This window comes from Thermodesulfobacteriota bacterium (assembly GCA_035559815.1).
Classification (GTDB): domain Bacteria; phylum Desulfobacterota_D; class UBA1144; order Nemesobacterales; family CSP1-2; genus DATMAT01.
Window position 1 is genome coordinate 115,343 of record DATMAT010000023.1, and the last position, 230,686, is coordinate 346,028.

Here is a 230,686-nt window from a genome sequence, read left to right on the forward strand (position 1 = left end):
GAATGACCACGTGGCCCATCGTAGTCTCTTAGGCTTACTTCCCGGCGTCGGCGTCCGAACTTGTAACAACATTGCGGATAAGGTCGTATTGAACAATTTAAGCTTCGTGAACCTTTTCTATTATCCTTTGCCAGCAGGGGTTTTCTCTGGACGCGAGTCAAACGCTCTCAATAATGCACAGAGTATGACCGCAGCCGTTACTGCATGGCAGACCTCAGACACGCTTTCTCAGCGTGATCCAGACATTCGGACTATCCTTGGGAACCACCAAGGACCTATTTCACAACAAGCGTGGTCTGACGCTACATCCCACTTGCCACAAGATATCACCCCAGAAGAACTTAGGGATTACTTATGGGCAGACACAGATGAACAGGAAGCAGCCATTTTGGAGAGCGTCTATCAAAGACTTGGACTCCCTATTCCCCCACATGGCGTACTTCCACAGGGAGTCAGAATAATGACGATGCATGGGGCTAAAGGCCTCAGTGCGAGGGTTGTATTTATACCGGGCCTCGAGGAGGAAATATTCCCTGGTCAATGGCGAATACCCTACCCCGGCCTAGTACTCGAAGCTGCTAGGTTACTCTATGTCTCTGTTTCACGTGCTCGCGTAGCATGTATTTTGAGCTACGCAAGGAATCGAATCATTTACGGACGTCATCGTAGGCATACTCCTTCTCGTTTTACGCGTTCCTTGGGCGGCGCTTTCACTTTTAGGCAAAGTGGAGGATTGTCAGCGAACCAAATAAATCACATTGTGTGGGAATGTTCTCAACTGTAGTGTGTGGAAACGGGGTGGGGTCTTGACATGAGATGTTTTCACCTAACCACCGGGTGAAGCTGACGACGAACAGCTTCGCTGTTTCGCCCGCAGCTTATCCGGGGCGTTAGGGGTTTCCGAAAAGACGATTAAAGTGGCTCGAAGCGAAGACGTTTTATGAAATCGGGTCAGGCATACATATGGATTTAAATTTTAGAATAGTAAAGCGAGGTCTTTAAAAGTAAAGACAGTATTTTTAGAGCGTAATATAGTAGAAAGACCCACTTTTTCCATATTTGTAAACTAGAGGTTACATTTATTGTTACCTTTAGTTTACGATTTTTAACTGATCAATGTTAGATACCAATTTTGATTCTATTTATGCATAAAGCGCTTAGGTAGAGCTTATAATCTTTTGAAATGCAGCCGCAATAGAATCTACTTTTTGCCGGGTCTTTTCCTTTACTGGGTCACACAATAGTAGAAATAACTAGATACACACCTAGAGTATTTCCTTCTTAAAAACTATTTACTAATTAAAACTGTAATTAAGAAATTTTCCTTATTCCTTAACATGCTCTTTTTTCCTACTCAATAAAGAAAGCAGAAAAATACCCATAGAAAAATAGGCCCAAAACCTCCGTAACAGGCTTTTTGAACCATTCTGGCCATAATAGAAATTCATCCCTGCAATTTCCCTCAAGAATTTCTACAAAAAGGGGCAAGTATAGAGCCTTAATTTGCCGAATTTAACAACTAGTTTTCTACCCCCAAAGGAGTAAATTGAAGTTCATTACTAAATGAAACCGATTCTTCTTTGCATCCTTCTGGGAATGAACCCAGCTTATGTAGCAAAAATTCCCTACGTGTTTAAGTCTCAGTCTGTAGAGTTTGCTCGTGGACATATCTTTGCTTGTGTAAAAGACAAAGTAGAAAAGCCTGAGCTGCTCATAGAAAAAGACTTAAGCAATGGAACGGATGCCGTGAAGAAGAAAAAACAAGAAGGAGGTAATTGAATGAATTTTAAAGTTTATGCGTTTCTTATTTCGTTTCTTATCTCCATTGCCTCTCTATTTTCCTGCACAGGGAGCGGAGGAGGTAGTCCTGACGGGATAGCAAAGAGTGAAATCATAGAAATCAATTCTTCCGTCTCAGAGACTCTAGGCCAGACCGTGAACTCTTCCCAAGTTCAGGAAACTCTGGCTTCAGGCAATGTTCAGCAAAACATAGAAGAGATCGGAAAAGGCGATGGAGCTCAGACAACCTTCTCAAAAATCCTCTCGGCCTCTCCTGTTGTTCAGGGAAGCGTAAAAGTCCTGGTTGAAGGCACCAATATAACCGGCCAGGACGATGGAAGCGGGAATCTAGACGGCACAGGGCTGAGTGGAAGCATTGATTACAGTTCAGGAGTAATAGTCGTCAATCTCACAGACCCTGCTCCGATGGATGCGAGCGTGGTTACGTCCTATAAGAGTTCATTCTCAAACAGCGGGTCAAAAGTCCTCCAGAATAAGCCCCAGCCCGGAACTCTTGAGATCTCAGACGGAACGCAGACCCTAGAAGATGATGGAATGGGTGAGCTCACAGGTGAGGGATCCGGGACGGTGGATTATTCAAGCGGTTTTGTTACCTGGAATTTTAATTCTTTCCCCTCGGGTGACGTCATTGCGATATACGAGGCCTCAGACCTGAAATCGTTTACATACATGCTCTCTTCTACTCCGGTTATTCCCAACACGTTACAAATCACAATCGGAAATCTTTCCCTTGAGGATGACGGAAGCGGCAACCTCACAGGCGATGGCTCGGGAACGATTAGTTATGAGTCAGGATTTCTTAAATTCAGTGTAAATGAGTCTCTTTCAGATGGATTAGACATCGTTGCCTTTTACCAGAAAGACGTTCGGGAATTTTCCTACACTGTATCTTCCCCTCCGGTAGAAGAAGGGACTGTCCTAATTCAAAGCGGCAATCTAGTGCTTGCAGACGATGGCGAGGGGAAGCTTGACGGCGACGGCTCCGGGACGGTGGATTACGAAACCGGAGTAATTAATTTCACTTTCTCCTCTGTACCTGCAGAGGACATAGAAGTGCTTTATACATCATTGGAAAAAGGAGGTGATTGAATGAGAAAGTTTTTATGTTTAATCGTTTTTTCTATATTTCTTGCTTCTGTCTTAAGCTCAAATGAGGCAAATGCTCTCGGCTACAAATACGGTCTCTTTGGAGGGTACAACTACACGAATTTCGGATTTGGAGAGCTTCCGGAGGGGCTTAGCGCAAATGGAAACGGTGGTTACGTTGGTCTCGAAGGAGGCGTATTTCTGTCGGGAAGGTTTTTTAGACCTGGGATAGAAATATCACCTGCCTATGTAATCTCTCATGTGAATCAAGAAGGGGAAAGCTCAAGAAACATACATAGTATTCTTGTTCCTGCTTATCTGACTTTTTCCTTTGGTGAGCGGAATCCATTTGTTGATGTAGGTGTAGGAGCGGGGCCTCTTTTTCTGGATCTATCGGAGAACACAAATACGGATTTGGGAATATTTGCAAAAGTATCCCCTGTAGTTGAAGTATCGCGGAGTATTTATTTAGGCCCTCATATCCAGTTCTTCTGGGATGTGACAGCACCCAGCGATACAAATATATGGGGAATCCTCGCAGGAATAAGTCTTGAAATCTATTAAAAAAGGAGGTGATAAATGATGAGAAGGTACGTAGCTCAATACTCTAAATTTATACCGGCTCTCTATGGCAGGACAAAGAGAGATAAAGCGCTCATTGCTCTCTTTGCTCTTATTTCGATGATTGTCCTGGCGGGCAACAGTTATGCGGGAACAACCGGGACAGAATTCCAGGGCGCATATGCTCTAATATCAGGCTGGACAACGGGTTTCCTGGGGAGAATAATAGCGCTTGCAACGTTCCTGGTCGGCCTTGCCGGCACGATAATACGTCAGAATCTTTATCCGGTTGTAGTTGGGCTTGCCGTAGCCCTAACGGTGGCGCTTGGTCCCTCGATCATAGAGGCGATAGCTACTGCAACATTCTAGTTCCGAGCCGGATGAGGATAAAGAAGGAGGTTTTAACAGTGTTTGAAGGGAAAATTAAAGTATTGGAAATAGAAAAGATCGACCATCCAAAGATAGCAGGGATTACCACAATATATCTCCAGGACATAGGCAAGATTTCGGGGATAAAAATAGTTCATATAAACGGTGAAGTAAAATGCGAGCCGCCTAACCGCAGTTTTGTGGATAATGGAATAAGAAAATGGCAAAACGTTTTCTCTTTTGAAAGGGACCTCTGGGATAAAATCCAGGAAAAAATAGTTAAGGAGTGGCAGAAATGCAGGTAAGGATTCCCAGGTATATAGACGATCTTCCCCAAATCCTCTGGTGGGAGATTGACGAAGTTTGCCTGTTTGCGGGACTTTTTGGAATTGGAATCATTCTGGGATCAACGGCAATTGGGCTTGTTTCAGGGATTTCAGCTACCTATCTTCTCCAAAAGCTAAAAGCAGGCCGGGGAGCGGAGTATCTAATGCACTGGGGATATTGGCATGGATTAATCGGGCTCAAGCCTGAAAGCTACCATGAGGAGTTTATAGAATAGGAGGTAAATTAGCCACGAAGACACCAAGACACCAAGAGAAACCAAAATTTAAATTTCTTTCTTAGTGCCTTCGTGCCTTAGTGGCAAAAAATAAAAATGAGAATAAGGGTATTCAGAGAAAGATGGGAAAACCTGGAAAAAGAAAACGGACTGCTCCGGTTCTTCATACTTTTACTAATTATCGGAATTCTAACTGAAGGGGTTTTTATGCTTATTTCTTTAAGGAAGACCACAGTCAATATTTATGTGCCTGAGTATCTGGAAAAGGATTTTTCCGTAAAAAACGGGTTGCCTTCTGAGGATTATTTCGAGCAGTGGGCGCTATCTCTCATTCCCTACATCGCTTCTTTCACTCCGGAAAGCGTTGACTTCAACATAAGGACGTTTCTCTCATACGTTCATCCCAATAACTACGGTTTGATCGAAAATAAACTTATAAGTCTAGGGGATGAGATAAAAAGTGTTGGAATTTCTCAGGCGTTCTTCTCCCAGGAGGTTTCCACATCCGGCAAAGAGGTAAGCGTCATGGGAAGACAGGTGCGGTTTGTGGGGAAAACTCCGACAAGCGATGAGATAGTACGCTATATCTTTTCCTTCAAAGTTGAAGGGGGAAAACCCTTGATAGAGAACATTAATGTCACTACGGATTCCGGAAGGTGAAAGCAAGATGAGAATGAATAGTATTAAGCTAGTAGTTATGGTTGTGAGTATTTTTCTCTTAGCAAATAAAGTTTGGGCTACAACCGTAATCGAAGCAATCGACGAAGATAAAAGCATATTCGTAACAGTGTCAAGCCGGGACATAAACCGTATAGAAATGCCCGAGCCTGTAATTGAGGCTCTATCATCCAAGGCTATAGATGTAAAAATCAAGGAGCGAAATATATTTGTAAAAGTTCCCGATTCACATCCTGCCGAGCTTTTTATCTCTACAAAGAAAAAAAACATTTCTCTAATCCTGGTTCCCAAAGACATTCCTGCTGAAACAATCGTGGTAAGAGATACAAAAGATGGCCTTTCTACCTCTAGCTGGAATTTCGTAGAAGATAATTCCTATGAAGGGACAATAAAAAAGATCATGCTCTTCCTCTTTAAGAGAAGCGCCCCTTCCGGATATATAGCCAGTTATCCAAAAGATGAAGGCTGGATGCTAAACGGAGTTAGTTTAAGAAAGGCTTATGTGATTGAGGGACCCGTATTTCAAGGGGAGTTGTATGAAATCAAAAATATAAGCTCAGTCGAAGTAAATCTGAGCGAAGAGATGTTCTACCAAAAAGGAATCATGGCAATAAGCATTGATAAATATGATCTTGCCACAGGTGAAACCTGCAAATTATTCATCGTAAAGAGGTCGCGACATGATTAATCGGAGATTAAAAGGAAGACGGGGAAAGGTCCTTGGTATAGGTCTTATACTGCTGGGGACTATTGTAGTTATAGCACTTCTCACATCGGATGAAGAAGAAGGGGCGCGTAAAAGAGAGCAAGAAAAGACCAGGGTTTTAAAAACGGCTGATTTAGAGAAGGAAAAATGGCGTGCCTCTGCCGAGAAGGAAATAGACAAACTGAGAAACTCCCAAAAAGAACTCCTTAAGGAAATCAAATCCCTTAAAGAGAAGCTCTCGGCAAAAGAAGAAAAAGAAAGCTCCCCACCGCTGCCGCCTTTATCGCCTGGAAAGAATGTATTTTCTCCGCCTCCCCCACCACCACCGCCAAGCTTTGAAAATGGAAAAGGAACGCTTGAAAAGATTCCCTCTCAAATCCGGGTATTTTCTCCTGAGACTGCATCCATAGTTTCAGGCCAGGCTCAAATCAGTCCCCAAAAAGAAGAGTCTACTCTAGGCAAAGGAAATTGGATACCATCCGGAAGCTTTGTGAAGGGAATACTGCTTAGTGGTCTCGATGCGCCTACAGGGGTTCAGGCAAGGGGTAACCCCTATCCGGTGCTGATTCGTTTATCAGAGCCGGCTAACCTTCCAAATCTAAGAAGACTCGATGTAAAAGAGTGTTTTGCCACAGGCGGCGGATACGGTGATTTAGCCTCAGAACGGGCATACATAAGACTTGAGACTATCTCCTGTGTTCTTAAGTCCGGGAAGGTAATCGATACCCAGGTAAAAGGGTACGTTGCGGGAGAGGACGGAAAAGTAGGGATTCGCGGAAGGCTTATTTCCAAGCAGGGTCAGTTTTTATCCCGAGCACTTCTTGCCGGGTTTGCCAGCGGAATAGGACAGGCGTTTAGCTCCTTTAGTACCGTTACCAGTATCGGCGCCGGGGGCACGGTAACGGTAGGACCCGATGAATTAAAGGATATCGGCCTTGTGGCGGCGGGAGGAGGCGTCTCAAGGGCTGCTGAGAAACTGGCAGATTACTACCTAAAACTTGCGGATGAGGTCTTTCCGGTCGTGGAAATAGATTCGGGCAGGACTGTAGACGTCGTGGTGCTTGAAGGAAAAGAGCTAACTCCCAGAGGGAGGCTTATTTCTGGCGAGGCCAGAGACTCAATTCCAGAAGATACCACTACTTCTTTCTATGAATCGGATGAAAAAACGGAGCCTTCGGAGATAGATATATCCGCTTTCCCCAATCTTCCCCAGGAAAATTTGCCTGATTCTATCGGTAGTGACGTGAAACCAAAAAAACTGGGTGTTTTTCAGGAAGGAAACATTACTAAAAAACCGGATGAGGAAAAATCAAAAGAGAGGAGTTTTCTTAAGGAAGATAAACAAGGAAAAAGTAGGAACCTGGAGTTAGAAATTCTAAAAAAGCTAGAAGAAGGGAAAAGATGAAAACTAAATTAGCATTTTTTATCACTTTAGCTCTTTCAATTTTAATTTTTCAGGCCTGTGGAGGACCAAAATACGGGTGTTCCTACGGTGAGGGGGTATCTTGCGAAAGTGTATCCACCGTATATAAAGATTCGCTTTCCGGTGAATTAGAGAAGAAAAAGGAAGAAGAGAGAAATCTGAGAGAACTGGAAAAGGAAAAAAGACCGAGAAAATTAGGGACTGGTGAAATTTCATATGTAAAAACTAAAGGAAAAAACTGGAGCAGCTCACAAGCTTCAAGCTCGTCAGCCAGTACCGCCATTAGCTTTAATCCTGGTCTGAAATCTGATGAACCCAATGTAGTTCCCCTTCGCACTCCACCGGATGTGCTGAGGGTCTGGGTCGCTCCCTGGGAAGATAAAAACGGAGCGCTCCACGGAGGAAACTACATCTATCTCGTCGTGAATTCCGGAAGATGGATTTTTGGAAATAAAGAAGTTGAAGAGTCAGGAAATATTATACCTTTGGAGAGTGTAACCGATGGGAATACAGCAGAATAAGCTTAAGGAGGGAATTAAGCGTGAACCCCTTTCGGACTGGCTTCCCTATATAGCCTACGAAGAGGGTCTTTATCTACTCATGGACGGATCTCTTGGATTCATATTTGAGATAAACCCGCTTCTTGAAGCAGGCTCCGATACTCACAAGATTATTTCAAGACTCTACAACTCAGAGTTTTTTCCCACAAATTCAACTATCCAGTGGCATGTTTTTGCATCTGAACGGATTTTTCCGCAGCTCGAGATCTGGAAGATGAGCCGTTCGGCCAATTTTAAAAGATTTACCGAGGAAAGAGCAAAGCTTTATACGGATAACATTAAGGATATTTTGGGCCATCCGGTAAGAGATTTCAGATTCCTGGTCTCTATAAAAATCCCCCATCCTTTGAAAAAGAAAGGGTTTCTTCATGAAGAGGACATAGACCTTAGCCGCTGGGATGGATACACAGAAGAGGTGAACAAAATCAGAGAATCTGTTCAGGGAATACTTGAGAGCGCATTTCTTCTACCCCGTGACATTCCGCCTGAGTCTCTAATTCCTCTTTTAGTGGAGCTTTTTAATCCCGGGCATCCTGAAGACAGTCTTTCATGGGACAGGTATGAGAAGAATGAAGAAATCAGGCATCAGATCATAGATTATGAAACAAAGATAAGAATCACAGAAAGAGGGATTTTCCTTAATCATTACGAGCTAAAGAGCCTTAGCCCAAGAATCTATCCGGAAGTCTGGGATATGTACAGCTTCCACGAGCTCTTCGGAGATTCAATTCAATCGATGAGGCAAATTCCTTCTTATTTTCTCCTTAGCGCAAACTTTATAATGTTGGATAAGAACAAATCAAAGTCGGCTCTTACAGCAAAAGCATCTATTGTGAAGCATCAGTCGTTTGGGTTTATTACACATTTTATTCCTCGCCTGAGACGGAAGGCCGAGAACTTTGATATTATCATGCAGGAGTTCGAAAACGGGGAAACGGCGATAAAAGGATATTTGAACCTCTTTGTTCGTGGAAAAACCCCGAAAGAAACAGAGAAATTAAAAGAAGTAGCAGGAGGAATCTGGAGGGCTAAAAACTTTGAAATCCAGGAAGACCCTTACATTATGCTCCCACTTCTACTCCAGAGCCTGCCGCTGGGGCTTGAGCCTTTCCAGGACAAGCTTATCAAAAGAGCAAAAACAATACCGAGCTCGGCGGGAGCCGCTCTTACCCCGGTAGCTATCGACTGGAAGGGATCGAGAGGAGGACCGCTTATTTTTATCTCAAGACGTGGACAGATTATGCAGGTGGACTTCTTTAAATCCTCTTCGAATTACAACTGTGTGATGTTTGCCCAGAGCGGGTCGGGAAAATCCTTTCTTACCTCCGATATTATCTCCGGCTACCTTGCAGAAGGTGCCCAGGTATTTGTTGTGGATATCGGGCGGTCATACGAGAAGCTCTGTAAGTATATAGGAGGGGATTTCATAGTATTTAGTGAGGATTCTAATATCTCGCTTAACCCCTTCTCGAACGTTGTAAATATAAAAGAGGACATGGAGCTTCTAAAACCCCTCCTTTGCCAGATGGCCAGTCCCTCAAAAGTCCTCTCAGACCTTGAAAAATCCTATGTGGAGAAAGCAATAAAGGAATCGTGGAATGAAAAGGGACAAGAGGCTGAAATTGATGATGTGGTGAGAAGGCTCGAAGCCATGGAAGACCCTTATCACCGGGCAAAAGACCTGGCCAGGATGCTCTATCCGTTCTCAGAGCATGGACAATACGGAAGGTTCTTTACCGGAAAAGCAAGCATATCATTCGGAAACTCCCTTACCCTCATAGAGCTCGAAGAGCTAAAGGGAAAGCCCGAGCTCCAGAGCGCAATGCTTCTACTTATCATCTATCACATATCGCGGGCGATGTATCTCGGAGAAAGAGGAAGAAAGAAGCTTGCGGTGATAGATGAGGCCTGGGACCTGCTGGGAGGGAAAATGGCCGCAGAATTTATCTCTCATGGTTACCGGAGGGCAAGAAAATACGGAGGGAGCTTTATTTCAATCACTCAGAGTCTTCTCGATTTCTATAGAGTGGGTTCGGTAGGGGAAGCTATAACAGAGAATTCCGCCTGGATGCTGATGCTGAGACAAAAGGGGGAAAGTCTTGAGGAGATAAAGAAGGGACGAAAGCTAATGCTTTCATCATATTTCTTGAATCTAGTCGAGAGTCTTACCACAGTTCCGGGGAGATATTCGGAGGTTTTCATCTACAATAGCGAAAGGGGAATGGGCCTCGGAAGATTTGTAGTAGACCCTTTCTCATACTGGCTCTACACAACCAAGCCGGATGAGGTTGCGCTTCTTAACAGATTGATCCGGGATGGATTAAGACTCGAGGAAGCAATTGGGAAATGTATTGAGGCCACAACGGATGAAAGGCAAAAGAGACAAGGGTAAATATGCTGAGGTAAGACCATGTTAAAAAGTATTCTTTCGGGATTCTTAGGAGCAGTCATTGGGGGTGCTGTTGTTGCGGGATGGCTCTACTTTTTCTCACCAGAGCTCTATATCCTCGACATAAAGGGAATTATTGACTCTGAAAGAGAGAAAATCGTGAAAGAGATGCAAGATGAGACTATTTCTCAGGAAGAAGCAGGAAAGGAAATAAATGCCTTCTTCGATGAATTTAATAGCGTACTGAAAGAGTACAGAAAAAAGGGACAGTTAATTATGGTTAAAGATGCCGTTCTTTCAGGGGGGAAAGACATCAGCGATGAATTTAAAGGAAAGCTTGAAGAATGAGTTCTATGAGCTGAAACTCTCTTATTATTTTATGCCCCGGTGGCTTTGGATTACGCTTGGGGGAGTGGTTTTCTTTTTTGTCCTTCTCCCCCGCCTGGGAGTTACTTTTGCGGTGAACGCTTCCCCTTCTATTGATTATAAAGTATTCGCTATTATTAAAGGGACTGAGCCTCAATGCGGTGGGCTTGGGGCTTTTTACTTCAATAGTCCCGACAATCCCTATTGGAGAGAAGGTACAAAGTTTATTAAGCGCTTTACCGGATGTCCGGGGGATATACTGGAGGTAAAAGGACTCTATTTCTATATCAACGGTCACGATGTCGGGACTGCCCGCGCTACAGATTCAAAAGGGATACCGGTAAAACATTTCGAGTGGAAGGGAAAAATTCCTGAAGGCTACTACTTTGTTATGGGAGATTATCAAACGAGCTATGACTCACGTTACTGGGGGTTTGTGAGAAAGGAATGGATAATAGGAAAGGCTTATCCATTATTCTAAAAAGATGGAAAAGAGGTACGGGAACTGGAAAAAGCAGATGAATTGGACATCAATTCTTATATTCTCTAGCGCACCTTTAGCCTTTTTCTCGAACGAAATTAGTAAGATTCTGGATCATACCTCACCCATATTAGGCATCTTGGTTTGGAGTTCTCTTATTTTATGGAATGGATTTGTATTTGTTATGTGTGTGAAGGAGTTGTGGAAGGAATGGAAAAAAAGGTAATTGCTCTAGGAATTGTCTTATTTGGTACTTTTGTTGTAGTCCGGCCCTGCGCGCTGCAGGCTGAGCCGAAAGACTTGGGAGTATATGGAAAGCTCTATCCCATAGAAGAGGTGGATTTGCTTGCCTACATTCAGGAACGAGCAAGGGAGGTAAACCCAGAAGAACTAAATAAGAAGATGAGAGAGGATTTTGAGCGTTCTTTAGAAGTATCCCTGAACATTCCTGAAGCAAAAGAGGTGAGAACGAGATACGTTGACCCGTCAATCATTGTTACTTCCCCTGTCTATGACCATAAAGGCCATGTGATCGCGTCATCTGGCAGCATTAATCCACTTGAGAAGTTACAGCTTACAAATACGATCGTAGCTTTAAAGGAGTCCCAGACGGAGATAATCCCCCAGCTGAAGAAATCCCATAAGAATCTTCTAGTGCTTCTTACTGACGGAAACCTCCCAAGAGCGGCCGAGAAGATAGGGCAAATGGTTTACAAGGGAGATAGCCATATACTGGAGAGGTTAGGGGTAGAGCGTGTGCCAAGCGTGATAACTCAGGAAGGGGTAAGATTAAAGGTGGAAGAGATTCCGGTCAAATCTAATTCTAGGTAGGGAGAGGATGCTTTTTGATTTATTTTTTCAATATATAAAAGCATATTATGATTGTTCAGAAGTGAAATTAGTTTCCTCAGATTAGGTTCAAAAAGATATAACGCATTTTATACCAGAATTCTTTCTCGCCGACTATAGCCAGAGGGTTTTAAGGTCCTTATCTCCCTATATTCTTCTTTTCACCTTTCAATCTTTAACGTGTTTTTTTGAGTCCAGAAAGACGCCATGTCACTCTTTGATTAATCCAAAGCAGGATAAGTGCCCTAAACTATGTAAAAAATATAACAAAGTAAAAAAAGCATTGACAAAGTAAAACAAAATATAATAAAATGGAGCAATGTTGGGCTAATAATAACAAAAAGAAGTGAGGAATTGAACAATGCCACCGCAGAAAGATATCAAAGAAAAGTGGGAATTGTGGGTAGGAGGTAAGAATATACCGGCAAAAAATGGCAAAGTAACCCATGTGACAAACCCTTATACAGGAGAGGTTATAGCAGAAGTAAGCATAGCTTCTAAAGAAGATGTTGAAGCTGCCATCGAAAGTGCACTCACAACTTTCAAATCTACTACGAAACACATGCCGTCCCACAAGGTAAGTGAGATTCTCTATAAGACATCTGGTCTAATAGCAGAGTTAAGTGAGGATTTTGCTCGCACTATATCGCTTGAAGCCGGAAAGCCGATTCGTGAATCCCGTGGAGAGGTCTCAAGGGCAGTTCAGGTGTTTCGGCTTGCGGCCGAAGAAGCAAATCGTATCAGTGGAGAAGTTGTTCCAACGGATGCTGTTGCAGGTGCTGAATCGCGTTTTGGCCTTGTAGTAAGAGAGCCCCTTGGAGTAATTGGGGCGATTGCCCCTTTTAACTTTCCATTAAATCTCGTCGTACACAAAGTGGCCCCAGCGATAGCCGCAAAAAATACGATAGTTCTAAAGCCCGCTGAAAAAACTCCTCTCTCTTCCCTTAAGCTTGCCAGAGTACTTCATGAAGCAGGGCTCCCACCGGGAGCCTTAAATGTTGTTATGGGAAGTGGTCCAGAGGTAGGAAGCGTACTCGTCCAAGATGAAAGAGTTAGAATGATAACCTTTACTGGTAGTGTCCCTGTAGGAAAGGAAATAAAAGAAAAAAGCGGTCTAAAGAAAGTAACCTTAGAACTCGGTGCAAACTCCCCGAATATTGTCTGTGCCGATGCCGATATCGACTCTGCCGCAAGAGCTCTGGTACCCGCCTCCTTTGCCTACGCAGGTCAGGTATGCATTTCCGCCCAGAGGATTCTTGTTCATAAAGATGTAGAAGAATTATTTCGCAGAACCTTTATTAACCTGGTAAAGAGCCTAAAAATAGGTGATCCCCTGGAGGAGACCACTGATATGGGTCCGATGATATCAGAGTCGGAGGTGAGAAGAACTAAGGAGTGGGTAGACGAAGCAAAAAGGCAGGGAGCTAAGGTATTAATAGGCGGAACTGGAGAAGGAAACGTTTTCTACCCAACTGTTCTTTCCGATGTCAAACCCTCTATGAGAGTAGTATGTCAGGAGGTGTTCGCACCTGTAGTTTCTATAATCCCATTTAGAACTAATGAGGAAGCAGTAGAGCTAGCTAATGATTCTACTTATGGGCTTCAGGCTGGTGTTTTTACTCAAAACTTAAACACCGCCCTCTACTTCGCCCAGGCATTGGAAGTAGGTGGGGTATGGATAAACGAGTCCACTATCTATCGCCAACAGAATGCCCCTTACGGCGGCGTGAAGATGAGCGGCCTGGGACGGGAAGGGGTAAAGTATACCATAGAAGAGATGACAGAACTTAAGTTTATTGGGATAAAGGGACCTTTTAGTTAAGAAAATGAGGGAATGATTATGGCAACGTATCCTATTTCAAACAAAGTTGTAAGCCTGGAAGATGCAGTCTTCTTAGTTCGAGATGGTGATAAGGTAGCTCTAGGGGGAGCACTTTCCCTCCGGGAACCTATGGCGCTTATAAGGGAAGTCATCAGACAGGATAAGCACAATTTGCATATTATAGGAAATGCTCATGGGATTGATGTGGATATGCTTTGTGGATCTGGGTGTGTAGGGGTAGCAGAAGTTACCTACGTAGGTTTTGAATTCGACTTTGGTATTGCTCTAAATTACAGAAGAGTTTGTGAATCCGGGAAGGTAAAAGTTTTAGAGAGTAACTGTGTAACTCTTATTAATCAACTTAGGGCTTCGGCATTTGGACTCCCCTTCGTGGCTCAACGCAGCTTTGGTGGGACAGATATTCTGAAACTTCATCCGGAGTTTAAAGAAATTGACTCCCCCTTCGATGGAGAAAAAGTAATTCTTGCTCCGTCACTAAAACCCGATGTGGCATTGATTCATGCACAGTTTGCTGATACTTTAGGAAACGTTAGAATCGAAGAGCCCCTCACCTCCGACATTATACTTGCAAGAGCCTCAGAAAAGGTGATTATCTCCGCTGAAAAAGTGGTAAGCCCCGAGGAGATGAGATCTCTAAAACCAACCATACCTTACTTTGAGGTTACAGCAGTCGTAGAAGTCCCTTATGGAGCACATCCCACTAATTGCTACCCTAATTACGCTTATGATAGAGAGCATATGGCAGAATACGTAAAAGCCACGGAGAAAGGTTTAGAAGAATTTAAGAAAGAATATCTTAATAAATATGTCTATGATGTATCCCAAGAAGAATATATCAGGCTTATAGGCGGAAAAGAAAAAATGAAAAAGCTTGAGGGATGGGGAAGGAGTGTCAGTGCCTGGAAGGAGATCTTTAGCGTTGGTGAAATGGCATGAATAGCATATCTCAGTGCACAATAGATGAGCTCTTTATTAAGTTAATGGCTAATACCATAAAGGACGGGGAATTGCTCTTTTATGGTGGATCATCCCCGCTTGCAATGATAGCAGTACTTCTGGCTAAAAATACCCATGCTCCTCATATAGTACATATTGGGGGAAACCCTGGTGGGCTAGACCCTAACCCTCCCTTTCTTCCGCCTACTACTCATGACTGGACGATGCTTGAACAAAGCCTTGGTGTACTTTCAATAGACTATGTTTTCGATTTAGGCTCACGAGGCGATATTGATAGGATGTTCCTTTCAGGTGCCCAGATCGATATGTATGGGAATACCAATGTAACTGCAATCGGGGGTATCGAGAAGATCAAGGTAAAGCTTCCTGGAGGCGGAGGGGGAGCAAAGCTCTCGTGTGATGTAAAAAACCTGGTCCTTTGGACTACAAGACATCGAGCCCGGCAGTCTTCACGTGGGAAGGTCTTTACCATTGTTCCGAAGGTGGATTTCATAACTGCAGTTGGGCATAGAACTCCTAATGGGAGTAGGAAGGAACTCGGACTCTTGGGTAATGGCCCAGAGTGGGTAATTACCAATCTCGGTGTCTTTGATTTTGAGGAAAAAAGTAAGTCTATGAGGTTGAGATTCCTTTACCCGGATACCACTGTAGACGATGTCATTGCAAATACCGGTTTTGAACCAGTCATTCATCCTGATTTAAGAGTAGTCGAGCTTCCTTCTCCGGCTGAATTAGAGTTTATACGACAATTTGATTCTCTTGATATTCGTAAAAGAGAATTCCCTGAGGAGGAAATCGAAAGGAAATTCTCTTTGTAAATATAGGAACTAAATTAAGATGAACCTCGATTTTTTCTTTACTCCCAAATCTGTTGCTATCATAGGAGCTTCCAACCGTAAGGGAAGCATGGGATATGTATTCATGGAAAACATAACACAAGCAGGATATGAAGGAGAGATCTTCCCTATTAACCCTAACGAAGATGTGGTCTTTGGTCTTAAGGCTTATAGAGATATAAAGGATGTTCCTATTGATGTAGACCTGGCGGTTGTCCTTGTTCCTGCAGAGAAAGTGCCTGAAGTAATGAGTCAATGCGGTGAAAAGGAAGTAAAAGGTGCTGTAGTGATAAGCAGTGGATTTGCTGAAGCTGGAGAGGAGGGAGCACGATTACAGGAAAAATTGGTAGATACCTCGAAGAGATACGGAATAAGGGTTTTAGGTCCTAACTGCTTCGGTCTTTACAACTGTAATATCGGTTTGAATGTATCCCTTGCCTTAGGGTCTCCTGAGAGGGGTGGAAGGATCTCGCTGGTAACACAGAGTGGTGCTTATGGAATGGCTATATACACCTTTGCTCTAGACCACTCCATGAAGTTTGCAAAAATTATCGCTCCTGGGAATAAGTGCGACCTTCAGGATTATGAAATTCTTAGTTATTTAGGTCAAGACCCTGAATCAAAGGTTATATGTTTCCTAGCAGAGACGATTTCTAAGGGTAGAGAATTTTTTGAAATGGCAAGGGAGGTTACCCCTAGAAAGCCTGTGATTCTGGTTAAAACCGGTCGTACAGAAGGCTCAAAAAGGGCAGCTCTTTCTCATACCGCATCACTTGCAGGAAATTTAGAAGCTTATAGGGCAGCTTTTCGGCAGGCTGGGATAATCGAAGTAAGAAGCGGTTTGGAGATGATAGACCTTGCCAAGGCTTTGGATTTCCAGCCACTTCCCCATGGCAAGAGAGTTGGAATAGTAACGAACTCTGGCGGTACTGGAGTTGAGTTAACCGACCTGTTGGAAGAATCCGGTCTTGTGGTGCCCGAACTACCCAATGAATATCAGGATACATTAAGAAATGTGCTTCCGGCTTATGCCAGTCCTAGGAACCCCATAGATGTGACTCCCTTATGGAGCAGGTTCACCGAGCTCTATAGTAAGAGTATAGCGTCCCTTTTTGAATGTCCTGACATAGATATCATCATTCCTATACTCCTTCAAAGATCTGCGATGATGAAGGAGGTAGCCGAGGCGGTAAGGGATACCGTAGTTCATTACCAGAAGGTAAAGAAAGTTCAAAAACCTGTGTACGTCTGCTGGGTGAGCACCAGGGAGCATTTGAAAAATACGGAAATACTCCAGTCAGCGGGAATACCCTGTTATGAGTGGCCGGAGAGGAGTGCAAGGATTGTGGGGTATATCGCTGGTTATGCAGACTATGTAAATAAGATTAAAAGTTTAGATGTAAGCACAACTCCACCACCACAAGCACGGAAAGAAAAAGTCAAAGAGATTCTCATGGAGGTCAGCAAAGAAAACAGAAACTACGTATTTGAGCCAGAAGTAAAGAAGATACTCTCACTTTATGGGATCAGAGTAACCAAAGAACGGATGTGTTCCTCATTTGATGAAGCAGTTAGGACAGCAAACGAAATCGGATACCCGGTGGTTTTAAAAGTGGTGTCCCCGGATGTAGTTCACAAATCTGATTCCGGTGGTGTTGAGATAGGAATAAAAAATGCTTCTCAACTTGAAGAGTCTTATATGAGAATTCAAAAGAACGTTCAATTAAAAACGCCTTCAGCCACGATCAAGGGGATTCTCGTTCAGGAAATGGTTAAAGGCAAAGAAGTAATAATAGGATCGGTAAGAGATTCTAATTTTGGCCCCTTAATGGTATTCGGTATGGGAGGTATTTTTGTTGAGGCTTTGAGAGATGTGTCTTATAGACTGGCTCCCTTAACCGAACTCGAATCTCAAGAGATGATAGAGGAGATAAAAGGTTATCCATTATTAAGAGGTTATCGTGGTGAGAGGGGGGTCGACCTTGAAGAACTAAAGCGGACAGTGATGATGATTTCCTCCTTATTAGTTGATTTTCCAGAGATAAAAGAGATGGATTTAAACCCGGTTTTTGTGAATGAGAATGAAGTTATTGTGGCTGATGGAAGAATGTTTTTAGATAATCACAGAGATTAGTAACTATGAAGTTACAGGGAAAAGTAGCGATTGTTACAGGGGCAGGTTCAGGAATCGGAAGAGCTATTGCTGTTGCCTTCGGTAGAGAAGGCGCAAACGTTGCAATAGTAGATGTGAATCTGGAAGCGGCCAGAGAAACTGAGAGACAGGTTAATGAAACCGGAAGCAAAAGCATAACAAAAAAGACAGATGTAACTAAATGGAGTGATGTAGATAACATGGCGACTGAAACCCTAATGAAATTCGGTCGGGTCGATGTATTGATAAACAACGTCGGAGTTCCAGGCTCTCAAGAGGCTATGATTCTTCACACCACACCCGAAGAGGAGTGGGATAGGGTAATAACTACCAATTTAAAGAGTGTCTATCTTTGCTCAAAACGAGTAATCCCAGAGATGATAAGACAAGGAGGAGGAAAAATCATTAACCTCTCCTCCACAGCGGGTATTGTAGCCTTCCCAGGGAGGGCAGCATATACGGCGTCTAAAGGGGGAGTGTCGCTTCTTACCAAAGCAATGGCACTTGATTACGCAAAACACAAAATTAACGTTAACGCCATATGTCCGGGGATGGTCGAGACCTCCATGACCAAATGGCGGCTGGATAATCCTGGACTTAGAAAGGAGGTGGAAGACTGGATTCCATGGGGAAAGATAGGGATGCCAGAGGATATAAGCGGAGCGGCGGTTTTTCTTGCTTCGAGCGATTCTGACTACGTAACCGGGCATCTGCTTATTGTGGATGGCGGTTTACTTACTAGATAAAAACTCAGAACCAAGGAGGTTTAATGATGGTAGACGAACCGAAGTTTCTAACCACTGAGGAGGCGGCAAAGCTTCTTAAGGTAAGTGAAGCTTCAATTAGAAGATGGTCTAATCAGGGTAAGCTCAAGTGTTATAGGATTGGAGGGAGAGGTGAAAGGCGATTTCTGTTAAGCGACCTATTAGAGTGCATTGAGACATTCAAAGAAGAGGAAAGCAAGGCAAATCATTTTTCCCTCTTTTTCCGGAGTGAGAAAGAGCAGTTGGATGCGGTGGTTCCATTCTTAGCCGACTACCTCCAACGCGGTCATCGGGTGCTTTATGTTCGGGACGCAACCGAAGAAGAAAAGCTCTACTCCTTGCTAGAAGAAAGAAGAATTAATGTGAAGGAACTTACGGCACGCGGGAGCTTATGCATATTTGACTCCTCAGAGGTTTACTTAAAAGACGGCTACTTCGATATGGAAAGGATGTTCTCTTTCTGGGAAACGGCTTTAGAAGAATCCTCAAAGATGGGCTACAGCAAGGTTTTTTGCTCAGGGGAGATGACCTGGTACTTAAAAGGTTTGCCCGGTGTTGAAACGATGATGGAATATGAAGCGAAGTTAAATCGTATTACCGACAACCATCCAGAGGTCACCATATTATGCCAGTATGACGTAAATCGCCTGAGTGGTGCTGTCGTAATAGATTCTGTTATCTCCCATCCGATGGTGCTTCTGGAGAACCGCTGTTACCGGGGTTATTACAACTATCCCACTTAGGGGAAGGAGGTGATTGATCGGCTTGGTCATGCTGAGAGCTAGAGGACCAAGAGGCAAAAAAGAACAATAGCTTTGTTACAACTATCCCGCTTAGGGAAAGGAGGTGATTGATCAGCTTGGTATGCTGAAAGCTACGAGAACCAAGAAAAAAAGAATGTAGGCATTAAGGAAACGAAAACACAAAGGGAGGTAAAAACCCATGAAAGTAAGAGGTCAAGAGATAATGCTTCCCACCACAATGGTGGGTAATTACCCGAACCCCAGGTGGTTTGATCACCTGGCTAGTTTTTCACATTTCTCTAACGTTCCTTACGGTGACCTTATAATGGACACCCCAGAGGCTGAAGCATTTGAGGACGCTATGCTTGCTCTTGCTCATGACCAGGAAGCTGCAGGGCTTGATATTATCTGTGATGGGAGACTCCAGGCTGTGGGTGCTTACGGAAGAATTCTTTATTACTATCCTGAGAGGATGACGGGTTATGAGCCATACGGTCCGCTAATTGGACTTCCCATCTACAGCCGTCTTTACGCTCCTACATGTGTGGGTCCCATAAGGAGAAAAGTCCCTATGATGGTGCCTGTAGCAAAGGCTCTCAAGAAAGCGACGAACAAGCCTATTAAGATTCAGTACACGGGTGTTCAGGTTCTGGCGCAAGCAACTAATGACAAGCACTATAACGATAAAAGAAAACTGGCCATGGATATTGCCGCTGCCTATAACGAAGATATCTTAGAACTCGATGAACTCGGCGTTGATTTTATCCAGATAGATGAGTTCACCTGGCCTTACATAATAGAGGATTGGGCTATTGATGCTTTCAATAGAGCAGTACAGGGAGTAAAGAAGGCAAAGATCGTGTGTCATGTTTGTTTCGGCAACTGGGGAGGAACACCCGGTTATTACCCAGATGAAACTGCTAAAACTGGAGATGCTTATCCGATTCACCTCCGCAAGGGAGACAGTCCCAAAGGAGCCTGGGCTGTAATTCCTAGAGCTTACGACGCAAAAATAGACGTGCTCAATATAGAGTTTGGGCGCGAGAGGAATATTGACGACCTCAACGCATTCGACAAACATCCGCTTCCAAAGAATATGGATTTTTCTGCCGGTGTCCTTGATGTAAAGAGCACAATTACTGAGACTGCAGAGGAAGTTGCCGGACGCATCAGGAAAGTACTGAGTCATGTCCCCGCCGATCGATTGGGTCTGACTACCGACTGTGGATTGATTCTCCTTCAGCGGTATATCACTACCGAGAAGCTAAAGGCTCTGGTTGCCGGGGCTAATCTTGTAAGAGCTGAGCTTGCGAAGAAGGTAGCCTGAAAAAGTTGTATTTGGTGAGGACAGGCTTCATTTAAAATGAAGTCTGTCCTTGGCAGATTGTGTAATTTATCGGCTTATCAGATTTAATTTTGAGTCGAAGGAGAAATGAGTAAAGAAGGCTAGTTGTGAGATACATTACTGCAAAAAGGGGCTAGAAACATATTAGCTTTTGAGGAGGTATTAGCATGAAGTTATACGATGGTTCAAAGCCAATTGATAACTATGACTCTTCGGTGAAGGAATACGATGCAATTTTCATCGGCGGCGGCGCCGGAGGAAGATTCGGCTCTAGCTATCTTAGAGCTATGGGAGGTGAACAATTAACGATTGATAAGGATAACCATTTAGGTGGGAAATGTACTAAAAATGCATGTGTTATCCATCACTACCTTTTTGACATAGCGGTGGAGCTTGATTTTGCAAGGCTCTTTGATAATAAAAAGTGGTATCCAAAGATACCAGTAAGTAACGGAAAAGTAGAGATGGTGCCTATGATTAAGGATTTTCTCGAAGGAAGAAATCATGCATATGACATAATGTATTACCAGAGCAAACATCAACTAGGTCTCAAGTTTATTCTTAATCGAAAAGCAGAAGTTATCGATAAAAACACTGTAGAAGTTGAAGGGAAAATTTTTAAGACCAAGAACCTTGTTGTAGGTACAGGCTCAAGGGCAGCAATTCCAAACGTTCCAGGAAACAACCTTAATGGGGTTTATACATACGAAAGCTTCCTTGACTTGGACTATGAACCAAATAATGTAGTGGTGGTTGGTGCATCCAAGACAGGTATTCCCTGGGCATCTTTCTTTAATGCTGTAGGTTGCAATACTACCTTAGTTGAAATGACTCCTATTCTTTCTGCTTTTAATCTGGATGAAGACGTAAAGCAGTATGTCATCGAGGGAATGAAGTTTAGGGGTATGAGGATAATGGACAACACAATGCTTATGAGTATTAACGGAAACGGCCATGTGGAGTCTGTAACTGTCAGGGGAAAAGATGGAAAGGAGGAGACGATAAAGGCAGACATGGTATTTCTTGGAACCGGATGTATTCCAAACTCCGAGATAACCAAACCTCTAGATATTCAGATCGGGAATAGAAATGAGATTGTTGTCGATAAGACAATGAGAACAACCGCTTCGGGGGTTTACGCAATAGGGGATGTTACGGGAGGCCCAATGGAGATGTGGAAAGCAAGGAAAGCTGGTATGGTGGCGGCAAAGAACATATTAGGAACTCACGCTGAGCTTGATACGGAATTCTTTCCAGATTTTCTTCATACCACTTACGAAATAACGTGGATAGGTATGACAGAAAAGGAAGCGAAGGAGAAGCTTGAGAAAGTTTTTGTAATAAGGATGCCGGTGAAGGATTTTCCTGGCCTTTGCCCGATTCCTCTAGCGGAAAGGTCTATGTTGTTGAGTCATATACGAACGGGGCTTAACGGATTTCAGAAGGTCATCTACGATGCAAAGACGAGGAAATTGATAGGAGCTCAACATGTGGGGTACGGAGCCAAAGATTCATTCCAGTATCTGGAGTACTTAATTCGTAATGGCGCGACAATAGATGATATGGCTAATCTGAATGAGCTATTTTTAAATCCTACCCATTTCATACAGCTATCTAGATTAAGGGCGGGTATGAAATCCTTGGAGGATCTGTCATAGGGGGTGGGAATATGCCGATTTATTCACTGAGTTGTCAAAGCTGCGGCCATCGTTTTGAGACCCTGTACTTTAAGGGATTAAGGCTTCCAGATAAGTGGGTTTGTACACGCTGTGAAAGTGAAGATGTGGTACTGGAGGGGGAAACACCCCATCCTTGGGAGCAAGAACACGGAGGGGGTTCATGTCCGTGTTGTTTTTGAGAATTGAATGTTTTTGCCACGGTGTTCACAGAGAACACAGAGAGATTTTAGTAAAGGGTTTGATTAATCAATCCACTCCGTAAACTCTATATACTTCGTGGCTAAAAACAATAAAAGGAGATTAATAATGAGACTAAAGTATAAAGTTGCTATTATCACTGGAAGCGGCTCAGGTATAGGTAAAGCTGCGGCTCTTATGTTCGCGAGAGAGGGAGCGAAAGTTATTGTAGCTGATATTGATGAAGCTGCAGCAAAAAAGACAGTAGAAGAGATCAAAATTCAAGGCGGTGAGAGTACTTTCTTTCAGGTTGATGTCACCAAAGAACTACAGGTAAAGCAGATGATCGATGTGACAGAAGAGAGATTTGGTCGTCTTGATGTTCTTTTTAACAATGCTGGAATGCAAAATATCGGAAGCATCTTAGAGGTTAAAGAAGAGGATTGGAATAAGGTTTTTGATGTTAACGTCAAGAGTGTATTCTTCTGCTCCAGGCATGCAGTGCCCCTTATGATCCGAAACGGAGGGGGTTCTATTATAAACGTTTCTTCAGTAGCAGGTGTGGTAGGAGTACCCAAGCTTGCTGCTTATTGTGCCGCAAAGGGCGCCGTGGCGCTTTTGACTAAGAATATGGCTTTAGATCTTGCTTCCCATAAGATTCGGGTAAATTGTTTAGTTCCCGGCACCACATTAACTCCTCTCATACAAGATTTGCTAAAGACAGATGATACTGAAGAAAAACGTCGCGCCCGGCTTGCAAAGTATCCTATAGGAAGGTACGGCAACCCGGAGGACATTGCAGCCGCGGCACTTTTTCTCGCTTCGGATGAGGCCTCTTTTATCACGGGGTCATCTCTTGTAGTTGATGGAGGAATGACAGCGATGTGAGGGCCGTCACGGGTAGGAAACGCATATATGTGTTATGCGCCTACCAGATGAGGAAATAAAAAAAACCAAGATGTAGTTTATTGTCTTCTGGTGAATTTAAATGCGATCTGAGGAGTACTTCGACAGAAAATTGTATATAAAAGAAAGAGAAACAAATATTGCGCGCTATCAAGATAAAGTGAGAAATAATGAAAGAATCCCCTCGTTTGAGGAGTTAGTAGAACCGCTCCCTCTACACTCTCCTAAGAGGTGGTATTACGGGGCGGTATCGCTCCTTCTGCAAACAATCAGTACGTTTTCGGAAGGAATAAAAATCGGCTACACGCACGGTTTTGATTCAGGAATGATTATGAACTACATCTATGAAAATGAGCCTCATGGAAAACTCTACATCGGACGGCTAATAGATAAAGCGTTTTTAAATCAGATTACTTGTAAAGCCTTTAGGGCTGTAAAACAAATCACGCAGAATGTTCTTATTGATTACCTTGAGGAGAGAAAAAACAAGCCGACTTTTATCGTAGACTTAGCTTCAGGCAAAGCTGACTATATCTATGATGTTTTAAGAGACGGGCAATACAAGGATGTTAAAGTCCTTTTACGGGATATAGACAGGGTGGCGCTCGAGGAGAGTAAAGGTATTGCTGAAAAGAGAGGGCTCCTAAAGCAAATCCGCTTCGAGCAGGGTGATGCGCTTGATGTCGAGTGTCTCAAATCGATTCCCCTAAACCCCAACCTTGTAATTGAGATCGGTCTTTATGGAATTATACATGACGACGACCTAATACGCAGGCATCTTTGTGATCTGAGAGAGTTTCTTAATCCGGAAGCACTTCTATTTAATGTCCAGACTTACAACCCTCAGATAGAACTCATTGCAAGGGCACTCAAGAATCGAGATGGAGAGAGGTGCGTTTGGCATCTGCGCTCCGCAGAGCAGATAGTAAAATGGGCAGAGCAGGCTGGATTTAAAGAGCCGAAAGTCACCATGGATCCCTACGGAGTTTATGCAGTGGTTATGATGAGAAATTAATGTAGGGGCAACTAATGAAAAAGGAGAGATTTGTTCTAGGATGGGAAGATGAAACTCAAGCTTTGTCAGCTTTGAAGTGTATTTTATCAAATAGAATTAAGTCCGTAATGGAGAGCCCTCATGGTATGTGGAACTATATGAGCTATCGTGATGCCATACAGATACTAGATATGAATCCTCAGGAGGTATATAGAGAGGGTAGAGTTGACCTGGACCCTAAAGAATGGGCTGATCTGGGCTGGATGACTTGCTATGCCGGTCCGCCTGAGAGCGCAGTGATGGTTATGCAAAAATGCACAACTGCAGAAAATATGAATCCATACTCCCCGGATCTTATAAATCCCCTTCGGGATGTGTCCGCCCGAACAAAGTTCAAGCGAGAAAGAGATAGGACCTTCGAAGTTATTGGGACTGAAGGAGCGCAGGCCGGGATTTCCTATACTCTTCAAACATTTGTTAATCCCGGAGACGAAGTTATCATAACAGACCCCGGCTATTTTCACTTTGAGTCAGCGATCCTTATGGCAGGTGGAGTCCCCATAAGGATTCCTCTTACGGAACAAAAAGGTTATCGCTTGAACCCTGATGAGGTTGAAGAGAGAATTACGCCCCGCACAAAGGTTGTTTTGTTATGCAACCCGTTGAATCCATTCGGTACGGTGCAGACAAAGGACGAGTTGATTGCTCTGGCGGAGATAGCTCAAAATCGGAATATCGTAATAATAGATGACATCACTCATAACACTCACCGGATTGACCCAAATGCTACTCACTATCCAATGGCTTCTTTGTGGAAAGAGACGAATGTAGATAATGTAGTTTCAACCTTCAGCGTTTCCCATGGCTACGGTATGGCCGGCGTTCGTCTAGGGTTTCTGGCTGGACATCCAGACCTAATGAGAGCATGCCTTATGGCAAAGGTTGCTTTAACCCGACTCAACACGAATTTAGTTGCCCAATACGGAGCTTTGGCCGCTTTGCAGGATGAGGAATATGTAAGAAAATCTGAGGCCATTATTCGCCGAAATTACACTCATGTTAAAGAAACGGTTAGCCAAACACCCGGCGTATCAATACCCGTGGAACCTAAATATGGATTTTCTATGGTCATTGACGTCTCGAAAACCGGCGTGAGCGCTCAGGAGTTGACTGTAGCTTTATTTAAGCACCGGGTGGCTGTATATCCGGGAGATGGATTAGGCAATATAGGCGCAACCGAGTATATTCGGCTTAATCTTTCAAGGCCGGATATGTGGGCTCTTGAGCATTTCAGAGAGTCCCTACCCAAAGCTATTTCTGAAGCGCAGACCGGTGTTTATCGAAAGGGGGTAATACGATTCTTTGAGCAAAAGGGGACCGAGCGGGCAAGAAGGATTTTAAAGAAGCTAAAGGGTGGATGAGAAATGAAACGAATTGCAACTGTTTCACCTGTTCGGGGATGTAGTGTTGAGGATCTCCGCGCTCTTGCTAGTGAAAACGAGGAAGCAGGATTCGAGGCGATATTTTCTCCTGAGCTTCCGCCATATAGTGCTATCGCCAATGCCCAGGTCTTTGCCGAAGTAACATCCAAAATAAAGATCGGCACTTGGATTACCAATATTTACATGCGCCGTCCCGTGATGTGCGCCGCTGAGGCGCTCACAGTTCAAGAGATTTCTGGTGGAAGGATGGTGCTTGGAGTCGGTGTAAGCCATAAACCCGTAAATGAGCGTTTTGGAATTGATATGGGAGACCCAATTGAGGAGATGCGTAAATATGTATTGGCGGTAAGGTCATTTGAAGATGGCAGTTCACCGCTTTTGACTATTAAGAGAGAGATTGCTCCCTTTCCAATTTACATTTCTGGGCTTACAGAGAGAGCGGCGGAACTAGCAGGAGAAGTGGCGGATGGCTTTATGCCTAATCTTGCAACTCCCGATCATATTAGGAAACTAACCAATGCTGTTAGAAGAGGTGCGGAAAAGGCAGGTCGTTCACCTCAAGATATAGAAATTACAAACGGAATTTATTCCTTCATTTCAGACGACTTAGAAAGCGCTTATAGGGCTGCTGCAAGTGCCTTTGTAGGCTATGCAAGGCTTCCATTCTATCAGCGTCTTTTTAGAAACGTAGGTTTCGAGGACATTGTTGACAAGATAAGGTCAGGTGTGGAGCCTTCTGAGGCGTTTACTCAAGAATTCCTTGATACAATGGCACTGATTGGTCCTGAAGAGAGATGCCGTAAGAAGTTAGAAAAACACAGAGAGGCAGGAGTCGAGCTTCCCGTTATTGTGCCATACCCTGTCGGTAAACAGAGCCATATTGAAGTGATGAAAAGAACAACTCGAACATTTTCAGAATAACAGGAACCACGGACTGTATATTAACACTTGGGCTAAACTGATTAAGGTGGAATGAATCATGAAAATTAAAAAGGGGATCTTGGAACTTATAGGGAACACGCCCCTCGTTAAACTTGAAAAAATAACAGAAGGTCTAAACGCAGAGATATACCTTAAACTGGAGTCTTTTAACCCTACCGGAAGTATCAAAGATAGGGTCGCCCTTTATTTTATAGAAGATGCAGAGAAGCGAGGTGACCTTAAGCCAGGGGATGTTATTGTAGAAGCTACTTCAGGAAACACGGGCACGTCACTTGCTATGGTGGCTGCAGTTAAAGGTTACAGATGTATGCTTGTACTACCTGAAACGGTAAGCACAGAAAAAATTAAAGCACTTAGAGCTTTCGGAGCGGAAGTGATTCTTACTCCAGCAGGGCTTCTATTCGACGATGAGAGGAGTTACTACAGTGTAGCAGAGAAAATTGCTAAACAAAGAAGTGGAGCTTACCTCAATCAGTATTTTAATCCTATCAATCCTGAATCTCATTTTAGAACTACTGGTCCGGAGATTTGGAGAGACACGAATGGAGAGGTGGATGTAGTTATCTGTGGTATAGGAACAGGGGGCACAATTTCAGGAATTGGGCGATACCTTAAGGGGAAAAAAGCCAATGTAAAGGTTATCGGTGTTGAGCCCGTAGGCTCGGTTTATCGTACCTATTTAAGGAGCGGAAAAGTTGAGAAGGCTACTAAATTCAAAATAGAGGGAATAGGGAAAAATTTTATTCCCGGGGTTATTGATTTTCATTATATCGACGATGTGATTCAGGTAGATGATGAAGAGTCATTTAAAATGGTAGAGACCTTGATGAAGGATGAGGGAATACTTGCTGGCGGTTCAGGCGGCGCAGCAATAGCTGGGGCTCTTAAGTACGCTCAATATGCCGATAAGAAAGAGTATATTGTGACGATTCTTCCGGATACAGGGTTGAAGTATCTTTCTAAGTCTTCTGAGGCTCATTTTCTACAGGCTACTTTTCTTAAGAGCGCAGACGGATAGGGCCCTACTTTATTATCAAAGGGATATGTGACAAATGAACAGAAATAGACCTACGAGGATCCTAATATGAAAGTAAGGGGAGAAGAAATTCTACTTCCGACAACAATGGTAGGATCTTATCCAAGGCCACATTGGCTCACAGGGAAAGTCTTCGGAGAATTCGATGAACCTGACTTCATAGATTATTTGACCAAGGAATACTACGAAGATGCGGTTATGCTCTGTGTAAAAGAGCAAGAGGATGCAGGGCTTGATATCGTGACTGACGGACAGCTCTATCTGGAATCTGAAACTACACATGAATACGGTCAGGTGTTTCATTTTATGGCTCACCATCTAAGTGGATTTAAGAAATTTGGTGAGCCTATTTCCATTGAACTTTATAAAAAGTTCCACGCGCCCGTCGTTCATGACAAGATCCATTGGGGCAGACCTATTTTAGCGCCAGTTCTAGAAGCGACGAAGGCAGCCACCAAAAAACCTATCAAGATTGCCTGTCAAGGTCCCCTTTTTCTCGCTTTTTGTTGCACAGACCGATACTATGGTGATATAAAGCCATTGGCTATGGATATAGCCCGTGCGTATAATGAAGAATTTAAGGACCTCGCCCGAAGAGGCCTTGATTTAATCCAGATTCATGAGCCACTTACATTTTATGTAGAAGCCTTAGGAGCACAGTACTGGTTTATTGATGTGCTTAATACAGCATTCGATGGAGTGAAGGCCTACAAGGTATGGCATATATGCTATGGGAACCAGGGAGGCAACCCAGGGGTATCAAAGACTCAAGGAAATATAATGTTCCCGTTTGCATATGATGCTAACGTAGATCAGATTCATATTGAACTTAAGAGTAGAGATTCAGATGATCTTAAGTACTTGAAGAGCTTCCCTAAAGATAAGGACCTTGGGATTGGCGCTATTAATGTGAAGACCTTTGTTGTTGAAACCCCACAGGAAGTTGCGAATGTTGTTCGAGAATCCATGAAAATTGTCCCGCCTGAAAGAATCTGTGTTAGCACAGATTGTGGTTTATTGAACCTTAAGCGTGAACATGCCAGGCGCAAGCTCAAAGCCCTTGTTGAAGGAACAAAGATTGTCCGCACCGAGGTCAGCAAGTAAAGTCTTTATCTAAATCTAGATTAATGAAATAAAAGATGCCCCCAAATAAGCGGTTAGTGGTTATAGGTGGAGTTGCTGCAGGACTCAGTGCTGCAAGTCGTGTAAAGCGCCAACGTCCCGAGTTCGAGGTTATTGTCTTTGAAAAATCCCCTTATGTTTCCTATGGGGCATGCGGACTCCCATACTATATAGGAGGACTGGTTAATGACCCTATGGAACTTATTGCTGTCCCTCTGGAAACATTTAGAAATAAAAGAGGACTTGACGTAAGAGTCATGCATGAGGCTCGGAGCATAGATACTGAAAGAGGGTTGGTTACTGTGAAGAATATAAGTGATCGAGAAGGGTTTGAGATTTCTTATGACTATCTCGTAATCTCAACGGGGGCTTATCCGATAAAGCCTAATCTTCCTGGAACTATGCTTGAGGGGGTTTTCTTTATGAGAACCCTTGAAGACGGAATAGAGCTCAGTCGCTTTATTAAGAAAAGGTCTCCAAAGAAGGTTGCTGTTATAGGTGGGGGATACATAGGGATGGAGATGGTTGAGGCTTTTCGAGAGAAGGGGTTTCAAGTTACGGTCGTTGAGAAGCTTCCGCGTGTGTTGAGTAACTTTGATATTGAGATTTCAGAAAGAGTTCATAAGAAACTTGAAGAAAAGGGGGTAAAGCTCATTCTGGGTTCTGGGGTAAAGGCTTTAAAGGGAAAGGGTTGGGTGCAAGAAGTTATAACCGAAAGAGAAACGGTTGAGGTTGATATGGTGCTCTTAGGAGTAGGTGTAAGACCACAGTCTTCGCTGGCAAAGGAGGCCGGAATTGAGCTTGGAGAAACGGGTGCTATAAAGGTCAATCAAAAGATGGAGACTAATATTCCGGGGATTTATGCTTGCGGTGACTGTGCGGAAGTTTATCATAGAATCTTAAGAAGAAATGTCTGGATTCCATTGGGAGACACCGCAAACAAGCAGGGAAGAGTTGCGGGAGCAAATATAGCAGGCGAAAATCTTGCCTTTCCCGGTATAATTGGCACAGCCGCTACAAAGTTATTTGAACTTGAGCTTGCACGTACTGGTCTTGGAGAGGAGGAAGCAAAAGAAGAAGGATTTGATATTATAACGAGCTTAATAGAGGCCCACACACGTGCACATTACTATCCGGGGCGAAAGCCGATAATGATAAAGCTCATAGCTGAAAGGGGTACAAAAAAACTTATCGGAGCACAAGCGATAGGAGGAGAAGGAGTGGCAAAGAGAATAGATGTTTTTGCCACAGCTATTTGGGCTGGACTAACCTTGGACGAAATAGCATGGCTTGACTTAACTTATGTACCGCCCGTTGCTCCTGTATGGGACCCTATACTTGTTGCCGCTCAATTGGGAATGAAAGGAAATTAGCACTTAATAGAAGAAAATATAAAACAAGGGAAAGAAAACTAAACATGAGCATACGTAATCCTGAAAAATTGAAAGAGGTTCTTTCAGACCCTAAGCGCCTTGCAAGGGCTTTTAGTAGACACACTTATGGAATGCTTGCCTGGGTGGATTTATTTGGAAGTAAGCTAAAATCCATTAAAGATATTGAAACAAAAACCGTTGCCGCTCGAATAATCGCCGATAACGCAAGGCATGCAAAACTCTTTTCCGACAGAGCCAGGGAGCTAGGGGAAAAGCCTGAAACATACAGACCCCCCGATATCGGCCAGAGGATTTATGACATTCTTGAAGAATACCAAGACCCTTTTGATGATTTTGCCTATGCTTGGGGTTCTCTTATACATTTTTCATCCTTGCTAAAGGTTTACCATAGCGTCGCTGATCCAAAGAGTCGAGCAGTAATAGAAGAAGTTCAAGGAGACGTTAATGAGCACCTGTATTTTTTGGAGAAATATTTTAAAACAAACGCGGATACACCTGAAAAGAAGAGACGCGCTGAAGAAATAAAAGCGATTGCCGACAAAATCTACGCTGATAGAGAAGATGAGGAGATAAAATGGTACACCTCATAAAAAAGTGAATACCTTTTTATTTGAATGCGGATGGACAAGATAGACGGTGTTCCTATTGATAGACTTGTTAAGGATTATGGTTCACCTCTTTTTGTCGTTTCTGCTAAGGCCCTTAGAACCAATACTAAAATATTCCAAAAGGAATTTTCTAAAAAGTATCCAAAAGTAGTAGTCGCCTATTCATACAAAACCAACTATCTCTCTGGGGTGCTTAATATAATCCACAAGGAGGGTGCTTGGGCAGAGGTCGTTTCGGGTTTTGAGTATGGTTTAGCAAGAAATCTTGGTGTATCTGGAGAGTCAGTAATTTTTAATGGTCCATGTAAAAGGAAAGAAGAACTCAGGAAGGCATCTATCGAGGGTGCTTTGATAAATGTAGACCATCTCAATGAACTTAAAATGTTAGAAGAAATCGCTTCCGAGTTCGGAAGAACACTCGATATAGGTATCAGAGTTAACGTGGATGTGGGTATTCATCAGTTGCCGGATAGATTCGGCTTCAATTTTGAATCTGGGGAGGCATTTCGTGTGGTCGAGAGATGCATGGAAAAGAAGCTACTCAAAATAGCGGGAATCCATGTTCATTTGACCAGCTATATAATTGAGTCCGGTGTCGCGGAGAATGACATTCCGGTGAAACAGATGAGGCTAATCTGGCCGAAGAGTTCCGATATGTACGGGATAGCAACAAGGAAGGTCGTCAATTTTGCGGAAGAAATCAGAAAAAGGTTGGGTGTGATAATTAGGTATTTGGATTTGGGGGGTGGCTTTCCTGGTGTCGATGTACTCGATTCTTACGTGTATGCCATAGTCGAGTCGCTCTTAGAGGGATTTGGAGATCAAGATTTGCCGGTTCTCATACTGGAGCCGGGAAGGGCGATTGTCAGGGATGCTATACAACTCATTGCAACTGTAGTTGGTGTTAAGCACTTTCCAGATGGAGAAAGGGGTGTGATAGTCGATGCCGGGATTAACCTACTTCCCACCTCTTTCTGGAGATGGCAGGAGATAGAGACGGTAGACGAATTACCTGGCCTGTTGAAAGAAACCACGGTTTATGGTCCGCTTTGCCTTCAGACAGACATAATAAGTAAAACAAGGCTCCCTGAACTCAAAGCAGGAGATAAACTCCTTATAAAAAATGTTGGGGCTTATAATATTTCTCAATCTAGTTCATTTATATTCCCTCGTCCCTCTGTCATTCTTATAGAGGATGGTGAAATAAGGGTTCTAAGAAGATCTGAGACAGTAAGCGACATATTCTTATTCGAAAAATAATAGATGTAATATCTTCGAACGCTCGCTAAGAGGAGAAGAGGTTTTTAAAACGAATTGGAGTTTTCCTTTCCTGCATAACCTAATGCTTGTCTGAAGTTCTCCTACTTATCTGTCTGACATATAACAAGATATCTTCTCTCTGTGAATGGCATGGTTTTTTTTGGAAAGAGCCACAGGAAAACAAGCTTTGCAGCTCGCCGCAAACTTGACAATTCTTTCCTTAATGTTCTATCTTTACTATTAGAGGTGAGCTTTATGAGTTTTACTGTTGTGCTTCTTCTTATCTGTTTTCCTGTCCTGGCTATTTGCGCCTTCGCCATGTATATAGGTATGAGCGGGTTAGAAAAGAAGAAAGAAAAAAGGGTGAAGGATAGGAAAGCCCTTGAAAATCAGTTGATCTGGAACGGAATGTGGAAGCTCGTAGGAGCAGACCTGGTTACCTTGGATAAGGCTATATGTTTTCTTCTTGAAGATCAGAGGGCAAGAGCCGGTATGAGCCATGAGGAGAGGATGAAGAAAGCCGGTCTACTGAGCAAGTATAAATCTACTTTAGAAGAACCAGAGAAAAAGATATATACGACCAATAATAGGTTTGGAAATTGGAATGGGTGGGGTTATGGTTGGAATGAACAGTATTCTGGACCAAAAGTTATTAATCCTCCTGGAAAACCCCAGAATTTTTCACTCTCCGATTTTGAATGGTTCGCCTAAGAGTACTTAGCCTTTATTTTCCTCTATTTCTATATTCTTCAGGCACAACGACCTTGTTATTAAGTGACTCTGGCTGTTCCTCGGGTGGATTTCCTATTATAACCGTCTTCGTTTTACCGCCAGGTTCCTGAACAGACTTCTCATAGACTTGCGGTACATAGGGATCAGACACGACCTCACTTGTTCTTTGCCCGTGTTCTGGGTCATACCCGGTCAGAGCGTTGCCTGTTGCTCTGGGCAGGCTGGGAGAAAAATCGAAGATCTCTCCTTGAGTCCTGTTTCTTTCACTTTGAAATTCAGTTTGTACGTGTCCCCTATCATGCTGGATATTTTCGTATCCATGCTCTACATGTGACCTGATTTGGTCAACTTCTTGCTGAACACCCAGGGTTTGCGGAATAGTTACCCCACCACTCCCTAAAGGGCGTCTTTCTCCTTCGCCAAAGTTTACTACCGAGTTTATGTTGCTAGGCTCCTGGAGCTGAAAGCTCTCTAATTGATTTCTATCCACATTTGGGAGAATAAGACCTACGCCTGCAGCGACGGTCGGTGTGCCTCCAAATCGTTCTTCATTAAATACTCTTTGTTGGTACTCAGAAACCGCATTTCTAAATCTTTGGGCGTTAGTCGATTCGGGGTTATGTACATAGTCGTAAAAAGCTCTATTGAGATCCTCAGAATTAGCAAACCTACTGGCGATTTCAGGAGTAAGATTGAAGCTGGAACTGACCCCACCTGATACAGTTGTTGCCTGGACTCTCTCAAGGCTTTGAGCTTGTTGCAACTGACCGGAAGCTTCATTATAAAAGGCTCGGGCATCAGTTATGCCTGAAGTTTTTTCGCTTCCGCCAAACGTACCACTTTGGGTTGATGTGCCAAGCTCGGTAGATGTTCCAAACCTATCGGTAATACTGAGAAGGTTAGAATAATCGCTCTTATTAGCCGAGTCTATTGCATTCTGCAGAGATTGGGAAAGTCGGGAACTATCCTGGAACCCTTCCTGATATTGGGTTTGTCCTCTTAGTGCACCTCTAATATTCCCAAGTATTCCAAGTCCAGCTCCGCCGCCCTCACCCAAACCAAATGTTCCACTCAATCCCCCGCTGAGTCCCAATTCTTTTGCCCCTAGGGCAGTAAGGGCATAGTTTAGCGCTGTATCCCTGTCCACTCCTGTTGCGTGACGGATATTGTCTGCTATAGATTGCAGTCTGTTTAGCGAGTCTGCCTGTTGTCCGGTAAGTGAAACTAATTCCCCAGTCCTCAGATTCCTAAATTGGTTGTGACTGTTACCAACCCTCGAAAGCTGGCTTATCTGAGATGAAAGAGACAAGACGCTTCTGTTAACGTTAGACAAAGCCGAGCTTCTCAGGTCGCTTATCCTCTCTCCAATCTGGGAATTTATGTCTGTGCTCCCTACGATACCAAACGGGAAATTTCCGGTATTAAGTTCGTGTGCAGGTAGATCACCATACCCCGAAAATTTATCTACCGCGCCTTTAGCAACCAACGCGGTCCGGTCATCTTTATTCGCGTTGATATTATTGAAGCTTGCGACACCGATACTCGAAGAACCAAGCGTAACGTTCCCGAGCGCCGTGCTTGTCCCTGCACCCTGAGCTATCCCCGTAGTGGGTCCAAGAAGCTGTTGCAAGGCCCCCACTATCGCATGTGCACTCTGGCTGACAATAAAGTAGGAGATAAAGGGAACTACTAGAGTGGCCAGTCCGGCAACAGCAACAGCCGTCTGAGTTTCATGAGCAAGGGCAGGATTTGTGAGGATTGAAAGCTGACCTCCTACTACCCCGGGAAGGAGGCGCTGCATAGAAAGATTGGCGAAGAGATTTACTATTGCGTAAATGGGGTTCCAGAACTCCAGCCAGAGTAGAATAGTCAAATAAGCAGGAAAAATTCTGTTTATCAAGGGTGTCATCATGAGAAAGAGCACTATGGGGAATATCCCGTACATTATTCCCTGCAATAGCCCTCTGATTACGGGAAGGGTCTTTTTGGCCATTTCCCCCATAACCACAAAGGCGCTCTTTTGCTGTGCCTGCGCTTCCGACACTGCGATAGCAAGAAGCGTAGCATCTGCCCCTGTGGCAGCCGCCTGCGCTTTAAATGCATCCCCGAATACATTGATCAGGGCATTTTGAATGACTATATCCTTTGCGCTGAAAGAAAGTTGAGAAAGGTCGGAATACGCAACCTCAACAATGCCCTCAAGAGTTCCTGTAGTAGTGCCGAATATAGAGTTCTCAAGGGTGGTAAGCCACTGAGGATAGTAAGTGCTAATGCAATTTTGGATCCGTGGATATGCGTCCCGGCAAAGCATAAGGTCCGGAAGTCCCTCTACTTCCCCGCAGGAGGCAGAGACATAGATTTGGGCATAACGAGTAGAATCGGTTGCCAAGTCATTCAGGAGATTTGAGGATTCCAGAAGTGCCTTCTCTGATACACTTCCATCGAGAATGTCATAAAACGTGCAGTTTCTTATAAAGTCTACAAAACTCCTTCTTAGGTTGGGCTCAGGAATAATGAAGCTGGTAGAGCGTCTCATGAGGTCTCCACCCTGAAGATAGCCGTTACTTGCATATTGTAGAGGCCCTGGAATGGTGAATGCGGATTCCATGATTCTGGTAAGGGCATCCCCGATCCTGGAGGTTACCGAAGCAAAAATACCTACCCCTGCAGGCACACTTCCGATCACCTTATTGGCAGAAGGATCAAGCCGGTCATTGATCGCCACATCTACCTTGACACCGAAGAGGGATAGATACACAATCACCGCTGCGAAGAACCAGGCGGCGTTGAATTGCCGCTGGAACATGATACTTAGTACTGCAACAAGAAGTCCGATGACAAGACCAAGCCTGAGGAGTCCGTTTAAGTCTCCTCCGCCCGCCAAAATTGCAACGGAGTTTAAGACTTCTCCTATAAACTGCCCATTTCCGTAGGTGTTAATCTCAAATGCAGGTGCTGCGTAGGAAATAGAGGGAAGAAGAAAAAGAGAAATTCCTCCGAAAACCATGACTAGTTTATTTAATTTCATATCTTTTCCACCCTTACCTTATTTGAACCGTGTTATTGTCTTTTCCAAAGTTGTACTGGGCCAATATTCCGGAGGACTCGAGGTTCTGTGTGAGCCTCCTTTCCAGAAAGTCCAGGGTCTTGAGCAGGGAGTCGAAGTTTTGAAGCTTTGTCTCAGACTTGCCTAACTCATTATAGGCCATATCATAGACCTGTTTAGAATCCCGGTAGAAGCTATCAAGAGCCTCTTTGCTTCCGGCGACTCCGTTAAGCCCGGCACTCTGAAGTCCCTGGGTGGTATGTCTAAAGGCCATGTCGAACCAGTAAGTTGCGGCCAGAATGGCGATTGAATCCGAGTACTGCTCGATGAAGCTCTTTCCAGCCGGCACCGGATACCCGCTTGTAACGTTCAGAAACTTCCAGACAGGGGAAGGGAGCGCCTCGATGAACTGTTTGATCTCGTCACTGGGCTCGCTCTTTGTAATGATGGCCATAAAAGCCTCTTCGAGCTTTGATTTCACCATTTGTTTAAATCCATCAATTGTTTCAGAGACCTCTGTCGGGTTTAGGCATTCTGATCCATCGCACTGATAGCGCATCACCGGACCTCCGTTTACAAGGTCTGAGACAGTGAGTAAAGGTGCTTTAGACGTTGCTGAATCATTTGTTACAATCACCGTTCCTGTCGTGCTCATTATGTACTGTCTTAAATCGTCAGGAACATCTAGCTGTTGTAATGCCCTCCATACGAGGTTGCCCTCGGGATTAGCGCGCACTGCATCATCTCCTGAGGCAGAGGCCTGGGCGCTTGTCAGGTCATCGGCACATGCTCGCCATGCAGAAATAAAATCTTCAAAACCACCCGAAGCATTTCCGATTTGAGCGCATCTACCCCACTGTCCGGTGCGGATCGCGCTTGCGAGACCGAATACCCCTTTAGCCACGCTTTCTCCCGCTTGACAGGTGTTTATCGCCAGTTGATTTGCTGAGCGGCTAACATCCTCTAGCCACTGTAAGACATCGTAGCAGGAAGGACAGAGGGTTTTTATTGCCAGCATGAATCCATAGCTGAGCGCGGAGGTGCCAATGGTCTTTAACTTTTGAATCAGCTCATCAACGTTTATGTAGGAGAACGCTCCAAGGAATACATCTATTCCCTGACAGCCAGCGCGAATACTGGGAAGGCTTACGGTAAAAGGCTGAAGGGTATCATATGGGGTTCTGATGGATAATGAGCCGCCGGTAACGTATCCACGGGACTGGGTTTCGTATATGCCTGGTTCAGTAACGGCACTCCCTTCAAATCCAAGACGGTTAAACATATCCTGGACCTGGGAGTTGAGATCGGCCAGGGCAGGTGTGGAAATAGTCAATGCTATAGTAAAAACCAAAGTTATAAATCTCATCTCGACACCTCCTCTGTCTGTAAGAAGAGGCTTGTTGGATTCTTAACAGACCTGGTTTTGAAGAAGGTCTCTAAAGAGCTATCACTGGTCTCTTCCTGTAAAGCGGGCGAGGCTCCTATCCCGTTATTCCCCGATAGAAATGCTTGTGTCGGGGGATAGTCTTGCCGGTTTATTCCTAAAATTTGCTGTCCTACTAGATAGAGCCTTTTTTCCAGCTCATCATAGGAAACAAGTCCTGTGCTCACTCTTATTACCTTGTCAGGGGGAACAAGGAGAAACAGGGCGGGAACTTCGGTTACCCCTAAGTTTCTAGCCTGGCCTCTATCAACCTGATAATCTCCCCAATCGGGTAGTCCTGCTCCGTCCAGGGATACTGCCATTATCCCAATCGGGTAATTCTGTTGAAGGACTTTGAGTAATCTCGATTCCTCCTGACAGTAGGGGCATGCGGTCGTAAAAAAGAATATAAGCTCGCCTGACTGAGAGAGTTTTGTGATCACCTCACGCATGGAGTTCTTGTCCTCTGCAGTTGCAAGTTGGATCCCAAGACTGGAGGTGGGATGACGAACAGTCTCGTCTAGCTGAGGATTTTCCCATAGTGTACTTCTCCAAACTTCTGCAAACTGTTGGCTGCGGTCGAGCATCAGTTTCTGATAAGCCATATATTCGCGAACGTTCTCAGGGGTGGGATCAAGAACTGCGCGGTTGAAAAGCTCTTCCCCTCTCTTCCTTATATCTTCTACCGTTAGCGGTGAAGCCTGGGTTTGCTCATGCGGCAGTTCGGCTTTCTTTTCCTGGAGTTCTTTGATGATCTCGTACCAAAACCATCCACGATGGTGCTCATCGAAGTATCTGTATTCTTCAGCTCTTACTCTAAGCGTGGAAAGAGGTAATAAAAGAAGGACTAAAGTGACTGAAGTTTTATACATTCCCGTATCACCTTCTAATTAACATTGGCAAGGGTCTGCAAATAAGGTTGGGCAAACTCAAAATCGCTATTTGGCTGATATGTAGTATCAAAACAGTCAGCGCTTAACTCGCACCTTATCTCTCCGCTGCAACTAACCGTTGTCTTCTTCGTCGTGCATTCACTGTCAACACACTGATCCTGAATCTGACAGTCTTTATATGTATCCGCTATGGCCTGCTGTATGGATTCATAATTCATGATAGTGGGATCAGAGTCCGTTATTACAAACACAGGATGAGTGTTTGCGCTCTCTTGGATAAACTGCGCTTCAGGAGGAGAGGGGGTTTCTACATCTCCATTATCGCTGTATTGAGGAACATTTCCCAGATTGGATGACTTGGGAATGAGACTATTATGATTCTGGCTCTCTAGTTGACCTGAAAAGCTCTCTCCCTGAGAAAGTCCGGTATCAACGTCTGAGGCCAAAGCAGCCGGTAGTTGATAATAGATAGCGCCTAGACTAAGCCTGTCCTGAGCAGAGGCGAAGGAGACTAAGAACAAAAAATTAATTATTAGGTATCTAAAGACCAACGACCAATGACCAACGACTAATCTAGTTTTTCTCATGATAGAAATCCTCCTTGAGAAGTTTCAGGTACTTCTCAACGCCCTTATCTTCCTTTGCAATAATCCCTAGGCCATAATCAAGGGATACATTGCCCCTAACCTTGATGTAGTCCTGGGAACAGCCCTCCTGATCCTGCTCTCCCGTTACATACACGATCTCTGGGACTGCATCGACATGAAAGCACCTGAAAAGCACAGGATGAATCCATACCTCGACCTGATAACTTTCTTCCTCAAATCCTGTGGTGCCTGTCCTGCGTTCAAACGAAGGGAGCCCAGTCGAACTACGCTTAAGAAGCTCGGAAGCTTTGAGCATTGTCGCCCTAAGTCCTATATCCTCGTTCATTCCCCTTAGCACCATCACTGCCCCGGTTTTCTCGGCTTCAGAAACTACAGCCTTCAAGCTTCCCTCAGGCATGGAGAATGAAAAGAAGTAGAAGAGCTTTGCGTTTGCGGTTTTGTTTTGTGGGCCATCTTCATCTACTTGTAAAAATTCTTCTGCTTTTTGCTGGTCTGGTTTTAGGAAACTTTTTAGGGCTTCTGTTGCCTTTTCTTCCTGAGGTTTTTGAAAGTTCCTTAGAATCTCCTTTACCTGATTAAGCTCTTCCTGTGTTGGCTCTCTTTTTATATCTTGAGCCATAGTAGTCATTAGTCCTTGGTCATTGGTCGTTAGGCTAAAAACCAAGGACAAAAGACAAACGACTAAAGAACACAGCAGTCTTTTTTTCTCCATAGTACAAGTGTCCAATCCTCTCCGAGTCCGGGATACCAGTGGCCCGGCGCCCATCTAATTGTTATCCGTCCTAAAGGAAATACCCTCCCAGGGCCTGGATATGCAATCTGAAGCTTGTACTGCGATTTGACTATGATAGGAGCAGGAACGGAACTACACAGGGCCTCTTCTCCTACAGTCTTTCTCTCAAGCCCTAAACGGTGGTGCTTATCAATTACCCTTGTTGCAGTTAGTGTATACACGCCAGGCAGGTCTCCGGACTCGCTTACAGTCCCGGTTAAGGGATACATGCTCCCCCAGGAACCGGCACACCAGAAGAGCTCGTCTATGGGAAATCCAAAAGATGCGCTTACTGCATCCGCGGCACATACGGCCTGTGCTACCGGGTTTGCAAAAAGGGCGGCTTCGGGATTAATTAGAGCAGAGAGCTCATCGTTGTTCCATAGGGGATCGAACTCGCTCATATAGACAAGGCTGATGTTGCTGCCTGAAAAACAGGCAAAATCGGTGAATAGATTTAATATCGCAAACACGGGGTAAATGTAGTAGTGGACGTGAAGAAAGGAAGAAGATTCACCTCTATCTGCCGTGGAAGCATGGGCACCACGCTTTGCGAAAGAGGGCAGGGGAAGAGTAATTCCACCAAGAGAAGGAAAACACCCGGGACCCCTTACTACTTCAATTAGACGCCTTGGCTCCCAGAATGAGACCTTGATTCCTATTCTGGGGATGGGGCCGTCAAAGCAGATACAGAAAGGAGGAAAAGGGGATACGGTGTTTGTATCTTCCCCGATTGGAATTATTGGTATTCCGCCTATTTTTATGGGAAATACTCCTAGCCAGTCCACGTCGGTTAGCGGGTTAAAGATCCTTCCGCCACAGGTTGCTTCACCTCGTGAAGGTGAGGGAAGAATAAGACAGGTAATAAGAATCAGTAAAAGAGGGATTCTCCATTTCATGCAATTATTTATAAAAGGGGATCGGGCAGAAAGCTATAGGGGAAATACGGCAAGTTGAGGCAGGCTTTTTGCCGTATTTAGATTGAAATTCGGCAAGAAAATTACAAATTGCTAAATTTATAGAAGAAATGATAAAATCTCATGGTCTGCAATAGATCGCTATGTATTGAAATTATTGTGAATAATTTATCATGGGCAAGAAAGTACATAAGAATTTGATGAAGGGAAACTATGGCGAACACCTGGTTGCACATATTCTCAGTGAGTTTTGCTTTGTACGACCTGTAGTTGGACATACTGATATCGGAGTGGATTTGTATTGTGAATCGATAATTGATGGTATTCCTTTTCTACATTTTTGGGTTCAAGTAAAAAGTTCAGAAGATATTCCGAATGAAGAAAGGCAGGTTAAATTTAGATTCGATACTTCTAGTCTTGAGTATTGGGAAAAGCAACCCGTTCCGGTTTTATCCTTGTTAGTTCCGATTAAATGGCCACCCGAAAAAATTGCATTTATACATGTCGTTGATATCAGCTTCTCAATTCTTGAAAAAGGAATAAATAAGGGAAAGACACAGGTTTTAAAGTCACTACCTAACTATGCTCTTCCCATATCAGACTCTAAACAACTTTCAAGTAAACTTAATAAACTTCTGGTAGAGCATATGCCAATCACTATTTCTGCGATGTATGCAAGAGAGGGCTTTATTTACGCCGCACCTAAGCCGAAAGAAGAACATACAAAATATTATGCTGGTCATTTTCTTTCTAGGTATATTCATAAAATAGGAGAACGTACTAGACAAGCGGTAACTTTTGGAGAGCTTAAGAAAGACGAACATTATGAAGTTCACGAGGCACTTGGCTTACTTAATGAGGCTGAAGGAAAACTAACCAAGGCAAAATCTTGTTATCAAAGGGCGATCAAGTCTATAATGGGTGACCCTAAAATTAACTATAACCAGCCGCCTTGGTCTGAAGTTGTGGAGAGATTGCAAGAGCGCAAAAGAAAGTTGAATAATCCAATGCGGAAGAGTACCTTTTGAAGACTTCCATCCAGATTTTGACGGATTTAAAAGTGCCGGGTTGAACAATCTTGGTCTAGACAGTTACAGCATAGGCCAAAGTGAGAAGTTTCTAGCTATCCGGTCATTTGTTAATGAGAGTAGGTGAATTAGGCTGCTAGGAGAATATGAACCCGACCTTAAAGGATTTAAGCTATTTTATTCTTGGTATATATTAAGAAATAGCTAGGATTAAGGGAGACAAAATATGTTCAAAAAATTCCATAACATAATATCGTTATTATTGGTTGTATTCCCCCTAGTAGGATCTTCATTATTTATTACAAACGCCTACGCACAACAAAACAAAGAAGTACAAGATTTGGTCAAAACGATAGGAGATGTCAATAAACAAGTTGAAAATTTCGATATGGCTTTAGGTGAACTAGGGAAAAGAATAGAGATGATTGAAAAGAACCTTGAGGGTGATTTAACGGCGGATCAAAAGTTGAAACTTGCACAACAACTTGCTGATATATCCCAGAAGAATTTGGCTACTCCAACCTTATTACTCTCAGCGTTAGGAGTATTTTTAGTTATAGGTGGTTTTGTCTTACGTAGTATAACTCTGGACAAAGTAAAAGCATTAGAGAAGGAAATCCAAAACAAAAAAGCAATGATAGAAACAAAGCTTATTGAAATTAAATCCTCTCTTGATGAAGATATTAAACAAATCAGAGAAGTTTTAGAAGCAGAGGGAGAAAAACTTACGAAATTAAGAATGTCAAATCATTGGGGACTTGGTTTATTATACAACTATCTATCAGTGGATCTATTTAAAGAAGGTAATGTTTCAGAAGCTACAAGGTACGGAGAGTTGGGCTTAGAAAATCTTATAGAAGGGCGTGATTCACAAAAGGAAATAGCTGATAGAGTAATCGCTACTGCCAAGGCTAACCTGGCTTATTATTATGCCTACGCAGATAGAACTGAAATGAGAACTATCTGCAAGGATTGGCTAGATGAGGGATTGCCTATCTTTCGAAAGCTAGGCGAAATAGCATTTATAGAGACTTTTTTATTTGTTTACCAAAAATTTGGTACCGATATCGATGAGCTTAAAAAATGGTTACAAGTTTATGAAGATTATAAAGATAAAATCGCGACTTTTTCAGACATAGATGAAAGGACTAGGTCAAGTTACGAGAATCACTACAAGGAGATAAAAAAGAAAATAAGTTCTCCTTCCCCTAGCAATGGAGTCTAGATTTTTATATCAAAACTAAAATAACCTCGGGGGAGGTGGTGGTATGCCTTTAGGTGTGTATGCCCTGAACCACATGGATTTTAACCTCCTTTTAATTTTAAGACCCATTTTTAGAATAAGTTAATCATCATTAACAGATAATCAAATCTAACTTGCAAAAACTATGCCGTTAGTTTTATTTTTTGCGGCGTTCATAATATACTGAAAACATTGTGGATTTGTTATTCTCAAATTACTAACTGTATTCGATCTTACACATTTTGCTGTGTATTACAACACAATTGGTTAAGTTTTACGCTCTTTGTCATTTTTACTCTTTAATAACGCAATAAACACCTTAACATTTACAAATCAAATGTAAATAGGAAGTCGAGACCTATATTAAGTATAGCATAACCGAGTATCTAAGATAGTTAGATGCCACTTTCGAGCTCTAGGGTTCAGGCATCAGACATGAGCTTGACGCCAGCGTTCTCGATAGGCTTTTGCCTTTCTCAACTTTGGGTTTACGAAAATTGGGTCGCTGCCGACAAGGCAGTTATCCAAATTGTAAGCTGCGGGTGTTGTCAGGAAAGCAGGGGCTGACAAAAGTCATTCCATGTCCATTGACTAGACTATCAATTTTTGCTTTAATTGAGTAATGCTGGGGAGCAATACTATTCATTCTCTCAAACAAAAGAGGGTTTACAATGGCGAAATTGTGGCCGGGTCTCTGTTAATCCCTGAAAGCAGGAAAATCGCGCGATTACTCATGGGTAATGTTGATGATGAGAAATGGCATAGGGCTATCATGATTGACAATATTCTTCAAAAAAGAAGCCCATCGACGGCAAAGCGGGAAGCAGCTTTAATAAAAAATCGCCTGGGATTAATGAAGCCGGAGCTGTGGGAAATGATTGAAAAAGGCACATCAGAAATTAGCACACAGGCCGTCCTGGCATCTGCGATTAAGCACAGTAGATTGCTCGGGGATTTTATGGATAGGGTAGTTCGGCAACATTGGCAGACCTTCAACCATAAGATTTCCAACACTGATTGGGCAAATTTTTGGGAGATCTGTTCTCAAATAGACCCGGGGATTTTAGAATGGTCTGAGACGACTTATAGCAAGTTGAGACAAGTTGTCTTCAGAATTCTATTTGAGGCGAAGTACCTGGATGGTACGAGGACGCTAAAGCTCCAGCCTGTTACGATAGTTCCCGAGGTCAGAAGCTATTTGATCAAAAACTCAGAAAGCTATGTGCTCCGATGCATGGAAGTAACCCAATAAACCAGAGGCGTGAGATGAGTTCCTTAAAAAATCGTCTCAATCAAATCCTTCCTCGAATTACCTCGGATGAGTTTTTAAAAAGTAAAGGTTTGGGTAACGAGATCGCATTCTACATATTTGACTATCCCCCGGAAGAGGAAATGGAGGTTCGTAAACATATCCAATTTGTTCTCAATTACCTCAAGAAAAATAGGCCTGAATTGAAAGTTAAGCATATAAACCTTTTTTCGCTCTTGGTTGACTATTTAAAGTCCAGAAATCTTCTGGAACGAGCGCTCCAAATACAAAAAACAAAAGGCGATAAGGAATTATTAAAGGCTTTAAAACTCACGCTAGACGGGGATAAAATAGCACGAGTTTTCATCGATGCAGCCGAACCGCAAACCCAAGATTTGGTTATTATCTCAGGGGTTGGAAACGCTTGGCCGCTCATAAGGAGCCATAATTTACTTAACAATCTTCATTCTCATATGGGTAAAACTCCTCTTATAATGTTTTATCCCGGCATGTTTACCGGTAACGGCCTTCGCCTCTTCGGCAGGCTTAAAGAAAGCAATTATTATAGGGCTTTCAAGTTAGTTCCCTAATCAAAAAATTTTTTGAGGGAGGGACCCCCAGGTGCAAATTAAAGACATATTTGCGAAGGACATTTTAAGGCCCATTAACGGCGTCGTAATGGCTGACCAGCAGGATGAATTCGTAGTCTGGCAAGAGCTTGAAGAATACGTCGTTACTAAAGAACTGGATAATCATTTTAAGAAATTCTTCGAAGCTTACTTCCAGGGGTTTGATTCCCCGGTTGACCCGGAAGTAACCGGACGTATGGGTATTTGGGTATCTGGATTTTTCGGCTCCGGCAAGTCTCATTTTATTAAAATCCTGTCTTATCTGATATCGAATAGAGAGGTTAGAAATCCTAAGAATGGTCGCTCAAGAAAGGCTATTGATTTTTTCGAAAGTAAAATAAAGGACCCACTTTTTCTTGCAGATTTTAAGAAACTAGCTCGCAGTCCCGCCGATGTGATCTTATTTAACATAGACAGCAAGGCTGATGCCCGTGATGGAAGAGGAGCGGTTCTCAATACATTCTGGAGGGTTTTCAATGAAAAGCGAGGCTTCTCCCCGGGTTCGTTGCACCTCGCAGAGATCGAAGGGTATCTTGAAAAACAAAACAAGTATGAAGAGTTTAGAAAAGTCTTTAGAAGCACTTATGGCTCGGATTGGGAGAAAGAGAGGGACGCATACAGCTTACTTAAAGATGAGATTGTAGAAGCGTTATCCGAAGTGCTAGGTAAGGACAGGAAGTATGCAGAGGAATGGTTTGAGAAATCTGAACAGCAATTTGTCATAAGTCCAGAGAGATTTGCCAATCAGGTTAAAGAGTATCTCGATACAAAAGGGACTAAACATAGAATTATTTTTCTTGTTGACGAAGTAGGACAATTTATCGGAAATGATACCCACTTGATGCTAAACCTTCAGACGCTTGTCGAAGACCTGGGTCGAATTTGCCAGGGCAGAGCGCTGGTTGTAGTAACCTCTCAGGAAGATATTGACGCTGTAATCGGCCAGCTTAAGTCGGCCAAGGATCATGATTTCTCCAAAATACAGGGGAGGTTTAAAACGAGGATTTCTCTTTCCAGCTCCAATACCGATGAGGTTATTCAGATAAGGCTGCTTGAAAAGAAGGAAAAAGCCCGACAGGAGCTCCTCGATTTATACGCGGACAAGGGAGATATAATCAAGAATCAGCTTAGCTTTACTCAAGACACCCCAACTTTTAAAAATTACTCAGGCGGCGAAGACTTTGTAGCCAACTATCCCTTCACACCCTATCAGTTCCAGCTTGTTCAGAAGATTTTTGAATCCATCCGTAAGGCGGGGGCAACGGGACTACACCTAAGCCGTGGAGAAAGGTCCATGCTTGACGCCTTTCAAAGTGCAGCCAAGATTGTCTCGGGGCAGAATATCGGCTGCTTGGTTCCCCTTTATCACTTTTATCCCTGTATAGAGAGTTTCTTGGACACGAGCGTCAAGCGGAGCATTGAACAGGCCGGCGAAAACAGAGGATTGCAAAATCCGTTTGATGTCCAGATATTACAAACGCTCTTTCTAATCCGCTACGTTAACACCATGAAACCGACCATTGACAACCTGGTGACTCTCTCAATAAATGAGGTTGATACAGATCGCCTGTCCCTAAAGCGTAATATACAAGATTCATTGAATCGCTTGGAAAAAGAGAACCTTATAAGTAGGAATGGCGACCTTTATTATTTCCTGACTGATGAGGAAAGGGAGGTTTCCAGGGAAATAAAAAACGTTGAGATTTCCTCTTCGGAGGAAACAAAATTATTGGGTGAAGTTATTTTTGATGAGATTCTAAAAGGCAAAAACAAGCATCGTTATATTCCATACCGCAATGATTATGCTCTTAACCGTATTTGCGATTCACAGTTTCACGGCAGCAAAGCTGAAAACGAGTTATCGTTAGAGTTCATAACTCCGCTATTTGAAGAATACAGTGAGTATAATCAAGCTAAATGTATATTGCGCAGCTCCGAGTACAATGATCGAATATTAATTAAGATTCCAGACAACCAGGAACTAACACTTGAGGTTAGAAGGTATTTACAAACCGAGAAATTTATTAGACTGAGAAATGATGCTGCAGCTTCACAAACCTTAAAACAAATACTACGGGATAAAGCAGATGAAAACAGGCAGCGTAAGCTAAGGATAACAGCCTTGTTAGATGAACTTATACTTAATTCTGAATACTATGTCCTCGGACAAAGCCTGACAATCAAGGCAAACAAAAGCCAGAGCGCTATTGAAGAGGCTCTCGATTTTCTGATCAAGAATATATTTAGGAAATTCAGCTACCTCAAACTTCATGATAATCCACAAGCTGAGATCAAAGCTGTTCTTTATGCCGATGATTTGGCCCAACAACAGCTAAAGCTAGATGTTGGTGAAAATCCTACGGAGGATTTAAAAGAGGTTATGAGGTATATAGACCTCAAACTGGGAAGCAACCAGCCAGTATTACTGGATCAATTAGTTAACCATTTTAGCAAGAGGGATTACGGATGGCCGGAGTGGGAGACTGTATTGATTGCAGCGAAATTATTCATGGCCGGGAGCATTCAATTCGTCACAACGGAGGGAGAGAACCTATCACCAAAGGACGCATTAAGTCCTCTTACTAAGACCCATCAATGGAAAACAGTCAGAATCTTCAAGCGCAAGAAAAGAGGGGAGGAGGAAATAAAGAAGGCTCGCGATCTGGGAAAAGAACTCTTTGGCACAATAGGGCCTGACGGGCAAGACCAGCTCGCACAGTTTCTTAAGGAGCAGCTTGCCTCTTGGAGAAGAGACTTGGAAAGGTTTCAGCCTATAGCAAATACCGGTAAGTATCCGGGGCGAAACGAAATTAGAGAGTGTTTAGATTTAACAGAGAAGCTGCACGATATTTACGATTCCTACGAGTTCATTGGCTCATTTAACGAGAAGAAGAACGAACTCTTGAAAGCCCATGATGATATTCATGATATAAAGGGTTTCTATACCAATCAGATTAAAGCCTGGGATTTAATGCAGGAGGCCCTCCATCAATACGACCAGAACATAACCTCTCTTGAAAAAGATCCCGAAGCAGCCCAGTCTCTTAGCAAGCTTCGACAAATCTTTGAATCTCCGAAACCTTATGGGGAGATAAAAAACGTAACGGGTCTGATTGCTAAGGTTAAAGAGGTTAATGATTCAATTGTTGAGAGGGAGCGTAAATCTGCACTGACTAAGGTTGAAGAAAAGATCAATCAATTAAACAAGGTATTGAACGAAAAAAAGGCTGATACGGATTTAAGGAACAGGACACTCTATCCTATTCAGGAAATTAAAAGAAAAATAGGGAGTGAAACAAGCGTTCCCAAAATCTCTTATCTCTCGGGAGATGAATTAACCGAATGTTTCCATAAGGCCCTAGAAGATATCGAGATTGCACTGCAGAAGAATGAAGACCAACCCATCAAGCAGGTAAAAACGTTGAAACCAGCTTCCTTATTCACTAAAACCTACATTGAGACTCAGGATGATGTAGAGGAATACCTTGATAATTTAAGGAAAGAATTGATGGATGCCATTAAGAATAACAAAAGGGTAAGACTTGTATAATCATAAATCCAATCTGACAGTATCAGAAAATGAACACCTCCAAGATCAAAGCGTATGCCCCAAGAGCTAGAAGGGATTTTATACAAGCGGTAACAGACAAAGCCAATATTCTAGGCCTATCTGCTAAAGATATCCTCCCAGAAGAAGTAAAGGGAGATATCGCCGTTATAGGAGGAAGGCCTTTCCCCAAAAGCGTAGAGCAACTCAGGCAGAAGATAATACACCGAATAGAGGTGGAGGGATTTAATCAAGTAATGGAGTCAGTAGCCTATACCTGGTTTAACCGGTTTATGGCATTAAGGTACCTGGAGCTCCACGACTACCTAGATCACGGTTATAGAGTGTTAAGCAACAGGTCTGGGTCAGAAACCCCTGAGATTCTTGAGAAGGCCGCAGAGGTTAATCTGCCCGGGCTTGATAAGGAGAAGGTGATAGAGCTGCGCCTGGCAGGGAACAAGGATAACGAGCTTTACCAGATGCTAATAGTAGCCCAGTGCAATGCCTTGCACCGTGCTATGCCATTTCTCTTTGAGCCGATAAACCATGAGACGGAGCTGCTAATACCAGAGAATCTCCTCCATTCAAGTTCGCCAATCCGTAAGATGGTGAATGAGATAGACGAGGAGGATTGGAAAGAGGTAGAGATTATAGGATGGATTTACCAGTTCTATATATCTGAGAGGAAAGACGAATTGATGAAGGCAAAGAAGCCTTACAAGGCGGATGAGATCCCGGCGGTAACCCAGCTATTTACCCCTAACTGGATAGTGAAGTATCTTGTTCAGAACAGCTTGGGGAGGCAGTGGCTAGCTACATATCCCGATTCACCTCTCAGGGAGAAGATGGAGTATTACATAGAGCCAGCCGAGCAGGAGCCTGAGGTAAAGAGACAGCTTGAGGAGATAACGCCAAAGGAATTAAACCCTGAGGAGATAACAGTATTAGATCCAGCCTGCGGGTCCGGGCATATACTGGTAGAGGCATACAACATATTCAAAGAGATTTATCTGGAGAGGGGTTACAGGCTAAGGGATATACCGAGGATTATCTTGGAGAAGAATCTGTATGGATTGGATATTGATGACAGGGCAGCACAACTTGCCGGGTTCGCGCTTTTAATGAAGGCGAGGGCGGACGATAGGAACATTCTGGGTAATGGTGACCCACCGCGTATAAATGTAATGGCGATAGCGGGGAGCGAGGGGATAGATGCGGAGAGGATAGCAAACGCCTTAATCCATGACAAGAGCCGACCTTTAGTATCCGACAGCGATCTATTTCCTGAAACGAAGAGTCAGAAAGTATTGACTGCAAAAGAGAAAACCGAAGTAAGCAAAAGAGACATAATAGACCTAATAGAGCTATTTAAACTGGGCAAAACATTAGGATCACTCATAACGGTTCCCGAAAAGACAGAGAACAATCTTAGAAAAATACAACCTTTATTAAAGGAAAAACTAGAGAGTAGAGACTTATTTACACAAGAGGCCGCAAAAACATTACAACCATTTATTCAACAAGCTATTAGTTTATCCAAGAAATACGATTGTGTTATGACTAATCCTCCTTACATGGGAAATAAGTATTTCAACAAAATATTAAAACAAGAAATGATAAGTAATTTTAAGGAAGGAAAAAATGATTTGTGTGGTTGTTTTATAATAAGGAGTTTAACTTTCACAAAGACCTTCGGTTCAATATCGATGATAACAATACCGAATTGGTTATTTATCTCTGGTTTCGAAGATTTAAGAAAAATGGTAATAGAGAAATGCTTTATAGATAGTTTAATTCACATTGGAAGAGGAGTTTGGGGGGCAGATTTTGGAAGCTGTTCATATACACTGAGGAATTATAGATTGAAAGAATACAAGGGGACATTTAGGAAGCTATTTAACAAACTAAGTATAGTTTCCAACAATGATCTTCTGAGAGAAAAATATTTTAGGGCCGAAAATTATTTAGCTAGTACTGCTGATTTTCAAAAGATCCCTGGCTACAAGATATCTTATTGGATGGATAAAAAGACAATAAATATTTTCGATAACTCGAACCTGTTATTTGAAGTTGCAGGTATTAAACAAGGTCTTGCAACAGGTGATAACACAAGATTTCTGAGGTTTTGGTATGAAGTTGCTTCCGAAAAGATTGGATTTAACATACCGAATCAGTCTGAAGCAAGCATATTTGACAAAAAATGGTTTCCCTACAACAAGGGAGGAGGTTATAGAAAATGGTACGGAAATTTTGAATTTGTGGTAGATTGGGCTGATGATGGATATGAAATTAGAAATTTATTCGATAAAGATGGGAAGATACTTTCACGTCCGCAGAACAGAGAATACTATTTTAAAAGGTCCATATCGTGGTCCAAGGTTACGATAGGACAAATTTCGTTCAGATTTATCCCACAAGGATTCATTTTTGATGTTGCAGGCTGTTCAATATTCCCAAATGAAGATTTAGATTTTTATAAGATTCTTGGTCAGTTGAACAGTAAGGTTATCAATATATTTCTATCTGATATATCAGGTAGTGTAAATTACGAAGTTGGTGATATTTCAAATGTGCCGTTCGATAGAGATTTAATCTCAAGCAATGGGAAAATTGTTTTTATTGCTAATGAGGCAATAGAGATCGCCAAATTGGATTGGGACTCGTTTGAAACGTCCTGGGATTTTCGGACTTTACCTTGGGCTGGTGGTAAGTTAAAAGGAAAGAGTGCTCGTGAATCCTTTGAAAACTGGAAAAGGTATTCAATTGAGCAAACGAGAAGGATGAAGGAACTGGAAGAGGAAAATAACCGTATCTTTATCGAGGTCTACGGTCTTCAGGAAGAGTTGACACCGGAAGTGCCTGAAGAACAAATTACGCTTGCGGTTAATCCAAAATACCGCTATGGAAACAATTATAGCGAAGAAGAACTCTGGCAACGGTTCAGGGAGGATTCCGTTAAGGAATTAATCTCCTATGCTATTGGCTGCATGATGGGTAGGTATAGTCTGGATGAGCCCGGATTAGTTTATGCTTATAGTGGGAATGAAGGTTTTGATCCGTCGAGATATAAGACTTTTCCTGTAGATGCTGACGGAATCATTCCAATAATGGACGAGGAGTGGTTTTCTGATGATGCTGCTAACCGTTTTGTTGAATTCTTAAAAGCGGTCTGGTCTCCCGAAACGATTAAAGAAAATCTCGACTTTGTTGCTGAGAGTCTAGGGCAGAAAAAAGAAGAGTCGTCTCTCGAAACTATACGTAGATATTTAAACAATGAATTCTTCAAAGATCACCTCAGAACTTACAAAAAGCGTCCGATATACTGGCTTTTCTCAAGCGGGAAATATAAGGCCTTTGAGTGCCTTGTTTACCTACATCGCTATAACGAAGCGACATTATCCCGGATGAGGAGTGAGTATGTAACGCCGCTTCAGGGGAAATTAAATGCGAGGATTGAGTATCTTGAGAACGAGAAAGAGTCTGCAAAATCGGCCTCAGCTCAGAAGAAGTTACAGAGGGAGATTGACCTGTTAAGGAAGAAGCAGGCAGAACTCTCAGCGTTTGACGATGAGCTAAGGCATTATGCCGATATGAGGATAAACCTGGACCTGGATGATGGGGTGAAGGTTAACTATGCGAAGTTCGGGAATCTATTAGCTGAGGTTAAAACGGTAACCGGGGATAAGGGAGATTAGAATGCTATTCTTCTTATAACATATATTAAGTGAATTGGTTCATGGATATAAAGCAAGTAAAAGATAGCTTGAATAAAATCTTCAAAGAAAAGGATACGAGAATAGTCTTCTGGTATGACACTGAGAGGGAGTTCGAGGAAGTAATTCCTTCCCTTGAGCTTGACGGTATCGGACTAATCCGGCTTGACGAAACTTCTCCACTTGAGGTCAAAATAAAGCTTGAGCTTGAGGACAAAGAGGGGAAGTATATTGTTTATTCTCCATCTCCGGAACCTGATCCTGAGGAGGATTGGCTCCTGGATATTCGGCTTTACAGCTATACCTTCCATGCGGATAGGGCTTCTCTTCTTCTTAACGAACTGGGTCTAAAGAATCAGACAATGCGTTCCTATTTAAAGGAAAGGCATAGTTTTTTCCGAAGCCAGGACAGGCTAAAGAAGCTTCAAAAATGGGTTACCCCTGACGACACAGAGGATGATATTGACCTTAAAATGCTTGCAGTTCTTGCCAGGTCAGATCACCCTGACTTCTTTTCAAGTTTGATGAAGCTCTTTGATAGCTTTTGCTCAGATGGGGATTTTAATCCACATGATGATTCTAAGATATGGGAAGATATCGAAAAGCACGGACTGGTACAGTCCTTCTGGAAAATTGCTGAAAGGACGTTTGGCCATGTAAATGACTCTCCCGCTATTCAGGACTTTATCATAAGGCTTATTGTCGCCGATCTTGCCAATAGTTTGAAAACCAACTTCCCCAGCAGCCTTAAACACTTTCTCTTAGAAAACGAGTCACAGCGTTTAAACGCCTCGGTTTTTCTTTCACAATGGCGTACAAATCTAGACCATTATCAGAGCTACAAGATAATATCCAATTATTATTCGAAGGAACTCAGGGTTGAAGATTTAATCAGGGACCTTGAGGTGGATGATTTACTCGACGTGATGACGTTTGAAGCAGTAGAGCAAAAGATCATAAAGGATTTAAGAGACAAGATCGTTGACCTTAACCTCGGTATTTATTCCGATGAATTTAAAGAAATAATTAGGAAAAGGCTTGATGGGCAATGGGCCGGAAAAGTACTGGGAGTCACGGAAGGGACTAATCTCTATCGAAGCACATACCAGGCTCTAGAGACCGCTATCGGCCTATTGGGGTTAAGGAATAAATGCGATCCCGGATTTAGTTACCCCTCGGCTGAAGCAATGTTTCGGAGCTACACAAACGAGCTTTATCTCTTTGACCAATTTTATAGAAAATTCCATGAATATGCAGATAAGGTCGAGCTGGGCGGCTGGGATATCTTAAAGAAACTGGATGACGCTGTAGAAGATTGCTACAACGATTGGTTCATTTCCCATTTGGCTCTCACCTGGGGAAGTTTTATAGAAAAAGGAAGTGAGAGGGGGTTAATAAAGGAGTGGTCGCTCCCTGGTATAAAGAATCAATACAATTTCTACGAATTCTATGTTGAAAACGTCATAAAGACGACCTCCAGGAATAGAATTTTCGTGATTATAAGTGATGGTCTCAGATATGAGGCGGCGGAAGAGCTAACCCGCCTAATAAACGGAAGGTACAGGTTTAGAGCAAAGATTGATGCGATGCTGGGTGTACTGCCGAGCTATACTGGGCTGGGAATGGCCGTTCTATTACCGCATAAGACTTTAACCTATAAAGATAAAAATTCACCTGAAATTCTCGTGGATGGTCTTCCATCCAGCACACTAGAGCAGAGGAGTAAAATCCTGGCTAGGGTTAAGGGAACTACCATTAAAGCCGAGGACCTGTTTTCGATGAACAAGGATGAAGGAAGGGAATTCGTCAAGCCTCACCAGATTATTTACATCTATCATAATAAAATCGACGCCATCGGAGACAAAGCTTCATCGGAGTCAAATACATTTAATGCCGTGAGTGAAACCGTCGAATATCTAATTAGTTTGACCAGTTTTATAATAAACAGTCTCAATGGCAGTTATGTGATCATAACTGCAGATCATGGGTTTCTCTATATGAACAGGACACCCAGGTCTATAGATAAAAGCGTCCTGGACAGGCAGCCGCCTGAGACATTGCTTTCTAACAACAGGTACATACTAGGGAGAAGCCTGGGAAAATCCACCAAGGTTTGGAAAGGAAGCACGAAGGTTACTTCCGGGACGGATGATGATATGGAATTCTGGCTTCCCAAGGGAGCGAACAGGTTTAATTTTTTTGGAGGGGCCAGATATTTCCATGGTGGAGCCATGTTGCAGGAGATTGTAGTACCGGTGGTTACTGTAGAGGAGATTGAAGGTAAAGAAGCTGAGAAAACAGAGGTTAGGAAAGTAGGCGTCTCACTCCTTGGCACTCGAAAGAAATTAGTAACCAACATACACCGCTTTGAATTCATCCAGACTGATCCGGTATCTGAAAGAGTCAAACCGAGGACTCTACAGATCTCGATCCGAGATGGCGAGGAATTGATAAGCAACGAGGAAACTGTTACTTTTGATAGCATCTCTTCATCAATGGATGAGAGGAAAAAATCGGTAAAGCTGATTCTTAAGGCAGGCAGATTTGACAGCAAAAAAGAGTATTATTTGGTCTTAAGGGATGCCGAGACAAAAATCGAATATGATCGCATCCCGGTATTTATCGATTTGGCTATTAGCAAGGAATTCTAGGCTTGAGTAATCATGGAGAACGAAGTAAGCCTCGATCAGTTACTTAACCAGCATTTTGCAGGACGCGTAGTCCGCAAAGACCTGACCAAGCTCCTCAAGGAAGGAGCGAATGTGCCTGTATATGTCCTCGAATACCTATTGGGTATGTACTGTGCATCCGACGACGAGGGTGTGATTGAGGACGGCCTTGAGACCGTAAAGCGCATCTTGGCTGAGAATTACGTACGCCCGGATGAAGCGGAAAAGGTTAAGTCCAAGATCCGGGAACTGGGAAGTTACAAGATAATCGACAAGGTGACTGTCAAATTAAACGAGAAGAGAGACGTATATGAAGCTACCCTCTCAAACCTAGGAGTGAAGGCAATTGATATATCCAGCGAGATAGTGAAGAAATACGAAAAGCTTCTTGTAGGCGGCATCTGGTGTATTATAAGCCTCAAGTATTTCTATGACGAGGGCTCTAAGAGTTCCCCTTTCATTATCGATCAGCTAAATCCGATACAAATGCCTAACCTGGATATGGACGTTGTATTCGAGGGACGGAAGGCTTTCACGGAAGCTCAGTGGATTGATGTGCTATTGAGGTCCACAGGCCTTGAACCGACCATGTTTGAGGATCGGGTAAAATGGCATTTTCTTGCCAGGTTAATCCCGCTCGTCGAGAACAACTACAACATTTGTGAGCTCGGTCCCAGGGGAACGGGTAAAAGCCATATATATAAAGAGATCAGTCCTAACTCGATACTGGTCTCTGGCGGACATACGACAGTAGCCAATCTATTCTACAACATGAGCACGCGGAAGGTTGGGCTGGTGGGGTTATGGGATGTAGTGGCCTTTGATGAGGTAGCCGGAATAAAATTTCCTGACGATGACGGTGTCCAGATTATGAAGGATTTCATGGCTTCGGGCTCCTTCTCCAGAGGCCGTGAGCTTATAAACGCCAATGCCTCGATGGTCTTTGTCGGAAATCTAAACCAGAGTGTTGATACCCTGGTTAAGACCGGACATTTATTTGCTCCATTTCCGGAGGCAATGATTGATTCGGCGTTTTTTGACCGCATGCATGCCTATCTGCCCGGATGGGAGATTCCCAAAATGCGTCCTGAGTATTTTACCAATCAGTATGGATTGATAGTGGATTATCTTGCCGAATTTCTCCGGGAGATGCGTAAGTGGAATTATTCGGATGCTATCGATAAACATTTTAAACTCGGGAATAACCTTAACCAAAGGGATGTTATTGCGGTAAGGAAGACAGTCTCCGGGCTATTAAAATTACTATACCCGCAGGGGGATTTCGGCAAGGAGGCAGTGGAACGCTGTCTTATATATGCACTTGAGTCTAGAAGGCGGGTTAAAGAACAGCTAAAGAAGATAGGCGGTATGGAGTTCTACGATGTGCATTTCAGTTACATCGACAATGAATCCCTGGAAGAAAAATTCGTAAGCGTTCTTGAGCAGGGCGGGGGATCACTTATTCCCGAAGGTCCTCCGAAACCCGGAACTTTGTATACGGTAGCCCTTGGTGCTCATGGTCTACTCGGCCTTTATAGACTTGAGCTTCAGGTCGTGGGAGGAAGCGGGAAACTCTCAATTTCGGGAGTGAGCTCAAGTTCGCAGGCCAGGGAAGCGATCAAGGTTGGTTATGATTACTTTAAAGCCAATATGTCAAAGGTCAGCGTTTCATACAAGGCTGGCGATCATGACTATCATTTACACATTGTGGAACTGCACAATACCGGTCCTACTAATGTTTTGACCTTGGCTAGTTTTGTGGCTTTATGTTCCGCACTGATGGGAAGGCCAGTTCAAAGTCAGATGGTCATACTGGGAAGCATGAGCCTGGGTGGTAACATTGTTCCTGCCGAGAATCTGGCGGAGTGCCTCCAGGTAGCTTTTGACTGTGGTGCGAAACGTATCTTAATTCCGATGAGCAGCGTGAAGGATATCCCTACTATCCCCGGGGAGCTTTTTACCAAATTCCAAACCAGCTTTTACGCCGATCCAATTGATGCGGTATTTAAGGCCTTGGGGGTGGAGTGATATTTTGAATTTTGTTTCTAAGACTTGGACATTTTAGGCATAATGAAATACGAAAGAAATCTATAATACTATAATCCATTTGGAGACAATAAAATAGATCAATCTAATTTGCTAGTTAAGGTAAATCCAAGAAATTAATACAGATTTTAGTTGTTTTCTCCTTTTCCCTTGACTGGAAGTGTCTCCAATTCTTTATTTATTGCTTTTCCTATATTTTTTGCCTAATTTTGATAAGTCTTTGTTCAGAGTTTCGAAAGCAGATGAAATTTTTACTTTAACCTTTGTTTTTTTATCAAAAAGCTTAAATGTTTTCTCAACATACTCTGCGGCTCGATATAAGTAATCAAAATCAGGAGCTAGATCAGGTACAATAGGAATTCTATGATAACGATGTAATGGGTTTGAACAATTTTTCAAGTTGTATTTACAGACATGGTTCCACATACTATGGGTACAAGAACTAAAAGGTGTAAAAGCAAAATCGTAAATGTCCTTACAGTTAGCTTCTTCTGCCATTTTTCTAGTATCAATCCCCGCCCAGCCACCTACATCCACTTCTGTAAGGAAAGTAAATCTTTGAGAATTAATCCATTCCTCTATACTTACTAACAACTGATGTTTTTCAACATCTTCTCCTAAGCTCTTAAGGTGAGCTTTATAATGCTCAAGCATTAATTTTTCCCTTCCTAAACCATATAAAATAAACTTTCTTGCTCTGTCGATTGGTTCCTCAAAAATCCATGCAAGATTAATATATGTGTCTACCATTGTACGAAGTATAATCGGGGCCAAATGTGCATTCCAGGTTGAAGGTGCGTTAGCCAAATTAGATGCTAAACTTACCTGTCTTGCCATGAGAGCACCTATTACCTCATACTTTTCCATTTGTGAAAAATCCAAAGCCCATCCTTTGTATCTTTGAAGTAATTCAGTACGAATCGTTTTGACATACTTGTTCATCATATTAGAAATTTCCTTGGAAAAGGAGCTTGTATTTCTCTTTTTCATCTTTTCACTCGTAGTCACAAGACTCAAGTTCGAGTCCTCTATTCCAAAAATAGGTCGACCAAGGTGAAGATTTTTTATTTTGTTCAAATCCAAAGAAAGCAGTAGTTGTTGCTCTGACGCTTGCAGCAATCCTAATTGATTCTTCGGTTTCTGGATAGTCGGCAACCGCTGGGAAATTAGCTAGTGAGGTTTTACTATCTAAGACCAACATTTCGGTACAGAAGGCAATATAGACTGCGTTGGCCTGTATACGTGTTGAAGGGATTCCAGTCCTATCAAACATTCTAGATAAAAGGAGTTTAAATTTCCCCAAAATTTCGCGGGGTTTCTTAGTTCTAGGGAGCCTATCTCCGAAAAGGAAATCTAAGGGGCATTTGGGATAGAAAGCTCCAAGAGGAAAGAGCGCCTTTTGTAATAGCTCTAATTCATTTGATGACCTCAGAAAGGTTATGATTTTATTTCTCTGATTTTTCTTTAATATACTATATGAACTGGTTGACGCAAACCAAATTTTATTAGGTTGATCATTTACAGTCGCTGCTGCTTTCGCTAATGACAAAGCTAAGGCTGCACCAGTTTTATAATCATAAAACTCATTCAATAAACCTAACCACAATAATTCCGGTAGAATGTAATCTAACCACACTACTTCTTCTAAATTACTTACTTTTTGCAAAAACGGAGGTATAAACCTTTTTCCCACCCTTTGGTGGTCAGATAGAATTCGTTTTATTTTCTCGGTTTTATTTCCAAAATTCTTTTTGCCCATCGGGAAATTGGTTGTTCATTAGGTTAAAAACAAATTTAATACACAGATTATTATTGCTCTACTAGTAAGTCAAGCCAAGAAAGATAGTTAAACAAAACAGGAACTTAGAGAAAAGACGGGCTGGCCTCAATATTTAACCTGAGGGGAGTGGGAGTGTAAAAAATTGATATTTCTTCCTCCACATACTTTTGATGATTGCCTAGTAAATAAAGATTATCTTAACCAGCTGTCTCAAATTTTGCGTTTATCAGAAAGTGTTTCTTAATAGCCCAGTGCCGTGTGTACCACCATGAGTTAAGCGGTACGGCAATTTACTAAATTAGCCTAAGAAAAAGAACTTAAGGCCTTTTAAGATCCATCCCGCACAGACTCCAGCAGGCCCATGGTAGACCCCTCTTGCCGAAGGATGCGGACTGTAAATATACTGCGGTCCTAAAGGACGTTCGCGAGGTGCAACAAAATCGGTGAGTTCGCTTGCATTACTTAGAGGAATGGGCACGGAGCCGTAGGAGGGATTACCTGGTGTCAAGCCATCACGTGTGAGAATCGTTACCATTATATTTAAACCCACAGTCTGATCCAGATGGCTTACGTCACGGACAGCACGCGTTAGTATACGGCCTATGGCATGAGGGCCGCATCTATGATCAAAGCATTGTCGCAAAGAGCGCAATAGGCTTCGTTCAATCTGGCTGGGAACGAGGGCACCGGCAGTTCTAAGAACAAATGGTTGGTTAATTCTTCTGTAGACCGCAAGCGAAAAGTGCTGTGAGGCCGAGGCAAGCCATGTTCCGTCACTACCCAAGAAATTTGATACTACAGCGTAGAAAGACTCTATTTCGGGTGTGGGTTGTTTTTTTCGGTCTTCGACAAACCTGGTAAATCCGACTATGACGAAAGCAATTCTCTTCAAGGCCCCTTCAGTTTCAGGAGCAGTCCAGGGCCAGTTTATACGACGCATGGCATTAGTGGCATCTGTTTGAAGCTTTTTCACACCATTCCACAGTGACTCCGTACCCGACAGACATTCGAGTACCCACTCATCGGTCGGCTGACCTCCTATACGTGCCAGACCTGTATATGCGATTGCAGACTGGCCACAGAAGAAGATAGCCTTGTTAGCATCATCCTCGATGACTTGGCCAGTGGGAAATGACGTCAGCCGACGGTCTGACGCTTGAACCACAAAGTCTCGTGCGATAACACTTAGGATCAAAGTCATTGACTGACCCGGAGTTCGGAAACTACATCTATAAAGATGAGGGATGGTATGAGGGTCTGACGGATCACACAAAGAATTACCTCGTGGCACTTGGTTCGACACATCTCTCTTACCTTCCTATGATGACAATTTAGACACACTTTCCATCCAAGGAGCTGTCCAGGTCTAATGGCGCAGATCTAGTTACTGCAGGTTGTCAGTTCTGTCTGCCTATTACCGATAAATAGAGCTTTCTTGCACAATGGGAGATGCAAGTCCAATTCGACATCTTTTCAGGCAATTTTTCAAGTCATACTATTTTACTATAAAATTGCTTTAGCCATACCTACAAATGCACAATTGTTTGTTGGGCTTCTACCAAATGCTTTTATATCAAATCCGACAGTTTATTAGGTACGCTCTTGGCACTAATGGGGGCACGCCTTGATTGTGAATTCAGGCTTGAAGAATAGAGGAATGCACGCCTTTTTCGCTGAAGAACGCTTTATCGTGTGGTTTTACCTTCCAGTAGGCAAGGAGTTTATTTTTGGGCAGTTTTCTATTTCCTCATCTTGACCCGAAATTAGGTTTTTTGTATTCTGAGTAATAATTAGATTAAGCAATGATTTGCAGAATACTATCCTTTTTCGGATAATATGCTGCATTTTTGCAGGTTAATTATTAATAGCTAGTGATAGCAAATACATGACCATTTCGATAGAAGAAGATGTAAAGAACCAGTACGCTAAGTTCTTCGAGAAAGGTGATTGGCATATTTTTAAAAGAGCTGCCGAATATTATCTTGAAAATGCTGCGAGGGTTTCGACGAGTGATATCAGGTATGAAGCGAAGGCTCTCAAACTATTGAGAAGAAACATTCAAAAAAGACTCTATATCGGCATAGCTTGTGAGTTGTTATTGAAGTCACTATATCTGAAAAACGGATACTGTATTAATAAACTGAAAAGAAATCGAAAGATTGCTGAGCGATATCCGTATCGATTTTCTCAAATTAACCAAGATGACTTTGATGTAACTGAGACTTTTCTATTTAATAAGTTAATGGAAGGCCTGTATGAGATTATTGATTTTGGACCGAACAAATTAACTGTAGATAAAGGTTTTAGGATTGCCAAAGTATTCAGAAACAAAGAAGGACATGTAGTCGTATTATGGCATGATTATGAGCCACAGAATTATCGTGATATTGAGGCAGCTCTTGCCGGGTTCTATAAAGTGGTGTTTTCTGAAGACTTGAGAGTTAGGTTCTCCGTACGTGAAGGCGAAAAGGCAGAGTTTAAAATTAGCAAAATCGCTGACAAAGAGCTGAAGAAGGGCACGTAGGTAAGAAAAAAGACGGAGTCATGTCTACAAAGGGCTGTTACCCAAATGAATTTTATTTCCAATTTCTCAATTAGTTTCTGAAGCTCAACGAGGTCTGCAGAAAAATGTGAGAACTGACTTCAAGAATTGTGTACCATATCAGATTTAGATCCTCAAATCCTGTTACTAGTGCTTTTGCCGGACAATCAGAAAGACGAACAGATTAGCCAATGAAAAGGTCATTTACCTTAGAACAGTTATTACCTATCATCTTAATTTCATTTTTTATATTCTTAGTGTTCGTATTTTTATTGTGGAAAATTCCAGAATTGCAGTTAACTTCTTTAAAAGCCACCATTGGGATAGAAAAAACTATTGAGCTTGAAAACGAACTCAGAAAAACATGGGCACAAATCTTGGGTGGGGCTTTTATCCTCATTGGATTATTTCTAACAGGGTTAACCGTATGGTCCCGATGGAAAACCTTAGAAGTTGCTGAAGAAGGTCAAATAACAGAGCGCTTCACTCGAGCAATTGATCAACTAGGAAGTGATAAACTAGAAATACGTCTAGGTGGAATTTATGCCCTAGAGCGGATTGCGAGGGATTCAGAAAAAGATCATTGGCCAATTTTGGAAGTCTTATCCGCCTATGTTCGGGAAAATGCACCTGGATCATCAAAAGAGGGGTCTACGAAAAACGAAATACCGAAAGAATTTAAATCACCAGCTAAATCATCCGACGATTTTCTGACTGAACTTGCTCAAAGACCAAACCCCAAAACCGACATTCAGGCAATACTTACTGTTATAGGGCGGTGCAAGTCGTCCTTCGGAGGAGTAGATAGAGGAATTGATCTAATACGTACAAATCTTGGAGGAGCAAATCTCAGAGGTTAATTTAAGAAAAACAAGCCTATGGGACTGCAATCTAGAGCACGCCGATCTAACTAAAGCCGATTTAGAAGCATCAAACCTTTTTGGTACTAACTTGGAGGGAGCTTCCTTAATTGATGCAAACCTTAAGCATGTTATATTTAGCAAGGCCAACCTCAAAAAAGCAAAACTTATAGACGTCAATCTTGAAAGTGCTAACCTTAATTCGGCTATTCTGAAAGAGGCGATTCTTTCGCGTGTAAATCTAGAGAATGCACAGGTTAATCATGCTAACTTTGAAGGAGCATCCCTTAAAGGAGCTAACCTTCATAATGCTGGGGCTTGGGGAGCCGTATTTAGGAAAGCCTATTTAAAAGACGCAAATCTAGAGGGAGCAAATTTTCAAGAAGCTCATCTTGAAGAGGTAAATCTTATTAATGCAAACTTGAAAGGAACATACTTGCGTTTTGCTCATCTAGAAGGGGCAAACCTTAAGGAGGCAAAAGGACTTACCCATGAACAGCTCGAACACACATTCATGGACAGAGACACTCAACTCCCTGACTATCTGATTGCTCAAGCTGATACAACGGATAAGTCCGCTAAATGAAGGAATTTATATTTCTATGTCTGCAAAGAGTGCATTGCGGTCACGAAAAAAAACAATAAAACGAGCTTTAGATTGATATGTTTATTGCCAACTAAAGCAAGTAGAATAGTTGGGTAAATGCAACATGGTTGAAATTGAAGAGGTTCTTAAAGAGATAAAAAAGATTTATAAGAGGCTTTATAAGATAGACAGCGACATTTTGACACTCCGAGGAATTGCACGGCCTCAAACACCTCCTACTGAGGAGGAAGAAGAAATGCCTACTTGGCTCCTGCCTGAGGCAGACCATAAACCCGATGAACTTGTAAAAGTATATTTGCCTGAGCTTAACCTCGAATATCAAATAAACGGAACATACCACAACCATAAGGAGACCATGGCATGGGTAGCTACCGCCTTCTATCTACCGACTGTTATTGTTTTCGGATATAAAGCTGGAGAGATCCTTCACTCTTGCCATTCTAAACTACTTCTTCCTGTTTTTCTTTCATTTATTTTTATTCTGGGATTTATATTTGTGAATATGCAGCTTCGAAAACGGTGGGACGCTGCAAACAGAATTACGATAATACAGCAATTCAGGAATTTATTGATTAGTAGTCCAGAAAAATATAAGAATAAAATCAAAGAATATAAGGAAAAATATGAAAAGAAGATCAAAAACTGTGAGAAAAAGTTCAAGGAACTACCAATCGTAATTCAGCAAATCAGGAACTCAGAATATAGGAAAAAGATCGAAGAATATAAAGATAAGATCAAAAAATATGAGAATAAAGATGCAACCTTAATAGAGCTTATTGACGAAGAGGCTGCATTCAATATGCAAAAGCGGAGGAATGCAATTAAATGTTTCTTTCTCCTGCAGAAGTTTGATGACCGACTAAAAACCGAATTAGTTACTTACCTTGTGCTTATTATTGGAACTGTTATTGCTTTCTATTTAGCTTTTGTGATGGCAAACTCACAAGTAGTTGCCATTAGTGAGGATAAGTATGATGAGCTGAAGACAATAATTCAATCAATAAAAGTATCAATCCAACAGCTTCCACTTGACCCTGATCAGAAATCTGAGCTTGAATCTCAATTAATAACAGTCGAGACCCAGTTATCTTCTCCCAAACCAAAATTTATAATCATAAATGAGTCTGTTAATTCAATTAGAAGAATTCTTGAAGGAGTTTCAAGAATAGAGTTGGCACGAACTCTATTAAGGCAAATAGAGTTCTTACGGCAAAAATAGCGGCTTGGAAAATTCTTTTAATAGCAAGGAGCCTTAACTATGAGCGATGTCAAAGAACTCTTAGATTTCGAGAGATACCCACTAGAGTACTAGGAAGTACCGATTGCGATCATAGACTTTTAATTAAAAAATTTAAGAAAAAGGGGGTAGAAATGGGCAAATCTCAAAGCGGTAGAACAATGTTAGAAAAAGATCCTAATCTTGATGACCTTATAGATTACATATCAAATCAAAAGCAAGATAAAAATCCACAAGAAATCCAGAGTAAATATTTGCGTCTAACTGAAGAAAGGAATGCCCTTGATTACTTGGAGAAAGCTTATGATTACATTCGTCAAGTTGAAAAGGATGAGTGGGCTTGGAAATGGGTAATTCTTGCTTTACATAGTGCTCTTTATGGTTTCGCGATCTGCGCTTCCATGGGATCTAGTTCCGACTGGGTCGCTCCTGTAATAAAAAAGGGCAAGAACAAAGGTCAGAGACAGCTTATAAGTATCGGTAAGGCTTTGGAGTTTTGTCAAAATCCAAGTTGGATGAAAATATATGTCCATAGCAAGCACCTTACTTTATCAAAACAGCAAGAAGAGTCTATCGATAAGCTCAAGAACTGGTTTAGAGATGAATTTGAACATTATAAACCTGTAAGATGGTCTATTGAGCTTCATGGTATGCCCCAAATTTGCATAGATGTTTTGGAGGTTATTCGCTTTCTTGCTCTTGAGACTGGTAATTGTATTCATCTAACTCAAACTCAGATTAAGAAAATCGGTTACATAGTTACATATGGAAAACGAATGTTGGAGAGAAGTCAGCTTTATAAAGAGTTCAAGCAAGAGGAGAATAATTAGGGTTATGATGAACGGAAAGAAGGAGTGTAGGCTGATATTCTTATCGTTGTGTCTGCGATCGTTTTAAGGGGGTGTTAAGTGAGGGATAAACAAAAATATTTGGAGATTAGACAAAAGATTATCAAACCTACAATGGAAAGACTCAAGACTGAATATGAAGCCAAGGGTTATAAATGTCAAATTGGTGCGATTAAACCACCTGATGTCACCGAAGGAAGCCGCCAAGGAACAAGAATAATCCGTTCAACATATGGAGCCATATCTCTAACCGTATATGATGAGGATTCTTCACTCGGAACCGTATCCATATTTCTATCAGATAGCGGCTCAGTTGTTGTAAAAGAGATGGATGTAATATTTGGACATAAATATAACCTCGATGAGATTACACCTGAGGTGGTTGAAAATGAAATCCGAAAAGTCTTTGGATAAATAAACAATGTATTGGATGGTGAGTAGAGGTATAGAAGAAATTTGCAGTTGACTCTTAACTCGAAACCTACCGAGGAACGAAGGATGGGGTTGTGTCTAAAAAGACTATTGCCCAAATGAATTTTATTTCCAATTTTTTTAATTAGTTTCTGAAGCTAAAAGTCCAGGGTCAGAGCTTGGAATCGTGAATGCAGGCATAAAGAAGAAAAAGGGCGTACCCTTTTTGTTGGATAATGCTTTTCACGGGTAGCTTCTCCATTGGGGAGCACCTGATTAACAGCAGTGATAACTTTTCATAATTTTTAGATTATCTCCTATCAAAAGATTTTTCTTCTTTAGCGAATGAGCCCATGAAAGTTCCAGGCTTAATATAATATAATTCTAAAATAAAAAAGGCGAGCCTTGCGACTCGCCTGAAAACCCTACTTTGGTGATATAGGGTTTAGTTATCAGAACAGGGCAAACTGTACCTGCTTACCCCGTTCCTTCAGGAGCTTTTCTATATCCCCTTCGGCAACCTCTAGCCTGGTTACCTTCTTTTTTCTAGGTTTTGTGGACTCAATAACATCCACTGTAAGAACGCGGTTTCCTACCTGGGTAACTGTTTTAGAAATGTCTCTTACGGTAGCTCTCTTCTCGTTCCCTGTAAGATCCGCTTCGATTTCCTTTTTACGTGTTCTTGCCCAAACATCTGATAGGGACTCTTTTTCTTCAAGCCCCTCCACCAGGGCGCGGGCAAGCTCAAGCACCATCGAGCCTTCAGCTTGCGATAATGACTGAAGACCCTTATCCGACAGCTCCCCTTCGACTACGAGCGCCGTCTCCAACTTCGATGCGGTGAGCCTCAAAGCCTTCTCCTGCATGGTGTTCCTGTAGCATAGATAGATCACCCGGACCGGCTTGGTTTGACCTATCCGCCATGACCTTCGGGAAGCCTGCCTCAGGGTGTAGATGCTGTATCCGGTTTCGTAAAAAACGATGGTTGGAAACTGATACAAATCCAATCCCGTCTTTACTACTTCAGGATTGCAGATAAGAACATCCACACCCTTTTGGACCGTGGTTTCAATCCACTGCTCCCGCTTTTCAGGGGGAACAGTATAACTCTTGAGTACCTCCGTTTTATACCCGCCTTGTTGAAGCAGCTCCTTGAGCCTTGGGGTAATATCGCGGGTATCGGTGAAAGTGCAGTAAACGAGCACCCGCCTTCCTTCCCGCTTTTCTCTCCTTACTATATCCAGGAGCTCTGCCTCTTTGGGCATTACTCCATCTACAGGAAGGTTGGCAAGCACTTCCTTTTGACCGGAGATTTCAACTTCTATCTCGTTCCTTCTAAAAACAGCGTCGGGAACGAGCAAGAGTCCCTGTAGATAGGAAGCCAGATTCTTCCGGCCTCCATATCTCAGGCTTTGTTTTACTATGTCACGTAAGGCATTCTCCAGCTCCCCGTATTCTTCTGCCTGGCTATCCTCCATATCCAGGGTTATTACCTGTTCCTCATAAGGAGGAAGGGCTTCGGCAACGTCAGAGAGCCTGATAAACACCGCATTTGACAGCACAAAGTGAGGTAACAGAAGCGGGCTTATTCCGGGTAAGGGTTTTACCCGGACGTTCCTCTTTCTAGCCCTTCCGTACCTGTAATCTTCTTCTTCCACTTCCTTGATTATTCGCTCTATAAACCCATAGTCGTCCTGGAACCGGGTTACCGAAACGTGGTTGTACTTCCGTTCTTTCATTGCAGGTGTGTGTGTCCGCCAGAGCAGGTTAAACAGATTGTATGCATAACCGCCCAGGAAAGTTCCGGTAAGGAGAATCCGCTTTTCTATACAGGATGCAAGCTCACCAAGTGCTTGACCCTGGACGGAATCCCCTTTGTACTCATGCACCTCGTCGGCGATGAGTATGTGGAAGAATCCCTTTAGCCACTTTCTTATGAAAGTAGCAAGGGCGAATCTCTTGGGAGGTGTAGCTTCCCATAAAGGTTCTTTGCATTCTTCGCACTTTTTACGGTTTCTCTCTGAAAGCGGTTTGTCCTCTTCAAAAAAAGCGCCGCATGAAGGACAGGCGTATTTCCCAGCGCGTTTTGTCCAAACCGGCTTCCACGAATGATTGAGTTTGGCTCTCTCCCTGGAGAGAATCCAGAACTCATGCACGGAGGGTTTTTCAGGTTTGGTCCTCTTCAGGGAAAGAACCTGACTAAGTTCTTTAAGTTGAATTACCTTTGCCTCGGGAATGTTAGACCTGATTTCCCTTTCCCACTTCAATACCAGATGAGGGGGACAGATGACCAGTATTCTCTTGGGGTTCCGGAAAAGAGAAACAGTTGATATAGAAATCTGGGTTTTCCCTGTGCCCATTTCACCCACAACGTAAACTGAATTCTGATACTTTAGGGCATCGAAGACAGCCTGAGCGGTGTGAGCTTGGGCAGGGTAGGGTGTGCGTCCGAGGTTCTGAAATTCCCCGGAAATTTCCTCTTTGTGAGTATAGATAGGCTTCATTGTGTGCAGTACCTTCTTCTGTAGAGCTTCTGAGAAGGTTTGAATAAAATTGGATAGATTCATGCTTTCTATGGTTTGCATAGATTGGGTTCCTCCTTTTTGTTAGTTTGCTTGATTTGTTGATTTGCAGGTTTGTTTAAAAAACCGGCCTTTTGTGACAGGAAGGGGAAAGGAACTCAGTTCTCTCTCCCCGTTTGATTAAAGAAGTTTCCTCAGTCCTGAAATACTCTTTGAGATAACTCCTTTTAGGCTCTCATAATCAATCCTTATCCAGCCCCCGAGGATGTTGTATCCGTCGATAGGCTCGAAGGATTCTGTGTCATAGACCCACTGCCAGAGCCATTCGCTCCACTCAGGCAGGAATGGGATTTCTCCCATTACCCTTTCCGTTAGCCTCCGTTTAAGCTCACTTTCATCGCGTCCCACTACTGCATGGGTAGATAAATCAGATGGATGAACGAGCGTGTGGATTATATGCGGTGCAAGCCTTCTGGTTTTAATACGGTAGCTCGGGAAATTAGCATCCCTTCTTATGGATAGACCGGCATCATCGCCGAAATAGAGTGGATGGCCTTCTACGAACGCGGCGGAAGCCCCTTTCACCGTAGATTCGCTTCCGGCAAGTGAAAGGAGCACGCAGGATTTTGTGCCGAAGCTCTTCTCGAATAAAAGAGCATCGGCAAATACGTTTCCAAAAGATTTACAGATTATCATGGGCTATCTCCTTAGTAGAGTTTTTATGAATGAAACCCCATCCGAGGAGGTATTTTTGCCTCTTTCCCGGACAGGGTTTCAAAACTTCTCCCCGGCCCGGGGACTTGTTGAATCTTAGGGCTTTTTATTTGATTTCGTGGAATGAACCACTTTGAAGGTCAAGGGCTAAAATCCCGACCTCGACCTTTTCGATTTCTTTTATGGTTCTTACTTCCCTTCCTTGCTCGTCCACATCCACTTCTTCTGTCCGTTCGGTTACCCTTCTGGTCCTGCCCTTTAAAACAAGGTCATAACCCTGAGTGTTAAGGCGTCCGTCCAGGTAGCCCGAGGCCAAAAGAAGCGCTAAATGCCCCTTGCGAAGAGGCATAATAGGACGGCATTCCAGATTCCCGCTAATCTCCTTCCAGAACTCATCCCAGAGAAAGCTTCCTGAAACCAGGCTGGCTGCTTCCTCCTCTTCCACGTCCATTGAAAGGAAATACTGCGGCTGACCCGCCGAACAGGGTAGTTGATAATTGGGCTCATCCTGCATGGAAAGGACTGGTGTATCTATCTCGCCCTTTCCGACTGCAAGAAGTCTGTGCCTTTGAAATTCGTCGGGCACGGACTTCGGTTTCTTCTTTCCGAGGAGGACTACTTGATTGAAGACCTCGTAGTCCTCAGGCGGGAATTTAAATACCCGGATATCCTCATACCAGTTTGAAATGTAGGTTGAGGATTTACTGAGAATATGAACGGGAACTATGAACACCAAGATGCCCCTGTCTGCAAGCTTGTGTGTGAACCGGGTAAGAAATTGATGTTCCAGTCTTTCTGATTTCTCCCCCTCTTCCCTTACTGCCCAATCGTAGGGTGGGTTGAGGAATAACAGGGAAAAGGCTTTGTCCGAGATCTTTGTCCTGATAGCATCGGCTATCAGGACAGTCCCTAATAACCTCCGTGATTGAAGACCTCTCTCACGGTCAACCTCAACTCCATAGGTCCTTCCCGCCAGGGATAAACCTAAAAACTGGAGCGGAGTGCCGTCCCCGCAGCAGGGATCGAGGAACTTGCATTCCCTCTCTGCAGGGAAAACGTAGGAAGCTATTATCGGGATAAGGTGTTCAGGGGTTGGATAAAACCCCAGCTTGGCCTGGCTTTCCAATCTAGCCATTTGTGATACCTCCTTTTTGTTTGGTTTGCTTATTTAGGTGTTGATTAACTACACTTGGACCAACCGCACCCCATGCAGGTAGAACAGCTACCTTGTTTCTGTGTCGGACTGCTGCATAAAGGACAAGGTTCTCCGCTAATTTGGGGCTTGGAATGGGTTGGAGAGGAAAGAAATTCTCCTTCTCCTTTTTTGATGCCATTATTGCTAAAGAGAAGGTACACGCGAATGCTCTGAAGGCGGTCCGCAAGCTCCTCTTTTAGCAATTTGGGCATAGTAGAGAATCCCTTCTCTGAAGAAAGGATCGTTGCCGTTAGACCTTCGAGAGACATAACGGCGCTTTTGAAGTCTTGTAACTGCTTCATGATTGTATACCTCCTTGGTACGTACCTTGTTTTGGGGCTTAGTAAAAAAGATCAGGATGGGTTTGTCTTATGCTTGCCCACCTGTTTTTATGAGTGGTAATGATATGGTCATGGACGGAAATCTCTAACTGCTTTCCTACCCCAACCAGGCATCTGGTAATGGATAGGTCCTCCGGGGATGGAGTAAGATTCCCGCTTGGATGGTTATGCCCAAGGATTACTCCTGCCGCATTTGACAAGAGAGCAAACTTGAATACTTCCCTGGGCGATGCGAGTGTTGCATTGAGGGTTCCTATATGGGCTATATTTAATCCCACAGGACAATTTTGGATGTCCACTGCTAGTACGACAAGGTGTTCCCTGTCTTTGTGCTTTAGCAATGAACATATTAACTTGGCTGATGCTTCGCTGTTGTTGAGGGCAGTTGCTTCAAACGGCAGCTTCCTCTCCCGAACGAGCTTCAGACCATAGACTTGTACCTTTAACATGATTCACCTCCTTTTGTTGGATTACCTTAAAAACTCAAAAACTTAGAAATAGACTCAGAAACGCTTAAACTCACAAAAACAAAAGAACAAAAAACAATCTTTAGTATTGCCGGGATTACATGCTTGAATATTTAATTTTCAAAGAACGGAAACAAAAGAATGGTTCGTAATGCACCATCGGCATTAGCCAAAAGCTCCGGACGCTTTGTTGGAACAGTCAAGAAGAAAAAACGGAAGGGGGAATATTGCTATTCCCCCCGGGAACTCCCATAAGGAGTTATTGAATCTCAATCCCGCGATATAGTGGGCATAACGACGTACAGAAAAGACGGGTTTTCATTAATCTTGATTTGGCAGGGACGGTTCGGACTTAGCACAAGCTCGACCGTGTTGTCGTCCGTTCCACGGTTTAGAGGCTCAAGAAGGTAGTGGAGCTGAAAGCCGATCTCCCCCTTCCCACGAGCCTTCAATAGTATCAACAACCCCGGCTATCTCATCGTCTTCCCCGTGAGATTTGGCTGTTATTTCAAGCGCGTTTCCCTTCCCTCTGATCTTTACATCCTGGGCTCCTAGAGCTTTACAGAAATCAAGCTGGGAACGGAAAGTAGAAAGGGAAAGAAAAAGGGATGTGCCGGAGAGATCCTGAATTATTGTCTTATAGTCGGGATACTTTCCGTCAATCAGTCTGATAGTGAGTGATGTGTTTAAACTAGAAAAAGTAATGTGATTCTTTTGTTTTGCCCAGCTTAGCTCTTCTTCAAACAGGTTTTTCACAGCCTGAACCCCTTTCCTTGGAAGGATAGTTTCTTCAGGAAGGGAAAGTCCGGGGACGGTTACTCTTGCCAGCCTGCACCCGTCTGTGGCCACTAACTCTTCGTGTCCAACATACACGCCATTTAAATAGGCCCGGCTGTTATCATTAGCACAGCTATAAGCAACGTGAGCCAAAGCGGTGGCAAGAGTATCTGAAGATACATTGCCTTCCATCTTCTTGGCGATTTCTAAAAGAGGAAAATCCTCTTTTGAAAGTCCGGCAAGCAGGTATTTTGATTTGCCAGACTCAAGCCTAACCCAGTCGTTATTTTGCTTTTCCAGGGTTATCTCTCCCTCTTCAAGCTCTTTTACAATCAGGAATAGCTTCCTTCCCGGGAGACAAATACTTCCACGTCTTTCAGTTTCCGCATTGACCTCCTTTACAAGACTTAACTCAAGGTCGGTGGCCGAAACCCGGAGTGAACCGTTCGCTTCGAGCAAAACATGCTGAAGAATAGGAAGGGTTGATCTAGATTCTGCTACCTCTATTGCGTCCTTCAACGCAGAAATAAAGTTTGCTCTTGTTATTCTTATTTTCATGTGTGGTTACCTCCTTTTTGTTGGTTTTTTTGCTTGATGTACTCCCGGTACTGATGACACAAATCTCTGACAGGACAGTACTTCTTTATCCTGCCTTTGATTACCTTGCCTTCACACCTTGTTCGAGCGCCCGGACGGGTTTCGATAAAGTGGCCATTGCCTTTTTGTACATCCAAAAATTGGCCGGCTTCATCTTGAGTCTCGAATACCCGGAGAGCGGTTTTTCTTCCATGCTTCTTCACGGCGTACTTTGTGGGGCTCTCCCACATTTCCTCCGAAGTGCAGGGTGTGAGCTGATTATCAGGAAGGGTTTCGTTGGCTTTAAGAAGCTCTATTCTCTTTACGAGAAATTTCTCTTGAGCTTCATGATCCCATAATGCAATTAGAATTACTTGGACCTCGGTTTCCGGATAATCCGGGTATCTTTCTGCTTCGCTGGCGCTCCAGTCGCGGAACATGGCCACGATCTCCAGCTCCGTAACAGTCAGTCCTATGGTCCCTAGAAGATAGGCATAGGAATTCAACCGCTCAGTCCATTCCTTCATGGTATTCCCGCAAACAACAGACCAGGCGGAAGTGACTTTGTAGTCGCTTAGCTTTCCTTCGGTGTAATAGAGGTCAAACTGCCCGGAAATAAAACGCCCCGCCATGATAGCGTGTATGCGTTTTTCCTTTATAGTGTGCGGCTGGCTTCCTTTCTCCAATATGTAGTGAACTGCTTTGCCCAGTAAACTCCATATCTTGTCGGAAATATCCTCGACTATCTCATGGGCATGGCGCTGTTTTAGAAGCGTTAGTTGAGGTGGGTTCACCAGGTCAGAAATCGAATAATCAGCATGGCCTTTTGAATACTTATCGTTTTTAACTGCCTCATAGAATACTGAAGGCAGACCTAAATTGTTGGTAAGCGGCATGATGCACCTCCTTTATGTTTGTTTTTGGAAAAAAGGGGAGGGCAGACAAGAGTCTGCCCCAAAATGGTTCCTACAAACTTTGAATAAGCTGCTTAAAGCCTTCCCTCAGATGTTGAAAAGCTTCGACTTGACATCTCAGCTTGTAGTTTTCTTCGGCAACCTTCCGAAGTTTATCTTCAAGCTGTTTGATTTGGTGCTCAAACTTTACTTCGAGGTCGATACGAAGCTCAGATTCTTTTAACTCCATTCTTTTCTGGAGTCTTGCGGCAAAGATATGCTTGCATATCCGGCCTGTCTTGGAATAGGGATTGTTGAAATCGGGGCATTCACAGCTTTCGAATGATTCCGGCACAAGGTAAGTGCCAGAATTGCCTTCTACATAGTAGCCGTTGCCGTTGGGTTTTACCTTTCCATCAAGGTAAAGGGTTACGCCCTTTAGCAGCCTGGGCATAGAAATATCCTTCTGGAGTTTTTTCTTCTCCATAGTTGTTTACCTCCTTTTCCCGCTTACTCTATGCGGGAACATGTTTGTTGGATTTTTTTAGGGATTAAACAGGGTTTTACGGATTATAGTGTTATTCCCGAATGTTTTAATCGGGAAAGGGGAAAAAACTAGAAGGGAATATCATCATCAGCCACTTCTCCATCAAAGTCTCTATCCGGGTCCGGTTCAGAATCCGGATTTTCATCAGGATCCGTGTCTGAGTTCTGCTGATGCTTAATAGCTTTAGCCCCTGACTCACCTTGTAATGCCCAGTTGAAAAATGTTTGGGCTTCACCGATCACCATATCAGTGGTAAGCGCCGACTGATGAGTCTTGAGCATCTCGACAGCGGAATTAATGACGGCCAGTCGAGAGACTACTATGTTCTTATCCTGTGAGGAAAGAAAACCTGTCCAATTCCAGATTGTGGATACTGCTTGTGGAATCAGGATGTAAAGAGCAAAAACATCGCTTCTTCCCAGGGGGATGGCGATTTTTGTATTAGCCTGGGCTAATAAAAGAAATACCCTGTCTCCTTTTTCAGTTTTTTGATGACTGAGAGACAGAGTTTTTTTAGGCGTTTCTCCATTACCACCATTCTTATTATTTGGGTAATGGTCAAACTGTATCTCGCCGGTGCCTGCCCTATGGATTCTTTCTGCACATTCGGCCAGGGCAATACCTTCTTCCGGAGACAAAGCAAAAGAAAGCTTCTTCTCCCAGTTATATTTTTGAACTCCTTTTTCAACCTTTCCCTTCGGAGCATCGGGAAAGGCTAGAGCCCCATCCACCCAAATGACCAAACGCTTGGTATCAGGGGTAATCCTGATTACTGACGTACTTCTATAAAATACTAACGGCTTCATGATACACCTCCTTTCGCCACAGGCCTTAGAGATTTAAGGGGATTTTCCCCACCTGCAGGTCTGAGATTTACCTTTAAAACTTATAAACACATAAACAGACTTAAAAACTCATAAACGCAATAACAAATGACAACAAAGATTCCAGAGCTTTTTCTTTTGTTTTCAAAGATCAAGGAGAAAGAGGAGAGAATTAAAGAGGCAATTCTGCCCTCTTCTCCAGCATGAAATTAGAATTAGCACGGAGAAAAGAAAAAATCACTACGCTAAAAACGGCAAGTATAAGCCCTGAACTTGCTGTTTCTTCACAGGTGGCTTCTGAAGTGTCTGGGATTACAATCTCTGCATGAAGAAATTACTCGCTCTTACTTACCCTCAAGGGAGTCTAATTATAGAGGGAAAGAAAGGGGAGGTGAGTCTTGTAGCCCAAATTTCCTCCCGGAGTGCAAGTGTTGTGATCAGAGATTGGGCAATTGTAGATATGCTGGGAGCTCTAAAGCTTGCTTTCCTCGGGCTCCTTCCAAGAAACCATACGATTAAGGGAGAAGGAGGATACATTGTTATATGTCAGACGGATAAGAAGGGAGAGCTTCAGACAAGCATTAGAATAGGCAAGGATTGGGAAGAGGAAAGAATTGCGTTCTTTTTATCACCTATTGAGAACCATAGGATTCAGCGTCTGCTTGAGATGTGCCTTGATTAATTGAGGCAAGTTATAATAGACTGATGATTACTCCAATAGCCGATATTTTATGATATGATTAAATCGATAGGAGGAGAATACAAAAGTGGACATTGACTGGAGAAATTTTATACATTCAGACCCAGAAGTTTTACTCGGTAAGCCAGTGGTGAAGGGGACTCGCCTATCTGTGGAATTTATCTTAGGGCTTTTCGCTGAAGGCTGGACAGAACAACAAGTCCTTGAGAATTATCCAACATTGACAGCAGAGAGTCTCCGAGCCGTATTTGCTTTTGCTAAAGAGTGTATGCGTGGGGAATCTCTATATGAAATTCCAACTGGATCGGTTTAATGGATTTTATTGCAAATGAAAATTTTCCTCTGTTTAGCATTAGACTGCTACGAAATGCTGGCCATAATGTAGCAAGTATAATTGAAGAAACACCTGGAGCTACAGATTCGGATATTATAAAACGGGCACAAAAAGAAAAGCGTATTGTTTTAACTTTTGACCGAGATTATGGAGAGCTAATCTATCGACACAGAGCCTTTTTTACCGAGGGTGTAGTATACTTTCGCTTTGATCCATCTACTCCAGAAGAGCCTGCGAAAGTACTATTGAAAGTTCTTGAAGAAGGTAAAGTGGCATTACTAGGGAAGTTTACTATCATTGAGAGAGGCAGGATACGTCAAAGGGCACTTCGTTAGGGTAAGGTGACGAGTAGAAGACGTGAATAATATACACAAAAGAGCTTTAATTATGGATAGAGTATCAACTTGATTTTCAGACGTGAGGAAATTAATGATGGTTGAGAATAATTTCAACTTTAAGAGGTACAAAGAGGGAAAGATGTCCCTTGAAACTCTGGCAAAAGAACTCGATCTCAGCATAAGTGAAACCATAGACCTACTGGCTGAATATGGTATTACTTCTCCTATTTCTTATGATGATTACCTTGAGGGATTAGAAACGCTGAAGCAGTTACCTTAAATTTGTTTGCATTTTCTTCCTGGCTTTCAGGCACTCAAAGGGAATAACGCTCAAAATAGACGAGTTAATTGGCCGCATCCACCCGCTAAGCTATAAGGCAATTTCAATTGTTTAACTCCATTCCCGTCTACCTTCTAGGGGTACAGTAAGAAGGGAGAGCTTCAGACAAGCATGAGAATAGGGAGGGATGGGGAAGAGGAAAGAATATCTTTCTTTCTCTCTCTTGTTGAAAACCACAGGATTCAGCATCTGCTTGAGATTTGCCTCCAATAGTCCATAACGTTGAAAGAAATACAAAAATTTATCTTTACGGTAAGGAGGTAAGGAATTTGTTTGCAAAAAAGACTTCTAAAAATCAACTTATGCGTCCCGGCGGGATTTGAACCCACGATCCCAGGATTAGGAATCCTTTTTCACCCTTTTATGCAAGTTATTGGAATCATTGGAGATTCGTATAACCCTGTTAAAAATGAACATTTTTGAATACAACCGTGTGCAATGAGCGCAAGAAGTGCATAGACCTACAAACGATTCTTTGGCTATTCTTAGATGCGATTTCTGAAGGATTTGAAAAATATTAAAAAGAGAACTAATAAATAGTCTCCTTTTCTCGTTTTCAAGGAGTTGTGCCATTTAGGAGGGAAGGAGAGAATAAAAAATAAACGTTGCATTATCACAACCTAATGTAACATTTAGAACTTTGCTATTTAGCCTGGCTTCTTTCTAGGCCCAGGTTCTTTTTAACCTGTAGAACGATCGTTAATCACAATTCTTTCTTAATAAAATTTGCTATTGAATTTGATTTTATGCTTGTTTTATAATCTTCTTAAAGCAATTGGGTAAGAGGTGGGAGAGGTGGTTGGAGGGAGAGCTACTTTAAAAAAATCCTTAACGAATCTCCAATCTCTCTTTACAAATTCCTCTAAATTTCCTTTTCACGAGTATCTTTCCACCGCCGAGAGAAAAGATTCAAAATTAGAGAAGTCACAGGAATATTGAGCTTTTCTAAGAAGCCGCTTTACACAAATAAAGTTGTGAAGCTGTGAGTGGTTGTATAAACCCGGGAGTTAGTGAGGTATGGCAATGATCAATAATGAAATAAAGGAAAGCAAAAATAACAAAAACGCTACCACGAATCAAAGCAAAATTTCCCTGCCTTCCATATCGCTTCCTAAAGGCGGTGGTGCGATTAGAGGTATAGGCGAAAAGTTCTCGGCTAATCCCGTTACAGGAACCGGGGCGCTTAGCGTTCCGATTTTCACAACACCCAGCCGATCCGATTTCTATCCTAAGCTTTTACTTTCATACGATTCCGGCGCTGGAAACGGCCCCTTTGGACTTGGCTGGGACCTTCCCATCCCTTCGATCTCCAGAAAAACAGAAAAGGGATTGCCTAAGTATCGGGACGCAGAGGACTCCGACACATTTATTCTATCGGGTGCCGAGGACTTGGTTCCGTCTTTAATTAAGAACGGAAATGAATGGGCAAGAGAGATTCGAGACGAAGTTCTGGACGGTGAATCTTATACCGTTCAGCGTTATCGCCCTCGGATTGAAGGGCTTTTTGCACGGATTGAGCGGTGGAAAAACAAGAACAAACCAGAAGATGTTTTTTGGAAATCCATCTCCAAAGATAATATCACGAGCGTCTATGGAAAAAGTCCTAAGGGTAAAATATTCGATCCCGAGGATAAAACCCGAATTTTCAAATGGCTACTTGAGGAAAGCTATGACGACAAGGGAAACGTTATTCTTTATGAATACAAGGAGGAAAACCAGGAGAACGTTGACCGTTCTTTACCCCAAGAAAAGAATAGACTTGGCAACGGAACGGGTTTTGCAAATCGGTATCTGAAGCACATAAAGTACGGAAATGGAACGCCCTTCCGGCTCGGTGAGGATCTGTCCCGACGGCGGGACTGGCTGCTTCATGTGGTTTTTGACTACGGAGAGCACGATAAAGACAAACCTGAAATAGACAACGAAGTCAGTAAATGGCCGACTCGTCCGGATGCCTTTTCAAGCTATAAGGCAACATTTGAAATAAGGACGTATCGCCTGTGTCATCGCGTTCTAATGTTTCATCATTTTGCAGAATTGGGTGATACCCCCTGCCTGATTCGCTCTACCGATTTTAAATATAACGACTCTGACCCTATACAGGGCCCCGTAGCTTGTTATCTCACATCCGTCACTCAGACAGGTTATATCAGAGATGAGCAGACTGGGGATTATCAAAAGAAATCATTTCCGTCTCTCGAATTCGCCTATAATGAACGAACAATAAATGAAGAGATACATGTCAGCGACGCTGAGAGTCTGGAAAATCTGCCGATTGGCCTTGACGGCGCTCAATATCAGTGGGTAGACCTGGACGGTGAGGGGATTTCCGGAATTCTGACAGAGCAGGCAGATGGTTGGTTTTACAAGCGTAATTTGGGAAATGCACAGTTCACTCCGGCTGAGGCCGTGCCTTTGATACCACCTCCACCTCTTATGACACTCCCTCCGCCTCCATCCATGCCCAGTCTGGGCGACGTACGATTCGCGCCTGTCCAAGTGGTCTCTACAAAACCTTCCGTGGCCAATTTACAGGGCGGCCAGCAACAGTTTATGGATCTGGCAGGCGATGGGCAGTTGGACCTCGTGCAATTCAGCGACCCATTGCCCGGTTACTATGAGCGAGACGATGACGGCGAGTGGAAGCCTTTTACTCCCTTTGTGTCTACTCCGAATATCGCCTGGAATGACCCTAATCTTCGGTTTATTGACCTCAATGGCGATGGGCATGCCGACATCCTGATTTCAGAGGATGAGGTATTCGTCTGGTATCCCTCGCGTGCCGAGGAAGGATTCGGACCGGCAGAGATTGTACGGAAACCCTATGATGAAGAGAAGGGTCCAGTCCTTGTATTTGCCGATTCCACTCAATCCATCTACCTAGCTGATATGAGCGGTGACGGCTTAACCGACATCGCCAGGATTAGAAACGGTGAAGTCTGCTATTGGCCTAATCTGGGTTACGGACGTTTTGGCGCCAAGGTGACGATGGATGCTGCTCCCATTTTTGATTACCCTGAGTATTTTAATCAAAATCGGATTCGCCTGGCCGACATTGATGGCTCCGGAACCACAGACATCATTTACCTTGGCAGGGATAGCATCACCTTCCGGTTTAACCAGGCTGGAAATAGTTGGAGCGAACCGCATCGCTTATCCAATTTCCCTCCAACGGATAACTTCTCATCCGTAACGGTTGTTGACCTACTGGGGAATGGGACTGCGTGTATCGTTTGGTCCTCGCCTTTGCCTGCCGCCAACGGTCATCCTATGCAGTACATTGACCTTATGGGAGGGGTAAAGCCCCACCTTTTGAAAACAACCAAAAACAACATGGGTGCGGAAACGAGAGTACAATATGCTCCGTCAACCAAGTTTTACCTGGAGGACCTGGCCGCTGGAACCCCATGGATAACAAGACTGCCTTTCCCGGTACATGTGGTCGAGCGTGTCGAGACGCGTGACTATGTGAGCAATACAAAGCTGGTCACTCTTTACAAATATCACCACGGCTATTATGACGGCGAAGAGCGGGAGTTCCGGGGGTTTGGTCTCGTCGAGCAATGGGATACGGAATTTTTTGACCAGTCTAAAGGCCATGGTCTATTTGATGAAGAACCGGATAATAGCGACGAAGTGTTCCATCTGCCGCCGGTTTACACAAAGTCCTGGTTTCACACAGGGGCTTTTTTTGATAGGGATAACATTTCCAAGCACTTTGTTGAGGAGTATTACAAGGGTGATCCCCAGGCTATACTCTTGCCTGATACAATCCTTCCTTCTGGATTAACAAATGCCAAAGAGGAGCACGAAGCATGCCGGGCACTCAAGGGAAGTATGCTCAGACAGGAAATATATGCTCTTGACAATTCGCCAAAAAGCGAACACCCGTACACCGTCACCGAAACCGCTTACAAGCTCCGTTTGCTTCAGCCTAGACAAGACGGCCAGTATGCCGTCTTCTATAGCTATCAATGTGAAGCACTGAGCTATCACTATGAACGTAATCCGGAAGACCCACGTATTGGTCACTCGATGACGCTGGAGGTGGATGATTTCGGAAACGTCACGAAGTCCGCAGCAATTGGCTACCGACGCCGAGTACCTGCCTTCGATGAACAGAAACAAACGCTCATTACCTACACCGAGAACCAAGTTATCAACAAACCTAATGACGGGCCCAACGACCCCGACTGGTATCGAATAGGCGTGCCGGTTGAAACACGGACTTTTGAGATCACCGGTATCCTGTCACAGAAAGACGTACCATATACGATTGATGACGTTAGGGATGCAATACAAACCACCACAGACATCCCATATGAAGTGCATGCGGATCTTATTATGCCTCAGAAGCGTCTTATCGAGCATGTCCGCTCGCTTTATTACAAAAATAATCTTTCCGGCCCGTTGCCTTTGGGTGAGGTAGAATCGCTCGCTTTGCCTTATGAAAGCTACAAGCTGGCATTCACGCCGGGACTACTCACCGAGGTGTATGGCAGCCGTGTCAACGACAATTTGCTCAGAGACGAAGGCAAATACATCAAAGCCGCGGATTACAAAGCTCAGGGTTTGTTTCCTGCTCAAGACCAGGATGCCGTTTGGTGGATTCCCTCCGGCCAGCAGTTGTTTGAAACGCAGCACACGCCTTCGAACCGCAACCCGTTTTACTTGTCGCTCGGCGTCAAAGACCCGTTCGGCAACATCTCGCTGGTGGCCTATGATGCGCACAGTCTATTGGTCACTGAGACCAATGATCCACTTGGCAATATCGTAAAAGCAAAGAACCACTACCGCACGATGGCGCCGCAACTTGTCACCGACCCGAACGGCAATCGTGCGGCAGCGCGCTTCGACGCGCTCGGCATGGTCATAGCAACGTTTGTGATGGGCAAACCGGAACTGAACGAGGGTGACCGCTTTGATGTGACCTCTAACGAGGCGTCAAACCAAGACGATCCGACCAGCCGGTTGGAATATGACCTGTTCGCCAACATGAATGACCCCCAGCATCGGCAACCGGTTTTCGTTCACACCTTCGCTCGCGAGCAACACGGTTCTGCAAACCCGCGCTGGCAAGAATCGTATAGCTACTCCGATGGCTTTGGTCGTGAAGTGATGAAAAAGATTCAAGCAGAACCCGGAATGGCTCCTGCACGCGATGGCAATGGCAAACTCAAACATGACGCGAATAACAAGCTGGTTTTTGAATTTACGAACACGCGCTGGGTCGGCACGGGCCGCACAGTTTTCGACAACAAGGGCAACCCCGTCAAGAAATACGAGCCATTTTTCGATAGCATCCCTAAGTATGAAGATGAGAGAGAGTTGGTGGAATGGGGCGTTACGCCGATCCTGCGCTACGATCCGCTTGGGCGGCTTATCCGCACTGATAATCCCAATGGAACGTTCTCCAAGGTCGAGTTTGATCCGTGGCAGCAGATGACGTTTGATGAAAACGACACTGTGCGAGATTCCCGCTGGTATGCCGACCGTGGCAGCCCTGACCCAAACGGTGCAGAGCCGACAGATCCAGAAAGACGGGCCGCTTATCTTGCCGCCAAGCATGCAAACACGAAAACGATCGCGCATTCCGACACGCTTGGGCGCACGTTCCTCACTATCGCCGACAACGGCACGGCAGGCAAATACGAGACGCATGTTGAACTGGACATCGAAGGTAATCAACGCTCAGTTACCGATGCGCTTGGCCGTATCAATCCTCTTCGTCCGAAGGTTATGACATACGACTACGACATGCTTGGCACCGGGATTCATCAGGTTAGTATGGATGCCGGTGAACGCTGGATGCTGAACAACGTGGCGGGTAAGCCGATCAGGGTTTGGGATAGCCGCGGTCATGAAATCAAGACGACCTACGATGAGTTGCAACGCCCCACGCATCTGTTTGTGAAGCATGACACCGACCCGGAGATATTGGTTGAACGCAATATATACGGCGAAGCGCATCCAGATTCTATCCCACCTGCTCCTAATGTTCCATCCCCCTCTTTGCTGAACCTCCGGGGCAAGGTCTACCAGGTGTTTGACGGGGCTGGCATAGTCACCAACGAGAAATACGATTTCAAGGGCAATCTGCTGAGCAGCAGGCGGCAATTAGCTAAGGAGTATAAGAAACAAGTAAATTGGTTATCTCTAGCTACAATCACTGATGTGCAGGCCATTGCGAACGCCGCGGCACTTTTGCTTGAAACCAAAATCTTTACCGCCAGCACAACTTATGACGCACTCAACCGGCCTACTAAGCTAATCACCCCCCACAACAGCACAATTCCGCCGAGCGAAATTCTACCCACTTACAACGAAGCCAATCTGCTGGAGAAGGTGGATGTGCGCCTGCGCGGTGCGGCGACTCCAACGCCATTTGTGACCGACATTGACTACAACGCGAAGGGCCAACGCGAGTTCATCTCGTATGGCAATGGCGTGAGCACGACGTATGAGTACGACGACAAGACCTTCCGGCTAATCCATTTATTAACTACCCGCAACAACGGAACGGATAGACTGCAAGACCTGAAATACACCTACGACCCTGTTGGTAACATAACCCAAATCCGTGACGATGCGCAACAAACGGTCTTTTTCAATAACGGCGTAGTGTCACCCAGTACAAAATACGAGTACGATGCAATCTATCGGCTGACAAAGGCAGAGGGACGCGAGCATGTGGGTCAGACGGCGAACAATCTCCCGGAACATAGGCCTGAACTAAAGCCGCATTACGACTTCAACGACTCTACACAGATGAACCTGCCTCATCCGAATGATGGTCAGGCAATGCGCAACTATACGGAGAGCTACGAATACGATCCGGTTGGGAATATCTTGAAGATGATTCATAGTGCCAACGGTGGAAGCTGGACGCGTCGCTACGATTACGAGTCAACAAACAACCGGCTGAGAAGCACCAGCCTGCCAAACGACCCCGCTACGGGGACATTGCCTGTAAGGTATGAATACGACCCTCACGGCAATATGACCAAAATGCCCCACCTGATGCAGATGGATTGGGGCTTCAAAGATCAATTGCATCGGGTAGATCTGGGCGGCGGTGGCGAGGCTTACTACGTCTATGACTCGGCAGGCCAGCGTGTGCGTAAGGTAATCGAACGGCAAGGTACAACAATTGAAGAACGTATCTACCTCGGCGGTTTCGAGATCTATCGCAAACGCAATGGCGGTGGTTTGGAGTCAGAGCGTGAGACACTTCACATCATGGACGATAAGAAGTGCATCGCACTGGTGGAAACCAAAACTCGCGACAACGGCATAGTGCTTACTACACCAAAACCAATAACTCGCTACCAGTTCGACAACCATCTCGGCTCGGCATCTTTGGAACTGGATGAGAATGGTGCGGTGATCTCCTACGAGGAATACTACCCCTACGGCAGCACGTCGTATCAAGCGGGGCGCAGTGTGGCGGAAGTTAGTCTTAAACGCTACCGCTACACAGGTAAGGAGCGGGATGAGGAAACCGGACTTTACTATCATGGGGCACGGCACTATGCGCCATGGCTGGGGAGGTGGACGAGTTGTGATCCGATTGGACTGTCTGGAGGCCTCAACCTTTTCGTTTACGCCAGAAGTGATCCGCTGGGCTACGTTGATGTAAGCGGTTTGCAGCCGGAGGAACCGAAGGCTCCTCCTAAGCCTAAGCCGCCTGAAGCAGGAAAGCACCCGGAGGGTGTCTTGGCAGAAAGTAAGTTCAACCGTGCTTGGGAAGAGGCGTTAGAGAGACGGTACGGAGGCGGATCCCCGGCAAGAAATCAGCAGATTTACCTTGAGAAGCTCGCCGAAGCGTCTGATAAGAAGGCCTTTGCTGCAAAAGAGTACGCGTACACTCAAAAAGTATTCAAGGACGTCGTGAAAAATGATCCCGAGCTTTCGAAATACGATTTTGCGGATACGGAGCTTCATCATATCGAGGCGAAAGCTGCTGATCCAGTACCTAATCCAGAACGCGCTGTTGATCCGAACAATCTGCTCTTCACTAGAGGAAAGGCAAAATCAGCAGGAACATCTCACAACGTGGCTCAATATGGTCCTGGTGAAATGAGACGCCAGCAATGGGAAGCTTCGCGCCGGACTGCGGCCCTTCAACCGAGCAGCACGGACCCGAATTCAACAAGCCCAGCCAAGACGACGGCAACCGCTGGACAAGTTTCTAATTCCACACCTACTCCTAAAGCGGAAGCAACTGCACCACCAGCCACAGCTGAGCCACCGGGCAGGGTGACACCACCTTCCGGAGAAAAGCCTACAGCAGTGGTCGAGAAGCCGGTAGCGGGAGAGGTGGGGGGGGTTAAATTTCGAACAACAGCAGGAGTCAAAATGGGACAGGTGCTACTAAAACACGGGGGCACTACTCTCGATCTCCTGGCGATAGCGCAGGCAGAGAACGAAGGGCAATTAGGGATGACTGCTGCTGTTTTGATCGCTTTTCGCGCATTGGGTATTTCAGTCGATCCCAGAGTGATAGCGTTCGTGGTTGCAACATATTGGGTTGGTTCGAAAGTGGGTTCAAAACTTGGCGAATTAGAGTTTCGTATGAATCAGAGTCTAAAGTTCTGGAACCCGCGTAACAGGGGATGGTGGGAGTATCCGTGAGTGTCATCGGCAGGATGGCGAAACCGCTAAGTTCTCCTCGGGTTACTAAGCTTATCGCTGAAAAGCTCGTGCCGCATGAGGCCATCGCCAAGAGATCATGCGAAATCTACGAATGGGGTCGCGGCGGCTCGGCCGAGGACAACTGGTTTCGCGCCGAACGCGAGCTTTTAGGTTTTTAAGCGGCAGCCCGAAGGAGTGAGCATATGAATCTCCAAAGCCATAATCTCTCAAACGTATCAGAAAAAAATTGATCAAACAGGGGGTAAGCAACCATGGAATTACAAGGACGTGAACTTAAACTAAATATGCGGGGTGACGATGTTAAGCTCCTTCACAAGGAGCTACTACAGCTCGGTTTTGAGATTCCGGATGAAGAGATAAACAAGTCTTTCTTCGGGAAAGGTACGCGTAAGGCCGTAGGAATGTTTCAGGGTCAACATGGCCTGGAAACCACTGGTGTGGTTGACGAACATACCGCAACACTCATCAATGCTGAATTGGACAGAGTGAGACCACAACCAGAATCGTTCCTTGTCCGCGGACAGGTTCGCCAGAGGGATAACAGCTCGCTTGTCGGTGTATTGGTTCAGGCTTTCGATAAGGATGTACGCGGCGAGGAGATGCTAGGTGAAGCGTTGACCGATGATGCGGGTCACTATGAGATACATTACTCCGCAGAACAGTTCAGTCGAGCAGAAAAAGCCAGCGCAGATTTGATTTTTAGGCTGTTTGATCAAACGGGGATACCTATCACTAATTTTAAGGCGGTAGATGAATCTCAAAACCCATTTGCCACAATCAGGATGATTGACGGGGAAAAGCAAGTTAACATTCCCATCGTTCCACAAGCCAGACAAGAAGAGACGGTGAATTTTTTAGTTGACCGGATTGCGGTTGGCCCTTCGGAATACGAGCGGCTCTTAAGGGAACTGGAACCCTTGCTGGTCAACGTTAGAATCGAGGGTATTCCGGAGCCTACGCTAATTGATAAACTCGCCGATTTGAATACGGAAGACATTGATTTCTTGACTGTGGAGACGGGAATAGAGCGGCAGAGGATTGAGTTTTTGTCTGAGGCGGCAAGGCTGCAAAAGAATGCGGCGGCGGAGGATTTAGGTTTACCCGCTGAAGTCTTTTACGGTCTCTTCCGGCAGAATCTGCCAACTGAACTACCACGGCTGATTGAGCAAGGTCGCGCCGCATGGAAGAACGCCCTCAAGAAGTCCATAGAGGAGAACATTATCCCCTTCCGGATAAATGACACTCTGGACGAGTTTCTAAGTCGCTTTCAGGCTTTGATTATTGATCACGCGCTTAATAAACCGGCTGGAGAAGGCCGGTTCTCATTGGGCGATTTGTTGAGCACTGCGATTCAATCAAAGGAAAAGCAGGCTCGTTTCCTTGATTTGTATCTCAGCCATGGAGGGGCTATCGAGGAGTTCTGGAAAAGTCTCCGCGAGAATCCGGCGTTCAAGGAAGACGTGGACAGATTACAGTTGACTCTGCAATTGGGTCTCCTCACGCTCAATCATGTGCCCCTGGTTCGAGAACTTCAGAAAGACACAACGCTACGCTCCACCCGCAGCCTTGCTAAATTAGATAGAGCCGCCTGGACAGAGATTATCAATAGGAAAGTTGGCGACAGTGACCAGAAAATCGGCTTTCCGCCCGATATTCCTGGGAAAGACGATGCGGAAAAAGCCGCAAACTACATCAACAGTATCATTGGCGTTCTTCAGGCAACACACCCTACCGCAGTCATTGCCGGGCGGATCGTTGCCAAGGCGCCGGAGATGGATATTCGTCTGGTGCAGCGCGTCTTGTTGCAGAATCCCCGGATAACTGAACTGGACCGACCTCTTCCTGAAAACCTTGATCTCACCGGCTTCGATGAGTCAGATAAACAAAAAGCAAAAGCCTCGATGGAAGCATTGCGCCGGGAGATTAACACATTTCCGGACCTTAAGAAAAATTTGGACAGAAGTTCTCTTATATTCAGTAGTTTTGACTCTTTTCCAAATGCAATCCGGCAGGAAGTGTTGCGCTTCCTTGAGAACGCCGAGAAAGCGGAGGATGCGAAAACCGCCCCAGCATTTGACTTCCGCACCACGCATATTGATACCTACATCGCCGAGCATGGCGAAGCCGTCTTCGATGGCATCGAAGACAGAGCGGCGGTCACGAGCCAGCTCAAACGGCTCCAGCGCGTGTTTCAGATGAGCCCAGGGCCTGAGGAAATGCAAGCGCTTTTGGGGGAGGGTTTGGATTCTGCGCAGCGTATCATAAACATTCCTCAAGAAACCTTTATGATGAAGTTTAAGGAGAATCTTGGAGGTGAGGAAAACGCACTGAAGGTCTATGCCAAGGCAGAGCATATAAGCGCAACGGCGCTTAATTTTTACGCCTATCTCTGGTCTGCTCTTTACGACTCCACCCCAATAGCTGTTGACAATGACATAGAGGGTATCAAGCAAGAGGTTATCAAAAAGATTCCAAACTACAACGAGCTTTTTGGCGGGTTGGATCTCTGCGAGTGTGAGCACTGCCGTTCTGTCTATAGCCCGGCAGCCTACTTTGTTGACCTGTTGCATTTCTTGGATCCTGAATTCCCACCGCCCGTCGGCCGAAAGCCGATAGAAGTCCTTCTTGAGCGACGGCCCGACCTTGAGCACATAAAGCTCAACTGCGAGAACACCAATACCCTGATTCCTTATGTGGATTTGGTGAATGAAATTCTGGAGTTCTACGTTGCCAACGGCAAGCTGGATGAGACAGCAGCCCGAGATACCGCCGACAACACTGCTGAGGAGCTAAAAGCCAATCCGCAGTTCACGATTGACGAGGCTTATAAGAAACTGAAAGAAGCGATTTATCCTTTATCTCTCCCGTTTAACCGTGATGTTGAAGTGGCGCGTACTTATCTTGAACACCTGGGTAGCAGCCGATACGAGCTGATGAAGACCTTTCAGAAGGATGATTCTATTGTGCGGCAACGGGAGATAGATGCCGAATATCTGAAGATTACGGCTGAGGAATATCGGATTCTAACGGGGAAGAATTTCAACGGTACCGATGTGACACCAGCAAGAGCGATTCGTGAATTTTACGGGTACAACGTGGATCTCGTGTCCACTGAAACCGCTTGGTTCAAAGATAGCTTGCCTCAAGGTGCGCAGCAATCTGCCAACAATGACAGTTGGAATTTCGTCACATTTAATCCGGCTCCTCCATCAGGCGGTATGGCTCATCAATCTTCTGTAGTCTCAGGTATACACCAGCACTACTTCCAGGATGCCACCGAAACGCTGGATATATCCGAGGGTGACCACCTGTTTACCCAGGTGTTCCTTGACCCCAACAACTTGCCGGAGGAGATTATGTTACGGTGGAACGACGGCACTTGGGAACACCGGGCTTACTGGGGTGCAAACCGCATCGGTTGGGGTATAGATGGCACAATCAGCCGTCGGTACATGGGGCCATTGCCTCCATCCGGCCAATGGGAGCGTTTAGAGATACCAGCGCATTTTGTGGGCCTGGAAGGTAAGAAGGTCAATGGCATGGCTTTTACGCTTTATGGGGGAAGCGCCACTTGGGGCTTTTCCGGTAAACGTTCTTCTTCTTGGCAGGAACGCGTAGTGTACGCTACGGATTTTCTAAAACGGACAGGTTTAAGCTATATGGAGTTGATCGAATTACTCAAGACGCGCTTCATTAATCCGGAACAGCAGGCATTCGAGTTTCTAGAGAGCATAAATGTAAGCTTCTCTAACCTGGCCGAAATGATAGCAAACAATTTCTCCAGTCCAGACCCGAAGGTGGTTGATGCATTTAAAAAAGCTGGGGTCAAAGATGTCATCAACTGGGTAAAGACACACTTCAATAGATTGCGGCGTTTTGTCGAGCCCTTTGCGCCGGGCTCCTCATGTAATCTGAGCGTCACCAAGCTTCAACATTTGAGTGGAAAGGATTTGGGAGAAAACGAGCTATACAAGATGCACCGCTTCATCCGATTATGGCGAAAGCTTGGCTGGACGATGCGCGACCTCGACCGGACGATAACGGCTTTTAAAACCAGCGATATTGATCCAGACTTTTTGCAGAAGCTTGCTCAGGTTAAGCAAATTCAGTCTGAGTTGAAACTGCCCCTCGTTCAATTGCTTAGCCTTTGGGGAAATATTGACACTCAAGGAGAAGACTCGCTTTATAAAAAACTTTTCTTGAATAAGGCTGCGCGGGAATTGGACGAAAAGTTTGAACTTAACCCAGAGGGTTCGGAGCTTAAATTTGCGGATTCAAATCTGACTATATCCGAGCATATCCCAACCATACTGGCGGCGTTTCGTATTCGTGAAGCAGACCTCGCAGTAATACGTGAGGACGCCAACTTAGCCGCTGATAATGCGCTGCTTAATCTTGCGAACCTGTCTAGGCTGTATCGTTGTGTAGTGCTTGCAAAGGCCGTGAAGCTAAATATCAAAGATTTGATCTCACTCAAAACACTATCGGGAATTGATCCCTTCGTTTCACCCGATAAGACAATCCAATTCATGGACATTGTGCGGAAGGTGCGTCAATCGGGCTTTACGGTCGCTCAATTGAACTATCTCTACAGGCATTTGTCCGAACCGCCTGCAAGCCTCGCGCCACAGAGAGAGACTTTGCTTCAGCTCGCCCAGGGTTTGCGTGACGGGCTGACAAAGATTGCTGAGGAGAACGTAATTGCACCCGACCCGGCTGGCGAATTCACCCGCGCCAAATTGGGGATGATTTTCGAGCCTGCGATTGTTGACCAGACGATTCGGATGATTGACGGAAGCGCTAGATATACAGCGAGATTAAAAGGTCTGCCTGATGAGTTTGATTTCCCAGAAGAGTTGAAAAATAAAATCATCTATGCCCATAAAGACGAGTTACTGAGTTTCAACGGCCCCATGACGTCAGATGAACAGGTAACTTTGAAAGGTCTATCGGGCTTTCTCGCAGGACAGGTGCAAAAGGATTATGAAAACGCAATAGACGCTCTTTTTCAGCAACCGAGAACTTTTATCAAGGACACGCTAAACGGCTTTCTTAATGATATAAAAGACGCTGAAGAAAAGTTATTGGATGTCACCTCACTTGACCAAAACGGTAAGCCTGTGTTGCTCGACAAAGACGGCAATCCTGTGATGGATGATACTGTCAAGCCTGTTACTACTGTCATTGCTACCAAATTTGACTATCTTTTAGAGAAACTGCTGCCCTATCTGCGCGGCAGATTGAGCCGGAGCCTGGTCAAGCAAACACTCAGTGATGCACTTAAGCTAGATACTAAGACAACTGAGTTACTGCTGGAAAGGCTTCTTAAATCGCGTAAGGAGAATGCCAAGCCGAACGAAACTGCGATAGATGACTTTTTAGCGCTACACGAGGGAGGTCTTACAACCATTCCTTCTGGCACTGGCAGTGTGCGCTGGACGGGTATGCTTCTGGCATCCAACAACGATGACTACACTTTTTACATTGTTACTTATGGCGGTGTCCGGTTGTGGATTGGTGACAATCCGCAATCCATTATTGACGAGCCGCCAACTCCGCCTACGCCCGGTCAGCTTCCACCAGAACTGAGCAACAAAAAACCGATTACGCTCAAGGCTGGACAGCTTTATGAATTGCGCTTGGAACTGCATCAACTGCCCGCGAACGATCCAGCTTTGGTGGTTGCCGAACCGCGCTGGAGCAGCGGGACAACCCCGAAGGACATTATTCCCTCAAGCAACTTGTATCCGAGCGGTGTTTTTGACACCTTTGTTACCGCATTCACGTTGCTACATAAGATTGCTTTGCTCATCAACGGCTTCAAGATGACAGACAAGGAAGTTGCCTATTTGTCAGGCCATTCGATGGACTTTGATAACTTTGATCTTAAAGCTCTGCCGCTGGATCGCTATGATCCTGTTCAAGCGGATCAGAAGGCGGTTGAATTGTTCAAGCAATGGCAACGCCTGAGCGACTTTGTCACTCTCCGCAACAGCTTCCCGCAAGGCGAGGTCAGCCTGATAGATGTATTTGAAGCGGTATCGCTTGAGGACAAACTCCCACTGCTTCAGCGGGGTTCCGCCGGGGCAGCCGTCATAGCCTTACAGCGTTTGCTTAATGCTACAGGTACCCAGCCGGTTTTGAATTTGGATGGCGTATTTGATACGCGAACCCGCACTGCGGTCATTGGTTTTCAGCAGAGCCATGGACTTAACGCGGACGGCATCGTAGAATCCGCTACCTGGGGAGCCCTTAAGGCTGCGTCGCCACCGAATCTCTGGCAAGTGGTTATGGCTGAGGCCGCGAAGGAGGACAAGCTGGTACACGCCTTCGGCTGGGACGCTAAGACCCTTCACGCACTTATTGCTGCCTTTAGCCTCACCGCCGATAGTTTCAAGAATGAAATTTGGTTAGTCAGACTGCAAGCCTGTGTGCGGTTGAGCAAGCGGCTTGGTATTTCAGTTGATCGGCTCTTTGACTGGGCTACCAAAGAGCCGGATGCACAACAGTCGCAGGAAATCAAGAACACTGTGAAAGCCAAGTATGACGACGAACAATGGCTGGCGGTGGCGAAACCCCTGAATGATATTTTGCGGGAAAGCCAAAAGGCGGCATTAATCGCCTACTTGCTTGCCGATCCAGAAATAATCAAAAAAGGCATAACCAACTCGAACGGGCTTTACCAATATTTCCTGATTGATGTGGAAATGGACGCCTGCATGATGACTTCTCGAATCAAGCAGGGTATCTCATCAGTGCAGCTTTTCATCCAGCGCTGTTTGTTGAATCTAGAACTTCAGGTATCTCCCTCTGCGATTGATGCAGACCGGTGGAAGTGGATGAAAAATTATCGTGTCTGGGAAGCCAACCGCAAAGTGTTTCTCTATCCTGAAAACTGGATCGAGCCGGAGTTACGCGACGACAAGAGCCCGTTCTTTAAGGAACTGGAATCTGAATTGCTTCAGAATGACATGACATCAGACACTGTCGAAAGGGCGTTCCTGAATTACTTGGAGAAGCTCAATCAGGTCGCCCGACTGGAAATTTGCGGGATGTATTGGGAGTTAGAGACTGATCCGATCACAGCTAAGATAACAAACATAATCCACGTTTTTGGTCGGACCTTATCCGCGCCGCGCGTCTACTACTATCGTCGCCTGATGGATGGCATTCGATGGACGCCCTGGGAGAAAGTCCAGGCAGACATTGAGGGGGTTGAGGAGGACAATCATGTAGGAGTACAGTTGATACCTGTGGTGTGGAATAGGCGGCTGCATCTTTTCTGGCCCATCTTTATGGAAAAGCCGTGGCCTGAAAACAACACAACGATGGTTGGAATTAAACTTGCCTGGAGCCAGTACAGACAAAATCAGTGGTCACCAAAGCAGATAACCTCGGGAATTATATTCTCGGATTATCAACGCAAAGGAGGTCACATCTTCAAGGCTATTGTTGATCCAATAATGGGCGGCTTGCTTATTTACGATGTTGGATACGTAACCCAATTTTCCGGGAATGCCATTAGCAGAGAGGGTATTAAGAGTGATGGGGGGTTTGCATTCGGCGGTTGTCACCAATCGGATATTGTGGGCTATAGAATATTTATGCCCTCGGTTCAAATAAGCAGCACTGGTATAAGCTCACTCCCAGGACGAACCGTGCCAGATACGCTAGTGAAGGACTACCGCCTATTCCACCTTTCGAGCACGTACCCTGAATTCATGTTGTTAAAGCAAATTGCTCCGGGAACCCCATTCGATCTTTATGATGCAATTTTTATTACTCCCTATATAACAGAACAACAGGCCGAAGACACGAAAAAGAATCCGATAACAGTCTTACGAAAGACTCCTTCCTTATATAATATCCTTTACTTGCACCAGGTTCCGCAATACATCCCCGAGTTTCCGTTTATATACCAAGACGGTCAGCGCACTTACTTTGTCACCACTAGAAGAAGGCTCGCCCCTAACAGAATCGCGCCCCTTCCACCTAGTACGAGGCCTACTATCATCGACATCCCAGATTTAGGTGATCTAGGTCCATTGAACTTGTTAGGAGGGGTTACTACACTAACAGAAGGGATTCCTGTGGAAACAATTGCGCAACCTCGCCGAACAGCGTTCATGATGAGCGGCGTAGGGTTACATGCCTTGGCTGAAGAACCCTGGTCTCATGACGTATTTGCTGAGGCGCTTCGTGTGCGTGACACAACTATCAATGTAAAATTCCATATTTTCTTCCATCCCCATGTCTGTGAATTCATCAAAAGACTCAACCGTTACGGCATACCCGGCTTACTAACACCTGACAATCAACGATTCACCGATCTAAGACCCAAACTCGTGTCCGGTGGGATCACCGGTGGTCTCATTCCTGTAGGCATAACAAACAATTTTGAGGAGCTGTATACCCCAACGGATCACGTAGACACCCCTTATCCGCTTGAGGATGTGGACTTCAGCAATGCCGGTGCCTATTCGCTCTATAACTGGGAACTGTTCTTCCACGCTCCGATGTTGCTAGCGACCCGCTTAAGCAAAAACCAGCGTTTTGAAGAGGCGCTGCGATGGTTTCACTATATCTTTGACCCCACTACTAGTTCCGGCGAGTCGTCACCCGAACGATACTGGAAAGTCTTGCCATTCAAAACCACTGAGAGAATACGTATACAAGACCTGCTTAATGCCTTGAGTGGACCGGATAGTGAAGAAAAAAAGAAGCTAATTGCACAGGTGGAAGAGTGGCGGGATAACCCATTCAATCCCCATCTGATTGCCCGTATGCGCCTCGTAGCTTACATGAAAAACGTGGTGATGAAATACATTGATAATCTGATTGCATGGGGCGATCAGTTGTTCCGCCGGGATACGATTGAGTCAATCAACGAGGCAACACAGTTGTATGTCCTGGCAGCGGAAATCCTCGGCCCACGCCCCCAACGCATTCCACGGCGAGGAACGGTAAAAACAGAAACCTACGCAACGTTAAAGCTTAAACCTCTGGGCGCATTCTCAAATGCGCTGGCGGATTTGGAGAATCATGTCCTATTTAGCAGCGTATCTCCCTCACCGAGCGGCGGCAGTAATGGAACAGAAGGTTTATTGAAGACGCTCTATTTCTGCATTCCGCAAAATGACAAACTGCTGGGATACTGGGACACGGTTGCAGACCGCCTGTTTAAGATTCGGCACTGTATGAACATCGAAGGTGTTGTCCGAGAACTTCCGCTCTTTGAGCCGCCGATTGACCCGGCTCTCTTGGTTCAAGCTGTTGCTATGGGTGTAGACATCGGCAGTGTGCTTAACGACATCAACACGCCGACGCCTTATTACCGTTTCCAATACATGCTGCAAAAGGCCCTTGAATTGTGCGCAGAAGTTAGGTCGTTGGGTGCAGCATTGCTGTCAGCGTTAGAAAAGAAAGATGCCGAAGAGCTAGCCGCCATCCGTGCCAATCATGAGACGGTGATTCTTAATCTGGTTAAGGAGGTAAAGAAGAAGCAGAAGGAAGAATCGGAGGCAACGAGAGACGGGTTGAAAAAGACTCGTGAGGTGGTGTGCACGCGTTATACGCACTACAAGAAGCTTCTAGGCATAGAAGGAACCTCTTGTCCAGCACCTAATCTACCTGTCCCCCTGGTCGGCAGTTCCGGGGGTAAGAAGCTTATTGAACAAGAGAAGGATTATCTCGAGCAACTTCAAGAGGCACATTCCTGGCAAGGAATTGCAGCAGACGTCGAATTGATAGCACAGATAATGAACTTTATACCGAATATATCACTCACTATCATACCTGCGCCGTCCATGCCCCCTACTCCTCCTCCTCTTCCTGTGGGTTTATCATACGGGGGTTCCAACATTGGCGCAGCGCTGTATGCCTGGGCAAGACGCGTAAATTATCTCGCCTCCGATCATACTCATCAGGGTACGCGAGCCTCAATCTTGGCTGGCTACGATAGAAGAGATGAGGAATGGAGATTACAAAGCGACCTTGCTGCCAAAGAAATAGAACAGATAGATAAGCAGATTGCGGCAGCGAATATTCGGATAGACATTGCCCAGAAAGAGATTGAAGACCACGACAAGCAGATTGAGAATGCTAAGGCGATCGAGGAATTCCTTCGCACTAAATACACAAACAAGGAACTCTATACCTGGATGGAAGGCGAAATCTCCGCTGTCTATAACCAGTGCTACCAGATGGCTTACGATTTGGCTAAGAAAGCCGAGAAAACTTTTCGTTTTGAACGCGGCCTGACAAGTTCAAATTTCATCCAGTTCGGGTACTGGGATAGTGTTCGAAAAGGACTATTGTCAGGTGAAAAGCTGTACTTGGCACTCAAACAAATGGAGAAAGCCTATCTCGACCAGAACAAGCGCGAATACGAGATCACGAAACATGTTTCGCTGGTGCTCCATGATCCGATGGCTCTGATTGCGTTGAAAGAGACTGGGCAATGTGAAGTCTTTTTACCCGAAGCCCTCTTTGACGCGGATTATCCAGGCCACTACATGCGCCGGGTTAAGAGCGTAAGCTTAACCATCCCCTGCGTGGTAGGTCCCTACACCAGCATCAACTGCACTCTGACGTTATTAAGCAATAAGACGCGCATCAAAAGCACGCCAACGGATCCTTACCCTGAAAGTGAGGACGGAGAAGATAATCGTTTTGTTACTAACTTCGCCGCTATGCAATCCATCGCCACTAGCCACGCACAGAATGACAGCGGCATGTTCGAACTGAACTTCCGCGACGAACGCTACCTGCCATTCGAGGGCGCCGGTGTCATATCTAGATGGCGGATTGACATGCCCAAGGACTGCAACGCCTTTGACTTTAACACGCTCTCCGATGTGATTCTGCATTTAAAGTACACAGCGTGGGAAGGCGGGGAGATTCTGAAAAAGGCAGCTAAGAAGGCTATGCAGGATGCGATTGCAGATACAGACAAAGCCCCACTTGCACGGCTCTTCAGCGCGAAACACGAGTTTCCGAGCGAGTGGCACCGCTTCCTGCATCCGGCGGATACAGCAACTAGCCAGACCTTGAAACTTGAGCTAACACAGGAGCGGTTTCCATTCCAGTTCCGGGGTAAGACAATTGAGATTAGCCAGATAGAGCTATTCTTGAAGCTCAAGGATGGTGTGAATCCTGAGAATGGTAAGACCTATGCTGAAATCTATGCCGATGGCAATCCCCTCACAGTGTCCCTCACATCACCTGACAGCACAGATAGTAAGCCACTTGACAGTATTGCGTCGTTTCTGAATGGGATTCCACATGCGGTGATGGATGTGTCGCGCGGCCTTGGTATCTGGGTGCTTACGGCACAAAAGGCGGATATCGAGCAACTTGTCACTGTTTTGGGCAAATTGGATGCTATCGAAGACATAATCATACTCTGTCATTATTCGGTTCAAGATGAAACACCTTAAGGGGTGAGCATAAGGAAGTGCAGCTAAAGAACAAATTTATTTAACCAGTTTTAAAGCAGTATCAAAATTTATTTAAAAGCTTAAGCTTGGATATTGACGGTTAGTTCTAAGCTCCTTAAGTTTTGGGTTCTCAAGTGAAGTGACCTTCAGCACGACCTCAACCTCTTTGTATTTATGGGATTTATGAATAAGCTCATTGTATAAAAATAAAGGGAAATGCAAAGTGGAGTTATATTAAAATCATTGTTATCTTTTCACTTTACGCGTTATTCAAATTAATTTTCCCCATGCCTACAGGAAGTTAGTTTGATTCCTTTAGGATTAACTTCTTCCTTGACTTGAGACACAGAAACGGAATAACACTTAGCAATGGACTGATTAAAAGCTGCATCCAAGCAGCCATCCATACTGCCTGCTTCATTCCTAGAACCTTGTAATACAAACCTTCCGGGTTGGACTTCCAGATATGTTCTGCCACCCACCACACATTCTCGGGGGTCCAGAAAAGTAGAGCTACGTAAATCACTCCAAATATCAATATCCCCTTGAAAGTAAGACTCGCCGCCCGTCCCCAAACAAGCGCATCCACCGCTCGCCTTGTCAGATTTCCAATGTAATACTTTGCCAGAATTATGCCGAATAACACCATGATAGATACGCTGATTCCAAACCCCAAAATGAACACAAAGAGTCTGGTAAAAAGGTCATGCTGGATTCCGCCAAAAACAGGGATTTTCCCTTCCCATACTCCCCATGCCAGCGGTAGGAATAATCCTAAAAGTAGACCCTCTACAAGGCCATTCTTAAACCCAACGGTAAAAAAGGTCAAAACCCCTCTTATGGTCAGAAACTCGGGGGGTATATCCTGACCTGTCTTTTCGATTATGTAGTATTGCTGTATCTCGGAGATGGCATCAATTAATCCCGCAGGTTTTGGCGCGGATACCGTTGGAGAAAATATCACCGATCCTCTTCTTCCTTCTGGCAATAGTACCAGCCTCCTGATTCTTAAAAGGTGTTAAACGAATTCACAGCTTTAGTCGCTTGGAGTGATTGGCCTCTGGTTTTTGATCCCTGATTGCCTTAAATATTTCTCTCCCGCTAAGCCTGAGAATATCAGAGATCTCCTCTATGCTTGCACCGGCTTGGTTTAGCCTCTCAATCCAGACCTGGTCCAGGGGGTTTGCCTTTAATCTTAAAGACAATGGATTGGGCCCTTCGGCTGATCTTGAGGAATCCTCATGGCTCACCACAGAAGGTGATGGCATTATGCTTCGACCTTGCTTAGCATGGGTAGTCGAAAGATAATACCTCACAGTCCGGGGAGGAATTCCTGAAACTTGAGAAATTTCCTTTGTCTTGAGCCCTATCTCATAGAGCTTGAGAATTCTCTTTCTTAGCTCTGGTTTTCTCTCTTTCAAATATGCTGGCTCCAATGTAATAAATTTCTAATTCCCTTTCCTTTTTCTTCATAACAGGAGAAAAGTCTCCGGAATCAAAGCACCTTAAGAACTCTTCCAGCTCTGCCCTTGTCCTGGGAGGGTGAACACACGAGATTACTTCCTTGAGCTTTCCTACTCTTTCTTTAAAGTAAGGGGGAACCTGAAAATACCCATCCTCTTCAAGATAGTGTTCTGCTTCCGAGAGCCTGAAGATTCCCTGAACAATCTCCTGCATTGCTAGATAAGCTGACTCGAAATAAGCTGACCTTTTTATGTTTTTTACCATGCTCAAGATTCTAACTCCCGAAACTTAACATTCAACCCCCAAAATGCGGCAAGCATACCGTCTAAGCTTGCCGATTTGCCATGCTTACTACTCTAAAAACTTTTTCGTATATTTCTCTCAGAAAAATCACACCTGTGGTGAGTTTATCAAACCACAAAAGGAGGTTTAACCATGATTCGATTAAGCGAAGGCAACATTACCCTCCAGGGGAAAAAGCTCATTATAGACGGTAAAATCGCCCATAAGCCGCAGGGCGTAACCGAAGATTGGAAGCCTTTTCAGGGTGAATTTGACATACAAAGCCTGTCGGACCTCTACTCAGCACTCGGACTTTTTATTCTGGGGAAGGTCAGTGACACACTCAATTACGCTCTCTGGAAACACTTTCAGGGGAAAAATATGATAGGACTCTATCAGCCACGGGCGGAAGCGGTTAAGAAACGTTTTCTTGCATTCCTTTTGGCCTCATGCCGGGAAGACAAAAAAAGAACAAGATTTCCTATAAACGACCTCACGATCCGGGCTTTAATGCACAAAATAGAAATCAGCGTGCTTAAAGGGAGTCATTCGTGTGTTCTTAACGGCAATAAGAAGCAACTGGCGGTGCTCAGATCCTCCGATTCACTTACCTTCGTTACCCCTGTATCCAATGCGGAAGTGGATTCATACGGAAGGTCTCTCCTGCTTCATTCGATAGAAAGAGTAATAGAGCGCGGTGAAGTGAGGCCCTTTAAATACGAGTCAATTGAGTGCTACAACGCAAGGCGGAGAACGATCCCTACACTTGTCGTTAAAGGCGATGGATTTCCATTAGATATCTCTTCGGCATTAAAGCTGAAGCTGCTCTGTCAGTGAGGAAATGAGAGTAGACGGAATACAGTAGACAGAATATAGGAGAAAAGAATAAAACCCTGTCTACTGCCTACTGTCTACTACTTACCGTCCACGTTGATGAGAAGAAATGTTTGGAAAGAAAAAGACTAAATTAAATCCCGCTCCCGAAACTCTCATAGGAGAGGGAACTCTTCTTGGCGATCCCCATCTCGTGCCTGTATCTATTCCGGACACGCACCGCCAGGGACATATCTTCACTATGGGAACTACACGCTCAGGCAAAACACGCCTTGCAGAGTTAATGATCGAGCAGGACATTAAAAAGGGATACTCCATTCTCTGGATAGACCCCAAAGGGGATATACAGATTCTCTCTAAAATCGCCCAAATAGCAAAAGAGGCGGGAAGAGAAAGGGAGCTTATGTTTCTCTCCCCTATATTTGCAGACCGGTCTATACGGCTAGACCCGCTATCTCACTACTTCATGCCCGAAGAAGTAGTATCTCACGTAGTCTCGGGAATACGAGCTAAGGAGGAGTTCTTTATCAATGTGGCATACGAAGTAACCCTCATCGTGGTGCAGAGCCTAATACTCTTTGCAGAGAAGGAAGGAAAATCCCCTCAATTCAATTTCCAGTCAATCAAAGAGAGAATAAGCTATCCCGACCTGCTTAAGCTTAAATCGCAACTCGAGGGTCTAAAGACAGAGGAAGCAGACGAGATCCTCTCCTCTCTCTATCAAATCCTTTCATCGCCGCAGGATTACTTCTCCAAGGTGTCGTCATCGCTTAGAACCGTGCTTACCGCTCTTTCCGTAGGGTCTGTGGGAAAAGTAATACGAAAAGCCAGCGCTAACCCCTTTATTGAAAGGCTCGAAAAAGGACGAAGGGTAATTCTTGTAATCCAGACCGGCTCTCTTCTGACGCGAAGAACCGCTCATATAATAGCACGGGTCCTTCTTTCCATGGTTCAAAGCTTTGTGGGACGAGTGCTTGCAGAAGGTGGAGCTATAAACCCTCCCATCTGCATTCATATAGACGAAGCCTCAAACGTACTCTATCTGGGCATAGAGGACCTGTTCAACAAAGCAGGCGGAGCAGGGATATGGCTTCACCTTATGACCCAAAGTTATCAAGACTTGGTAGCGGAACTGGGAGAGCCTCATGCAAAGAAGATTCTGGACAATACCAATACAAAGATAGTGTTCAGGGTAAACGACCCCCAGACCGCAAGATATGTATCCGACCTCGCCGGAGTAAAAAGGCGCTTCTCTCCAATACTCTCTCTAGGCGGTGGGGTAAGCGTTAGGGAAATGGAAGAGGAAAAGATATTACCCGACGAGGTATTGGGGCTTAAGTTCAGGGAAATTTTTGTGTTTACCATGAACGGAATATACAAGGGAAAAACATACGATGTGATTCACCCAACACTTAAAATTAAGCTTCCGGAAATTAAAGGAGGAGATGATGAGGATAATAATGATGGCTCTATTGATTCTAGCTCTACCAACAGCTAAATCCTACTCCGAGATTAGAGGTAACGATTCATCTCCGGAAAAGCCCTCAGAAACCTTCTCAGAAGGTACGCAGGGAAAGTATCCGGAAAACCGCTACTGCTTTGATGAATCATCCCAAAGGTACGGGATTCACCCGACTCTTCTCTGGGCAATTGCTAAAGTGGAGTCTAACTTCCATCCGTATGCAATCGGATATAGAAAAGATGGGAAGAATATAGCCATATACCCCGACTCAGTTGATCTTGCCAGGCGGTGGATAGATTGGCTCTGGCAAGAAGGGCTCGACTTTGACCTGGGCGTGGGACAAATAAACAGAGGCAATATTATTTCTTATAGAATTAACCCTTATAACCTTCTTGACCCCTGCTATAACCTCTATTGGAGCGCATACATACTCAGAACCATGATCGATCGCTATGGGTATACGTGGGAAGGAATATCCCACTATAACGGCGGGGGACTTACGTACTCGCGGAAGGTTTGGGAGGTAATTGAAGGATTAAAAGTTGATGAAACTAACGGTGAGGATATAGCTAAGAAAGGATTCTAGTAAAGAGGGTGAAATTGCTTATAACACTGGCTTTAGGACTTATAGCTTCCGGCTTAATCCTGTTCTTTGTCACAAGAGAAAGAAAACCTGTCGAACCGGCGGAACAAGAAATTACATTGGATGAACTTTCTGTTCTATGGATGCACTGGAATAAAGAAGACAAGAAAGCTAATACAGTGGATTCCAATCCTCCCCAAACAAAGGAGTCAACACAAGCAGAATCCGTCCAAAAAGAGAAAAGTCCCAAAGGATGGCAAAACGATGCTATAAAAGAGTTCTGGAAAGTGCAGGTATTGCCCTGGAGGGGAATCCTTGAATCCCAATCGGCTCTTTTTCCGGTCATGAGAGTCCTGGGACTGCTCGACAAGCACGGATCCTGCCCAAGCATAGTCTCCGCTCAGGATGAGCAGGAAACTAAAGACCTGGGAGATTACTGGAGTACGTTTGCTGAAGTCTCACTTCTCGACCACACTCTTAGAGTTACTAACAATCTTTTGGAAATCTACAAGTCCCACTACAAAGACCAAATCCTAAGAGGAGCTTATATCCTTGCTGGACTATCCCATGATTTAGGAAAAATCCCAGCTCTAAGAAAAAGAAAATCCTACTCCCTTGGGGATCATCCTGTTATCTCTGCCGGAATACTTACCGATATAGGAAAAGTTATTCCTTACATTGAGATGGTAATTCAAGCTGTAAAGTCACATCACCACCCAAAACCCCAGGATGAGCTTGCTCAGCATCTTCAGCAAGCGGATAAGAAAGCCAGGGAAGAAGAACTGATTCTCCTGAGAAAGGAGGGGGAAAAGGGGGAAGAAAATGAGCCTGGAATACTACTTGAAGATGAGGTAGAACCGACAGAAGACAAGGGGATGAATCTTATTGCGTTTTCTGCTTCGGCTAGACAAACGAATAATTTCACAGGTTCGACCAAACCTACCCTGAGCAAAGCCGAACCACTAACTATAAGCTCTAGCAAGGGACTCAGCACCGATAAAGTCCCTCCGGACTGGTTAAGAACTAACATCGATAATATTCTCAAGCGTGTTCTTCCCCATATAAACCAAGTCGTGGGATTTAATAGATACAACGCTAGATGGAAAGCGTTCAGTATGCCAAATGGAATTTGCTATATAGACCCTGAGTTTTTATTAAAGAAAGCAAGAGAAGTCATGGAGGAGAAAAAGATCACAGATATAAATTTCATAGACAACTCACTTAGAGAGAAAGCCAAAATTCTAATAGCAGATGCCCTGAGAGAAAGAGGATGGCTTGGAGAGGGGGTAAAAGAAGGATACTACGGTGCTTACTGGAACTGCTATGGAGCTGAAGGAGAAATGCTAAGACAAGAATACCGGACTCCCGTATTCATAAATGCTTTCGGGGTTCTGCCCAATGAGATTGAACTCAGAAAGACATCAATACTTAGAGAAATCAAAAGCGTAGAACTTTCTACGGAGGCAAGACGATGAAAGATATTCATATTCGATTAGGAGAAAGAGGATTCAATCATATAAATCAAGAGGCAGGAAAGCGAGGCATAAGCATAGCTGAGTATATTAGGCTTTTGATAGAATCAAATATGGAAGATGGAAATAGAAACATCAAAATAAAATCTCTTCTCAAGCTCTATTTGCTTAAGCTGCCTCTTAAAGAATGTGAGAAACTTCTAAGAGAAATTATCAGAAAGAAAAAGAGAGTGGGACCGCTGGAATCCTACGTTGAGGGAATACTGGAAAATAAACCCGATATGCGAGTAAACGAAATCTGCACGGTGCTGTCCAACAAGTTCGATACGAAGATCAGACCCAATGTTAGAACGATGGTGAGACGTATGAGAAAAAGGTTCCACAAAAGGAGAGAAAGGATGATTAATAAAACTAATGATAAGGGAATAAAGGGGTAGCGACAATGACCCTACTATACAAATACAAAGTATTTGTATATGGCCGGAGACAACTTCACAAAAGTGGGATATGTGGAAGGGGTGCAAATCGTCCAAGAAATATCCCAGTCGTGACCATAAGGAGACCTGCATGGGACATGAACAGGGTTTGAATTAGGCCCGAGCGAGATCGAGTCGAGACCCAAAGGGGACCCGATTGAGACTGGGATGAGACCCAAAAGAGGTCCGAAAGTGACCCCGTAGAATATAACCGGTGCAAAAAATTAGAAATTTAAACTAAAAGGAGCGTAAAAAGACAAAATGTTGGCAATAGAAATCGGGTTTGGAGATGTAAAAGTAGTAGGGGAAGAAATAAAATTTAAATTCCCCACAGTCCTTGCCTATGGAGATAACGGAGTACTTAGGGGCTGGAATGAAGAGAACAGATTCTATTACTTCCGAGGCAAGAGCTACATTGTGGGAAAAGAAGCTCTGGGATACTCCGAGATATTTTCAAGCCGGGCACCCGAGTTTCTCATCGAGTTTGCCCCTCTCTTTCTTTACAAGGCATTTGAGTATGCGGGAACAAAGACGGACACAATAGCTCTTGGGCTAGCAATAGGATACTACTCGGCAAAAGACAAGCTTATGAGAAAGGTCAGGTCGTTCGAGGTAAACGGAGAACGGGTAGAGATTCTTAATTGTTCTGTGTTTCCACAAGCGGTAGGGATTTGGTTTGATTGGAGCTCAAATAATCGCGAGAAAACTCACAGGAATTACATGATTCTGGATTTAGGATTTAACACAGTAGATGTGATCTTTATAAAGAATGGACAAGTTTCGAAAGAAGGAAGCTGGATGCTGGAGGGAGAGGGGATAATAAGGGTGGTTAATCACCTTGCAGACCAGATTCAACAGAGAGTTGGAGTAGGACTTACTTCACATATAGCTAAGAGTCTTCTTGAGAACAAATCAATTACAGTCTATGGAAAAGAAAGGAGCTTAGAGAGAATAATAGCAAAGCTAAGCTCTTCCTACTCAGAAAGGCTTTTTTCCATCCTGGAGCAAAGGTGTCGAGAGGAGTTCAGGAACGTGGATAGAATAATCGTTGGTGGAGGGGGAGCATATTATGTAAGAGATTCCATTCCCAAAAGGCTAAGAAACCTGGTAGAAATTGTAGAAGAGCCGGAGTTTGCCAATGCCAGAGGATTCTATAAATTCTTAAGGGCAAAGCGAGGGAAGAATGAAAATACAGATCAGCAAAGAGTCGGAGAAGATTATAAAAAGCCTGAAGCAGCGGTTTAGAAGTGCTTTTATTGACGAAGCTATAATTTACTTTGCAAAGACCGAGGAGGGGATAGAAAAACTAGAGAGATGGGAAATAGATATAAAAAACGGTTCTACGGTCAGTTTAAAGGCACCACAAAAAGAGTTTAATAGAAAAGAGAAGGAACTATTCCCAGAAGACTTTAAAGAATTGGCCGGGGATTTTGCGGATGATTGATACTACATCCTGTAGTTTGTTTCAAGGAGTGCTCACAAACACCAAGTTGATTAAAAAATTTGCTACTTGGTGTTATAATATCAGTTACTATACAACATCTATTATTTTCATACTTGTATAGTAACTTAGGGGTTGATACTATGGTCTTAAAGGACATATTGAGAGAAGAATTACGGAATTCTTTGCAAATGAAAAAACGCTATGAAAGTGAACTCCGTAAGCTCCCCAGAGGGAGTCTGATAAAGAGGAAAATAAAAGGTAAGGAGTATTTTTATCAAGTGGATAGGAAAGATGGCAAATTTATGGCAGTTTATAAAGGGCGAGCAGCCGACATACCTGGTAAAGATGTTAAAAAATGGCAAGAAATTAAAGAGAAAAGAGTCAAATATCGCAAGGCAATATCCCAACTAAAGAAACAGATAAACTTCTTAAATAGGGCATTACGTGCAAGGGACGCAGTTTAGTTTACTCCATAACGTTCGAAAAAGGTTGGAAGACTATGAATTATTTGACCACAAACTACCCTCGCTTATTGGCGCTCCTGTGCGCCTCTACAATCTGTGCCACGTCCTCCTCAGTTAGGTGATTAAAGCCCTTCTCTTTAGCTAGGTTGACAGCCCATTCATCAAACTCAATCCATTTTGTTACTCGATCTTTAGATTCAATAAACTCGATAAGGTCAAGTACTTCTTGTTTCTTCTCAGGCGATAATTTTCGAAAAGCATCGAGAACCTTTTTCTCTAAATTCTTTTCTGCTCTTCCCATGTACTTAAATTACCTCCTTTTCCTTATTCAAACCTTATACGATTGGATAAGAATTTTAAAGCTAAAAGGCAGAACACTTTGCTATAGGTTCTCCTTCCCGGATAGAAGGTTAAATTTAAAATCCTTATTGCTACTTGATTTTACTATATGATATACGTAATATAAAAGTACGTTATAGGAGATAGAAACATGCCCCGTAAATCTGTTAATAAGGCTCAAGCCTTAAAAAAGTTAACTCCAAGTGCGCTTAATATCCTTGAAATATCCCTTAAGGAAAAAGGGCTTTTGGCTATACACAGTAGCTTAAAAAAAGTAAGGAAGAAACCACTGAAAGCAGTTAGTCTAAAGGGTAAAGCTCCTTCACGCATTCTTGAAGAGATGAGGAATGAGACGCCCTTCTAGAGCTTTGTATTTAGATACGAGCGCCCTTCTTAAAATCTATATTCTTGAAACCGGCACCCAAGAGGTTAGAGAACTCGTTCGAGAGGCTGATTTGATTTTTATCTCCAGAATCGCTTATTTAGAATTTCATTCGGCAATATCTCGAAAAGCGTTAGAAGGGGAAAAGGATTGGAGAGAGGCTCTCAAAAACTTTAAGTCCGATTGGGAAAACGGTTTCTATAATATTCTTGAAATGAGTGACTATGCAATCGATCGTGCTTCTACTCTTGCTCTTATGGGGATTGAGAAAGGAAAGGGCATTAGGGCTTATGATGCTCTACACTGTGGAATGGCATCGATATTTTTAGAAGAACTCCAAATTATTTCAGAAAAATTAGATAAAGACAGTTTTAATTTCAGCTTTGTCACTTCAGATAGCAGACAAAAGGAAGCTGCTAATTGGATAGGTCTTCCTGTCCGGTATGTTGGTAGTTAGGGAAAACTGATGAGGGGCTAGAAACCCACAACTTAACAGATTTATTTTAGTGAATCCTCAAAATACCTTTCACCTAGATCGGTAATACGAAATGTATAAATTTATATAGGGACTAAGACGGTCATTCTAACATTGGTGGGATAATTACACGTAATATTTTTCCCCTCTTTTACCTACAACGACCGTGACAACCAAAGGTAGATTCTTGATCGCATCAATAGAGAGGACTAGGACAGATCTCATGCCTGCTTGCTCTCATCCCTTAACCGGATTCAGATTGACAAATATCCTCTCGCTTAATAGCCATTAGATTGTTTCTAGTCCGTCAGTTTCTGTGACCATAAACTCTTCCTCAATTTCTCGAAGCTCATTTGTAGTGTCTAACCTGCACCCTCCTTACGAGGAGAGAAAAAACCTAAGTCACAAAAACAATTTAAGGGCACAGCCCCCAAAAATTGCTACGGTTTTTGCTACGGTTCTATATACTTTTCATACAATTAAATCTAAATGCATACTAAATGAATCTTCAAAAAACCCTTTAAATTCAAGGGGTTGCAAACTGATACAAATAGAGACAAAAGCAAAATTTGGCTCTCGTAATGCGCAGGTCAAGGGTTCAAGTCCCTTCGTCGGCTCCAATCTTATTGTTAATTTTGCATTTAAGAAGAAATCGAAGTTCATTCGGGCAAATTGGTTTCTGTAAGACCGCCGGATTTGCTGTCAGCTTCCGCCATATTCTTGCCCGGTCCAATTTTCAGGTAGGATTTACCATCAGATTAAGGATAATATTTTCCCCGCATCGACGGCATCGGCACGAGTTCGAGATTGCTTAATTCTTAAATGACCGAGGAAGTACAGAAATGACCGTAAATTCAAAGAGGGCGATATTCTTCGACTTCGGCGATACACTGGCCTCGACAACGCCATCCTATTTCAACCGAATTGCCACCGCTATAAGGTCGGTCGGATATTCTCTCTCAGACAGGGAGTTCGAGGTCGCATACTTGAAAACGGATTACGAGGTTTACAAAAAATACAAAACCCTGGGAAAAGTCACGCCCAGAGAATACGTCGAGTGGTTTTTCCCGATTCTTTGCAGATATCTATCTCTGGAAGGCGATCCATATGAAATTCGGACGAGAGTGAGACAACGCCTCAAAGACATAAAATACGGAAGAGTCCTAGCCCCGGGGTCGGTAGGGCTGCTTGATTTCTTGCGTGAAAAGGGATTCATCCTGGCGGTGATATCGAATAACGATGGCAAGACCGAGGAGAAATGCGAGGAGCTGGGGATTAGGGAATATTTTCAATTCATAGCCGATTCCACAAAATTGGCCATGGCCAAACCGGATTCACGTATATTTCGTTTTGTCCTGGATAAACTGGGCTTATCTCCAAACGAGGTGATACACGTTGGGGACTTATACGGCTCTGACGTTATGGGGGGAATAAACGCCGGGCTTGATGTGATATGGCTTAACAACAGGGAGGTAGAGAACCTCAATAAAGCCGAAGTAGCAAGTGTGAGCAATATAGAAGAGATCACCGGTCTACTGGGTTTAGAAAACCAGAAGTAGTTACTAACATAGGGCCATTGGAGTGAGAAGCGTTTAAATACGGTTTATAAGTGGAAAGTATTGCTCATCCCAAGAAGAGTTGTAGCATCGAGGCTAGCTTAGTTCAATAAGGGCTTCTGGTCCGCCTATATTTCTAACCCATTCCCTGATTTCATCAAGACCTTCCTCAAGCCCTTTGGCCGGTTCGTAGCCCAGTTCCCTTCTGGCTTTGTCGATACTATAGGTCCTGCTTCCGGCGATGGCGGCGACGGCGAACCTGGTCAAGACCGGGGGCTTTTTAGATTTGGTAATAAGGGCTGAAAGCTCGAATAACGAGGCCAATGCATAAGCCGGTTTATAAGGGATAGAAATCTTAGGGGACCAGTCTATACCGGTGGCTTTTAGTAGTTTTGACAAGAAGTTTAGATGCTCTATTTTCCTGCCGTCGTTTATAAAATAGATGTTGCCGGCGGCGTTTTTATCTTCACCGGCAAGAATTAGAGCTTTGACTAAGTTTTCTACATGACAGGGCGAGACAAAGCCATTGCCCTTTCCAATCGGCAGTAAAATCCCCTTTTTGGCTACCTTCACCAATCTTGGCAGGATGACGGTATCTCCGGCCCCCCATACGCCGGAGGGCCTGATGACGACTGTTTCCAGTCCGGTGTCTTGGTAGAATTTGATGACCAGCTTTTCCGCCTCTGCTTTAGATTGGTTGTAGTAGTCGTTGTAGCTGCTGGGATAGGGGTAGCTTTCGTCTATATCTACCAGGTTGTGCACGCTCCAAAAATCGGATTTCCAGAGCACGCTACAGGTGCTCATATACACAAATCTTTTTACCCCTGCCTTTTTTGAAGCGCTCAGGAGACCTTCGGTCGCCTCTACGTTCAACCTGTAAAATTCCTCTTTTTCTCCCCAGTCCGATACCATCGCCGCCAGGTGGTAGACTGTATCCGTACCCTTTGTCAACTCATCGAAGGAGCCCGGGTCGGAGAGGTCGCCGTAGGAGAGTTCGACTCCCAATTTGTTTAGCTTCTCGACGTTGCTTGTCTTTCTCACCAGGCATCTAACTTGGTAACCTCTTGCCGTTAGGCTCGCGGCTAGTTTTCCGCCTATAAAACCGGTTCCTCCGGTTAATGCTATTTTCATTCTTTCCATCTCGCTTCTTCAGTTATAATGTTTATCCAAAAAATTATTATACACATTTCGAGCCGGGTATTCCTGAAGATATTAAACGATTTCTCTGGAGGGTAGAAAATGATCCCTTACGAAGCATATAAGGTTATACACGTAATTGGAGTTATGCTCTTATTGCTTTCCTTGGGTGGGTATTTGATGTTGTCGACTAATCAATCGGCCAGGGGCAGGAAACTGGCAGCGATAACCCATGGCATATCCGTTCTCATTATCCTGGTTGCCGGGTTTGGACTGCTAGCCCGTCTGGGCTTTTTCGGTGCAGGAGGTTGGCCTCTTTGGGTGTGGGTTAAGCTATTGATTTGGTTAATACTCGCAGTAATAGTCGTACTTATTAAAAGAGTACCGGGCTTAATGCCGGTATTATGGTTTGTAATACCCGCTTTGGGCGCTATCGCCGCTTATATGGCCGTTTACAAGGTGGATTTCTGAGATTTGATCTCTCTATATAAATGGATATTTGTCTAAAAGCTAATTTCACATATTCTCTTGAGGTTCATAGTGGGCTTCGGTCAGATATATAATATGGATACCAATTCTGTGTTTCTTTCCGTAAGCTAAACTATTTGCGGACATCTACTTATTTTTTGTGTTGCTTTAACCGGCAAACCGGGCAAACAGATTATAGAATGCCGGAACTCCGATTCTGGCTATGTTTTCCCTTTGCTTTAACGGGTAAGATAAAGGCTGATAGAGATTAAGATGAGGTGAGCGATGATAATATGGCTGCCAAAAGAGTCGCATAGCCGGTTTATCGAAAAAGTAGAGGACAGGGCTAAAGAGGTTATATGCAGTCTGATGGGTAAATATATAAACTCAAGTCGGGAAGAAAGAGGAAAGATAAAAGGAAAAGAGAAAGCGAAAGAGGTATCCCTACCCGTAGAGATAAACCTAGAGAACGATAAGAAGCTACTAGAGAAATTCAAGGAGGAGTGCAACAAAGATAAGAAACTACACGAGAACGTACTCGTCGACTTGATAGAAATGTACAACCTTCGAGATTAAAGTTCATGAGCTTAATCCTGTTAAACAATTGGCCGGTTGTGTGGGATTTAGGCCATCGCCTTATCTCTGGCTCAGTATGATGAAAAACCGTAATTTAGAGGAAGCCTGGGAGTTTCACAACAGCACCAAGCACCCCGGTATGCCGCCCCATTATTTGGATTGGGCTAATCAACCGATTCCGTTCAAAATCTATACTACCCTTGACCCAATCGAGATTCCTAAGGACCTGTCGTCGATGGGTATCCCTGCGCTCACGGCCATATCTGAATCTATTGCTTATGCCGAAGCCGAGTGTATACCGGACCTAAAAACCCTTGGACGTCTCCTTTTTTTCTCGGCGGGGATAACAAAGAGGGTGAAATACCCGGGAGGAGAAATCGACTTTCGAGCCGCTGCCTGCACCGGGGCTTTATACCATATTGATTTATACCTGGTGACTGGAGACATAGACGGGCTTAACGCCGGTGTTTATCATTTCGGCCCGCATGACTTCTCCTTGAGAATGCTTCGCCATGGGGATTTCCGTGGAGTTCTTGTTGATGCAACTGCCGGGGAGGCCTCCGTTGCCCGGGCGCCAGTTACTATTATCTCTGCCAGCACCTTCTGGAGAAATTCCTGGAAGTATCAATCCCGTGCCTACAGGCATACATTCTGGGACAACGGTACAATCCTGGCTAACCTCCTGGCCGTGTCCTCAGCACACCGGATTCCGGCAAGGATTGTACTCGGGTTTAAGGATTCGGTCGTAAATCACCTCCTCGGCCTTGACACCGACCGCGAGGCGGCGGTAAGCCTGGTACCGCTCGGGCATACGAAAACACCGGTGGAGAGCTGGCATGAAGAAGTTGAGGAGATCAAATATGAGACGATGCCGCTATCTAGGAAAGAGATAGACTATCCGGCTATCAGGGCAATGCATCTAGCTTCCTCGCTTGAAGATAATGATGAGGTAAGGGAGTGGAGAAGTGTGACCATAGAATCCAAAATGCCCGAACTCCGGGGCAGGCTTTTCCAGCTTGAAACCACCGGAGATAAAGACGTGAATCTAATCTCAGATTCTCTGGAGAGAACGATCCTAAAGCGGGGTTCCACCCGTCAGTTTGCCCGAGTGCCCATTACATTCCGTGAATTATCAAACGTCATATACCGTGCCACCCGTGGTGTTCAAGCCGATTTTCTATCCCCTTACCGGTCGATGCTTAATGATATTTACCTCATTGTCAACGAGGTCGAGGGAATACCGAAGGGGGCCTATTTTTACCACCGCAATCCCGATGCCATCGAGTTATTAAAGGAGGGTGATTTCCGAAAAGAGGCCGGCCACCTCGGTCTAGGCCAGCGCATACCGGCCGACGCCAGCGTGGACGTTTTTTTCCTGGCTGATTTAAACAAGGTGTTGGAGAAATTTGGAAACCGTGGATATAGAGCGGTACAGCTCGAGGCCGGGATTATCGGAGGAAGGCTCTACCTGGGTGCTTATGCCCAGGGGCTCGGCGCAAGCGGGCTCACCTTTTACGATGACGACGTAACCAGATTTTTCTCACCCCATGCGAAAGGAAAGAGTTGCATGTTTTTAGTGGCGCTGGGTAAGTCGGTGAAGAAAAAACCAAGATAAGCTGGTCAAGTTTTATGGTATTTCAACTTGAGAATTTTCTGTGACTTGCTATAGATTCATAGCTGTCGTTGCGGGCACATTCGTTTCATGTAAACTCAGCGAAGCAATCTCATTCTGAGCGTTGTAGTTCCCTGAATTCCCTCCTGATCGCTGCCCCGGATCCCGGCGAAGCAATCTGACACAGGGTGTCATTCTGGAGCGAAGCGAAGAATCTAATGAGAGATAAGAAGACCGTCGTCCTGGGTAGAGAGCCTGTCGAACTATCGAAGGACGAACTCCTTGAGTTTTAATTTCATACTTGCTCAGTATGAGCGAACTTGCATCCGCTGAAAAAAAATTACCGAGAAATAAAAAATCCTCTTCGCCCGGTGTGGTGGGCCCTTCGACTTATTCAGGACAGACTTGTCGAAGCCACTTCACCCTGGGTCCTTCGGCCTAGTCTATCTTGAGCGTAGCCGAAAGGCTCACCATGATGGTTCGACCCAGCTCACCATGAATAAGAGGATAATACTAACGATAATGCCACTTGACCCTGAGGGAGAGGGAGGGTCGAGGGACGAATACCTCTTGCTTTAAACCATGCTTCGATAAGCTCACTACAGGCGAGTCGAAGAATGAACTCCTTACGTTTTAAATTCATGCTTCGACCCTTCGACGATGCTCAGGGCTTCAGCATGAGCGGATTTTCATCCGCTGATATGATTAATAAAAGACGTTTGTCCTGAGCCTTGATCACCCGGTTTAACCGGGATCCTCTCCGCATGTCATTCCCGAATGTTCCCCGCTAAATATGTGCGGGGACAAGCTTTATCGGGGATCTAGAATTAAATACTGGATTCCCGCTTGCGCGGGAATGACAGATTGGCAGATTCCCACTTTATAGGAATGACGAAATTCCTCAACATGAGTGGATTGACTTCTGCTGGAGATGAAAAATAAAAACCCGTTCGTCCTGAGTCCCATCGAAGGGCGAACACAGCATGATTTAATACAGCCTTCGACCCCGCCCAGAGCGCCTGTCCTGAGTCGATCCCCGATCGAATCGGGGAAGGAATGAGCGGGTATTTATCCGCTGTAAAAGCATTAAAAATAAAAAACCGTTCATTCTGAGCCCAGTCGAAGAATGAACTCCTCAAAAATTCATTCTTTGACCCTTTTGATTTCCCCAGTAAAGGTATGGGCTCCTTACAAACTCAATAATAAATCAAATCCCACTGGCAAGGAGTTTAGGCCTGGGAATCTCTCCATTGAACCCCGGTTATTCATCCGTAACCTTGTTGCCGAGCACCCCGATAAAGGGGAGGTTTCTATACTTTTGTTCATAATCCATGCCATATCCCACTACGAAATGGTCGGGGATTTCGAATCCTAAGTAATCGATAGGGACATCCACGATTCGGCACGACCTCTTGTCGAGAAGGGCACACACACGGATATCCGTAGGTTTTCTCTCATTTAAAGTTCTAAGTATATAATCGATTGTTAAACCTGTATCAACAATATCCTCCACCAATAGGACATGCCTGTCTTCGATGTTCGTGTCCAAATCCTTCAGAATCTTTACCACCCCGGTTTGGGTTTTTCCCGAGTAGCTAGAGACGGATAGAAAGTCGAGGCTGACCGGTAAAGAAATCTCCCGCATCAAGTCACAGAGAAAAACCACTGCCCCTCGGAGTACGGTAACCAGTACAGGCTCCTTTCCCTGATAATCTCGGGATATTTCTCTTCCTAGTTCATTAACCCGTTTCTTTATTTGGTCTTCGGTGATTAGGGTTTTGGCTATATGTTCCTTCACTTTAGCCTGATTCCTCATAACCATATCGGGTTACACCGCTTTGAACCCCGGGCGATCGACTTCAGCTTTTTAATTCCTTCGGGCGAGAGGCCGTAGCTTTCTATCTCGTTATCCAGGCTTTCGAGCGTGCCATAACCGCCTAAATAGCCGTTCACGCGGGCGGCGGCGGTTGAAGCGATGATGTCTTTCATATCCGGATAGAATCGCCTGAATTCCTTCATAAGCTCGGGATGGCCTTGGAGATGATACTTCTGATGATAATCCTCGGCCATGTAGAACTCGGAGAAGGGAATGATCTCGGTGAATAACCGGGTTTTTAATTTTGCTTGAACCCTTTCTTTAATTTCCTTGGCCAGCTTTTCCTGTTCCTGGTCATGGAAGAACACTGCGGACATGTATTGCCTTTTCCATGCTCTATCCTGAGGGGCATGGCCGCCCCAGAAAATCCATAATAATTTCTCGTAGGATATTTGGCCTGGGTCATAATCGACCTGGATGGTCTCGATATGATCACCCAGGTTGTGGTAAGTGGGGTTTTTTAAGGTGCCGCCGGAATATCCGACCCGGGTGCGCACCACTCCCTTGGTGCTTCCGAACAAGGCGTCGGGGTCCCAGAAACAACCCATTGCCAATGTGGCCGTCTCGGTCTTACCGGGTGCGGATGCGTCGATTGGCGGAATCAAGCTTTTGCCGGACTTTATCAATCCCATTATTTTTTTACTCCTTACGAGGAATCATTGTTTTTTGGATAAAGCCGCTAGGCTTTTATTAGTATAAGAGACTATCACTTCAAACCCAAATACTATATGTTATATTTCAGGACCTTGTCCAGGATGCCCAGGAGGTAATCACAGATGTTAAGGGATAGGATGATCGAGTTCAGCGATACGAAGGAAAAGGAGTGGGAGGAACTCAAGTCAAAGGTAGGGGAGGGAATCGAATTGCCGCTTCCGGATTCCGAGCGCTGGTTTCTGGCAACTTCGGATGGCGAAAACATTATCGTCCAAAGCGCGGTCAGAAATGTAAGACCGCTCATGGTTCATGACCCGATTAAGATTACTTTCCAGGACTTCGCCCGTGTGGCCGAGCATTACAACATGCTCTTCGAGCCGGGTGTGGGCGGGCTCGACAAAAAATTAGAGCTTCAGAGAAGCGTGGTCAACCTACGCTATATATTTGTGCTAATTTACAACCTGCTTTAAAGGCCGGTATGGATGTCCAAACCATATCCGTTCAAATAAGCTATGTAAGTCGGGTTGTTTCGGCCGTGGAATTTATCCCTTCGTCAAGCCTGTCCTCAGGAATAGCGAAGGATCTATTAAGATTCCTCACATTCGTTCGGAATGACAAAAGCGGTTTTGCGGTATCGAAAATACAAAGAGGGTTCTGTTCCTTCGGCTTTGCTCAGGCCAGGTATTTCGACAATCTCCCTGTCGCTTCAACTATTTCTTCTGTCATTTCGACCCTGAGCTCGTCGAAGGGGAGAAATCTTAGATTACGAGAGAGATACCTTTTGTCAGACAGCTTCGTCCCCTTCGCTTTGCTCAGGGTCCTCGCAATGACAGGCCTGAAAGCATTGTTCCTTGCTCTTGCAATGACACCCAGGGAATGGCGGCTGTTCTTCCTGTCTCCCGGCGAAGCAATCTCTTATTTGGGACAAGTTTGACTATCAGAGATAGTTGAAAACCAACAGATTCATCCTTATAAAACAAGGCTCTTCGACGGATAAAACGGCTTCTTAAAATCAGGTTACTCTCTTTGATGTTTCCTGTGCAAGCGCTCTACTAATCCTATTCGTTCAAATAGCCCTTCTAACCCCCTTGCATTTCCCCCCTTAGTAAGGGGGGAATTAAAGAGGGGTTTGCTTCCTCTTTATCCTTTATCGGTGCCCTTTGATTACTACCAGAGGAACTCTTACAATCAATCCCTTATTTTGGACGGGCTTGCTCTAAATCTATAATTTAACTTTGCCGCTGATTATGTCTTTGAACATAACCCAGTCCCCCATGAAGCTGTAGAGCGGGTAGGTGAATGTAGCCGGACGGTTCTTTTCCACGAAGTAATGGCCGATCCAGGCAAACCCATAGCCGACGATCGGGAGCAGGATCAGCGCGAGCCAGGTTTTGGTGAATATGGCGTAGAGAAGGATAAGAATAACCAGTAGGCAACCGAAGAAATGAAGACGGCGGTTGACCGGGTTGCTGTGCTCCGATAAATAAAAAGGATAAAACTCGGAGAAGCTTTTGAATTCTTTTTTCTCTTCCATTTATCCACCTCCTCTGAATAATCAGTTTACAACGCTAACATTAAATATTTCAACCACCAATCTGATCCGTTCGCCCGGAGCATGGTCGAAGGGCGTTCATGGCTCGACGAGCTCACCACGAACGTCACGAAGTGTGCTTGAGGAAGCGAAAGGTTAGTCCAGGCGAAGTAGGGTTGAAAGGGATTGAAATGACAGCACAAGGAAAAGCCGGTTAATTGTAGTGGGTGAAACGGTGTTCCATTCATTCCTGATTATTGGGGGTAGCATGAGTTTATCTATTGCCCTTCCCCCATTATCTTATGCAGGTCGGTTCTAGGTTTGCCCTCCCTCACTGAGCAGTTCCACACTCCCCAGATTGCTCATCTGCTTGAGTATCCATCTCTGCCTTTCGTAAACATAGGCGGATGGCCTCGCCGGCGACATCCTTCTTGGATTGGGTAAGACCGCTGCAATCAAGGCCGCCTCGTTCTTGCTAAGCTTCTTGGCCGGTTTTTTGAAATAGGCTTGCGCCGCCGCCTCCGCACCGTAAATTCCATTCCCCATCTCGGCAACGTTTAGATAGACTTCGAGAATGCGCTTCTTGTCCCATAGCAGTTCCACTAAAAAAGTGAAATAAGATTCGAGTCCCTTTCTCAGCCATGTCCTGGAGGGCCATAAAAAGACGTTCTTGGCTACCTGCTGGCTGATCGTGCTTGCCCCTCTCGGTCTTTTACCATTTCTTTTTTCTTCGACTGCTTCCAGGATGGATTCGATGTCAAAACCGTTATGCTCGAAAAATTTCTGGTCCTCGGCGGCTATCACCGCCAAAGCCAGGTTCTCGGAAATGTCATTATAGTCTTTCCAGGTTTTATGGATAGACCGGTCCGGGGTTTCGCTCTGGAAATAGCGTATTACCATAAGGGGGGTGACCGGCGGGTTGACGAAGCGGTAAATCAGGACCCAGGCCAAAGTTATCAGGAGAAAATAGAGTATCAATTTCAGTATGGAGATGAAAACACGGTTTAATAATCTTCTCATCAGTTAAAAGGTCCGGTTTCTGCCTGTTTATGCGGTTAGATTCCGGTCCAGCATCCCCTTTTTGTTTTTTTGGTTAAAGACGACTTGAGCATCGTCCAATAGGACTCCCGGTCTATGGCTTTAGCGCCCAGTCGCTTCATATGCTCGGTTGGAACCTGTGAATCTATGAAATCAAAACCCCAGGACTTCAGTTTCTCCACCAGGAAATAAAGGGCGACCTTGGAGGCGTTACTCATGAGGTAAAACATGGACTCGCCGAAGAAAGCTCCGCCCAGGGAAATACCGTATAGACCCCCGACCAGGCGCCCTTCGTGGTATGCCTCGACGGAGTGGGCATATCCCTCTTCGTGGAGTCTTATGTAGGCTCTTATCATATCGCCGGTGATCCAGGTTCCATGTTGGTCTTTTCGTTTTATTCTTGCGCACTCCTCTATCACCCGGTTGAAGCAGGTGTCAAACCTTACCTGGTAGATATCTGATTTTATGATTTTTTTCAAACTCCTCGAAACCCGGAATTCGTCTGGAATCAGGATAAAACGGGGGTTTGGTGAAAACCAGAGAATGGGACTCCCCTCCGAATACCAGGGGAAAATGGCGTTTTCATAGGCCAGGATCAACCTTTCCGGTCTCAGGTCTCCGCCCACTGCCAATAGCCCGTCTGGCTCGGCAAACCGGGGATGGGGGAAGGCTAATGAATCATCCAGTAAAAAAACAGGCATATCTTAAAGCTGAGCTAATCTATAGTTATATGCAAATTTTTTATGAGTTTGACTCGCTGGTGTCCAAGAAAATTAGAAACCAACTGTTAATACTCTCAAAGCAAGGTTTTAGGCAGATAAGAACGTCTTTTTAAAATCGGGTTCCCTTCTTTTATGTTTGCTATGCAAGCGCCGTCCTAAGCCTTTACGTTCAAATAGTCTTTCCTGCCTCTCTCTCCTCCCCACTTGCGGGGGAGGATTAAGGTGGGGGAGTTTATTTCCATTCACCCCCCTTCCTAACCTTCCCCCACAAGGGGGGAAGGAATCATGGGTGTTACTTCTTCTTTGTCCGGCGTTGGATTACTTTGATTACCACCAGGCGAACCCCGACCATCAATCTCTCATTCTGGACAAGTTCAATTTTGGGCAAGATTTCACCGGTCGGTATGGCCAAGTTCCTTATCCGGGGCCACACGGTCCCTGACTAACTGTTTGAGTTCTTTTATATCCGGAAAGCGTCCCTTCTCTTTACGGGACCAGATTGTTTCATCATCCACGCTAACTTCAAAAATTCCTCCGGTTCCGGGAACTAGGGCCACCTCCCCAAGCTCCGACTCGAAGGTGGTCAAAAGCTCCTGTGCCATCCAAGCGGCACGCATGAGCCAGCGGCACTGGGTACAATACGTTATCTCTACTCTCGGTTTCCTCTTCATTTGTTTCCAGACCTAACTAACTTAGAGAATAATTCTATCATACGCGGCGGTGATTACCTGGAAGGAAGGCTCTCCAGTTTCTTCCTGCTCCGGAAAAGCTTGATGAACCGGCCGAAGGTCCTGTCGCTCAGGAGCTTAAGGCGGTCAACGTACAGTTCTGTATCCCGTCTTATCTTTTCGGGGTCAATTTTCCCTTGCGAATCCTCGATTTCCTTTTTGTGCAAGGGCACTTTTAACCAGCGCTCGATGAGCGACTCCTCTACCTCCAGGTGAAACTGAAAGCCGTATACCTTGTGGCCATAGCGAAAGGCCTGGTTAATACAGGTTTCCGAGGTGGCCAGGCGCACCGCCCCCTCCGGTATATCGAAGGTGTATCCATGCCATTGGAAAATCTTCTCCGTGTCTTGAAAGTGTCCCAATAGGGGATCATCCCTGCCCTCGCCGGTTATGCGGACATCGTACCAGCCGATCTCTTTCTCTAGATTTCTTCTAACCTCTGCACCCAGAGCCTTCGCCACCAACTGGGCCCCCAGGCAAATACCCAATACCGGCAGGTCCCTCTGGATTGCCTCCTGAATCAGGCCAATCTCCGTGGCTAGGTGCTTGTACTGGTCTAACTGGTCGATATTCATGGAGCCGCCCAGGACCACCAGGCCGTGGTAGCCGTCTAAGCTCGGGGCTATGTCCGGGTGGCGGCCGAAATTTACGTACCTAATCCTGAAACCGGAGCTTCTGAGAAGCGGGTCAAGCGTACCCAGTATTTCGTAAGCAACATGCTGAAAGACCAGGATTTTACTCATGCTTACGGGATATGCTTATAATGAGATTTTATTGCTGCAAGATGGTTTTTCATCGGTAATTCCCCAGCTTGCTATTGAGTTCTAACAAATATATTCCTTCCCCCCTTCAGCGGGGGAAGGTTAGGATGGGGGGTAATTTTTATTAGTTCCCCCTTCTAACCCCTTCGACGGAGTTTAAGCTCAGCAAAGCCGAAGCACTGAGGACAGGCTTCCCCCGTAAAGAATGAAGGAATATATTGGCTTTTATCAATCAAGTATATTCTGGTCTATAGTCTTTCTGACCTCGGAGTAATATGTCTTCCATAATAACATACCGGGGGTTCTATATTCTTTGAGCGTGGGCACTTCGTAATTCTCCTCCTCCAGTACCATTTTCCCCTTGTCGTTATCGTAAAACAGGACACCGGGCGTTTTGTCCAGGCTATATGCCTTATTCATCTCCTTCATGACCTCTTGGCCCGGCTTCCCTTTATTCACGACCTTGAAACTGCAGAAGAGTATTTTGTTGCTGTAGTCGGAGGCGATGTAACGCACCAGGGTGGCCAGGTTTTGGGAGTCCTGGTCTTGATTGGAATAAAACATCACTATCACCGGTTTTGTGCTTTTATGAATCGAGCTCCAGTAATCGGACTGGTTAAGCTCGATTACCGGAGTGTTTTTAAGAATCTCGTTGACCGGCAATTTTGCCAGCGCCCTTACCTCGGACATATTGACCTCGGCGGTACTGACCGGGCTATTAAACAACGCCATTACCAGACAAAAAATGAAGCTAAGATATAACAGTTGAAGGAATTTGGTCTTAATCATCTCATTCAAATAGCTTTTTATTTTATATCAACATTTATGCCGAAGAAAGGTGGGTTGTTAGCTTATTTTTGCCATGGCCATATAGGCCAGCAATATTTCCGAAACCTTGCCTTTTATTGTGGTTTGGAAAAGGGTGTTTAGACTCCTAAAATAGGGTACCGGTAAAGGGTTTTTGGGGTTATTTCTGAATATAAAGATTTGTCCATTACCCCTTTTAAAAAGTAATTGACATCGAGCGTAAAAATTGATAAAAAGGGAATTAAATGGGGGGAATTGAGTATGGATTCCAAGAAAAGGGCAGTAGTTATAGGGGATTTCATAGGAGATGGATAAATGAATAAGGTTTCATTTGAATTAGAAGTTGTTACTCCGCTATTTTTGGGTGGAGCTGATGGTAAAACTGCTGAACTTCGCCCACCTTCGATTCGCGGAGCGATGAGATTCTGGTTCAGGGCAATGATGGGGGGAATAGTAGGAGGAAATGTTGATGCCCTAAAGAAACTTGAATCAAACGTGTTTGGAAGCACGGATAAAGCATCCTGTTTTAATCTTTCTTTGAGAGGGTTAAATATTTCTAAAGGTGTTTTTAGTAAAGACAGCTATACTGGGCGAATTCGAAAGCCAGGGTTGCTCTATTTGGGGTTTTCTTTAGATGCTAGGCGAGGTGGTGAGAGAATACAAAGAGAATACATCAAAGGTGGTTCTCGGTTCATTTTGGAAATCAAACCCCAAGGTGATGCTGACTCTACAAAGTTTAAAGCAGCTTTTGGTGCACTTTGGCTTTTGATTAATTTTGGTAGTCTTGGAAGTCGCTCTAGAAGGGGTTTCGGTTGCTTATCTATTTTGAATGATTTATCAATAGAGGGACTTCCTTCATTTAAGCTGAATGCAAATACACCCTCTGATCTTGTAATCTATTTGAAAAACGGAATCGCTCAAATTAAAGCACTCTATCAAACTTTCTATAATAAATCGGGGATGGGGGTTAAGTCATCACCTTCCTTTCCCATGCTTTCAAGCACTTGGAGTAAGATATTTGTTTTAAATAAAACCTCAAATAATTGGGAAGAGATATTGGATCAAATTGGAAGTAAGTTACAAGAGTTCAGGAATCACAAAGAACCAGATTACACTATAGTGAAAGATATATTGCAAGGTAAATCTGAAATTAAAAATACTGTAAAGAGAGCCAGTTTTGGTCTTCCGCTACCTTTCTTTTTTAGATCGCTTGGTAACAGAACAACTCTAGTGAAAGGAACGGAGTCCGAAAGAAGAGCTTCCCCTCTTTATATAAAAGTTATTAGACTTGCTAATGGTTCATTTACAATCTTAATTACCTTTTTTAAGAATGAGTTTTTATCTTCGAGTGAAAGATTATTTATTCAAGGAGTTAAACTACCTCTTCCTGACTACAGCTTGATAGATGAATTTGTTAGCTTGCTTCCTTTACAAGAGGTTAAATTGTAATGAGTGAAGATTTTTGGAAACTCAAAATCAAAGCTTTCCTACACGACCCACCTGAGAAGGCGATTATCCTGATGCAAGAAAAAGGCGTGAGCCACGAGGAACGAGCAAAGGAATTGCTTCGTGAGATTATCGAGGATGATGGTATTGAAGAAGTGAAGAGGGCAGATACAAACGCCTCGTCTGCCGATAGAATCAACTTGCCTTCTTTTGAGAAAAAGTTTCTTGACAGCCCCGTAATTAAGCATCCCCTTTCTGGAGATGGGCTTGATAAAATCAATGAACTAAGCAAAACTGACTCAAAAGCAGTTGTCGAGAATGCAAAGACCGCAGTTGATAAAGCGATACAAGAGATTAAGGGCGAGTGTGGAGAAGATCCACTAAAAATCTGCCTTACCCTTTGGCGGAAGCTACCAGATTTAATCAAAAATCATAGCCCCAATGAACTCAGACCCTTTTGGAGTGTTCTTCCCGCTGACACACGCATTCCCGACCATTCGATTTGGAATCACAGAAACGCAACGGCGGCGTTTGCCGGAGGAATCGTAACCCTCCCCGCCTCCGAATTAAACAAGGAAGAGACGATTTACAACCTGTCTTTTCTACTCTTCTCACTCGGTCCTGTGCAGGAATTCATAGCCACAGCTAGAAAAACCCAAGACCTCTGGATGGGAAGCTATATTCTTTCTTACCTCTCTTGGTGGGCAATGAAAGCAGTAGTGGAAGAATTTGGACCAGATGTCATAGTTTTTCCCGATCTCTACGAACAACCGTTGGTTGACCAGTGGCTTGCATCAAAAATATATCTCGAACAGCCGAATATTAACCGGCTTTCGACCCCCACACTTCCAAACAGGTTTCTCGCTATTCTTCCTCAGATGAAAGAGGGCAAATATCAGCCTTCGGAGATTGCCCAAAGAACAAAAGAGAGCGTTATCTCGGCTTGGAAAGAAATTGCCGAGACGGTCAAAAAGGGGTTGGAGACAAAATTAGGATGTAAGAATCAAGTATGGGATAAAATCTGGGAGAGGCAGATTGGAGACTTTATTGAAACGTACTGGGTAGCCTACGACTGGAAACCGAATTATCAAGGTGTAGTGGCTGAATACAAATCTCTTATTGGGACAGATGAAAGTTGGGAGATGGGAAAGTTGCTTAGTTTGTACGAGGATAAGAGCAAGTCAAAATATTCCCCTACCCTTGGCACGGTCTATCAACTCCTCTATGAGCTCACCGAGCGCTCTTTAGGTAGTAGAAAGGCAGTACGGAATTTCAAACAGTCGGAAGAGTCGAACTACAAATGCACTCTCTGCGGAGTGCGCGAGCCTTTGCACGACGGGTACAAGGACTTAAAAGAATTCTGGAGTCAATTCGCCGATAAAGGTTTTCGCGAGGTTCGTTCCAAAGGAAAAGAAAGGCTGTGCGCTGTATGTACGACAAAACGGTTCGCCATGAGATTCTATTTTGACCGCAAGGTTTTTAGCAATGGAAATTTGGGCTTTCCTTCAGTCGGCACGGTGGCAACAGCGGCATATCAATTTTCAATTGTGGAAAATGTGGAGAAGTTGAGAGATGCGATTCAGAAGTTCTACGATAAAGTCGGCGGATTCCTTGAGAAAATAGAGGCAGATTCCCGAATCGACTCGCTTCCTAAAATTAAAAAAGCCGTTAGTGAAGCCAATGACGATATTCGGAGATTGCTTCAGGAGTTCATCAGGATTGACGGGGAATGGCTGTATGAGGAGTCTCTTAACGAGGATAGGCTCAAGAAGGAATATTCCTTCGATAAAAGTCGACATGGGAGCGAGTTTAAAGATGCCCAAGAAGCGGCGGATGCGCTCAGGAAAGAGATTAAGAAGCTCAAGATTGCCAAGCCCTCCAAGTATTACGCCGTTCTTTATATAGACGGTGATAACATGGGCAAATGGCTAAGTGGTGAACTTGCGCCGAAGATAACTGAAATTGTCCATCCTGAGATTAAGTTAGAGAAGGACTGGAATTTAAAACGCCCCCTATCTCCTGCACTGCATTCATCGATAAGCAGTGCGCTAAGGAATTTCTCTCTTAAGTTGGTACGGAGGGTAGTCGAAGAAAAGTACCTCGGCAAGCTTATTTATGCGGGCGGCGATGATGTTCTGGCGTTTGTTTCACTCCCCGACTTGCTCAATGTCATGCGTGACCTCAGAGCTTTTTACTCCGGGTTCATTGATGAAAATGGTAATGCGGATTTCAAGAAGGGAAATGGCTTTATCGAACATGACGGCGAGCTCTTGCTCACAATGGGAAAAAATGCCACGGCCAGCATGGGCGTTGTGATAGCTCATTACCTTCAGCCGCTAAATCAAGTGATGAATAAAGTTAGAGAAATGGAGAAGGAGGCAAAGAAGGGTGAGAAAAATGCCTTTGCTATATCATTAATGAAACGCTCCGGCGGGACTGAGGTTATAAAAGCCAAGTGGTATTACGACAGGGACAATAGAGACTTCGACACCATAGAGTTTATTAAAGAACTCTCAGACCAACTCACAAACGGAGCGCTTTCCACTAAGTTTGCCTACGACTTTAGGGAAAAGCTGAAGTGGATAGACAAGCTAAGTGACCAAGCCATAAGGTCTGAAGTACTTAGGCTTATTAAACGGCACAGTGAGAAGAAACAATTCAAAGATGATCATGAATTTGACCAGCATCTTCGATATACAATAGAAGGATTAATGAGACTTCGCACAGAACTTGGCAAGCTAGAAGAGGTTTCAAAGATTCTGAGTCTTGCCGTCTTTCTTTCAAAACAGGGAAGCGAGGGTGAATCATGAGAATATTCATCGAGCCTTTGGATGTAGTGCTTTTTCGGGACGGCAAGCCGTTTTCTGCTGAGGAAGATATTATTGCTTCAAGTATTTTTCCCCCGTTTCCAAGCACGTTTTACGGCGCCATGAGAACGGAGACTCTAAGTCGGCAGAATTTCAAGTTCCAACCTCTATCACAAATCAAAAATAATTCCCAATATCTGAATCAGATTGATTCCCTGACACATGATTTGAGGATTGTCGGCCCCTTCATAGCAGATGAAAACCATCTTGAATATTTCCCGATTCCAAAGGACATAGTGGAAATCAAAGGACAAGATAAAAAGTACATTCGGCTAAAGCCCACAATCTCACCTACGTTTAAAAGCGACTTATCAACCGATATTAGTCCATTATGGGTAAAGACAAACTATGACGAGCACATTGAAGATGGGAAAGGGTTTATCAGTGAGAGTCAAATGAAAATTTACTTGGAAGGTAGGCAAGATAAATGGTCAATCCTCAACCCTGGAGAAGTTTTTCATAGGGAAGAACGAGTAGGGATTAAAAGGCCTGGAGCAACGAAAACCTCTGAAGAGGGTTTTTTCTACATTGCCGAATTTGTCAGGCTAAACAGCCAATTCGGGTTTACGCTCGATATAGAAGGCAATGTAACCCTTTCGGACAATGGTTTTTTCAGGCTTGGAGGAGAATCAAGAGCGGCATCCTATAGAAAGATTGAAGATAGAAAGTGGGAGGATGATGCAATCAAGAAGAAAGTTAGAGAAACCCGCAAATTCAAACTCTATTTGCTTAGCCACGCTATTTTCGAGAAAGGCTGGATTGCCGATTGGATGCACACGGGCGAGAAAGACGGGCTGACATTTAAGCTCATCTCCGCCTGTGTGGGGAAGCCTGTTTCTGTCGGCGGATTCGATATTGTCGAGAACAGACCGAAGCCGATGAAAAAGGCTGTTCCTGCAGGGAGCGTTTACTTCTTTGAACTGCTGGAAGGAAACGTTGATGAACTTTTTAAAGCGTTTCAGTTCAAATCAATCTCAGATGAAAAGCAAAAAGAAGGTTTTGGCATAACTTTGGTAGGAGGTTGGAACAATGTTTAAACGAGCTAAGGTTTTATTTCTCTACACTGAAACTCCGCTTCACACGGGAAGCGGGTCGTCACTTAGTGTTGTAGATTTGCCGATTCAACGCGAGAGGCATACGAACTTGCCTATGGTTCAGGCATCTGGGTTGAAGGGAAGTTTGAGAGACTATGCTGAACAAAATTATAAAAATGATGCTAACGCAAAGACTAAGATAACACTTGTTTTTGGTCCAGAAAAAGACGGAAGTGAACACGCCGGAGCAATTTCTTTCACGGATGCAAGACTTCTTCTTTTTCCTGTCCGTTCACTGAAGGGCATTTTCGCATGGGTAACCTGTCCTTCTGTTCTTCAAAGATTTGTTCGAGACTTAACAATCGCTGGTGTGAGTGCCAAAGTTGACAACAAAGATTTAAATGTTCCGAGCGTAAGTGATAATGAAGCATTAGTAACAAACACGTCTGAGGTGATTGTAGATAACAAAGTGGTTCTTGAAGAGTTTTCTTTTATCGCCGAGAAACGTAGTGAAGCTGACGGTATCGCAAAGTGGATTTCTGAGAATGCCACACCTCAAAGTGATGAATACAAGCCCTGGAAAGAAAAGATACTCAAAAATCTTGTCATACTTCCTGACAATGCATTTCGTGATTTTACGGAATTCTCTACAGAAGTAATAGCTAGAACTAAAATTCAGACTGAGACAAAAACGGTTGCGCCTGGCGCTCTCTGGTACGAAGAACATTTGCCGAGCGATACTCTTCTCTACTCCCTCGCTTTAGCTTCCGATCCGCTTGGAGCTAATAAACCCAATGACTTTCAAACAGCAAATGATGTACTCAAATTCATAGCAGACCTTCAGATAGATCGATTTCAACTAGGCGGAGATGAAACGGTGGGTAGAGGAATTGTGAAACTCCGGATTCTGGGAGGTTAGGACAATGGGAAAAGATGAGAAAAAAGAGAGCCTGATACAAACACTTGAGCAAAAGAGGGCGAGCAAGGCTTGGGATTTTGTGAACAACCTCAATAAAGAGATAGAAGAAAAACTTTTGAGTGAGAAAGATAAACAAGACCAAGACAAGAAAAAAAGAAAGATTGAAGAAGCTAGAAAAAAATATAGGTCGTTAGCACTAAAAACTCCTGTTCTGGTTTTGATTAATGGTCTGGGACAAACTTTAGCATTCTTCAAATCAAAGGGCGGTGAGCATGAGTTACTATACGAACACCTAAGCAATTGGCTCATCAGTGAAAGTAAGATTTATGAGCAGGGTGAGTTGGTTCAAAAAGTCATTAGCGGAGATAGTGCAAAATACCGCCAAGCCACAACCGAGACTCTGGCATTTTTGAACTGGCTAAAGCGCTTTGCCGAGGCTGTATTGCCACCTGAGGAGAGTGGGCAATGAATAAACGTGGAACAGATAGAGGCAAAGGAAAACCACACTCTTCTCCAGCAGGAGAAATGGTGGTCTTTCCATTGTCAAGTGATGTATGGAATATTATCGAGAAAAATCAAACATCATGTCAAAACATAGGTCTTTTGCTTTCCAAGTATGTCAAATGGAACGTAAACTGGCTAGCAACAAATTTAGAAGCTGAGTTTGAGAGATTAAGAAAGAGCAAGGCACAACTTTTAGATAAAAAGACGGTTTACAATCCTGCCGTTACTGTTGCTAGCAACTCAGCTAGTGAAGCCTCCTCACATCTTAGGAATTACTTTGAACGGTTCAAAGCCACCCTCTCATCACTGGAAAAAAGCGGATGGAAAGTGGAACGCCTTAGTAATGTAAAAACCCAGTGGCGGATGGTTGTCGGGCTTGGCTCCGGCAGTATTCTTGAGACAAGCATGACCTTTCATCGAATCTATGGTTTCCCAATAATTCCAGGGAGTGGATTGAAGGGATTAGCAAAGGCCTATGCGAACACGGTGGAAAACATACCTGACTCTGACCAGCAAATTACTGACGTATTTGGCTCTCAGTCTTCAGAAAAGCCGAGTCAAGGCAAAGTAATTTTTTTCGATGCGATTCCCGTCAAGTTCCCCAAACTCAAATTGGATATAATGAACCCGCACTATCAGGATTACTACAGCGACCCATCTGGCAAAACACCACCTGCAGATTACCTGAGTCCTAATCCTATCTTCTTTCTAACCGTAGGTGAAGGAGCAGAGTTTTATTTCGCTGTGGCTTCTAAAGAAGAACACCTTGCCAAATTAGCTAAAGGTTGGCTTGAAAATGCCCTCAAAGAACTTGGAGTCGGGGCGAAGACAAGTGCAGGATATGGGTATTTTGAGTAGAGGGGGAAGCCATGAGAAAGATGGTTCTTACAACAGTCGGAACATCTTTGATTTACCACTTAGTAGAGAAAAAGACCAATTTAAAGAACTACGCCGACGGAATCGAAGGTAAGCCCTCTAAAGAATTAGATAATTATCGCAGGGAATATGACGTTCTAAAAAAAGAAAGCCTAAGTCATTTGAAAAGCTTGAATCTTGATAAAAGTACTGATTTGGATAAATCATCCGCTGAAATCAAGAGTCTGCTTAAGCTAGGAATCGGTAATAGCGACGTGGTTTATCTCTTCGCAACCGAAACGATAGATGGAAAATTGTGTGCAGAAGTTCTCAAAGATTTCATCGAGGAGGAGTTTGGTTGTGATGTAAAACTCGAAGAAATTAACGGACTACAAGTCTCTAATCCAGAGCTTTTTAAGAAAACTGGAGTTAGAAATTATATTGATAAAGCGACCAAAATTATTGAAAATCACCATTATCAATTGATTTTAAATACTACAGGCGGTTTTAAGGCCGTCGTTCCTTACACAACTCTTCTCGGCATGCTCTTTCAAATCCCTGTCTTCTATATTTTTGAGGAAACCCAAAGCCTTATCGAACTCCCCCCACTGCCCTTAGAATACAACTTTAAAATAATCGAAGAACTAAAGGACAAGTTCTATAGAATAGACTTAGAAACAAGCATCCCCTATGATGAATTTAGAAAAGGTATAGATGATGAGAAGTATAAACAGTGCATAGCATTAATAGAAGAAGAAAAAGGTTACGTCACTCTTTCTGCAATAGGAATTGCAATATGGGAAAAATACAAAGAAGACAATCCACCCCTTGCCCCCAAAAGCAAGAAATCTCCAGATGAGAAAGACCACTTGAGGGAGTTAAAGCAAGAACCATCAAGGACTGGCAAATTTGAAAAGTTTAGAGAGAAATTAAAAAATCACGATCGGATAGATGACTTTTGGTATTTAAAAGGGTGTAATCCCTCTGATAAAAAGATAGAAATTATAGGAGATGAACTTCATATATATTATGAAGGAATAGCATTGAGAGTTAGAACCACTGCTCAATATCCTAAACAATTTGAAGTCATAAAAAAGGGACTGGAAGAGCTTTTAATATGATCACCAAACTTTCCCTAGAACTCAACTCAAATGAAGAAATACAGCTTCCTGGACTCGGTGGTGAGACCCTATACGGACTTTTCCTTAATTTACTGAAGGCTCAGGATAGCAATTTAGCCTCGTCTTTACATAACACTAGAGAAACAAAGCCTGTAACCGTCTCGCCCTTTGTCTCCGGTGCCAAGCTTACAGACGGAAGGGTTGTTTTAGAGCCCGATTCCAAGGCTTCCTTTCAAATAAGCTTTTTCACCGACTCACCGACCGAGGCTTTTATGCTTGCTCTAAACAAAGCTTTAGGTAATAGAAAACCCGCCAATCTAGGGGGAAAGGAAATAAAGCTTTCCAATATGAAAATGATAAAGGTCACGAACTTTAAAGAGCTTGCAAATCAAGCAAAATCGGAGGGCCAAATTTCCCTTCGCTTCCTCTCGCCTACCTCCTTCAGAAGTCACGGAGGGCAGAAGGTATTTCCTGAGCCGAACCTGGTCTTTTCATCTCTTCTTAAAAAATGGAATGCTTTTTCAAGTATAAAGTTCCCAAAAGAATTGGAAGAAGAGTTTTCTAAAATCAGGGTTACTCGATATAACACTAGGACGGAGCTTGTGGAGTTTTCCAACTACAAAATCATAGGTTTTAAGGGAACGTGCAGCTATGAACTTCCAAAGGGAATGTCGGATGAAACGAAGAAGCAGATAAACACCCTCGCCGATTTTGCCTTCTTTGCCGGTGTTGGCTATAAAACCACGATGGGCATGGGGCAGACGGTTAGGTTGTAATTTGAGCTTGACAGCGGTTTTTGACTCCACTACGATAGAGTGATTAGGAATTAGTGTTTAGGGATGTGAAGTTGCATCATTGCTGCATCCAGACCCGGAATTAAATGCCCATGGTTACAAGGGGCCATTCCCCTAAAAATTAAACGCCATCAACAGGGCGAGGCCAGTGTTTAGTGGATTGTCTTTAGTGGTTAGGGAAAAGAATTAATATCATTATTCCTACCTAGAGCTAGATTTAAAGGCCAATGGTGGGTTAAGGCGTTATTCCCTAAAAACCAAACACTATCAACTAAAAACTGCCTTCAGGGTTAGGGGGGTAGGGATAGGGGAAAGGGGACAAGTGAAAAAGACCAATCTAATCCCTAATCCATTGACTTCTCTAGCAATAAAAGTTAAGTTCATACTTAAGAGGTATGAATATGAAATCTACAGTTGGAGAAAGGGGACAAGTAGTAATACCAAAGGAGATAAGGGATAGGCTCGGCCTTGAGAAGGGCACCATACTAGAGGTTGAAACCGCCGGAGAAGACAATCTCATAGTCCTAAGACCCTTGAAAAAAAGGAAGAGGCATTGGAGGGAATGGATAGGAACCTTTAAGGGAAAAGGTTTAATCCGAGAATACCTGGCAGATAAGAAAAAAGAGAGGGAGAGGGATAAAAAGTGGAAAAAGTAGTCCTCGATGCGTTCGCCATACTCAGCTTACTCGAGAAAGAAAAAGGTTATGAAATCGTGGAAGATTTTCTTGAAAGAAGCGCCAAAAAGAAAATTGAAGCCTACATGAATCTTTTAAACTGGGGGGAAGTTTATTATACGCTGATGAAACGGGGACAAACGCCGGAGGCGGAAGAGTTCTGGGAAGGAAGAAAGTATTACCCAATAGTCTTTGCAGAACCGACAACAAAAAGAATAAGGGAGGCTTGTAAAATAAAGGGCAGGCATTCTATTTCATATGCGGATGCCTTCTGCATTTCCCTAGCCCTAGAACTTAATGCCGGAGTTTTGACCGGCGATGAGGAATTTAAGACTGTTGACGGATTAAAGCTTATATGGATTAAATGATATAATGAAGATTATTCAAAGCTCTTAAGGCCGGAACATGCTCAAAAAACAAATCAAATTCACCTATACAGACTACATTAACCTAAAAGATGATAAAAGGTATGAGCTTATCGAGGGAGAGCTATACCTGGTTCCATCTCCAAATACCTACCACCAAGCTGTGTTGGGAAACCTTTGGGATTCCCTCAGAAGCCATGTCAAGAAGAAGCGATTAGGAACGGTTCTTTGTGCTCCACTTGACGTTGTGCTCTCCGAGAACGACGTCGTCCAGCCGGATATTCTTTTTATTTACAATGAAAACAGGGGAATAATTACCGAGCATAACATAAAAGGCGCTCCAGACCTGGTTGTAGAAATCCTATCTCTCGGTACTCTTGAAAGGGACAAGATAGTTAAAAAATACCTTTACGAAAAGCACGGGGTCAAAGAATACTGGATAGTTGAACCCGTTGGGAGATTTATCGAGGTCATGACTCTAGAGAAAGAGGGATTCGAGTTTTTGGGAACGTTCTTCTTTAGAGACCAACTGGAATCTCCCCTCCTCAGAAAGCTGAGGATACCTCTAAAAGAGATCTTTAAGTAATGCCAAAAGCACTTATAGTCTCCCTTGGCGGAACAACAGAGCCTATCATAAAATCAATCGAAGAGCATAAACCCGATTACATCTTTTTCCTTGTATCGAAGGAAAGTAACGCCAAAGAATACCCTAAAGTAAAAGCGTTCCTGGATGAAAATGGCTTCTCTCCAGAAATAGATTTCGGTATGGTGAAAGACGTGGATGACCTGGTTCACTGTTATGAAATAGCATCTGAATTAGCAACCGCAATAGAAAAAGAAGGTATTCCTAATGAGGAGGTCATAGTGGATTACACCGGCGGCACGAAGACCATGAGTGCGGCTCTGGTTCTGGCTACGGTTACGAAAGGCTACAAGTTTTCGTACGTGGGGGGAAAAGAAAGAACAAAAAGCGGGCTCGGAGTGGTAGTGAGCGGGTTTGAAGAGGTTAAGACGGGACTCAGTCCTTGGCGGGTTCTCCTGGTCGAGGAGAGAAAGAAGATAGCTCTCTTTCTTAACGGCTACCAATTCTCTGCGGCAAGAGACATAGCCCGGAAATTAACAGCGGTTCTTGGAGGCTTGGATAAAGCTATTTATGAGAGCCTTTCGGAACTTATCGAAGGGTACAGGCTGTGGGATAGCTTTGAACATAAGACGGCATTAACGACCATAGAAAGATCTAAGGACAAACTGGCCGAGCATCTAAGATACAAATCGGACGGAATACTGAGCGGTTTTCTTGAGCGTGTAAACCTTAGTCTCGGATTTTTGAAAGATATGAGCGATAAGACTAAAAATTTTAAAGACATCCACATCTACATGGTTTTTGACCTTTTCTATAATGCAAAAAGGCGAGCTGAAGAGGGAAAGTATGACGACGCCGTGGCCAGGCTATATCGGGCGCTTGAGATGATAGGACAGGTCGAGTTTCAGAAGAAATTTGGATGTCCGACTTCGGATGTTAAGGTCGAGGAATTACCGGAATCCTTAAGGGATGAAATGAAAAGAAAGCATACCGCACACGACGGAAAAGTCAGAATCCCCCTATACGACACTTTTAGAGTATTGAGTGAAGCTAACAACCGGTTCGGCCAGCTTTTCTTCGAGCGTGAAGACGAAATTAATAAAATCCTCGGCGTGAGAAACAGCTCTATCCTTGCCCACGGGGTAACTCCCGTCTCAAAGGAAGCTTTTGAGAAGCTGTCTGCCATCGTTGATGATCTCCTAAAAAAGACGGGAGCGGATAACCCGGTTGAATTTCCGAAACTTTCATGGGAATGAAGAAAGAAATCCTGATCGCAGTCGCCGGTCTAACACCCCAGGTAATCACCGAGACACTTTACTATCTCACTCAAGTAAAAAAGCCTAAAAATAAGATTTCGGAAATCTATGTTATAACCACCTCGGATGGTAAGCGGGAAATTCTCAAGAAGCTGCTGGATAAAGATAAAGGGAAGTTCTTTGAATTCTGTAAACACTGCAAGCTCAAGCCTTCGTCGATTAAATTCGACGAAAAGTCTATTATCCTTCTTCGGGATTCAAGAGGAAAACCTCTAAAAGACATTCGTACGGCCAGGGATAACGAGCTTGTAGCAGACCAGATTACCGAATTTATAAGAGAGAAAACCGAAGACCCCCACACCATTCTTCATTGCTCCGTTGCCGGGGGAAGAAAAACCATGTCCGTTTTCCTGGCTTACGCCTTGATACTATTTGGAAGGCCGAAGGATACTCTCTCCCATGTTCTCGTCGATGAAAAATCGGAGAGGGATAAAGATTTCTTCTATCCTAAAATAAACGCCGAAAGGAAAACCTCTATTGACCTTGCCGAGATTCCCTACCTCAAGTTAAGAGAGAAAATAACCAACCTGTTGGTCTCAAGGAAAACTCCTTTCAGCAGAATAGTCAGTGCAGCGCAAAAGGAGATTAATGCGATGCCTTTGCCCGAGCCTCTTCAGGTGGATTTAAAGAAAAGGTGTATAAGGATTGGACGAAAAGAGATAAATCTTAACCCGAAGCTTATAGCAGTTTACTCCTACTTTGCCGAGATGCGAAGGACCCTGCCCGGCGATACAGGCTTTCGACAGCTAAAAGGAGCAAACGCCCTAAACCCTGAAGAGATAGTAAGCTACATCAGAAAAACACATCCAGACGCCCTCTTAGAGAGATATAAATTCCGAAGGGAAAATATCCTCCAGGACATTAGCAAGATAAACAGGAAAATCGAAGATGCCTTGGACAATCCCGCCCTTGCCCTCCACTACAGGATAACCACCTTCGAGCCCGGCAAGAGGGTGTACGGGGCCACCCGCTACGGAATCCGCATCGACAAATCGAGAATAAAGCCTTTGGTCTTACCCTAGCAATATTTCCGAAAGGTTGTTTTCTATTTCTTCCACCCTTATAAGGCTTAAAATGGGTATAAAAGCCTTAAAATGGTGGATGATTATGAATGGAATTTCGATCACTCTTTTATCTTTGCTTCTTGGTTCGTGCAGTGTAGGAATGGCCCTTCATGGTAAGCCTGATACTGATTTATCGGTGCTTAAGACGGGAGAAGACAGAGCCGTTATCAGGGCTAACCTGGGAAACCCGGAGTCGGTTACCACGAATACGGATACATTTATCGCCTGTAGAGGAAAAGAAGCCTCTACCGGGCGGGCCATAGGACACGGCATCATGGACGTTTTAACGCTGGGGCTATGGGAAGTGGTGGGGACCCCGGTTGAGGTCATCAGCGATGCCTCGGGCGAGTGCCGTAGGATCGTCGTCGAGTACGACGAGAACAACAAGCTAATTAATATCAGATAAGAAATGATTGAACCAGTATTGGATGCGGTAATTCAAAGTGTTACCACTTTGATTCTAGGAAAGGTAATCTCAGGAGCAAGCACGAATAAAATCAAGAAGCGAAACCGGCTAATAACACCAGAATCAACTAAATTTCAGGAAAAAGATATTTCACTCGGAGGAGACCTGGGCCAGGGTCTACTCTCTGCTTACAAGAGGTTCGTCGAGACCAAAGACCCATTAGCCGTCGAAGAGTATCTAAAAATGGCTGGTTCAGACAGAGAGATAATATTTGTGGTAGAACTTTCCCGAACCGCCGAGGATGACGTCAGGATTCAATTCGGGAAATCCGTAGAATACGTAGTCTCATCGGTAAGAGAAATCGACCCGGCAGAGTTTCCAGGGATAGCCGTCAGAATAGCGGATTTCTTGAAAACCGTAAATACTGTCCATAAGGGTCCTAAGATCCATCTCGTCTTATCCATGCCCGTCGTATTGGCATTCCAAATCGGACAGTGGGTAGGTATTTCCCACTATGACATAGAGCCGTATCATTTTGAAAGGGGTAGATACTTAAGAATTCCCTCCATAAAAAGGGGATAAATTAATCTTAAGCATTAACCTAAGCACTAAACACCAAACACTAAACCATGTGGGACGAGCTTCTGCCTATATCTCTAGTTTCTGAAATTATTTTCTGCCCCCGCAATTTTTACTACCGCGCCTGCGAAGGGGCAGAAGCAATAAACAAATTTGTGCTTGAAGGCACACTCCAGGATGAGAAAAGGAACGAGAGGGAAAAAGTTAAAACTCGAGAAAAAATACAAATCAGGGAAGTGAGCCTTTCCTCTGAGACCTTAGGGATAATAGGGGTGCTCGATGCTGTCGAGGAAAAAGGTAGTTTGTACCCGATAGAATACAAAAGAGGAGAATTAAAAGAGAGTTTACGGGACGACGTTCAACTTTGTCTCGAAGCAATGCTCTTAGAAGAGCAAACCGGGAAATCCATTCCCTATGGATACATCTACTACTCCGTTTCGAAAACTAGGAGAAGGGTCGACTTCACGGACGAACTAAGAAAAACCTCCCTGGAGACGATAGCCAATGCGCGAGAGATTCTCTATAAGGGTGAAATCCCTGAACCGGTGGCCGATGAAAGATGCCCGGGATGTGCTCTATTTTCAATCTGTCTTCCCTTCGAAGTCAAGTCATTGAAGGAAAAAGAACCTTTGACCAAGCGCATTATCCCCGAACTTCACACGGGAAGGGTTCTTTACGTGGATGAACATGGAGCTTACGTGGGAAAGAGAGGCGGGAAAATTATTGTTACGAAAGAGAAAGAGGTAATAGCAGAAATGCCTGCTTCTTATCTAAGCCAGCTTGTTCTTTTCTCAAACGCCAATATCTCTACCCAAGCCATAAAATTCCTGCTGAGAATGAACGTGGAGATAATGTACCAATCCTCCTGGGGCAGGTTCGAAGGGAAATTCGTTCCAGAGGAGAACAAAAATTCGCTTCTCCGATTAGCACAATACAAATCACACCTAGATGAAGTCTTCGCTCTGAAGGTTTCAAAAGCCTTTGTCATGGGAAAGCTCTCCAACATGCGCACGCTTCTTCTTAGACAGAATAGAGAACTTTTGGATAGTGAAGTAGAAAAAGCATGCGTTGAAATCAAGAACGTAATAGATAGATTGGAAACGGTCGGAAGAAAAGATGAACTTTTAGGTTTTGAGGGAATAGCAACCAGGCAATATTTCGGTGTGTTTGGGAAGCTCATTAAACCAAAGGCGTTCGGCTTTGATTTTGAAAAAAGGACAAAGCGCCCGCCCCGCGACCCGGTGAATGCGCTTCTCAGTTTCGGATATAGTGTACTTGTCGGCGATATGGTTTCATCCTTGTCCACAGCCGGACTAGACCCCTATATCGGGTTTTTTCATTCTACAAAATACGGGCGCCCCGCGCTTGCGCTCGACCTTATGGAGGAGTTTCGCCCGGTGATAGTTGATTCCTTGGTGTTAACTTTGCTAAATAAGGGAATGGTTGCAGAGAAGGATTTCAAAGAGAAGTTCGGAGGAGTATTTTTCGAAGAAGATGGAAGGGAGGCATTTTTTAGGGCTTATGCAGGAAGAGTCCAAACCGAGATCGTGCATCCTGTGTTTGAATACCGGGTAAATTATCGAAGGGTCTTTGAAATACAAGCAAGGTTCCTGGCAAAGGTCCTGACCGGGGAGATTGACGAATATATGCCTTTTTTGGTGAGATAATAAAATGAGAAGGCTAATTGTCGTATATGACATATCAGATGACAAGAGAAGAATTAAGCTCTTTAAATCTCTTGAGGGTTATGGGATCCCGGTCCAGTTTAGTGTCTTCGAGTGCGAGCTAAGTGATCAGGACTTCCTTCTGATGAAAGATAAGGTGGAAAGAGTGATTGATAAAGACGAAGACACCGTTATCTATTACGAACTTTGCCCGAGGTGCTGGGATAGAACGGAGAGAGTGGGGATAAGAAAAAAGATTGTGCCCGATGAAGTGGTTGTGGTTTGAAGAGCTTGACACCAGATTCAGATTTTTATAACATGGTGAAAAAGGCCAACTGGGGACACGTAGGTTCTTTGACAATTGAATAGAACTACAGTTTTTAGTGTTTATTCTTTAGTGTTTAGGGAGAATTAAGAATTAAAAACAAAAAAACTAATATGAGCTTGACAAAGTTTTTGGATTTTAATAGGATTGGGGTTAAGGACGCATCGTTACCTTAACGTTCTTTGACAATTGAATACTTTGCAAACATGGGATTGGGAATGCAAACATATTATTGGTGGAGCTCTTATTCTTATCATGATTAACCTCCTTTATAGATTTAAATGAATGAAAAAAAAACCTCTAACCCTATAGGAATTGAAACCAAGCAGGCCAATATTTAGGATTCAGTTCTCAGGGATGAACCAAAATCGCAAACCTAGTATCAGGCACTACTTTTCGAGCGTCGAGGAAACACAAATAACGTGGGAGATGCTCGATGAGAAAATATTTAATGTTTCAGGGAAGTTAAAGAATATGGGCAAAAAGGGTCAATTGGATAAGTCCCATGCAAATGAGCATTCTCGCAAACTGCATTGTAATTCATTTAAAACATTCAGGGTTTCGAGGGTGCTGTGGAAAGACACTAATTCCCGGAAGGGAATTGAAACGGGTGTAGGCGGATCTCGGTAAAATCCTGCTTCATCCGGTGGAAAGACACTAATTCCCGGAAGGGAATTGAAACCTGGGCGCGACGAGCCGTTACCCGTTCGCGGATGCCGCTGTGGAAAGACACTAATTCCCGGAAGGGAATTGAAACTAAAAATGGGCACTGGGGTTGTATATGCTGTTTATGCGTGGAAAGACACTAATTCCCGGAAGGGAATTGAAACGGAAAGCCAAAAAAGCATACCAAGAGAAGATAGCTAAAGCAAGTGGAAAGACACTAATTCCCGGAAGGGAATTGAAACACTTTCACCATACTTTTTTTGTTTCTAGACATGGCATTTGTGGAAAGACACTAATTCCCGGAAGGGAATTGAAACGTAATTCCAAACTCTTCGTACTTTTGTCATGTTTGTTTTCGTGGAAAGACACTAATTCCCGGAAGGGAATTGAAACTGCTACTTCTTTTAGAAACCACCTTAAATTACTTACGTGGAAAGACACTAATTCCCGGAAGGGAATTGAAACCTTACAACCAAATCTTTTGCATAATTTCTGCAATAAAGTGGAAAGACACTAATTCCCGGAAGGGAATTGAAACATTCCATATACTTATCTGCTGACCAACCAGTTGCTTTAGTGGAAAGACACTAATTCCCGGAAGGGAATTGAAACACTAGCCACACCTTCCTGCCAAAACTAGGGTCAGTCTGTGGAAAGACACTAATTCCCGGAAGGGAATTGAAACATCATACTGGGCTGGTGTTAGCTTTTCTTGTGTATACCGTGGAAAGACACTAATTCCCGGAAGGGAATTGAAACGAAACTGAATCTTGATTGTATCAAGACTCTTTAGGTTTACGTGGAAAGACACTAATTCCCGGAAGGGAATTGAAACTTCTCGGCTAGTTGGGCTTGGAGCTTTTCTATCTGATGTGGAAAGACACTAATTCCCGGAAGGGAATTGAAACTTCATGATTGGAAGTCTACATTTGATTTTTCTATTATGTGGAAAGACACTAATTCCCGGAAGGGAATTGAAACTTTAATTTTCTTTCTTGTTTATTCATTATACACCTCCGTGGAAAGACACTAATTCCCGGAAGGGAATTGAAACGTGGCAATATTGCGGCAATATTGCTTTTAGGACTTGGGTGGAAAGACACTAATTCCCGGAAGGGAATTGAAACTTTTTTTCTGCGTTCTCTAGTCTTTCTGTCGAATACGTGGAAAGACACTAATTCCCGGAAGGGAATTGAAACACGTTTAACCTTGCTGCCACCAAAGGTTGTTGCTGGACTCATGTGGAAAGACACTAATTCCCGGAAGGGAATTGAAACTTTCCATCTTAGGTTACCTCTCTTTGAAAAATGTCTTGTGGAAAGACACTAATTCCCGGAAGGGAATTGAAACGTATTCCCGAACGTAAGTAAAAACTATCCATAATTTGTGGAAAGACACTAATTCCCGGAAGGGAATTGAAACATGAACCGGCAAATCTTCTCGGCCTTCTCCGGGTTCCAGTGGAAAGACACTAATTCCCGGAAGGGAATTGAAACTGACAAATTGTGTTTTGTCAGGGACAAGACACTTTTTGTGGAAAGACACTAATTCCCGGAAGGGAATTGAAACGCTATCAATCATAGACAACGACCTTGATTTCGCTGAAGTGGAAAGACACTAATTCCCGGAAGGGAATTGAAACACCTTTAAAAAAGTCTCTCAGTGTTTTGAAATGCCTTGTGGAAAGACACTAATTCCCGGAAGGGAATTGAAACTTTTATTTTTTGCCACGGAAGGAAGGAAGACCTACATTTTGTGGAAAGACACTAATTCCCGGAAGGGAATTGAAACATCTTGACCATCGGTGAGTTGCTTCCATCTTCAAGATGGTGGAAAGACACTAATTCCCGGAAGGGAATTGAAACTGAATTGTGTCGTCATTGAATAGTGGATCATTGGCCATGTGGAAAGACACTAATTCCCGGAAGGGAATTGAAACTTAAGGTAGTTATCACGTTCCCGATGACTGGATAACCAGGTGGAAAGACACTAATTCCCGGAAGGGAATTGAAACCTAGAACACTTTATTAACCCGTTGTCCATCAACCGATCATGTGGAAAGACACTAATTCCCGGAAGGGAATTGAAACAATAAAACACTGTTTGAGATGCTGCAGGACGAGGCTGTGGAAAGACACTAATTCCCGGAAGGGAATTGAAACCTCAAGCAAAAATGACCGAACGTGAAACATTGATCGACGTGGAAAGACACTAATTCCCGGAAGGGAATTGAAACGGGGCATATCTTCTTCGCTAAAAACTCGTCCTCGCTCATGTGGAAAGACACTAATTCCCGGAAGGGAATTGAAACAACCCAGGATTCAGTCATAAGGTCCACCTCGATAAACCCAGTGGAAAGACACTAATTCCCGGAAGGGAATTGAAACATTAGTCTGTTGCAGTTGTCACAGTATTCACACTCTTCTAGTGGAAAGACACTAATTCCCGGAAGGGAATTGAAACTGAGCAAGGCTAGTGTTTAGGAGTTAGTAGTTAGTGATTAGGGGAATGATTGCGCAGCAGCATTGCTACAAACCGGCTAGGATTCAATGCCAATATGGCTCGAAGTTATTTCCTAATAACTAAACACCAAACACTAAACACTGCCTTTGGGGGATTGAAACCGAGCAAGGCTAGTGTTTAGGAGTTAGTAGTTAGTGATTAGGGGAATGAAGGCCCAGCAGCATTGCCACGAACTGGGTAGGATTCAATGCCAATATGGCTGGAAGTTATCTGCTAATAACTAAACACTAAACACTGCCTTGGGGAATTGAAACCGAGCAAGGCTAGTGTTTAGGAGTTAGTAGTTAGTGATTAGGAGAATGAAGGCGCAGCAGCATAGCCACGAACTGGCTAGGATTCAATGCCAATATGGCTCGAAGTTATTTCCTAATAACTAAACACCAAACACTAAAAACCGTTTTCCAGGATTATAATTCCTTTATGAATGGGAAATTTGATTTTGAGGATCTAGAAATATACAAGAAATCCATTGATTTCATTAATCGTGTTTATAGAGTAACTAAGAGTTTTCCCAAGGATGAGGTATTTGGTTTAACAAGTCAGTTTAGAAGAGCTGCTATATCCATAGCGCTCAACATAGCTGAGGGCTCTGGTAGAATTAAAAGATTAGAGAAGAGAAGATTTTATGAGATTGCAAGGGCTTCTGTATTTGAATGTATACCTATACTAGAGATATCAAAGTATCAGGGTTATATTGGTGAAGAGGATTGTAAGAAGTTGCGTGACATTTGTACGGAGCTAGGAAGGATGATAACCGGGCTTATGAAGTCCATCTCGGATAGAAAAAGTTTCTAATTCCCTAAACACCAAACACTAAAAACTATAAACTGTTTCACGGACACTAATTCCCGGAAGGGAATGGGATAGGAATGTAGGGGATAAGGGATAGGGGATAGGGGATAGGGGATAAGTGAAAAAGACCAAACTAGTCCGTATTATCCCCAGTCCCTAATCCCTTGTCCCTTGTCCCTAGTTCCTAGTCCCTAGTCCCTAATGTGTCTCTAATCCCTAATATTGTGCTAAAATAGGCCATAATATGGCTGACATAAAGAGCTTTAATGACTTATTGGTTTGGCAAAAAGCACATAGGCTCTTTCTAGAAATCGTTAAATTAGTAGAAAAGTTACCTAAAAATAGGGTAGCGATGGTTATATCAGATCAAATCTTGAGGTCGGTCAGTTCAATAAGTGCAAATATAGCCGAAGGGTATGGAAGGAGAGGCAAGGATTATGAAAGGTTTCTGACGATAGCCAGAGGCTCGACAACGGAAAGTGAGGATTGGTTGATAAAGTTGAAAGATTTAGGATTGATGGAGGAATATATTTATAAGCAGATTATGGGAGAATGTGAGGAGATAATTAGAATGATAAATGGTTTGTTAAGTAGTTTAAGAAAGCAGAGGGAATAAATCCTGATTCCTATATCCCATGTCCCCAGTCCCATATCCCTAGTCCCTATTGCCTAATGTGTCCCTAATCCCTAATATTGTGCTAAATGAGCCATAAGATGGTTGACATAAAGTGAGATAGTTATGCGGTGGCGTTCCTATTTGCTCTCCCGGATTAAATGCCGATCCGGCACCAGGTTATTCCCCTTGGACGTTGATACACTGGCGAAACAATGTATCCTTATAGTAAGGGAGTAAGGAAAATGCTCGCCAAAAAGACATCTAAAAACCAGCTCACCTTACCCAAAGAAATAGTCAAAGAATTCCCGGATACCGAGTATTTTGACGTTCAGGTCAAGGGTAGAACTATAGTGCTTACCCCGGTAAGGGTAAGTGCTGAAACCGATCTCCTCGAAGAAATTAGAGATAAAATGGAGAAGCTAGGTATTGCAGAGAAGGACGTAACTGAAGCCATCAAATGGGCAAGAAGAAAAGCAAGATAAAGGTTGTTCTTGATACAAATGTTCTGGTATCGGCGCTCCTTTTCAAGAAAGAAACATCCAAGATAGTAGCTTTATGGAAGAGTGGAAAAATAGTGCCGGTACTTTCTAAAGAAATTTTTGACGAGTTCAAAAGAGTCCTTGAGTACCCGAAATTTGCACTCACCAAAAACGAGATAAGTCATCTTATCCTCGAAGAGGTTCTTCCCTTCTTTGAAGTTATAGAAGTAAAAACCAGTATCAAGGGTATATGTAAAGACCTCGATGATGATAAGTTCATCTCATGTGCTCTCTCCGCCAAAGCTAGATTCGTAGTCAGCGGGGATAAAGACTTATGGAGCCTTAAGAGCTTCAAATCAGTGAGAATTATCAGGCCTTCAGATTTATTAGACATTTTCTTGTGAAAAAGCCTGAGAGGTCAGCGTTTAGAAATTAGTGGTTAGGGAAATAATGATTAAGTATCACCCCACATCCTGGCTTGCATTTGACGACGATGTGACAAGAGGTGATTTCCTAAAAACTAAACATCAAACACTAAAAACCGTCTTCGAGCCTACAATATCCGTAAGGGAATTTTTTGACTCCGGTTCTACGGAGTATATACTTATGGTAATACCGGATTCCTTTTTTGGAGAATTTGCCATGTCCAAGCTTCTCTCCCTGAAATTACAGGATGAAGTGTTTAAAGAGGCTGAAGAAATTCTTAGGCTGAATCGGAAGAGGAGGAACTCCTACTTTAACGAGGCTATAAATCTTTACAATAAACTCTGGAAAAGAAAGCTTCTCAAAAAATCCTTAACCGAAGAATCGAGGCTGATTGCCGATGAATCCCTCAGCATTTTAGAGGCATTTGAATTGCTCGAAGACGAACTGGATTAGTAACTGATGGAGATCAAGAAATGGCATGTCTATCTTGCTGACCTAAACCCAAGAATAGGAACAGAACCCGGAAAGGTCCGGCCGGTAGTCGTTATTCAAACAGATCTTCTTAACGGATTACATCCTTCGACAGTTATATGCCCTGTGACCACTAAGGTACAGCCGAAGGCACGTTTCTTAAGAGTACATCTAGTTTCCGGGGAAGCCGGATTAAAAGAAAAGTCGGACATTATGGTGGACCAAATTCGAGCCATTGATAATCGTCGTTTAATTAAACATCTCGGTAAAATTTCTCGTAAAAGCTCGGTTAAGTTGACCGAGAATTTGAGAGTTCTGCTAGCATAACTGGCAGCCCTGAGGCTAAAGGAATGTGCTATTTTCAAAAACTTTCTAATCATCCTAGGAAATTACTACTCCTTATCTGTTGTCAAGGTAAACCTTCTACACATTGAAGAAAAACTTCTAATTCCCGCAGGGAATTGAAACCGAGCAAGGCTAGTGTTTAGGAGTTAGTGGTTAGTGATTAGGGGAATGAAGGCGCAGCAGCATTGCTACAAACTGGCTAGGATTCAATGCCTATATGGCTCGAAGTTATTTCCTAATAACTAAACACCAAACACTAAAAACTATAAACTGTTTCACGGACACTAATTCCCGGAAGGGAATGGGTTAGGAATGTAGGGGATAAGGGATAGGGGATAGGGGATAAGTGAAAAAGACCAAACTAGTCCGTATTATCCCCAGTCCCTAATCCCTTGTCCCTTGTCCCATGTCCCTAGTTCCTAGTCCCTAATGTGTCTCTAATCCCTAATACGTTGACTTGAAACCTAAAAGGTGATAGTAGTGATGAGCTTGCTACAAGGTGAAGCTACCTGGGAACGGCTATTCTCCTGATTCCGATGCTCCTGCCGCTCTCTTTATCCAAGTCTATTACCACCCCATTGAGCCAGGCATTAGCCTTAGCTGGTTCGTTTCTCTCCGGCATCAGCGTTAAAAACCTTTTAATGGCTATCTCCTTCTCCATTCCGATTACCGAGTCCATCGAGCCGGTCATCCCCACATCGGTTATGTAGGAAGTTCCTTGGGGTAAAACCCTCTCGTCCGCGGTTTGGACATGGGTATGGGTGCCTATCACTGCGCTTACCTTCCCATCCAAGTACCATCCCATGGCCATCTTTTCCGAAGTGGCCTCGGCATGAAAATCAACTATTATGAGTCTGGTATGCTTTGCTACCTCTTCTACCAGAGCGGAAACCTTTTGAAAACAGGGTTCGTAGGAATCCATGAAAAGGTTGCCGCAAAGATTAACCACCGCAATACTCAGCCCGTCTTTGACCTCGAAGATCCCGTGACCGGCGCCGGGGGTAGCTGGCGGAAAATTCGCCGGCCTGAGGAGCCTCGGCTCTTTACCTATGTAGGGGATTATTTCCCTCTTGTCCCAGATGTGGTTTCCGGATGTAAGGACGTCTATACCGCAGTCAAATAGATATTCAGTGATCTTGGGTGTAATTCCCTTCCCGCCCGCGGCGTTCTCGCAATTGGCTATGACAAAATCGATTTTATGCTTCTCAACCAAATTAGGAAGCAAAACCCGGACCGTTTCCCTTCCTGCTTCTCCTACTATATCCCCTATAAAAAGAACGCTTAGACCTTTGTCCATTGTTCTATTAAATCTATCTGGATTTTGGTTAAATTGGTAATGTTGTTTGCCTAACAAATTGTACTAATCTAGATTTGATCAGACGGACATGGTCATGTTAAATTTTATTCAAGGTGACGACTACATTGCACCTGGTTATCTCGAAACTCTTTTGGTTAATTCAAAAAGAAGTTTCTACATCCAAGAGCCTGCTCTGAGCACATTATCTGTACTCAGTGTAAAGAGAATAAATTACTTTTTAAGATTTCTCCCTGCAGTCGAAATGACAATTCATATAGTTATGTTCCGGGATTTTTGGTAGGCTGAGTTCTTTCCTTGTTATCATCATCCTAGCGGATGTAAATCCGCTCATCCTGAGTTTAATCGAAGGATGGTTTTCTTGAGGTGTTTACCCTTCGACTGCGCTCAGGGTGAACGGAGTTATCGAATGATTGCCCACTCATCCTGAGTCCTGAGCCTTGATGAAGAGCCTTTCCCGAACTAACTTGAGGGAGCATGCGAGGAATCTTAAACTTCAATATCAATAAGATTTCTGCATTTCAGTCCGACATGACAACGTATCTCTGTGCAAAAACTCGTGCAGACATTGCCTGAAAACTCAAATTCACACTATTACAACACTAAATACTTTTATGGTCTTTGAATTTTTAAATCGGACGGGGGTTAGATATAATCTTAGCTAATTGTAATTTAACTTGAGAATTCACTGCGGCTTGCCAGAGAGTTTCTTCTGTCATTGCGAGCACGTTGGCCATGCTCAGTGTAAACTCCGCGAAGCAGTCTGACACAGGACGTCATTTATTAATCTGACAATGGGTCATTACTCTGCAAAAACTATTACTTCTTGCTCCCGCGAAGCTTGTCCTTACCGAGGCGGGGAGCGGGAATTCAAGTTTTAAAAGATGGATCCCCGATTAATGCGTTCGGGGATGACAAATTGGAATAGGATTCCCGATTAATGCGTTCGGGGATGACAGGGTAGGTGGATTCCCGAATAAAAGATTTCGGGAATGACAGATGAGTGGATTTCCGATTAATGCACTCGGGGATGACATGCGTGAAGAATGCTCGATCGATCCCCTGGTTAAACCGGGGGACTGGGATGCAAACGGGGGGATGACTAAAGTTTGCCTCCGTACATCATTAGCGTGTAACGTTCGGACGTGACATTGGCAGGCTAATCCATACTTGAGGGATGGAGGAACCCATAAATAATAACCCACATGACCAATGACCCCAGCACCTCACCCATAGGCGTATTTGATTCCGGCATAGGCGGGCTCACCGTGGTGAGAGAGATTGTCAAGCTACTGCCTCATGAGAACCTTATTTACCTCGGTGATACGGCTAGGGTTCCATATGGCACAAAATCCAGCAAGACCGTGATCACCTACTCCCAAAGCAACGCCTCGTTTCTCCTATCCAAGGGCATAAAGCTTTTAGTGGTGGCATGTAACACCGCCTCCGCTGTTGCACTCCCCAGCCTGAGGTGGGACCTGAGAATCCCAATAATCGGGGTGACAGAGCCTGGTGCGAGAAGGGCGGTCAGGGCGACGAAAACGGGCCGGGTAGGGGTTATAGGCACTCCGTCCACCGTCAAAAGCAATGCCTATAAAAAGGCCATGGAGAATATAGCACCAGAGGTCAGCGTCTATTCCAAAGCCTGCCCTCTTTTTGTCCCCCTTGCCGAGGAAGGATGGACCGATGGGGAGATAGCGGAGCTTGCAGCCAGGAGATACCTGGAGGGTTTTAAAGAATCGGGGATTGACGTGCTTATTCTCGGTTGCACACACTATCCGCTCCTCAAGAAGACGATTCAAAAAGTGGTGGGGGAGAATATAACGCTGGTCGATTCAGCCGAGGAAACGGCCCTAGAAATCAAGAGGGTTCTCGAGGAGGACGGAACAGCGAACCGTGGTCCCGGCATGGCCAAGAGGGAATTCTATCTGACCGATGTGTCCGAAACCTTCGTCTCGATTGCCGGGAGATTCTTGGGTGAGGATATCGGAGAGGTTCAGCAGGTCGATTTATGAAAAAAGATAGGGGCGTATGATGGCCATACGCCCCGTCTCCAAGATTACTCCTGTACTAGAAGCTTCTTAACTTCCTCCGTCAGAGGCGGCAGCACCTCGAACAGGTCGCCGCAAATTCCATAATCGCATTTCTGGAAAATAGGCGCTTCCGGGTCTTTGTTGATTGCCACGATCACCTTGGATGAACCCATGCCGGCATAATGCTGAATAGAGCCAGAAATTGCAATGGCCACGTATAGAACGGGTGAAACCACCTTTCCGGTCTGGCCTACCTGCATCTCAAATGGGGCGTATCCTGAGTCCACCGCCGCGCGAGACGCGCCTGCCGCCGCGCCGAATGCGTCGGCAAGCTCGAAGATGTACTTGAAATTCTCTGCGCTTCCTAGTCCGCGCCCGCCGGAGACGATTCGCTCCGCTTCGGTAAGCTCGGGCCGCTCTGATTGCTTTCTTTTCACCTCTATGACCTTGGTCACAATGTTTTCCGGTTTAAGGTCGACCGATTCGTTGACCACCTCGGCATTTTTGGGGGCTTCCTCTGTTTTAAACACGTTCGGCCTGATGGTGGTCATCTGCGGTTTATGGTCGAGAAATTCTACGGTGGAAATGGATTTGGCGGAGTATTTGTATCTCTGGACCTTAAGCCTGTTATCGTCGGTCAGGTCCAACTCGACCGCGTCCATCGTAAGACCCGCTCCCACGTTAGCCGCTGCCCTGGGGAAAAAATCCTGGCCTATGGATGTGTTTCCGGTAATTACGATTGCCGGGCTGTGTTTTTTGATCAACCCGGAAAGCGCAGTGGCATATCCTTCAGGCGTATAATCTTTTAGCAGTTCGTTGTCTACGACGTAAACCTTTTCCGCCCCATACTTTCCCAGCTCTTCCGCTAGCCCGGAGACCCCGGAGCCGATCAGGACTCCGCAAAGCGGTCCTCCCATTTTACCGGCGAGCTTTTTTCTGGCCTCGGATAAGGCCTCAAAAGTTACCTTCCTCACTTTGCCGTCTATAGTAAGGTCTGCAACTACCCAGATTTCATTGCTCATTTTGTTCCTCCTTGTTATCTACATCTACTAAATGTTGGTGCACTTCGTGCCCGGGTTCGCGGTTAAATTACCTTGGCCTCTTCCCGGAGGAGCTTTACAAGCTCCCGGGCTGATTCAACAATCTCGTTATCCTTTACCATGTCTTGTTTGGACCCCTTAATCACCTTCAGTTTTCTCTCTATCTGCGGAATCCTGTATGAAACGGTCTTGAATCTCGCTCCCGCCGGGCCGAGCGCTTCTTTGGTTAAACCCAATCCAGCCGGGTCAATGCCGTCTATGGTTACCTCTTTAAGCGGTTTTTTCTTTGCTTTCATTATCCCGGGAAGTGAAGCGTATCTCGGCTCGTTTAATCCCCTTTCGCAGGTGATTATGGCCGGAAGTGGAACCTCTACGATGACCTGCCCGCCCTCTATCTCTCTTTGACAGGTGGCCTTCTTTTGGTCGGATGATATCTCAAGCTTGGTGACTATGGCTACGTGGGGGATCCCCAACTCCTCTGCTACCTGGATCCCAACCTGTCCGGTCTCCTCGTCGATCATCTTCTTCCCGGTGAGGATTAAATCGAATTCACCGAGATTCTTGATCTCCTGGGCAATCGCCTTGGAGATGGCGTAAGGGTCCGTGTAGGCGAAGCTTTCGTCCTTTATGTGTACGGCGGTGTCTGCTCCCATAGCCAGGCCGGTACGGAGGGCCTCGGCGCATCTTGCCGGCCCCATGGTGATGAGTACCACCTCGCCCCCTAACTTTTCCTTGATTCTTATGGCCTCTTCGATAGCAAACTCATCGTAGGGATTTACGATCCATTTTATCCCTTCGTTATCGATCGTGTCCCCGCCCGAAGCCACTTTGATCTTAGCCTCGGTATCCGGGGTCTGCCTAACAATGACGATACTTCTCACGGCAGTCTACCTCCTCTTTATTTTAGTTAGTATTCAAAAAATTCGTAAAGACGACTTGGCATTGGTTATAGCTAGTACTTTAAAACCAGTTCTAAATTGTAAGGAACGCATATATGCGTTCCTTAGGAGTTAAGGAAAATTAAAGTATTAGTAGCTGTTTAACAGTTCGATGAAAAACGTAAAAAACTAACGGATTGGCAATTGATTGTCAAGGAAGATGCCGGCTCTCTGGCGGAGCTTTAGCCCGGAAACCTCCGCAGCCGGGTCCGAGCGGGGAATTATATTGCAACTTCTTGCCGGTAATGGGATAATTACTGGGCAAAGAATCAGTAACTCTGAGATATAGCCCTGGAAACAGGAATTACCGTTTGACTCTAAAGGCTCTAGTATAAAGTGGATTATAAATGTCCTTAAACACAAGCGACCTGACCGAAGAGAAGAAACCCGGCCTACCTGAGCAAATCGAGCGTCCGATACCACTCGCCGAAGACCGTTTTTTCCTGGAAGGCCCCCATTCCAGAAAGAAGGAACTATGGATAGTTATTAAGGCGATGTATGAGTTCATAAAGGGATTTCGGAGCCTTCATTTCGTCGGTCCATGCGTTACCGTGTTCGGCTCGGCCCGTTTCAAGGAGGACCATCCATACTACGCCCAGGGAAGGATCATCGGGCGTCGGCTGGCCGAGATGGGGTTCACCGTAATAACCGGAGGGGGGCCGGGGATAATGGAGGCGGCCAACCGGGGAGCGAAGGAAGCAGGGGGAATGTCGGTCGGGTGTAACATTATTCTTCCCCAAGAACAAAAGCCCAATCCCTACCTGGACAGGTGGGTGACGTTTCATTATTTCTTTGTCCGCAAGGTCATGTTGTTCAAGTACTCCTATGCATTTGTAGTGATGCCCGGCGGCGTCGGCACCATGGATGAATTCTTTGAAGCCATAACTTTGATCCAAAATAAGAAGATATTCAATTTCCCCCTGGTTCTAATAGGCAAGGATTACTTCCAGCCGCTCATGAATTTTCTAAAGAACATGGCCATAGAAGGCACGATCTCCTCTTCCGACCTGGAACTTCTTCTTTTGACCGATTCGGTGGATGAGGCGATGGAGCATATAAGGGTGCACGCAGTAGAAAAATTCGGATTAACCAGGCGGAAGATTCCGAGACCATCCAGATTACTCTGGGAGTAAATCTTTCCTTCGGTTGCCTCAGTTAAATATAAAGGAGCATCAAAAAATGGGACTGAATGTTGCACTCCTTATCTTTGTCATCATAACCTGGGGATATTCATGGGTTCTCATGAAGATAGGGTTGGATTTCATGGAACCGTTTACACTGGCTACCTGGAGGTGTGCGTTGGGGGGATTATGTATGCTACCTTTCCTCTACGGCAAGTGGGCTTACTTGCCGAAAGGACGGAAATGGCTCGACTATGCTATCGTAGGGTTTTTCCAAACCACGGCCATGTTCGGTTTCATGCTCTACGGGATGAAGTTTGTCACCGCCGGAAAAACCGCGGTTCTACTCTATACCATGCCTATATGGACGAGCCTTCTCGTTCATTTCTACCTGAAGGAAAGGCTCGATAGCTCGAAGTGGCTGGGGGTGGCAATCGGAAGCTTGGGGATTTTATGCATACTGGGCTGGGATACCATAGTGCATCAGGATTTGGAGATACTGACCGGAGAATTCTTAATCATTCTGGGAGCGATCTCCTGGGCTATGGCCAATATCTGGGTGAGAAGGCGGATGTTTGATGAAGATTCTTACGTGGTTAACGGTCTTCAGATGTTGATTGGAACTGGGGGTCTTGCCTTCCTATCCATTCCTACAGTCGGGCTTTTTAAGGTTGAGATAACCTGGGTATCTGTAGGGGTTATTCTATTCACCGGCCTGGTGGCATCGGCAATAAACTTTACCATCTGGTTTTACTTGATCAGGAAGCTCGACATAAACACGGCAACCTTCTCCTCGATGCTCGTTCCGGTCTTCGGACTGATATTTGACTGGTTACAACTGGGAAACAGGCTGGATATAGGGGTGATGGTAGGGGGAGCATTAATACTCCTGGGGATTTATCAGGTTTCCAATCAGAGAAGGCCTTATCCCTCTCAGGCGGAAATTCGGTGATTAATATGTTTCGGAGCCCCATTTTTTTGTGGATGAACAGCGATTCGGTCCTTATCGATTCTGGCATCACAAGCATTTCTTTCGGGAAATTGAGACGGGGGTGGAAATAGAAGACGTAGTGGATTATGCTCTCCCGTTCGGTCCTATCGGCAGGAGCGTGAACGAGATGGTGGTGAAACACGAGCTTAAAAAAATCTTTGATTACAGAGAGGATGCCCTTGAAAGCATGTTTGGAGAATATGGCTCCCGGGAGAAAAGAATGGAGAGGGCTAAGGGTGTATTATGACGGTTATTTCATGAGATAAAAACAGTTTAATTCACGTAGAAATAAGTTGTAATAGTCAGAATTTGAGATTTCGGTCGATGTCAGCATAAGTTATCTTTAGAAATAACTTTCAACGCTGTCATTCTGAACCGAAGGTGAAGAATCTAGATAGTATTAGATACTTCGCTTCGCTCAGCATGACAACGTAGGCCACTCGCGGATTCCGTCATGAATGTTAAGAAGTGCTCCAGAGTGACATTTATAAAAGTGAAATCATTCTATTAGATACAACTTGCAAAGGCGGTGTCCGTTTGATTAAGTCCTGGCTATTACAAATGGAGTAACCATGAAGAGGATTTATTTTGTTACCTTTCTTGCATTTTGGGTCCTTCTTTTAAGCGAAGCTCCCGGAATATCCCGGGATAAGGACGTAATATTCCAGGCCTCTACCATCGAAGCCCTCTCCGCCGGTGTTTATGACGGAGAGATAACTTATAAGGTGCTCAAAAAGCAAGGCGATTTCGGTTTGGGCACTTTTAATGCCCTAGACGGTGAGATGGTCGCCCTCGACGGCAAATTCTATCAAATAAAGTACGATGGTAAAGCCTATCTTGTAGATGACTCCATGAAAACTCCTTTTGCCACGGTGAAGTTTTTCAAACCGGATAAGGTCATATCCTTGCATGAAGCAGTGAACTGTGAGAGCTTAGAAAAGAAGATAAACCAATCACTTCCCACCGAGAACATCTTCTACTCAATCAGGCTCGAAGGGGTATTCAAGCAGGCCAGGGTCAGAAGCGTACCCGGACAAAAAAAGCCTTACCCTCCACTGGTTGAGGCCCTGGAAAAGGAAACGGTATTCGAGCTTAATGATGTGAGAGGGACGATAGTAGGGTTCCGAATGCCCGAATACATGGCCGGGCTTAATGTCCCCGGTTATCACTTTCATTTTATAACCGAAGACAGAAAGGCCGGGGGACACGTACTCGACTGCAATGTTCAAAAAGCCAAAGTGGAAATAGATTATTCCTCCGACTTCCGCTTGATATTGCCCGGGAGCGGGGAATTCCTGAAAACGGAGTTGGGAAAAGATAAAAGAACAGGCCTGTACAAGCTGGAGAGGCAGACGCCAGAGTGAATTGACACCATATCTATCATCATATACCTTAATCTGAATGAAAAATCTGGATGAATCTTGTACCTGCGGCAGCGGAAAGAGATTCCGGGATTGCTGCTATCATAACGATTCCGTTGTTGACCTCACCCAGTATAAGTTTGACCAGGCAGATAAAGAGCTCAGGATGAAGATTGTAGATTTTTCCCACCGTCCGGACATCCAGGCCCAGATTGGCGAAGCATTTTACATCTGGAAAAACGACCCGGAGATCTTGAACGAAAACATACTCGAAGATGATATAGATGACCTCATGTTCTCTAAATTCTTCGATTGGTTTATACACGATTTCAAACTGCTCGACGATGGGAAAAGGGTGATAGAGCGTTTCTACGAGGAGGAGAGGAAGTACCTTTCCGAGGTCGAGGACCAGATACTTAACGACTGGATGGATAATCTATACAGCTTTTTCGAGGTAGAGGAGGTATTCCCTAAAAAGGGATGCCGGGTCAGGGATATTTTCAGCGGAGAGCTGATAGAGGTAAAGGACACCGCCTCGTCCGAGCGTATTTCCACTTCGGATATAATAGCGGGAAGGCCGCTTAAGACCGGGAACAATTATTATTTCTCAGGCGTGATATTGGTATATCCATCGTCGTTCAAGCCGCTAATCATAGATTTCTTCAATCGGGAATTCAAGGAGTACAAAAAGGTGTTCGGGAGAAAATCGACATCCAAGGACTATTTAAAAGATTGGGGATTTCTGATGGGGAATTACCTGGAAGACGCCCTCAAGCATCAGCGTTTCTTGACCCCGGAGGGGGACGACCTGGTCCTGGCATCGGCGACCTACGACCTTAAGAACTACGACCGGGCGCTGGGAAATTTAAGAAAGGTCAACTCCCTTCAGGAGATGGCGGGAGGAACAGACGAACTCCGGATGTTTTCCTGGTTGAGGGCGGACAAGAGCACGATATACGGAACTATCGAGCTAGAAAAGGACAAGCTTAGGATAGAATGCTACTCGGCTAATATACTCTCCAAAGCCAAGAATCTGGTAGAAAAAAGACTAAAAGGGCTGGTAGTTCATGAGGGGGATAAAATCAGGCAACTGGAATCGCTCATGCCGAAAGGTAAATCTGGCCGGCCCAGTAAAGCTAATAAGAAGTCACGCGCCCGTAATAAGGTTGAAGTGAACCCGGTCCTGGACAGGTACTACGAAGACTGGATAGATAAACCCCTCAAGGTTCTCCAGGGTAAAACCCCCCGGCAGGCTATGCAGACAAGGCAGGGAAGGGATAAGCTAAACTCTATCTTGGATGAGTTGCAGAACCTATACGAGCATGCCCGCGAGCGCGGCGAGCCCTATTACGACGTATCAAAGCTACGGAAGAAACTCAGGCTTGAGTAAAGTTGAACGCCATTTCAATTTTTACCAAATTCGGGGATGTCCAAAGGCTAAGGCAAATATTCTCCGTATTAGCCAGGCATGGCTACGGGCATCTCATCGAGAGACTAGGGTTAAGGGATTCCCGTGTGCTTGGGGTTATTTTCCCCCAGCCGGCTACTCAGACCGCTTCCAATCCGGAGCGCATTCGCCTGGCCCTGGAAGAGCTGGGTCCTACCTTCGTTAAGTTCGGACAGATATTGAGCATACGCCCGGACCTGGTTCCGCTCTCCTATACCGAGGAGTTCTCGAAGCTCCAGGACAACGTGCCGCCCTTTACGTTCGAGGAGGTTCAAGACCAGGTCAGGATGGAACTGGGCGTGGAGGTCAAGGAGTTATTTAAATCATTTGACCCCAGGCCGGTGGCCTCTGCTTCCCTTTCTCAGGTTCACCGGGCAAGCCTTAAGGACGGCACCTCGGTTGCAGTTAAAGTTCAGCGTCCGGGGATTAAACCGCTTATAGAGAGCGATATTGACCTGCTTTATCTCCTGGCACGGATGGCGGAGAGAAGCATCCCCGAACTGGGCTTCTACGCTCCCAGAAAAGTGGTAAGGGAGTTTGAGAGGGCAATAATGAGGGAGCTCGACTTTACCATAGAAGCGGCCAATGCGGAGAGGTTCAGGAGAAACTTCGACGGCGACCCCGATATATATTTCCCCGGCGTTTATAACGAGTTTTCAGGCAAGAGGGTGCTGACCATGGACTATGTGGAAGGGGTAAAGATTGTGGATATACCCCTTTTCGGACACGACCCCAAAGCGGTGGCCCGGCTCGGGTTGAGAGCAGTTGTAGAGATGATATTCCGTGACGGCTTTTTCCATGCCGACCCGCACCCGGGAAACGTATTCGTCCTGGAGGGAAACAGAATCGCCTATCTCGACTTAGGCCAGGTAGGCCGGGTAAGCGAGGAGGTAAGACAGAAGATGCTCTTCCTTCTCCTCTCCATAATAAGAGAGGATTTTGAGGAAGTGGTGCAAATACTCTATAAAATAGGGATTAAAGAGGACGAGGTCGATATGTCCGAGTTTCGGGCGGACGTCATCGATATTTGCGAAAAGCACTTTGGCAAGCCGCTAAAACACATGGAACTGGGAGCGTTCATAAAAGACCTCCTGGAGGGCTCGCTTAGACATCGAATCAGAATCCCCTACGAATACGCTCTAATGTGCAAGGCTCTAATCACCATGGAGGGAGTGGGCAAGACCCTTGACCCGGATATAAACATTTTTAAGGAGTCTCATCCCTATTTAGTGGAAATATTCAAGAAGAGGTACAATCCGCATAGAATTTCCAAAGACCTGACCAAATCCTTGATCACCCTCTCCAGCGTCGTTCAAGAAACACCTCCTCAGATAAAGGGGATACTGGATAGCCTGGAGAGCGGTAGGTTCAAGGTCCGTGTCGAAGACACAGGGATTGAGAAGAGGGCGATCAGGTGGGAGACAATAATAAACCGTGTTATTATCACTCTTCTGATCTCGACCCTGGTTCTTGCTTCCCTTGCCCTGGTTATTCTTGGTGAATCAGGCTGGGCCACCTTTTTCAGCCTGGTGGGATTTTTGTTTGCCGGTTTTCTCGGCTTCTTTTTGATGCTCTCCATTTTAAAGTCCGGGAAGTTTTGAATCTATAGTTTCCTATTGCCAGCTATGATGTTTATTCTCCATCCCCCCTTGACGGGGACAAGCTAAAAATGTATCGCTGAGGAGTAAACTGAGCCAAAAGCTCATGGTTCGACGGAGTTTATCCTGAGTTCATCGAAGGGCTCACCATGATGGTTCGACTCCGCTCACCATGAAGGAGGAGGAAGCTTATTCCAATACTACTTCACCAGCGGAGTCGAAGGGTGAAACAGGAAAGCGAAATGGAAAAGGCTTGGGTTTACATACTCAGATGTTCTGACGGAAGTTATTACACGGGCAAGTCACAGAACCTTGAGCGAAGAATTGCTCAACATAAGGACGGCACATTTGGCGGGTACACCTCAAGACGTCTTCCGGTCGAATTGGTCTTTACAGGATGCATCCCGACTTATGAAGAAGCGATCCGGGCCGAAAGACAGATTAAAGGTTGGTCCCGAGCTAAGAAAGAAGCCCTTATTAGAGGAGATTTCGATTTGCTTCATGAATTAGCTGAGTGCAGGAATGAGAGTCATTATAGGAATAAGAAAGTGGATTAGCAGTATGGAATCATACCCCGACTTCGCTCGGTATGAAGTTATCTGAAAAAGCTTTGCAACCTTTCTTCACCCTGAGCGAAGACGAAGGGTGGAGGAAGTGGGAGGTTAGGCCAGGCGAAGAGGGATTAGAAGAGATTGCAGTTACACCTCAAGTAAAAGCCTGTTTATTGTAGGGGTAAACCTCGTGTTCACCCTTTAAAGAACCGGAGCGAATACTGGATGCGCCTCTACGCGATTGCTACATTAGTTATGTTAACCAGGGTCAGAAAGGCTATTTGAACGAATTAGGGTTAGAATAGTTACCGCTTTATCAACAAAGTTGACAAAAATGTCAACTTTGTCACTCTTGGGGTCTTTACTTATTAACCTAAAAATAAAAAGCAAAAAAACAAAAAAGCCTTGTTTTACAAAGAGTTACATCCACTTATCCCCCTTCCTGATTTTAGGCATACCTGTTGCAATCACTGCAAATATGCTCTGGAAGGAGGGCGAAAGGGAATGAACGCTTTTGCTGAAACGAACCGCTTATCCAGCGAGTTGAAAACCATACACGGATGGATACGGAGGAAATTAGGTGTCATGCGGAATAAGAGCCTTACAAAGTATAAACTCAGCGAAGTAGATATAAATGAAAACAAGTACAACCCAAAGCATATAGCTAGGCTCTTAGCTGAAAAACATCCCGCGGCAAGAGCTCTGTTCTATTTTGGCAGAAACGATTACATCACCCTCTCTTCAAACGGACACTTAAATGTCAGAGGAGGGGGAGAAGAGCTTTTCAAGGCATGGGGACTTTCGGAGTTCGGTGACTTCAAGCCACAGACCATATTTAGAGAACTAGAAAACGAATTGCTAAAAATAGCAGTTAGAGACGCAGCGGGCAATGAGACTCACTCCTTTGATTCTTACAGCGCTTTCTTGGACTGGCTTGGGTATTACTGATCTGAATAGGATCTAAGCTCTAAAAAACTGTAATGGCTAGAAGTTGAGATTCAAGACGATATCAGACAATTTCGATAAAGAAACTGTAGGGAACGTATATACTTCGACCTCGCTCAGTACAGGTATGCGTTCCTTACACTAGTCCGGTAAATGGTAAACGTCCCCATCTATCATTGCCTAATTAATTTCTTGAGAGAAGTATTCTGCTTGAAGCTATCTGATTCAACATTCCTTTCTCGACCTCTGGATTAGGCTCTCAGAAGTCTTAACCGGGTTTTCCACCTCATACATTTAAACTTGCCGAATTTTATTGTGTGTGTAATATTAATATCAAACTTACACATATTTGAAATATCCGAGCTATGAGAAAGAAAAGCTTGCGTTTGGAGAGGAAGAACCTTATCATCAGCGGAGAAAAGCTGAAACGTCTCCAGAAGGTTCTCAGAGCTAAATCGGAATCCGAAGCGGTTCGTTTGGCGATTGATAGAACGCTCGATTCGGAAGAAGCTATAACCGCCTTAAAGCGTTTGAGGGAGAGGGCAACCTGGGGTAAGAACCTTGATGCCTGATGACGAAGTTGTGGGTTGTTGACTCTTCTATATTAATTTCCTACCTGCGTTTTGGGAAATATGAAGATTTTCTCTTCAAAAACCTGTCTAAAAAAACTCTATTTTTCCCCGGGCCAGTTATTGGAGAGCTTTACGCCGGCGCAACTACAAAAGAAGACCGAAAGGACTTGGAATCCTTGCGTCAAGCCCTGGGAAAAAATATTGTAGAAACGACGGTAGAGGATTGGATATTAGCAGGAAGATGCATAGCACTCTATACGATGCGATACGGCAAAGTAAGACCGAGAGATCATATTCTAGATATTCTCATTGCTATAACAGCGGCCAATGTAGGAGCGGTTTTAGTGACAGAAAACCTAAGGGATATGAAGAGGTGGAAGGATATGCTTGGCAGAATGGGGAAAGGGGTCAAATTGGAAGCCCCTAAGGGTTAAAAAGATTTATCAAAGTGTGTCATTTGCCAGACTAAGACGAACGACCCATAACCCCTAAAAAGTGCAAAAGTACATCTGAAAGATATCTTTTTTGTCGGCGAATTAGAAATTTCTTCATTGCAAATCTTCTATTTCAACATTCCTTCTTTCCTTAACCTTTTAATTGTGTTCTCAAAAGCCCTGACCGTCTTCTCCACATCCTCATCGGTGTGGACGGAGCTGACCAGACCGCCCAGGTGGAAGAAATCTATTCCTTCAACCAGCATGGACAACTGAAAGAGTTTGGCCAGATTCTTTTCCATTCCATTTTTGAGGATTTCGGGAGGGAGCTTAGGATTTTTTATATCTCCACCAGTAAAATCCTTTGGTCTCACACCCATGGTAATATGGAAAACCGAGCTATCGCCATACACACATCCTTCTACTTCATACGACCTTATTATTTCGTTCAGGGCTTTTCTAATCTCGGCCGCTTTGTTGGCCGCCTCTTTCTGAGGCTGGCCGGTTGAGACAATCTGAAGACAGGTGATCCCGGCAGCAGCCGAAACCGGGTTTGCATTGAACGTGCCCTGATGCCTAATCTTCCTTCTGTGGTCTTTCTCATCATCACCGCTAAACTTGAGTAAATCCATTACCTCGCTCCTCCCGGCGACTGCTCCGCCCGGAAACCCGCCGGCAAGGATTTTGGCAAGAGTCGTCAAGTCCGGTGTTATTCCATATGCTTGTTGAGCGCCGCCCGGAGACCATCTGAATCCGGTTACCACCTCATCAAAAATAAGTACGACACCGTGCCTATCGGTCAGTTCTTTTAATTGATGGAGAAACCCGTCCGGAACCGGTACCTTTCCCCAGGAGCCGCCCGAAGGCTCTATTATTATTCCGGCTATATCCTCGTCGGATGCTAAGATACCTTCGACTAACGATGAGTCGCAGGGGAGCGCTACCACGGTTTTTAAGACCCCAAAGGGAACACCGGCGGGGGCTTGTTCCCATGGCGGCCTTTCCGCCCTTATGAGGTAATCATGCCATCCGTGAAAGTGTCCTAAGAACTTAATTATCTTGCTCTTTCCGGTGAAGGCCCTGGCCAGCCGTAGGGCAAGCAGGGTAGCTTCGGTCCCGGAACCGGTGAATTTTACCCTTTCTGCCGACGGAATAAGGTTTTTTACTATCTCTCCCCATTTCACTTCAAGCTCGCTCGACCCGCCGTAGTGGGTTCCTTTGCCCATTAGCTCCCTTACGGCGCTGACTATCTCTTCTCTCCCGTGCCCCAGGAGCAATGCACCGTGGCCCATGGCAAAATCCACATATTCGTTCCCATCCACGTCCCATTTCCTCGACCCTTTCGTCTCGGCTATGTAGTTCGGGAATGGAAGTATATAACGGATGTCATGGGTCACCCCGCTGGGGAAGACATTTGCCGCCCTTTCGTAAAGGGCTTTTGACTTTGGTCTTTGCTTTATGTAGGTATCCTCTATCATCTAAGCCCTCAGACACACGCCATCCGGAGTTTCATACATCTCTAGATAAATATGTTATATTCTAAACAGTATAACTGGGCTAAAGATGATAATGCTATGAAGAGATTAGTTCTTTTGATACCGGTAATCTTTATTATTAGCTGTTCCACCGTTTTCCCGCCTTCCAGAGAGGTAAGACCTTACCGGGCGCCTGAAACCCACCACCCGCCCAAGCCGAAGACGGTAGAGCCAGTAGCAGGCAACGTGTTTAATGCCTCTTTTAACGACGTTTGGTCGGCAACGCTTGACGGACTTAAATGGATGAAGTGGGCCCCTGCCTTCACCGACGAGTTGGAGGGGACGATAAGATTGAAGGAGGCTTATGTCTACAGAAACTCGGGTAAGCTATTAAGGATATATAACTGGCCGCCGAGCCAGGAGACGGCTCAATCCAACATAGACGATTATCTTCTTAAAGTTTCCGATTATAACCCGGGCTTTAATCTCGGTCGTCCGGTCTTTACCCAGGAGAGCATGATAGTCAGGCTAGGCGGGCTTTCCGAATCGAAGGTCAAGGTGGATATAGATTACGAGATCAGGCCTTATTTTACTTCGATCGGCTTTACCGATGCGGTGAAATCAAGCGGGTATATAGAATCGCTTCTACTGGAGAGGATTAGAGAGAACCTGAGCGGAAGACCTCAAGCCAGAAGATGATTTTTGCCAAATTTAGACTGAATAGTGGATATAACCCATGCATGGCAAACAAGCTCTGAATGTTGTCATAGCAAGATCATACATCCTGAGCCGGGTCGAAGGATGATTTTTTGAGGTGTTCGTTCTTCGACTGGGCTCAGAATGAACGGATTTTTATCTCTCTTTTTTAGCGGATGCTAATCCGCTCATACTGAGCTTGTCGAAGTATTAATTTAAGGAATTCGCCCTTCGACTCTGCTGGCTAACGGCTCGAGTGCGCTAAAGCCGGATTATTTTAAGGGGAAATCAAGGTTTAATTGGATACTAGATGACCACCATTCTAATCATCCTTGCTTTCGTAATCTGCACGGCGCTTCTGTTCTGGCTGGATAGAAAAGATAAAGAAGATAAAGAGAAAGAAGAAAAGATAGACGAAGGTGTTTTTGACCTCCTCAGCAAGTTAAGCTGGAATAGTTCTCGTCATCAGATGGATGGAAAATTACCGGAAATGGAATTTCTTGACCTGGAGGAGCAAGGTAAGCTTGACTGCATCAACTACAGGCATAAATTTAATGAAGATTTTATCGTGAGCTTTTATTTCCTCAAGGAAAAGAGCGGTAGCCTTTTGGGAGCTGATTTTTATCTTCCCCGTTTATCCAGAAGAAAACTGGACGCGATCTACAGCAGGCTCTGCAAGAAATATGGGGAACCGGTACAAAGCGGCCTGGTCGATGAAAATTCTCTTGAGTGGCATACTGGAGATAGCGTATTGGTCTTGGAAACAACCGACAGCGGCAACCTGGTCTTAGGTTTCTGGAATAAAGAGTTCTATCAAAGTCAATCGGAAGGATAAGATGCCCGCCCAGCGACTCTCATCGCCTCTTCGCCGTTCCTGGACCTGGAGCGGCTTACCAGTACCAGATGGATTTTTATCCTTTGCCATTTGGTGAATGTTGCTTATTACCTGTGTATGTCGCTGCTTACGAAGCTGGAATAATTCTAACCAGGTCGGTCTAAGGCCTGAACAAACCCATATGACTGATGATTTCCTCCATATTCTCCCCGCCGATCGCTCTGGCTCTAGCCGTCCCCTGGCGAAGAATATCCCTGACCTCATCAATCCGTTTTTCGTAGTAATTCCTCTTTTCTCGAATCGGGTCGAGAAGTTCGTTGATTGCTCTACTCAACTTTTGCTTTACTTCCACGTCGCCGACCTTTCCGGAACGGTAGCGCGTTTTCAGGTCTTCCACCTCTTCTTTATTCTTGTTGAAGGCATCGTGGTAGATGAAGACCGGATTTCCCTCCACAGTTCCGGGTATATCCGCCCTTATTCTATTGGGGTCCGTGTACATACTGCGCACGCGCTTTTCCACGGTCTTGGGGTCATCGGAAAGATAGATACAGTTGTCCAGGCTTTTGCTCATCTTCCGATTACCGTCGGTCCCGACCAACCGGGAGGTCTCGCTCACGACCGCTTCGGGTTCGGGAAAGAACTGGCCGTATAAATAATTAAAACGCCGGGCCAGTTCGCGGGTAAGCTCCAGGTGGCTTAACTGATCCTCTCCGACCGGCACTTTCGTCGCCTTGAATATGAGAATATCGGCCGCCATCAAAATAGGGTATCCGAGAAGGCCGACAGAATAGTTCTCTCCGATCCCCATGTCCTGAATCTTCTCTTTCAGGGTTGGTATTCTCTCCGCCCTGGGCACCGGGCAAAGCATCGCCAGTATGGCATATAGTTCGGTAATGGCGGGTACCTGTGACTGGATGTAGAAGGTGGAACGGGTGGGGTCCATGCCCACGCTTAGCCAGTCGATTACCATCTCTAATACGTTCTTCTCCACCTCCTCAATTTTGTCATAATGAGTGGTGAGCATGTGCAGGTCAGCGACCAGGAAAAAGCATTGGTAGTCATGCTGGAATTTTATTCGGTTGTATAGAGAGCCAACCAGGTGTCCCAGATGCAGTCGCCCCGTAGGTCGGTCTCCGGTTACCAGTATCGGCTTAGCGGTTGACATTTATTCAGTATTCCTCCTGGCTTCAAGTAAGTAAGCGGAACTAAATAGCGACGATTATGGATTATACTTGCGTTGATGGCAGAATTAAAGACTCCGGGCATTACTGTGTAGAGACGCAAAATGTTGCGTCTCTACAAGAATTCAAACGTAAACCTTCATTTTCTAACGGTCATGTCTTTCCTGCGGTTAAACCGGGGGGATTAATCCACGTTTTTGTTTAAAATAGGACGAAGTCCACAGGGTTTTGACACAAGAAATGATATAAAAATTGACACAAATTACAATATGCCATTTCCAACATAAAGGCCCTAGGATTAGTGATCCATTCTTTTGAAGAGGACGAGGCTAAAATTTGCGCAGAACTTTACTCTGTTGGTAAGTCTCTTGGGCTCTCTCTTGGGGATAGAGCGTGTCTCGGCTTGGGGTTAAAGCTTGGATTACCGATACTGACTGCAGATAAGACATGGTCTAAACTTAATTTAGAGATAGACATACGCATCTTATGATAAAGACACAGAGTGTAATCAAATACCAATAACCTTTAAGAATTCCTGGTTAATTCTCCGCTTCGTGGAATGCGGCCTCCCATGAAACAAATAAATAAAAATCAAATCCACACCATCGGCCACTCAAACCGAAGCCTCGAAAATTTGATTAAAATTCTAAAATACTACGATATTGAGGCCTTGGTGGACGTCAGGCTGTTTCCTACCTCCGGGCACAATCCTCAGTTCAAGAAAGAGGTGCTGGAAACCGAACTCCCGGAAAGCGGGATTGAATACGTCTGGATTGAGAATCTGGGAGGGTTCAGGGTACGTGGAATATACGGAAACGGAGGAATTCTGGGTTTATTTGGAGAAATTAATCGAGATTGCAAAACAAAAGAGAACGGCGGTGATGTGCGCCGAGCTTTTGTGGTTTAAGCGCCACCGCAATTTTATTACTAATGTCCTTACCGGGCTGGGTTGGGAAGTTATTCATATTTACGACGATAGGAAATTGGATAAGCACAAGTTTGTGGAGAGCCTCTTTTGCTGGCCGGATTGCTGTGTTCATAAATTATTAACCTGGGGATTAATCGGATATCATCTCCGCATGTCATCCTCGAACGTTCCCCGCTAAAGGCATGCGGGGATAAGCTTAATCGGGGATCCATAATTAAAAACTGGATTCCCACTTCCGTGGGAATGACAAATTGCTATGTCTTCTCGCTTCCGGAAATGACAGTTATAGGCCGGGGCTGATAGGATACCGATTTAAGACCCTAGGTATAGTGAGTCAAAACCTTAGGTCGCGATTATAAGAACGGTGCTGGAGCTTTCTTCTAGCTCGGTCACCAATGGGACAATCATCTCTGAGCATTGCCCATTCTTCACATTGTCCATTATCCTCGAAAATGATTATGGCGGCGTTCTCAATGAGGCAGATAATCATACAATTTTTTGTGGTCGATCTTTCCGCTGGGTGTGAGCGGCATACGCTCGATGAAATAAATACGAGCGGGGGTTTTGTAAGCGGCTATTTGCTTCAGGGCAAAATCCCTCAATGCCTGTTCAGTCAGGGTTGCTCCCGATTTAGTTACCACAAATGCAACTGGGACATGACCTTCTTTAGGATCGGGAACGCCTATGACAGCGGCTTCCGCCACGTCCGGGTGTTTATAAAGCGCCTCTTCTACCTCTCCGGGCATAATGTTGGACGTGTTTCGTATGATTATATTTTTGATACGGCCGGAGAACCAATAAGCCCCGGATTCATCCCGGCTGGCGCAATCACCAGTCCTGAACCAGCCGTCGACAAAGGCCTCTTTTGTCGCCTGCTCATTATTCCAATAGTGCGACATTACCATATCGCCTTTGACCCAGATTTCACCTACCTCTCCAACTGGCTGGTCGTTGCCGATGCCGTCCACTATGCGCAGTTCGACGCCGGAAACCGGTTTCCCGATGCAGCCCGGGCGTTTCCATTCCGCCCTCCGGCAAATGGTTAGCCAAATTGCCTCGGTCATGCCGTAGCCCAGTTGGATGGGTTTTCCGGTTAGCTCGAAAAACCTTTTTTGCAGGGACCCGGGCAAATCATCCCCCCCGGTATAAAGCCCCCGGAGGGATGAGAACGTGTTCCGGGTACATCGGCCTGAATCGAGCAGCTTCAAGAAAATATCTATATGAGTGATGATCAGTGTGGGCTTTTTCTCTTCTAGGCTGGTCAAGTAGGCGTCGAGGTCAAAGCCGTCATGCAAGACGGCCATTCCGCCATTCAGAAGAACGGTGAGTGTTTCCATGAGACCGCTAATGTGGCACTGGGGGTCGCATACGAGAATGATGTCTTTTCTGGTGACGCCATCTAAGGCGCTTGCGGTTGACTCCAGAATGCCTTTAACAGATCGATGGGTATGAACCACGCCTTTAGGCTCTCCGGTGGAACCAGAGGTGTAGAAGATGACGGCAGGTTGTTGTGGGGCAAAATCAGGCGGTGTAAAGTGCTCCGGTCCTTCCAGCAATGTATTAAAATCAGTGAAATCAGTGTTACTTTGCTGCCCCACTACAAATATCTTTTCAATACCAGTCTCCTTTAAATCAAGGTTGTTTAATAGCGCCAATCTGTCAGACTCGATTATGAGCCATTTAGGCAGTGCGTTTGCAAGGACGCGATGTAATTCCGGCTGTGCATAACGGCGGTTTAACGGCATGGCTATAGCTCCCGACTTGAAACAAGCCAGATAAGTAGTCAGTATCTCAAATCCGTTTGGGAGCATGAATGCCACCCGCTCGCCTCCCAGGTCAGCACCTTTAAAATGGGAGGCGATTATATTGGCAGCGGTATCGAGGTCTTTGTAGCTGTAAGATTTATCACCAAGGATTATGGCCACCCGGCTGGGGTCCTGTCTCAATGCAGATTCCAAAAGTTGGCTGATTGCTGGGGAATTCATCAAGAGGGTCTCCCATAGTTTTTCTGGATGAACATACTAAACATTCTAAGACGGATAAGTCAAGGGCAATGAAGCAGTTTTTAGGGCCGATTTCTCCGAGCAGGAGAAGGCCGATCAATTTGACGGTTTATTGTGGAGTATTTAGAATTCTCTCAGCTAATTTTAGGGGTTTGGTGAAAACTATGGCTATCACTTATCTGAAAAAACATCAGGTGATCGTAATCGGAGCGGGACACGCCGGATGCGAGGCAGCGCTCGCTTCGGCCAGGATGGGCTGTAAGACACTCGTCCTCACCGCTAATATTGACACGATCGGGCTTATGTCCTGTAATCCTTCTATTGGCGGGGTGGGAAAGGGGCATCTGGTGAAGGAGATAGATGCTTTAGGCGGCGAGATGGGAAAAGCAGCAGACGCCACTGCCATTCAATTCAGAAGACTTAACACAAGAAAGGGAGCAGCGGTTCAGGCAACCAGGGTTCAGGCAGACAGGCAGGCTTACAAGACATACATGAGGAGAGTTCTCGAGGCAGAGAAGAACATCGACATAAAACAGAGAATGGTGGAAGGATTCCTGGTTGAGGGGGGTAAGGTGGCAGGCGTGAAAACGAACCTGGGAGAGCATTTTTTTGCAGAGGCGGTGATAGTCACTCCGGGTACTTTTCCAAACGGTTTGATCCATATAGGGCTTACTCAGATTTCGGCAGGGCGTGCCGGGGAGGCGCCGGCATTGGGGATCTCAGATTCGTTTGACAGCCTAGGTTTTAAGATTGGTAGGCTCAAGACCGGTACTCCTCCCAGGTTGGACGGACGGACCATAAGATGGGATATTCTAGAATTGCAGCCCGGCGACCCCACTCCCAAGCCCTTTTCCTTCTCCAATTATAGGATTGAAAGGGAACAGCTTCCATGCTATATAACCTACACTAACCAGAGAAGCCACCAGGTTATCAAAAATAATCTTCATAAGTCGCCTCTCTACTCCGGGGTGATCAAAGGGGTTGGTCCTAGGTATTGTCCTTCTATCGAGGACAAAGTGGTTAAGTTTCCGGATAAGGAAAGGCATCAAATATTCCTCGAACCGGAAGGTATCGGCACCTACGAGATTTATCCTAACGGGATCTCCACCAGCCTTCCGCTCGATGTTCAATACGAATTCATAAGAACGATTAAAGGTTTAGAGGATGTGGAGATTATGAGGCCGGGATATGCGGTTGAGTATGATTTCTCCGACCCTACTCAGCTAAAGCCCACGCTAGAAACGAAGATCGTCGAGAATCTTTTTTTTGCCGGGCAGATAAACGGTACTACTGGATACGAAGAAGCGGCTTCTCAGGGTCTCATTGCCGGGATAAACGCTGCCCTTCGCCTGAGGGGAGAGGCCCCTTTCATACTAGACCGTTCGGAGGCCTATATCGGAATACTCATTGATGACCTGGTAACAAAGGGTGTAGACGAGCCCTACCGGATGTTCACCTCGCGAGCGGAGTATCGTCTCATCTTGAGAGAGGATAACGCAGACCTAAGGCTTAGGGAGAAAGGTTTCAATATTGGGTTGGTAAGAGAGGATGATTTTGAGAGATTTCTCGATAAAAGGAAAAGAATTAAAGAGGAACTGGATAGATTGCAGCATACCAAGGTTCTTCCTAATGCTCACTTCAACGAAATGTTAATACAGTTGGGTTCTTCTCCGTTGAAGAAACCGCAAACTTTGGCAGAGATCCTAAGAAGGCCGGAGATCACCTACCGGGAACTCAGTGCAATCGACCAATCTTCTCATGCTTTGATTGATTCCGATATTTCCTTGCAAGTGGAAATGGAGGTTAAATATGAGGGGTATATTCAAAAGCAGATGGAACAGGTAGGTAAGTTTAGACAGCTTGAAAACACGAGAATACCGGATAATTTCAGCTATGAAAGCATCCCCGGCCTCTCCCGGGAAATCGTCCAAAAGCTGACACGAATCCGCCCAAGCTCTCTGGGGCAGGCAAGCAGGATATCCGGTATCACGCCTGCTGCAATTTCTGTATTAATGGTTTATCTTAAACGAAGAGAGATGCAAAATAGGGATGTTTATTCTTCCTCGGGTTCCTGATTCGATTCGTCCTCCTCGGCATCAGCCAATTCCCTTTCAAGCTGTTCCATAATATCTTCATAGTCTCCGCCGACGTAGCCCGAATTTTCCGGGTCCTCAAGCATGTCCACAAGGTCCTTTATTTTTTTACGACCCTTCTTAGCCATTATTCATTTCCTCCGTACCTTACTTGAGAATATCAGAATGAAGTCGAATTTGTTAGTGCGTCACGAGAATAGTTAAAATTAGTATTAGCACCAGATTAGCTTAGCACGAAACAAAAATATTGGTTACGCTCTAGCTTTCGTAAAATTATAAGACCTAGTTCCTGAAAAACAAGTTTTTTCCTCTCAAGGTTGAATTACTTTCCATCATATAATAACCTATTTTCTTCGCAGTGTATACGAAGTAGAAACAGGATTATAGACCGCTCTTGGCGCGGGGAATCGGGGGGGCTTGAAGTCGATTGCGTGTCTTGATTTTTTTCGGGCATAGGGTTATTATTTCCTACCCAAAAGGATAAATCCCCAAGAAGAAGGAAAGAGGCGGAGGTAGAAACAAAACATGGAAAAACTAGAGAAAGAGCATGTAAGCAAGCACGTCGACATCGAGTCCAAGAGGTTTTTTTTCGATGTGAAGGAAAACCACAAGGGGAAGTACCTAAGAATCACCGAACTAAGCGGTGGAAGGTCCTGCATAGTAATTCCACTTGGTGGAATTAGGCTTTTCAAGGAGAGATTGGGAGAAATTATACAAGAGGCTGAGAAGCTGATCACAGTCGAAGAGGAATTTTAAGATTCATCCCTGGGATGGGGAAGTGGAAGGGCTTTTATTTTTTCCTTTCATATAAAATTAATATCAGGGCGGTTAACTCAGCGGAAGAGTGCCATCCTCACACGGTGGAAGTCACTGGTTCAAATCCAGTACCGCCCACCATTTTAGGTAAATGCTGATTGGTTTAATCAGACCTAGAAATCCGGCTAATCGCTGGTATCGAGCTGTCGAGCGATTTGGTGGAAAATACCGTTTCACAGCGTGGAAAGCATAGTTCTATATGGGCCTTATTTGCCGATAACTGGTTACTTACTACTAATTAATTTGTCATTGCTCCAACAGTAGGGGGAACGCATATCCATCGACGTGCGGGGACAGGTATGCGTTCCTTACACTAATATAGGGTTGATATATCCACATCACAGAAATAGTTATTTTTTGAACTGCCTCGAATAGAATTTTCGATAAAGCGATTGAAAATTACCGAGCGGTGATTATCCTCTTGTCGACCAAGGAAAGAAAGGCCTCAACCACCTGAGGGTCGTATTTTATTCCTCTTCCCCTGATCAGTTCGGAAATGGATTCCTCGGTTCTAAGGGCAGAACGGTATGGGCGGTGGCTGTGCATCGCATAAAAGGCGTCGGCTACGGCAATTATCCTAGCCTCCAGGGGTATGTATTCGCCGGCCAGGCCAAAGGGATAACCCTGTCCGTTGACCCACTCGTGGTGGTAGAGCACTATGGACAGAACTTCACGTAAAACGGCGAATTGCTGAATCATCCGTCCACCGATGATAGTATGATGCTTGACCAACTCGTACTCATCGGGAGTGAGGCGGGAGCTTTTGAGCACGATCTTTCTGGGAACCGCTATCATGCCGATATCGTAGAGTATCGCACCAAGCCTAAGGTTTTGGAGACGGCTCTCTGGCAGGTTCAGTTCTCTACCTAGACTAAGTGCATAGTTAGAAACGCCGGCCGGCTTTTGGTAAAGCAACTGGTCGTCTTTACTCAAGGACGAGTAGAAAGAGGCCAGTTGCTCTGTGGCAAATTCCTTTAACCGAATATTTATATCTTGGGCAAGACGTTTGATCTCTTCGTCAAAGGGCAATTGGTCAGCTTCAGTTTGGGTGTTTTCATCCTGATGAAAGAATATCTGGTTCTTCCCTCTCTCCTTTGCCAGGTATAGCGCCCTGTCCGCTTGCCTTAAAACCTCATCTGCTCCCGGGGTTTTGTAGGGGTTAATCTCTACAATGCCTCCGCTCAGAGTGACCCGGACATTTCTTGTAATTGAGATTTCCCGGATGATCCGTTTTAGGGCTGTATAAGCCTCTTTCTTGTCAGTTTTCATGATCGCAGCAAACTCGTCTCCCCCCAGCCGGAAGACCTTATCCTCTTCCCTCAGCAGCTTTTTGAACTGCGCCGATACCTGTTTCAGAATCATGTCTCCAAAGGAATGACCATAGGAATCGTTTATCTGCTTGAATCCGTCTACGTCAAATATGGCCAGGCTCAGGGCGTTGCCATTTCTTCGCGCCTCGGCTATATCCTGGGGGAACAACCGGTAAAAAGCATGACGGTTGAATACTCCGGTGAGAGAATCGACAAAAGCCAGTTTTTCGATATTTCTCCTTTCTTCGAATTCCCTTATTTCCCGCTCCCATAGGGCTGAAAGGAAATCGGCTATTAAATTGATATAAGGGATATCGTTTTCCTCCGTATTCACCGGCCCACTCGTGGAGAAATTAATAAGTGCTCTTATTTTGCCCTGAGCAAATATCGGTATGGTCAACGAGAATTTAGGCTCGTTGGGCCCCTCGCTACCGATAAACTCTTCTTTGGGATGAATGGCCAGTTGGTATTCGAACGGCTTTATATCGACCGAATTATTGAGAGCAAATTCTCTAATGCTTTCCTGGATACGGGATAGATAGTTTTCTTTAACCTTCCTATGGGCATATATGAAACATTTCCGGGTATCTAATTCTATCGAGACGAAGAGGGATAGGTTTGAGATTAAACGTCTGGAGTTTGCTCCCAGATAGGATACAGTATCCATGAAACTATTTTTCAGTGAATAATCGAACAAATCGCTCAGAAAAAGAAGTTTCTTACTCTCCTTTTGCTTGTCCATTTAGCCGCTCTATACAGATGCGAACCCTCTTACCTTATCGCCGATGCGTCTATGACCTTTATATCGATCTCGTCGGGAATCGTGTTTAAATACCCGATTTTTACCCTTCTAAGCACCTTTTCGCTATAAGGCGGCAGCACTTCGTTAACCGTTACCCTGTTTGAGCCCATCGGTCTTCTCGGAGACTCGGCAAAAAACTCTACGCTAAGAAGTATGTTGGTGTAGGTTATTCCGCTTCTATTCTCCAGTACGATTTCATCGAGCACGCCTACAGTCCCGGGAACCCCTCCTCCGGCCCAGGTATAAGCCTTGACCAATATATCATCCCTGGGAATGGCCACTTCCTCTTCTTCCTCCTCTTCCGGAACCTCTCTAACCGTGGCTGCTTCTCCCGGGGTTACAGCTACCTCACCCTCTTCTTCGAGTTCCTCCTCTCTGGCAGAAGGCCTATCCTCCTCGACATATTCTTCGGAATCGCCCTTGAATATTCCTACAATTCTTTTTCCCAACTTCGATACGCTACCCATAATTCCGCCATTCTCTTCCACCTCGGCTTCTTCCTCTGTGGCGGTAACGGTTTCAATCTCTTCTTCCGAAGCCCCTTCCGTTTTTGTAGGACTCTCCGCTTTACTTTCCCTTACTTCACTCGCCTCGGGGATAGAAGGTTCTTCGGTCTTTTGAGCAAGCTTTTGCCGATATCTCTCTGAGAGGCTCAAAGAGGACTTTTCAGAGGAGGTTTCTCCAGATGCCGGAGCCTCAGCCTCGCTTTTTTCCTTTGTAGTTTTCTTGGCTACCTTTTTGTAGCGTTTTTTAACGGGCTTACCCTCCTTTTCGGCCAGACGGTAGTTCAGTTCTTTAGTGGATATGGCAACGGCGTCAGAGACGCTTATATGGCTGTTCTTGGTGTCCGGGTGCTTGAACCCTACGTTTATGTTATTGAAGGTTTTAGTGCTGCCTGCGGGAAGCACATCGTGGATTACTATCCTGCTGGTATAACCCTCATAACCCACCTTGCTGGAGCCGCCTACTCCCAGGTTATCTACCTTTATCTTTATGTCTTTATAGTGTTGTCCGCTTTTGTTCTCCAGGGTGATTTCCTTGAGTATAGCTTCCGTACCATATTGACCACCTGTCCATTGCCAGTCCTTGACCAAAATTAAGTCTTTTGGCGAACCGGGTGGGCCTTGTTCAATCGTTTCGGCGCTAACTATTCTTAGCACCGTTTTCTCTAGCGGCGAGTGCATGATGCCAAAATTAACCCGGTGGAATGTGTTTTCACTTCCGGCTGGTAGCGTCTCGTGAATCGTCGACCTCAAGGATCCTAGGGGTATATCGTTTGTGGTGAAAAGCTCTACCTCGACCTGTAGGTTTTTGTAGTCCTTCTTGCCTTTGTTCTCCAGGGTTATGTCTTTCAGTATCGCTGCCTGGCCCATGCCACCCGATAGCCACTTATAATCCTTGACTACAACTACGTCCTCGGGAGACTCTACTTTTTTGCTGGCGGCGTTCACACTTAAGGTCAAATTAGCCGATAGAAAAAGGTAGACAAATAAAAAAAGAGCAGGGTTTACGGCGAGGGATAGGAACAAATTTAGCCTGTTAATACTCAATACTTTATCATGCTGCATACCAAATCTCCCGTCTGGATTTGAATTAGATTATACATTATAAGATTTAAAATAGTAGCGTCCGATATCTTCCTGAATCTAGTACACCGGCACAAGAAATGGGCAAAACCCCTTGATTAATGATAGGGAAAAATGTTATAAGATAAACATAAGCTCAAATTAAGGAGGGATATTATGGGCACATACATTCTAATAAGCAAGCTTACACCAGATGGGAGAAAAACCATAAAGGAAAGACCGGGAAGAATAAAGGAAGTGGATATGGAGCTAGAAAAAATGGGGGTGAAAGTTTTGGAACAATATGCCACGCTTGGTCCGTACGATTTCGTGAACATAGTCGAGGCCCCTGATAACGAAACTATCGGGAAGGTTTCGGTGGACCTTTGCTCTAGGGGGACTGTAGAGATAATGACCCTTGCTGCGATTTCCGTGGACAGGTTCATCTCTGCCCTTAAGTCCGCAAAAAAAAGCAAGCCTAGGAGTAAACCAAAAAAAGCCAAAGCGGCTAAGCCGAAGTCAAAGAAGAAAAGATAACCCAAACAACCTATCTATTTTGCTCTGCTAATCGTCTCGGTTTTACTCTTGGAATCTAGGCATATGGTTTGATGTTATTCTCGAGTATGACGCTTTTTCGAGGAGGAAGCTAGTTGTATAAATCACCTGGGGATAGTATTATCCGAAATCAAGATTTAAGCGTTTTTATCTGGTTGCTCTCTTATTATATCCATTCTTAACGGGTTTGAGATAGGTTTGACATTATCTTTTCTTTGACTGTCTTAGTCCTTTTATGTAAACTGGCTGGTTATTAGATGGGTAAAATCAGACTTCTTCCTGACGAGCTGGTGTCCAAAATTGCGGCTGGGGAAATTGTGGAGAGGCCGGCATCTGTGGTAAAAGAGCTCATCGAGAACTCCCTCGATGCCGGAAGCACGCTGATAAGGCTAGATGTAAGAGCGGGTGGTAAAAGATTAATAAGCGTTTCCGACAACGGCGAGGGGATGACCAGAGACGATGCTCTTCTTTCCCTCGAGCGTCATGCCACTAGTAAAATAAGAGAAATAAAGGACCTTTTTTCTATAAAAACTCTAGGGTTTCGCGGGGAGGCCCTACCCAGCATTGCCGGCGTATCCAGGTTTAGGCTTACCTCAAGAACCAGGGGGGAAATAGTCGGTGTCCGGATTTCGGTTAACGGCGGAACCTTAAAGTCAGTCGAGGAAATAGGCTGTCCGGAGGGAACAACTGTTGAAGTTGCCAATCTCTTCTACAATACGCCGGCCAGGCTAAAATTCATGAAATCCGACGAGACCGAGCTTTCCAACATTCTTGACATCGTACAAAGAGAGGCTTTATCCCACACCGATGTAGGGTTTGAATGTCTTCACGAGGGAAGGATGCTGATTCAGCTCCCTGCGAGAAAAACGGTGAGAGAGAGGTTATCAGAAATCTTTCCGGATACAGAGCTTTTCGAGGTGAGGGCAGAATCCGATGGAATTAGGGTTTTCGGGTATATGGGCGGTCCCCAAGATGCCCGGTCTACGGCGCAGAGGTTATATACCTACGTGAACGGCCGGGCGGTCAGAGACAGGTTCCTCTCTCGTATGATGATCGACTCTTACGGAAGGTTGATAGACAAGGGAAAATTTCCTCAAGGGGTTCTCTTTGTGGAGGCGCCGGCAGATGAAATAGATATAAACGTTCATCCCACGAAAAACGAGGTCAGGTTTAGAAGGAGCAGAATGGTGGGGGATTTAATTAAATCTTCGGTCATGTCCATGCTTCGAGACGCACCTTGGATAAAGGGTTATCATCAAAGGGTCGAGAACGCCGTAAGGAGTTTTTACGAGGGTAGGGATAGCCTTGATTACACCTCCACCAAATTGACTATGGGCGCTTCCCCGCATGAGAGTAGAAGCAGCATTGTCGAGAGCAAGGACAGTCTGAAATTGCACTCGAACGAGAGGCTTAACCTCTCTGATGAAGGACCTGCAGATTCTATGGAGCCCGAAGCCCAGGCTCTTTTCGGCAAAAGAGGCTTTTTCTCCAGCCTGGAAATACTAGGACAGCTTGGACGGCTTTATATAGTTTGCGCGTCAAAAGAGGGGATGATTCTAATCGACCAGCACGCCGCCCATGAGAGGGTCAATTATGAGAGGTTGAAAAATGCATATTTGAAGAGGAAGGGGCTCGAAAATCAGGAACTCTTGATACCGCTGACCATTGACCTTTCTCCCCAGGAAGAAATGGTATTGTCAAAACATAAGGAAGATCTGGAGTCTCTGGGGATAAAACTGGAGGAATTTGGGAACGGCTCTTTTGTGGTAAGGTCAATCCCTTCGATACTTAAAAATGCCGATGTGGAAGGGATCATGAAGGATGTGATCGGGGAACTTTCCTTGCTGGAGGAGGAGAGGAGCCTGGATAATAAGGTGGATCATTTAATATCGACTATGGCCTGCCACTCTTCTGTCCGGGCCAATGACTGGCTTAATCGGGAAAAGATGATAGCCCTTTTAGAGGACCTAGACCGCGCCGAATTTCCGCATTCTTGTCCCCACGGCAGACCGGTGGCCAGGGAGATTACCTTTGAAGAGCTTGAGAAGATGTTCAAGAGATCATGAGTATGAAAGAACAGATAATATCTAAACTGAGGGAGAGCGCCGAGCTTAAGCTTAGGTTCGCAAAGGAGTCCTTGAAGGAGATAGAGGAGGCCACCGAGACTATAAATAAGACGCTGAAATCGGGCGGGAAAGTTCTTATATTTGGGAACGGGGGAAGCGCCGCCGATGCCCAACACATAGCGGCGGAATTTGTAAACCGTTACCAGAAGGAGCGTAAGGCCCTTCCGGCCATTGCCCTCACCACCGATACATCCATTCTCACATCGGTGGGAAATGATATTTCATTCGATAATATCTTCATTAGACAGATCGAGGCTCTTGGAAAAAGAGGGGACGTGGCCTGGGGAATCTCTACCAGCTCTAAGTCACAAAACATAATAAAGGCGCTTGAATATGCCAAGTCAGAAGGACTAAAAACAATAGGTTTTACCGGCGGGGATGCCGGAAAGATAAGTAAGATCGTGGACGTTTGCATAAATATTCCTTCCACGTCGACACCAAGGATACAGGAGCTTCACATCACCATTGCTCATATAATATGTGAGCTGGTAGAGGATGCAATTTGTAAGAAAGACGAATTAAAGAAGGAACCCGCCAAGAAAGACCAGTCCAAGTGATGAAGTATTATCCCATCAATCTGAACCTCAGGGGAAAAAAGTGTGTAGTTATTGGGGGAGGACGGGTTGCCGAGAGAAGGGTATTAGGACTTCTTGAATGTGGAGCGGATGTAGCCGTCATAAGCCCGAAGCTTACCCCTAAACTCAGTGAGCTTTCAAAGAAAAATGAGATCCGGTATATAGAAAGGCCCTACCGTCCCCAGGATTTAAAGGGTGCCCACCTGGTAGTGGCTTCGACGGATAATCAAGGGGTAAATCGCCGGGTTTGCCGAGAAGGGAAAAAGCTGGGCATCTTGGTGAATGCGGCAAGCGCGCCCCTATTATCTGATTTCACGGTGCCATCGGTGGTAAGAAGAGGGGATCTTATGATTACCATTTCTACTTCCGGAAATAGCCCCGGGCTTTCCCGGAGGTTGAGAATGGACTTGGAGAAGATATTTGGCGAGGAATACGAAGCCTTTACCGAGATTTTAGGCCGGGTAAGGAGAAGGTGTTCTAGCCTCTCCTATGGAGAAAGGGAGCGTATATACCGGGAGGTGGCGATGTCGGATATCCCTCTCCTCTTGAGAGAAAAGCGATTCAAGAGCGCGGAAAAAAAGCTTAAAAAGATCACTGGATTAGGCTTTGGGGATATCGAATTTTCGCCTGGTTAGAGACCGGGCGATAACTTGATTTATCCCCCCTCCTTAGACATAATTTCAAAATACATGCGGGTTAAATGTCCGAGATGCGGCACGGTGGTAGAGTGGCAGGGGAACGAATGGAGGCCATTTTGCTCGGAAAGGTGCAAATTGATCGATCTTGGAGCCTGGGCATCGGAGGAATATAGAATCCCCGAAGAGTCGTCGATGAAAGAGAATATAGAAACTGTGAAGAAGAACGATTAGAGAAGATGAGCACAAGTCACGTACTCAAGCTGGTGTATATATCAAAAAGGGCTACAATCGGCGTTTACGAGTCTCTCTCGAACCTCTATCTGGTACCAGACAGCTTGATTAAGATAGAGGAGTTCATGAGGGAAGAGGGCCGGCACACCATGATGACGGTAAAACGGCTTGATGAGCTAGGAATCGAGACCCCGAAGAGAGGAGGAGAGCTAGCGGAGAGGTTCGGCGAGACCATCGGCCGAGCGGCTACCGTCCTCGGTTGGAGGGGAACCTGTTTTTTTATGCAGATCGGGGAGGAGGTGGAAAGACTCTTTTTAAAAGCGGCTTTCACGGTATGCCGGAATAGAAGTGACCGCGAGGTACTCAATCTTATTATATTCGACGAGAAAAAGCACAGCGAATGGTGGAGAAGAAAACTATCCGAGAGGAGGCATTAACAATGTCAGTCGTGGATACGAGCGGCTTTTACAAGGGGCTAAAGATCGAGCTGGAAGGCGGGATCTGGGAGGTTCTGGAATATCATCACTCGAAGATCGCCCAACGGAGCCCTGTGGTGAAGACAAAGTTAAGAAACGTCATTACCGGTGCGGTGCAGGAAATGAACTTCCGGTCGGGAGAGACGTTTCATACCCCGGACATCGAAAGGAGAACCATGCGGTTTCTCTACAAAGATAACATCGGATACCATTTTATGGACTCGGAAACATATGAACAATTTGGGTTCAGCCAAGGCCAGGTTGGGGACGTCGCCAGATTCTTAAAAGAGCAGCAAGAGGTGAATATCTTTTTCTACAAGGATGAGCCTATAGGTATCGACCTTCCCACCACCGTGGAGCTAATAGTAACCGAGACCGAACCCGGGGTGAAGGGGGACACGGTATCGAATACCACCAAGCCGGCAACTGTTGAGACCGGGGCGACCCTTTCTGTACCTTTATTCGTGGATATCGGCGATGTAATTAAGGTAGATACCAGAACGGGGACCTATATCGAGAGAATAAAAAAGAAATAGTATTCATTCAACCCCCGCTTAACTCCGCATTCCAATCGACGGTCTCTTCGGCATGCAGCTTTTCTAGCGGCCAGTTTATCGGAAACCCAAAATTTGGAAAAGGTTGCCATACGCCGCTATCTATTACCCTTGCCCCGTTATCCTTGAAGGTTCTAAGCAGGGTTAGGACAAAATCGTTTGAACTAATATCCGCATTGCCAAAAAGCATCCCGTCGGGCATCTTGCCCCAGTTAACGAATTGCTTTAAATCATCCGAGTGAGTCATAATAAAGTTATTGACCAGACTCTCGAACTCTTTTAAGATCTGCTCTTTTTTCATTGCCCTCTCCTTGTAATATTTTTCCTGAAGCTATAAAAGCCAGGATACGACACTTCTCACCGTAACCCTTTTATATTAAAGAAAATTATAATGCTAATTAACAGTGCATACAAAAAAATCTCACCTATGTGTTTTAGGGTTAAACGATAGCATACGATGAATAGGGCTAGAAGGTGATTGTCTGTCAATGGTTAGTAAGCAAGCGAATTTGACAAAGCAAGCCCCTTTATCTAAACTAAATTGTTTACGTATGGAGTAATAGGGCCCATAGCTCAGTTGGTTAGAGCGGCGGACTCATAATCCGTTGGTCCCTGGTTCAAGTCCGGGTGGGCCCATATGTAAGACAGGCTTCAGAGTCTATAGATGCACAAGGAAATTCATAACCCCCTTTATCTTAACCCTCAGTTTCATTCCCATCCATACTTACTAAGAATAAAAAAATCAATCAAAAAAAGAGGAGGAAGAAATGAGAGACCAAATTACAGCTCTCGAATCACTTCAACAGCTTGATTTGGAGCTCAGAGAGTTGGAAGATAATCTCGAAAGATATCCACGAGAAGTATTGTATTATAAACACGAACTGGAGAAACTCGAGGAATCAATCCGTAAAGCTAAGGAAGAGCTGGACACGGTTAAGAAAAGAAAGAGTGCCACCGAACTCCGGCTTGCTCAAAATCAGGACTCTATAAAAAAGGCAGAACAGAGGCTCTTTGAAATAAAGACTTATAAAGAGTATGAAGCCCTTCAAAAAGAAATCGGTGAGACCAAAAGAGTTAATTCTGAACTGGAAGAGCGGATTCTCGAAGAAATGGAAGAAGCGGAAAGACTGGAGAGACTGGTCAAGGAAAACGAGCTTGAACTCTCTCAAAAAGAGCAAGAGTACGAGAAGATAATCAATGAGCATGCCCTGAAGATAGATGAATTGAAGGGTATATATGAAATCAAAAAAGGAGAGAAGAAGAAACTGGCTTCGCTCCTTTCCCCGGATATACTTTCCATTTATGAAAGGATTAGAAAGAAAAATGGAGTGGCACTCGCCTCGGCCAGAAACGAAGTGTGTACCGGTTGTAATATGAACATTCCTCCACAGCTCTTTAACGAGGTGTTAACCCTGTCCAAAATGGTCCAGTGCCCTAATTGCCATAGGATTCTCTATTGTGAAGAAATATTCAACGGTGAAGCCCAAACAGCATAGCCTCTCCTTGAATAGTACGGTAAAAACAACCGCCGAAATATTCATCGACGGTGCCTCTAGAGGAAATCCCGGTAGCTCGGGGCTAGGAGTATTGATAAAAGACGAGGATGGCAACATCCACGAGATAAAAAGGCCTTTGGGCATCCTCACCAATAACCAAGCAGAATACGAAGCATTATTAACCGCACTCACTAAAGCAAAAGAACTCAAAAAAAGCCATCTCAAGATTTATACCGATTCACTCCTTCTGGCCAATCAGATAAACGGCAAATGGCGCGTAAATAATCCTAAAATTACAACCCTCTATAATAAGGCCAGAGAACTAATAGCCCAGTTTGAAAGAGTGGAAGTCAATCACATTCCCAGAGAATTTAACCAAGAAGCGGACAGACTTGCCAATCTGGCAATAGATGAATATTCTTAATTGAAGAGACGAGTGAACTAAGCGGTCGCTTGCTTTTCTAGCAAGAGGAAAGTCCGAACTCCAGAGGGCAGAGTGCTGGGTAACTCCCAGGTGTCGTGAGACAACGGAAAGTGCCACAGAAAATAAACCGCCCAAGTTTTCTGGCACAGGAAAACAGGCAAGGGTGAAAAGGTAGTGTAAGAGACTACCGCGCAGGCTGGTGACATCCTGCGGCACGGTAAACCCCACTTGGAGAAAGACCGAATAGGGAAGCATTCGTGGCCTATTATAGGCCACGGGCAGGTTGCCCGCCTGAAGCTTCCGGGTGGGTTGCTCGAGGCATCCAGAAATGGGTGTCCTAGATGAATGACCGCTCTAGACAGAATTCGGCTTACCGGTTTACTCGTCTCTTTTTTACTCTTTGAGCTTTGTTTTTACCACTACTTCGGAATGGAGGGTGCGATGCACCGGGCATCTGTCGGCGATTTGGAGAAGCCTCTGGCGTTGTTCCTTATCTAAGGGCCCGGTGAGCTCGATCTCACGTTCTATAAGGTCAATCTTGCCGGTCTTGGTCTCACATTCCTCACAGTCCTGAGCGTGAATCTTTTGATGCCTAAGAATCACCGAGACCGATTCAAGAGGCCAGCCCTTTCGGTCGGCATACATACGGATGGTCATGGAGGTACACGAACCAAGGGCGGCGGTCAGGTAGTCGTAGGGGTTAGGTCCCATACCGGTACCGCCGACCGAGACGGGTTCATCAGCAATTAGCTTGTGGCCCCCGGCCTGGATTTCGGTTCGGTATCCCTGTCCTGTTATTGCCACCACCCAGTTGTTTGTCTCATCTGCATTCGATTTCTTTTCCTCTGCCAAATCAAGCCTCCTTTTTTACTTTGCAAGAAGAGTTTTATCGTTATCTATATTAACATACTTTTATTTATCACCTCCCTATCTTATGCTTGTCCATTCAAGAAAGGCCGGTTGAAAAATGTCTTCTATTGTTTGATAATCATCTCAGCACTAATATGCTAGAGAGAATAATAAAAAAAAGATTATCTATAAAACAAAACATATCCCTCTATTGTGCTTTGTATAGTGACCCCCGGGTCCCCCGGATAGCAAAGTGGCTCTTATGGATTGCGGTCAGCTATATTGTATTGCCGTTTGACCTAATCCCCGACTTCATCCCGGTGATAGGACATATAGACGATGTCGTTATCGTCCCGCTCTTGCTCGGCTTGGCGCTATGGATGATCCCAAGAAAAGTATATGAAGAACATCGTAGGCGGATATTTGAAGAAGCAGTAGAATAATGCCCTGGCCGAAGGATTGAAACAGTTCTTTTTTCGAAACCGGTGTGATATGAAGCCTTGTTATCATATCAAGCTATAAGGATAAGGATGAAATGGCGCTCCGTTTGATCGAGATGTTTTTACCTGCCGAAGAGAACCTGGATAGAGTTCAGGACCTCCTCAAGGACCATCCGGCATTAGGGATATGGCAGGAAAATCTATCTGAAAACCATTCACTCATAAAGGTTCTCATCGATGCCGAAGAAACCGAGGAGGTTATTGATATTCTGGAGAAATATTATTCCAACCGAAATGACTTCAGAATACTAATCCTTCCGGTAGAGGCGACTCTACCCCGGCCAGAAAAAAAGAAGACATTTCCTTAAAAGAGCAGGAGACTCAGTCTGCCCAGGGCTCTTCATCCTCCAAGGTATTCCGAATAAGCCGTGAGGAGCTGTATTCCGATATCGTGGATACGACTAAACTATCAAAAGTCTATATCATCCTAGTCATCTTATCCTCTATCGTTGCCGCAGTCGGTATATTGCGAGATAACGTAGCCGTCATAATAGGGGCTATGGTTATTGCGCCGCTCCTCGGGCCTAATATAGCCTTGTCTTTTGCCACTACGTTGGGGGACATGGATTTGGTACAGAGAGCGATGAAGGCCAATCTGGTCGGCCTCCTAATAGCATTTATTTTTTCTGCGTTGATCGGTTTTATTTTTGAGATAAACCCGGAGGTTCCGGAGCTTTCTTCCAGGACGAATGTGGGTCTGGCCGATGTTGCCCTTGCCCTGGCCTCTGGCAGTACCGGGGTGTTGTCATTCACCGCCGGGGTGGGGAGTGCCATAGTGGGCGTGATGGTAGCGGTGGCATTGCTTCCTCCCTTGGTTTCTTTTGGAATGTTGCTCGGCTCGGCGCATTTTAATCTGGCGTTGGGGGCGATGTTGCTGCTTTTAGTAAACGTGATTTGTGTTAACCTGGCCGGAGTTACCACCTTTTTGGCGCAGGGCATACGTCCTAAAACCTGGTGGGAAGCGGACAGAGCTAAAAAAGCAACCCGTGTGGCTATCCTGCTATGGACCTTTTTACTGCTGGTACTAATAGTGGCGATTCTTCTTTCGCAGAAGAAAGTAACATGATCTAGTTTTTTGATTCCTCAGGGTCATTGAACATTGTCTCAGAGCTATTCCGTCAGCTTGTAACTGCTTTGGTTTTGTATAAAATGAATTGTCCTCGCTCGCTTGCCAGACGGAAACTCAGTTGTCGAAGAGTTTTGCCGAGCATTGGACCGGATAATAATTGGACAAAAAGGAGGTAGAAGGTGAAGGTAAAAGAAATCATGGTGCAGCCAGCCATCGTGGCCGAAGAGGACACCACTTTGGAAGAAATAGCCAGAATGATGCTGGATAACCGTATTGGATGCGTACCGGTTGTGGACGGCAAAGGTAAGTTGACCGGGATTATAACCGAGTCGGACTTTCTAGCCGAGGAGCACTCTGTTCCATTCTCCACGTTTCAAGCTCCGCAACTGTTCGGCAGGTGGTTGCCTAAGGAGGGGATTGAGGAAATTTACAAAGCTGCTCGCACTATAACTGCCAAAGAAATCATGACCAGTCCGGTGGTAACGGTATCAGAGGATGATCCCATAGAGGAAGCGGTTAGAAAACTGCTAAGCCATGATATTAACCACGTGCCGGTTGTACGAGAGGGGTTCCCGGTAGGGATAGTGGCGAGACACGACTTATTGAATCTTATGATCCAAAATAAGCATCCAAAATAGTTGTTATAGGGTTTTTAGGATTAAATTGTGTTTCTTTGTTCAATTACTATGATTTTAAGCCGGTCGTGTGGTAGGAATCTATTGGAGTTGTAATAGGGGAATGATATATGCTATAATGTAGGGGTAATATTTATTGCTGGTTGTGGCAGGGGTGGATGACAGGTGGAATCCACAAAATAGGGGGAAAGTAATATGATGGAAGATCGAAGAGGCTCTAGAAGGATTCCTTTTAGAACCAAAGTGAAGTATGGGTCTTCTACTCCTAATTTGGGTGGCTATGCGTTTAATCTTTCTGAAGGTGGAATTGGTATTAAAGCGTACCGAGTGTTCCCTCCTCAATCTAAGATTGCCATTTTTCTTTACATGGGTGATGAGATAATGAGACTGGAAGGAGTTGTAAGATGGGTATCTCCCACTTTACCCGGTACCCGTTCCGCTATGGGCGTAAAGTTCATCAGCCGCACCGATAACATCAGGTCTCTTTACCAGCAAAGAATAAACCGCATGACTGCAGACCTTCCCAACGTAGCTTAGGACTGATCGGCTGAATTACCTGGTCTCGAGGTTGCGCGGTTGTTCCGATTGTCCTTACAAACTGATAAAGTCATTAATTGACATCACTGCTCTTTCCGGTAACATTTGGAAGTGAAAGGAGATAAGAAATGTTTGGCGCATTTGGCGGGCTAGGTGGATGGGAACTAGTCATAATTCTGGTAATTCTCCTGCTTATATTTGGTCCAAGCAGGTTAGGTGACTTGGGCTCTGCGTTGGGGAAAGGCATAAAGGGATTCAAAAGGGCCATGAAGGAACCGGACGAAATCGATGTCACCCCGGAGAAGGATGAGACCAAAAAGATTCAAGATACCGGCCTGGACACCCCAAGCAAGGCTAACGAGAAAAAAGAAGCAGGTTAACTCCCCCGATTTAACTCTCAGGCATTTCGGCAAGCTCGATTAAAACCCCGTTCATGGCTTTCGGATGGATAAAGGCTACTCTCGCACCATAAGCTCCCGGACGGGGAGATTCATCGATAAGCTGGATCCCTTCCTCTTTCAATCTTTTGAGTGCTAATTCGATGTTGTCTACAGTAAAACAAATATGATGAATTCCTTCACCCCTCTTTTCCAGAAACTTTGAAATAGGCGAGGCATCGCTTAGCGGTTCTAGAAGTTCTATCGGGGTTCCTCCATCCTCTGGTTCGAGCATGGAAGACCTTACCCCCTGGTCTTCAACTACCTCCCTGTGGGTGACCTTAAGTCCCAATGCGGTTTGATAGAGCCTTTCTACTTGAGCAATGTTTCTCACCGCAATGGCTACGTGGTAGAGACTCCCCGTTTTTCCACTCTTCATAATCGCCTCCTCACTGGCTATTTTGTAGGAATTCTAATTGTCAATCGAGAAAATTCAATTCTCTGTTGTTAGAGACACTTGGATTAATGGTGGCAAGGGGTAAAATTACAAGACTAAATGACTCACGGAGATTCGAGGATGAAGTCGCATCATGATGTACAAAGGATTACCCTAATACCCGGAGACGGTATAGGCCCGGAGGTTACCGATGCTGCGATGAAAATCATAGAGGCGTCCGGGGCCAAGATAGAATGGGAGATAGCACCCGCTGGTGCTGAAACCGTGGATAAATATAAAGCCATCGTTCCGGATATGACGTTTGAGTCGATTAAGAAGAATAAGGTGGCTCTAAAGGGGCCTATAGGCACTCCGGTTGCCGGCGGGTTCAAGAGCGTAAACGTGACCATAAGAAAGACGCTCGACCTTTATGCCAATTTGAGGCCGGTAAGAAGCTTTCCCGGTGTTAAATCAAAATACGAGGGGATTGATATCGTAGTGGTGAGAGAAAATACGGAGGACCTGTATTCGGGGCTGGAGTATGAGATTGCTCCGGGGGTGGTCGAGACCCTCAAGGTCATAACCGAAAAGGCATCTCTCCGGATTGCCAACTTCGCCTTCCGGTTTGCCAAAAAACGGGGGCGAAAAAAGGTTACCGTGCTTCATAAGGCGAATATTATGAAGCTAAGCGACGGGCTATTCCTTAATTGCGTGAGAAAGGTAGCCAGTGATTATCCCGGGATCAAGTATGAGGAGATGATAATCGATAATGCGTGTATGCAGCTTATTTTGGATCCTAATCGTTTTGATGTCATCCTCACCGAAAATCTGTATGGGGATATAGTCTCCGAAATATGTGCCGGTTTGGTCGGGGGACTGGGATTTGCCCCAGGAGCAAATATAGGGGATGAGTGTGCTGTTTTCGAGGCAGCCCACGGAAGCGCGCCGGACATTGCCGGGAAAAACCTGGCCAATCCCATTGCTATAACACTTTCCGCGGCTCTTCTCCTTAAATACATCGGCAAAGGCAGGGAAGCCAGGTCGATAGAAAACGCCATATCCAGGGTATTGATTAAAGGAGAGGTTCTCACCAGGGATATGGGCGGGCACGCGACCACTACCGAAATGAGGGATGCGATTATCGAAGAGTTAAAGCGCTAACGTGCTTTGAGTTGTCTGGCGTTTTGTTTGGTAAATCAAGATTGCGAATAGCGGCTGCTTTTATCCTTTAGTAGTTCTTTCCAGTTTCCTTCTTATCCCTCTTTCAAACCTCTCTTCGTTGATTACGTACATATCGTTATAGCCCGAGGCGATTTCTTCCATCTCGTCGAAGGCTTGAACCTGGAAGAAAATTCTATTCCTGTCTAGCTCTTTAACTTCGGCCCTTATGGTTATAGCCATGCCTATCGGGGTTGAAGCAAAATGGTTCACTTCGATCCTGGTGCTAACCGCCATTTCTCCTTCATCCAGGAAAGGAGCCATTAAATCGGCGCAGGTGGTTTGGAGAAAGGTGATCAGTGAGGGTGTCGAAAGCACTCTGGGCGAACTTTCGTGAAAACGGGATGCGGCCATATCCGGGCTTGTCTCGATCCTTTTTTCTATGAACATCCCCGGCTCGAGTTTATTCTTCATGGTTCCTCCTTGACGTACGCCGGGCTATAATTATATCTAATCTTTTTTTCATGTGAACATTCGTTTGATTTAATTGTTGGTTATTTGAAGAAGGAGTGGAAATCAGGTCAACTTTATATAATGTCCCTTCAAAACTCTCGTCATTGACCTAAGAAAGATTCCTAACATGCTGATTGCTCCCGACTCAAGACCCTTAGTCTCAGTATGTGTATTTTTTTCGATACTCCTGTTATTTCTCTCTGCCTATAGAACCGGCCGTGGTGAGGTCGTGTGGAAGGGGACTAAGGTATAGAGCGCTGACTGATGAAAGCATTGATGTTGCCTCTTCCACTGATCGAGTTGTATCCAGGTAATCTCGGGAAAATCTGTCTTCGAGTTTCGGTATTTCCCTATTGTAGAGCGGACCCAGCGGGTCGTCTCTACGTAGAACGGTTAATTCCTCCTTTATTTCTTGGAATTCAAGAAGTAGAAACGATTTTTAACTGGCCAGAGATTAGTATTCTCATGTACGGATAGAGCTAGCCTATTTAATCTTCTCTTTCCTATTGGAAACTGAGTCTGCTTGGTTGGGATTAGCGTATCCGGTAAGTTCCACGTAGCCGTTTCCGAAGATGTCCTCTCCTTCAACCTTAACTGCGCCCTCCCAGTAGGTGAAAGTAAGTGAGAGTTCCTGATTGGACTGATGCGGGGTAACGGTGAGGTCTATGTTATACCTGGGGATTTTTATTCGCCATTTTGAAGGGTATATAGCACCGCTATTGGGACTCTTCCAGTTATCGAGTACTTTTATACTGAAATCATCAACACCAAGATGGCGTACAGCGCCGTCACTCTCGATTAAGCTTCCCGAAGAGTAGGGGTCGATACCGCCGTTCTTAAGGCGTATCTGGTAGAGCATGACCTCCCGGTTATCGCTCAGTTGAAGCGAAAACCAGTCCCAGCCGGCTTGTTCCTTGCTGAGCGCGCTCGTGCTCCATTCGCGGTCAAGCCAGCTAAAACCGGCTACCACGAGTGTCTCTCCCTTGACCGTGATGGTTCCCTTAGTATGGAGGCGTGTTTCTGAATAGTAATAGGAGGCGTTTCCCGGCTCGGCGCTTTTCTTACTAAGACCGTTGTCCCCATGAAGTATAGTTGGCTTCTTTGGCGTGAGTATCAGGTCTATTTCTGCTGAATCGTTTTTGGCTCGAAGGCGAACGGATTTCCCCTCGGCAGTGGCCGACCAGTCTTCGACCCAGACCCGGTATGGATTGCCCTCGGCTCCGGCCAGCCCTATTACGCCCCGGCTCCATCTTTCGCTCGGATAAAAGGCACGGTTTTTAACGTCGCTCACGGCAAAGTGGGCGAAATAAACCTGGTTCGTGGCCCATTTGGATAAACGTTTATTTCCGTCCGGGCTTAGCGCCCTCCTGAAGAAGGTGAGCTGAAACCCAAAATGGCGCCCGCTTTCATCGGTCAGGTTGCCGGTATAGTACCACCATTCCGTCTGGAATTGAGGATGAGGCCCGGCGTCATCGGGGAAAACAAATTCTCTAACCCGGTCGGCCCGGGCGAATCCGGAAGCGTTGTCTTCATTAGAGAGTGTATCGACGACGCTTGCTCCGAATCCATGCTGGTGTTGCGGACGGGTAATGTAGACCAATCCGGTTACAATTGCCGCCAGTATAAATAGAACTGATAAGAGAAACTTCATTATAAATAACCTCGATAAAAATTGTCCAATATTGTAGAGACTACCCGTCGGGTCGTCTCTACAAAGTCATATTATTCACTTTATTCACTCCATCCGCAATGCGGATGCAATCTCGGTCCGCCCAAAACGAATGGCCGGATATATTCCGGCCAGGACAGCCGCGGTTATGGCTATGGCCAGAGCGGCAAAGAAGTATTCTCCGCGCAGTATAAACTCGATGGTCCATCCGAATGAGCGAACATTTATTACGTGAACCAGGATAAGAGCAAGAACTGTTCCCACTGGCAATGCGATAAGTCCTGAGGTAAAGCCGATCAGGCCGGTCTCTAGGATGACCATACGCCAGACCTGAGAAATGCTCATTCCGTTTGCGCGGAGCACCGCGATTTCTCTCGCTCTCTCTAATTGCAGTGCCATCAGGGTGCTGAAGACCCCGATGAATGCGACTATCCCCACTAGAAGCCTTAGCGCGGTGGTGGTGATGAAGGTACGGTCGAAGACATCGAGTGCCGAGAGGCGAAGGGCTTGGTTCGATTGTACGAGCAGGCTGTGACGGCCGGCGAAGCTCTCTTGTAGGCTCTGTATAATGGAGTCTAAATTCTGGCCAGGAGCAACAAAAGCGGCGATAGATGTGATTTGATTATCGTTCCAGAATCTTCGGTAGGTCGAATCTGACATCATTACTATCCCACCCGGGGAGGCGTAGTCGTAGTATATGCCGGCAATCTCAAAAAGTTGGGGCCCCTTATCGGTCGGTAATTCTATGGTGGTGTCCGGTTTTGCCGAAATCTGATTGCGGTAGGCAAAGGGCTCGGAGACCAGTACTGCTCCCTTCTCTACTTCATTCCAAATGTTGCTGACGTTTCCCTTGGCCCAGATAAACCGGCGATTCCTAGAGATGTTGTCGCTGACTGCAACCAAGTTAACCGGGCCGTATCGAGGTGTAATGATTTGCACCCTTCGTGCTGTAGCGATGCCCAGAATGCCCGGGAGCTTGCTTATATCCTGTCCTATCGAAGGATCAAAGCCCTCTTTGCTGCCGATACCGGTAGAGGGTGCGGAGACAAAGATGTCGGCGGTGAGGGTGTTATCGAGCCAGGCGGCTACGGTGTTACGAAAACTGCCTATCATGATGTCCACACTGATAATGACGGAAACGGAGACCATGAGTGCGGCAATGGCTACCCCAGTGCGGCTCTGAGAGCGGATAATGTTCCGCAGAGCCATGAGTCCGATAACTCCGGCGAACTTAGCGGAAAGGGGGGTTAACAGTCTTAGCAAAAGGCTTGTCGAGACCGGCACCAGAAAGGCGGCTCCGAGTAGGACGGACAGTAGCCCGAAGAAGCTTATTTCTACACTGCGAGTGGACAAAAAGAGGGCTAAGAATCCCAAAAAGCAAAGTGTGAGACCCCCGATACTCACTCCGGGTAAAACACGGCTGACCCGATTCTCGATTTCGGAGCGCCGGAGAACGCTAACAGGCACTACATTGCTGGCTTCCCACGCCGGTATAAGCCCGGCAACGAAGGATGCGCTGACGCCGATGAAGGCTCCTTTTATGAAGCTCAAGGGTGACAGGCTGAAACCGGTTACGGTAAGGGTGAAGTAAAGGTCATTTATGGTTTGAGAGACGAGTTGAATCAATCCTTTTCCCAAGATTATTCCCAAACCTAAGCCAAGTAATGTTCCTAAAGCGCCTAGTATTAAAGTCTCGGATATTATCATGCCGAATATTTGCCACTTGGTGACGCCCAGGGCGCGAAGCTCCCCTAGCACGGGGCGGCGCTTGATTACCGAGAAAACAACGGTGTTATAAATCAGGAAGGCTGCGACTACGAGAGATAAAAGGCTCAGAGCAAAAAGGTTAAATTCAAAAGCGCTCTTTATCTCCTCGATGACTGCGGTACGGCTCTCTGAAAGATCAACACTCGCGCCCGGCGGCAAGATCCGGCGAATTTGTTCGATTTCGGTCTTTTCGGAATTTGAAGTGGCATCTATGAGGAGGTCGATATAGCTTAGTCGGCCTATTTGATCGAGGGTCTCTTGCGCCGTAGATATATCGGTAATAATAATCCCGCTTAGAGCCTGGCGGCTTATTCGGTCATCCGGTTGTAATAGCCCGGCTATGAACACTTCGATATTGCGCGAGCCGTGCTCCAGAGTTAACTTGCTGCCCGTTGTCATACCGGTAGAGCGGGCTAGGTCTTCGGATAAAAGCACTGAATTAGGCCGGGTGAGGATGATATTTAAGGTTTCAACGGGCAAGGCTTCATCGGTATTAGCAACATAGTTTCTGAAGGGAGCCTCGGCAAATGGGTCTAAGCCCAGCAACTTCATCGGACGTTGGTTTAGTTCGATAACAGTGACATAGTCCTCGACTACCGGGGCTGTTTTCTCCAAACCCAGTTCCAGTCGGAGACGTCTATAGAGATCCTCATCAAGACCGGAAGGCCCGCCGGTAATCCGGTGAGTGGACCTGCCGGTTATGCTCTCGGCGGAGATTTGGAAGGAACGGGAGGCGCTCTCATTGGCCAGGTCAACTGCTACTATGACAGCTACTCCGATGGCTACACTGATGATGAGCAAAACCGTCTGCAAGGGATTTTGGTTTAAGTAGCGTAATCCAATACGAAGCAATATAGGTTTCATCTAATTTGTATATACAAGATTAAGATTCGGAATAGTGAAGTTTGCCATCCTCAACTGGAGCAACAGGGCGGTGTGTTGAGAGCTTGCTGGATAGTATATATAGAACAGACAGGAATGTCCGTTCTACCAATACCCATACGGTGGGTCAGACATTCTTGTCTGACTCTTGCACTCTCCGGTTTTCAATTTATTTTTATGATATCAATCCGTTAGCTATAATCCATTATTTCCTGGCAATTAAAAACTCACTTTGCGTAGAGAATTTTACCAGTCGGCAGTTCTCAATTTTATACACCTCGTCGGCAAGGGAAATTATATCTACACTGTGCGTGGCCACTATCATTGTCTTACCCTCGTCTCGGGTCAATTCCAGCAGGAGTTCCATCACCTGTTTCCCGGTCTCTATGTCTAGATTGCCGGTCGGTTCATCGGCTAACAATAGGTCAGGGTCATTGGCCAGCGCCCGGGCGATTGCTACCCGTTGCTGTTCGCCCCCGGAAAGGAGGTCCGGAAAAACCTTATAGCGGGTCTCCAGGCCAACCCTTTTTAAGAGGCTCATCGCTTTTTTCTTAGAATCGCTTTCGCTAAATCCGTTTAGCTCCCGGGGTAGGGTCACGTTCTCCAGCACGGTCAGGGTGGGAATTAAATTGAAGAATTGAAAGATGATTCCTATATGATTACGCCGAAAAACGGTGCGTTCATACTCGGAAAGGCGGGTGATCGGGGTATTATCGACCCAGACCAAGCCGCTACTCGGACTATCTATTCCGCTTATGAGGTTGAGCAAGGTGCTCTTGCCCGAGCCGCTTTTGCCGAGAATAGCGGTAATTTTCCCGGCAGGGAACTCCGTCGAAATATTGTCCAGTATGTTTAGGCGTATGCCGCCTTCTGAATAAAACTTGCTGACTCGTTCGAATCGTACGCTAACGGTCTTCATGGATAATACTTTAGAATGCTCGGCAATCTGGTTTGGTCTTGAAGAATGATCTTTATGAGAGATTCCAAGAGATTAGAAAGCCTACTTGATAATTCAATCGAATGGAAATACTAGGGGGTTTCGGAAGGGATGTTCAAGGTGAGAATTTGTATGTCTTTGGCTCCTTCAGAATCGGAGGCTATGACTTCAATCCGGTGCTCCCCGATGTCTTTCTCCCCGAATTCCCAGGTTACAAGTCCGCTTGCCGGCTCTATGCTCATTCCCCCTGGGGCATTCTTGAGCGCAAATTCAATCGGGTCGCCATCCGGGTCTTCCGCTCTCACCTGATAGGTGAACTTCCCGCCTTCCATCCTTGCTTCCGGCTGAGAGATAATCTTAGGCGGGGAGTTAGGGATGGTAAACCCCTCTTCGCTCCTCCAAATTCCTTCATCTTCTCCGTCAAATGGAACTATCTCCACCGATATGTAATCCCCTTTTTTAAAATCCTCTTGCCAGGGAAGCACCTCTTCCACTGCTCCTACTATGTCTTCCTCGTTCTTTTTCCACTGATACCGGAGGCTCACTTCATCTCCATCCGGGTCTTGTGCCTCAACATCTACCCGGAATCCGGCCCTAGGGTCGCTCTCGGAGGCGCTGGCGATTCTTATCGATTTTATCTGAGGGGGTTGGTTCTTCCCAAAGTCGGCCTGACCGGCCTCAGTCTTGGCGCCTTCTACCTCGGCAACGTTATTTTCTTGAGTGTCGTCTGATTTTGCTCTTCCGGTATTTTTTTTACTTTCGCCGCCGCTACAAGATAGGGACAGAATCAATAAAATGGGAATAAGACTGATAACAATCCTATTCATCTCTTCTTCTGCCAGAATTCTTTTGTTGTCTTATTATTGCCGCTCGTACCCTTTTCTTTCTCTTCTCGCTGGGCTTTTCATAGTGGTCTCTTTTCTTGATTTCCGAGAGTATTCCCTCTTTTTGGACGAGCCTCTTGAATCTCTTGAGTGCGTTGTCCAGGCTTTCATTTTTTCCGACTATTACTTCGGCCATCTATTATCACCTTTATAAACGTTAAGATATAAACCGGTCTATGTCAACTTGGGAACAAGCATAATGGTCTCCTATAAACGGGCAAGGTAGCGTAATAGCTCACTCGGCCCTGACCCAGAAGTCGGCCAATTTGCAGTCTTCAGCCTCTAAGTGTATTCCCACCGAATACTCTTCCTCCAGTCGTTTTAGGTTCTTCCCCTCGATTTCCCTGAGTGTGGTTATAACCTCCGGATTAGCTCGAACGATTATTTTTCTGACCAGGGGCTTGGCGATATGAGCCTTTATCTCTCTCAGGATTTCGTAGGAGACGGTATCCCTTGACTTCTCGTAGCCTATACCGCCGCAGTGGCTGCAGGGCTCGGCCAGAATCTTTAGAAGGCTCTCCCTGACCCTTTGCCTGGTCATCTGTACTACCCCGAAAGGAGACATGTCCAGTATTACCGAGCGGGCCTTGTCTTTCTTGAGTGCCTCGGCAAAGCTCTGAAATACGTCGTCTCTTTTCTGGCGGTTCTTCATGTCGATAAAGTCGATCACGATGATACCTACCAGGTTTCGAAGTCTTATCTGACGGGCTGCTTCAGAAGCCGCCTCCATGTTGATGTCGAATATGTTGTCTTCATGATTGTCGCTGCTTATATATCTGCCCGTATTTATGTCCATCACAGTTAGGGCTTCGGTTTCCTCTATGATTAAATATCCGCCGGATTTAAGCCAGACTTTTTTCTCAAAAATAGTTTTTATCTCTGGCTCGACCCCGTATTTAACGAATAGCGGGGTGGGCTCTTTGTGCAGTTCAATCCTGGTATTGGAACCGGGAAAATGCGCCTGCAAATAATCAAATATTTCTTGATAGGCTTCGTTGGTATCAATAACGATGGTTTTTATTTCTTCGGTGACCAGGTCTCTTATAGCTTTTATATGAAGGCTAGGCTCTTCATAGAGAAGGACAGGGGCTTTGTGCTCCTCTGATTTTCTTTTAATCTCTTCCCAGATTCCTGCCAGATATTGCATGTCCTTCTCGATTTCATCTTTTGTTTTTCCTACGCTGGCAGTCCTGGCAATAAAACCAATCCCTTTAGGCTTGGACTCTTTTATGATAGATGTTAGCCTCTTCCTCTCCTCTTTGTCGTCGATTCTTCTGGATATACCCACTAAATCCACTGTCCCCAGGAGTACCAGATACTTTCCGGGAAGCGCTATATAGGAGGACAGCTTTGCTCCTTTCCCTCCGACCGATTCTTTTAAAACCTGAACCAGAACCTCCTGCCCTTCCCGTAGCATATCCTGTATGAGATACTTGTTTGTCTTCTTACTACTAGGGATTTCCTCCTCTTCTTCCAGAAAAAACTCGGGAAATGAATCCTCCTGAACGTCTTCTACGGAGATAAAGCCAGATTTCTCCAGTCCCAGTTCTACAAAGGCGGCTTGCATTCCGGGGACTATCTTTCCGACCCGACCCTTGTATATGTTTCCAACTATCTGCGGGCGGGATTTCCTCTCCAGATATAACTCGGCTAGCGCACCATTCTCCATAACCGCGACCCTCGTTTCGTTGAACGTCGAATTGATTAGAACTGTACTTTCCATTAGGTAGTTTTAATGTTTTGTTTTTAGAACCCTCGAAGAAGCCTCCTTAATTATAGACAATAAATTAAGTATGTTAAAGCTTGGAAAAGGCAAAACCTCTTTTAATTATTCGAAAAAGGTGTTAAATTTTAACTGATTTGAGGTTGTTTACTTAGTTTTCGGAGAAAATCTTAAATGGAGGTTGGGTGGAATGCGCTTAAAATCAGCTTTGATTGCCCTTCTTTTAGGTGGTATGGCTTTCGCCCAAGGTGGGCTCCCGGAGCCCAAGGGTGGCGTGACCGTATATGTAATCAGGCCGGGGGATACGCTCTGGGATATATCCAAGAAGTTCTTTAATAACCCCCTTCTGTGGCCCCGTCTCTGGCAGATAAACCCGTTTATCGATAACCCGAACCTTATTTATCCCGGAGAGTTACTCAGTCTAAAACCCAGGCCGCCTGCGCTTCCGGTAGTCAAAATTACCCCTCAAGCTGAAACCGTATCCCTGGAGGAGGTGGCGGAGCCTCCACCTCCCGTATTCTATTATTCCCGGGGAGGACATGAAGGGTTCATCGCCGCGGATGAGTGGGAGCATATGGGAACGGTTCTAAGTTCTGAGCCCCCCAAGATACTTCTGGGTGAGGGGGATACGTTGTACGTGAATGTAGGCTGGGATGATGGGGTCATGTCCGGAGATAAATTTACGGTGTTTCGTACCTCAAAGGTGGTTCTGAATCCTCTAACCGGAAAGAGGGTGGGATACAAGGTGGCAATACTGGGAGAGGTGGAGATAGCGGAGGTTCTGGGTAAGAAAATGTCCTCGGCTAAGATTATCCAGTCTTACCGGGAGATCACCCGCGGTGCCAGGGTCAGGCCGGCCGGGCCGGTTGTGAAAGAGGTGGTTCTCAAGAAGGGAACGGAAAGGTTAGACGGAATCATTGTTGAGACCCTCAACAATATCGAACTTAGCGGCCAGTGGGATATTGTTTACATAGATGTGGGAGAGGCTGATGGGGTGGTTCCCGGTAATACCTTCTCCATCTATACACTTCCCCGTAAGGTTTTTGACCCCGATGCCGGGACAACGGTCACTATCCCTCCGGCGCTTAAGGGTAAGCTCGCTGTGCTCAACGTTCACACGGATACGGCTACCGGCATCATTCTCCAAAGTTCAAGGCAGATAGAGAAAGGGGATATGGTAAGCTTGGATCTTTAGCTTTGATGAGCGGTGAAGCTTACCGTAGCCTTCGTGAGGATTGCCGGGGCTTTCCGATAGATAGCCCCGGTTATTTCTACATCAGTTCTTCCTCGTTTTTTGCGCCTCTCCGGTCATGGGGACAAAACGAACCGGGGTTATGGTTTTCATATCCACGCCCTTTTCCTTCTTCTTGATAAGAACGAGCTCCTGATACAGGTCTCCAACCGGTATTATCATCCTTCCGTTTATCTTGAGCTGGTCGATAAGGGGTTGGGGGATGTGGTCAGGCGCGGCAGTAACTATTATTGCATCAAAAGGGGAGAATTCCTCCCAGCCTTTGTATCCATCGCCCGTTCGATAACGGATGTTATCATAGCCTAGAGATTCCAGGGTCTTCCTTGCTCTTTCTAGAAGTGGCTCCAGTATCTCTACGGTGTAAACCTCGCATCCCATCTCGGCCAGTATGGCCGTCTGATACCCGGAGCCGGTGCCTACTTCCAATACCTTTTCCTTTTCCTTGAGCTTTAGAAGCTCGGTCATCAGGGCAACTATGTAAGGCTGGGAAATTGTCTGGTCCATACCTATAGGAATCGGGTTATCGCCGTAGGCCGACTCTCTTAAATCCTCGGGCACGAACATATGCCTGGGTATTTTGAGCATGGCCTGGATGAGCCTTGAATCTTGGATTCCCCGGGATATTAGTTGGTTCTCTACCATTTCCCAACGGTGGGGCATGTATTCATCGGGGTCTTCCTCTACAGTGGGAAAATCGGTCAATAAGAAAATAGGTAAAAGGGTGAATGTTAAAAATACAATTTCCACCACATAAATATAACCCAAGTAAACGATTTAAAGAAACCGAAGGCAACCTCAGTTAAGGTGTAGGGTTTGTAATTGCAGCTATGTTTATTGAGTAAGAGGCTAAGCTAAACTTGTCCGAAATAATAGATTGGTTGTCGCTAAAAGAGAGCGGCCCTCGCGGAGGGGAGCCAGTATTGGTCTTGACTAAGGGTCTATGGTTCGACTCAGTTTATCTTGAGCGCAGTCGAAAGGCTCACCATGAAGGCAGATCTAAAACTCGCAGCAATACCTACCATGCCCTTCACCCTGAGCGGAGATGAAGGGTGAGCAGGTTAAAAAGCTATTTCAACAAATAGGATTAGGATGGCGATTGCACAGCAAACATAAGGGAGTGACCTGACTTTAAAAAGACGTTTTTAACATCTAAAGGCCTTGCTTTACTAGTATGAACCCCTGGTTTCTAATATTTGGGACAGCAGCAAGGAGAAGTATTAAATAAGTCTTAAAGTATTTTCGATAGCACGATCTCGGCGCCCTCGTAGGGGTCTATCTCTCCGTTTTTAACCTGGTTTAAGACCCTTTTAATCTCTCCCTCTTTTAGCTTTTCCGAGATCTTGCGCTCGATAATTTCAGAGAGTATCTGGGAAAATTCTTCTTCCCTTCTTTTCTCCCTTTTTTCCCGGAGAAGGGTTCTTTCGCTCTGAAAAGCCTGGTGCTTTTCGATTTCTTCGACTAATTCCTTTATTCCCCGTCCTTCATGTGCCGAGGTAAGCATCACCGGAATAATCCAGTCATCCTCTCTAGGCTTCAGTGAAACCATGAACCTGATTTCCCTGGTGATTTTGTCCGCACCCTCCCTGTCCGCCTTGTTGACTATGAAAATGTCCGCTATCTCCATAAGACCGGCTTTCATGGTTTGTACTACGTCGCCTGCTTCAGGTACCAGCACAACCAGTACCGTGTCGGCAAGCTGGATGATATCAAGCTCAGTCTGACCTACCCCTACCGTTTCGATGATGATGTAATCCATTCCGAATGCGTCATAAAGCTTTATTATTTCCTTTGTCGCCCTGGACATCCCTCCATGGCTTCCCCTGCTTCCCAGGCTCCTTATGAATACATTCTCATCTAGTGCATGGTCCTGCATGCGGATCCGGTCTCCCAGGACGGCTCCGCCGGTGAAGGGACTGGATGGGTCAACCGCCACCACCCCGACTTTCTTGTCTTTTTTTCGGTAGGATACAATCAATTCGTTTACTAAAGTGCTTTTTCCTGCTCCCGGGGGACCGGTAATACCGATTATGTAGGAATGTCCTAAGTCTCTTGGAGAGGCATTACTTGCCTTTGAATTTACCCTTTTGAGGATTTCAAAAACAGAAGAGTGCCTGCTTTCAACAAGCGTTATGAGACGCGCCAACGCCACCCGGTCGCCGCTCAGCATCCGGTCCACAAGCTCTAATTCTTTCTCAGAAATGGGCATGGGAATACGATAAATTGGGGTAGGAGGTTTGTCAAAGTTATCTTAAGTGAGCATGCTATTAAGCATTTTGTTTATTATCGCTCTTTGCTTCTACCTTTAGCCACGATAACATCAAACTCTTCCTTAGTAAGCGGCATGACGGAGAGGCGGCTCTGCTTGATGAGGGGAATATTTTTTAAGCGTTTGTCGTTTTTGATTTCTTCCAAAGGAACCGGTTTCTTCAGGGTTTCGACCGGCTCAAGGTCGACCACCACCCATCTTTCATCGCTGGTAGTGGGGTCCTGGTAGGATTCCTTTGTGACCTTGGCGATTCCTACCACCTCGAGGCCCTCGTTGCTGTGGTAAAAAAGCACCAGGTCGCCCTTTTTCATGTTATTCAAATTATTTCTGGCCTGAAAGTTCCTTACCCCATCCCAGTAGGTCCAGCCGTCTTTTAAAAACTGTTCCCAAGAGTATTTGAAAGGTTCTGATTTCACCAGCCAGTAGTTCATGGGTTTATATTATAGAATGAAGAGCCATATATTTTCAACTTCAGGGTAAAGCGGTAGATGTATATTATTAATATCGTCAATTCAGGGATTGGCTTGAACAAAATAAAAACTGGAATAAGGAAAATCCTATGCCATTCATTCTAAAAATCGTTCTCTCGGTATCCATTATTTTCATCTTGGTGTATTCATACGTAAGCTCGAGGATAATAGGCGCGCTAAGGCTGATTACTGGCTGGAATCGCCACTATATAAAATTGGCAGTGTTAGCCATCGCAGTTTACATTCTCATTTATCCACTTATCGCCCTTGCTACCTATTTCTCGGGCTCGGAGCATTTCTCGTCCGCAATTCGCGAGGGAAACAAGTTTATTGATTATGTCTTCATGTATCCATTCTGGCTCGGGGTTATTTTTGTCCTCCAGGCGGGTGTTCTATTTCTCTCCCTGGAAATCATAAGGTTCCTCGGTTCTTTGATATTCAAGCCAGAGATTATCAGGTTAGCCCATGCCTGGCTTGTGTTAGTGATTTCTGCTATATGTCTCGTCTACGTCCCGGCAAAGATATATTTCGACACAAAAACGGTCAGGACTGAGCGGGTGCAAGTGATGATTCCGAACCTGCCTGAAAATTTAGACGGATTCAAAATAGCCCATATAAGCGACCTCCAGGCGGATAATAGGACGGTCAGACCCAGGATGGAAAACTACATAAACGCCGTCAACAAACTGGCTCCCGACATAGTTGTATTCACGGGCGACCTGGTAACGTATGGCGAAGAACATATAGACATAGGGGCAGAAATGATGGGAAGGCTCAAGTCAAGATACGGAGTGTATGCCTGCTTGGGCGACCATGATTACTGGGCCAATCCGGAGATAGTTATGCGGAGTCTGAGAGAAGCCGGTGTAATTATTCTTGAGAATGAAGATTATACTCTCGATGTCAAGCCTGAAAAATCAGGGTTGATGGGGCTAGATATGGCGACCGAAGATGGCTCATTTACCGGAAGCACAAACATCCACATGACATTTGTGACAAACATCTATAGTAAGCGGCCGAACAAGGAAATTCTGAAGACCCTCGCCACTGAGGACACTGATCCCACTATCAAAATCTTTGTTACTCATCAGCCGTCGGATGGGCTTGTCCGGTTTGCAGCGAAAAACAATTACGACATTTTTCTTGCCGGGCATACACATGGGGGTCAGGTTGTTATCACGCTTTTCGGGGTCAAGCTCACTCCGGTTTTGTTTGAGACCAGCTTTTTATCCGGTCAATATCGGTTTGATTCAATGTTTGTGAATGTAAATAACGGTCTCGGTCTGACCTTCTCCCCGGTTAGATATAATTCCCCGGCTACCGTTACCCTCATAGAATTGAAGAAGGGGTCTTAAAAGGTTTAGTAATCAAGATTTATTCTGTCAGACAATGTCAGCAGGATTTTCTTCCTCTCTAAATTCTCAAGACTGTCACTTTGAGCCCTTAGATGCTTCAGAGTCAGCCCTAGCGGTAAAGCGAAGTAATATGCTTGGCAAAGTAATCTGATAAAAGGTGTCATTTCTTAAGGCTAAGATTTCTCCCCCATGAGATATGACCCCGTGGGATAGTAAAACTTATCCCACTGGTCTCATGTGGTCGAAATGCCTGTGCTAAGCAGTTTGACTAGTTCACTACTCGAAGGAACAGGGAGGTGGCCGAGATGACAAAGAGAAAGTCGAACTGACCGTCCAATTTGTTATCATTCCCGCGAGGCTTATCCTCGCGTACGCGGGGGTGGGAGTCCGCCGGTCTGTCATTCCCACGCAAGCGGGAATCCATTGTTTTGAGTATGGATCCCCGATTAATGCATTCGGGGATGACAACCAGGGTGGATCACCCGATAAAGTTTGTCCCCGCACTCTTTTAGCCGGAACATTCAGGGCTGACATGCAGAGAGGGTTAAAGACGGGGGACCTAAGCTAAGAATAAATGGGTACTTTCATTGTTTTCCCAGCGGATGAGTATCCGCTCATCCAGTCTTAATCGAAGGATGGGAATTCTTTAGGAGTTTGTCCTTCGATCCTCCTTAGAATAAATTCCTATGAGGGAGCTTATGAGGAAGTCAGTTAAGTTCCAAGGGTTCTCACTTTCTTGTCATTCCGAACGCATGTGAGGAATCTTGAACTATAATAATGCTGGAATATTTCCATAACCTAAACACCATCCACTAACTACTACTATTTATTCGGTTAAGATTTCTCCCTCTGGTCGAAATGACAGGGTAGGAACTGTCGAATGCTCCACATTGTGAATTTAGTTTTTCTGCTTAAAGAGATTATCTCGGATGCCCGGCTCCTTTTATTAGCCCCATATTCCAGTATATTTATTGGTGAAATGAAACCACTCACCTATTTGTTCCTTACATTAAGTTTGGTTCCTACGCTTATTATTCACAACGCTTTTTCTGTCGATGAGGCTGATCCTGCTGAAGGGAAGCCCTCGATTAAGGTAGAAAAGATCGCAGTTATGCCGTTTTCCTCGAAGTTAAAAGGAGTCGCGGAGACTATGACCACGAAAGAGCAGTTTTTGACCGATTCAATGTATAGTGAATTGATAGCCAAGGTAAAAGGAATCGAGTTTATATCTCCTCAATCGTCGAGTGAAGAGCTTACCAGGGTTAGAGAAGACAATCCCATTCTTTTAGATAAAAGCGCAGTGGTCGAGGCGGGAAAGAACCTAGGCGCCGATGCTGTCCTTTTCGGTTATATATCGGAATATAAGGAAAGAGAAGGCGGAGAGTTGGGTGTATCCTCTGCCGCATCAGTTGCGTTTAGTGTACAACTGCTGAATACGGTAGACGGCCAAATACTCTGGGAGGATTATTTTGCCGAGACCCAAAGGCCTCTTTCGGAGAATCTTCTTGAGGTTAGAAAATTCTTACGGAGGGGAGCAAAGTGGATAACGGCTGATGACCTGGCAAAAGAGGGTGTCGTAGAAGTAGTAAATGAACTCAATATGTTCCTGGTTAAATTTTCAGCCGCAGCGGAGAAAAATTGATGTAGGATACACGATGCATGATACAGGGTAATTTTAAATCATGCATCCTGTATCATTCAACTGAGCTCACGACGAAGTTTTGCATCGGTTAGTTTCTGGCTCATAAATGGTTAGAAGCGAACTTTGGGAGTGGGAAAGTGCTAATCATCCCGGCCATTGATTTAAAAGAAGGAAAATGTGTGAGGCTTTTAAAGGGCGAAGAGGGAACAGAGACTGTTTTTTCAGGGGATCCGTCTAATGTTGCCAGAAAATGGGAAGAGTGTGGAGCAAAGCTTATCCATGTTGTTGACCTGGATGGGGCGTTCTCGGGCGAGCCTAAGAATGTCGAAGTTATAAGAAAAATTATTGAATCCGTTTCTTCCTCGGTACAGATAGGTGGCGGTATAAGGAGCATCGAGGCAATAGAAAAATACATCAATATGGGTGCAGGTAGGATTATATTAGGCACCGCCGCTTTTCTGGATAGCAGATTTTTAACCGAGGCCTGCCGGAGGTTTCCGGAGAAGATAGCGGCCGGTATCGACACTAAGGTGGGAAAGGTCGCAGTGAAGGGATGGAAGGAAGTGGTGGACCTAGAAATCGAATCGGCCCTTGAGAATTTAAAGTCGGCCGGCGTCTCTTTGATAATACATACCAATGTTGACCGGGATGGCACCATGGGAGGAGTTGACCTGGAATCGGTTAGGAGATTCGTCAAGGCATCACCAATCCCGGTTATAGGGTCGGGTGGTATAGCATCTATGGAAGATATAGAGAAGCTGTCATCTCTAGAGGAACTGGGCCTTATCGGTGTTATCCTTGGCAAGTCTATTTATACTGGAAGGATTAATTTGAAAGAAGCGATAGAAAGATTTTCTTGAAACTAGCCACGAATTGACACGGATGGACACGAATAAAAATTAGGAAGATACAGGATACAAGATGATTTTAAATCGTGCATCGTTCGACTTGGCTCACGACGAAGTTTCGCATCATTTATTAGTGTTAATTCGTGTTTATTAGTGGCTAAATAATCAAAGTGTTCACTATGCTAGCGAAGAGAATAATTCCATGCCTTGATGTGAAGGATGGGAGGGTGGTAAAGGGAGTGAACTTCCTTAATCTCCGGGATGCCGGGGACCCGGTGAAGGTAGCAAAAAGATACAGCGAAGATGGCGCGGACGAAATTACCTTTCTCGACATTACCGCTTCCTTTGAGGAGAGAAAAACCATGATCGATGTTGTGGAGCGCACTGCAGGAGAAGTCTTTGTCCCCCTAACCGTCGGAGGAGGTGTCAGGACCTTGGAGGACATCAGGCAGTTACTGCTTGCCGGAGCGGATAAAGTATCGATAAATACGGCTGCGGTGAAGAATCCGGAATTCGTGAAAGCGGCTGCCGATAGATTCGGGAGCCAGTGTATAGTAGTAGCAATTGATGCCAGAAGAATATCTGAGAACGGGTGGGAAGTTTTCACTCACGGAGGAAGGAATCCTACCGGGATTGATGCGGTCAAATGGGCGAGGAAAATGGACGATTACGGGGCGGGAGAGATCCTTCTTACCAGCATGGATAGGGACGGAACTAAAGCCGGATACGATTTGGAACTCACTAGAGCAATATCCCGGTCCGTAAGCATCCCGGTGATTGCTTCGGGAGGTGCCGGCACTCTGGAGCATCTCTTCGAAGGCCTCACCATGGGAGAAGCCGACGCCGCACTGGTTGCTTCTATTTTTCATTACGGCGAGTATTCTATTCAGGAAGCCAAAGAGTTTCTGATAAGGAAAGGAATTCAGATTAGATTATGATGTTACGAATCCTGCAGGTTACAAACTATAGTGTAAGAAGGTCAACCCATATATTTGTAGGGAACGCATATATGCGTTCCTTACATTAAACCAGCGGATGCAATCATTACCTTTTGAGTATAGGTTTACATTGTTGATTTTTGGGAGACTATAAATTGACCATAAGGGAAGAGCTTGAAGAGATAGAGAAAAAGGTGCTTTCTCCGTTTGCCGCTCTCAGCTCCGAGAGTAAAGGAAGGATGAGACCGGAAGAACCCTGTCCGATCAGGACAGCCTTTCAGAGAGACCGGGACAGGATAATACATTCAAAGTCCTTTCGGCGGATGAAGCATAAAACCCAGGTTTTCCTCTCGCCCACGGGCGATCACTATAGAACTAGGCTTACCCATGTGATTGAGGTCTCTCAAATAGCCAGGACCATATCCAAGGCCCTAAGGCTTAACGAAGACCTCACCGAGGCAATCGGTTTAGGGCACGATTTAGGCCACACCCCCTTCGGCCACGCCGGCGAGGACGCACTTAATGAGATATTCCCGGGCGGCTTCAAGCACGTTATCCACAGCCTTCGTGTAGTGGATGTGCTGGAGAGGGACGGGCAGGGGTTGAATTTAACCTATGAAGTCAGAGACGGAATTTCTAAACACTCAAAGGGTATGGGACCGGTGGATAATCCGAAATACCGTCCGGAGACTATGGAGGGACAGGTGGTGAGGGTTTCCGATTTGGTCGCTTATGCCAACCATGATGTAGACGATGCGATTAGAGCGGGGCTGATCACGATAGATGACCTGCCCCAGGAATGCCTCAGGGTTTTAGGAAGGACGAATTCGGAGCGGATAAACAGGATGGTCAGCGATATTATATTCGAGACCAAAAAGCTCGGTGAGAAGAGGGTGGTTATCAGCAAAGAGGTTGAAGAAGCCATGGTCGAGCTCAGAAACTATCTCTTTAACACGGTTTATATGAACGAGGGAGTAAGGAACAACTTCCTCAAGGCCAAAAAGATGATGAAGGAGCTTTATGAATATTTCTGTGGTAACCCGGAAGATTTTTGGAAAATCAATAAGAGGAGCCCGAGAGAAGGTGAAACCGTCGAACGCGCGGTGTGCGATTTTATCGCCGGTATGACTGATTCTTATGCCATTTCAACTTATGAAAAAATCTTCCTGCCGAAAAGATGGCATGTTGATTAAAGCACACTATTGGTCATAAGTAGGGCCTTTAGTTATAATCCCTGCAAAAGTAGGAGAACAGTTTTGATTAAGTTGGGTTCGGTGCCTTTTCTAAACGTAAAGCCTCTGGTGTTTCCACTAGAAGAGGGTCTGTTAGAGCATGATTTTGAGATACTGTACACACCTCCTTCCCAGTTGTCCCAATTGCTTTTGGAGCAAAAAGTGGACCTTGGACTTATTCCTGTAGCTGAGTTAATTAGGGGTAATAATTACACCGTCGTACCCAATATCTCCATTTCCTCATTCGGTAAGGTAGAAAGCGTTGTTCTCGTGTCCAAGTCAAGGATTAGCGATATTAAAACAATCGCCGTTGACGCCAGGTCAAGGAGTTCTACCGCTCTTCTAAGAATAATCCTCGAGGTATTCAATGGCATTTTCCCAACCTATGTTAAGAGGGAACCCGACGATAAGTTCTTAAACGGTGTTGATGGTGGGATGCTCATCGGCAACACCGGGCTTAAAATCCACAATTATCCCCCCCGGGGATATAAGGTTTTTGACCTGGGCGAGATTTGGACGGATAAAACCGGGCTTCCTTTTGTATATGCGGTATATGCGGTAAATAAAGGCGTTCACCTGGGGAAAAATCTTCAGGCTCTGGAAAAAGCAAAATCAGTCGGCCTTGAATTGGTTAAAAATATTGCCAAGTTTGAGTCGGAAAAGGTTGGGCTCCCCGAGGAAATTTGTTCACGCTACCTGACCGAAAGGATCAGATACGACCTGGGGGAGAGAGAGGTAAAAGGGATAATGGCTTATGCCAAGTTTCTCTCGAAGCTAGAAGAGATTAAGGAGGTTAGGGAGTTAGAGATCTATTCGGAGTAGAAACCAAAATTGCTTAAAAAATTTGGGATTGTCTACATAAGATGCTTAATTGTAGCTTAAGGCACATCATCGTCATTGCGAGCACATTCGCTCTTCTCAGTATAAACTCCACAAAGCGAGCTGACATAAGGTGTCATTCTGAGCGTTGCAGTTCCCTGAATTTCCTGCCTCCTAATCACTACCTCAGGTCCCGCGAAGAATCCAATGGATTGCTTCGCCACAGCGTCTACCCTGAGTCAGCCGAAGGCCTCCTGGCAATGACCACAATAAATTAAAAAAGAGAGGACTACACATTGAATAAAATCACAATGAAGCTAGGGCACAGCCCGGACGCAGACGATGCCTTTATGTTCTACGGAATGGCCAGCGGGAAAACGACTTCAGACCGTATCCAGTTCGTTCATGTAATAGAGGAGATCCAAAATCTGAATAAAAGGGCCCTACAGGGCGAGTTGGAGGTCACGGCAATCTCCGCCCATGCCTACCTTCAAGTGCAGGACAAATACAGAATTCTCTCCTGCGGAGCGAGCATGGGAGATGGCTATGGGCCCATAGTCGTGGCTAAAGAAACCCTGGATAACCTCCGAGGGAAAGAAGTGGCCATTCCAGGGAAGCTGACCACGGCCTTTCTTCTTCTAAGCATTTACGCCGACGGTTTTACACCTGTGGAGATGCCCTTTGACCAAGTAATGGAAGCGGTAAAGGATGATGAGGTTGAAGCGGGTCTCATAATACACGAGGGCCAGCTCACTTATGAAGCCCTGGGACTAACCAGCATTCTCGACCTTGGCCAGTCGTGGGCGAGGGATACCTCTCTTCCTCTCCCGCTCGGGATAAATACCGTCAGAAGGGATATAGAGGAGGATTTACAAAGAGAAATTCTGAGGATTCACAAAGCAAGTATCGATTATGGGCTTTCCCATAAAGACGAAGCCCTGGAATATGCCCTTCGATTTGGAAGAGGAATGAGGAAGGATTTGGGCGAGAAATTCGTCCTCATGTATGTGAATGAATATACAAGAAATATGGGGGAGCGGGGAAAGAAGGCTTTGGAATACCTTTTCAACAGGGCCTTTCAGAAGGGGATTATCAAGGATAAAGCCGTATTGGACGTTCTCGAAGACTAGTGGCCTGTCTTATAATAGACTTTGATGATGCGGATATCTAATGTAATTTGTAAGAGTCAGAATTTGAAATTTCGATGGTGTCAGATCAATTGTAAAACCTAACTGACCTCATTCCTCTGCTAAATGCAGGAGGAGTGCGTTCTTTATAAGGCAACTAGCTTGGAGTCATATCTGTCTCCTGTTTAAACCCGGGGATCAATCGGGTGCCAATGCTTTTTGTCATTCCCGACAACGATCGGGAATCCAGAATAATATGAAGATGGATTCCCGCTTTCGTGGGAATGACAGGTAGTCAGCTCCATAATTTAACCTTGATCCACAAACTTCTGCTAGTTTTTCAGAAATAGACTAGAAGAGTGAGCGAGTAAATTATAAAATAGACTTCCGCTCTGGTTGCGCATTATTACTACAGTGTCAGTATTATCAAATCTAGGTTATTACCTGTAATTACCCAATCCGCAGTTACTAAACTGGCTCGTCGATAACTGGCATTGATGGGTCAAAGTCTCTTGGCTGAGCACTAGCCTGGCTATATGCTGGCTTTAATTGAGGAAATCAGGTCCTCTAGTATCCTGATAAGCCTCACGAACTTAGAGGGATTCTTATCTGGCTGTCTTAGCCTTTCACTAATCTCAACCTGCATGGCTGGGATACGAAGCCTGCTGGAGATGAATTTGGTGATGGTCATCTGGCGGGAAGCGGGGAATACCTCCGTTCCGCCCAGGATAAGCCCACTCGATTTGGCCAGTTCCTCGAGCCTATTGAGGTAAGTATCATTCCCCAGCAAGAATTCCCGGTTATTGCCAACCCCTGGATATATGTCTTCATTTCTCTTGGTTCTAGTCCCGTGCAAATCTATAACGAATTTAATTCCGTATTCCTTGATCACCTCTTCGATTTTTTTCTTGAAAGGCGCTTCGTCATAATAGTTTGGGTCGACTTTAGAGGCCAGGTGGGTATAGATGGCATGAGACCCGGTGAGGATATGAAGAATTACGGCAATTGCCCCGGTATGATGCTCTTCGTATTTTAATACGTTCATCCTTAAATGTGCTGTGGCATGGGATGCGGTAACCAGTATGGGGGCCTCCCCTTTTAAAAATATCGACCCGATGGAATCATCCGGGGGAAATTTTCTGTAGCGTTTATGCTGAGGTTCTTCGAATGTTAGGGCGAATTGGGCCGGGTTAGCAAATGCCGCCGACCCGTATCTCCTCCAGTTCCCGGTTTGAATTCTGTTTTCTTCTTTGAGCGCTTCTTTTAAAAGCTCTCCCGCTTCATAAAGGTAGAAGCTGTACCCTCCGTGCCCTAGTTTTTTTCTCTGGTAGAATCTATCTCTCGTACCTTCTACCCTGTCCAGGTATTCCAATTTTTTATCGACATCTCTAGAGATCCAGTAAAGCTCACCGGCTACGGTTTCCTCAGTGTTAGGGTCAAAGGAGGCGGCGGGATACCCTCTCAAGGTGTCATAGAGTTTCCCGGGCACCTCCAGGGTTCGGATTAGCTTACAACCCTCTAAATAGCGGTTCCGTGGTTCTCCTTGAAGAAGAGTGCCGTAAACAAATAGTTTGTCTTCGTTAAACATTTAGATTAGCCGTATGGTCAATTTGAGAGTAGAGTATTTTCCCTTTTACCATGACCAGTTTTACATCCTCCTGGCGAGAGGAGATGACTGAGATATAAGGATTGGAGGAAGAGCTTCCGGGAGAGAGAAAGACCATATCTGCATCCTTTCCCGGGTCGAGGCTGCCGATTTTATTCTCCAGGAAAAGAGACCTTGCTCCGCCCAACGTGGCTAAGTAGACAGTGAAGAAGGGGGCTTGTCTTCCCAGCCTCCGGGCAAATGTCAGGTAAAAGAATCTTAGTTCTTCAAGAAAATCCAGGTTCAGGTTGCTGGACATACCGTCTGTCCCAATACCTATTCTTTCGAGCTTGGAATAGAGTTCGACCGGTGGGGTGCCCACCTTGAGGAAGAAGTTGCTCCGGGGGCAAAGCACAACACCCAGGTTAAATTCCCTCAGGTCCTCTACCTCTTCCGGAAGAACCTGCACCATGTGAACGAGCGTAAACCTGGTCTTGTCGAATAGACCTAATTTCTTGAGATACTGGAGCGGGGTTCGAGCCTTGTCTCTCTCGAAAGTTCCCTTCCCTAAAAGCGGGAATACCTTGTTTTCAAAGTCGTTATACTCGCCCTGGATGAACTTCACCTCCTCGTCACTCTCGGCGGCGTGAATTCCCATGGGGATTTTCCTATCTCCGAAGGATTTTAATACGCTCTTGAGAAAGCCGGCTGAACAGGAATAAGGGGCGTGAGGGAATGGCCTCTCTTCAAACAGGCCATCGTCCTGGAAGGATAAGGTGTCCAAGTATTCTTCATGGCGGTCAAAGAGCTCGGTGAAAAGGACTGTTCTTAACCCCGACCTTTTGAGTAACGGTTTGTCTAACCCATCGTAAGACGATACTTCCCCGACGGTGGTCACGCCGTTTTTGATGAGCAGGGTGATTCCCTCTTCGACCGATGACTCTATTTCCTCCGTTGTTACTCCATCAGCCTTGGCTCTTATGATTTGCTGAATCCATTCGATAAAGCTATCGCATTCTCCTAGCTTTTTTGTTATCCAGCCTAGCTCCAGGTGGGTATGGGCGTTCACAAAACCGGGTAGCAGTATTCCCTTACCCAGGTTTAATATCTCTATGTTTCGATGTTTATTAATCACATTTTGTGCTTTTCCGATTTCTTCGATTTGACCGTCGGCCATTAGAACCGCTCCTTTACTTATTGGCGGGGAAGAAATGGGTAAAATCGTTTCTGCCGTCGCTATAATCTTTTGCCTATTCATCGGTGAATCTTCAAGACCCTGAAGAGGACAATTTATTAATGTTTTCTATTAAGTCCTCGCTGATAGTGCCATAAGAAACCTCTTCGACAGGCCCCCGCATCCTCAACGACCAGTCATCCCTGACTTCTATCTGAAGCTCCCCGCCGGGCATGGAAATGGTTACGTACTTGTCGGTGAGACCGTTTTTGACGCATGCAGCGGCCACCGCACAGGAGCTGCTGCCCGAGGCCAGGGTATACCCTGCTCCCCGTTCCCAGATTAGGATCTGGACCAGGTTTCTAGAAACGACCTTGGCGAATTGAACATTGGTTCGCTTGGGAAAGAGGCGATGAGTCTCGATTATAGGGCCGAGCTTCCTGGTGTAGCCTTCGTCGAGTGTATCGACAAACGCCACGCAGTGCGGGTTGCCAACCGAGACCGCAGTGAACTTTAGAATCTCACCGTTTATTCTCATCTCTTCACCCACCACTTCCCTTTCTTCCCCTTCCACCGGGATCAAGGTGCTGGTGAATGTGGCATTCCCCATCTCCACGGTGACGAATAATACCCGGTTGTTTCTGGTCTCCAGTTCTGCACTGACTATGCCACCCAGGGTATCTATGTTAAACGAATCTTTGTTGGTATAACCGTGTTCGTAGAGGAATTTGGCAAAGATCCTAAGCCCATTACCGCTCTTTTCGGCCTCACTTCCATCCGGGTTGAAAATTCTGAGTCCGAAGTCTGCCTTGTTCGTGGGGATGAGAAGCAATATACCGTCCGACCCTATCCCATAATTTCGATGGCAGAGGAGCTTTATAACCTCGTCTGTCAGTTGAAAACCGATATCGGCTATATCCAGGACGATGTAATCGTTTCCTAGCCCGTGGGACTTAACAAACCGGTTCATAGGTTTATCCTCATTCTATTTTGAGCAAAAGAGTATAATATTTTATCCGAAATTCAAAACTGCTTTTTGATGAATTATTGATTGAGTAGGGCTTGAATTAATAGCCTATTCCAGTTTGCTGGCTGGGGTGTGTTAATGACAACTCTTCTCCGGGTGTTCAATCTGGGATGGGAAGAAATAAGGAGGGGATTTTAATTTAGATTACTTCCTCCTGATACCCTTCCGCCGCTCTGAATGTTAGCCTGAACAGGTCTGTAGTGGAAATGATACCAACCAGTTTTCTTCCATCCATGACCGGAAGATAACGAACATTCTGTTCGTACATGATCTTAGTCAATTCGTCGATGCTGTCCTCTGCCTGGGCGCATTGGACTGTTTCGGTCATGACGTCTTTAATCTTTGTCTTCTCTAGGTCTTTTCCCTCTGCAATCACCCGGGTTACCAGGTCGCCCTGTGTAAAAATTCCAAAAGTGGGTTTTGGGGTCTGGACAATCAGCGCTCCTACATTGTGTTTGGCCATTATTTGTACCGCTTCCTTAACCGAGGTATTCTCGTCGACGGATAGAACATCTTTAGTCATGATTTCATTTGCTTTCATGTTCGACCCCTCCTGCATGAAGGTATCTGCTCATGGGAAAACCATTAACGTCTATAATTTGTTATAAATAAATTGGTGCTCATTGTCAACAAAATTTTTAGACTGGTAAGGATAGACTGACTGCCTTTTAGGAAGAAGGTTTGTAAAGGCCATTAAAGCTGGAATTATATTTAGACATCGATCAAAATGTCATTCAAAATCGATTGGTATAATTTTCACATTTTGCTTTTATTGCCGGGCAAAAGCAGGGCTAAGCCTATTGGTTTGAGGCCTAGCCCATTGCTATATAGACTGGAATATAAAATCACTTCGAATCCTCTAAGATAAAGGTAATGCGTACGTGAGCCCGGTATTCGGTTATCTTTCCTTTTTCGATGTGGGCGTTCATTTTGGTGATCTCTAATCCGGTGAGGCCCCTTAGGGTCTTGTTGGCTCTTTTTAAAGCATTTTGCACGGCATCATCCCAAGACTTTTCCGATGAACCTATGACTTCCGTTATCCTTGCTACAGCAGCCATTTCAACCTCCTTTAGTGCTAGTTTTAGTCAACAACTATCAAATCCCGAAGATAAAGTCAAGTATGATTTTTTAGTAAAGCCATTTCAGAATGCGTTTTTTAATAGAGACTTTGGTAGGAAAATCTTTTATGGTATTTAAAGTTATCTCTGCAAAAAGCAATAACAAAGATGCGGATGGCAATGACTCTGGCAGTGAAATTAAAAATATATCCGTCGGGTTCATGCCGTCTACAATTGATTTGACAAATCGCAATAAAAGGTTAAAAATCTCTAGGCTTATTCCAATCAATACGTACAATTCGGAGGAGGTGTTTTTATGATAAATGAGCTATACGACTTGAGTGGCAAGGTTGCGCTTGTCACCGGGGGTTCCAGGGGCATCGGCAGGGCTATATGCCTTGCTTTAGCCGAGGCCGGGGCGGACATTCTTCTAAACTATGCCAGAAGCGATAAACAGGCCGACGAAGTGAAGAAGCAGATCGAAAAAATGGGGAGGAAGTGCGTTACAGTTAGGGCTGATGTAAGCAAGTTTGAGCAAGCCCAGAACCTGGGCAAGGCTGTAATCAACCATTTTGGCAAGGTGGATATTTTAGTGAATAACGCTGGGGTAAACAGGGATAGGACATTACGGAGAATGACTCCCGAGCAGTGGAAAGAAGTTATAGAGACCAATCTCAATAGCCTGTTTAACTGCACAAAGGCTGTAGTGGAACCCATGGTCGCACAAAAGAGCGGCGTAATCATATCCATTTCGTCAATTATAGGGGAGATGGGAAATGTCGGTCAGACCAATTATGCATCGACCAAAGCGGGTATAATTGGTTTCACCAAGAGCTTAGCCCGAGAACTGGCCGGCAACAATATTCGGGTGAACGCAGTTGCTCCCGGGTTCATCGAGACCGATATGCTCGGAACGGTTCCCGAGGATATCAGGAAGCAAATACTGGCACAGATACCTTTAGGAAGATTTGGTACCCCAGAAGAGATTGCCCTTGCTGTTCTCTACCTTTGTTCTCCTGCTGCAAGCTGGATTACGGGCATCACGTTGAGAATCAATGGCGGGCATTATATGTAGTAACGGTTTATCTGTTTGCCTGTTACGAGTTTGGCAGTTTAGACTACGCAAACACAAAAACTCGCTAACCCGCAAACAATTCATTTAGACCTTTGTATAAGCCAGTCGGCTACCTTTGGCCAAAGCTCCTTGAGTGACTTACTACTCACCGAAAGGCCTATATGGCCTGTGGGGTAAATTATGGTCTCTTTATCCTTACTAGATATTAAGTCATTAAAAACTAAGCTCGAAGCCGGAGGGACGAGATGGTCGTGCTCGGCTATGAGGTTTAATACCGAGCATTTGATGTTTCTAAGGTCAACCAATTTTCCATTGATTCGAAGCTTGTTTTGTACCAGCAGGTTCTCTTGATAACAGTACTTGACGAATTCTCTGAAAACCTCTCCGGGGACCGGAATGTTGTCATTCAGCCACTTCTCCATGGCGAAGAAGTTGTCGACGAACTGCTCGTTTTCCACATTTTCATAAAAGCTAACATACTTGGACACCAGGTTCTGTACCGGTTTCATTATGAGAAAGCTGGCCTGGAGAAATTCAGGGGGAACGTTTCCAAAAGCCTCTACAAATTTGTCTACATCAAAGTTGGGTTTGTCACTCCATAGATTCAAAGTTCCCTCCACTTTGAAGTCGATGCCCGTGGTCATGAGAATTAAGTTCTTCACATCTTCGGGATAAAGCGATGTATACATCGCTGACATAGTGCCACCCATGCAATAGCCCATCAGGCTTACCTTGTCCGAGCCGGAGACCTTTTTTACCTTGCTTACCGTTTTTCTTATATATCTGTTTATGTAATGGTCGAGACCGAGATGCTTATCTTCGTCTCCCGGTACACCCCAATCAATCATGTATACGTCTATACCCTTCTTCAATAGGACTTCGACTACACTCCTTCCCGGCTTTAGGTCGAGAATATATGGTCTATTAACCAGTGCAAAAACCATTAAAAGCGGAACGGGGTAAGTTTTCTCGGCTAATGGGTAGTAATGGAGCAGACGTAACTTATTCTCGGTAAAAACGACCTCGTGAGGGGTCACCCCAACTTTTACTTCCGGCGGGTTCACTACGGCCAGCTCCACCGCCTTGGCCAGCTTTTCCTTTGCTTTTTCTGCTTCCTGAATCAAAGATTCGAAGTAATTAATCGTCATATAGGGTATCCCTCCTTGGTGTCAATGCTGTCACGGCTATAATACTACCACCAACCCGTGTATAGCAAAAACCTGAATATTAAACCTTCACACTTTCGTTTGACCGACTGGGTAGAACTGTGAGACTCTTTGTTGGCGAAGGGTGGCTACTTCTCGATAACCTACTTATTGGAAGCCTTCTTTGTCAATTTGATCTCATCTACTTTGTCCATAAGGTCGTTTATCTTGGCTTCGATGTTGTTAATCGTAGAAAGGATCCGGTCAACGTCAGTCTTCGTAGGAATGCGCATGTTTTTTAGGTTCTTTTCAATGACTTCGTCCAGGTATTTCTTGAATTCTGAGGACCTTTCGATTGCCTTTCCCATGTTAGCGGCGAATAGGGGACTGTTAAGCCACATTTCTAGTGCTTCGGATGTAGTCTTCTCCCAGGTTTCATAAAACTTCTTGTAGTTTGCAACCGGGTCGAATTCCGCATTCTTTGGGTCTGCTGATTCAGCTTTATTGAGGAAGGGGCTTTTAGTCCAAATATCTATTGCCTCGGACATGGTCTTCTCCCATCCCTCGTAGAATTTTTTGTAGAATTCCGAGTAGTCAAAGTTTTTGCTCATGAATCTTTTTCCTCCTGGCTTTTTTTGGCCTAGTCTGTTTTTTCTCTTTAGTTGACGATGGAGTTGTTTCTAAGGATTTGATTTTCTCTTCGAGTTGATTGAGCTTCTGATTTATCTTGTTTAGTGAAATCGCCAGCCTTTCGGTATCGTTTTTAATGGGAACATATCTGAGTCTTAGGTTTCGCTCCATGGTGTCTTGTATATAATTCTTAAACTCGATTGATTTCTCCACCGCCCTTTCCATGCTGTTTGTGAATAGAGGACTCTTTAGCCAAACATCGAGTGCCTGAGAAGTGGATTTTTCCCAAGATTCGTATAGTTTCTTGAAGTAACTGAAATAATTAGACTCTTCTTCCTTCTTTTTTTCAGGCATTAGAGTCCTCCTACATTCTTTTTATTAAACCCCTTTTAAACTACCCTCCCTCGATACAATTAACACGTAAATGCAAGCGGGATAGGAGCTAGTTTACCTAGTCTTTATTATGATTTAAAGAGGTTTAATTGCTCTTCAAATGCGGAGAAAGCCTTCTCTGTAGCTTTGTGGGTTAGGTTAATAAAGTCCTTGGCAAGCTTATCCGATACGTTTCTCACCAGCTTTATATATTCTTTCTGAGCATTTGCCAACCGGTCGAAGTTTCCGTCAAAATAAAAATGCGGGAACTCCTTGGGTAGCTTTTCCAGGTTTGACTTTATCTGGGCTGCATATTCTTTTTGTGCTGTGAAAAGTTGCTCAAGCTGGGCGTTTACGAACTTTTGGTTTTCCTCCCAAATAGAAAGGGAGAGCTCCAAGCCGGATAGGTAGTTTTCCTTCACCAAACCGCTCAGGCCCTTAACAAAGTCACTAAAATCCTCAACCTTTACCTCTACTTCTTTTTTCTTTTCGGCCATTTCAATTGCCTCCTTTTTTTATTTCCATTTAATATAACCAGGGCATTATAGGTTGTCAAGCGGTTTCTTCGCATTTGCGAAAAAAAAATACATAGTGATATTAGTAGATTATAAGACTTAAAACCTATTTTCTAGAGCATTAGCGAATAAAACATGGATTTAATTCGAATATTCGGCGAGGGGTGTTTTCGTGTAAATGGTTTTGGTAAATTTTTCCATCCGATGAACGGAGAACCACTCTATTTGTGAAAGTCGGGTAGAATGGTATTTTGATTCGGTTTCGGGACGGGCTCTTTGATCCTTATTATTTCTATACTCATCTTTCTTAGCCTATTTTATCCTTACAGAGTACCCTCGGCTCAAGAACCGACTCCATTACATCCATCCGGGAAATTGAACACTAATTTAATTGGCTGCTTACTGCCCCTGAGCGGTGAGTACGAGTTGGTCGGGAGAAAGGCTTTAAGGGGCATCCTGGCGGCAACGAATACAATCAATGGACAACTTGGGTTTCAGGTGATTGTCAGAGACTCTGGCGGGAGTATAGAGGAAACGAGAAAGGCGCTGGAGGAAATGGTGAGAGAGGACGGGGTGTCCTTGGTGGTCGGCCCCATTCCTAGCGGTCTTATTGATGAAGTGAACGGTACTATAAAATCCCTAGAGATTCCTACCCTGGTTTTTCCTGTCTCAAATAGGGGAATTCCACACAATGCTTACCTTATAAAATTCTCATACAACATTGAAGAACAGGCCCGAGTTCTGGCACGGTACGCCGTAGAGGCGATTGGTATAAAGACATTCGGGGTTCTTAATCCAAGGAATCATCTCGGGGAGCAGTTTAAAGAGGCATTTGTCAGGTCGGTTAAAGCGCTGGGAGGTGACCTCACCTATGCTGGCTCTTACGACTTAAGTCTCGATAATATCTGGACGGAAATAGAATGGCTTAACTCGATTCATCCTCAAGCTATTTTCATCCCCGACGGGGCCACGCGCTCAGCAGAGGTAGTTAAGTTGTTAAAGCAGAGGTTGACCCTGGGAAACGTACTCTTCCTGGGGCCAAGCACTTGGAACAGCGACTCATTCCTGAGAGCTATTGGTAATGAAATCGATGGAGCAGTGTTCAAGGTCCTCTTTACCGATTTCTTTTTCCCAGGAAGCAATGGGTGGTTGGATTTCAGCGACAGGTTTGACTATGCTTTCGGCGAACGGCCGGACTCTCCCCTGGAATACCAGGTGTACGAGGCAGTCAAGCTTACCCTCGAAGCTTTGAAAGACCCGGTTGAGAATAAGGACATAATGGAGCGGCTGTTAGCTCTGGCGGATGATCAGCGTTTCGAAATAACCAAAAGCATGAACGGGGGTCTAGAGATTACTCCGAAGCCAGTTTTACTTACAATCAAGGATGGGAATATTATCGAGATAAGATGAAATGCATGTTAATAGCTGCCGAGAAAATCGTGCTGTCCAGGTGCTAAGTAGCCGATTACGAAAAATGTAAAAAGTATGACACCAAACCCTAAGACCGCGCCCAAAGCCGCTTTTCTTCCCCTCCAACCGGAAGCAAGCCGGCCATGAATCAAAACCGCATACAGAAACCAGGTGACCAGAGACCAGGTTTCTTTGTGTCCCCAATTCCAATCGGATTGCCAAATTTCCTTGGCGGAAAGGAGTCCCAAAGCTAGTCCTATGGTAAGTATTGGGAATCCCACCAGTAGGCAAAAGTGGTTGAGGCTATCCAGGGTAGTAAGCGAGGGCATATTTATAGAGACTCCTCCCATTTTTTTCGATTTTATTCTCTTTTCCTGGAATATGTAAAGTACGCTGGCAATGAAGGCAAATGTGAATATAGCTTCTCCAAGGAGCGTCAGGGCGATATGCACCACGATCCAGGGGTTTTTAAGGGAGGGGTCGTGTTCGATTATACCTTGAGGAAGAATCACCGATGGTAAGGTCAGGATGAGGGCAAGCGGCGCCACGAAGGCACCTATTATCAAGACCCGGGGCTTAACCCGTGAAGCCACGATATAGACCAGTGAAATAAACCAGGAGAACAAATAGAGCGACCGGTCCAATCCGCCGGCTATTGCTTCTCCTCTGGTGTAAACAATCACTAGACTGATAGTATGTAGCACTGTTCCGATTATGATGACACTATATCCCAGGGCTGAAAACCTCTCTCTTTGAGTCCAGAGGTGGGCGAAATAAAAAAGGGATGATGCTAAATAGCAAAGGGCGATAAGCCAGTGCCAACTCATGCACCTATATTCTAATGAATAAAATCGTATTTATAAAATTAGGGAATACACGTCGCCGACATCTCTACTGATATTTCATTCCAAATGATCAATAGAGGGGGGATTTTTTCAGGCTCTCCGCTTGGTAATAGGTAATCAGAGGCTGGATAAGCTCATCTAGATCTCCATCCAGGATCGTTTCAATCTTGTGGAGGGTGAGTCCTATGCGGTGGTCAGTAACTCGGCTTTGGGGGAAATTATAGGTCCTGATCTTCTCGCTTCTCTCTCCGGTTCCTACCTGGTCCCGGCGGGTAGAGGATATTTCCATCTGGCGCTTTTGCTCTTCTACCTCGTAGAGTTTGGCTTTCAGCATCCTCATTGCTTTAGCCCGGTTTTTGTGCTGCGATCTTTCGTCTTGGCATTGAACCACTATCCCGGTGGGAACATGGGTGATCCTGATGGCGGAGTCCGTTTTATTGACGTGTTGCCCGCCGGCACCGGAGGCCCTGAATGTGTCGACCCTTAAATCCCTCTCATCTATGGTGACTTCTAAATCATCTGGTTCGGCCAGGATGGCTACCGTAGCGGTTGAAGTATGTATTCTTCCGCCGGCTTCGGTGGAAGGCACCCTCTGCACCCGGTGTACGCCGCTCTCGTGTTTGAGCTTGCTATACACATTCTTACCCTGTATCGACGCGATTATCTCTTTAATACCCCCGATTCCGGTCTCGTTTATGCTCATTATTTCCACCCTCCAGCCGTTCCTCTCCGCATATCGGGAATACATCCGGAATAGGTCGCCGGCAAAGAGAGCCGCTTCTTCACCGCCCGTCCCCGCTCTTATCTCTAAGAAGACGTTTTTGCTATCGTTGGGGTCTCTGGGCAAGAGCGCGATACGCAGTCTTTCCTCTAGTTTAGATCGTTTCTCCTCCAAAGAATCGAGTTCGCTGCGGACAAGCTCGCCCAATTCTTTATCCTGGAGAAGCGCTTTATTCTCCTCTATTTCTTGCAAGGTTTTCTTGTATTGGCGGTAAATTTCTACTACCTCGGAGATCTCAGATCGCTCCTTGGAATAGCGGTGAATATCGGAAGAGCTTATACCGGGGTCACTGAGGATTTTTTCAATCTCCTCATATTTTTTCTCTACTTCATCAAGCCGTTTAATTATCCCGAATTCTTGCATATTTAGATAGAATATTTACACATCTTGCAAAAATTTCAAGATAAAGTTAAACTTGTGTTGATAAGATTATGAAATCAATGGATATTCTTGAGAGCAGAATAAAAGAGGCTTTATCCAGAACAGCTCAGTTAGAGGCAGAGCGTTCAAACTTGGCGGAAGAGGTTACCAAACTTAGAGAAGATATAATGAAGATCGAGCGAGAAAAGCGCGAGATCAAGATGAGGCTTGAACAAATCATCGAGAAGTTAGAACTTTATCTTATCAGGTCCGAGGCATAAAGGTGAAACGTATAAAGGTCAGCGTTTTCAACAACGATTTCATGATAAAAACCGATGCAGACGAGGAATACGTGCGCGAAATAGCTCGTTACCTGGAGGATAAGGTAAAAGAAGCATCGCCACAGCCGGGTAATATGTTGATACCGAGGCCTTTTCTTCTAGCCACTCTCAAGATAGCCGATGATTACTTCAGATTAAAAAGAGAGTTTGAGGAGTTTAAAGATCGTGCTGAGGAAAGATCAAGAAGCCTGGTCGAGATATTGGACATTGCCCTCAAGGGAAAAGAAACCTTTAGTCCTAGAAGCGAAGAAGAGACGAGAAAGCTCAGAGAAGAACAGCGGGAGGATTCTCTTAAATAGTGATGAGATCCTAAGGCCTGTCTCCGGTCTTCCCACGCTAGAAGTAAAGGATACCAACCCTTCTTTCAAGAAAGATAAAGTCCGCCGTGAGCTACTGGAAAAAAGACTTCTTCTTCCTGCAAAAACTGTAATCAAAAACAGCAAAAGGATTACTTCCCTGGCTATTTATTTTGAGCCATTCAAAAAGGCTAAAAGCCTGGCGCTTTACTTTCCCGTCAGAAACGAGGTAAGAACCGAAGGGATATTTGAGAGGGCAAGACAACTGGGCAAAGGAATTTACTTCCCGCGCGTCTCTGGTTCGATTCTTGAATTTCTTGAGGTTCATGATCTCAGTGACCTAAAACCGGGGAAATTTGGAATCCCGGAACCGGCATCGGGTGCGGATAGAAAGGAGGCAGAGGATATTGACCTGATAATTGTCCCGGGAGTAGCCTTTGACCGTGAGGGCGGGAGAATGGGATACGGTAAGGGGTATTACGACCGCACTTTGAGGCGAGTGGATAGAAGGAGATTATTAGGATTGGCTTATGATTTACAAGTGTTGGACAGTGTCCCGGCGGAAGAAAGGGATATAGGAGTGGGCTTTTTAATCACAGAGTCGGGTATAATTTTTGCACACGGAGGATAGCCATGACCATTATTTGGTTTACGGTGACCGCAGTTCTGGCGCTTATTATTGGCATTGCGGCACATTATATATACAGAATGATAATAGAGAAGAGAAATCTCGACCTTAAGAAAAACGAGGCTCAGGTAATTATCGAGATGGCCAGGAAAGAGGCCGAGAAGATCCGGATAGAAGGGGAGCTTAAGGCAAAGGATATTGTAGAGAAAACGAAGGCGGAAATTGAACGGGAGATGCGGGAGAGACAAAAAGAGCTCTCCAGAATAGAGAAAAGGCTCCTGAGCCGGGAGGAACAGCTCGATAAGAAGTATGAGTCTGTAGAAAGAAGAGAATCGGAGATTTCCCGAAAGGAGAGGGATATTGTTACAAAGGAAAAGGCCCTCGACGACAAGCAGGCCGAGCTTGATTCTATTGTGGAGGAGGCAAAGATGAAAATAGAGCAGATAGCCGGTATGACCCAGGAGGCGGCCAAGAGAGAGCTGGTGAATATGATCGAGAATGAGGCCAGACATGAGGCGGCGAAGCGGCTTAAGCTGATAGAGGATGAGCTTCATGAGAATGCGGAGAGAAAAGCAAAGGATGTAATCGCCCTGGCCATTCAAAGATATGCTGGCCAGTACACCAGCGAAAAAACGATATCCGTCGTGAATCTTCCCAGCGACGATATGAAGGGCAGAATCATAGGACGGGAGGGGAGAAACATACGTTCGATAGAGGCCCGGACCGGGGTAGACATTATAATAGACGATACACCGGAGACCGTCGTTGTTTCCTCTCTAAACCCGATACGAAGGGAGATAGCCAGAATTACTTTGGAACGGCTGATCTCCGACGGCAGGATTCACCCGGCTAGAATAGAAGAGATTGCACTTGAGGTTGAAAACGAGATCGAGAAGGAGATTCAGAAGTCCGGGGAGGAGGCGGTATTTGATATCGGTGCGCATAACATGCATCCGGAGCTGGTGAAGCTGGTAGGGAAGCTGAAGTACCGGACCAGTTTTTCCCAGAACATACTTAGCCACTCGTTAGAAGTGGCCTTTATTTGCGGTATCCTGGCTGCGGAGATCGGCTATGACCCTAAGCTGGCCAGAAGGGCGGGGCTTCTTCACGATATTGGAAAGGCCCTTGACCATGAGATTGAGGGTTCTCACGTGGAGATCGGTGAAGAGGTTGTGAGAAAATATGGAGAACCACCCGAGGTAATTGAGGCGGTAGCTAAATACCATGACCCGCAACCTCAGTCGCTTCTGGCCATTCTGGTACAGGCGGCAGATGCCATTTCCGCAGCAAGGCCGGGAGCAAGGAGAGAAACCTACGAGACGTATGTAAAGAGAATAGAGGACATCGAGAGAATAGCCGGTTCATTTCGAGGCGTGGAAAAGTGCTATGCTATCCAAGCGGGAAGGGAGGTTCGGGTTATAGTGGAGAGCTCGAAGGTAAACGACGAAGAGGCTGCTTTACTTTCTAATGAAATCGCCAAGAAGATCGAGCGCGAGGTGGCCTATCCTGGCCAGATAAAGATTACGGTAATAAGGGAAGTACGAGCAACTGCCCATGCCATGTAAAGGACAAGGCGGCATAAAATTGTTCTTTCTTTTTAAATAGCACCTCATTTCATCTATTAGAATGGGGGGCGACGCAAATTGCCCCTATTCGTCGCTCTATTCAACCGACATTAACAGGATGAAATCCTGGATTAATGCATAAACTCAAAACCTACGGAAGCTTTATAAAGGTCGAGCACACACTTTTCTCTTTCCCCTTAATTCTGTCAGGGGCGTTCCTTGCGGCGCGAGGCGTGCCGAATATTAGATTGCTTTTGCTTATTGTTCTTGCCGGGGTCGGGGCCAGGACTGCCGCACTCGGACTGAATAGAATAATAGATAAGGAGATTGACCGGAGTAATCCCAGGACTGTAGGGAGGGAGCTTCCCTCGGGGGAAATAATGTTGCTGGAAGCCCTTTTAATCGTCGGTTCGGGTATCACGATTTATTCCATCGCCGCTTATCTCATCTGCGACCTGGTCTTCTATTTATCCCCGATTCCACTGGTCGTTTTCGTTTTATATCCTTACATGAAGAGATTCACTTACCTCTGCCATTTTGGGGTGGGGCTTGGACTGGCTCTCGCTCCATTGGGCGGATGGATTGCGGTGAAGTGTTCTCTAAACGGAATTTTCCCGGCCCTTGTTCTCTCCATTTTCACTTTATTTTGGGTCTCCGGATTCGATATCATCTATGCCACTCTAGATGAGGAGTTTGACAGACAAAGCGGGGTGCATTCCCTGGTGGCAAGGTTCGGGAAGAGAAATGCGCTCCTTGTTTCCGCTGTCCTCCACTTGATGGCGTTTCTTTTGCTAGCCGCCCTTTATATCACTGAATTTAGGTCGGTATACGCTTTCCTGTTCTTGATTGTCACCGGATTTTTCCTTTTCTTGGAACATAGAAAATCGTCCGATGTAGACCTGGCTTTTTTTAAAATAAACATCCTGGTCGGCTTCTTCGTTTTCATTTTTATTCTCTCTGGGATATACTTAACATGAAATGCGAACAATCGTAGGAATTACAGGCGCTTCGGGCGTAGTATATGGCGTAGATTTCCTGAGAAAGTGCCCTGACGACAAGTTTCTGGTAGTGAGCAAATGGGGAAAGAGGGTTCTCCAGGAAGAGCTGGGTTTAAAAGTTGAAGAGATTAGTCCCTGGGTAAAAAAGACTTTCAATGATTGGGACCTAGCCGCACCTTTTTCATCCGGAAGCAACCATTTCGATAGTCTGGTAATAATTCCCTGCTCGGTGTCGACTCTGGGCAAGATCGCCTCCGGAATCGCCGATACCTTGATAACCAGAGCGGCACAGGTTGCGCTCAAGGAGAGAAGAAGGCTGGTCATTGCGCTGAGGGAGACCCCGCTTAGCTCCATTGCGCTTGAAAATGCGCTTAAGCTTTCCAGAGAAGGTGCAATAATAATGCCGATAAGCCCTCCTCATTATATTGATGCAAGTACCGTAAATGACCTGGTGGAGGGTTTTGTGAATAAGGTTCTGAAGGTAATTGGAATTGACGATGGGAGCGGATGGCGGCAGGAGGATTTAGAATAGCTAACTAGGGTATAAAAATGACAACGTTACTTTCAAAAGCAATAAAGAAAGTTGAAGCTTTGCCACCAGAGTTACAGGATGGAATCGCCAAACAGATTATAGAGGATATTGATAACGAACTCAAATGGCAGAAAACGCTTGATCAACCACAGAGCAAACTTGAAAAATTAGCGGGAAAAGTTCTACAAGAGTCTAAAGCCGGAAAGACGAAGAGAATGGGATTTGACGATCTGTGAAATCGGAGCTTACTGAGGAGTTTATTGACCGTTTTCCCAAGTTACCAGAGAGAGTAAGGCGTACAGCACGAAAGAATTACAAGTTATGGAAGAAGAATCCTTACTACCCCAGTTTAGAGTTCAAACCGGTAAAAGCAACTAAAAAATCCATTCCATAAGAGTTGGACTTGGGTGGAGGGCTCTAGGGGTAATGAGAGAAGATAAGAATACGGTCGTGTGGTTCTGGATAGGGTCGCACGGTGAATACGATGCTTTGCTAAAAACCCTCTGACAACGAAACACAAATGAAAAAAAGGAACTTTCCCGACCTTCAGGAATTCATACGATATCTGGAGGCGACTGGCGACCTAAAAAGGATAAAAGCTGAGGTTGACCCGATCCTGGAAATCACCGAGATTTCTTCGAGGGTGATCAAAGAGAACGGACCTGCCCTCATTTTTGAGAACGTCAAGGGTTCACCGTTTCCTCTGGCCATTAACCTCTTTGGGAATGAAGAGAGGGTTGAGCTTGCCCTGGGAAGAAAACCGAGAGAGTTAGGCGAAGAGCTAGTTTATCTTTTCGAGAAGTTAAATCCGCCGTCGATTAAGTCGTTTTTCTCAATTCTGCCAAAAGCATTTGGGCTCCTGTCCATGAGGACCAAAAGCGTCGGGAGTGGTGTAGTTCAACAGGTAGAAGAGGAACCCAACCTGGACCGGCTTCCCATAATCAAGTGCTGGCCCAAGGACGGCGGAAGGTTTATCACATTAGGGTTGGTCTTGACCCAAGACCCGGTCACGAATAGAAGGAACTTGGGAATCTACCGGATGCAGATATACGATAAACAAACAGCCGGAATGCACTGGCATCCGCACAAGGGCGGGGCTGCACATTATCACGAAGCGACCAAGCTGGGAAAAGACCTGGAAGCGGCAGTAGTTCTCGGAGGCGACCCCAAGATGATTTTCACCGCCATTGCTCCGCTTCCCGAAGGCATGGATGAGCTTGCCTTTGCCGGTTATCTTCGCGGAAATCCGATTCCCATGGTTCGGGGGAAAAGTATATCTCTTAACGTCCCGGCAAATGCCGAGTTTATTATAGAGGGTATCGTCCCCCAGGGAGAACTGAGAACAGAGGGCCCATTCGGAGACCACTTCGGGCACTATTCGATGGAAGCCGATTTTCCGGTATTCAAAGTGAAGGAGATAACGCACCGAAATAACCCGATCTACCCGGCCACCGTCGTAGGGAAGCCGCCTAAAGAGGATATATTTTTGGGAATCGCCGCTGCGGAGATGTTTTCTCCACTCATAAAAATAATCCAGCCGGAAGTGAAAAGGATGTGGGCCTATCCGGAAGCCGGGTTCCACAACCTTCTGGTAGTCTCGGTCGACGAGAGGTACCCTAAGAACGGAATAAAGGCCATGCTGGCACTCTGGGGCACCGGACAGCTTCTTCTTACCAAGTGCATGATTATGGTCTCAAGCGATGTCAATCCCAGAGACTGGGACGCGGTTCTCAAAGAGATAGGTGAAAATTTTGACCCGCGTGAAGATTTTCTTCTTATTCCCTGGGCGCCGGTTGATACTCTGGACTTTACCAGCAGAAAGCTAAACGTTGGGAGCAAGATGGGGATAAATGCGGTGAGGCGGGCTAACAACTCGGACAGAAAAAAAAGAAAAATTCCTGAGACGGTGCCCGACCCTAGAGAAAAGCTTGACCAGGTTCTAGACTACAGGCTTTTACCCGGCGGATTCCTGGTGCTTAAGGTTAAGGAAAAGCCCAAAGACGCCATCCGCAGAATTTTTGACCTGCCTGGGTACAAGGATTTAAGGATTGTAGCGGTGGTAAGCGCAGATATTGACATTCATGATGACACCGAGCTAATATGGGGTATATTTACCAGGTTCGATCCTTACCTCGATGTTATCTTTGAGGAGACCGAATTGAAGGGTTCGGCGGTAGTTTATAACGGAAGGATGGGGATAGATGCCTCATTCAAGGAATGGTATCCTGAGGTAATCGAAATGTCGGAAGATGTAAAAGGGAAGGTGAGCAAGAGATGGAAGGAGTATTGGACAGAATAGGAACCCTTTGCCGGGATAAATCCCTTCTACCGATCCTGAAAAAAGTCGAAAATGGAGAGCGCCTGAGCTTTGAGGACGGGCTAAAGATCCTGGAAACCCAGGACCTGAATGCGGTGGGGATGATGGCGAATTATGTGAAGAGAAAGAGGGAAGGGGAGAAGGTTTATTTCGTCGTAAACCGTCACGTTAACCCCACCAACATCTGTGCCATCTCCTGTAAATTCTGCGCCTTTGGGGTAACCAAAAAATCTGCCTATGCTTATGAATTAAGCCATGAGCAAATACTGTCAATGCTGAATGAAGAGATAAGAGAGGTGCATATCGTCGGCGGTCTCCATCCCGACTGGAGGTTTGAGCATTATCTGGGAATTGTGAAGCTCATTAAAGATGCGTTTCCAAACACTCACGTGAAAGCGTTCACCGCAGTGGAGATTGACTGGTTCACGGAGATAAGCGGGAAGAGCATCGAAGAGGTATTGGTAACGCTCAAAGAAACCGGAGTGGATGCCCTCACCGGCGGTGGCGCCGAGATCCTTCATCCCGATGTTAGAAAGAAGATATGTGCGCCAAAAACCGTTGCCACCAGGTGGGAAGAGATACACAAGATCGCTCACAAGCTGGGCATACCTACCAATGCCACAATCTTGTATGGACATATAGAGGAGCCTTTTCATGTCGTCGACCATTTGGAGAGGCTAAGAAGAATCGAAGATGAATCCCCGGGATTCTTTGCTTTCATACCGGTTTTATTCCAGCCTGAGAACACTGCACTCAAGAAACAGGTGAAATTCGTCCCCGGGTCTTATGACCTGAAAATACACGCGCTTGCCCGCCTTTATCTGGACAACTTTCCGCACATTAAATCCTACTGGATAACCCTCGGCGAAAAACTGGCCCAGGTCGCCCTTCACTACGGAGCCAGCGATGCTGACGGCACCATCATGAGAGAGAAGATAATCCACGATGCCGGCGCCCCGTCCGAGGTCGGCCACAGCCGGGATTTCATGGTTAACATGATAAAAAACGCCGGCTACATCCCGGTGGAAAGAGACGCCCTTTACAACGTGGTGAGGGTGTATAACTAGAGGTTCGTCAGTTGCTATGCTATTATGTGTTAGTAACTCCGAGCTAAATTTTTGGTATGAGGGGTTATGTCAGTCCGGGTTACAAAACGTCAATTCAACATAACTGAGTATTACCGCATGGCTGAGGCCGGCATCCTATCCGCGGATGACCGAGTAGAGCTCATCGAAGGTGAAATCATAAAAATGACCCCGATTGGAAGCCGCCATGCCGGCTGCGTTAGTCGTTTAAATGCTTTACTCAATCGCCTTCTTAGTGAAACTGCTATAATAAGCGTCCAAAATCCACTACGTCTAAGCAACCTTTCAGAGCCTCAACCTGATATCATTTTGTTAAGACCACGCAATGATTTTTATTCTAACGCCCATCCGACACCCACCGATGTTTTGTTGATTATAGAGGTAAGTGATACATCTTTAGAGTACGACCGGGACATCAAAATACCTCTTTATGCAACGGCATCAATATCTGAGGTATGGCTGGTGAACTTGATTAAAGACATGATTGAAATTTATAGAGAGCCGCAGGAAGGTATGTACAAAGAGGTTCGTTACTTTACTCGTGGTGAAACCGTAAGCCCTTTGTTCGACCCAGAACTGACCCTAAGCGTTGATTCCATTATTGGTTAGTTGTTATATACTGTCGAAAGAGACGTTTTTTACAACGGTTGGGGTTAAAGAGTAATTAAATGTCATCGTCACGGCAACTAATGGGAATGAGGGGTGTTTTTCTTGTTGCTGCTGAATTGTCTCGACTCGGCTTCATAGTTTCACCGGTATCGTGCAGCTCTTTTGGCGCCCATCTGCTTGTTACTGATCAGTCGTTTCGCCCTTAAATGTTCGACTTTAAGAATTGTTCCTAACTTATCTTATTTATTAATAATCTTTTCTTCCTTTATCAACACTCCACCCTCAAAGATGAGAACCTGATAGAATCCCTTCACCGGCCCATACACCCATCTCTCTATTACCATTTCCCTTCTCTGGTCCGGGGTCAGGGTGTATCCTATTACCTCCCTTATGACCGGTTCGCCGCAATCTATCAGAACCTGAAAACTGAGGTCACCCTTTGAAAAGAATTTCTTACCGCAGGTAAATGCATGAGCAGTATTCAGAGCAGGAATTAGAAGGGTAAGTATAATGCTTATGCAAAATATCCCTTTCATACTGTGGAGTTGCTCCTTTTTGTTTAGCTGGTTGATACATCTTACAATAACTGAAACTTTTGAACAAATAATCATGATTTCTTTCGGAAGCCGCTCTCAGGAAGAATTTTTCTACCGGTGTGTTAGGGTAACAGTACGTAAATTGAAATAGCATTTCCTGTGGTATATAATCGGCCTTACAATACGAAATGAGGAAGGTGGTAAATGGCCAATGACCCATCCAGCAATTCTGACCAGTTGTGCAAGCTCTTGTACAATGCAGCAGGCGATTTGTCCCGCGCCGTGGCCCCCGATATTTCAAATCAAGGTAAATTAGCAGGTTCTTGGGAAAGAACTCCCGCCATCCATTTTCTATGGGTTTTAATACTAATCTCTTTCCTATCTGCCTGTCAGCGGTCTAAAGACATTTGGGATATAACTGAACCGAGCGTTACTCCGGGCTGGGTTACGTTCAAGGAAGAGGCGAACGTCAACCCAAAGACTCTTTTTGATGACTATGCCGAAATCTTTCAACTCACTCCCGGTAATAAGATGGTTATTGTTTCCGAAGAAAGTGATGAATTGGGAATGGTTCACTATAGGTACCTGCAGTATTACCAGGAAATTCCTGTAGAGAATGCTGAGTTTATGGTTCACGCCAAAGAGAGCCGTGCGCTTAAAGCAAACGGCACCCTGGCCATGAATTTTGCTCCACCAGAAACCACACCGGCGATTTCAGAAGAGGACGCGCTACAAATAGTGATGAAGCTCATTCCGTCGGAAAGATACTTTCGTGAGGATAAACTGGTCGAAGACCTGGAAAGCGCCGACACAAAGAATGAAGGACAAGAATATCGCCCCAAGGGCCAGTTGATTTTTGCCCAGAAGCCAAATACCGATTCGGACGAATGGGTGCTGGCCTGGATGTTCAAGGTGTACGCACTTCCGTTAGACCGCTCCAGGCAAGTTTACATCAATGCCTCTGACGGCTCGGTGCTCAAGGAACTTCCCTTGTTTGCTAATTGCCACGCCGGCAGCGGAGACACGACTTTCAGGGGAAATCAGCAGTTTAATACCAAAAATACGAACAACCGTTTTTACCTTATCAATGACTGCAATGGAAACGAACTAAAGGCAGTTCTGCTGGATAATACGGATAAAGCCGTTGATGTATTTGACGATGATAACAACTGGAACGGCAATAATAGGTCGTTGGTTACCTCCTATTGGGCTTTGGATATCACCTATGATTATTTTCGGCTTGTGCATGGAAGAAACAGTTATGACAACAAGAATAGCAACATGACCATTCGCAACAACCCCAATCTGAAGGATAAAGACGGGAATCTGAGTCCAAACAATGCTTCGGGAGGCGGAGGCGTGATAGACATCGGCTTCGGCAGCACCAATAGCGACAACGATGATTACAATACCGTAGACATTGTAGGGCATGAGTTTACTCATAGCCTCATTCAGACATCCGCCGGGTTGGAATACGATGCTAACAAGGAATCGGCTGCGCTTAACGAATCCTTTTCCGATATCATGGGACAATTGGTCGAGCGCTGGGAAGAGCAAAATCAAAACCCCGACTGGGTCATCGGCGATGGCAAGGGCTGCACCGGAGGCGCTATTTGCCGGGATCTTAAAAACCCGAAGACCTATAATCAACCGGACACTTATAAGGGAAAATACTGGCAAAGCACGGGCACGATAGACCCGCACGTTAACGGCAATGTGCAGAATCGTTGGTTTTACTTGCTCACCGACGGCGACACCGGCACAAACAGTGAAACTAACGTCCAGTACTCGATCAACGGAATCGGCATTCAGAAATCTGGTAAGATAGCCTATAGGACTCTTACCAGATATCTCAACTCCAATTCAGGCTATGAAGACGCCCGTGAAGGCTCGATCCGCGCCGCCGAAGACCTTTACGGGGTAGATTCTCAAGAAGTAGGTCAGGTAATTAAAGCCTGGTGTGCAGTAGGGCTTTGTCCATACACACAACCCAAACAACCCGACCGGTTTGATAAAAAAGGCGGAAACCCTAACCCCGTATCTCCGGATAACAACAACGCCCTGGCAGGAGCAACCCCGCTTGGCACGAATACTTTGCGGGGACCGATCTTGCTGGTCACGGATAGTTTGGATTGGGTAATCGATGGGAATGAGCCGCCGAGAATGTGGCTATCCAGTCTGAACATATTTCCTTTTGATGACAAAGATTATTTTAAGATAACCTCCCCGGACGTCCGAAATCTATTGGGCGCGTGCTCCATCCCTAGCCTGGCATTTAGTTTCACCAACAATGTTAACGCAAAAATTTACAACGGAGATGCCGTCGTAAAAACTTATACCAATGCCTCCTATTTCAGCACTTCAATCTCCGGTATAGGTCCGAGCAGTTTTACAATTTCCGTCGAGCCCGCTTTTCCTGGTCAAATTCTGGACTACGACATGCAAATCTCGTACTTTTTTTCGTTTGACAAAGACTGTGGTGAAACCGAAGTGAGGCCGGAATGGGAACTGATAAAAGAGTGCATCATGTGCGATTATGAAATATTATCGGAGCGAGACCGGGTTATTCTAGAACCGCCCTACCGGGCCGAATTTAAAGCGCCGGTGGAGAATTACTACTTTTATTACGATGGCCAATCTCCTCTCGACATTAACGTGGAGGTTATGAGCGGCAATAAGCTCGAGGCTAAGTTGATTGATGATGATGGGGGTGTGATTGATGCTTCCGACAAGATTGAAGAAACTGATGCCGGGAATGTCTTGCGCTTAAGCGGCGGTCAACTGAGGGAAGGGGTATATTCTCTTCGCTTCAACGGGTTCGGGAACGGCACGGAAGTATCCATAAAATTACCCGGCCGGTGAGCCAGGTCGAAGCGTAGCAACCTATTCTATATTTCATACAATTTTTCTTATCACCAAAGTACGGATAAGGGAGGATGAAATATGCAAACGATACTATGTTGCGGCGTCCATAACCTGGGGATTTAACCCTGCTGATGGGACCAGGCTTCCCTTTGACCAGCGCTGGCCGGGGATTCTGCAACTGGAATTGGGAAATTCTGTACGGGTTGTGGAGGAATCCCTCATGGGAAGAACTACGAATTGGGATAGTCCTTTCCTTCCGGATAGGAACGGACAAAAGATGCTGAGCACGGTGCTCGAATCTCATTCGCCAGTCGATATGTTCATCCTTATGCTCGGGACTAATGATTTGTGGAAATCCTTCAATTTCACGTCGTCGGAAATAGTGGCCGGGTGTCTATCCCTTATTTGGACTGTCCAGAGAAGCAAGTGTGGGCCAAGACTGGGAGTGCCGGAAATACTCTTAATCTCTCCCCCACCGCTCGGAAAGTTGTCCAATTTTATGGGTGTATTTTTTGAGGGCAGGCAGGGAGTCTCAAAAGAATTGGGAAAGGCATACGAAGAGGCGGCTAAGTTTTCAGGATGTCATTTTCTAGATTCGTCTAAATATGTGAAAGTCAGCAAGGTTGACGGCGTTCATCTAGACGCACAGGAACATAAAAAACTGGCAACAGCGGTAATAAAGGTAGTATCCGCTATAATGGAAATAGGCAAGAAGTAAGTTTGATAAAGGGGGGTGATTGCTGAATGGCTAAACTAAAAAAGGTGGTCATAGTAGGAGGCGGCGTTGGCGGTCTGACCACTGCGCTTGCTCTCAGGCGGGCTGGAGTGGAGGTAGAGGTTTACGAGAAGCGCACGAAACTACAGCAGCAGGCCACCGGGTTTACCATCTGGTCATATGCAATCGGGCATCTCATGTCGCAGGGACTGGAGAAAGAAATGCTTGATTCGTTTGGGGCTGCGATTGAGAGGACGGAAATTCGTAACCAAGAAGGGAGGCTGATTGAGATGATGCCGGTGGGTGAAGTTTCACGTAAACTTGGCGCGCCCAGCTACGATATGCTCCGCGCCGGTTTGTTATCATCGCTTGTAAACCTTATCGGTGATGCTGGCACCGTGAAAATGGGCTCAGAATGCGTTGGCATCGAACAGGATGAAGGCACCGCTACGGCCGTACTGGCCGACGGTTCACACGCCACCGGTGACCTGGTTATCGGGGCTGACGGTATTCACTCGGTAGTGAGAACACACGTGTCCGGTAAAGCAAGGCTCAGCTACTCGGGTTACAGTGCTATTGTGGCGGTGATCCCTTTCAGACATCCTCTATTGCCCGATGGACATCATGTTGAAATTTGGGGCAGGGGTGCGAAGGCTGGGGTTGCCGACGTCGGAAACGGACAAATAAGGTGGTATTTAACCCATAAGTTTCCTGCCGGAAAAGACTTGTCTGCAAACAAGAAAGAAATTCTCGAACGCATCAAAGATTGGTATGAGCTTTTGATAGCGGCTGTTAATTCTACAGAGGACTCAGAGCTCGTTCATACCGAGGCTTGGGATTTAGAGCCTCTCAAGACCTGGGTCAAAGGCCGCGTTGTACTTCTGGGAGATGCAGCACACGCCACAACTCCATTTGCCGCTATGGGGGCTAACATCACCATAGAAGACTCTATAAGGCTGGCCGAGCTATTGACCTCGGAGTTAAGCCTCGATGATGCGCTCAAGGCTTTCCAAGAACACAGAAAGAAACGCACTGAGGATGTCGTAAAGAAGAGCAGAATGATGGCAAAGATCACGCAGGTACACAGCCCGATTCTTGCCTGGCTGCGGGACCAGGCGTTTCTGCACATGCCGCCCGAAAAAATGGAGCAAGTAGCGCGGGAGATGGCTTCCGGGGAAGGGTAAACTATTTAATTTTAGAGGATAATTTCACAGTTTTCCCGCCCCGGGCCTTAGTCTCAAATAAAAATATTTTTACTATTTTCCCTCCCGTTCAACTTCTGGATAAAAAAATAGAGGAAATCTCGGCAATCATACTGCATACTATTTCTAAAGATTTAATTGCCATATTCTGCGTTTGTTTATCCAAAGCAGAATTAAGGAATGTCATCCCCACGGAAGTGGGAATCCAGATTTTAAAAGATGGATCCCCGATTAATCCTGTCCCCAAATGTTTTTATTGGGGAGCATTCGGGGATGACAAATTCAAAGCGGATACCCGATCGATCCCCCGGTTCAACCGGGGGCGGGTATGACAATTGTTAGTAGGCATGTCTTTATTGATTGATTGTCCCTAAGCTAGCTTAGCACCATAAAACATAAGTAACATTTGTTGTCTGTCGAAAATCAAAAGTTAGCTCGATGCTATTCAAAAAGATCCTAGAAGTCAGAAAAAACGAGGTTCGTGCTTTACTGTTTTCTTTTGCCTACTTCTTCTGCCTGCTCTGCAGTTATTACATCCTCCGTCCGATTCGGGACGAGATGGGCATCCAGGGCGGAGTGGAAAATCTCCAATGGCTCTTTACCGGCACATTTGTAGTCATGTTGCTAGGGTACCTCTTTTTGGCGCTGCCGTAGCGCGTTTTCCGAGAAGGAGACTTGTCCCTGTGGTCTATTACTTTTTCATATTAAACCTGCTCGTCTTTTTCCTGCTTTTTAAAAGCGGTCTATACGGCGTATGGACGGCAAGGGCATTTTTCATCTGGCTTAGCGTCTTCAACCTCTTTGTTGTGTCTGTTTTCTGGAGTTTTATGGCAGACCTATTCACCAACGAACAGGCGAAGCGGCTATTCGGCTTTATCGCCGCGGGCGGAAGCGCTGGGGCCATTGCCGGGCCTTCGCTAACTGCAGGCTTGAGCACTGTCCTGGGACCGGTGAACCTTATTCTATTATCAATACTGTTACTTTTTCTTTCGGTGGTTTGCATACATCTACTTCTACGCTGGGAGGGTTCAGTTCATACAAAGGGTGAAGAGTCAGAAACTCAGCAAAATGCGGATAACATGCGCATCGGGGGCAGCATTTTTGCAGGATTCACCAGAGTGCTCCGCTCTCCTTACCTTCTGGGAATCTGCCTCTTTGTAGTCCTCTATACCACTCTTTCTACATTTCTCTATTTCACCCAGGCGAGAATCATCGAAAGCGCTTTTGACGAACCGGCTAAGCGAACCACCTTGTTTGCGTCGATGGACCTGGCCGTGAACGCGCTAACTATCATCGGCCAGGTATTTATCACCGGAAAGCTAGCCACAAGACTCGGTTTGTCGGCAACACTCATGCTCATACCGGCGCTGGTTACACTCGGTTTTGTGGCTCTCGGTCTTTTCCCGGTTCTTTCCGTTCTGGTGATATTTCAGGTCATAAAAAGGGCTGGAAACTTTGCCATCACCCGGCCTGCCCGGGAAATACTCTTTACCGTCGTACCCAAGGAGGATAAGTACAAGTCCAAGAATTTCATCGATACCGTCGTTTACCGAGCTGGAGATGCGGCTAGCGGCTGGGCGTTTGCTGGCCTTGTCGGTATGGGACTGAATCTCTCGTCAATCGCCTTCATCGCCGTGCCGATATCGGCGATATGGATGCTCACCGGTCTCATTCTGGGAAAGAAACAGGATAACATTTTGAAAGAAGTCAAAGTAGAACAGGAGATAATATCGGAAAAAGGTATGAGAGGGATCACTGATGTTTAAGATCGATTCTATTAAACCGATGGATTCAATGGGAGTTGTTATCAAAAAGATAACTATGTCTACTGTCTGGGCTGGGGGGCCGCCCGGAAATTTTGTTTGGTAGGTCACGAGTCTTGCTCGTGACCATGTGTGAAAATGTAACCTTGTAGCCAATACTAATGAATCTAATCGGAATAAACCAACTAACAGGAGGAATTGGCATGAGTAATAATAAAAAATATGTTAATCATTCGACGGCGTTTAGTCCGTCGCGAAGAGGTTTCATCAAGTTTTCACTCGGCTTAGGGGCTTTACTAGTTATACCGGATATCTCGATAGCGCAAGATAAGAAGCCCATAATCAAACGAAGGATTCCCAGCACGGGTGAGGAAATTCCGGCCGTAGGTTTGGGCACAGCCCGCACCTTTAATTTGATCCCGGGTGAGTCGCGTGAACCGTTAAAAGAAGTACTCCGGTTGTTCGTGGAGATGGGAGGCACGGTGGTGGATACTTCCCCAATGTATGGAACTGCCGAATCGGTAATAGGAGACCTTGCTTCCCAGTTGAACATCGTTGATTCTCTTTTCATAGCTACAAAGGTATGGACCACGGGAAAGGAAGCCGGAATCGAGCAGATGGAGAACTCTATGAAGCTACTTCATCGGAAAAAGATAGACCTGATGCAGGTTCACAACCTGGTAGATGTCATGACTCAGTTGGAAACGCTACGGGCATGGAAGAAAGAGGGAAAGATTCGCTATCTCGGCGTTACTCACTCCCGGGTCAGCGCACATCCT

The 230,686-nt window shown here is 45.0% G+C and carries 214 protein-coding genes, 2 tRNA genes, 1 other RNA gene, 2 pseudogenes and 1 CRISPR repeat array (2 of these 220 cut by a window edge); of the genes and pseudogenes, 153 read left to right on the plus strand and 66 right to left on the minus strand.

Annotated elements, in window-relative coordinates:
• The 33 genes from VNN20_06120 to VNN20_06280 all read left to right on the plus strand — a co-directional run.
• Positions 1-784, plus strand: the 3' portion of a protein-coding gene (locus VNN20_06120) for an ATP-dependent helicase (protein HWP91754.1). It extends 1,235 nt beyond the left edge of the window; the window shows 784 of its 2,019 coding nt (coding positions 1,236-2,019); its start codon lies beyond the left edge, outside the window; its stop codon occupies positions 782-784.
• A 779-nt stretch (positions 785-1,563) separates the two neighbouring features.
• Positions 1,564-1,779, plus strand: coding sequence for a hypothetical protein (locus VNN20_06125; GenBank protein ID HWP91755.1), 216 nt, complete (start codon positions 1,564-1,566; stop codon positions 1,777-1,779).
• Positions 1,780-2,889: a hypothetical protein gene (locus VNN20_06130; protein HWP91756.1), complete on the plus strand. Its 1,110-nt coding sequence runs from the start codon at positions 1,780-1,782 to the stop codon at positions 2,887-2,889.
• Positions 2,890-3,450, plus strand: a complete 561-nt coding sequence (locus VNN20_06135; protein HWP91757.1) for a hypothetical protein — start codon at positions 2,890-2,892, stop codon at positions 3,448-3,450.
• Positions 3,451-3,465: 15 nt separating this feature from the next.
• Positions 3,466-3,816 (plus strand): TraA family conjugative transfer protein, encoded by a 351-nt coding sequence (gene traA, locus VNN20_06140; protein HWP91758.1) that lies wholly within the window; start codon positions 3,466-3,468, stop codon positions 3,814-3,816.
• Positions 3,817-3,854: 38 nt separating this feature from the next.
• Positions 3,855-4,121, plus strand: a complete 267-nt coding sequence (locus VNN20_06145) for a hypothetical protein (GenBank protein ID HWP91759.1) — start codon at positions 3,855-3,857, stop codon at positions 4,119-4,121.
• Positions 4,112-4,378 carry a type IV conjugative transfer system protein TraL gene (gene traL, locus VNN20_06150; protein ID HWP91760.1) on the plus strand — a complete coding sequence of 89 codons (267 nt, stop codon included), beginning with the start codon at positions 4,112-4,114 and terminating at the stop codon, positions 4,376-4,378. Before VNN20_06145 ends, traL begins: the two co-directional genes overlap by 10 nt.
• A gap of 96 nt (positions 4,379-4,474) precedes the next feature.
• Positions 4,475-5,038 (plus strand): TraE/TraK family type IV conjugative transfer system protein, encoded by a 564-nt coding sequence (locus VNN20_06155; GenBank protein HWP91761.1) that lies wholly within the window; start codon positions 4,475-4,477, stop codon positions 5,036-5,038.
• A 13-nt stretch (positions 5,039-5,051) separates the two neighbouring features.
• The gene (locus VNN20_06160; protein ID HWP91762.1) at positions 5,052-5,744 is read left to right on the plus strand and encodes a type-F conjugative transfer system secretin TraK; all 693 of its coding nucleotides are present in this window, start codon (positions 5,052-5,054) and stop codon (positions 5,742-5,744) included.
• A complete protein-coding gene (locus VNN20_06165) occupies positions 5,737-7,167 on the plus strand; it encodes a TrbI/VirB10 family protein (protein HWP91763.1) in 1,431 nt (476 codons plus the stop codon). Before VNN20_06160 ends, VNN20_06165 begins: the two co-directional genes overlap by 8 nt.
• Positions 7,164-7,706: a type IV conjugative transfer system lipoprotein TraV gene (traV, locus tag VNN20_06170; GenBank protein ID HWP91764.1), complete on the plus strand. Its 543-nt coding sequence runs from the start codon at positions 7,164-7,166 to the stop codon at positions 7,704-7,706. Before VNN20_06165 ends, traV begins: the two co-directional genes overlap by 4 nt.
• Entirely contained in the window at positions 7,687-10,137 is a 2,451-nt protein-coding gene (gene traC, locus VNN20_06175; protein ID HWP91765.1) for a type IV secretion system protein TraC, read from the plus strand. Before traV ends, traC begins: the two co-directional genes overlap by 20 nt.
• Before the next feature lie 18 nt (positions 10,138-10,155).
• Complete coding sequence (locus VNN20_06180) at positions 10,156-10,482, plus strand: TrbI F-type domain-containing protein (GenBank protein ID HWP91766.1); 327 nt, start codon at positions 10,156-10,158, stop codon at positions 10,480-10,482.
• On the plus strand, positions 10,454-10,981 hold the full coding sequence (gene lepB / locus VNN20_06185) for a signal peptidase I (protein ID HWP91767.1): 528 nt from the start codon (positions 10,454-10,456) through the stop codon (positions 10,979-10,981). Before VNN20_06180 ends, lepB begins: the two co-directional genes overlap by 29 nt.
• A 210-nt stretch (positions 10,982-11,191) precedes the next feature.
• Positions 11,192-11,812 (plus strand): hypothetical protein, encoded by a 621-nt coding sequence (locus tag VNN20_06190; protein ID HWP91768.1) that lies wholly within the window; start codon positions 11,192-11,194, stop codon positions 11,810-11,812.
• Positions 11,813-12,191: 379 nt separating this feature from the next.
• On the plus strand, positions 12,192-13,652 hold the full coding sequence (locus VNN20_06195; protein HWP91769.1) for an aldehyde dehydrogenase family protein: 1,461 nt from the start codon (positions 12,192-12,194) through the stop codon (positions 13,650-13,652).
• Positions 13,653-13,670: 18 nt separating this feature from the next.
• Entirely contained in the window at positions 13,671-14,609 is a 939-nt protein-coding gene (locus tag VNN20_06200) for a CoA-transferase (protein ID HWP91770.1), read from the plus strand.
• Complete coding sequence (locus VNN20_06205; protein ID HWP91771.1) at positions 14,606-15,448, plus strand: CoA-transferase; 843 nt, start codon at positions 14,606-14,608, stop codon at positions 15,446-15,448. Before VNN20_06200 ends, VNN20_06205 begins: the two co-directional genes overlap by 4 nt.
• Before the next feature lie 19 nt (positions 15,449-15,467).
• Positions 15,468-17,600 (plus strand): acetate--CoA ligase family protein, encoded by a 2,133-nt coding sequence (locus tag VNN20_06210; protein ID HWP91772.1) that lies wholly within the window; start codon positions 15,468-15,470, stop codon positions 17,598-17,600.
• Between the two features lie 5 nt (positions 17,601-17,605).
• The gene (locus VNN20_06215; GenBank protein ID HWP91773.1) at positions 17,606-18,364 is read left to right on the plus strand and encodes a glucose 1-dehydrogenase; all 759 of its coding nucleotides are present in this window, start codon (positions 17,606-17,608) and stop codon (positions 18,362-18,364) included.
• A gap of 23 nt (positions 18,365-18,387) precedes the next feature.
• Positions 18,388-19,125, plus strand: coding sequence for an MEDS domain-containing protein (locus VNN20_06220; GenBank protein ID HWP91774.1), 738 nt, complete (start codon positions 18,388-18,390; stop codon positions 19,123-19,125).
• A gap of 199 nt (positions 19,126-19,324) precedes the next feature.
• Entirely contained in the window at positions 19,325-20,452 is a 1,128-nt protein-coding gene (locus tag VNN20_06225; protein ID HWP91775.1) for a cobalamin-independent methionine synthase II family protein, read from the plus strand.
• Between the two features lie 185 nt (positions 20,453-20,637).
• Positions 20,638-22,128 carry an FAD-dependent oxidoreductase gene (locus VNN20_06230; protein ID HWP91776.1) on the plus strand — a complete coding sequence of 497 codons (1,491 nt, stop codon included), beginning with the start codon at positions 20,638-20,640 and terminating at the stop codon, positions 22,126-22,128.
• 327 nt (positions 22,129-22,455) lie between these two features.
• Positions 22,456-23,214, plus strand: a complete 759-nt coding sequence (locus tag VNN20_06235; GenBank protein ID HWP91777.1) for an SDR family oxidoreductase — start codon at positions 22,456-22,458, stop codon at positions 23,212-23,214.
• A gap of 100 nt (positions 23,215-23,314) precedes the next feature.
• Positions 23,315-24,247, plus strand: a complete 933-nt coding sequence (locus VNN20_06240) for a class I SAM-dependent methyltransferase family protein (protein ID HWP91778.1) — start codon at positions 23,315-23,317, stop codon at positions 24,245-24,247.
• 14 nt (positions 24,248-24,261) lie between these two features.
• Positions 24,262-25,647, plus strand: coding sequence for a pyridoxal phosphate-dependent aminotransferase (locus tag VNN20_06245; GenBank protein ID HWP91779.1), 1,386 nt, complete (start codon positions 24,262-24,264; stop codon positions 25,645-25,647).
• 3 nt (positions 25,648-25,650) lie between these two features.
• Positions 25,651-26,589 carry an LLM class flavin-dependent oxidoreductase gene (locus VNN20_06250; protein HWP91780.1) on the plus strand — a complete coding sequence of 313 codons (939 nt, stop codon included), beginning with the start codon at positions 25,651-25,653 and terminating at the stop codon, positions 26,587-26,589.
• A gap of 58 nt (positions 26,590-26,647) precedes the next feature.
• Positions 26,648-27,628 carry a cysteine synthase family protein gene (locus tag VNN20_06255; GenBank protein ID HWP91781.1) on the plus strand — a complete coding sequence of 327 codons (981 nt, stop codon included), beginning with the start codon at positions 26,648-26,650 and terminating at the stop codon, positions 27,626-27,628.
• 66 nt (positions 27,629-27,694) lie between these two features.
• Complete coding sequence (locus tag VNN20_06260) at positions 27,695-28,750, plus strand: hypothetical protein (GenBank protein HWP91782.1); 1,056 nt, start codon at positions 27,695-27,697, stop codon at positions 28,748-28,750.
• Positions 28,751-28,806: 56 nt separating this feature from the next.
• Complete coding sequence (locus tag VNN20_06265; protein ID HWP91783.1) at positions 28,807-30,141, plus strand: CoA-disulfide reductase; 1,335 nt, start codon at positions 28,807-28,809, stop codon at positions 30,139-30,141.
• On the plus strand, positions 30,093-30,752 hold the full coding sequence (locus VNN20_06270) for a ferritin-like domain-containing protein (GenBank protein ID HWP91784.1): 660 nt from the start codon (positions 30,093-30,095) through the stop codon (positions 30,750-30,752). The genes VNN20_06265 and VNN20_06270 overlap by 49 nt, the downstream gene beginning before the upstream one ends.
• Before the next feature lie 30 nt (positions 30,753-30,782).
• Positions 30,783-32,030 (plus strand): alanine racemase, encoded by a 1,248-nt coding sequence (locus VNN20_06275; protein ID HWP91785.1) that lies wholly within the window; start codon positions 30,783-30,785, stop codon positions 32,028-32,030.
• A 255-nt stretch (positions 32,031-32,285) separates the two neighbouring features.
• On the plus strand, positions 32,286-32,741 hold the full coding sequence (locus VNN20_06280) for a hypothetical protein (protein ID HWP91786.1): 456 nt from the start codon (positions 32,286-32,288) through the stop codon (positions 32,739-32,741).
• 13 nt (positions 32,742-32,754) lie between these two features.
• On the opposite strand, the gene VNN20_06285 is transcribed toward VNN20_06280, so the two are convergent.
• The 6 genes from VNN20_06285 to VNN20_06310 all read right to left on the minus strand — a co-directional run bounded on the left by VNN20_06285 (position 32,755) and on the right by VNN20_06310 (position 40,403).
• Positions 32,755-35,790 carry a conjugal transfer protein TraG N-terminal domain-containing protein gene (locus VNN20_06285; protein ID HWP91787.1) on the minus strand — a complete coding sequence of 1,012 codons (3,036 nt, stop codon included), beginning with the start codon at positions 35,788-35,790 and terminating at the stop codon, positions 32,755-32,757.
• A 13-nt stretch (positions 35,791-35,803) separates the two neighbouring features.
• Entirely contained in the window at positions 35,804-37,174 is a 1,371-nt protein-coding gene (locus VNN20_06290; GenBank protein HWP91788.1) for a conjugal transfer protein TraH, read from the minus strand.
• Positions 37,171-38,103, minus strand: coding sequence for a conjugal transfer protein TraF (locus VNN20_06295; protein ID HWP91789.1), 933 nt, complete (start codon positions 38,101-38,103; stop codon positions 37,171-37,173). Before VNN20_06295 ends, VNN20_06290 begins: the two co-directional genes overlap by 4 nt.
• A gap of 14 nt (positions 38,104-38,117) precedes the next feature.
• Positions 38,118-38,711 (minus strand): hypothetical protein, encoded by a 594-nt coding sequence (locus tag VNN20_06300; protein HWP91790.1) that lies wholly within the window; start codon positions 38,709-38,711, stop codon positions 38,118-38,120.
• Positions 38,698-39,351 carry a type-F conjugative transfer system pilin assembly protein TrbC gene (trbC, locus tag VNN20_06305; GenBank protein HWP91791.1) on the minus strand — a complete coding sequence of 218 codons (654 nt, stop codon included), beginning with the start codon at positions 39,349-39,351 and terminating at the stop codon, positions 38,698-38,700. The genes VNN20_06300 and trbC overlap by 14 nt, the downstream gene beginning before the upstream one ends.
• Positions 39,352-39,413: 62 nt before the next feature.
• Complete coding sequence (locus tag VNN20_06310; GenBank protein ID HWP91792.1) at positions 39,414-40,403, minus strand: TraU family protein; 990 nt, start codon at positions 40,401-40,403, stop codon at positions 39,414-39,416.
• A gap of 191 nt (positions 40,404-40,594) precedes the next feature.
• Here VNN20_06310 and VNN20_06315 point away from each other — a divergent pair, with 191 nt between their 5' ends.
• From VNN20_06315 to brxL, 8 genes are all read left to right on the plus strand, one after another.
• The gene (locus VNN20_06315; protein ID HWP91793.1) at positions 40,595-41,449 is read left to right on the plus strand and encodes a DUF4365 domain-containing protein; all 855 of its coding nucleotides are present in this window, start codon (positions 40,595-40,597) and stop codon (positions 41,447-41,449) included.
• A 226-nt stretch (positions 41,450-41,675) separates the two neighbouring features.
• Positions 41,676-42,674, plus strand: coding sequence for a hypothetical protein (locus VNN20_06320; GenBank protein HWP91794.1), 999 nt, complete (start codon positions 41,676-41,678; stop codon positions 42,672-42,674).
• Positions 42,675-43,314: 640 nt separating this feature from the next.
• Complete coding sequence (locus VNN20_06325; protein ID HWP91795.1) at positions 43,315-43,944, plus strand: DUF1819 family protein; 630 nt, start codon at positions 43,315-43,317, stop codon at positions 43,942-43,944.
• Between the two features lie 14 nt (positions 43,945-43,958).
• Positions 43,959-44,531, plus strand: a complete 573-nt coding sequence (locus tag VNN20_06330) for a DUF1788 domain-containing protein (protein HWP91796.1) — start codon at positions 43,959-43,961, stop codon at positions 44,529-44,531.
• 31 nt (positions 44,532-44,562) lie between these two features.
• Positions 44,563-48,120, plus strand: a complete 3,558-nt coding sequence (gene brxC / locus VNN20_06335) for a BREX system P-loop protein BrxC (GenBank protein HWP91797.1) — start codon at positions 44,563-44,565, stop codon at positions 48,118-48,120.
• Positions 48,121-48,149: 29 nt separating this feature from the next.
• Positions 48,150-51,812, plus strand: coding sequence for a BREX-1 system adenine-specific DNA-methyltransferase PglX (gene pglX, locus VNN20_06340; GenBank protein ID HWP91798.1), 3,663 nt, complete (start codon positions 48,150-48,152; stop codon positions 51,810-51,812).
• Between the two features lie 41 nt (positions 51,813-51,853).
• Complete coding sequence (gene pglZ / locus VNN20_06345; GenBank protein HWP91799.1) at positions 51,854-54,481, plus strand: BREX-1 system phosphatase PglZ type A; 2,628 nt, start codon at positions 51,854-51,856, stop codon at positions 54,479-54,481.
• A 12-nt stretch (positions 54,482-54,493) separates the two neighbouring features.
• Positions 54,494-56,527, plus strand: coding sequence for a protease Lon-related BREX system protein BrxL (brxL, locus tag VNN20_06350; GenBank protein ID HWP91800.1), 2,034 nt, complete (start codon positions 54,494-54,496; stop codon positions 56,525-56,527).
• A gap of 192 nt (positions 56,528-56,719) precedes the next feature.
• Here the strand turns inward: brxL and VNN20_06355 are convergent, their stop codons facing one another.
• From VNN20_06355 to VNN20_06365, 3 genes are all read right to left on the minus strand, one after another.
• The gene (locus VNN20_06355) at positions 56,720-57,535 is read right to left on the minus strand and encodes a DUF5677 domain-containing protein (protein ID HWP91801.1); all 816 of its coding nucleotides are present in this window, start codon (positions 57,533-57,535) and stop codon (positions 56,720-56,722) included.
• A 4-nt stretch (positions 57,536-57,539) separates the two neighbouring features.
• Positions 57,540-58,304 carry a hypothetical protein gene (locus VNN20_06360; GenBank protein HWP91802.1) on the minus strand — a complete coding sequence of 255 codons (765 nt, stop codon included), beginning with the start codon at positions 58,302-58,304 and terminating at the stop codon, positions 57,540-57,542.
• A gap of 319 nt (positions 58,305-58,623) precedes the next feature.
• Positions 58,624-59,490: a hypothetical protein gene (locus VNN20_06365; protein ID HWP91803.1), complete on the minus strand. Its 867-nt coding sequence runs from the start codon at positions 59,488-59,490 to the stop codon at positions 58,624-58,626.
• A gap of 720 nt (positions 59,491-60,210) precedes the next feature.
• Here VNN20_06365 and VNN20_06370 point away from each other — a divergent pair.
• The 6 genes from VNN20_06370 (at position 60,211) to VNN20_06395 (ending at position 64,833) form a co-directional block, all read left to right on the plus strand.
• Entirely contained in the window at positions 60,211-60,849 is a 639-nt protein-coding gene (locus VNN20_06370) for a hypothetical protein (protein ID HWP91804.1), read from the plus strand.
• Between the two features lie 209 nt (positions 60,850-61,058).
• The gene (locus VNN20_06375; protein HWP91805.1) at positions 61,059-61,727 is read left to right on the plus strand and encodes a hypothetical protein; all 669 of its coding nucleotides are present in this window, start codon (positions 61,059-61,061) and stop codon (positions 61,725-61,727) included.
• Complete coding sequence (locus VNN20_06380) at positions 61,702-62,313, plus strand: pentapeptide repeat-containing protein (protein HWP91806.1); 612 nt, start codon at positions 61,702-61,704, stop codon at positions 62,311-62,313. Before VNN20_06375 ends, VNN20_06380 begins: the two co-directional genes overlap by 26 nt.
• Positions 62,314-62,437: 124 nt before the next feature.
• Positions 62,438-63,553, plus strand: coding sequence for a hypothetical protein (locus VNN20_06385; GenBank protein HWP91807.1), 1,116 nt, complete (start codon positions 62,438-62,440; stop codon positions 63,551-63,553).
• A 152-nt stretch (positions 63,554-63,705) separates the two neighbouring features.
• Complete coding sequence (locus tag VNN20_06390) at positions 63,706-64,401, plus strand: hypothetical protein (GenBank protein ID HWP91808.1); 696 nt, start codon at positions 63,706-63,708, stop codon at positions 64,399-64,401.
• 78 nt (positions 64,402-64,479) lie between these two features.
• Positions 64,480-64,833 carry a hypothetical protein gene (locus VNN20_06395; GenBank protein ID HWP91809.1) on the plus strand — a complete coding sequence of 118 codons (354 nt, stop codon included), beginning with the start codon at positions 64,480-64,482 and terminating at the stop codon, positions 64,831-64,833.
• Between the two features lie 449 nt (positions 64,834-65,282).
• On the opposite strand, the gene VNN20_06400 is transcribed toward VNN20_06395, so the two are convergent.
• The 9 genes from VNN20_06400 to VNN20_06440 all read right to left on the minus strand — a co-directional run bounded on the left by VNN20_06400 (position 65,283) and on the right by VNN20_06440 (position 73,668).
• The gene (locus VNN20_06400; protein HWP91810.1) at positions 65,283-67,415 is read right to left on the minus strand and encodes a DEAD/DEAH box helicase; all 2,133 of its coding nucleotides are present in this window, start codon (positions 67,413-67,415) and stop codon (positions 65,283-65,285) included.
• A gap of 117 nt (positions 67,416-67,532) precedes the next feature.
• Positions 67,533-68,048, minus strand: a complete 516-nt coding sequence (locus VNN20_06405; GenBank protein HWP91811.1) for a hypothetical protein — start codon at positions 68,046-68,048, stop codon at positions 67,533-67,535.
• A 124-nt stretch (positions 68,049-68,172) separates the two neighbouring features.
• Positions 68,173-69,201: a DUF6094 domain-containing protein gene (locus VNN20_06410; protein ID HWP91812.1), complete on the minus strand. Its 1,029-nt coding sequence runs from the start codon at positions 69,199-69,201 to the stop codon at positions 68,173-68,175.
• Positions 69,202-69,245: 44 nt separating this feature from the next.
• Entirely contained in the window at positions 69,246-69,563 is a 318-nt protein-coding gene (locus VNN20_06415) for a hypothetical protein (GenBank protein HWP91813.1), read from the minus strand.
• Between the two features lie 38 nt (positions 69,564-69,601).
• Positions 69,602-70,051: a JAB domain-containing protein gene (locus VNN20_06420; GenBank protein HWP91814.1), complete on the minus strand. Its 450-nt coding sequence runs from the start codon at positions 70,049-70,051 to the stop codon at positions 69,602-69,604.
• Positions 70,052-70,468: 417 nt separating this feature from the next.
• On the minus strand, positions 70,469-71,404 hold the full coding sequence (dnaN, locus tag VNN20_06425) for a DNA polymerase III subunit beta (GenBank protein ID HWP91815.1): 936 nt from the start codon (positions 71,402-71,404) through the stop codon (positions 70,469-70,471).
• Complete coding sequence (locus VNN20_06430) at positions 71,401-72,318, minus strand: hypothetical protein (GenBank protein ID HWP91816.1); 918 nt, start codon at positions 72,316-72,318, stop codon at positions 71,401-71,403. The genes dnaN and VNN20_06430 overlap by 4 nt, the downstream gene beginning before the upstream one ends.
• A gap of 70 nt (positions 72,319-72,388) precedes the next feature.
• Complete coding sequence (locus VNN20_06435) at positions 72,389-72,802, minus strand: hypothetical protein (GenBank protein HWP91817.1); 414 nt, start codon at positions 72,800-72,802, stop codon at positions 72,389-72,391.
• Positions 72,803-72,930: 128 nt separating this feature from the next.
• Positions 72,931-73,668, minus strand: a complete 738-nt coding sequence (locus tag VNN20_06440; protein HWP91818.1) for a hypothetical protein — start codon at positions 73,666-73,668, stop codon at positions 72,931-72,933.
• 343 nt (positions 73,669-74,011) lie between these two features.
• On the opposite strand from VNN20_06440, the gene VNN20_06445 reads away from it, so the two are divergent.
• From VNN20_06445 to VNN20_06470, 6 genes are all read left to right on the plus strand, one after another.
• Entirely contained in the window at positions 74,012-74,368 is a 357-nt protein-coding gene (locus VNN20_06445; GenBank protein HWP91819.1) for a hypothetical protein, read from the plus strand.
• Between the two features lie 91 nt (positions 74,369-74,459).
• Positions 74,460-74,699 carry a DUF433 domain-containing protein gene (locus tag VNN20_06450; protein ID HWP91820.1) on the plus strand — a complete coding sequence of 80 codons (240 nt, stop codon included), beginning with the start codon at positions 74,460-74,462 and terminating at the stop codon, positions 74,697-74,699.
• Entirely contained in the window at positions 74,699-75,055 is a 357-nt protein-coding gene (locus tag VNN20_06455) for a DUF5615 family PIN-like protein (protein HWP91821.1), read from the plus strand. The genes VNN20_06450 and VNN20_06455 overlap by 1 nt, the downstream gene beginning before the upstream one ends.
• Positions 75,056-75,149: 94 nt before the next feature.
• Positions 75,150-75,338, plus strand: coding sequence for a hypothetical protein (locus VNN20_06460; protein ID HWP91822.1), 189 nt, complete (start codon positions 75,150-75,152; stop codon positions 75,336-75,338).
• A gap of 1,077 nt (positions 75,339-76,415) precedes the next feature.
• Positions 76,416-84,032 carry a SpvB/TcaC N-terminal domain-containing protein gene (locus VNN20_06465; GenBank protein ID HWP91823.1) on the plus strand — a complete coding sequence of 2,539 codons (7,617 nt, stop codon included), beginning with the start codon at positions 76,416-76,418 and terminating at the stop codon, positions 84,030-84,032.
• A 272-nt stretch (positions 84,033-84,304) separates the two neighbouring features.
• Positions 84,305-95,491 (plus strand): neuraminidase-like domain-containing protein, encoded by an 11,187-nt coding sequence (locus VNN20_06470; protein HWP91824.1) that lies wholly within the window; start codon positions 84,305-84,307, stop codon positions 95,489-95,491.
• Positions 95,492-95,792: 301 nt separating this feature from the next.
• Here VNN20_06470 and VNN20_06475 read toward each other — a convergent pair whose 3' ends face one another.
• Genes VNN20_06475 through VNN20_06485 form a run of 3 tightly spaced genes read right to left on the minus strand, consistent with a single transcriptional unit; the run spans position 95,793 to position 97,225 of the window.
• The gene (locus VNN20_06475) at positions 95,793-96,479 is read right to left on the minus strand and encodes a hypothetical protein (protein HWP91825.1); all 687 of its coding nucleotides are present in this window, start codon (positions 96,477-96,479) and stop codon (positions 95,793-95,795) included.
• Between the two features lie 40 nt (positions 96,480-96,519).
• Positions 96,520-96,912, minus strand: a complete 393-nt coding sequence (locus tag VNN20_06480) for a helix-turn-helix domain-containing protein (protein HWP91826.1) — start codon at positions 96,910-96,912, stop codon at positions 96,520-96,522.
• On the minus strand, positions 96,863-97,225 hold the full coding sequence (locus VNN20_06485) for a hypothetical protein (protein HWP91827.1): 363 nt from the start codon (positions 97,223-97,225) through the stop codon (positions 96,863-96,865). The genes VNN20_06480 and VNN20_06485 overlap by 50 nt, the downstream gene beginning before the upstream one ends.
• A 165-nt stretch (positions 97,226-97,390) precedes the next feature.
• Between VNN20_06485 and VNN20_06490 the strand changes: the two genes are divergently transcribed.
• From VNN20_06490 to VNN20_06525, 8 genes are all read left to right on the plus strand, one after another.
• Positions 97,391-98,074, plus strand: a complete 684-nt coding sequence (locus tag VNN20_06490; GenBank protein ID HWP91828.1) for a hypothetical protein — start codon at positions 97,391-97,393, stop codon at positions 98,072-98,074.
• Positions 98,075-98,180: 106 nt separating this feature from the next.
• Positions 98,181-99,569, plus strand: a complete 1,389-nt coding sequence (locus VNN20_06495) for a TraM recognition domain-containing protein (protein HWP91829.1) — start codon at positions 98,181-98,183, stop codon at positions 99,567-99,569.
• Positions 99,517-100,119: a lytic transglycosylase domain-containing protein gene (locus VNN20_06500; protein HWP91830.1), complete on the plus strand. Its 603-nt coding sequence runs from the start codon at positions 99,517-99,519 to the stop codon at positions 100,117-100,119. Before VNN20_06495 ends, VNN20_06500 begins: the two co-directional genes overlap by 53 nt.
• Positions 100,120-100,133: 14 nt before the next feature.
• Positions 100,134-101,591, plus strand: coding sequence for an HD domain-containing protein (locus VNN20_06505; GenBank protein HWP91831.1), 1,458 nt, complete (start codon positions 100,134-100,136; stop codon positions 101,589-101,591).
• Entirely contained in the window at positions 101,588-102,025 is a 438-nt protein-coding gene (locus VNN20_06510; protein ID HWP91832.1) for a hypothetical protein, read from the plus strand. Before VNN20_06505 ends, VNN20_06510 begins: the two co-directional genes overlap by 4 nt.
• A gap of 300 nt (positions 102,026-102,325) precedes the next feature.
• Positions 102,326-103,309, plus strand: coding sequence for a ParM/StbA family protein (locus tag VNN20_06515; protein HWP91833.1), 984 nt, complete (start codon positions 102,326-102,328; stop codon positions 103,307-103,309).
• On the plus strand, positions 103,248-103,508 hold the full coding sequence (locus VNN20_06520) for a hypothetical protein (protein ID HWP91834.1): 261 nt from the start codon (positions 103,248-103,250) through the stop codon (positions 103,506-103,508). The genes VNN20_06515 and VNN20_06520 overlap by 62 nt, the downstream gene beginning before the upstream one ends.
• Positions 103,509-103,648: 140 nt before the next feature.
• Positions 103,649-103,972 (plus strand): hypothetical protein, encoded by a 324-nt coding sequence (locus tag VNN20_06525; protein HWP91835.1) that lies wholly within the window; start codon positions 103,649-103,651, stop codon positions 103,970-103,972.
• 55 nt (positions 103,973-104,027) lie between these two features.
• Here the strand turns inward: VNN20_06525 and VNN20_06530 are convergent, their stop codons facing one another.
• Positions 104,028-104,273: a hypothetical protein gene (locus tag VNN20_06530; protein ID HWP91836.1), complete on the minus strand. Its 246-nt coding sequence runs from the start codon at positions 104,271-104,273 to the stop codon at positions 104,028-104,030.
• 189 nt (positions 104,274-104,462) lie between these two features.
• On the opposite strand from VNN20_06530, the gene VNN20_06535 reads away from it, so the two are divergent.
• Together VNN20_06535 and VNN20_06540 are read left to right on the plus strand one after the other, a co-directional pair.
• The gene (locus VNN20_06535) at positions 104,463-104,675 is read left to right on the plus strand and encodes a hypothetical protein (GenBank protein HWP91837.1); all 213 of its coding nucleotides are present in this window, start codon (positions 104,463-104,465) and stop codon (positions 104,673-104,675) included.
• 4 nt (positions 104,676-104,679) lie between these two features.
• Positions 104,680-105,150 carry a type II toxin-antitoxin system VapC family toxin gene (locus VNN20_06540; GenBank protein HWP91838.1) on the plus strand — a complete coding sequence of 157 codons (471 nt, stop codon included), beginning with the start codon at positions 104,680-104,682 and terminating at the stop codon, positions 105,148-105,150.
• A 119-nt stretch (positions 105,151-105,269) separates the two neighbouring features.
• Here the strand turns inward: VNN20_06540 and VNN20_06545 are convergent.
• Positions 105,270-105,438, minus strand: a pseudogene (locus tag VNN20_06545) (type II toxin-antitoxin system PemK/MazF family toxin).
• Between the two features lie 572 nt (positions 105,439-106,010).
• Between VNN20_06545 and VNN20_06550 the strand changes: the two are divergent.
• The gene (locus VNN20_06550) at positions 106,011-106,727 is read left to right on the plus strand and encodes an HAD family hydrolase (protein ID HWP91839.1); all 717 of its coding nucleotides are present in this window, start codon (positions 106,011-106,013) and stop codon (positions 106,725-106,727) included.
• A gap of 93 nt (positions 106,728-106,820) precedes the next feature.
• On the opposite strand, the gene VNN20_06555 is transcribed toward VNN20_06550, so the two are convergent.
• On the minus strand, positions 106,821-107,855 hold the full coding sequence (locus VNN20_06555; protein ID HWP91840.1) for an NAD-dependent epimerase/dehydratase family protein: 1,035 nt from the start codon (positions 107,853-107,855) through the stop codon (positions 106,821-106,823).
• A gap of 108 nt (positions 107,856-107,963) precedes the next feature.
• Between VNN20_06555 and VNN20_06560 the strand changes: the two genes are divergently transcribed.
• The 3 genes from VNN20_06560 to VNN20_06570 all read left to right on the plus strand — a co-directional run bounded on the left by VNN20_06560 (position 107,964) and on the right by VNN20_06570 (position 110,520).
• Positions 107,964-108,332 (plus strand): hypothetical protein, encoded by a 369-nt coding sequence (locus tag VNN20_06560; GenBank protein ID HWP91841.1) that lies wholly within the window; start codon positions 107,964-107,966, stop codon positions 108,330-108,332.
• A 282-nt stretch (positions 108,333-108,614) separates the two neighbouring features.
• Positions 108,615-108,905 carry a hypothetical protein gene (locus tag VNN20_06565; protein ID HWP91842.1) on the plus strand — a complete coding sequence of 97 codons (291 nt, stop codon included), beginning with the start codon at positions 108,615-108,617 and terminating at the stop codon, positions 108,903-108,905.
• A 76-nt stretch (positions 108,906-108,981) separates the two neighbouring features.
• Positions 108,982-110,520 carry a SagB family peptide dehydrogenase gene (locus tag VNN20_06570; protein HWP91843.1) on the plus strand — a complete coding sequence of 513 codons (1,539 nt, stop codon included), beginning with the start codon at positions 108,982-108,984 and terminating at the stop codon, positions 110,518-110,520.
• A 1,258-nt stretch (positions 110,521-111,778) separates the two neighbouring features.
• On the opposite strand, the gene hpt is transcribed toward VNN20_06570, so the two are convergent.
• Both hpt and msrA read right to left on the minus strand, forming a co-directional pair.
• Positions 111,779-112,333 carry a hypoxanthine phosphoribosyltransferase gene (gene hpt, locus VNN20_06575; protein ID HWP91844.1) on the minus strand — a complete coding sequence of 185 codons (555 nt, stop codon included), beginning with the start codon at positions 112,331-112,333 and terminating at the stop codon, positions 111,779-111,781.
• Positions 112,330-113,025, minus strand: coding sequence for a peptide-methionine (S)-S-oxide reductase MsrA (gene msrA, locus VNN20_06580; protein HWP91845.1), 696 nt, complete (start codon positions 113,023-113,025; stop codon positions 112,330-112,332). Before msrA ends, hpt begins: the two co-directional genes overlap by 4 nt.
• 144 nt (positions 113,026-113,169) lie before the next feature.
• On the opposite strand from msrA, the gene VNN20_06585 reads away from it, so the two are divergent.
• Positions 113,170-113,517, plus strand: a complete 348-nt coding sequence (locus VNN20_06585; protein ID HWP91846.1) for a hypothetical protein — start codon at positions 113,170-113,172, stop codon at positions 113,515-113,517.
• A gap of 752 nt (positions 113,518-114,269) precedes the next feature.
• On the opposite strand, the gene VNN20_06590 is transcribed toward VNN20_06585, so the two are convergent.
• The 6 genes from VNN20_06590 to VNN20_06615 form a co-directional block, all read right to left on the minus strand.
• Entirely contained in the window at positions 114,270-114,581 is a 312-nt protein-coding gene (locus VNN20_06590; GenBank protein HWP91847.1) for a DUF962 domain-containing protein, read from the minus strand.
• A 312-nt stretch (positions 114,582-114,893) separates the two neighbouring features.
• Complete coding sequence (mtgA, locus tag VNN20_06595) at positions 114,894-115,598, minus strand: monofunctional biosynthetic peptidoglycan transglycosylase (protein ID HWP91848.1); 705 nt, start codon at positions 115,596-115,598, stop codon at positions 114,894-114,896.
• A gap of 35 nt (positions 115,599-115,633) precedes the next feature.
• Entirely contained in the window at positions 115,634-116,317 is a 684-nt protein-coding gene (gene aat, locus VNN20_06600; GenBank protein ID HWP91849.1) for a leucyl/phenylalanyl-tRNA--protein transferase, read from the minus strand.
• A gap of 413 nt (positions 116,318-116,730) precedes the next feature.
• Complete coding sequence (locus VNN20_06605) at positions 116,731-117,009, minus strand: SelT/SelW/SelH family protein (protein HWP91850.1); 279 nt, start codon at positions 117,007-117,009, stop codon at positions 116,731-116,733.
• Positions 117,010-117,062: 53 nt separating this feature from the next.
• Positions 117,063-117,809: a gamma-glutamyl-gamma-aminobutyrate hydrolase family protein gene (locus VNN20_06610; protein ID HWP91851.1), complete on the minus strand. Its 747-nt coding sequence runs from the start codon at positions 117,807-117,809 to the stop codon at positions 117,063-117,065.
• Between the two features lie 246 nt (positions 117,810-118,055).
• Positions 118,056-118,616 carry a hypothetical protein gene (locus VNN20_06615; protein HWP91852.1) on the minus strand — a complete coding sequence of 187 codons (561 nt, stop codon included), beginning with the start codon at positions 118,614-118,616 and terminating at the stop codon, positions 118,056-118,058.
• Positions 118,617-118,949: 333 nt separating this feature from the next.
• On the opposite strand from VNN20_06615, the gene cmr1 reads away from it, so the two are divergent.
• From cmr1 to VNN20_06730, 23 genes are all read left to right on the plus strand, one after another.
• A complete protein-coding gene (gene cmr1, locus VNN20_06620; protein HWP91853.1) occupies positions 118,950-120,083 on the plus strand; it encodes a type III-B CRISPR module RAMP protein Cmr1 in 1,134 nt (377 codons plus the stop codon).
• Positions 120,083-122,890, plus strand: a complete 2,808-nt coding sequence (cas10, locus tag VNN20_06625) for a type III-B CRISPR-associated protein Cas10/Cmr2 (protein ID HWP91854.1) — start codon at positions 120,083-120,085, stop codon at positions 122,888-122,890. Before cmr1 ends, cas10 begins: the two co-directional genes overlap by 1 nt.
• On the plus strand, positions 122,887-123,984 hold the full coding sequence (cmr3, locus tag VNN20_06630) for a type III-B CRISPR module-associated protein Cmr3 (protein ID HWP91855.1): 1,098 nt from the start codon (positions 122,887-122,889) through the stop codon (positions 123,982-123,984). The genes cas10 and cmr3 overlap by 4 nt, the downstream gene beginning before the upstream one ends.
• Positions 123,977-124,900 (plus strand): type III-B CRISPR module RAMP protein Cmr4, encoded by a 924-nt coding sequence (gene cmr4, locus VNN20_06635; GenBank protein ID HWP91856.1) that lies wholly within the window; start codon positions 123,977-123,979, stop codon positions 124,898-124,900. The genes cmr3 and cmr4 overlap by 8 nt, the downstream gene beginning before the upstream one ends.
• Positions 124,901-124,904: 4 nt before the next feature.
• Positions 124,905-125,369: a type III-B CRISPR module-associated protein Cmr5 gene (gene cmr5 / locus VNN20_06640; protein HWP91857.1), complete on the plus strand. Its 465-nt coding sequence runs from the start codon at positions 124,905-124,907 to the stop codon at positions 125,367-125,369.
• Entirely contained in the window at positions 125,366-126,262 is an 897-nt protein-coding gene (cmr6, locus tag VNN20_06645; GenBank protein ID HWP91858.1) for a type III-B CRISPR module RAMP protein Cmr6, read from the plus strand. The genes cmr5 and cmr6 overlap by 4 nt, the downstream gene beginning before the upstream one ends.
• An 11-nt stretch (positions 126,263-126,273) precedes the next feature.
• Entirely contained in the window at positions 126,274-127,380 is a 1,107-nt protein-coding gene (locus VNN20_06650; GenBank protein ID HWP91859.1) for a putative CRISPR-associated protein, read from the plus strand.
• Positions 127,377-128,156 (plus strand): CRISPR-associated endoribonuclease Cas6, encoded by a 780-nt coding sequence (gene cas6, locus VNN20_06655; GenBank protein ID HWP91860.1) that lies wholly within the window; start codon positions 127,377-127,379, stop codon positions 128,154-128,156. Before VNN20_06650 ends, cas6 begins: the two co-directional genes overlap by 4 nt.
• A 419-nt stretch (positions 128,157-128,575) precedes the next feature.
• Positions 128,576-128,830 (plus strand): AbrB/MazE/SpoVT family DNA-binding domain-containing protein, encoded by a 255-nt coding sequence (locus VNN20_06660; protein ID HWP91861.1) that lies wholly within the window; start codon positions 128,576-128,578, stop codon positions 128,828-128,830.
• Positions 128,818-129,216, plus strand: a complete 399-nt coding sequence (locus VNN20_06665; GenBank protein ID HWP91862.1) for a type II toxin-antitoxin system VapC family toxin — start codon at positions 128,818-128,820, stop codon at positions 129,214-129,216. The genes VNN20_06660 and VNN20_06665 overlap by 13 nt, the downstream gene beginning before the upstream one ends.
• A 37-nt stretch (positions 129,217-129,253) precedes the next feature.
• Complete coding sequence (locus VNN20_06670; protein ID HWP91863.1) at positions 129,254-129,799, plus strand: Uma2 family endonuclease; 546 nt, start codon at positions 129,254-129,256, stop codon at positions 129,797-129,799.
• Positions 129,799-131,052 carry a TIGR02710 family CRISPR-associated CARF protein gene (locus VNN20_06675; protein HWP91864.1) on the plus strand — a complete coding sequence of 418 codons (1,254 nt, stop codon included), beginning with the start codon at positions 129,799-129,801 and terminating at the stop codon, positions 131,050-131,052. The genes VNN20_06670 and VNN20_06675 overlap by 1 nt, the downstream gene beginning before the upstream one ends.
• Complete coding sequence (gene csm6 / locus VNN20_06680) at positions 131,049-132,134, plus strand: CRISPR-associated ring nuclease Csm6 (protein ID HWP91865.1); 1,086 nt, start codon at positions 131,049-131,051, stop codon at positions 132,132-132,134. Before VNN20_06675 ends, csm6 begins: the two co-directional genes overlap by 4 nt.
• 52 nt (positions 132,135-132,186) lie before the next feature.
• Positions 132,187-132,582: a hypothetical protein gene (locus tag VNN20_06685; GenBank protein ID HWP91866.1), complete on the plus strand. Its 396-nt coding sequence runs from the start codon at positions 132,187-132,189 to the stop codon at positions 132,580-132,582.
• A 3-nt stretch (positions 132,583-132,585) separates the two neighbouring features.
• Positions 132,586-133,164 (plus strand): hypothetical protein, encoded by a 579-nt coding sequence (locus VNN20_06690; GenBank protein HWP91867.1) that lies wholly within the window; start codon positions 132,586-132,588, stop codon positions 133,162-133,164.
• A gap of 47 nt (positions 133,165-133,211) precedes the next feature.
• Complete coding sequence (gene cas1 / locus VNN20_06695; protein ID HWP91868.1) at positions 133,212-134,828, plus strand: CRISPR-associated endonuclease Cas1; 1,617 nt, start codon at positions 133,212-133,214, stop codon at positions 134,826-134,828.
• A gap of 4 nt (positions 134,829-134,832) precedes the next feature.
• Positions 134,833-135,111 (plus strand): CRISPR-associated endonuclease Cas2, encoded by a 279-nt coding sequence (gene cas2, locus VNN20_06700; protein HWP91869.1) that lies wholly within the window; start codon positions 134,833-134,835, stop codon positions 135,109-135,111.
• Between the two features lie 611 nt (positions 135,112-135,722).
• Positions 135,723-138,279: direct repeats of the CRISPR family, unit length 36 nt; unit sequence GTGGAAAGACACTAATTCCCGGAAGGGAATTGAAAC.
• A gap of 480 nt (positions 138,280-138,759) precedes the next feature.
• On the plus strand, positions 138,760-139,134 hold the full coding sequence (locus VNN20_06705) for a four helix bundle protein (GenBank protein HWP91870.1): 375 nt from the start codon (positions 138,760-138,762) through the stop codon (positions 139,132-139,134).
• Between the two features lie 241 nt (positions 139,135-139,375).
• Positions 139,376-139,747, plus strand: coding sequence for a four helix bundle protein (locus tag VNN20_06710; GenBank protein HWP91871.1), 372 nt, complete (start codon positions 139,376-139,378; stop codon positions 139,745-139,747).
• 242 nt (positions 139,748-139,989) lie between these two features.
• Complete coding sequence (locus VNN20_06715) at positions 139,990-140,229, plus strand: AbrB/MazE/SpoVT family DNA-binding domain-containing protein (protein HWP91872.1); 240 nt, start codon at positions 139,990-139,992, stop codon at positions 140,227-140,229.
• Positions 140,205-140,630 (plus strand): putative toxin-antitoxin system toxin component, PIN family, encoded by a 426-nt coding sequence (locus VNN20_06720; protein ID HWP91873.1) that lies wholly within the window; start codon positions 140,205-140,207, stop codon positions 140,628-140,630. The genes VNN20_06715 and VNN20_06720 overlap by 25 nt, the downstream gene beginning before the upstream one ends.
• A gap of 46 nt (positions 140,631-140,676) precedes the next feature.
• Positions 140,677-141,105: a hypothetical protein gene (locus tag VNN20_06725; protein ID HWP91874.1), complete on the plus strand. Its 429-nt coding sequence runs from the start codon at positions 140,677-140,679 to the stop codon at positions 141,103-141,105.
• Positions 141,106-141,111: 6 nt separating this feature from the next.
• Positions 141,112-141,450: a type II toxin-antitoxin system PemK/MazF family toxin gene (locus tag VNN20_06730; GenBank protein HWP91875.1), complete on the plus strand. Its 339-nt coding sequence runs from the start codon at positions 141,112-141,114 to the stop codon at positions 141,448-141,450.
• A 523-nt stretch (positions 141,451-141,973) separates the two neighbouring features.
• On the opposite strand, the gene VNN20_06735 is transcribed toward VNN20_06730, so the two are convergent.
• Complete coding sequence (locus VNN20_06735; protein ID HWP91876.1) at positions 141,974-142,765, minus strand: TIGR00282 family metallophosphoesterase; 792 nt, start codon at positions 142,763-142,765, stop codon at positions 141,974-141,976.
• A 1,223-nt stretch (positions 142,766-143,988) separates the two neighbouring features.
• Here VNN20_06735 and murI point away from each other — a divergent pair.
• Positions 143,989-144,798 (plus strand): glutamate racemase, encoded by an 810-nt coding sequence (gene murI, locus VNN20_06740; protein HWP91877.1) that lies wholly within the window; start codon positions 143,989-143,991, stop codon positions 144,796-144,798.
• A 44-nt stretch (positions 144,799-144,842) separates the two neighbouring features.
• Here the strand turns inward: murI and VNN20_06745 are convergent, their stop codons facing one another.
• Together VNN20_06745 and VNN20_06750 are read right to left on the minus strand one after the other, a co-directional pair.
• Positions 144,843-145,838, minus strand: coding sequence for an electron transfer flavoprotein subunit alpha/FixB family protein (locus VNN20_06745; protein HWP91878.1), 996 nt, complete (start codon positions 145,836-145,838; stop codon positions 144,843-144,845).
• Between the two features lie 62 nt (positions 145,839-145,900).
• Positions 145,901-146,737, minus strand: coding sequence for an electron transfer flavoprotein subunit beta/FixA family protein (locus VNN20_06750; protein HWP91879.1), 837 nt, complete (start codon positions 146,735-146,737; stop codon positions 145,901-145,903).
• Between the two features lie 404 nt (positions 146,738-147,141).
• Between VNN20_06750 and VNN20_06755 the strand changes: the two genes are divergently transcribed.
• The 10 genes from VNN20_06755 to VNN20_06800 all read left to right on the plus strand — a co-directional run bounded on the left by VNN20_06755 (position 147,142) and on the right by VNN20_06800 (position 155,814).
• Positions 147,142-147,927 (plus strand): TIGR00730 family Rossman fold protein, encoded by a 786-nt coding sequence (locus VNN20_06755; protein HWP91880.1) that lies wholly within the window; start codon positions 147,142-147,144, stop codon positions 147,925-147,927.
• A 46-nt stretch (positions 147,928-147,973) separates the two neighbouring features.
• On the plus strand, positions 147,974-148,867 hold the full coding sequence (locus VNN20_06760; protein HWP91881.1) for a DMT family transporter: 894 nt from the start codon (positions 147,974-147,976) through the stop codon (positions 148,865-148,867).
• 28 nt (positions 148,868-148,895) lie between these two features.
• Entirely contained in the window at positions 148,896-149,153 is a 258-nt protein-coding gene (locus VNN20_06765; protein HWP91882.1) for a hypothetical protein, read from the plus strand.
• Between the two features lie 325 nt (positions 149,154-149,478).
• Positions 149,479-150,270, plus strand: coding sequence for an acetolactate decarboxylase (gene budA, locus VNN20_06770; GenBank protein ID HWP91883.1), 792 nt, complete (start codon positions 149,479-149,481; stop codon positions 150,268-150,270).
• Between the two features lie 37 nt (positions 150,271-150,307).
• Positions 150,308-151,657, plus strand: coding sequence for an SEC-C domain-containing protein (locus tag VNN20_06775; GenBank protein ID HWP91884.1), 1,350 nt, complete (start codon positions 150,308-150,310; stop codon positions 151,655-151,657).
• Positions 151,658-151,659: 2 nt separating this feature from the next.
• Complete coding sequence (locus VNN20_06780) at positions 151,660-153,315, plus strand: AarF/ABC1/UbiB kinase family protein (protein ID HWP91885.1); 1,656 nt, start codon at positions 151,660-151,662, stop codon at positions 153,313-153,315.
• A 221-nt stretch (positions 153,316-153,536) separates the two neighbouring features.
• Positions 153,537-153,869: a GIY-YIG nuclease family protein gene (locus VNN20_06785; protein ID HWP91886.1), complete on the plus strand. Its 333-nt coding sequence runs from the start codon at positions 153,537-153,539 to the stop codon at positions 153,867-153,869.
• A gap of 498 nt (positions 153,870-154,367) precedes the next feature.
• Entirely contained in the window at positions 154,368-154,811 is a 444-nt protein-coding gene (locus VNN20_06790; GenBank protein HWP91887.1) for a hypothetical protein, read from the plus strand.
• A 362-nt stretch (positions 154,812-155,173) separates the two neighbouring features.
• Complete coding sequence (locus tag VNN20_06795) at positions 155,174-155,380, plus strand: hypothetical protein (GenBank protein ID HWP91888.1); 207 nt, start codon at positions 155,174-155,176, stop codon at positions 155,378-155,380.
• Entirely contained in the window at positions 155,380-155,814 is a 435-nt protein-coding gene (locus VNN20_06800; protein ID HWP91889.1) for a PIN domain-containing protein, read from the plus strand. Before VNN20_06795 ends, VNN20_06800 begins: the two co-directional genes overlap by 1 nt.
• A gap of 128 nt (positions 155,815-155,942) precedes the next feature.
• On the opposite strand, the gene VNN20_06805 is transcribed toward VNN20_06800, so the two are convergent.
• Complete coding sequence (locus VNN20_06805) at positions 155,943-157,292, minus strand: aspartate aminotransferase family protein (GenBank protein ID HWP91890.1); 1,350 nt, start codon at positions 157,290-157,292, stop codon at positions 155,943-155,945.
• Between the two features lie 96 nt (positions 157,293-157,388).
• On the opposite strand from VNN20_06805, the gene VNN20_06810 reads away from it, so the two are divergent.
• Together VNN20_06810 and VNN20_06815 are read left to right on the plus strand one after the other, a co-directional pair.
• Positions 157,389-157,988: a hypothetical protein gene (locus tag VNN20_06810; protein ID HWP91891.1), complete on the plus strand. Its 600-nt coding sequence runs from the start codon at positions 157,389-157,391 to the stop codon at positions 157,986-157,988.
• Positions 157,989-158,295: 307 nt separating this feature from the next.
• The gene (locus VNN20_06815) at positions 158,296-158,820 is read left to right on the plus strand and encodes a hypothetical protein (protein HWP91892.1); all 525 of its coding nucleotides are present in this window, start codon (positions 158,296-158,298) and stop codon (positions 158,818-158,820) included.
• Positions 158,821-158,980: 160 nt separating this feature from the next.
• Here the strand turns inward: VNN20_06815 and trpS are convergent, their stop codons facing one another.
• Positions 158,981-159,985 carry a tryptophan--tRNA ligase gene (trpS, locus tag VNN20_06820; GenBank protein HWP91893.1) on the minus strand — a complete coding sequence of 335 codons (1,005 nt, stop codon included), beginning with the start codon at positions 159,983-159,985 and terminating at the stop codon, positions 158,981-158,983.
• A gap of 587 nt (positions 159,986-160,572) precedes the next feature.
• On the opposite strand from trpS, the gene VNN20_06825 reads away from it, so the two are divergent.
• Positions 160,573-160,908, plus strand: coding sequence for a DUF488 domain-containing protein (locus VNN20_06825; GenBank protein ID HWP91894.1), 336 nt, complete (start codon positions 160,573-160,575; stop codon positions 160,906-160,908).
• A 491-nt stretch (positions 160,909-161,399) separates the two neighbouring features.
• On the opposite strand, the gene VNN20_06830 is transcribed toward VNN20_06825, so the two are convergent.
• Complete coding sequence (locus VNN20_06830) at positions 161,400-162,914, minus strand: class I adenylate-forming enzyme family protein (protein ID HWP91895.1); 1,515 nt, start codon at positions 162,912-162,914, stop codon at positions 161,400-161,402.
• A gap of 182 nt (positions 162,915-163,096) precedes the next feature.
• On the opposite strand from VNN20_06830, the gene mnmG reads away from it, so the two are divergent.
• On the plus strand, positions 163,097-165,007 hold the full coding sequence (gene mnmG / locus VNN20_06835) for a tRNA uridine-5-carboxymethylaminomethyl(34) synthesis enzyme MnmG (GenBank protein HWP91896.1): 1,911 nt from the start codon (positions 163,097-163,099) through the stop codon (positions 165,005-165,007).
• Here the strand turns inward: mnmG and VNN20_06840 are convergent.
• Complete coding sequence (locus tag VNN20_06840) at positions 164,986-165,153, minus strand: hypothetical protein (protein ID HWP91897.1); 168 nt, start codon at positions 165,151-165,153, stop codon at positions 164,986-164,988. The genes mnmG and VNN20_06840 overlap by 22 nt on opposite strands.
• A gap of 397 nt (positions 165,154-165,550) precedes the next feature.
• Between VNN20_06840 and VNN20_06845 the strand changes: the two genes are divergently transcribed.
• Complete coding sequence (locus VNN20_06845; GenBank protein HWP91898.1) at positions 165,551-165,781, plus strand: DNA-binding protein; 231 nt, start codon at positions 165,551-165,553, stop codon at positions 165,779-165,781.
• A 66-nt stretch (positions 165,782-165,847) separates the two neighbouring features.
• A tRNA-Val gene (locus VNN20_06850) sits at positions 165,848-165,922 on the plus strand.
• A gap of 318 nt (positions 165,923-166,240) precedes the next feature.
• Here VNN20_06850 and VNN20_06855 read toward each other — a convergent pair.
• Together VNN20_06855 and VNN20_06860 are read right to left on the minus strand one after the other, a co-directional pair.
• Positions 166,241-167,893: a diguanylate cyclase gene (locus VNN20_06855; GenBank protein ID HWP91899.1), complete on the minus strand. Its 1,653-nt coding sequence runs from the start codon at positions 167,891-167,893 to the stop codon at positions 166,241-166,243.
• Positions 167,894-167,922: 29 nt separating this feature from the next.
• On the minus strand, positions 167,923-169,521 hold the full coding sequence (locus VNN20_06860; protein HWP91900.1) for a hypothetical protein: 1,599 nt from the start codon (positions 169,519-169,521) through the stop codon (positions 167,923-167,925).
• Positions 169,522-169,695: 174 nt separating this feature from the next.
• On the opposite strand from VNN20_06860, the gene VNN20_06865 reads away from it, so the two are divergent.
• From VNN20_06865 to efp, 7 genes are all read left to right on the plus strand, one after another.
• Positions 169,696-170,055, plus strand: a complete 360-nt coding sequence (locus tag VNN20_06865) for a GYD domain-containing protein (GenBank protein ID HWP91901.1) — start codon at positions 169,696-169,698, stop codon at positions 170,053-170,055.
• Between the two features lie 275 nt (positions 170,056-170,330).
• On the plus strand, positions 170,331-172,139 hold the full coding sequence (gene mutL, locus VNN20_06870) for a DNA mismatch repair endonuclease MutL (GenBank protein ID HWP91902.1): 1,809 nt from the start codon (positions 170,331-170,333) through the stop codon (positions 172,137-172,139).
• A 2-nt stretch (positions 172,140-172,141) separates the two neighbouring features.
• The gene (locus tag VNN20_06875) at positions 172,142-172,756 is read left to right on the plus strand and encodes a D-sedoheptulose 7-phosphate isomerase (protein ID HWP91903.1); all 615 of its coding nucleotides are present in this window, start codon (positions 172,142-172,144) and stop codon (positions 172,754-172,756) included.
• The gene (locus tag VNN20_06880) at positions 172,756-173,409 is read left to right on the plus strand and encodes a bifunctional precorrin-2 dehydrogenase/sirohydrochlorin ferrochelatase (protein ID HWP91904.1); all 654 of its coding nucleotides are present in this window, start codon (positions 172,756-172,758) and stop codon (positions 173,407-173,409) included. Before VNN20_06875 ends, VNN20_06880 begins: the two co-directional genes overlap by 1 nt.
• Before the next feature lie 54 nt (positions 173,410-173,463).
• Entirely contained in the window at positions 173,464-173,643 is a 180-nt protein-coding gene (locus VNN20_06885; GenBank protein ID HWP91905.1) for a DNA gyrase inhibitor YacG, read from the plus strand.
• Positions 173,644-173,648: 5 nt separating this feature from the next.
• Positions 173,649-174,080 (plus strand): ferritin-like domain-containing protein, encoded by a 432-nt coding sequence (locus VNN20_06890; protein ID HWP91906.1) that lies wholly within the window; start codon positions 173,649-173,651, stop codon positions 174,078-174,080.
• A gap of 2 nt (positions 174,081-174,082) precedes the next feature.
• A complete protein-coding gene (efp, locus tag VNN20_06895) occupies positions 174,083-174,655 on the plus strand; it encodes an elongation factor P (protein ID HWP91907.1) in 573 nt (190 codons plus the stop codon).
• Between the two features lie 7 nt (positions 174,656-174,662).
• Here the strand turns inward: efp and VNN20_06900 are convergent, their stop codons facing one another.
• Positions 174,663-174,974 carry a hypothetical protein gene (locus VNN20_06900; protein HWP91908.1) on the minus strand — a complete coding sequence of 104 codons (312 nt, stop codon included), beginning with the start codon at positions 174,972-174,974 and terminating at the stop codon, positions 174,663-174,665.
• Between the two features lie 261 nt (positions 174,975-175,235).
• On the opposite strand from VNN20_06900, the gene VNN20_06905 reads away from it, so the two are divergent.
• From VNN20_06905 to rnpB, 4 genes are all read left to right on the plus strand, one after another.
• A tRNA-Ile gene (locus VNN20_06905) sits at positions 175,236-175,309 on the plus strand.
• A gap of 131 nt (positions 175,310-175,440) precedes the next feature.
• Positions 175,441-176,169, plus strand: a complete 729-nt coding sequence (locus tag VNN20_06910; protein ID HWP91909.1) for a C4-type zinc ribbon domain-containing protein — start codon at positions 175,441-175,443, stop codon at positions 176,167-176,169.
• Positions 176,132-176,593, plus strand: coding sequence for a ribonuclease HI family protein (locus VNN20_06915; protein ID HWP91910.1), 462 nt, complete (start codon positions 176,132-176,134; stop codon positions 176,591-176,593). The genes VNN20_06910 and VNN20_06915 overlap by 38 nt, the downstream gene beginning before the upstream one ends.
• Before the next feature lie 9 nt (positions 176,594-176,602).
• Positions 176,603-176,982, plus strand: an RNA gene (gene rnpB / locus VNN20_06920) — RNase P RNA component class A.
• A 4-nt stretch (positions 176,983-176,986) separates the two neighbouring features.
• Here the strand turns inward: rnpB and VNN20_06925 are convergent.
• The gene (locus tag VNN20_06925; protein HWP91911.1) at positions 176,987-177,445 is read right to left on the minus strand and encodes an OsmC family protein; all 459 of its coding nucleotides are present in this window, start codon (positions 177,443-177,445) and stop codon (positions 176,987-176,989) included.
• Between the two features lie 152 nt (positions 177,446-177,597).
• Between VNN20_06925 and VNN20_06930 the strand changes: the two genes are divergently transcribed.
• The 6 genes from VNN20_06930 to tatA all read left to right on the plus strand — a co-directional run bounded on the left by VNN20_06930 (position 177,598) and on the right by tatA (position 180,563).
• The gene (locus VNN20_06930) at positions 177,598-177,885 is read left to right on the plus strand and encodes a DUF1232 domain-containing protein (protein ID HWP91912.1); all 288 of its coding nucleotides are present in this window, start codon (positions 177,598-177,600) and stop codon (positions 177,883-177,885) included.
• Between the two features lie 92 nt (positions 177,886-177,977).
• Positions 177,978-178,250 carry a hypothetical protein gene (locus VNN20_06935; protein ID HWP91913.1) on the plus strand — a complete coding sequence of 91 codons (273 nt, stop codon included), beginning with the start codon at positions 177,978-177,980 and terminating at the stop codon, positions 178,248-178,250.
• 83 nt (positions 178,251-178,333) lie between these two features.
• The gene (locus VNN20_06940) at positions 178,334-179,008 is read left to right on the plus strand and encodes a TIGR00341 family protein (protein HWP91914.1); all 675 of its coding nucleotides are present in this window, start codon (positions 178,334-178,336) and stop codon (positions 179,006-179,008) included.
• A 182-nt stretch (positions 179,009-179,190) separates the two neighbouring features.
• Entirely contained in the window at positions 179,191-179,649 is a 459-nt protein-coding gene (locus VNN20_06945) for a CBS domain-containing protein (protein HWP91915.1), read from the plus strand.
• Between the two features lie 192 nt (positions 179,650-179,841).
• Entirely contained in the window at positions 179,842-180,183 is a 342-nt protein-coding gene (locus tag VNN20_06950; GenBank protein HWP91916.1) for a PilZ domain-containing protein, read from the plus strand.
• 128 nt (positions 180,184-180,311) lie between these two features.
• Complete coding sequence (tatA, locus tag VNN20_06955) at positions 180,312-180,563, plus strand: twin-arginine translocase TatA/TatE family subunit (protein ID HWP91917.1); 252 nt, start codon at positions 180,312-180,314, stop codon at positions 180,561-180,563.
• A 10-nt stretch (positions 180,564-180,573) separates the two neighbouring features.
• On the opposite strand, the gene mce is transcribed toward tatA, so the two are convergent.
• Positions 180,574-180,999, minus strand: a complete 426-nt coding sequence (gene mce, locus VNN20_06960; GenBank protein HWP91918.1) for a methylmalonyl-CoA epimerase — start codon at positions 180,997-180,999, stop codon at positions 180,574-180,576.
• Between the two features lie 138 nt (positions 181,000-181,137).
• Here mce and VNN20_06965 point away from each other — a divergent pair, with 138 nt between their 5' ends.
• On the plus strand, positions 181,138-182,157 hold the full coding sequence (locus VNN20_06965; protein ID HWP91919.1) for an isocitrate/isopropylmalate dehydrogenase family protein: 1,020 nt from the start codon (positions 181,138-181,140) through the stop codon (positions 182,155-182,157).
• A 60-nt stretch (positions 182,158-182,217) separates the two neighbouring features.
• Here VNN20_06965 and VNN20_06970 read toward each other — a convergent pair whose 3' ends face one another.
• The 7 genes from VNN20_06970 to VNN20_07000 all read right to left on the minus strand — a co-directional run bounded on the left by VNN20_06970 (position 182,218) and on the right by VNN20_07000 (position 190,529).
• Positions 182,218-182,628 carry a hotdog domain-containing protein gene (locus VNN20_06970; protein HWP91920.1) on the minus strand — a complete coding sequence of 137 codons (411 nt, stop codon included), beginning with the start codon at positions 182,626-182,628 and terminating at the stop codon, positions 182,218-182,220.
• Between the two features lie 523 nt (positions 182,629-183,151).
• Positions 183,152-184,318 (minus strand): lipocalin-like domain-containing protein, encoded by a 1,167-nt coding sequence (locus tag VNN20_06975; GenBank protein HWP91921.1) that lies wholly within the window; start codon positions 184,316-184,318, stop codon positions 183,152-183,154.
• An 84-nt stretch (positions 184,319-184,402) separates the two neighbouring features.
• The gene (locus VNN20_06980) at positions 184,403-186,967 is read right to left on the minus strand and encodes an FtsX-like permease family protein (GenBank protein HWP91922.1); all 2,565 of its coding nucleotides are present in this window, start codon (positions 186,965-186,967) and stop codon (positions 184,403-184,405) included.
• A 223-nt stretch (positions 186,968-187,190) separates the two neighbouring features.
• Entirely contained in the window at positions 187,191-187,904 is a 714-nt protein-coding gene (locus tag VNN20_06985; protein HWP91923.1) for an ABC transporter ATP-binding protein, read from the minus strand.
• Positions 187,905-188,014: 110 nt separating this feature from the next.
• Entirely contained in the window at positions 188,015-188,749 is a 735-nt protein-coding gene (locus VNN20_06990) for a putative Ig domain-containing protein (GenBank protein ID HWP91924.1), read from the minus strand.
• Positions 188,742-188,942 (minus strand): 30S ribosomal protein S21, encoded by a 201-nt coding sequence (rpsU, locus tag VNN20_06995; protein HWP91925.1) that lies wholly within the window; start codon positions 188,940-188,942, stop codon positions 188,742-188,744. The genes VNN20_06990 and rpsU overlap by 8 nt, the downstream gene beginning before the upstream one ends.
• 99 nt (positions 188,943-189,041) lie before the next feature.
• Positions 189,042-190,529, minus strand: a complete 1,488-nt coding sequence (locus VNN20_07000; GenBank protein ID HWP91926.1) for an Rne/Rng family ribonuclease — start codon at positions 190,527-190,529, stop codon at positions 189,042-189,044.
• 190 nt (positions 190,530-190,719) lie between these two features.
• On the opposite strand from VNN20_07000, the gene VNN20_07005 reads away from it, so the two are divergent.
• Positions 190,720-191,724 (plus strand): LysM peptidoglycan-binding domain-containing protein, encoded by a 1,005-nt coding sequence (locus tag VNN20_07005; protein ID HWP91927.1) that lies wholly within the window; start codon positions 190,720-190,722, stop codon positions 191,722-191,724.
• 81 nt (positions 191,725-191,805) lie between these two features.
• On the opposite strand, the gene VNN20_07010 is transcribed toward VNN20_07005, so the two are convergent.
• The 3 genes from VNN20_07010 to VNN20_07020 form a co-directional block, all read right to left on the minus strand.
• A complete protein-coding gene (locus tag VNN20_07010; protein ID HWP91928.1) occupies positions 191,806-192,528 on the minus strand; it encodes a protein-L-isoaspartate(D-aspartate) O-methyltransferase in 723 nt (240 codons plus the stop codon).
• Between the two features lie 481 nt (positions 192,529-193,009).
• Positions 193,010-193,987 (minus strand): methylmalonyl Co-A mutase-associated GTPase MeaB, encoded by a 978-nt coding sequence (gene meaB, locus VNN20_07015; GenBank protein ID HWP91929.1) that lies wholly within the window; start codon positions 193,985-193,987, stop codon positions 193,010-193,012.
• A 74-nt stretch (positions 193,988-194,061) separates the two neighbouring features.
• Positions 194,062-194,478 carry an EVE domain-containing protein gene (locus VNN20_07020; protein ID HWP91930.1) on the minus strand — a complete coding sequence of 139 codons (417 nt, stop codon included), beginning with the start codon at positions 194,476-194,478 and terminating at the stop codon, positions 194,062-194,064.
• Between the two features lie 128 nt (positions 194,479-194,606).
• On the opposite strand from VNN20_07020, the gene VNN20_07025 reads away from it, so the two are divergent.
• The 7 genes from VNN20_07025 (at position 194,607) to VNN20_07055 (ending at position 202,481) form a co-directional block, all read left to right on the plus strand.
• Positions 194,607-195,872, plus strand: a complete 1,266-nt coding sequence (locus tag VNN20_07025) for a metallophosphoesterase (protein ID HWP91931.1) — start codon at positions 194,607-194,609, stop codon at positions 195,870-195,872.
• Between the two features lie 1,150 nt (positions 195,873-197,022).
• Positions 197,023-197,514, plus strand: a complete 492-nt coding sequence (locus tag VNN20_07030) for a hypothetical protein (GenBank protein ID HWP91932.1) — start codon at positions 197,023-197,025, stop codon at positions 197,512-197,514.
• 137 nt (positions 197,515-197,651) lie between these two features.
• The gene (gene hisA, locus VNN20_07035; GenBank protein ID HWP91933.1) at positions 197,652-198,374 is read left to right on the plus strand and encodes a 1-(5-phosphoribosyl)-5-[(5-phosphoribosylamino)methylideneamino]imidazole-4-carboxamide isomerase; all 723 of its coding nucleotides are present in this window, start codon (positions 197,652-197,654) and stop codon (positions 198,372-198,374) included.
• A gap of 167 nt (positions 198,375-198,541) precedes the next feature.
• Positions 198,542-199,300 (plus strand): imidazole glycerol phosphate synthase subunit HisF, encoded by a 759-nt coding sequence (gene hisF, locus VNN20_07040; protein ID HWP91934.1) that lies wholly within the window; start codon positions 198,542-198,544, stop codon positions 199,298-199,300.
• A 155-nt stretch (positions 199,301-199,455) separates the two neighbouring features.
• Positions 199,456-200,493: a deoxyguanosinetriphosphate triphosphohydrolase gene (locus tag VNN20_07045; GenBank protein ID HWP91935.1), complete on the plus strand. Its 1,038-nt coding sequence runs from the start codon at positions 199,456-199,458 to the stop codon at positions 200,491-200,493.
• A gap of 63 nt (positions 200,494-200,556) precedes the next feature.
• A complete protein-coding gene (locus VNN20_07050) occupies positions 200,557-201,354 on the plus strand; it encodes a menaquinone biosynthesis protein (GenBank protein ID HWP91936.1) in 798 nt (265 codons plus the stop codon).
• Positions 201,355-201,647: 293 nt separating this feature from the next.
• Positions 201,648-202,481 (plus strand): MqnA/MqnD/SBP family protein, encoded by an 834-nt coding sequence (locus tag VNN20_07055; GenBank protein HWP91937.1) that lies wholly within the window; start codon positions 201,648-201,650, stop codon positions 202,479-202,481.
• A 529-nt stretch (positions 202,482-203,010) separates the two neighbouring features.
• Here VNN20_07055 and VNN20_07060 read toward each other — a convergent pair.
• The 5 genes from VNN20_07060 to VNN20_07080 form a co-directional block, all read right to left on the minus strand.
• Positions 203,011-204,066, minus strand: a complete 1,056-nt coding sequence (locus tag VNN20_07060) for a gamma-glutamylcyclotransferase family protein (protein ID HWP91938.1) — start codon at positions 204,064-204,066, stop codon at positions 203,011-203,013.
• Positions 204,059-205,321: an amidohydrolase family protein gene (locus VNN20_07065; protein ID HWP91939.1), complete on the minus strand. Its 1,263-nt coding sequence runs from the start codon at positions 205,319-205,321 to the stop codon at positions 204,059-204,061. Before VNN20_07065 ends, VNN20_07060 begins: the two co-directional genes overlap by 8 nt.
• A 10-nt stretch (positions 205,322-205,331) precedes the next feature.
• Positions 205,332-206,207 carry a diaminopimelate epimerase gene (gene dapF, locus VNN20_07070; protein HWP91940.1) on the minus strand — a complete coding sequence of 292 codons (876 nt, stop codon included), beginning with the start codon at positions 206,205-206,207 and terminating at the stop codon, positions 205,332-205,334.
• A gap of 196 nt (positions 206,208-206,403) precedes the next feature.
• On the minus strand, positions 206,404-206,805 hold the full coding sequence (locus VNN20_07075) for a CBS domain-containing protein (protein ID HWP91941.1): 402 nt from the start codon (positions 206,803-206,805) through the stop codon (positions 206,404-206,406).
• A gap of 304 nt (positions 206,806-207,109) precedes the next feature.
• On the minus strand, positions 207,110-207,322 hold the full coding sequence (locus VNN20_07080) for a dodecin family protein (protein HWP91942.1): 213 nt from the start codon (positions 207,320-207,322) through the stop codon (positions 207,110-207,112).
• A gap of 316 nt (positions 207,323-207,638) precedes the next feature.
• Here VNN20_07080 and fabG point away from each other — a divergent pair, with 316 nt between their 5' ends.
• Entirely contained in the window at positions 207,639-208,397 is a 759-nt protein-coding gene (gene fabG, locus VNN20_07085) for a 3-oxoacyl-[acyl-carrier-protein] reductase (GenBank protein ID HWP91943.1), read from the plus strand.
• Positions 208,398-208,477: 80 nt separating this feature from the next.
• Here the strand turns inward: fabG and phaC are convergent, their stop codons facing one another.
• From phaC to VNN20_07105, 4 genes are all read right to left on the minus strand, one after another.
• Positions 208,478-209,545, minus strand: coding sequence for a class III poly(R)-hydroxyalkanoic acid synthase subunit PhaC (gene phaC, locus VNN20_07090; protein ID HWP91944.1), 1,068 nt, complete (start codon positions 209,543-209,545; stop codon positions 208,478-208,480).
• A gap of 161 nt (positions 209,546-209,706) precedes the next feature.
• A complete protein-coding gene (locus VNN20_07095) occupies positions 209,707-210,153 on the minus strand; it encodes a poly(R)-hydroxyalkanoic acid synthase subunit PhaE (protein ID HWP91945.1) in 447 nt (148 codons plus the stop codon).
• Positions 210,137-210,526 carry a hypothetical protein gene (locus tag VNN20_07100; protein HWP91946.1) on the minus strand — a complete coding sequence of 130 codons (390 nt, stop codon included), beginning with the start codon at positions 210,524-210,526 and terminating at the stop codon, positions 210,137-210,139. Before VNN20_07100 ends, VNN20_07095 begins: the two co-directional genes overlap by 17 nt.
• Before the next feature lie 107 nt (positions 210,527-210,633).
• Complete coding sequence (locus VNN20_07105; protein ID HWP91947.1) at positions 210,634-211,041, minus strand: hypothetical protein; 408 nt, start codon at positions 211,039-211,041, stop codon at positions 210,634-210,636.
• A gap of 393 nt (positions 211,042-211,434) precedes the next feature.
• Between VNN20_07105 and VNN20_07110 the strand changes: the two genes are divergently transcribed.
• Positions 211,435-212,469: a penicillin-binding protein activator gene (locus tag VNN20_07110; GenBank protein HWP91948.1), complete on the plus strand. Its 1,035-nt coding sequence runs from the start codon at positions 211,435-211,437 to the stop codon at positions 212,467-212,469.
• Between the two features lie 8 nt (positions 212,470-212,477).
• Here VNN20_07110 and ccsA read toward each other — a convergent pair whose 3' ends face one another.
• Both ccsA and prfA read right to left on the minus strand, forming a co-directional pair.
• A complete protein-coding gene (ccsA, locus tag VNN20_07115; protein HWP91949.1) occupies positions 212,478-213,296 on the minus strand; it encodes a cytochrome c biogenesis protein CcsA in 819 nt (272 codons plus the stop codon).
• Between the two features lie 88 nt (positions 213,297-213,384).
• Complete coding sequence (prfA, locus tag VNN20_07120) at positions 213,385-214,443, minus strand: peptide chain release factor 1 (GenBank protein HWP91950.1); 1,059 nt, start codon at positions 214,441-214,443, stop codon at positions 213,385-213,387.
• A gap of 83 nt (positions 214,444-214,526) precedes the next feature.
• On the opposite strand from prfA, the gene VNN20_07125 reads away from it, so the two are divergent.
• From VNN20_07125 to VNN20_07175, 11 genes and pseudogenes are all read left to right on the plus strand, one after another.
• Positions 214,527-214,736 carry a hypothetical protein gene (locus VNN20_07125; protein HWP91951.1) on the plus strand — a complete coding sequence of 70 codons (210 nt, stop codon included), beginning with the start codon at positions 214,527-214,529 and terminating at the stop codon, positions 214,734-214,736.
• Between the two features lie 2 nt (positions 214,737-214,738).
• Positions 214,739-215,095, plus strand: coding sequence for a cell division protein ZapA (locus VNN20_07130; protein ID HWP91952.1), 357 nt, complete (start codon positions 214,739-214,741; stop codon positions 215,093-215,095).
• Positions 215,004-215,723: a 5-formyltetrahydrofolate cyclo-ligase gene (locus VNN20_07135; GenBank protein HWP91953.1), complete on the plus strand. Its 720-nt coding sequence runs from the start codon at positions 215,004-215,006 to the stop codon at positions 215,721-215,723. The genes VNN20_07130 and VNN20_07135 overlap by 92 nt, the downstream gene beginning before the upstream one ends.
• Before the next feature lie 2 nt (positions 215,724-215,725).
• Entirely contained in the window at positions 215,726-217,285 is a 1,560-nt protein-coding gene (gene rny, locus VNN20_07140) for a ribonuclease Y (GenBank protein ID HWP91954.1), read from the plus strand.
• Positions 217,286-217,419: 134 nt separating this feature from the next.
• Positions 217,420-218,262: a UbiA-like polyprenyltransferase gene (locus VNN20_07145; GenBank protein ID HWP91955.1), complete on the plus strand. Its 843-nt coding sequence runs from the start codon at positions 217,420-217,422 to the stop codon at positions 218,260-218,262.
• 1 nt (position 218,263) lies between these two features.
• Entirely contained in the window at positions 218,264-218,815 is a 552-nt protein-coding gene (locus VNN20_07150; protein ID HWP91956.1) for a UbiX family flavin prenyltransferase, read from the plus strand.
• A 17-nt stretch (positions 218,816-218,832) separates the two neighbouring features.
• Positions 218,833-219,051, plus strand: coding sequence for a hypothetical protein (locus VNN20_07155; protein ID HWP91957.1), 219 nt, complete (start codon positions 218,833-218,835; stop codon positions 219,049-219,051).
• Positions 219,048-219,322 (plus strand): annotated as a pseudogene (locus VNN20_07160) (hypothetical protein). The gene VNN20_07155 and the pseudogene VNN20_07160 overlap by 4 nt, the downstream one beginning before the upstream one ends.
• 13 nt (positions 219,323-219,335) lie before the next feature.
• Complete coding sequence (locus VNN20_07165) at positions 219,336-221,114, plus strand: menaquinone biosynthesis decarboxylase (protein HWP91958.1); 1,779 nt, start codon at positions 219,336-219,338, stop codon at positions 221,112-221,114.
• Complete coding sequence (gene mqnE, locus VNN20_07170) at positions 221,090-222,199, plus strand: aminofutalosine synthase MqnE (GenBank protein HWP91959.1); 1,110 nt, start codon at positions 221,090-221,092, stop codon at positions 222,197-222,199. Before VNN20_07165 ends, mqnE begins: the two co-directional genes overlap by 25 nt.
• 66 nt (positions 222,200-222,265) lie before the next feature.
• Positions 222,266-222,826, plus strand: a complete 561-nt coding sequence (locus tag VNN20_07175) for a Uma2 family endonuclease (GenBank protein ID HWP91960.1) — start codon at positions 222,266-222,268, stop codon at positions 222,824-222,826.
• 239 nt (positions 222,827-223,065) lie between these two features.
• On the opposite strand, the gene VNN20_07180 is transcribed toward VNN20_07175, so the two are convergent.
• Positions 223,066-223,362 (minus strand): DUF2845 domain-containing protein, encoded by a 297-nt coding sequence (locus VNN20_07180; GenBank protein ID HWP91961.1) that lies wholly within the window; start codon positions 223,360-223,362, stop codon positions 223,066-223,068.
• A gap of 204 nt (positions 223,363-223,566) precedes the next feature.
• On the opposite strand from VNN20_07180, the gene VNN20_07185 reads away from it, so the two are divergent.
• The 6 genes from VNN20_07185 to VNN20_07210 form a co-directional block, all read left to right on the plus strand.
• On the plus strand, positions 223,567-226,224 hold the full coding sequence (locus VNN20_07185; protein HWP91962.1) for a M4 family metallopeptidase: 2,658 nt from the start codon (positions 223,567-223,569) through the stop codon (positions 226,222-226,224).
• Positions 226,225-226,333: 109 nt separating this feature from the next.
• A complete protein-coding gene (locus tag VNN20_07190; GenBank protein ID HWP91963.1) occupies positions 226,334-226,945 on the plus strand; it encodes an SGNH/GDSL hydrolase family protein in 612 nt (203 codons plus the stop codon).
• Between the two features lie 26 nt (positions 226,946-226,971).
• Positions 226,972-228,126, plus strand: coding sequence for an FAD-dependent oxidoreductase (locus tag VNN20_07195; GenBank protein ID HWP91964.1), 1,155 nt, complete (start codon positions 226,972-226,974; stop codon positions 228,124-228,126).
• A 456-nt stretch (positions 228,127-228,582) separates the two neighbouring features.
• Positions 228,583-228,798: a hypothetical protein gene (locus VNN20_07200; protein ID HWP91965.1), complete on the plus strand. Its 216-nt coding sequence runs from the start codon at positions 228,583-228,585 to the stop codon at positions 228,796-228,798.
• A 29-nt stretch (positions 228,799-228,827) separates the two neighbouring features.
• Complete coding sequence (locus tag VNN20_07205) at positions 228,828-229,910, plus strand: MFS transporter (protein ID HWP91966.1); 1,083 nt, start codon at positions 228,828-228,830, stop codon at positions 229,908-229,910.
• A 200-nt stretch (positions 229,911-230,110) separates the two neighbouring features.
• Positions 230,111-230,686, plus strand: partial view of an aldo/keto reductase gene (locus VNN20_07210; protein ID HWP91967.1) — the 5' portion only. The gene runs 381 nt beyond the window's last position; only the first 576 of its 957 coding nucleotides appear in the window; its start codon is at positions 230,111-230,113; the stop codon falls past the right edge of the window.

Excerpts from the sequence above, each read along its gene's own strand:
- VNN20_06370 (HWP91804.1), top strand. The coding sequence starts at position 60,211 with ATGACCATTTCGATAGAAGAAGATGTAAAGAACCAGTACGCTAAGTTC.
- VNN20_06455 (HWP91821.1), top strand. The coding sequence starts at position 74,699 with ATGGATTTTATTGCAAATGAAAATTTTCCTCTGTTTAGCATTAGACTG.
- VNN20_06200 (HWP91770.1), top strand. The coding sequence starts at position 13,671 with ATGGCAACGTATCCTATTTCAAACAAAGTTGTAAGCCTGGAAGATGCA.
- VNN20_06605 (HWP91850.1), bottom strand. The coding sequence starts at position 117,009 with ATGAAGAGGAAACCGAGAGTAGAGATAACGTATTGTACCCAGTGCCGC.
- VNN20_07185 (HWP91962.1), top strand. The coding sequence starts at position 223,567 with ATGGCCAATGACCCATCCAGCAATTCTGACCAGTTGTGCAAGCTCTTG.
- VNN20_06135 (HWP91757.1), top strand. The coding sequence starts at position 2,890 with ATGAGAAAGTTTTTATGTTTAATCGTTTTTTCTATATTTCTTGCTTCT.
- VNN20_06430 (HWP91816.1), bottom strand. The coding sequence starts at position 72,318 with ATGCCGCTTACCAACAATTTAGGTCTGCCTTCAGTATTCTATGAGGCA.
- aat (HWP91849.1), bottom strand. The coding sequence starts at position 116,317 with ATGCCTGTTTTTTTACTGGATGATTCATTAGCCTTCCCCCATCCCCGG.
- mtgA (HWP91848.1), bottom strand. The coding sequence starts at position 115,598 with ATGAGAAGATTATTAAACCGTGTTTTCATCTCCATACTGAAATTGATA.
- VNN20_06885 (HWP91905.1), top strand. The coding sequence starts at position 173,464 with ATGCGGGTTAAATGTCCGAGATGCGGCACGGTGGTAGAGTGGCAGGGG.
- VNN20_07025 (HWP91931.1), top strand. The coding sequence starts at position 194,607 with ATGCCATTCATTCTAAAAATCGTTCTCTCGGTATCCATTATTTTCATC.
- VNN20_07000 (HWP91926.1), bottom strand. The coding sequence starts at position 190,529 with ATGGAAAGTACAGTTCTAATCAATTCGACGTTCAACGAAACGAGGGTC.
- VNN20_07150 (HWP91956.1), top strand. The coding sequence starts at position 218,264 with ATGCGAACAATCGTAGGAATTACAGGCGCTTCGGGCGTAGTATATGGC.
- VNN20_06270 (HWP91784.1), top strand. The coding sequence starts at position 30,093 with ATGGGACCCTATACTTGTTGCCGCTCAATTGGGAATGAAAGGAAATTA.
- VNN20_06400 (HWP91810.1), bottom strand. The coding sequence starts at position 67,415 with ATGCAAACCATAGAAAGCATGAATCTATCCAATTTTATTCAAACCTTC.
- VNN20_06650 (HWP91859.1), top strand. The coding sequence starts at position 126,274 with ATGAGAAAGATGGTTCTTACAACAGTCGGAACATCTTTGATTTACCAC.
- VNN20_06250 (HWP91780.1), top strand. The coding sequence starts at position 25,651 with ATGAAACGAATTGCAACTGTTTCACCTGTTCGGGGATGTAGTGTTGAG.
- VNN20_07200 (HWP91965.1), top strand. The coding sequence starts at position 228,583 with ATGCTATTCAAAAAGATCCTAGAAGTCAGAAAAAACGAGGTTCGTGCT.
- VNN20_06970 (HWP91920.1), bottom strand. The coding sequence starts at position 182,628 with ATGAAGAATAAACTCGAGCCGGGGATGTTCATAGAAAAAAGGATCGAG.
- mqnE (HWP91959.1), top strand. The coding sequence starts at position 221,090 with ATGGAAGGAGTATTGGACAGAATAGGAACCCTTTGCCGGGATAAATCC.
- ccsA (HWP91949.1), bottom strand. The coding sequence starts at position 213,296 with ATGAGTTGGCACTGGCTTATCGCCCTTTGCTATTTAGCATCATCCCTT.
- VNN20_06720 (HWP91873.1), top strand. The coding sequence starts at position 140,205 with ATGGGCAAGAAGAAAAGCAAGATAAAGGTTGTTCTTGATACAAATGTT.
- VNN20_06800 (HWP91889.1), top strand. The coding sequence starts at position 155,380 with ATGACGAAGTTGTGGGTTGTTGACTCTTCTATATTAATTTCCTACCTG.
- csm6 (HWP91865.1), top strand. The coding sequence starts at position 131,049 with ATGAAGAAAGAAATCCTGATCGCAGTCGCCGGTCTAACACCCCAGGTA.
- VNN20_06165 (HWP91763.1), top strand. The coding sequence starts at position 5,737 with ATGATTAATCGGAGATTAAAAGGAAGACGGGGAAAGGTCCTTGGTATA.
- VNN20_06760 (HWP91881.1), top strand. The coding sequence starts at position 147,974 with ATGGGACTGAATGTTGCACTCCTTATCTTTGTCATCATAACCTGGGGA.
- VNN20_06320 (HWP91794.1), top strand. The coding sequence starts at position 41,676 with ATGTTCAAAAAATTCCATAACATAATATCGTTATTATTGGTTGTATTC.
- traC (HWP91765.1), top strand. The coding sequence starts at position 7,687 with ATGGGAATACAGCAGAATAAGCTTAAGGAGGGAATTAAGCGTGAACCC.
- VNN20_06585 (HWP91846.1), top strand. The coding sequence starts at position 113,170 with ATGTTAAGGGATAGGATGATCGAGTTCAGCGATACGAAGGAAAAGGAG.
- VNN20_06795 (HWP91888.1), top strand. The coding sequence starts at position 155,174 with ATGAGAAAGAAAAGCTTGCGTTTGGAGAGGAAGAACCTTATCATCAGC.
- VNN20_07165 (HWP91958.1), top strand. The coding sequence starts at position 219,336 with ATGAAAAAAAGGAACTTTCCCGACCTTCAGGAATTCATACGATATCTG.
- dapF (HWP91940.1), bottom strand. The coding sequence starts at position 206,207 with ATGAACCGGTTTGTTAAGTCCCACGGGCTAGGAAACGATTACATCGTC.
- lepB (HWP91767.1), top strand. The coding sequence starts at position 10,454 with ATGAATTTAAAGGAAAGCTTGAAGAATGAGTTCTATGAGCTGAAACTC.
- VNN20_06860 (HWP91900.1), bottom strand. The coding sequence starts at position 169,521 with ATGCAGCATGATAAAGTATTGAGTATTAACAGGCTAAATTTGTTCCTA.
- VNN20_06865 (HWP91901.1), top strand. The coding sequence starts at position 169,696 with ATGGGCACATACATTCTAATAAGCAAGCTTACACCAGATGGGAGAAAA.
- VNN20_06330 (HWP91796.1), top strand. The coding sequence starts at position 43,959 with ATGAGTTCCTTAAAAAATCGTCTCAATCAAATCCTTCCTCGAATTACC.
- meaB (HWP91929.1), bottom strand. The coding sequence starts at position 193,987 with ATGCCCATTTCTGAGAAAGAATTAGAGCTTGTGGACCGGATGCTGAGC.
- VNN20_06810 (HWP91891.1), top strand. The coding sequence starts at position 157,389 with ATGAAGAGATTAGTTCTTTTGATACCGGTAATCTTTATTATTAGCTGT.
- VNN20_06910 (HWP91909.1), top strand. The coding sequence starts at position 175,441 with ATGAGAGACCAAATTACAGCTCTCGAATCACTTCAACAGCTTGATTTG.
- VNN20_06160 (HWP91762.1), top strand. The coding sequence starts at position 5,052 with ATGAATAGTATTAAGCTAGTAGTTATGGTTGTGAGTATTTTTCTCTTA.
- VNN20_06705 (HWP91870.1), top strand. The coding sequence starts at position 138,760 with ATGAATGGGAAATTTGATTTTGAGGATCTAGAAATATACAAGAAATCC.
- VNN20_06855 (HWP91899.1), bottom strand. The coding sequence starts at position 167,893 with ATGGACAAGCAAAAGGAGAGTAAGAAACTTCTTTTTCTGAGCGATTTG.
- mutL (HWP91902.1), top strand. The coding sequence starts at position 170,331 with ATGGGTAAAATCAGACTTCTTCCTGACGAGCTGGTGTCCAAAATTGCG.
- VNN20_06610 (HWP91851.1), bottom strand. The coding sequence starts at position 117,809 with ATGAGTAAAATCCTGGTCTTTCAGCATGTTGCTTACGAAATACTGGGT.
- VNN20_06590 (HWP91847.1), bottom strand. The coding sequence starts at position 114,581 with ATGGAAGAGAAAAAAGAATTCAAAAGCTTCTCCGAGTTTTATCCTTTT.
- VNN20_06360 (HWP91802.1), bottom strand. The coding sequence starts at position 58,304 with ATGGGCAAAAAGAATTTTGGAAATAAAACCGAGAAAATAAAACGAATT.
- VNN20_07145 (HWP91955.1), top strand. The coding sequence starts at position 217,420 with ATGCATAAACTCAAAACCTACGGAAGCTTTATAAAGGTCGAGCACACA.
- cmr3 (HWP91855.1), top strand. The coding sequence starts at position 122,887 with ATGAGAATATTCATCGAGCCTTTGGATGTAGTGCTTTTTCGGGACGGC.
- VNN20_06420 (HWP91814.1), bottom strand. The coding sequence starts at position 70,051 with ATGTTAAAGGTACAAGTCTATGGTCTGAAGCTCGTTCGGGAGAGGAAG.
- VNN20_07095 (HWP91945.1), bottom strand. The coding sequence starts at position 210,153 with ATGAGCAAAAACTTTGACTACTCGGAATTCTACAAAAAATTCTACGAG.
- VNN20_06195 (HWP91769.1), top strand. The coding sequence starts at position 12,192 with ATGCCACCGCAGAAAGATATCAAAGAAAAGTGGGAATTGTGGGTAGGA.
- VNN20_06155 (HWP91761.1), top strand. The coding sequence starts at position 4,475 with ATGAGAATAAGGGTATTCAGAGAAAGATGGGAAAACCTGGAAAAAGAA.
- brxL (HWP91800.1), top strand. The coding sequence starts at position 54,494 with ATGGAGAACGAAGTAAGCCTCGATCAGTTACTTAACCAGCATTTTGCA.
- VNN20_06470 (HWP91824.1), top strand. The coding sequence starts at position 84,305 with ATGGAATTACAAGGACGTGAACTTAAACTAAATATGCGGGGTGACGAT.
- VNN20_06435 (HWP91817.1), bottom strand. The coding sequence starts at position 72,802 with ATGGAGAAGAAAAAACTCCAGAAGGATATTTCTATGCCCAGGCTGCTA.
- VNN20_06985 (HWP91923.1), bottom strand. The coding sequence starts at position 187,904 with ATGAAGACCGTTAGCGTACGATTCGAACGAGTCAGCAAGTTTTATTCA.
- VNN20_06255 (HWP91781.1), top strand. The coding sequence starts at position 26,648 with ATGAAAATTAAAAAGGGGATCTTGGAACTTATAGGGAACACGCCCCTC.
- VNN20_06845 (HWP91898.1), top strand. The coding sequence starts at position 165,551 with ATGGAAAAACTAGAGAAAGAGCATGTAAGCAAGCACGTCGACATCGAG.
- cmr5 (HWP91857.1), top strand. The coding sequence starts at position 124,905 with ATGGGAAAAGATGAGAAAAAAGAGAGCCTGATACAAACACTTGAGCAA.
- VNN20_06730 (HWP91875.1), top strand. The coding sequence starts at position 141,112 with ATGGAGATCAAGAAATGGCATGTCTATCTTGCTGACCTAAACCCAAGA.
- VNN20_07005 (HWP91927.1), top strand. The coding sequence starts at position 190,720 with ATGCGCTTAAAATCAGCTTTGATTGCCCTTCTTTTAGGTGGTATGGCT.
- VNN20_06390 (HWP91808.1), top strand. The coding sequence starts at position 63,706 with ATGGGCAAATCTCAAAGCGGTAGAACAATGTTAGAAAAAGATCCTAAT.
- VNN20_06825 (HWP91894.1), top strand. The coding sequence starts at position 160,573 with ATGAAACAAATAAATAAAAATCAAATCCACACCATCGGCCACTCAAAC.
- VNN20_06375 (HWP91805.1), top strand. The coding sequence starts at position 61,059 with ATGAAAAGGTCATTTACCTTAGAACAGTTATTACCTATCATCTTAATT.
- VNN20_06220 (HWP91774.1), top strand. The coding sequence starts at position 18,388 with ATGATGGTAGACGAACCGAAGTTTCTAACCACTGAGGAGGCGGCAAAG.
- VNN20_06725 (HWP91874.1), top strand. The coding sequence starts at position 140,677 with ATGATTAAGTATCACCCCACATCCTGGCTTGCATTTGACGACGATGTG.
- VNN20_06315 (HWP91793.1), top strand. The coding sequence starts at position 40,595 with ATGGGCAAGAAAGTACATAAGAATTTGATGAAGGGAAACTATGGCGAA.
- VNN20_06240 (HWP91778.1), top strand. The coding sequence starts at position 23,315 with ATGCGATCTGAGGAGTACTTCGACAGAAAATTGTATATAAAAGAAAGA.
- VNN20_07060 (HWP91938.1), bottom strand. The coding sequence starts at position 204,066 with ATGTTTAACGAAGACAAACTATTTGTTTACGGCACTCTTCTTCAAGGA.
- dnaN (HWP91815.1), bottom strand. The coding sequence starts at position 71,404 with ATGAAAATAAGAATAACAAGAGCAAACTTTATTTCTGCGTTGAAGGAC.
- phaC (HWP91944.1), bottom strand. The coding sequence starts at position 209,545 with ATGACGATTAATTACTTCGAATCTTTGATTCAGGAAGCAGAAAAAGCA.
- cas10 (HWP91854.1), top strand. The coding sequence starts at position 120,083 with ATGAGTGAAGATTTTTGGAAACTCAAAATCAAAGCTTTCCTACACGAC.
- VNN20_07105 (HWP91947.1), bottom strand. The coding sequence starts at position 211,041 with ATGGCCGAAAAGAAAAAAGAAGTAGAGGTAAAGGTTGAGGATTTTAGT.
- VNN20_06975 (HWP91921.1), bottom strand. The coding sequence starts at position 184,318 with ATGAAGTTTCTCTTATCAGTTCTATTTATACTGGCGGCAATTGTAACC.
- VNN20_06325 (HWP91795.1), top strand. The coding sequence starts at position 43,315 with ATGCTGGGGAGCAATACTATTCATTCTCTCAAACAAAAGAGGGTTTAC.
- VNN20_06290 (HWP91788.1), bottom strand. The coding sequence starts at position 37,174 with ATGAGATTTATAACTTTGGTTTTTACTATAGCATTGACTATTTCCACA.
- VNN20_06875 (HWP91903.1), top strand. The coding sequence starts at position 172,142 with ATGAAAGAACAGATAATATCTAAACTGAGGGAGAGCGCCGAGCTTAAG.
- VNN20_06310 (HWP91792.1), bottom strand. The coding sequence starts at position 40,403 with ATGAAATGGAGAATCCCTCTTTTACTGATTCTTATTACCTGTCTTATT.
- VNN20_07175 (HWP91960.1), top strand. The coding sequence starts at position 222,266 with ATGTCAGTCCGGGTTACAAAACGTCAATTCAACATAACTGAGTATTAC.
- VNN20_06180 (HWP91766.1), top strand. The coding sequence starts at position 10,156 with ATGTTAAAAAGTATTCTTTCGGGATTCTTAGGAGCAGTCATTGGGGGT.
- VNN20_06685 (HWP91866.1), top strand. The coding sequence starts at position 132,187 with ATGGGTATAAAAGCCTTAAAATGGTGGATGATTATGAATGGAATTTCG.
- VNN20_06460 (HWP91822.1), top strand. The coding sequence starts at position 75,150 with ATGATGGTTGAGAATAATTTCAACTTTAAGAGGTACAAAGAGGGAAAG.
- VNN20_06465 (HWP91823.1), top strand. The coding sequence starts at position 76,416 with ATGGCAATGATCAATAATGAAATAAAGGAAAGCAAAAATAACAAAAAC.
- VNN20_06745 (HWP91878.1), bottom strand. The coding sequence starts at position 145,838 with ATGAGCAATGAAATCTGGGTAGTTGCAGACCTTACTATAGACGGCAAA.
- VNN20_06615 (HWP91852.1), bottom strand. The coding sequence starts at position 118,616 with ATGATTAAGACCAAATTCCTTCAACTGTTATATCTTAGCTTCATTTTT.
- VNN20_06900 (HWP91908.1), bottom strand. The coding sequence starts at position 174,974 with ATGAAAAAAGAGCAGATCTTAAAAGAGTTCGAGAGTCTGGTCAATAAC.
- VNN20_06675 (HWP91864.1), top strand. The coding sequence starts at position 129,799 with ATGCCAAAAGCACTTATAGTCTCCCTTGGCGGAACAACAGAGCCTATC.
- VNN20_07155 (HWP91957.1), top strand. The coding sequence starts at position 218,833 with ATGACAACGTTACTTTCAAAAGCAATAAAGAAAGTTGAAGCTTTGCCA.
- pglX (HWP91798.1), top strand. The coding sequence starts at position 48,150 with ATGAACACCTCCAAGATCAAAGCGTATGCCCCAAGAGCTAGAAGGGAT.
- VNN20_06735 (HWP91876.1), bottom strand. The coding sequence starts at position 142,765 with ATGGACAAAGGTCTAAGCGTTCTTTTTATAGGGGATATAGTAGGAGAA.
- VNN20_06445 (HWP91819.1), top strand. The coding sequence starts at position 74,012 with ATGAAGAAATTACTCGCTCTTACTTACCCTCAAGGGAGTCTAATTATA.
- VNN20_07075 (HWP91941.1), bottom strand. The coding sequence starts at position 206,805 with ATGAAAGCAAATGAAATCATGACTAAAGATGTTCTATCCGTCGACGAG.
- VNN20_06415 (HWP91813.1), bottom strand. The coding sequence starts at position 69,563 with ATGAAGCAGTTACAAGACTTCAAAAGCGCCGTTATGTCTCTCGAAGGT.
- efp (HWP91907.1), top strand. The coding sequence starts at position 174,083 with ATGTCAGTCGTGGATACGAGCGGCTTTTACAAGGGGCTAAAGATCGAG.
- VNN20_06535 (HWP91837.1), top strand. The coding sequence starts at position 104,463 with ATGCCCCGTAAATCTGTTAATAAGGCTCAAGCCTTAAAAAAGTTAACT.
- pglZ (HWP91799.1), top strand. The coding sequence starts at position 51,854 with ATGGATATAAAGCAAGTAAAAGATAGCTTGAATAAAATCTTCAAAGAA.
- VNN20_06275 (HWP91785.1), top strand. The coding sequence starts at position 30,783 with ATGGACAAGATAGACGGTGTTCCTATTGATAGACTTGTTAAGGATTAT.
- VNN20_06215 (HWP91773.1), top strand. The coding sequence starts at position 17,606 with ATGAAGTTACAGGGAAAAGTAGCGATTGTTACAGGGGCAGGTTCAGGA.
- VNN20_06280 (HWP91786.1), top strand. The coding sequence starts at position 32,286 with ATGAGTTTTACTGTTGTGCTTCTTCTTATCTGTTTTCCTGTCCTGGCT.
- VNN20_06965 (HWP91919.1), top strand. The coding sequence starts at position 181,138 with ATGAAGTCGCATCATGATGTACAAAGGATTACCCTAATACCCGGAGAC.
- budA (HWP91883.1), top strand. The coding sequence starts at position 149,479 with ATGAAGAGGATTTATTTTGTTACCTTTCTTGCATTTTGGGTCCTTCTT.
- VNN20_06935 (HWP91913.1), top strand. The coding sequence starts at position 177,978 with ATGGCGCTCCGTTTGATCGAGATGTTTTTACCTGCCGAAGAGAACCTG.
- VNN20_06890 (HWP91906.1), top strand. The coding sequence starts at position 173,649 with ATGAGCACAAGTCACGTACTCAAGCTGGTGTATATATCAAAAAGGGCT.
- VNN20_06990 (HWP91924.1), bottom strand. The coding sequence starts at position 188,749 with ATGAATAGGATTGTTATCAGTCTTATTCCCATTTTATTGATTCTGTCC.
- murI (HWP91877.1), top strand. The coding sequence starts at position 143,989 with ATGACCAATGACCCCAGCACCTCACCCATAGGCGTATTTGATTCCGGC.
- VNN20_07020 (HWP91930.1), bottom strand. The coding sequence starts at position 194,478 with ATGAACTACTGGCTGGTGAAATCAGAACCTTTCAAATACTCTTGGGAA.
- VNN20_06790 (HWP91887.1), top strand. The coding sequence starts at position 154,368 with ATGAACGCTTTTGCTGAAACGAACCGCTTATCCAGCGAGTTGAAAACC.
- trpS (HWP91893.1), bottom strand. The coding sequence starts at position 159,985 with ATGTCAACCGCTAAGCCGATACTGGTAACCGGAGACCGACCTACGGGG.
- VNN20_06555 (HWP91840.1), bottom strand. The coding sequence starts at position 107,855 with ATGAAAATAGCATTAACCGGAGGAACCGGTTTTATAGGCGGAAAACTA.
- VNN20_07030 (HWP91932.1), top strand. The coding sequence starts at position 197,023 with ATGACCACGAAAGAGCAGTTTTTGACCGATTCAATGTATAGTGAATTG.
- VNN20_06130 (HWP91756.1), top strand. The coding sequence starts at position 1,780 with ATGAATTTTAAAGTTTATGCGTTTCTTATTTCGTTTCTTATCTCCATT.
- VNN20_06670 (HWP91863.1), top strand. The coding sequence starts at position 129,254 with ATGCTCAAAAAACAAATCAAATTCACCTATACAGACTACATTAACCTA.
- VNN20_06565 (HWP91842.1), top strand. The coding sequence starts at position 108,615 with ATGATAATATGGCTGCCAAAAGAGTCGCATAGCCGGTTTATCGAAAAA.
- VNN20_06570 (HWP91843.1), top strand. The coding sequence starts at position 108,982 with ATGATGAAAAACCGTAATTTAGAGGAAGCCTGGGAGTTTCACAACAGC.
- VNN20_06235 (HWP91777.1), top strand. The coding sequence starts at position 22,456 with ATGAGACTAAAGTATAAAGTTGCTATTATCACTGGAAGCGGCTCAGGT.
- VNN20_06225 (HWP91775.1), top strand. The coding sequence starts at position 19,325 with ATGAAAGTAAGAGGTCAAGAGATAATGCTTCCCACCACAATGGTGGGT.
- cmr1 (HWP91853.1), top strand. The coding sequence starts at position 118,950 with ATGAATAAGGTTTCATTTGAATTAGAAGTTGTTACTCCGCTATTTTTG.
- cmr6 (HWP91858.1), top strand. The coding sequence starts at position 125,366 with ATGAATAAACGTGGAACAGATAGAGGCAAAGGAAAACCACACTCTTCT.
- cas2 (HWP91869.1), top strand. The coding sequence starts at position 134,833 with ATGAGAAGGCTAATTGTCGTATATGACATATCAGATGACAAGAGAAGA.
- tatA (HWP91917.1), top strand. The coding sequence starts at position 180,312 with ATGTTTGGCGCATTTGGCGGGCTAGGTGGATGGGAACTAGTCATAATT.
- rny (HWP91954.1), top strand. The coding sequence starts at position 215,726 with ATGACCATTATTTGGTTTACGGTGACCGCAGTTCTGGCGCTTATTATT.
- cas1 (HWP91868.1), top strand. The coding sequence starts at position 133,212 with ATGTGGGACGAGCTTCTGCCTATATCTCTAGTTTCTGAAATTATTTTC.
- VNN20_06295 (HWP91789.1), bottom strand. The coding sequence starts at position 38,103 with ATGTATAAAACTTCAGTCACTTTAGTCCTTCTTTTATTACCTCTTTCC.
- VNN20_06500 (HWP91830.1), top strand. The coding sequence starts at position 99,517 with ATGATGAGGATAATAATGATGGCTCTATTGATTCTAGCTCTACCAACA.
- VNN20_06410 (HWP91812.1), bottom strand. The coding sequence starts at position 69,201 with ATGGCTAGATTGGAAAGCCAGGCCAAGCTGGGGTTTTATCCAACCCCT.
- VNN20_07080 (HWP91942.1), bottom strand. The coding sequence starts at position 207,322 with ATGGCTGCTGTAGCAAGGATAACGGAAGTCATAGGTTCATCGGAAAAG.
- VNN20_07195 (HWP91964.1), top strand. The coding sequence starts at position 226,972 with ATGGCTAAACTAAAAAAGGTGGTCATAGTAGGAGGCGGCGTTGGCGGT.
- VNN20_07180 (HWP91961.1), bottom strand. The coding sequence starts at position 223,362 with ATGAAAGGGATATTTTGCATAAGCATTATACTTACCCTTCTAATTCCT.
- VNN20_06510 (HWP91832.1), top strand. The coding sequence starts at position 101,588 with ATGAAAGATATTCATATTCGATTAGGAGAAAGAGGATTCAATCATATA.
- VNN20_06840 (HWP91897.1), bottom strand. The coding sequence starts at position 165,153 with ATGGCTAAGAAGGGTCGTAAAAAAATAAAGGACCTTGTGGACATGCTT.
- VNN20_06210 (HWP91772.1), top strand. The coding sequence starts at position 15,468 with ATGAACCTCGATTTTTTCTTTACTCCCAAATCTGTTGCTATCATAGGA.
- VNN20_06385 (HWP91807.1), top strand. The coding sequence starts at position 62,438 with ATGGTTGAAATTGAAGAGGTTCTTAAAGAGATAAAAAAGATTTATAAG.
- VNN20_07125 (HWP91951.1), top strand. The coding sequence starts at position 214,527 with ATGAAATCAATGGATATTCTTGAGAGCAGAATAAAAGAGGCTTTATCC.
- traV (HWP91764.1), top strand. The coding sequence starts at position 7,164 with ATGAAAACTAAATTAGCATTTTTTATCACTTTAGCTCTTTCAATTTTA.
- cmr4 (HWP91856.1), top strand. The coding sequence starts at position 123,977 with ATGTTTAAACGAGCTAAGGTTTTATTTCTCTACACTGAAACTCCGCTT.
- VNN20_06715 (HWP91872.1), top strand. The coding sequence starts at position 139,990 with ATGCTCGCCAAAAAGACATCTAAAAACCAGCTCACCTTACCCAAAGAA.
- VNN20_06405 (HWP91811.1), bottom strand. The coding sequence starts at position 68,048 with ATGATAATCTGTAAATCTTTTGGAAACGTATTTGCCGATGCTCTTTTA.
- VNN20_06690 (HWP91867.1), top strand. The coding sequence starts at position 132,586 with ATGATTGAACCAGTATTGGATGCGGTAATTCAAAGTGTTACCACTTTG.
- VNN20_06125 (HWP91755.1), top strand. The coding sequence starts at position 1,564 with ATGAAACCGATTCTTCTTTGCATCCTTCTGGGAATGAACCCAGCTTAT.
- VNN20_06285 (HWP91787.1), bottom strand. The coding sequence starts at position 35,790 with ATGAAATTAAATAAACTAGTCATGGTTTTCGGAGGAATTTCTCTTTTT.
- mce (HWP91918.1), bottom strand. The coding sequence starts at position 180,999 with ATGAAGAGTGGAAAAACGGGGAGTCTCTACCACGTAGCCATTGCGGTG.
- fabG (HWP91943.1), top strand. The coding sequence starts at position 207,639 with ATGATAAATGAGCTATACGACTTGAGTGGCAAGGTTGCGCTTGTCACC.
- VNN20_06930 (HWP91912.1), top strand. The coding sequence starts at position 177,598 with ATGCTAGAGAGAATAATAAAAAAAAGATTATCTATAAAACAAAACATA.
- VNN20_06755 (HWP91880.1), top strand. The coding sequence starts at position 147,142 with ATGTCCTTAAACACAAGCGACCTGACCGAAGAGAAGAAACCCGGCCTA.
- VNN20_06260 (HWP91782.1), top strand. The coding sequence starts at position 27,695 with ATGAAAGTAAGGGGAGAAGAAATTCTACTTCCGACAACAATGGTAGGA.
- VNN20_06805 (HWP91890.1), bottom strand. The coding sequence starts at position 157,292 with ATGATAGAGGATACCTACATAAAGCAAAGACCAAAGTCAAAAGCCCTT.
- VNN20_06830 (HWP91895.1), bottom strand. The coding sequence starts at position 162,914 with ATGAATTCCCCAGCAATCAGCCAACTTTTGGAATCTGCATTGAGACAG.
- VNN20_06980 (HWP91922.1), bottom strand. The coding sequence starts at position 186,967 with ATGAAACCTATATTGCTTCGTATTGGATTACGCTACTTAAACCAAAAT.
- msrA (HWP91845.1), bottom strand. The coding sequence starts at position 113,025 with ATGGGATTGATAAAGTCCGGCAAAAGCTTGATTCCGCCAATCGACGCA.
- cas6 (HWP91860.1), top strand. The coding sequence starts at position 127,377 with ATGATCACCAAACTTTCCCTAGAACTCAACTCAAATGAAGAAATACAG.
- VNN20_06550 (HWP91839.1), top strand. The coding sequence starts at position 106,011 with ATGACCGTAAATTCAAAGAGGGCGATATTCTTCGACTTCGGCGATACA.
- VNN20_06775 (HWP91884.1), top strand. The coding sequence starts at position 150,308 with ATGAAAAATCTGGATGAATCTTGTACCTGCGGCAGCGGAAAGAGATTC.
- traA (HWP91758.1), top strand. The coding sequence starts at position 3,466 with ATGATGAGAAGGTACGTAGCTCAATACTCTAAATTTATACCGGCTCTC.
- VNN20_06560 (HWP91841.1), top strand. The coding sequence starts at position 107,964 with ATGATCCCTTACGAAGCATATAAGGTTATACACGTAATTGGAGTTATG.
- VNN20_06355 (HWP91801.1), bottom strand. The coding sequence starts at position 57,535 with ATGAAAAAGAGAAATACAAGCTCCTTTTCCAAGGAAATTTCTAATATG.
- VNN20_06950 (HWP91916.1), top strand. The coding sequence starts at position 179,842 with ATGATGGAAGATCGAAGAGGCTCTAGAAGGATTCCTTTTAGAACCAAA.
- VNN20_07065 (HWP91939.1), bottom strand. The coding sequence starts at position 205,321 with ATGAATAGGCAAAAGATTATAGCGACGGCAGAAACGATTTTACCCATT.
- VNN20_06520 (HWP91834.1), top strand. The coding sequence starts at position 103,248 with ATGAAAATACAGATCAGCAAAGAGTCGGAGAAGATTATAAAAAGCCTG.
- VNN20_06515 (HWP91833.1), top strand. The coding sequence starts at position 102,326 with ATGTTGGCAATAGAAATCGGGTTTGGAGATGTAAAAGTAGTAGGGGAA.
- VNN20_06230 (HWP91776.1), top strand. The coding sequence starts at position 20,638 with ATGAAGTTATACGATGGTTCAAAGCCAATTGATAACTATGACTCTTCG.
- VNN20_06205 (HWP91771.1), top strand. The coding sequence starts at position 14,606 with ATGAATAGCATATCTCAGTGCACAATAGATGAGCTCTTTATTAAGTTA.
- VNN20_06880 (HWP91904.1), top strand. The coding sequence starts at position 172,756 with ATGAAGTATTATCCCATCAATCTGAACCTCAGGGGAAAAAAGTGTGTA.
- VNN20_06710 (HWP91871.1), top strand. The coding sequence starts at position 139,376 with ATGGCTGACATAAAGAGCTTTAATGACTTATTGGTTTGGCAAAAAGCA.
- traL (HWP91760.1), top strand. The coding sequence starts at position 4,112 with ATGCAGGTAAGGATTCCCAGGTATATAGACGATCTTCCCCAAATCCTC.
- VNN20_06245 (HWP91779.1), top strand. The coding sequence starts at position 24,262 with ATGAAAAAGGAGAGATTTGTTCTAGGATGGGAAGATGAAACTCAAGCT.
- VNN20_06490 (HWP91828.1), top strand. The coding sequence starts at position 97,391 with ATGATTCGATTAAGCGAAGGCAACATTACCCTCCAGGGGAAAAAGCTC.
- VNN20_06815 (HWP91892.1), top strand. The coding sequence starts at position 158,296 with ATGACCACCATTCTAATCATCCTTGCTTTCGTAATCTGCACGGCGCTT.
- VNN20_06660 (HWP91861.1), top strand. The coding sequence starts at position 128,576 with ATGAAATCTACAGTTGGAGAAAGGGGACAAGTAGTAATACCAAAGGAG.
- hpt (HWP91844.1), bottom strand. The coding sequence starts at position 112,333 with ATGAGGAATCAGGCTAAAGTGAAGGAACATATAGCCAAAACCCTAATC.
- VNN20_06300 (HWP91790.1), bottom strand. The coding sequence starts at position 38,711 with ATGAGAAAAACTAGATTAGTCGTTGGTCATTGGTCGTTGGTCTTTAGA.
- VNN20_06525 (HWP91835.1), top strand. The coding sequence starts at position 103,649 with ATGGTCTTAAAGGACATATTGAGAGAAGAATTACGGAATTCTTTGCAA.
- VNN20_06495 (HWP91829.1), top strand. The coding sequence starts at position 98,181 with ATGTTTGGAAAGAAAAAGACTAAATTAAATCCCGCTCCCGAAACTCTC.
- VNN20_06530 (HWP91836.1), bottom strand. The coding sequence starts at position 104,273 with ATGGGAAGAGCAGAAAAGAATTTAGAGAAAAAGGTTCTCGATGCTTTT.
- VNN20_07100 (HWP91946.1), bottom strand. The coding sequence starts at position 210,526 with ATGCCTGAAAAAAAGAAGGAAGAAGAGTCTAATTATTTCAGTTACTTC.
- VNN20_06440 (HWP91818.1), bottom strand. The coding sequence starts at position 73,668 with ATGAAGCCGTTAGTATTTTATAGAAGTACGTCAGTAATCAGGATTACC.
- trbC (HWP91791.1), bottom strand. The coding sequence starts at position 39,351 with ATGGCTCAAGATATAAAAAGAGAGCCAACACAGGAAGAGCTTAATCAG.
- hisF (HWP91934.1), top strand. The coding sequence starts at position 198,542 with ATGCTAGCGAAGAGAATAATTCCATGCCTTGATGTGAAGGATGGGAGG.
- rpsU (HWP91925.1), bottom strand. The coding sequence starts at position 188,942 with ATGGCCGAAGTAATAGTCGGAAAAAATGAAAGCCTGGACAACGCACTC.
- VNN20_06190 (HWP91768.1), top strand. The coding sequence starts at position 11,192 with ATGGAAAAAAAGGTAATTGCTCTAGGAATTGTCTTATTTGGTACTTTT.
- mnmG (HWP91896.1), top strand. The coding sequence starts at position 163,097 with ATGGCTATCACTTATCTGAAAAAACATCAGGTGATCGTAATCGGAGCG.